Raw genomic sequence first — 230,686 nt, 5'->3', positions numbered from 1 at the left:
ACTATATGAATTCGCTGATGCTAGAAGTATTTTTCTAGCACGTCAATTACATGAAATACCAGCTATATAGGTGCCACACGAAATGATATACGGGTACCCCGTTATCGTTGACGTGAATCCAAAGATATCCAATCAGTACCAACTCCACCACGCAAAAAATCTGGCTACATCGTTAAACCAATGCATTGGCACGAGCATGATGTGCGGTATAAAGGTTTTAATCGGCATTGGCATCCGACAGGAACCGCGTTGGCAACGAGCCCAGCAACTACCACAGTAACGCAGACAGCACCCGCATCACTGGTGGTTGCAGTTAAGTGATTGCCGTTGTTAGCAATAGTGTTGCAGTAAGGTCGACCATCTTGCTCTAGGTCCGTGCGGGTAAGGTTGCCATGTTGATCGTATTGATAACCTTACGTATTCGAGTTTGTGGACGCCTCGGTAACGCTGAAGCAACAGAGGGGGCGATCCAGATTATCATCCCCAAAGCACTGTTTCAGGTCGGCGACCGTTTTACCGGTTTTTCCAATCAAGGCGCCGCTATGTTGCTATCGCAAAGTATTATTAACAACTCCCTACTCCTGAGGCACCACAGCCAACGCGCCACTCAAGTCGCCCATCGCCGCTCCGCCATTCGCCACTAACGCTGCGTCTCGCGCTTTCAAACCATCGAGTTCCACCAACCCGTAGCGACCCGTAATGAAGCGCAAGATGGATGCGGTGTCGTATTGCGTATGGTCGACAAAACCCTTCCTTACATACGGCGAAACCAAAATTGCAGGCAGACGCGTTCCGGGTCCCCAGCGGTCGCCCTTTGGTGGTGAAACATGATCCCAGAAACCACCGTTTTCATCATAGGTCACGACGATCAGCATATTCTTCCATTGCGGGCTGGCTTGTAATTTGGCGATCACATCGGCGATATGGGCATCGCCATCGGCGACATTGGCGTAGCCGGGATGTTGATTCAGGTTACCTTGCGGTTTATAAAAAGACACTGGCGGGAGTTTTCCCGCTGCGGCATCTTGTAAAAAAGAGGCGTCAAAATCCTTCAGATGACTTGCGCGTTCGGCAACGCCACTGGCGGTTGCCGGATTGAAACGGCGATAATAATTAAACGGTTGATGATGAGGCTGGAACTGAATTTTGCCTGCATAGATGACGTTGCGGCGCGCACTCGATGCGTCAGCTAACGCGGCATCCCATGCGCCAGAATACCAGGCCCAGTTGACACCTTTTGCAGATAGTTGATCACCAATGGTGCGCTGTGTTTGCGCAGGTAATGTCGTCGCTTTGCTGGCGTCAGCATAGCTTGACGCGGCATCAGCGACGGCGGCGTTACCGCTCGGCTGATACAACGGTTGCATCGTATTGACAGCATAAAACATTCCGGACGCATCCTTCGGCGTGAGCGTGCTGTCCTTTAGGTAGACCGGTGCACCGTTCAGTACAGAAGTAGGATTGCCAATGCCGGGAGTCAGTCGCACCATGTTGCCTTGGGCATCAACATCAACAGCCGAAATATTGTTTTTGGCTGGAGAAGCGGCGTTATCAGCATGCGGATAAGTCGGCGCGCAGGCACAAATCAGATATTGGTGATTGAGAAAGGAGCCGCCAAATGCGCCCATGAAAAAACGATCGGCGAGCGTATATTTTTTGGCGATATCCCACAGTTTCATTTTACTGCCATCGTAGTAACCCATGCTTAAACCGCCAGCATCCGAGTAGGCCGCAAACTGATCGTTCTTGCCGCCGTTGATTTGCATCTGATTGTTATAAAAACGATGCACCAGATCACGCGTGACCACTGACGAATCGGTAAATACGGGGCCGTTCACGTCGTCAATTTGAAACGGCTTGTTCGGTAAGTTGGCTGTCTGCGCTTGCGTAATCACTTTTGTCTGACCTGCCGCAGTCATCCCGCCCCAACTCGGCGGCAACGCAGGCAGCGTATTACCGTCGAAATCTTTCTGTGGGTAAGCAGCAGAACGCGAACTTGGATTAACGCCAGGAATACCATCGGCACCGGGGAATAAACCATAGAGATTATCGAAACCCCGATTCTCGGCATAGATCACGACGACAGTCTGTATATTGCGCATCGCCAGCGCTTTATTGAGTGTGTCCCCTATAGAGGCATTGACAGCGGTGGCCGTCGGAGTTGCGATCACGGATGCTATCACCGCCGTAACCGCAGTATTTTCAGCGTGAATTTTTGCTGCATTCTCACCAGAAAGCTGATTGAAGTCACCCGTCAAAGTGGCGGGATCTATAGTTAATTTTGCGGCTAATTTTGTGCTGGCGTCCACAAAATTACGACCATTGGTGTCCATCGCTGCGGCAAGTTCCGTTGATATCGCACTGATAAAGCGCGTGTGTCCTGATGCCGCACGAAAAATCAATGTGCGGCCTACTTCATTACCTAAATCACCAGGTACTTCATGTTCAATCGATTCATTATCGATCATGGCCACGACTGGAAGCACCGCAGAGCCGGGAAGCATGAACGATCCATCGCCGCCTGTTTTAACAATCGCGGACCGCGCATCACAGGTGGCTTTTTTTACCTTATCTTCAAAACAAACCCGTGCATTTTCATAGTAGCTGCCGATTACCTGCCCAGTGGTCATATCACCAGGATTGCCACCCAAGTTGCCCGCGAAATCAGTATTGCCAATGCCTGTGCAAGCGCTGAGCCCAAACGACAAAATCACTATCGATAGCGACAACTTGCGTGGATAAAATAATGGGTTCATTACATTCCTAAAGCGACAAAAAAAGCCATCGTAATCTTCTAATATGTCAACGTTATGAATTAGGTCGCATGAGAAATAATATAATATCAAAATTACAATTAAGTGCAACTAATTACAACTATCACTCTACGCACCGGAGATGATCAATAGTGTCATATTAGGATAGTAGGGTAGGCCGTCATATAACAGTCACAGGAAAATGATAATCTTGCACTCCATCAACATGGACCGAGAACCGAAAGATGTTTCAATCAGCACCAACTCCGCCATGCAAAAATATCTGATGACATCGTTAAAGCAATGCATTGGAACTAGCTGGTTGCGTGGCATCGCCGTTTTAATCGTCATTGGCATCGGACCAAGTGCCGCCTTGGCGACTAGCTTGGCATCCAACACCGTAAATCAGACAGCGCCCGCTTCGCTTGGAGCCGCCTATGCGCCAAACATTAAGAAGCAACCCAGCGTCGCAGCGATGACTGCGTTGGGCCGTGTGATGTTTTTTGATCGCACATTATCGGCCTCGGGCAAGCTATCTTGCGCCTCTTGCCATAGTCCCGATCACGCCTTTGGACCGCCGAATAATCTGGCGGTCCAGTTGGGCGGCAAGAAAATGGCAACGCTGGGAACCAGGGCGGTCCCCTCTCTGCGCTATCTGCAAAACGTCCCGGCTTTTACTGAACACTTTTATGACAATGACGGTGACGATAGTATCGATGCCGGTCCAACCGGTGGTCGCAACTGGGATGGTCGTGCCTCTTCAGCGCACGATCAGGCGGCGATTCCCTTGTTGTCAGCCCACGAAATGGGTAATCTCAATCCGGCCGCTGTTGTAGAGAAACTGAAAAAATCTTCCTACGCTGTATTGTTCCGACAAACGTTAGGTCAGGATATTTTTGATCATCCGCAGAGCGCGTTCACACAAGCAACAATGGCACTGGAAATCTTTCAGGAAAGCCCTGCAGATTTTTATCCCTACAACAGCAAATACGATGCCTTTCTACGCAATCAAACAGCGCTCAGCAAACAGGAATTGCGTGGCCTGGCCCTATTCAATGATCCCGCCAAAGGTAATTGCGCGTCTTGTCATATCAGCGCGATCAAACCGGATGGCGGATTTCCGCAATTTACTGACTATGGTTTGATTGCGATCGGCGTACCGCGCAATATGCACATCCCGGCAAATGCTGATCCGGCATTTTTTGATATGGGTTTATGCGGGCCTGATCGGACCGATTTGCGCGACAAAACAGAATATTGCGGACTATTCAGAACACCATCATTACGCAATGTCGCTACGCGCAAAGTTTTCTTCCATAATGGCTCTTTTAAGAGTCTGGAACAGGTGTTGAAATTTTACGTAGAACGCGATACCCAACCGCAGAAATGGTATCCACGGGGGAAGAATGGGCAGGTTATGAAATTCGATGATTTGCCGGTGCAGTATCACGCTAACGTCAACGTTGAGCCGCCATTCGATCGAAAGATCGGCGGAAGTCCAGCGTTAACTGATGCTGAAATCAAGGATGTCATTGTGTTTTTGAAGACACTGAATGATGGTTTTACACCCTTGGCTGTAAAGAAATAATTATGTGCATCAATTGATCACCAATTCATTACCTGGTCACCAATGTTCAAAATTTCCGTCCAAGGCAAAACAATTCAGCGCCTCTAACAATGCTGTCGCCATATCGGGATGGAACGGATTATGGCCAGCACCCACGACCATGCGCAAGCGGCTTCCTACTATTCGCACATGCAATCTAACCGCATTGTCGGGATCGCATATCCGATCATCCTGGCCTTGCAGGATAGCAACCGGAAAACTGCTTAAACTGGCCGCTGCGTCCAGCAAATCTGCCTCATTCAGGAAGCAATGATTGATCAGGTAATGTGCCTGAATTCGATAGCGTTGCGTCAGCTTCTCCACCTCAGCATAATCAAAATTGGCTTCAACGATCACCTCAGGCTGATCCTGGCTTGCCTCGTAGCGATGCCATGCTTGCGCCAGCATCGACACCTGTGAACCGTCGGTCGAAAACTGGTCCGCGATATAGGGTAACAACTGCGATCTTTCATGCGCCGGTACGTGCGCGGCAAAGGTCTCCCACGCTGTATCCGCGATATCAGGGCGGGGTTGAAAAAACCGATCAATATCACCATTTCCCGCTAGAAAAGGCGCACGTAACACCACACCAAGTAAGGTTAAAGGCCAACGCTGCGCGTAAGTCAGTGCCAGACAAGCGCCCCACGAGCCGCCGCCTAAAAGGATTTTTCCTAGGCCGCAACGGTGACGCAGTGCATCTATATCTTGTAGTAGTCGTTCGGTATTATTGTCATTTGTTGCGCCAGTTGGCGTGCTGCGACCACAGCCACGCTGATCGCACAGGATCAGCCGATAGACCGATGGATCGGCAAATAGTTGGTGGCGTGAACTGCTGGCGCTACCGGGTCCGCCGTGCAACCAAAGCAGCGGGATGCCGTCAGGATTGCCATATTGCGCAAACCAAAGGCGATGCCCTTGGCCCACGTCAAGATAGCCTTCATCAAAAGGGCTTTGTAACGGGAAGAAAGTGGAGGCGGTCATGCCGCTATTCTAACGGCGCGGCGTGACATTGCAATAGACACTTTTCCGGATGAACTGACGGCTCGGTTTCTTCACCGTGCGGTGATTAGCGGGATACCGCTTCTTCCACCAGCGTGGTAGCCAGTAATTTTTTAATCTCAGGAACACAAGATCCGCAGTTCCCGCCAGCTTTGAGACAACTCGTCACCTGCGTCACCGTCGTCAATCCTTGTTGACGAATCGCTCCGCAAATTGTATTGCGCCCAACCCCAAAACACGAGCAGACAGTCGGTCCGGCATCCGCCCCTTTTTCAATTGGTTGCCCAATCAAAAGGCCGACGCGGTCTGCGTCTTCAAGATGGTCTTTTGCGAACAAACTCGCCAGCCAGGCTCTTGATGGAAGATCTGGTCGCGGCGAAATAAATACGCAAATATCAATCCGATCATCCACCAGATGCGCTGCCCGATACACGCCTGCGGTGGTATCGGCGTATTCTAGCCAGTCAGCATCAGGATCGGCGATTTTTAATAATTCACGCGTCCACTGTCCATGGTCGTTGATAATATTTCGACCGGCGAATTCATACCGCGCAAATGTGCGTCCCTGAATCCGCGTCCAGTGTGTCACGCTATCCAAGTCCAGCTCCTTACGACTGAGAATAAAGCCGTGCCAGGCGACCGGAAAATCATCGACTCTGACGGGTGTATTTTTGAACTCTGGTTCGCCGGAAACCGGATCAACCACGGGATTGACCACGGCACCAATACGCGCATCGGATGCGGACTGATTACTCCAGTGAATGGGTACAAAAATGCTGCCACGGGCGATACCGCCGCCATGTTGCACCCGGGCTACCATCGCACCCCACTTTGATGAAACACGCGCCAGACTGCCTTCACGCACGCCGTATAACAATGCATCTTGCGGATGCATGTCGATAAAAGATTCCGGCACATGATCAGCCAGTTTTGCTGATTTCCCGGTTCGGGTCATTGTGTGCCACTGATCGCGCACACGACCGGTATTCAGGTTAAGCGGAAAGTCTTCATCCGTCGCATGCATCGGCGCGCGCGGTGGCGTGGCGATAAAGCGGGCCTTGCCATCCGGGTGGGAATAACGGTTATCTGCAAACAGTCGTTGAGTACTGATCAGCTCACCTGCCGCGTCACGCGTCACTGGCCATTGGATAGGCTGCAAAGCGTCAAATTGCGCTTTATCCATGCCGGTCAGGCCAGCGATATTAAACACCCGCGGCGTGACATCGCCTGCGGCCGGGCCATTGGAACAAGCGCTTAAGCGCGCATGCTCATCAAAAATTTCGTGCGGGCTGCTGAAATCAAATCCGCCAAACCCCATGCGCTGACCTACATCGCACAATACTTGCCAGTCGGCGCGGGCTTCTCCAGGTGCGGTCAAAAATGCACGCTGACGCGAGATGCAGCGCTCTGAATTGGTTACTGTCCCGTCTTTTTCACCCCAGCCCAAAGCGGGTAACAGCACGTCAGCAAACGCATTGGTGTCGGTTTTTTCAATGATATCGGAGCAGACCACGAGCTGGCATTTGGACAGGGCGCGTTGCACCTGATCGGCATCCGGCAAGCTGACCATCGGATTGGTGGCAATAATCCACACCGCTTTGACTTTACCTTGTTCGATTGCCTGGAACAGATCAACCGCTTTCAGTCCGACCTTATCGGCAATCTGGGGCGAATCCCAGAAGGTCTGAACCGTGCGGCGATGGGCCGGATTATCCAGATCCATGTGCGCAGCCAACATGTTCGCCAGCCCACCGACTTCACGACCACCCATTGCGTTGGGTTGGCCTGTAATCGAAAATGGTCCCATGCCGGGCTGACCGATACGTCCGCTGATCAGGTGACAATTGATAATGCTGTTGACTTTGTCGGTGCCGGACGACGATTGGTTAACACCTTGCGAAAAAGCAGTGATGACTTTTTTTGATCCGGCAAATAGCTGATAAAACGTTAGCAAATCTTGGGGGTCAAGTTTGCATATCTTAGCGACGGTGAGCAGATCAGGGCTGCTGGCTGCGGCGGCGGCAAGCGCCTCGCTGGAACCATTAGTGTACTCATCAACAAAGCCGCTATCGGTCATGCCGTTATTTGCCAGATAGTGCAGCAATCCATTGAACAACCAGACATCGGTTCCTGACTTGACCGGCAGATGCAAATCGGCAGACTCGCAGGTCGCGGTGCGGCGTGGATCAATCACGATCAGTTTCATATCTGGTCGAGATTCTTTGATTTTGGTAATGCGCTGAAACAGGATGGGATGACACCAGGCGGTGTTCGACCCAACCAATACCACCACGTCAGCCAGTTCCAGATCTTCGTAACACACCGGCACCAGATCTTCACCAAACGCACGCTTATGCCCCGCTACCGCTGATGACATGCACAGACGCGAATTGGTATCGATATTGGCGCTGCCGATATAACCCTTCATCAGCTTATTGGCGATGTAATAATCCTCGGTCAGTAGCTGACCGGATACGTAAAACGCCACCGCGTCCGGGCCGTGACGGGCGATGATGTCATTGAATCCCGACGCTACTTTATCCAGCGCCTGATCCCAGCTTGAACGCTGCATCAAATTGGTGACGGCGTCCCTAATCTGCGGATAGAGAAGGCGGCCCTGAAGATCAACCGTTTCATCCAATGCCGAACCTTTGACGCACAAACGCCCTTTATTCGCAGGATGCGCAGCGTCTCCTGTGACGCCGATTTTTCCATCAGCCAGCACTGTAGCGGCAACACCACAGCCGACACCGCAGTAAGGGCATGTCGTGAATACGCTTTTTGGTATCAGGTCGCCTTTGAATGCCTCAAGAGATGACAGCGCAGATGACAGCGGAGGCTGGGAGAGATTCACGGGAGATTCCTCATCAAGCGGCCTGGACGCATAGCGCCTGGCCGAATAGTAATTGATTGCGCAGCGAGGAGACATCGGTTTTGTTTTGAATCAAATCAAAATACCACGGACCATCTTTCACATCTCCGTATAGTACCGCTCCCACGATCTGATTGCCTTTCAATACCAATCGTTTATAGATACCGCGACGTGGGTCGCGCAGCACTAGATCTTCGCTACCATCACCACCAATAAAATCGCCAGCAGAATACAGATCAACGCCGGTTACTTTGAGCTTGGTCGCGGTCGCTTGCTGGATATAACGACGATGACCAGCACCGGCCAGATGCGCACCGCACACCCGCGCCTGATCCCAAATCGGCGCGACCAAACCAAACGTCGACAAGCGATGCTGGACGCATTCGCCAACTGCATAAATCCGTGGATCATAGGTTTGCAATGTATCGTCAACCACAATCGCGCGATCACAATGCAGAAGGGCTTTTTTCGCGAGGGCAATATTGGGTCGCACGCCTGCCGCCATGACGACCAGATCAGCCGGTATCTCACTACCATCTTTAAAACGCACGGCTGTCACCCGCTCGGACCCCAGGATTTCGCTGGTATGCGTATCGAGCATGATGCGCAAGCCCTTTAATTCCAACGCTTTTTTCAGGAGCGCAGATGCTGGCTTGTCCAACTGTTGATTCATCAAACTATCACACACGTGCACTACGGTAACGTCCATCCCCTGACGCAGCAATCCGTTGGCGGCTTCCAGACCCAGCAAGCCGCCGCCGATCACGACCGCATGGCGATGATCACGTGCGGCTGCCAGCATAGTTTCTACATCCTGAATATCTCGAAACGCAATCACGCCCGGCAATTGATGTCCCGGTACAGGAATAATAAAAGGGGTGGAACCGGTAGCCAGCAACAGTCGGTCATACGAGACCTCAAGACCTGCGCGCGAACGCACAAGGCGACGACGCCGATCAATCATCTCAACTGGATCACCGGCATGCAACGTAATATTATTTTCCTGATACCACTCGCGTGTATGCAACATAATGTCTTCCACACTTTTATCGCCAGCGAGCACGGGCGACAATAATATGCGGTTGTAATTGCCATACGGTTCGGCCCCGAACACGGTAATGTCGTACAAATCCGGTGCCAGCTTTTGTAACTCTTCAACCGTGCGCATACCAGCCATGCCGTTACCGATGACCACCAGCGATGGTTTTGTTCGATTAGCCTGCTTGCCTGGTGTTGTGGTCATACGCCGACCCACACCTTTCCGTCGACAACCCGCGTCGGATAGGCGCTGACCGAGTGTTCTGGAGATTCCAGGCATTCTCCGGTTTGCAAATCAAAGTGTTGCTTGTACATCGGCGATGCTACGACGATACGCTCACCAAGATTGCCGACCATGCCACGCGACAAAATCGATGCCTGAGAATGGGGATCAAAATTACTAATCGCGAATACACGGTCTTCACCGTCAATGACATGAAACAGCGCCACTTGCGCGCCGTTGATCAATGCACACACACCTGTGTTTGGTAAGATCTGGTCGAGTTCGCAGACAGAAATCCAGTTATCCAGCTGCCCCAATTGGGTATCGCTATGCATATTTATTCTCCTGATTTCAATGGTCGAGCAATCAGACCGTCTCTGCAAGCGCAGCCACTATCGGAATAATCGGAATCACACGGGCCGATCGCTCAACTAACGTTGCCGGACGAATCTGTCCGCGTTCCTCCATAAAGACGACGTTTTCATCAACTTGATCGGTGTTGACGAAATGGCGAAAACGCTTACGTGTTTCTGGATCGTTAACCGCTTTTTTCCATTCACATTCATACGTATCGACGACTGCCTGCATTTCTGCTTCCAGGTCGGCTGCAATGTCTAGCTTGTCTTGCAAGACCACTTCTTTCAGATAATCAAGACCGCCCTCAAGATTGTCGCGCCAGACACTGGTGCGTTGCAGACGGTCTGCGGTGCGAACATAGAACATCAGGAACCGATCAATAGTCTGAATCAGCGTCGCCTTATCCAGATCGGAGGCCAATAATTCAGCGTGCCGTGGCTTCATGCCGCCATTGCCGCAGACATACAGATTCCAGCCTTTTTCGGTGGCGATGATCCCGACATCCTTGCTTTGCGCTTCGGCGCATTCGCGCGTACAACCGGATACGCCAAATTTGATTTTGTGCGGTGAACGCAAACCTTTGTAGCGATTTTCCAGCGCAATTGCCAGACCCATACTGTCGTCCACACCATATCGACACCAGGTTGAACCGACACATGATTTAACGGTACGCAGCGACTTGCCGTACGCATGACCTGATTCAAAACCTGCTGCGATCAATTCTTCCCAGATCGGCGGCAATTGCTCAACCCGCGCGCCGAACAAGTCGATGCGCTGACCGCCAGTGACTTTGGTGTATAGGCCATATTTTTTTGCGACCTGACCGACTGCGATTAGACCATCGGGCGTGACCTCGCCACCAGCCATACGTGGCACGACAGAATAGGTACCATCCTTTTGAATATTACCGAGGAAATAATCGTTCGAATCCTGCAAGCCAGCGTGTTCTTTTTTGAGCACAAAATCGTTCCAGCAAGAAGCCAGAATACTGGCAGCTACCGGTTTGCACACATCGCAACCCAAGCCTTTTCCATGCTGACTGATCAATGCATTAAAAGTCTTGATGTTGCCGATTCTGACGAGGTGATAAAGCTCCTGACGGCTGTAGGGAAAATGTTCGCAAACATGGTTGTTAACCGCCAGACCTTGCTTCTTCATTTCTGACTTCATGATCTGCGTGACGAGTGCCACGCAACCGCCGCATGAAGTACCTGCCTTAGTACAACTTTTCAGGTCGCCGATATTCGTTGCGCCGCCACATACTGCTGCGCATAAATCACCTTTGGAGACGTTATTGCACGAGCAAATTTGTGCCGCATCCGGCAACGCATCGACACCCAAACCGGGCTTGGCGTTACCGTCGGCTTGCGGCAGAATCAGGAACTCAGGCGCTTCGGGTAGTTCTATGCGGTTCAGCATCATTTGCAACAGCGTGCCATATTCGCTGGCATCACCAACCATCACGCCGCCTAGCAAAAATTTACCGCAATCGGAGACGACGATCTTCTTGTAAATTTGCTTGCGTTCATCGGTGAAATGATACGAACGGCTACCGGGAACATTGCCGTGCGGATCGCCGATACTGGCAACGTCGACGCCCATTAATTTGAGTTTAGTGCTCATATCGGCACCGTTGAATTCGGCGTTTTCGCCCAGCAGATGTTTGGCTGCGATACGTGCCATGTCATAACCTGGCGCGACCAGACCAAAAGTCTTTCCGTTCCATAGCGCGCATTCGCCAATCGCGTAGATATCAGGATCACTGGTCAGGCAACTATTGTCGATCACGATGCCGCCGCGCTCGCCCACTGCCAGCGCACTGACACGCGCCAATTCATCACGTGGACGAATACCGGCAGAGAACACGATCATGTCGGTATCAAGATGGCTGCCGTCAGAAAAGTTCATGCGGTGTGTGCCGGTCTCGCCATCGACGATTTCGACTGTATTTTTTTGCGTATGCGCGGTGACGCCAAGGTCTTCTATCTTGGCGCGCAAAACACGTCCACCGCCCTCATCGACTTGGACTGCCATCAGACGTGGTGAAAATTCAACCACGTGCGTTTGCAGATTCATGTCGCGCAAGGCTTTGGCACATTCCAATCCAAGCAAACCGCCGCCGATAACGACGCCGGTTTTTGAGCGACGACCACATTCAAGCATCGCCTCTAAATCTTCGATAGTCCGATACACAAAGCAATCTTTACGATCCTTCCCCGGCACCGGTGGCACAAAAGGATAAGAACCGGTAGCGATGACCAGCTTGTCGTAAGGCAGCGTTTCACCGGTACTCACTGTCACCGTTTTGGCAACACGATCAATGACGCTGGCCTTGGCATTCAGTTTGAGCAAAATATTATCGCGCTCAAAAAAACCGTCAGGAACCAATGACAAATCCTCTGCTGATTTTCCAGAGAAAAATTCTGACAAGTGTACCCGGTCATATGCTGGGCGTGGCTCTTCGCACAAGACGGTTACTTCCAGATGTGGAGCGCCACTATCAGCCAGGCTTTCCAGAAATTTGTGGCCCACCATGCCATGACCAACGACGATAATTTTCATGATCTGCGGCTCCTTAAGCGGCCAGGGTGTTGCTGTCGAGGACTTGCTCGGTGGCATTGTGTGCCGCGCTAAAGCGAATCGCGATGGCGCACAGTGCGGAGACTGTGACCAAAATACCCAGCACACTCAAGGTGCTTTGAACGTCGCCCAAACCCTTCATCAAAAACCCCGCCAAAACCGCTCCGACGTTTCCACCAGCGCCGATGATGCCCGCTACGCCGCCCAATGCTTTACGGTCAATAAACGGCACTAATGCATACGTTGCGCCGCATGCCATGTGGGTGAACAGGCCGAAAGTCAACATCGCGCAGATCGCCAACGTCACACTATTTGCATGTGAAAACCAGAGCAGGCCCAAACCTTCGCCAACCATCATGACGAACAACAGTGTGGCGCGAGTATTCAAGTTGCCACCCAACGCCACTTTGTCGGATAACCAGCCACCCAAAGCACGGGCGAACAATGCGAGCAATCCGAAACTTGCTGCGGCCATACCAGCGCTTTTCAATGACAGACCAAAATGATCAACGTAGTAGATGGCGGCGATATTGTGAATAAAAATTTCTACACCGAAGCAAGCGCCGTAAGTGACAAACAGCAGCCATACACGATAGTTAAGACTAGCGGCGCGGAAACTGGCCCAGCCGCCTTTTTTGCCGCCTTCTACCGTAATGCCTTTAGCGCGCAACTCGGCATAATTACCTTCAGGACAATCTTGCGTATAGCGCCAGTACACGCCACCCATGATCACCATCAATACGCCCGGCACCAACAGCGCAAGGCGCCATCCCATGGTTTCGCTGACGCCGAGCATTAACACCGCGGCCAACAACAATGGCATCAATGCTTGCGCAGCACCACCGCCGACATTACCCCAACCGGCGGCAGCAGCATTGGCAGTCCCGACGACGTTCGACGCAAACATCACTGAGGTGTGATATTGCGTAATCACAAAGCTGGCACCCACCGCACCGATGCATAAACGGAAGAATAGAAAACTTTCATAACTTTGCGAGAACGCCACGCCGAATACCGGAATCGCTCCTAGCAGCAAAAGACCGGTATACGTTTTACGTGGGCCGTAGCGATCACACATTGGCCCGATAATTAAACGAACCAAAATCGTCACGGCGACTGCGGCAATATTAATGTTGGCGATTTGCCCGATAGTTAAACCGAATTGGCCCTTAATAACGGGCATCAAGGGTGCACAGGCAAACCATGCAAAGAAGCAAGCGAAGAAAGCCATCCAGGTCAGATGGAAGGCGCGCATTTGCGGCGTACTAAAACTAAAAAGTTTGATGCTGGTAGCTTTGCTGGTCATGATCTTTTTCCCATAAAAACAAAAAGGCGCCCACTTAGCTCGGTAAAAATACCTAGCTAGGTGGACGCCGTTGTCCTGGCAGATCCTTCTTTAGATCTGCGTAATAGTTGATAGTACGGAATCATCATTGACTCTGTTAATCACTACTAAGCAAATCTTATGCCAATATAAATTGGCCTTGACCGTAACGGTTTATCGAAGATTGATAAAGATTTGAAGACGGGAATGCGCTATTTTAATTTGATGCGCATCCAATTGGTGCGGCACCGCATTTTTTTGGGGAGGGAATAATCTTATCCAAATAATATCAATCATAGGAATAGCTTTATTCACCCGTCCTATCGAATAAGTTGCCCCTTCAAAAAAGGGGTAACCTATTAAGCTGCTCGCTGCCGACGAGGCTTTATGTCTAAAACCGTTGCTTTGTCTGAAAAAGCAGTGGCAACCGAATTACTGAAAAAATCAACTGCTTGCTGCAACGGGGTTGGCAAACGTGATTGAATCAGCCAGATATCGAGGACCGACTTAAAGTCGCTAATATTGATGATATCCAATTGATCGCGGTGCGCACTGCGCTCCAGTTGCGGGACTGGCATAAAACCCAAACCAAGTCCGGCGGCAACCAGACCAAGTTGAAGATCAGCGCCGAAAGATTCCAGGCCAACCTTGAACGATAATCCCTGACCGATCAGTGCCCGTTGTAACACCGCACGAAAACCGCAGCCATCCGGACTTAAGACCCAACCAATATCATGACAGTCTTTTAGTTTATAACTGCGTTTTGTCATCATTCCCTTCGCCGCAACCACCACCAATTCAACACGTCCTAATGTCTCACCAATAACATTATCAGGAAGCACCTTAGTGGAAGGAAACAGCGCTGCTGCGGCATCCATCTCGCCGTTGGCGACCTTGGCAACTAATTGCGTTCCCCATCCGGTCGATACCTGCGTGCTCAGTTCCGGATAAGTACCTTTGAGTTGCTTAAGTGCATCCAATAGAACAACGTCGCCGATGGCTTGTGTAATACCAAGGCGAAAAGTACCGACGGGGGCAACTTCAGTTCCCACCATATCGCGCAGCTCTTCAACTTCGCGCAGTACGACGCGGCACTGTTCATACACCACTTTTCCCATGGGATTGGGGCGCGGTGGTTTAGTGGTGCGATCAAGCAGTTCAACACCCAATTCTTCCTCGAAGTTTTGTACGCGGCGAGTGATCGCAGACTGCGTTAGTTGCAATGCTTCTGCAGCTAAGCTAATGGATTGACATCGCACGGTGGCGACAAAAGCGTCTATATCATCTATTTTCATAATAAATTGACTCGTACCTCTTCAGAATTTATTCCTAAGTTTAATAGAAAAGCGGGCATTTAGTTTGCACGATAACCTCTTTTCTCTTCAAAAAACGCACTTTAATATTGTCAAATTATCTAGTTTTTATTGAGTTTCCAAAATGACCACAACACTAATGGGTGATTAGATGCGTTATGGCACATTACGTTCCCGCGCAAAATTTTCTTTGGTGATCGGCCGCATATCGACATACGGAATTATTCGTTGGGATTACTAAGACGATCCTTTAGCCTGACTCTTTACACTTACGTCAGCTTTGTCAGGAGCCACTATGAGCATCGAATTCATCGGTATGATCGGTCCGAAAAAAGTATCTGAAATTCATCCGGCACAAGGACCGGCGCTGGATCCGGATTACATCGCACGCTTTGCACAAGCGCATGAACAATCAGGTTTTGATCGGATTTTGATCGCGCAGCACTCATCCGATGCCGATCCATTTTTGGTGACATCCCACGCTGCCGCTGCCACGAAAAAAATCGGTTTTATGCTTGCCCACCGTCCCGGCTTTATTGCACCTACAATGGCAGCGCGCAAGTTCGCGACGCTTGATCAACTCAGTGGTGGACGATTGGCGGTACATATTATTTCTGGCGGTGACGATGAAGAGCAGCAACGCGATGGCGATTTTTTATCCCACGATGAACGCTATGCGCGCACTGATGAATATCTCGGCATTTTGCGCAAAGTGTGGACCAATGATCAACCGTTCGACCATGCGGGAAAATATTACCGATTCAAAAATAGTTACTCTGAAGTCAGGACAGTACAAAAACCGCATATTCCCATTTATTTTGGCGGGGCTTCACCACCCGCCGTGCAGGTCGCGGGCAAACATGCCGACGTGTATGCGCTATGGGGAGAAACCCATGAACAAGTACGAGACATCATTCGCCAAGTCAGCGCGGAAGCGGAAAAACACGGTCGCAAACCACGCTTTTCTGTGTCATTCCGCCCCATCCTGGCAGATACGGAAGAGGCTGCATGGGCACGCGCTGAAAGTATCCTGGCGGAAACCAGGCGTATTCGTAAAGCCAGTGGTTTAAGCAGCGCATCGGGTGATTCAAAACAAAGCGAAGGTGCGCGGCGTCTGTTAGCGACAGCGGAACGCGGCGATCGTCACGATAGATGCCTATGGACCGCGATTGCCAAAGAAATTGGTGGGCGATCCAATTCAACAGCGTTGGTCGGGACGCCGGAACAGGTTGCCCATGCGCTGCTAGATTACGTTGATCTTGGTGTGTCGACATTTTTGATCCGCGGCTTTGATCCATTGGAGGATGCTATCGATTACGGCCGAAAATTGATACCGCTAACACGGCAACTAGTTGCTGCACGCAGCGCCGATCGTATCGCTCAACGAAAGCAGAAGTAAATGTCCAATCTATTCAGTGTTCGCTTGCAACGTTTCATCGGACTTAGCTTGATGACGCTTGGTCTTGCAGCCACTTCACTGGCATCAGCGGGCGATGTACCGGCCAGAATACTACTCAAGGTAGCGGATCAGAAAGGCGGCTTAAGATCGCAACTGGAAGCCGCCGGTGAACTTAAAAATCTGCCCTATGACATCAAGTGGTCGGAGTTTGTGGCCGCAGCGCCGTTACTGGAAGCTTTAAATGCTGGCGCAGTCGACGTCGGCTACGCAGGTGATGCACCACTGGTATTTGCCTTGGCGGCTGGCGCACCGCTCAAAGCGATAGGAGTGAACAAATCAGATCCCTTTGGTACAGCCATTATTGCCAATGCAAATTCTCCACTTTCCGGCCCGGCCAGTTTGAAGGGAAAACGCATCGCTACCGGAAAAGGCTCCATTGGTCACTATCTGACGCTGGCCGCGCTTCAATCTATTGGCCTCAAGGCCAGTGATGTTTCTTTTAGATTTTTGTCACCAGTTGACGCCAAGACGGCGTTAGCTGGCAATTCCGTTGATGCCTGGGCGACATGGGAGCCTTATACGGCAACGGCTGAACTGACTGACCACGCGAAAATTGTTGTGAATGGGCGCGGCTTGTCAGCCGGGCTTAGTTATCTGATCGTCCATGAGGACGCCATCAAACCCAAACACGCTGCACTACAGGATCTGCTGCAACGCCTGGTGCGATCTCAACGTTGGTCTAACGATCATATAGATGCCTATTCCGCGTCATTAGCCGAACTTATTGGTGTACCAAAAGAAGTAGCCAAACTATCCTGGGAGCGGCGACAGGGCAAATGGATACCGATTGATGATACTGTGATCAAAACCCAGCAACATACTGCCGACGTTTATGCGGAAGCGGGTATCATCCAGCATAAGATCAGTGTTTCCAATGGTTTCGATCGTAGTTTTCCGCTACAGAAATAAGGCGTGTCAGCATGTCTCCACTTTCAAACTCAATAAATATCGGAAAAAATAACGCGCCGAACGTAGCCCGTCTGCGGGGTTTTATCGGGGAACTGGCGGAATTGCTTGACCGCAGACCCTCGGAGGCCGAGATTTTGCGCGATGGCGGCGCGTTGTTGCGACAGCTTATCGCTGTCGACGACTGGCTACCGCCTGCATTCGCGCTTCCAAATCCAGAACGATATCAACAATTTTTGCTCCACGTAGATTCGCGTGAGCGCTTTTCGATTGTGAGCTTTGTCTGGGGTCCCGGACAAGCCACACCAATTCATGATCATACCGTATGGGGATTGATCGGCATGTTGCGGGGCGCTGAATATTCGCAAAGCTATCAGCCAGATAAAGATCGGGATGGTCGCTTCACCCCCGTTGGCGCGCCAACCCATCTATTGCCGGGAGATGTCGAGGCCGTCTCGCCCACGATCGGCGATATCCATAAAGTACAGAATGCGTTCATCGACCGGCCATCCATCAGCATCCATGTTTATGGTGCGAACATCGGCGCTGTGCAACGCTCGGTCTACACGGAAGATGGCGGCACCAAACAGTTTATTTCGGGCTATTCCAACACACTATTACCCAATATTTGGGATCGCTCTGCTGAATCCAACAAAATGCAACAAAACTCAATAACCATTTAAATAAATTCATCCCAACGATCCATGACCCGCCTGACGCCATCCCCTTCCACGAACACGCCAAACGTCCCACACTCTGTTGATGTCAGTTCTTCTCAACCAATTTTTGAGACGATCTCTTATCAACAATGCCGCACAGCATTATTGCAGCGCAAGGAAATCGCATTGCTGGATGTGCGGGAAGAGGCGCCGTTCGCAGAAGCTCATCCGCTATTTGCTGCCAATATGTCACTGTCTCGAATTGAGTTGGATAGTGCCGCACGCATACCGCGGCTTGATACGTTGATTGTCGTGTATGACGATGGCGAAGGCCTTGCGAGAAATGCTGCGCAGCGTTTACAGCAACTTGGCTATAGCAACATCAAGTTGCTGGATGGCGGTTTGGCTGGCTGGCGCAGCGCCGGTGGTGAAATCTTCCGCGATGTGAATGCGCCGAGCAAAGCCTTCGGCGAACTGGTTGACGTACAACGTCACACCCCTTCGCTGTCGGCGCCAGAAGTGCAGGCGCTATTGAATGCCAATGCGGATGTGGTGGTTCTGGATGCGCGTCGGTTTGATGAATACAACACGATGAGTATTCCCACTGGCATCAGCGTACCTGGCGCAGAATTAGTATTACGCGTGCAACAGCTTGCGCCGCGCCCCGAAACCCGCGTCATCGTTAATTGCGCTGGACGCACGCGCAGCATCATCGGCACACAATCTCTGGTCAATGCGGGTATTCCTAACCCGGTTTCTGCACTACGCAACGGCACGATAGGCTGGACGCTGGCCGGTCAAACGCTGGATACCCGCAAAACTCGCCAATTTGCCGACTTTGGTTCGCTATCGCCTGAGGATCACGCGCAGGCGCAACGTGCAGCGCGCAAAGTGGCTGATAAGGCGCGCGTATCAAGAGTATCGTTACAAGACGAGTCCCAAACATTAATAGAATGGAAAAAAGACAACACGCGGACGACTTATCGCTTCGACGTGCGCACGCCCGAGGAATACGCAGCCGGTCACCTTCCCGACTTTCGCTCTGCTCCGGGTGGGCAGCTCGTGCAAGAAACCGATCACGCTGCGCCGGTGCGCGGTGCGCGTATCGTCCTGTCCGATGATGACGGCGTGCGCGCCAATATGACCGCATCCTGGTTAGCGCAAATGGGATGGGAAGTGTTCGTCATTGATGGTGCTGGACCGCAAGACTTCACGCAACAGGGTACGAACGCCGATAACGATCAAGCCTTTCTGCCGCCTGTACCAACCGCAAACAGTGTGACAGCGCAAGGGCTTGCGGCTTGGTTGGAAAATGACCTGCCAAGCAACGCCGCCGAGGGCGAAACGGTCATCCTTGATTTCACCAGCAGCGCCAATTATGTCAAACACCACATTCCCGGGGCTTGGTTTGCACTCCGCTCGCAACTCGCCGCCGCGCTGGATAACGCTCCGCCAGCATGTCGCTATGTACTCACTTGCGGCACGAGTTTGCTGGCACGCTATATCCTCAAAGACCTGCAAGCGTTAACAACGACGCCGGTGTGGCTGCTAGAAGGTGGCACATCCGCGTGGATTGCAGCCGGGCTTCCCCAAGAATCTGGTGAATCAGCGCTGGCATCGCCGCGAATAGATCGCTACCGTCGTCCTTATGAAGGTACCGACAATCCAGCCGCTGCCATGCAAGCCTATCTCGATTGGGAGTATGGCTTAGTGGATCAATTAGCGCTTGATGGGACGCATGGTTTTTTTGTCATTTAAAATGACAGCATGAAGTCTCAGACTTCGCGCTGTATCTAGTCTTGGCATTCATCCTTACGTTATTCGTGCACTGATGTGGTTGTCGATTAAAATGTGTCTCCAATAGAAAACGTCGCTACACCCGAAAAGCCGGGCCGCGTGACGTTTTTACTATTTTTGATGCGATGAAATGACAATGACCTCCACTCCGAGCGCAACACTTTCCGAACCAGTCTGCGACCTTATTACCGAGACGGTTGTCGGTAAGGCAGCAAACCATCTCCGCGACGTATTATCGATAGCGATCGAACACAGTCCAGCGCAGGCTGCGTTAGTGGTGTTTGATACCCGCTCTACTCTCTCAGTAGCGTTGACGCAAGCGTATCGGCGATGCCTTCCAACTGCCACCTTTATCGACTTCGACGCAGTAACGCCCGAAGTAGTGCTTGCCTCTTTTACACCCCTTGCGCCGAACGATTTGGTGATATTGATTCAATCCACCAACTTTAGGCTTGAAGCGTTTCGACTGCGCGTTGAACTTTTTAAACGCGCATTAAAGGTGATAGAACATCCTCATCTTTCGCGCATGACCGGACCAGAAGCGCTGTATTACATCGACGCATTGGCCTATGACCCGACGTACTATCGCGACGTTGGGGTCGCACTGAAGGCGCGCATTGATAGCGCGAGCATCGGCGTCATCGATAGCGGCGGCGAAATCCTGGTTTTTGACTCGCCATTTGAATCTGCAAAACTCAACATTGGTGACTATAGCGGCATGAAAAATGTCGGCGGTCAGTTTCCTATTGGTGAGGTTTTTACCGAAGCGCAAGACCTGGAAGCAGTCAATGGCCGCGTACGTATTTTTGTTTTCGGCGACACGCAATTTCACGTCAACAAACCCGCTACGCCGATCACGCTGGTGATCGTCAAAGGCCGCGTGACGGAGGCCATTGATTCCACGCCTGAGTTTGATCAGGTGCTGGCAAACATCCGCGCGTCCGAAGGCGAAGTCTGGCTGCGTGAACTTGGTTTTGGTATGAATCGTGCATTTTCGCAAAACCGTATGGTGAGCGATATTGGCACTTATGAGAGGATGTGCGGCATACATTTATCGCTGGGCGCTAAGCATGGGGTCTACAATAAAGCGGCAATTAAGCGCGCCGATGCCAGATACCATATTGACGTCTTTGCGGTGACGAACACGGTCACCCTCGACGAGTGCGTTATTTACAGAGATGATGCCTGGCAAGTTTGATGGCTATGGCGTAGATTAAATACTTGCCCGCAAAAAACTGTCTCAAGCTGCCATAAAGTAGGTAATATTTGTGACAATTGCTCTCTTTTTCTGCTTCTCGCATTTAAAAGCGAGTTTTGATACACATTGGAAAGACATGAAAAACACCAGTCCAGTATCGGAAACAAGCACTGATCTCCCTCCTTCGCCAACATTGGCGGCATCACTCGCCGCATTGGACGATTTTCGGGTCATCCATCCGAAAGAAGTCGTGTACGTACTGCGCCAACTCGCGCACCAAAAAGACCCACTAAGTATTTCCTTCGGCAGATCAGGATCACGCATCATCACGCGTATTTTGGCAGTCGATGAAACGACAGGTTCTTTTTTCTACGATTACAGCGGCAGTGATGCTGAAAATCAACAGCATCAGGAGTCTGGAGAAAATCTGTTTTCGAGCTTGCAATCCGGTGCGCATATCCAGTTTGTTTGCGGCCATCCCGAACCCCAGCTTTATGACGGCCTGCCAGCATTTAAGTCGCAATTACCGGAAAGTCTGTATCGCATCCAACGACGCGAACACTTCCGCGTAGAGACACCGACGAATAATCCCTATATTTGTACCGCCACCTTGCCGGATCAACGCCGGATGTCGTTCTACATTATCGACTTGTCACCATCGGGGGTTCGACTTCGCTCGACCGATGCCAGTATCGGTGAGCTTGCTATTGCTATGAACCTAACAGACGCCACGTTCGACTTTCATGATTTGGGAAAAATGACTTTGGATATACAAATCACCTTTATTCATAATAGCCAAACGTTTAATGATCCGGTTTATCACTTCGGGTGCCGGTTTTTGACTGTTCCTAAAGACCAGGAAGCGAATTTGCAGCGCGTGATTACGCAATTAGAACTGCGCCTAAACCGCAGTTGACCTGCGTTCGATAAGTTCGTTAATCTACGCATAGACGCTATTCATAACAAAATCGCCATTGCTTGCCGCTTTCTATCAAAACAGGCAACGGCTACAAGAAATAAAAAGGCGTGAGCCATTGCCCCGTTAAATAGCCAACAAACGCTTCCTGTGTTGGCTATAAAACGGTCCTTATCTTTCATTTTCTTTCAATAACCGGGACATTATCTGAGGTTCGGCGCTTTTCTTCGATTTGTCGCGGGTTTACCACTTATGTGTCGCGAGGCAACCGCCGACGTAGCTTTTTTTTGCTATCGGGCGGAGATTTGGTAAGATCGTTCATTCCAAGTTTTTTTGGATACGTTATTTTTATGCATGCCAAACTGATTCCTAACCCTATTTGCGAGTCGTTAGCGGCCTCTGGTTGCACTGTGGTTCGCTTATTCAATCTGTTGCTTTATGCCCAAAAATAAGACACGCAAGCCAATTGAAATAAAGATAGCAACGGTGGTAGCAGTTTCAGTCATTCTTCATGACGTGGATCTTGCCGTTTTAGATGACGCATTAAAAGAGATGACCGGCGGCAATGCGGACTTTTTTGACAATGAATTTGCCGTAATCGACATCGCAGCTTTGGGCGAGTCAAATGACTACATTGAATGGAGCGCCCTCGTCAAACTGCTGAAAACGTATCAACTTAATGCAGTTGCAGTACGCAATGCGCCGGATACCATTCATCCTGCGATTATCGCGAATGGCCTCAGTATTGATACCGTCATCGCGCCCAGAGCAGAACCCAATGCCCCCGCTGTCCAACCGACTGAGGTGCTGACTATAAACGCCCCAGAGGTGGTGGTATCCCAGCCTCCGGCGACGCTAGCCACATCGGCGGCTACACCACTCCAGCAACCCATGATCGTCGACACGCCAGTGCGCGCCGGTCAACGCATTTATGCCCGTGGCTCCGACCTGATCATTACAGCGATGGTCAATAACGGTGCCGAAATCATTGCAGATGGCAGTATCCATGTTTATGCGCCCTTGCGCGGCCGGGCGCTAGCGGGTGCCAGCGGCGATACCAAAGCACGTATTTTCGCCACTGCGATGGAGCCTGAACTGGTATCGATAGCGGGTGTATATCGGACCTTTGAACATGGGTTTCCTGCAGAATTGAAGGGACAGGCGGCACAAATTCAGCTTAACGGCGACCGAATTGATGTGATATCACTTAATTCGCCTTCCAGATCATAGTTTTAATTCTTAAAAAAATAGGAGTTTTCGTGGCAAAAATCATCGTTGTAACATCTGGTAAAGGGGGCGTCGGCAAGACGACATCCAGCGCCAGCTTTGCCTCAGGCCTGGCCATGCGCGGTCATAAAACTGCTGTCCTGGATTTTGATGTTGGCCTACGCAATCTTGATCTGATCATGGGCTGCGAACGACGCGTAGTATATGACCTGATCAATGTAGTTAACAACGAAGCAACACTTAATCAGGCCTTAATTAAAGACAAACATTGCGATAACTTGTTTATTCTTCCAGCATCACAAACCAGAGACAAAGACGCGCTGACCGAAGAAGGCGTTGAACGTGTATTGAACGATCTGGCAAAAATGGATTTTGAATTTATTGTATGCGACTCGCCAGCGGGTATTGAACGCGGTGCGGTAATGGCGCTGACCTTCGCCGATGAAGCCGTCATCGTGACCAATCCCGAAGTATCGTCGGTGCGTGATTCAGACCGGATTTTGGGGATCATTCAGGCCAAGTCGCGCCGCGCTCAAAATGGCGGAGAACCAGTCAAGGAACATCTGCTCATTACCCGCTACTCACCTAAGCGCGTTGAAGCGGGTGAGATGTTATCTCATACCGATGTGCAGGATATTTTGCGCATTCCTTTGATCGGTATTATTCCTGAGTCAGAAGCGGTGCTACACGCATCAAATCAAGGCAACCCGGCCATCCACGTAAAAGGTAGCGATGTCGCTATGGCTTACGAGGATGTGGTCTCCCGCTTCCTTGGCGAAGACGTGCCGTTGCGCTTTGCCAACTATCAAAAACCGGGCTTGCTCTCGCGCCTCTTTGGAGGGAAGTAATATGGCTCTACTCTCGTTCTTGTTCACCAAGCAACCGAAAAGCGCATCTGCCGCTAAGGAGCGCCTGCAAATTATCATTGCACGTGAGCGTAGCGGTCGCCAAGGTCCTGATTTTTTACCGGCACTCCATAAAGAATTAATTGAAGTTATTTCCAAGTACACAAAAGTCAATGCCAGCGATATCAAAATTTCACTGGATCGCCAAGGTGACCTGGAAATATTAGATGTTAATGTTGTGCTGCCTGATATTTGAGTCCATCTACTTTTACAAGTAGCGCTCTGCCAAGTCTTTACCTGCGGACGCCTGTCGCGTCCGCTATTTCCTCACTATTGATCTCGTAAGTTGCCTGCTTTGCTCGATTAGCGCCCCAAAAATATCGCTTCAGGTCACCTCCCAGAATAATGTTGCGATAGAGTTAATATTGTAACGCGTTAATTTTCAGTATTTCACATTTCTACTATAATGGCGTTAGTGCAGCTGTGGAAAACGTACACAATGCCACACGTACACTACAAAAATGTTCATATAGAGCATCTATCAAAGAGTGATAAGTGTTAACATAAACTCATTACCGCCGACACCTCAACAACAGCGAAGCTTGAGACTAGGGAAAACGCAGGGACACTCGCTATTTCATCGGCAGTCAGGATACTGGCCAAGCTATCGGCTCTAACTGGCTTACAATAATTAACACTAAGCCAATAATAGAAAACTATGAGAATTGCTGTCCTTGACGATGATTTGAGCCAAACCGATCTGGTTTGCCAAGTCCTGACCGCTAGCGGCCATGTTTGCCATCCTTTTCAAAGCGGCAAAGAAATCTTGAGCCAGTTGCGACGAGAGAGCTACGACATGCTCATCCTCGATTGGCAAGTGCCCGATCTCAGTGGGTCCGAAGTCTTGCACTGGGTGCGAGAGAAATTGCCGCCCGAACTGCCGGTGTTGTTCATGACCAGTCGCTCTGGCGAGGATGACATTGTGGCCGGACTCGCGGCTGGTGCTGACGACTACATGATCAAACCTATCCGCCGTGGTGAACTGGTGGCGCGGGTACAAGCATTATTACGTCGCGCTTATCCCATTCAAAATGCGAGCGAGGAAATTACGTTCGGACACTACATATTCGAAACCCGCGCTGCACGCCTGACCGTCAGTAGCGTGCCAATTGAAATTACGCAAAAAGAATTCGATTTAGCGCTGCTTTTTTTCCGCAACATGGGTCGTCCGCTATCGCGTGCATACATTCTCGAAGCAGTGTGGTCGCGTGACATCGACATTCCCTCGCGCACGATGGATACGCACGTTTCACGGGTTCGCAGTAAGCTACAATTACGACCAGAAAACGGTTTTCGACTTGCACCTGTGTATAGCTACGGATATCGTTTGGAACAACTGTCGGAATAATGCGCGAATGCGCAAATCACGCGTAAAACGGTCGTCGGAGAAAAAATGCAGTATTACATCGAACACCCGACGTACAGCAGGAACCCCAAAAAAAAGACGGATCAAAAGACGAATTTTGAGCAATTATGGCGAGGCAGTTTATTGTTGTTATTAACGGCCCCCTATTTACCGGTTTTTGCTGCTCCATCGATAAAATTAGACGCTGACTCATTCAGTGTTGCGCCCTCCACCATCACGTATCGGGCACGCAAAGGCGATACGCTAAGTACGATTGCCGAGTACCTGACGACCACGAGTCGTAACTGGGTTGCGCTCCAAAAGATCAACAAAATTCCTAATGAACGCACCATTCCCATCGGCACGCCGATCCTTATTCCTGTGGCATTGCTGGAACAAATTCCCGCTAGCGCAAGAATAGTTGCTTTCTCGGGGGCTATTAGCGCAAATACCGCCGACGGAAAAGATATTCCCCTGGCAATTGACACAACGCTTCAGGAGGGTGCGCGCATTGAAACTGGCCCCAACAGTTTTATCACGCTGGCGCTTGCAGACAACTCACGAGTAGCTTTGCCCTCCAACAGTCAGATAAAACTCAGCCACTTAAGAAGCGCCCGGTTCACACAAAGCCCGGTTACGGAGATTACGCTTGTACGTGGACGCGTTGATTCTCAGGTATCCCCGCTGAAAGAAAATAAAGGACGCTTTGAGGTCCGCTCACCACTCGCCGTTGCTGGCGTTCGTGGCACCAATTTCAGGGTCAATGTCAGCGATAACAAGATGGCAACTGAGGTGTTGCATGGCGCCGTTGCCGTAGCCAAAAACAATCGCCCTGCGGGATTGCCCTTACAGGCTGGACAAGGATCAATAACCGATGCGCAAGCAGTAAGCAAGGCAGTGCCATTGCTTCCAGAGCCAACGCTTACGGGAAACTCTGCTTTACAGCAACGACCAACCGTGCGCCTTACCGTGGATCCATTGCAGGGTGCGCGGCGCTATCGGGCACAGATTGCGACCGATCAGGCGTTCCAGAATACGTTGTCCGAAATAGAGTCTGATACCGTTGAAATCAGACTTGATGGGCTGATCGACGGCAACTATTTTGCACGCGTGACCGCCATCGACAATCAGGGTCTCGAAGGTTATCCATCCATCACCGCATTCAAACTCAAAGCCCGCCCGGAACCTCCTTTTCCTATCGGTCCAAAAGGAAAGGCGCGAATTGCCAATCCATCCTTAAGCTGGTCCGAAGTCCCCGACGCCATTCATTATCATATCCAGATCGCCTCCGATGACCAGTTCACACAACTGGTCAGCGATGATGCGACCCTGACATCCGCGCAATTCAGTCCACCAAAATTGGCACTTGGTCCTTATTTCTGGCACGTCGCAACCGTGGTGACACGAGACGGCAAAGATGATCAGGGTCCTTTCGGCGATGCGCAGGCGGTTACCCTGATGGCGCCATTGGAACTACCAAAAATTGAACCAGCCGGCAGCACACTGGCTTTTAGGTGGCACGGGGAATCCGGTCAAACATTTGTGATTGAAATAGCCCGTGATGCTGCGTTTACGGCGCTTTTTTTGACGCAAGAATCAACAGCTCCGGAAATTTCGATCGCAAATCCGCCTAACGGGATTTACTTTGTGCGCGTCAAGGCGATTGATTCTGATGGCTACACTGGCGAGTTTTCTGAAGCCCAAAAAATCGTCATTGGCGGATTGTGGAGAACCAGTGACGGTGCACCGCTCATCAATACAGGTGGTATCACGCCAACTGGCTTTTAAAACGCCACCAACGGAAACCACCCATTTCGGAGCATAGAATGGTCGAACCGACCAGCAGTGCCTTCATTGGCAATGTTAAACGGGTAGCGTTACGTCAATGGCTGGCGCTCACCATCGCATTACTCTCGCTCACTGCGGCGCTCGGCTATCAAAACGGTTTGATGCAACTTGATCTTCCGCTTTATGACCAATTTATGCGCTTCAATTCGCGTCCCGCGCGCGATGACATTATTATTGTCGGAATTGACGATTACAGTATTTCCCAACTTGGACGTTGGCCATGGCAGCGCACTCTGCATGCGCAGGTTATCAACACGATCATGCAGGCCAGACCAAAAGCAATTGGTGTGGACGTGATCATGACGGAGCCTGAAGCGCTCACGACTGCCACCTCACCCAATAATGACGCAGCACTATCGCAGGCTTTACAGGCCAGCAATAAGGTCGTGTTGCCGATGGTCACGGCGATGATGGGAAGTGGCGTCACAAGCCTGTTGCCCATCCCGGAATTTCTGCACACTACACGCGCCATTGGTCATATTGATCTGGAGCTTGATAAAGATGGGGTGGCACGCAGCGTATTTCTAAAAGAGGGCCAAAATGGCATTTGGTGGTCACACTTTGCGCTGGCTTTAGCTGACATTGGCGGGCAAGCGGTGACCGATTCTCGCGGCGAATTGCCTGGTGCGCATCTAAGCGCAGGCCGGCATGACAATCATCCTCTTGATCCCCTTGGCAAGGACAGCAGCGTCGACAACAACTTAAAAGGATCGACGGATGCAAACGGCCCCACGGTGGCGGCGGGACAATGGCAACGCGACTATCAAATGCATATTCCTTACGCGGGCGGCTCTGGACTATTCCGCTCGGTTCCATATGTTTCGGTCCTCAAAGGCGAGGTGCCAAAAGATTTTTTTAAAGATAAATACGTCTTGATAGGCGCCACGGCGGTCGGCATGGCGGACGCTTTTCCCACACCTGTTTCGGGAACATCGGGGGTCATGCCGGGTATCGAGATCAACGCCAATATTTTAGCCAGTTTGCTGGACCACAGATCCATAAACATCGCGCCAACCCTCCAGACTACCTTATTGAGCATACTCCCGGTATTGCTCGCGTTATTCAGTTACTTGCTGCTCACCCCTCGCTTTTCCTTATTCCTGACCGCCGTACTGATGGCGACCACCGTCGCGGCCAGCTACTTCATGTTCACCCATGGATTGTGGGTCGCACCCAGTGCAGCCCTGATAGGTACGGGGCTAACCTATCCGCTGTGGAGTTGGTGTCGTTTGGAAGCAGCTATTTCCTACCTCGGACAAGAATTTATGCTGCTAGATCAGGAGCCGCATTTATTACCCGAAGCAATCCTTCCCGGCAACGTACTTTATCAAGGTGAAGACGTACTCGAACAGCGTATCAACGCGATGCGCACCGCGGCGCGCAGGGTGCGCGACTTACGCCAGTTCATTTCTGACAATCTCGATAGTTTGCCGGACGCAACATTGATCACCACTATTGATGGTCGCATCGTTGTCGTCAATCGGGTGGCCAATGATTACTTCGCAACATTGAACATCCATAACATTTACGGCGCAAACCTGCCGCCATTGTTTTCTTACATCGCATCACCACCGTCATTTGAAACCGCGCCGCATCATCCGTTCTCGTGGCCCGATTTGCTTGACATCCAGTATCAGCCCGCTCTCGCAAATGGCACTTCCGTTCAAGACCAAAAAGGACGCGATTTATTAATCAAGAGTGCGCCCTGCTATTCGGCCAGACAGATTCTTAGCGGCTGGATTGTCAGTATCGTGGACATCTCCAGTATTCGTGCCGCAGAGCGCAGCCGGGATGAAACGTTACGCTTTTTATCGCACGATATGCGTGCACCACAAGCATCAATTTTAGCGTTATTGGAACTACAAAGTGACCCGTCTTCAGCGTTACCTCAAGAGGAATTTTTCTCCAGAATCGAGCGCGCCTCCCGCAAAACCTTGGGACTGGCCGATAACTTTGTCCAACTGGCACGCGCTGAATCAGAGTCTTATCGGCTTGAAGAAGTCGACTTTCAAGACGTTGTTTTGGATGCTAGCGACGAAATGTGGACACTAGCCAATAACAAAAAAATCACCTTGATTACAAAGATCGCGGAGGGCGAATTTATTACTAAAATTGACCGCTCCTTGATGGCGCGCGCCTTGTGCAATCTGATTTCTAACGCGGTCAACTACAGTTCCGCAGGAACGACCATCACGTGTAGCCTGCTCTACAGTGTAGAAAAGGGATCCGACGGCACACCTTTGCACGTCATTTGCCAGGTGCAGGATCAAGGCTATGGCATTGCGGCCGCCGATCAGGCAAAATTATTTCAACGTTTTCAGCGCGTCAACATTCCTGACCAACCTAAAACAGACGGCGTAGGGCTTGGCCTTGTATTCGTCAAAACAGTGATCGAACGCCATTTCGGCACGTTATCTTTTTGCAGTGTTGTTGGCGAAGGCACCACATTTACCATTATCTTGCCCTTGTCGACAGTCTGACTAAAGGGATATTTTGTTGCGCCAAAAAACATTTCGGGGCTTAATTTGCCGGGAGCGTCCCATGTTCGTTGGCAATCAATTCTTGTATATTATTATCATTCCATCAAGAAATGCGCACTTAATCTCAACAGCCACGCTGCGGGGTATAATGTCGAGCTATAAAGAGTCCCCTTCTTTCCTCTTGAGTTGTTACCAAAATGCACTTGCTAGCCGTCGGACTTAACCACACCACCGCGCCCGTTTCATTGCGCGAACAGGTGGCTTTCCCTGCTGACCAGATTGGTCAGGCAGTTACGGCGGCGCGTGCATGGTTTAGTGACAACAGCGCGTCCGGTGTCACAGACGAAGCAGCGATTTTATCGACGTGCAATCGTACCGAGTTATATGCCGCAAGTGACCTGTCCGGCAGCGTAATCGGGACGAACGAAGCCCGCAACATTGACACGGCAATTGATTCCACCGCGCATTTTCTGGCGCATTATCACAAGCTTTCATACGCTGATCTGCGTCCGCATTTGTATACATTGCCGCATGACCACGCGGCACGTCACGCTTTTCGCGTCGCGTCCGGATTGGATTCAATGGTGCTGGGCGAACCGCAAATCCTCGGTCAGATGAAGGATGCTGTGCGCCATGCGGAAGCCGTCGGTGGCCTTGGGACTTATTTACATCAATTATTTCAACGCACTTTTGCTGTCGCAAAAGAGGTTCGCAGCACTACCCAAATAGGCGCGCACAGCGTCTCAATGGCTGCCGCTGCTGTACGCATGTCGGAACGGATTTTCGACGCCATTTCAGGTCAGAACGTGCTGTTTATCGGTGCGGGAGAAATGATTGAATTATGCGCCACGCATTTTGCCGCGCAGAATCCAAAAACTCTGACCGTGGCAAATCGTACGCTTGACCGTGCTGAAATATTGGCGCATCGCTTTAGCGGTCAAGCGCTACGCCTGGCCGACTTGCCAGATCAGTTAGGCAACTACGACATCATTATTTCATGTACTGCGTCGTCGCTGCCGATTATCGGTTTAGGCATGGTGGAACGCGCGGTCAAAGCGCGTCGCCACAAACCGATGTTTATGCTCGATCTGGCCGTACCGCGTGATATCGAAAGTGAAGTTGGTCGCCTTGACGACGTATTTTTATACACGGTGGATGATCTGGCCTCCGTCGTCCAGACCGGTATGGAAAGTCGTCTGGCCGCTGTATCGCAAGCCGAAGCCATTATCGAAACCCGCGTGCAATCCTTCATGCACTGGATCGACACGCGCGCTGTTGTCCCTGTGATTCAGGATCTGCATGAAAGCAGTGAGTTAATGCGAATGCTGGAGTTGGAACGGGCACGCAAGATGCTCGCCAAAGGTGAGGACATCGATACCGTTCTTGAGGCACTGTCTAAAGGTCTCGCTGCCAAATTTCTGCACGGACCACAACAAGCGCTGCACAATGCACAAGGCGACGAACGTGCTCGCCTCGCAGTCCTGCTGCCACAACTATTCCGCAGCAAGCGTTAGCGAAGCCATCCGCTATCGTCTGCCACTCAGCATATTGAGTCGGCACATCCTGTTTTTGCACAATATCTTTTTTGCTCACCATCCGCAGCGATTCCCTCGTTGCAAGCCACCAAAGTACGCTATGAAGCCATCAATGCTTGCCAAGCTTGACCAATTGTCGAATCGACTGGTCGAGGTTAACGATCTGTTAAATCAGGAAGAAGCGACTTCCAACATGGACAGCTATCGTAAGCTGTCGCGTGAACACGCGGAGTTGGGGCCGTTAGTTGCTCTGTATTTAAGCTATACGCAAGCCGATGCTGATGTCCAGACCGGCATGGGCATGCTATCGGACCCTGACATGCGCGAATTTGCGCAAGAAGAAATCAATAGCGCCAAATCTCGCATGGAGCAACTGGAAGCAGATTTACAAAAAATGTTGCTGCCAAAAGACCCTAACGACGAACGCAATATCTTTCTGGAAATTCGGGCAGGTACCGGCGGCGATGAGTCAGCTCTCTTTGCGGGAGATTTATTGCGCATGTACACGCGTTTTGCAGAACGCAATCGCTGGCAGATCGAAATGGTATCGGCATCGGATTCCGAAGTCGGCGGTTACAAAGAGGTAATCGTGCGCCTGGTTGGATTTGGCGCTTACTCCAAACTGAAATTTGAGTCAGGCGGGCATCGTGTGCAACGCGTACCAACCACGGAAACGCAGGGCCGAATTCACACCTCCGCTTGTACCGTAGCGATCATGCCGGAAGCAGATGAAGTTGCAGACATCGCGATCAATCCGGCAGATATCCGTATCGATACCTATCGCGCATCCGGTGCTGGTGGTCAGCATATTAACAAGACCGACTCGGCGGTCCGTATCACGCATCTCCCCACCGGAATCGTGGTCGAATGTCAGGATGATCGTAGCCAGCACAAAAATAAGGCGTCCGCGCTAAAAGTCCTGGCCGCTCGCATCAAAGATGGCCAGTTGCGCGAACAACAATCGAAAGAAGCCGCAACCCGCAAATCGCTGATCGGCTCCGGGGATCGTAGCGAGCGGATACGCACTTACAATTTTCCGCAAGGACGCATGACGGATCACCGTATCAACCTGACGTTATACAAACTCGACCACATCATGGATGGCGATCTTGAAGAATTAAGCAATGCGCTGGCAGCCGAACATCAGGCTGAATTGCTGGCCGCCCTGGCTGACGAACGATAAAACAAACACTCAAACCAAGCTGGCATGTCGGAGGCGCAGCCTGCGATCAGTCGAATTCACTTCTTCGCAGGACGCTGCAATCCGGCCTTGCCCGGCGGGGTGAAAAATCCGCTCGTTAAGGTTTTTAGAGTCACCTTTAAGGTAAGCTGATTTATACTGATGCATGACAAAATGCAACCAAATGCCGCTGTAGAGTTCCAAGTCTGAGTATGAATATTAAATTGGGTTGTATCACCGCTTCAAGGTTTCAAAGCAATACGCTACGAACACACCACGCCTGTAATGCGTTGATCGACATTAACCATCCTCAATAAAAAAATGAAATCATCTAAACACATTTTGCTAGCCGTCGCTTTTATCGCCCTTGCACTGATCGGCGCCGCCCTCTATTTGCAACATGTTAAAGACATGCAGCCGTGCCCTCTTTGTGTGATCCAGCGTTACGCCTTTGCGATCATCGCATTGATTTGTCTGGTTTCGGCCAGCATGCCCGACAGTATTCGTAAAGCCAGTGCGGCGATCGGCATGATCGCGGGTCTTGGTGGTGCTGCAACCGCGGGCTGGCATCTGTGGGTTATTGCGCACCCTGCAACGACTTGTGGTCGTGACGCGCTGGAAGCCCCGTTAAACGCATTGCCGACCGCCACCCTGTTGCCATCCGTCTTTAAAGTCGACGCCTGGGCCTTATGCTCGGCTTCTTACGATGCAATTCTCGGTTTATCCATTCCGCAATGGTCGTTGTTCTGGTTTGTCGTATTGACCGTTATATTGGGTAAAGTTTTGCTCAAACGCACTAACCACGGCGATTTTGAATGACTGATAAGCAACAAACGACGCCGTCCGCATCATCCCAAACGGCATTCGCTATCGAGCACGGTTTCAGCGTTGCGGGGATTCTTAAAACCGCGCCACTGGAACCGCTCGAGAATCGCCTGCTGATCATGCACGCGCTAGGTCTTACCCGCACACAACTGATCACACAAGATCAGCGTAGCGTCGACGCTCAGCAAGCGGCGCTTTTAACGCAGCTGTTCCGTCGCCGCATGGAGGGCGAGCCGATTGCTTACATTCTCGGTGAACGGGAATTTTTTGGACTCATGCTGGAAGTGACGCCAGACGTTTTGATTCCCCGCCCAGACACCGAATTGTTGGTAGAGCTGGCGTTAGAACGCCTGACCGATGCACAACCAAGTCAGAACATCACGCCTCAAACCGTCTTAGATCTCGGCACCGGTTCTGGCGCTATTGCTATCGCTATTGCGGCTACGCGCACGCATGTGCAGGTCACGGCAGTTGATGTCAGCATCGAAGCGTTAGCGGTCGCACGCCGCAATGCTGCGCGCCATTTGGCTTTACGTGCCGACAAATTCAATCTGGTACATAGCGACTGGTACGCGGCCCTAAATACATCAGATGCACTAGGCAAATCAACGCCTCAGCGTTTTGACATGATCGTCGCAAATCCGCCTTATATTGTTGAGGGCGACCGCCATCTCTCGCAAGGCGATCTGCGCTTTGAACCGCTTAACGCACTTACCGATCATGCAGATGGACTAAGCGCCTTGCGCATCATCGCTAACAATGCGTCGGACCATTTAAATCAAGGCGGATGGTTGCTCATGGAGCACGGCTATGATCAGGCCGAAGCCGTCATCGCGTTATTGCAGACGCTGCCGTTTGAAGCGATACAAAGTTGGCAGGATTTAGCCGGGATTGCACGTGTCAGCGGCGGGCGCTTAAAAAGCGCAGCCGAGATAAGACATGAACCAATCACGCCAAACCCCGATTGAAAAAAGCGCGAACATTACGTCCAAATGCTCGACCCGCATTTTATACAGGCAGATTAAATTTTATAAATATACTTGCCGTAAGAAAATAGCAAATGAACATCCCTTGTGGGGCGCTCACGGAGACTAAAGCACGTAACTACTCGTATTTCATTCCCAATTCTCATCATCTTTTTACAAAAACCATGTTTTTAAGCTTGTCAAGACTAGCGAATTTATCTGAATTGCGTATGATCGCTTTCTTGTCCAACGCCTGAATCTGATTCTCTAGACACCCATGCTGCCTTCGATCGAACAACGTCTTGCCCTAGAACTCGCTGCCAAACCAGCCCAAGTAGCCGCTGCTGTCACCCTGCTGGATGAAGGTGCGACGGTGCCATTTATTGCCCGTTACCGCAAAGAAGCCACTGGCGGCCTCGATGACATTCAGTTGCGCCTCCTGGAAGAGCGTCTGCGCTATCTGCGCGAGCTCGAGGCACGCCGTGCCGCTATCCTGAGTTCGATTGAGGAACAGGGAAAGATGACACCGGCATTGCTGAGCGCCATCTCGTTGGCGGAAGACAAAACCCGTCTCGAAGATCTGTACTTACCGTACAAATTAAAACGCCGCACCAAAGCTCAGATCGCGGCTGAAGCCGGTTTGACCGAATTGGCCGATGCGCTGTTATCCAATCCAGAATTGCTACCGGAAGAGGAGGCGATTAAATATTTCAAGCCCGCTTTCAGCACCGACAATGGCGACAATCCCGGCGTCGCCGATGCCAAGGTTGCGCTTGACGGCGCACGTCAAATTCTGATGGAGCGTTTTGCTGAAGATGCATCGCTGCTGCAAGCCTTGCGCGAATATCTGACAGAGCACGGCGTAGTCGAATCTAAAGTGATCGAAGGCAAACAAGACGCTGGCGAAAAATTCGCAGACTATTTTGACTACTCCGAAACCATCGGCACCATTCCATCACACCGCGCGCTGGCGTTGTTCCGTGGGCGGCGTGAAGAGATGCTGAACGTGGTCTTGCGACTCAATACCGAGGAAGAAAAGCCAAAGTGGGACGCACCACACAATCCCTGCGAAGGGCGTATTGCCGCGCGTTTCGGTATCAGTAACAAAAATCGTCCCGCCGATAAATGGTTATCCGACACCGTACGTTGGGCCTGGCGCGTCAAAGTCTTCATGCATCTGGAAACAGAGCTGATGACCAACCTGCGCGAAAAAGCCGAAGTCGAGGCCATCCACGTTTTCGCGCTCAATTTGAAGGCGCTTTTGTTGGCTGCACCAGCCGGACCACGCGCCACCATGGGCCTCGATCCAGGATTGCGTACCGGCGTAAAAGTCGCGATTGTCGATGCCACTGGCAAAGTAGTCGGCACCAGCACGATCTACCCCCATCAACCACGTAACGACTGGGAAGGTTCGCTGCACACCTTGTCGCAACTGGCGGAAAAACATAACGTTTCGCTGATTTCGATCGGAAACGGCACAGCCTCGCGTGAAACCGATAAGCTCGCGCAGGACTTGATCAAACTACGCCCTGAACTCAAGTTGACCAAAATCGTTGTTTCAGAAGCTGGCGCATCGGTCTACTCAGCATCCGAATTCGCTTCACGCGAACTACCAGACATGGATGTATCGATACGCGGTGCGGTGTCGATTGCCCGTCGCCTACAAGATCCGTTGGCCGAACTGGTCAAAATAGATCCAAAATCAATTGGCGTTGGGCAATATCAGCATGATGTAGGTCAAACCCAATTGGCGCGTTCGCTTGACGCTGTGGTCGAGGATTGCGTGAATGCGGTCGGGGTTGACGTAAATACGGCATCCGCACCATTGCTGGCCCGCGTATCTGGCCTCAATTCCAGCGTCGCGCAAAGTATTGTGACTTATCGCGACATGAAAGGGATGTTCACCTCACGCGCCGGTTTGCGCGAAGTGCCTCGTCTTGGCGATAAAACATTTGAGCAAGCCGCCGGATTCTTGCGCGTTATGAACGGCAATAACCCACTCGATGCGTCCGCAGTTCATCCTGAATCGTATCCGTTGGTCGAAAAAATTCTGGCCGACATCAAAAAGGATGTGAAAGGCGTCATTGGCGACGACAAACTATTGAAATCGCTCAATCCCGCCAAATACGCCGACGAGAAATTTGGCGTACCGACTATTACCGACATCCTCAAAGAGCTGGAAAAACCAGGTCGCGATCCCCGCCCTGAGTTCACCACCGCCACTTTCAAAGATGGCGTAGAAGAAATGCGCGATCTGCGCCCAGACATGATATTAGAGGGCGTTGTCACCAACGTTGCAGCGTTCGGCGCATTTGTAGACATCGGCGTGCATCAGGATGGATTAGTCCATATATCTGCATTATCCAACACCTTCGTCAAAGATCCGCACAGCGTGGTGAAAGCCGGACAAGTCGTGAAGGTGAAAGTACTGGAAATCGACGAAAAGCGTAAACGAATTGCGTTAACCATGCGATTGGATGATAGTGCGCCGGTGCCGGGTAGCAAACCGGAACAACGCGGGGACCGTAACGACGCCAAACGTCTTTCCCAGCATCAACGACAACAATCCGCACCAGTTGCCGCATCGGCAAATAGCGCGATGGCTGCGGCATTCGCCAAATTGAAGGGCTGAGTCCGGGTCTGGCGGATGGTAACGCCAGACTTTGGCTGATGAAAATGGACGCGGAGTGTGCAAATTGCTCTGCCCAACTTCATCGCGCACAACAAGTATTACACCTAAATAGTGCCAAAATAAGTCCATGATGCATAAACGAAGCAGCCTTCCAAGGCTGACGTCGTATAATGTTGGCATTTACGATTTTAACGATTACGAACAGGTCTTTATTTTGTCCGTCGCTCTCAATATTCCAACTCAGCAGTCCATCATGAACCCGATCCTGACCGATATGGAAGCGGTTAATGCGGTCATTCGTGAAAAATTGCATTCCGAAGTTCCTTTGGTCAACCAGATTGCTGAATACATCATCAGTGCTGGCGGCAAACGCCTGCGTCCCGTGCTGGTACTTCTGATGGCACAAGCGTTTGGTTATGAGGGGTGCAAGCACCATGAACTCGCCGCAGTCATCGAATTCATCCATACCGCGACCCTGCTACATGACGATGTAGTCGATGAATCATCGTTGCGCCGTGGTCGCAAAACTGCGAATGCGATGTTTGGTAATGCTGCGTCGGTCCTCGTGGGAGACTTTTTGTACTCTCGCGCTTTCCAGATGATGGTTGATGTCAGCAATCCACGCGTCATGCAAATCGTCGCTGATGCCACCAATGTCATCGCAGAAGGTGAAGTGCTGCAATTGTTAAACATGCACAATCCGGATGTCAGTGAAGAGCGCTATCTGCAAGTTATTCGCTCCAAAACTGCAAAGTTATTTGAAGCGGCAGCCCAAATAGGCGCGCTCATTGCGGGTGCAAATGATAGTGCAATTGACGCGGCGGGCGAATACGGCCGCTCACTGGGCACGGCTTTCCAACTCATTGACGACGTGCTTGATTATTCTGGCAATGCGGCAGATATCGGAAAAAATGTGGGAGACGATTTGCGCGAAGGCAAACCCACCCTTCCACTGATCTATTTAATGCAGCATGGCAACGGCGAGCAGCGCGCGCTGGTACGCAGTTGCATCGAAAATGGCGACGAGCAACATTTTGATGCTATTCTTTCAGCAATAACAAATTCTGGAGCGCTCGATTACACGCGAGCCGAAGCGAAAAAATCAGCACAGCTAGCCACCGCTGCGATTGCAAAGCTGCCAGAGAGCGAATATAAAACCTCGTTGCTAGAGTTAGCGTCGTTTGCAGTGGACCGCAATCATTGAGCTAATTAGCGCAGTTACATAACTGAGCTAAGTAACTGAGTTGATTAAGTAACTGAGTTGAAAACCAAGTAAAAACATTAAGTTTAACAATGCGTTGAAGCAACGAGTTCAGTCATTAAGTCAGACTCCGTAAGCGGTAAAGAAGCAACCAAGAAGTGCGCTCAAAGCGTCTCACCAGTGCTATCACAACAAGTAGTATCCATTCAGGAAAATAAGGAATACCGGAGTGAAGTTCTGGATCGCATAATGTGTTTGTATGTAATCCGACCTCAAGAAAAGAGTTGCTTTTTTAACTCAACATCTTTCACTCCATGTAAAAATGACCATCTCTACTTTCCCTTCCACATACCTTATACGGTGACCCTTTGGATGCCGTTCCCTTATGGGTGCAATTTCTTGCACTTGGTTTACTAATTTTATTGTCGGCTTTTTTCGCCATGTCGGAAACAGCGCTGATGGCGGCCAACAAACATCGTCTGCGGCACCTTTCCAAACGTGGAAGCAAAGCGGCGACTACCACAATGTGGTTGCTTGACCGCACCGACAAACTGTTATCCCTTATTCTCATCATCAATACGTTGGTGAACGCGCTTGCCACGGCGTTGGTGACTGCCATTGCCATCAATACATTTGGCAATCACCAAAAAGTCATCACCATCGCGACCGCTTGCGTTGCGTTCCTGTTAATTGTATTTGGTGAAATCACACCCAAAGTCATTGGCGCGACCTATCCCGAGCGTATCGCCCTTTTCACCAGCTTCATACTGAAACCCTTAATGACGTTGGTTAAACCCATTATCTGGTTCGTCAACTTATTTGTATCCGGCATATTAAAAGTATTGCGCATCAAGACCGGCAAGCACGCTCAGGATTTGCGTGTATCGCCGGAAGAGTTGCGTTCAATCGTTCTAGAGGGCGGCAATTTTATGCCGCAAAAACATAAAAGCATTCTATTAAATCTGTTCGATCTCGAAAAAATCTCGGTCGAAGATGTGATGACACCCCGAGCACAGGTCGAAGCATTGAATCTATCGGTTTCGGTAGAGGAAATTCAGCATCAATTAACAACCTGTTATCACAACAAATTGCCGGTATATGAAGGTGAAATCAACCAGATCGTTGGCATTTTGCACGTGCGCAAGGCAATGGCACTCCTCAACCAAGAGGACGAACTCACCGTTGACCATTTTCGCGCACTGCTAACACCGCCGTATTTCGTACCGGAAGGCACCGACGTCTTTACCCAATTGCAATACTTTCAAGAAAACCATGAGCGCCTCGGAATCGTCGTTGATGAATATGGTGAAGTGCATGGCCTGGTAACACTAGAAGATATTATCGAAGAAATGATCGGCGAGTTCACAACCTCCAAACCAGGTGCCGCGCGCGCTGATAGTTTTGGTTGGAATGATAAAGGTGAATGCCGTCTTGAGGGCGTCACATCGTTGCGTGATATCAACAAACGTCTGGGCTTAAACTTTCCGATCGACGGACCTAAAACACTCAATGGGTTGGTACTCGAATGGCTTCAGGATATTCCTGAAAATACCGTCAGCGTCAAAATTTCTGGTTGTGTGATCGAAATCACGCAAGTACAGAATCAGGCAATCAAGGTCGCCAAGCTCATTCGTCCTGCCAACCACTTACGCAGCAAATAGCCCATCCCGCGTTATAAAGCATGCAACTCTTCGCATGGCAATCTGGCTAGTGACTTGCGACAGGATTTAACTAGTCAGACTATTAAGTAAAGGATGTTATTTACTATAGACAACTTTATAACAACACGTTACTTAAGTAATCGCCTAAAACTACGACAGAATCGCGCACAAAGTCTTTACAGAACAGTTTCGCAAAGGCATGATCGTCGGTATGGCGGTTGCCCGAGTAGCTCTTTTTACGTAAATTTTCTATGGTTGCAGTTCTTCCTAATATTAATCTAAGCAGTCCAATGTCCGGATTGGCGCGTGCACTGGTGCAGGCCGGACGACTGACAGTCGATCAAGTTGACGGCTTACATAAAACCGCCAGCAATGAACAGATGCGCTTTATTGATGCATTGCTTGCAAGCGGGCAATTGGATGCCTCATGCCTTGCGCAATTTTGCGCAGAAACGTTTGGCTATCCACTTGTGGATCTCGCCGCCTTTAATATAAGTCTGTTACCTGCAAAAGCCATTGACACCAAGTTGATGGAAAGTCAGTCAGTTCTGGCCCTGGCAAAACGCGGCAACAAAATTTATGTCGCGATTTCAGATCCAACAAATACGCAGGCGCTCGATCAAATCAAGTTTCATACAGAGTTGATGGTCGAACCGATCATTGCCGAACATCCCGCCTTACTAAAACAGATTCAAAAGTACACGAAAAGCAACGAGCAAACCCTCAACGAAATGATCGGGGTTTCGGACGACATAAACTTCGTAGAGGAAGACGCTCCGCTTGCGATTGATGCACCCAATGAAATCGACGACGCGCCGGTAGTGCGTTTTTTGCAAAAAATATTAACCGATGCCATCAATCAAGGTGCGTCGGATCTTCATTTTGAACCGTTTGAAAAGTTTTATCGCATTCGCTTCCGTGTAGATGGGGTCTTACGCGATATGGCCCAACCACCGTTATCGATCAAAGAAAAACTCGCCTCTCGCATCAAGGTTTTGTCAAAACTGGATATCTCCGAAAAACGCGTGCCGCAGGATGGCCGCATGCGACTTGTTGTGTCCAAGACCCGTGCAATCGATTTTCGTGTAAGTACCTTACCAACCTTGTTCGGTGAAAAAATCGTCATGCGGATTCTGGATGCAAGTCAGGCCCAGATGGGGATCGATGCACTTGGTTATGATCCCGAGCAAAAAGAAATTTTGATGGAAGCCATCCAGCGGCCATATGGAATGGTGCTGGTCACAGGACCAACCGGTTCAGGTAAAACCGTCTCCCTCTATACCTGCCTGAACATTCTCAATCAGCCCAGCATCAACATATCGACGGCTGAAGATCCGGTCGAGATCAACTTGCCCGGCGTCAATCAGGTGAGCATCAATGATCGTACCGGACTGACATTTCCAGTGGCGCTTAAGGCTTTCCTGCGACAAGATCCCGACATCATCATGGTTGGTGAGATCCGCGATTTAGAGACGGCGGATATTTCGATCAAAGCCGCGCAAACCGGGCATATGGTTTTTTCTACGTTGCATACCAACGATGCGCCATCAACGCTGACACGACTGATGAACATGGGTGTAGCACCATTCAACATTGCGTCATCCGTGATCCTGATCACTGCACAACGTTTGGCGCGGCGACTATGTAGTTGTAAACAACCAGTCTCTATTCCGGATGAAGCACTGATCGAGGCAGGCCTCTCAGAGGATGATCTCGATGGTACCTGGACGCCGTATAAACCGCTTGGCTGCGAGCGCTGTAATGGCACGGGCTACAAGGGCCGCGTTGGTATCTATCAAATTATGCCGATTACCGAAGCGTTAGAACGTATCATTCTGACGCATGGTACCGCGCTGGAAATTGAGGCACAGGCAAAACTGGAGGGAGTCCGCACTTTACGTCAATCAGGTTTGATCAAGGTCAAACAAGGAATGACCAGCCTCGAAGAAGTGCTCGGCTGCACCAATAACTAGATGCATGAATAGGACTTACGCAATATCGTTCCAGTACGACATACCAATGAAAACATGGCAACTGTAAGGTTAGCAACTACCGCGAAACCAGAGCGATCTGAACAACTTGGATGATTTTGCGTAAACCCTGATAAAGAGGAAGAAAGTCATGGCAACTGCTACACCAAATGCGCGAAACACCACAAGTGCGCGCCAGGTCAAAGAATTTATCTACGCCTGGGAAGGTAAAGACAAAAAAGGACGATTGGTCCGCGGTGAGATGCGTGCCAGCGGTGAAACGCTGGTCAATGTTACGTTGCGCCGGCAAGGCATTTTGGTCGTCAAGCTAAAGAAAAAGACATTCCGCAGCGGCAAAAGAATTTCCGAAAAAGACGTCGCGTTATTCACTCGTCAATTGGCAACAATGATGAAGGCTGGCGTGCCGCTATTGCAATCATTTGACATCGTCGCCAAGGGACATGCCAATCCATCTGTGTCGAAGCTAATTAACGATATCCGGGCGGATGTGGAAACCGGCACAAGTCTGAATCAGGCCTTTCGAAAATTTCCGCTCTACTTTGATCCACTATTTTGCAATCTGGTCGGCGCGGGTGAACAGGCAGGTATTCTCGAAGATTTGTTGGCGCGTCTGGCCACGTACAAAGAAAAAACACTCGCCATCAAAAGTAAGATCAAATCGGCCATGTTTTATCCGGTATCAATCCTGGTCGTCGCCTTCGTCGTCACCGCAGTTATCATGATTTGGGTCGTTCCTGCGTTCAAGACCGTATTCGCGAGCTTTGGCGCTGACTTACCCGGCCCAACGTTGGTTGTGATGGCGATATCCGACTTCTTTGTTGCAAACTGGTACTTCATCTTTGGCGGTATTTTCGGCGGACTGTACCTGCTGTTCCAATCATGGAGACGCTCATTAAAAGTACAGCGCTTTATGGATGTTGCCCTATTAAAAGCGCCCATCTTCGGTGCCGTAATACGTAAAGCGACCATCGCACGCTGGACTCGCACACTTGCCACTATGTTTTCGGCGGGCGTTCCTTTAGTAGAGTCGCTGGACTCCGTCGGTGGTGCTTCCGGCAACGCAGTCTACCTGGACGCGACCAAAAAAATTCAAAGTGAAGTCAGTACAGGTACCAGTTTGACAGTCGCCATGCAAAACTCCGAAGTGTTCCCCAATATGGTGACGCAAATGGTCTCAATCGGTGAAGAGTCCGGTGCGCTCGACCAAATGCTCGGTAAAGTCGCTGACTTCTATGAGGCTGAAGTGGATGATGCAGTGGCATCCATGTCGAGTTTGATGGAACCTTTGATTATGGTCATCTTGGGCGTCCTGATTGGCGGACTTGTCATTGCGATGTACTTGCCGATCTTTAAACTCGGTGCGGTGGTGTGAATGTTTGCAGCTTTCAAGATGGAACTGCATAAACTGTCTGCACGACTTTCAGATGGTGACTGCAACAGGTATCGCTTTCATCAATTCATTTGGTCAACCAGGCAGCATCTTCAGTCCGTTTATGGTCGGAAAAGTGAAGGAAACCACTGGCAGTAAGACAATTGGATTATGTGTAATCGCTGGTGTGTTTGCTAACCACATTGCTGATGTTGTGCGGACGGCCGCAGCGCTTGCATTTCCGCGAGAGTTAATCCAACTCCGTTATGCCGTTGATGCGGTTAGCATAGGCCGCCTGGAAACCAGACCGAAGCCGCCAACGCTTCCAGAATGCACCAGATGCTCGAAATGCTCTGTTAGCGGAGTGGCGTTGACCGGAAACGTGGAAAAGGCGATCGCAGTTGCCAGCTTGATGCCTGAGAAGGTTGGCGCACCACCGCGCCAACGGCAATACGTGGTCAAAGTCATGCACGATATCGCCTCTCAACGCAAAGAACTGCGCCTTCAAAACGGCTCCTGCCGAATCGTGTTGTCGGATTTTATTCTTTAGTCTGCCCTGCCCCGGCTTTCTGCCGCCGCAGCGTCGGGAGGCCAACACCGGTGGCGTCAAAGCCTCCATCAACCGCCACGACCTGCCCGTTGACATAGCTGGCCTCGTCGCTGCATAGAAATCCGACGACGTTGGCCATCTCTTCGGTGGTGGCATACCGGCCTAGTGGAATGGCGTCGTAGTAGTCTGAACGGATCGCCGCACTGTGGACCAGCTTTGCCATTTCAGTTTCGACCGGACCGGGTGCGACGGCATTGACACGCACTCCGACACTGCCGAATTCGACCGCGTACTGCTTTGTCATGTGGATCAGCGCGGCCTTGCTGGTGCCGTAAGCCATGCGTAGCGTGCTGGCTCTCAAGCCCGAGATTGATGCGATGTTGACGATAGCACCGCCTCCGTTGTTCACCATCAGCGTGCCGAAGGCTTGCGAGCAAAGGAATACGCCATCGAGATTCGTTGCCATAATTGCGCGCCACTCATCAAAGGACATCTCTAGCGTCGGCTTGAAGATAGCCACGCCAGCGTTATTCACCAGCGCATCAACCTGGCCGAACCTTGCGATCACTTCTCCGGCGGCCCGGTCAACCTGCGCAGGATCAGACACATCACAGTAGACCGCTAACACATCATCGGGACGATCGATCTCCGCCACGGTTTGGTCCAGAATGGCGTTTTCCCGATCCAACAGGACGACCTTGTAGTCATGGCGAAGAAACCATTCGCCAATGGCGCGTCCAATCCCTCGGGCACCTCCTGTGACGACGGCAACACGAGATGGTGCGTGCGTATTCATATAGTCCCTTTTGTGAATATGATAATGGTCGATAAGCAGTGTGCGTAAGGACAGAAAATTGGTGATTATGATGCTGAAATGATTAATTATGAAGGAGATAAATACCATGCGCTGCAACCGCGTTGGTTGCAATAACCTTGCACGCAATCTCGTTTTCACAAAAACAATTTATCTTGAATTGAGAAGGCCAACCATCCTACTACCCAGACCGACTTAAAAGCAATTCTAGTTGCACAAAAATAGGCTGACGACGTAGCTTCCATAGCGTTGCCTATTAGATGGGTGATCAGTACCGAATAACAATTGGCGCTTCAAAAAGACGCGATGTTGCTCTATACTCATCGCGTCTCTGAGAAAAAGGGGACCGGGTTTAGTCGCCTGAATTACCTACAGCGCACATACGGCGTAATGCCGTTTCGTGCTTCTACCTTTGTTGCGCCGTCACTGGTCGGCAATGGTGGGGAACCTTCGGGTTGCCGGTCGCTGTGGGTATCGGTCTTTGTCCCTGCTATATACCTTCCGGAAGGGCGCGGTTAAACCGCCACTTACGGAAGTCACAAATGCAAAGAATCATCACGCACCGACAATCTGATTTACAAATCTTCGATAAATTACTTAACCAAGCCGACGCTGTCGCAAACTTGCTCACCAAGTGCGAGGTGCAATCATGACCGAGCCATCCAGGACTCCACCGTCAGCTTCCGCAACAGAGTCATTCCATACATCGTTTTCATGGCTTTTACCTCAGCTTAAAGGCGACGAGCATGCGCAATTTTATGCCCTGACAGTGGATATCTGCCAAGGTGTAAAAACATGCATTGATCTGGCGCATTTGAGTAATACGGATAGAGATGATGGAACGATGCCAACGCTCAACAATCTCGATACCGAGACCTTGCTGCGCCTCGCATTATCGTCATCCCAACTTCTCGCAGAAATGGCGGCACGTCGTATCGACAGAATGAATGACCGCATCAGCACTAACGCTGTATAACGCATTACTAATCGATAAGGTCATTTAACCGTGGTTGCGGTGCGTTTGCGCTGCAATGCAGCGTTAACCATGTTGCGCAACGGTCTGCACAACATGGTTAAATTTATTGCTTCAACACAAACTCGGCCAATGCGCGCAGCTCTTCCGGCTTTAGTTGTGCAAAGGCGGGCATCGGAATCGCGCCCCATTTACCAGCGCCGCCGTTGCGAATACTGGTTTCAAGTTTGCTTACCGCTTCAGGATCAGCGTGATACTTGAGTGCGACATCGTGATAGGACGGACCGACGATTTTTTGGTCGATGGCATGACAACTCAGGCAACTATTAGCCGCAAGGAGTGCTTTGGCATCGATACTTTTTCCGACCGGCAAAGCTGGCGTCGTAGCGCTGGGATTCAGCGCTGTTTCAGGCGCGTTAACCGCAGCAGTCTTCAGCTCTGCGGGTAAAGCGCTTTCTTTGGCGGTACCATAAGTCACAGCCAGATAGGCACCTATTTTTTTGACATCGTCATCGGTGACCGGTGCGCCATACAGATGCTGCATCTTACCGACCTCAGCGGTCCATTGCGTTAACGTCATCCCCGGCGGTTGATATTTGACATAATCGGCTGAATGGCAAATGGCACATTTTTGCATCGCGATCATATAACCGGGCAAAGCTGAGAAGGTTAATTTTGCTGTTTCGGGCGGTAGTGTATTGATGTTAGGTGCGGCCTGTGCCAGCAGCGCAACGCTGACTAATGAGAGGCCAGCACATGCAATTACAAGACGTTTCATGAGCATTCTCCTTAAGCGATGGTGACGTTGGTCGATTCGATGACATTGCGTCGATATCCGCCGGGATTCCAGCTGGCAATGGCTGGCTGTACCTCGCCCTGCTTGTTACTGGCTCGCACCTGCAACACGGCATTACCGCGTTGACTGAAACGTACCGGCAAACTCCACTCGCGGAAGGAATAGCGTCCCAGATCACGACCGAGTTTGGCGGGCTGCCAACTCTGTCCGCCATCGATAGAGACATCGACCGTTCTCAGGCCAGCACCGCTGTCGAAAGCAATGCCCTTAAGTTCCACCATGCGACCGGATGCCAATACACCGCCATTGGCGACGTTGGTGATAAAACTGCGTATTGGCAAGGTCGAGATTGGTCTGGTTTTATCAGGCGCTGTGCCTGGCGCCACGCACATGCAGTCGTTATCCGGCACACGATAAGCGGTAGTCATGAACAGGGCATCGTGACCGTCAAAAGTGTGATCAATGACTTCGATCTCGGACAGATGCTTGATCCAGTAAGTACCAAAATAACCGGGTACTATCAGTTTCAAAGGATAGCCGTTCAAATAGGGAAGATCTTCTCCGTTCATGCTCCAGGCAAGCAGCACGTCTGGACTTAACGCGTGCTCGACGTCCAGCGCTTTTCTGAAATCTGAGGTGCTGGGCAATACCGGCTGATCGAGGCCGTTAAAGGTGACTTGTTTGGCTCCCGCGCCAACACCGGCTTTTTCAAGTACAGTCTTGAGTGGCACGCCCACCCACCGCGCATTGCCCATGGCACCATTCGCCAACTGTGCGCCAAACACACGCGGCGATGAAAAGCCGCGACTGTTCCCTGAACACTGATTAACGGCCACTATTTCGACCGGTTCAGCCAATGATTTCAGCTCAGCCAGAGAGAGACTCAAGGGTTTGCTGACCAGTCCCGTCACCGTCAGTCGATAAGTTTTCAGATCAACCGAAATGGGAATATTTGCCAGATGATAGCGCACAAAAAACGCATCGTTAGGCGTAATAGGACCGTGATTAAATACCTCGAATGGCGTCTCTAAATGTGGTGGGCGGGTCGTAACCCGAATCAGCGGACGCTTTTGCGGATAGGCGATCAATTCCCGCGGACCATCAGCAAAGGTTACGCCGTCGTCTTTGGCCTGGATGGTTGCGGCGAGACTTGCGAGCGGGTTGGCCGCCAGACCTGCTGCGAGCAAACTCGCTCCGCGCATGAAGCGACGCCGCGAAGTTGGAGATAACGTGGATAGGTCAGGCAGCGGGGATATTTCGGGTTCGCCAGATAAGGCAAGGTTTTTCAGCTTGGCGTTCATGGATAAAATCTCCTTGATTTGGTGATGGTTATTTCGGTCTTACGCAATAGGGTTTTAGTCATGCAGACAGTACGTTAGAAGGTGTAATGCCGCTGGAACGATTTTGCGCGTGTAGTGATAGTTTTATGGCTCGCTAAAACATATAACCTGACTGAATCGCCTGCCTTCTGGTCTGGCACAAGCTGGCGACGGATTGACTCAACACACTCTGCAGAAGAACTCACTTAGGACAAACATTGCAGCAAAAATGCTGTCATTTTGATGCAGTATTATCGGGTCCATTCCTGACAAAATTTGTGAAAATGCAGCAACCGAGGCGATAGGATTTTATATCTACTACGTACTAGATAAAACTGTCTGTTCAGTTCTGGCAGCACTGTTTTGACCTCGACCAATCGTCCCATCTCAATAATATCTTTGACCACGCAACGTGACAGGCAAGCCAGCCCCAAGCCTTCCGCCGCAGCATATTTGATCGCTTCGGAATTACTGAACTCGCATACCGTTCGTACTGAATGCAGATGGGGTAGCAGCGCATATTCAACTGCTTCACGCGTGCCAGACCCTGCCTCACGCATCAACCAACCTGCGCCCCGCAGTGATTTTAACGATACTTTTCCGGCTGACTTACTCACGACAAGAGCATGCGTCGGTGCGGCGACGATAATTAACTCATCCCGTATCCACGGTTCTACTTCCAGATCTGAACGGTGGCTGGGACCTTCAATAAGTCCGATATCCACCTCAAAATTGCTGACCGCTGTTGTGATATCTGCCGTATTGGCAATCGTGATCCGTGGATAGCTGTCCGCATCGCGATGAATCGAACTAGCAAGCATGGTCGGCAATAAGTAGCTGCCAATCGTCGAACTTGCACCAATGCGCATGCCGCCACCGGTAGACGCCATAGAGGTCATAAATTGTTGTTCTATCGTCATAGCCGCATCCAGTATTTGTCGCGCCTGCGACAACATCAACCGTCCGTTATCATTGAGTAACAGACGTTTTCCAACCCGGTCAAATAATTGAATCCCTAACAGCATCTCCAGTTCATTTAAGGACGCGCTGGTCGCGGACTGCGACAAGGCAACCGCATTTGAGGCCGCTGTGGTACTTCCCTCTTGCGCCACGGCAAGAAATATTTGCAATTGTCTAAGGGTCAGTCGCATGGGCCTGATGCATTTCCTCAAAAATTTTTAATGAGCCAGAAAACCACTCTGATCCATTGCGATTATTTGCTGGATCGCTAGTTGTACTACTTTTGGCGCATGACACTTTTTGTAAAGCGTTGATCTTTAAGGTGATTGTCATTCTGATCGCTCAAAATTATAACGTCGAATGCAATACCTGTAAAACAATTATTATTTGTATTACCTACCTATTATTTAGGTATATTCTTTTAAAGCACATGCGCCTTATTTGATCTTTGGCCTCGATTAGAGGGGTTATTGCTTCGCTAAAGAGATGTATCCAACGATATTCCGAGCTCTTTATGGCATGGAGAAAATTAAGAAAACCCCATAACATTGCCGTTTAAAATCACCTTATCCCCCCTATCCGTGCTGTAATAAAACTACCATTGCATTTTGCTGCGTATCAATTTTTACGCTTTGCCCCTTTCTTATTATTGCGAGGCTAACGCAATGTTAAAATTCGAAAAAGCACAGAATGATAAAACCGATTGGTCCAGGCAATATCTGCCAAACGAATAAAGCCACACTAACCTCTCAAAGCGACCACACGGATGAATGAGTTTTTACAGAATAACGCGTTCGGTGGTGTCTTATTTGCACCCGCAGGAAGTCTGATTCCCGCCCTATTTGCCGCTATTTTTGGATTGCTGATTGGCAGTTTTTTAAACGTCGTCATACATCGCTTGCCCAAAATGATGCAACGCGAATCCGACAACTACGTTGCGCAGGAAAGTGGCAAGGAATTGCCGCACACTGATCGCTACAATCTGACCTTACCCCGCTCCGCTTGCCCCCAATGTCATCACCAACTCGGTGCCCTGGAGAACATTCCGGTAATAAGTTATCTCGTATTAGGCGGCAAATGCGCGTCCTGCAAGACACCTATTTCGAAACGCTATCCTATCGTCGAATTGGTGACCGGATTACTTTCAGGCTTCCTGATCTGGCGGTTTGGAAGTGGCTGGACGGGATTGGCAACGTTGCTGTTCGTCTATTTTTTGCTGGCCATGACATTCATCGATGCCGATACGCAATTGCTTCCAGACGATCTGACCTTGAGCTTATTATGGGGTGGTCTGCTCATTAATATTGGTGGAACGTTTGTACCGTTAATCGACGCGGTTATCGGCGCCGCGGCTGGTTATATTGCATTATGGTCAATATATTGGTTGTTCAAGCTGACAACCGGTAAAGAAGGCATGGGTTATGGCGACTTTAAGCTATTGGCCGCTTTAGGCGCATGGCTGGGTTGGAAGATGCTACCGGTTATTATTCTTTTTTCGTCGCTGGTGGGCGCATTTGTAGGAATTTTGCTGATCATTTTCAGCCGTCGGGGGCGCGACAAACCTATTCCGTTTGGACCTTATCTGGCGGGAGCAGGACTACTTGCATTGCTCTACGGCCACCCGATTTTAGAAGCCTATTTCGGTTTTGTCGTATAACCTCAACATGGCCCAACCCTTGATATCGGATTCAAATCCACTAGACGCCATATTACCTGTGCCGTTTTTAATCGGCTTAACGGGCGGTATCGGGAGCGGAAAAACCACCGTTGCTAATCTGTTTGCCGAGCGCGGCGTTGCAGTCATCGATACTGATATGATCGCCCATCAGCTGACTGCCGCCAATGGCGCTGGCATCGCAGCGATCCACGCCGCATTTGGTCGCGATTTCATTGCGCCGAACGGCGCCATGGATCGCAAAAAAATGCGCGAACTTGTATTTTCAGATGCCACTGCCAAACAGCGCCTCGAAGCAATCCTGCATCCTTTAATTCGTGCCGGAACTGCGCTGGAGATTCAGGCGGCGCGCGGGCTTTACGTGATGTTGGGAATTCCGTTATTAGTGGAGTCCGGTAGCTGGAAACAACGCGTAACGCGCGTATTAGTCGTTGATTGTGACGAGCAGACGCAAATCGAAAGAGTGATGCAACGCAATACGATGACCGCATCACAAGTGCAAGCGATCATGGCCGTACAAGCAACACGGACGCAGCGCTTGCAAGTGGCAAATGATGTTATTTTTAACAACTCTAATGTTGCGGCATTGGTGCCTCAAGTGGATAAATTGCATGCTTTCTACCTGTCTTTAGTACCGCCGGTCTAAAGAAAAATGGCGGAGAGTTTGTAATTTCGCTTCGCATCGGTCAGAATCACTACTTGTCGTGCCCACACATAAAGGGATGTCATTTTGATCGTTTACGAATATCCTTTCAACGAGCGCATACGTACGTTGTTGCGACTGGAAGACTTGCACGAAAAATTCGTTTTTTTTGTCAGTCAGGAAAGTCCCTTACAACATCACGTCGCGCTATCCACCATCTTCGAGATGCTGGAAGTTGCCGGGCGCGCCGATCTGAAAATGGACCTGCTGCAAGAACTTGAGCGCCAGCGACAAACATTATTAGGCTTCCGTTCAAATCCAAACGTACTCCCCGAAATGCTGGACGCGGTGCTGGACGAACTGGATCAAACCAGCGAGGCATTGAAGGGAATGCAGGGCAAAACTGGTCAGCATATCCGTGAAAACGAATGGTTAATGAGTATTCGCGGTCGCACCATTATTCCAGGTGGCGCATGTGAATTCGATTTGCCGTCATACTACGCATGGCAACAGCATTCCGCGGAAAAACGCTACGCAGACATCCTAAGTTGGTTTGCGCCGCTTGCCCCACTATTTGATGCAATTGGCATCGTTTTGCGCTTGCTTCGCGAGACCGGCCACCCAATCAAAATCAGCGCCGATAACGGTAGCTATCAGCAAATGCTGCAAGGCAAGTCTTATCAGATGTTGCGTATAACGCTCGATGAGGAACTCGGTGCAATCCCTGAAATATCTGCCAATAAATACATGCTTTGGATACGCTATACGTCTCAGGGCGGCGACCTCAAACCTAAAGCTTTCGAAGGTGAAGTCCCATTCGAACTGACTCTTTGCAATTTTTGATTTAAGATTTCTGAATATATGGCTATTGTCGATTGTCCTACCTGCGGCGCCAAAGTTGAATGGACCGAAGCCAACAAATTTCGCCCTTTTTGTTCTGAGCGATGCAAGCAAATTGATCTTGGCGCATGGGCCGAAGAGAAATACACAATTCCGGCGGTCAACCCGCCAGATGATATTGATGACGACAATAAGCTGGCGCAATAGCGTTCACCGCAAGGAGCAAACGCCAAAGCAGCTTCTCTAGCGCTAGTTTGTGCGTTGCTTATAAGCTATCATTGACCTCATGGGCGCTAGCTAATTGTCAATCTTTCATCCAAACCACTCGCTGTCGTCGTTGCTACTGTTCGTAGTTGATCCAACCATGCAATTAACGGAATGGTCGCCTCAAGCAACGGCTCTACCGCAACGCTGCCTTGCCAGGCAAACGCCTGATCTTCGAGACTTTGGGGTTCGCCACGCCAATCCCTGCTAACGTAAAAATGCAATCGCACGTTTGCATGGGGATATTGATGCTGCACGCCACACCATGGTTCGGCCGAGATGATCTCGACGCCTAATTCTTCCATGAACTCCCGTTGCAGCGCTGCAAAGATCGTTTCTCCGCTTTCAACTTTCCCGCCCGGAAACTCCCAATAGCCGGCGTAAGGTTTTCCCTCTGGCCGCTGGCCCAACAAAACATCTCCATTGGGCCGCATCAAAATACCCACTGCGACGTTAATGGGTGCACTGTTCGCTGTCATTATTTTGATACCATTGTTTGATGACCACCGTTAGTGTTTAGTAGTTAGTACTCAGTTATTAGCCAACATTCATGACGTCATCCGACCGGAATGATCCTTGGCAAATTGCCACGCTATCCGGCCCGAACGCGACCCACGCTGCAAGGCCCAGCGCAGCGCATCGCCTTGCGCATCTGCAATTTGCGCGGCGTTACAGCCGAAATGGCCAAGCCAGTGCGCCACAATATCCAGATAATCATCCTGCTTAAACGGATAAAACGTCACCCACAAACCAAACCGCTCAGAAAGTGAAATTTTTTCTTCAACGGTCTCACCTGGATGTAAATCGCCATCCTCGGTCGTTTTGTAAGAGGTGTTGTCTGACATTTTCTCAGGCAACAGATGACGACGATTGGACGTGGCGTAAATCAATACGTTGTCCGATTGCGTCGCAATGCTGCCATCGAGCGCGACCTTCAGCGCCTTATAGCCGCTCTCGCCTTCTTCAAACGATAAATCATCGCAAAAAATGATGAAGCGCTCGGCACGACCAGCAACCAAATCGACAATGTCCGGCAGATCCGAAAGATGATCCTTGTCGACTTCGATCAAACGTAAGCCCTGATCAGCGTAATGATTCAGACACGCCTTGATGAGCGACGATTTGCCGGTACCACGAGCACCGGTAAGCAGTACATTATTAGCCGGTTTGCCATCAACGAATTGACGGGTGTTCTGGTCAATCTGCGTCTTTTGCGGGGTGATATTGTGCAGGTCCGATAAGCCGATATTCGATATATGACGCACCGCCTGCAAATAGCCACCGCCTTGACTACCGTTGCGTTGACGCCAGCGAAAGGCGATTGCCGACTGCCAGTCAGGTTCGGCATTGGCGCTGGGTAAAATTGCCTCAAGACGTGCCAGCATAGATTCAGCACGGAGTAGGAATTGGTCTAATTGCGTCATATAAAGTCAATCCAGTTATTCAAACGGCGATGGAAATTGAGTCCGATGGATCGCCATCAGTCAATCAAGAGCGGTAATCGGCATTAATGGTGACATATTCGTGCGAAAGGTCGCAGGTCCAGATGGTCGCTGTGGCGTCACCGCGCCCAAGATTCACGCGCACAGTGATTTCGCTTTGCTTCATTACCCGTTGACCGTCTTCCTCCAGATAATCAGGATTGCGTCCACCATTTTGGGCGACCCAGACATCATCGAGATAAAGATTTATTTTTTCGACATTAAGGTCATCAACGCCAGCGTAGCCGATCGCTGCCAGAATCCGGCCGAGGTTAGGATCGGAAGCAAAAAAAGCAGTTTTAACCAGCGGTGAATGCCCTATTGAATAGGCAATCTTCCTGCATTCCTCAACATTCAAACCATCTTCTACCGTAACGGTAATGAATTTAGTCGCTCCTTCGCCATCGCGAATAATGGCTTGCGCCAAACGCTGCGACAACTCAGTCACGGCCGCTGCCAGCGCGCTATATTCAGGCGAATCAAAGCTGTTGACCTCCAACTCGCCCAAGCCCGTTGCAATCAGCATGAAGGAGTCGTTGGTCGACGTATCGCCATCAATGGTGATGCAATTAAAAGATTGGTCAGCCGCTTGCTTGACTAGGCGATCCAATACTGGTTGCGCGACTTTGGCATCCATTGCCAGAAAACCAAGCATGGTGGCCATGTTTGGCTTGATCATGCCAGCGCCCTTGCTAATACCAGTCATTGTGACCTTCTTTCCAGCGACGATCACAGTTTGCGATGCCGCTTTAGGCTGCGTATCGGTGGTCATGATGGTTTCTGCGGCATTGAACCAATTATCAGCGCACAGATTGTTAAGCGCGCCTGGCAACCCAGCTTCAATCCGATCCACCGGTAAAGGCTCCAAAATGACGCCAGTTGAAAATGGCAAAACTTGGGCTGGATTGCATCCAATCAGTTCCGCTAATGCGACACAGGTTCTATTGGCCGCTGCCAGACCCATTTCGCCAGTGCCAGCGTTCGCATTGCCTGTGTTAATGACTAACGCACAAATCGGCTCACCTGACACGCGTGCGGCCTCAAGATGGGCTTTACTGACCTGAACCGGCGCGGCACAAAATCGATTCAGCGTAAAAACACCAGCGACGGTCGCCGTTGGGGCCAGTTTCATGACCAGTAAATCCTTACGATTAGCTTTGCGCACACCGGCTTCTGTATAACCGAGTTCAATACCGGCTACGGGCTTCAGATCAGAAGCAACGGGAATGGGGGAATTGACGGCCATGAGAATCCTTTGCGGGGAAAATAAAAAGAAAAGTAGCTAAAATCTGTTCCGCATCTTGCGCCATAGCCATTAGCCTTCATGCCGCTGAAATAATGCCGCTAACTATGCATAACAGATAAAAAATGTGCGTACTGCGATCAATCAAGGCAGCTATTTTAAATCGGATAAGCAGGAATCGGTGCAATCGATGGCACTGGTAGGGCGGAAAAAAAGGCAGAGCTGGTTTCCCGGCTCTGCCTTCACTTTTTTTTACAGCTAGGAGCAGCTTAAAATCAACTTAAAAGCGACTTAAGGGTAGCATCTAAGCAACTTCGCAACGAGTTGGACACCACTTGCAGTTTGAAAGGTGGCGCATACGCTCTGCTTAAAGACAACGCAGGTGATAACGGCCTTTACCAATCAATTACGAAAATCACATTAAGCCAATTGACCGTGACATTGCTTGTATTTCTTGCCGCTTCCGCACGGACATGGATCATTACGTCCCACTTTTGGTACAGCGTCAACAAGGGCTTGTAATCTTGCCTCGTCCGGATGTGCAGTCGGGGCCAACAGCTCTTCGGCGCCTGCATTCGGATTAAATTCAGCATGCTGGAAATGGACGTTTTCCAAATGTGAGTGCGACAACTCCTCTTCCGCCGCATCAATTTCTGCGCGGTTTTCGATGCGCACCGTCATCACCACACGCACAACTTCATTTTTGATGAGATCAAGCATTTGGCCAAACAATTCAAATGCCTCGCGCTTGTATTCCTGTTTCGGATTTTTCTGCGCATAACCACGCAAATGAATACCTTGACGCAAATGATCCAGCGCGGCCAAATGTTCACGCCAATGACTGTCAACGCTTTGCAGCATGACACTACGTTCGAAACCAGCAAATGACTCTTTTCCAACGACTTCCGTTTTCGCCGCATATTCAGCATCTGCCGCATTTAACACGCGGTCCAACAACTCATCATCGGTCAGATTAGGCTCTAACTCCAACACCTTGGCGAGCGGAATTTCTAGATGCAACTCGTTGGTCAACGCCGCTTCGAGCGACGGGATGTCCCATTGCTCATCGAGCGATTCCGCTGGCACGTAGGTACGGAAAGTATCGTTTAGGACGCCGTGACGTAGCGAACCAACCATCTCCGACACGTCTCGGGATTCCAGCAACTCATTACGCTGCTGATAAATCACTTTGCGCTGATCGTTGGCAACGTCATCATACTCAAGCAATTGCTTACGAATATCGAAGTTACGCGCTTCTACCTTGCGCTGAGCGGACTCAATTGAACGCGAGACGATACCCGCTTCAATTGGTTCGCCTTCTGGCATCTTCAGGCGATCCATGATGGAGCGCACCCGATCACCAGCAAAAATCCGCAACAATGCGTCGTCCAATGATAAATAAAAGCGTGACGATCCAGGATCGCCCTGACGCGCTGCCCGACCACGTAACTGATTATCTACCCGGCGCGACTCATGACGCTCAGTACCAATGATATGCAAACCACCGGCGTTCGTCACATGATCATGCAGTGACTGCCATTCGTTCACCAGCTTGGCTGATTGCAATTGTTTTTCGGTGTCGCCGAGCTCAGTGTTTGCCTCAATAAACTGCACCTGTTTCTCTACATTGCCACCCAATACGATATCGGTACCACGACCCGCCATATTGGTGGCGATCGTAATTGCCTTCGGACTACCCGCTTGCGCAATAATTTCCGCCTCGCGTGCATGTTGCTTGGCATTCAAAACGTTATGCGGCAATTTGGCTTTATCCAGAATACCTGACAGCAACTCTGAATTTTCGATGGAAGTAGTACCCACCAGCACTGGTTGTCCGCGCTCATAGCAATCCTGAATATCGATCAGCATTGCGTTGTATTTTTCAGTTGAAGTCTTATAAACCTGATCCTGGCGATCTTTACGCTGATTCGGACGATTTTGTGGGATAACCACGGTTTCCAAACCGTAGATTTCCTGGAATTCGTAGGCTTCTGTATCGGCAGTACCGGTCATGCCAGCCAGTTTCCCGTACATACGGAAATAATTCTGGAACGTGATCGACGCTAAGGTCTGGTTCTCGTTCTGAATCTGAACGCCTTCTTTGGCCTCAACCGCCTGATGCAAACCATCTGACCAGCGACGTCCCTGCATCATGCGGCCGGTAAACTCGTCGACGATAACGACTTCGTTGTTTTGAATAACGTAATGCTGATCCTTGTGGTACAGGGAATGCGCGCGTAAAGCGGCATACAAATGATGTATCAGACTGATATTAGCCGCGTCATACAGCGACGCGCCTTCTGCCAACAGACCCATATTGGTCAAAATTTGCTCGGCTTTTTCATGCCCGGCTTCGGTCAGCAAGACCTGATGCGCTTTTTCATCCTTGGTATAGTCGCCCGGAATCTCAACTTTACCTTTGCCATCAGGCGTTTCTTCACCAACTTGTAGTGTCAGTAGCGGCGGCAAGGAGTTAATTTTTTGATACAAATCAGTGTGATTTTCAGCTTGACCCGAAATAATCAGTGGCGTCCGCGCTTCGTCGATCAAAATCGAGTCGACTTCATCAACAATCGCAAAATTCAGCACCCGCTGCACACGATCACCGGCTTCAAACACCATGTTATCGCGCAGATAATCGAAACCGAATTCGTTATTCGTTCCGTAAGTAATATCAGCTAAATAAGCAATTTGCTTGTCGTCATGCTCTACCGCGGACAAATTCACACCGGTAGTCAATCCAAGCCAACTATATAAGCGCCCCATCCACTCAGCGTCGCGCTGTGCGAGGTAATCATTCACTGTGACCACGTGAACGCCCTTGCCTGACAAGGCGTTCAGGTACGCTGGCAACGTTGCCATTAACGTTTTACCTTCGCCGGTGCCCATTTCGGCAATTTTGCCGTAATGCAGCACCATGCCACCAATTAGTTGGACATCGAAATGGCGCATTTTGAGAACCCGCTTGCCAGCCTCACGACACACTGCAAACGCTTCCGGCAACATATCATCCAGCTTTTCACCATCGGTGATGCGCTGTTTGAACTCGGCCGTTTTAGCTTTCAACTGCGCGTCCGACAATTTTTCCATTGTCGACTCGAGGCCATTAATTTGGCCTACAGTTTTTTGGTATTGCTTGAGCAGTCGCTGGTTGCGGCTACCGAAAATCTGGGTCAGTAATGACATGCTTGGATTCTAAAAAAAGTATCGGAGTTATTGCGCGTTTTCACACAAACTGCTCCGTTTATATCAGCCATTAACGTAAAGGCGAAGCGCGAGCCTTAAACAATTAAGGAAGGCGAAGCGAACAAAATACATAACAAGCCCAAAATCACTAAAACCAGGCCGTAAGACTATAACTTAGGATGTATGCAAAATGGCCTCAGCTAGCCCTAATAAAGACGGCATTACGGATGTAACGCTGGTAGGCATGACTCCGCTGAGGCGGTTTTGCTTAAGTCCTATAACCACATAAGTACAAGATTTTATCATGTGACCTCCGTCACGTTGGGGTTATGCGCGAGGAAACAATCCCCCCTTATCCAATTTGTATCAGACTTTTGTATATTGACATTTAATAAAGTGTCAAAAAATTAACTACCTCCCGATCAATACCGCCATTTTTGCCTGATCGGTACCAGCCGCAAGAAACTTGCGCGGATCTTGAGCGCCGCCTTTGATTCTGACTTCAAAATGGAGGTGCGGTCCAGTAGAACGTCCGGTACTGCCAATATCCGCAACATGTTGTCCGCGTTGCACGATATCACCCACTTTTACCAATAATTTGGAGGCATGTGCGTAACGAGTAACGATATCGTTGCCGTGATCAATCTCGAGCATATTGCCGTAGGCCGGATGATATTCTGCGGCAATAACTACTCCGGCTGCGGCTGCAACAATCGGCGTGCCGGTCATTGCCGGAAAATCCAACCCTTCATGGAACGCACTGCGGCCGGTAAAAGGATCCACTCGCCATCCAAAACTGGATGAGTTGTAATTTACTGCAACCGGTTGGTTGGTCGGCAACAGCTTTGCTTTGATTTTGTCACTCATTAATGTGGATTCAAGCACATCCATATAATCGGCCCGATGACCAATATCACGCGCCATCGAATCCAGCGCTAATTGGAACTCAGTAATGCCGAACGCCCGTGACTTCCGTTCATTCATGCTGGACGGCTCTGCGCCGCCAGTTCCCGGTGTCCCTTTGAAATTAAACTCTTCCGGCTTCACACCCGCCAAACCCTGAACGCGCTCGCCCAATGCATCAAGGCGGAGCAACTGCGCCTGCATCTGACCTAATTTAATGGCCATTGCGGCGAGATTTTCTTTCAAAAATTTATCATTGTCAGGAACACTCCCAGTGTTGCTGAAGGAGACTGGCGTCTTCATAAAAGGTATAGATACGCTACCAGCATAACGAAATGTCAGAAAATACAGCAACACCGTCGTCAATAATACCGCTATCAGAAATAACACGATCAACATTGCAATATGACGACCACCTAATGTGATCGATTTAGCACGAGAGAAACGGGGATGCAGAAGAATTACTTGCATCGCGGCCGCTCGCCAATAGCGGTTAGATCGCCCTTCGCGTAATAGGTGTGATATCGTTTCGTGATCATGCGCAAACTCTCATTTTCCTCTTCATTTATGCAAGCGGCCGGTTCGAAGTCGTCCAAATGGATCTCCCGAGAGGCCACTGACTTCCTGCGCGACAACGACAAAATGGCAGCGCTGCTGCCAACCCTTACTCGTATGGCGGCTTTACAAAAACAGTGTGCCGCTGGCTTACCAAGCATGTTTGAAGCGTGCGAGGTATTGCATTTTGAATCAGGCCAACTAGTTCTCTCGGCCCCAAACGCGGCATTAGCAACGAAGTTAAAACAACAACTACCAAAACTTCAGAATTATTTACTTGCGGAGAACTGGCAGGTTAATGGAATTCGGATCAAAGTACAAGTAAGCCAAAGCCTACAAAAATTAACGCCAATTAAACAATTTAGCCTCACGCCGACTGCAGTTTCCGCATTCGCGCATCTGGCTGGAGCATTAGAAGAGTCGCCGCGCAACGAAGCATTGAAAGCGGCTCTTGCCGCAATGGTCAAAAGATACACAGACGAACAGAGTAGATAAAGCGCGCAGACCGAATATATTCATGGTTACGCTGAATGACTGCGGCATGCCATTAGACACGATAAAAGAAATTGCCAATTAAACAATCTATCTCGTAGGAATTGGATGGTGGGATGGTGGGATGGTGGGAATTAATGATGCAGCAAAAAAAGTCCATCGTTAGCGCTCAAAGTGAAAATTTAATCACCTGATCCACGCTAACGAGACAATGCTGCTTAGTTCAACGCCCATTCCTGCTCAACCTGACGCTGATACGTATCAGGTGCAGATGCAAGGTTTTCAAAGCTGACAATTTCGTACGCATCGGGTTGTGCCAACAGTGCGCGCAATAATTGATTATTCATCGCATGACCGGACTTGTGAGCGGTGTAACTGGCAAGTAACGGATGGCCGATAAGATACAAATCACCAATAGCATCCAATATCTTGTGCCGCACAAATTCATTTTCGTAGCGCAGGCCGTCACTGTTCAAAATACGATACTCGTCCATCACGATCGCATTTTCTAATGAACCACCACGCGCCAAGCCCATTCCTCGGAGAGTTTCAACATCCTGCATGAACCCAAAAGTGCGCGCACGGGCAATTTCTTTCACATAGGACTCAAAACTGAAATCAACTTCGGCGGTTTGTCCTGTCCCATCGACAGCAGGATGATGAAATTCAATAAAGAATTTCAGCTTGAAACCGTCACAAGGTTCGAGCCGCGCCCATTTTTCCTTGTCGCCCTCGCCCTCCCTGACTTCCACCGTTTTTTTGACTCGAATAAACTTTTTCGCCGCGCCTTGTTCTTCCAAACCGGCCTGCTGCAGCAGAAACACAAAAGACGAGGCAGAACCATCCATGATGGGAATTTCTTCCGCGGTCAGATCCACGTATAAATTATCAACGCCGAGACCTGCGCATGCCGAAAGCAGATGCTCGACCGTCGATACGCGTTGACCATCTTTGGACAGCACTGACGCCATTCGCGTGTCGCCCACCGCAGTGGCGGTTGCAGGAAAGTCAATGACTGGATCGAGATCGATACGACGGAAAACAATACCGGTGTTTATCGCTGCCGGGCGCAAGGTCAACTCAACCTTGGTTCCGGAATGCAATCCGATACCGACGGTTTTGACAATTTTTTTGATGGTGCGTTGTTTCAACATGTCATCATTATAGATGTTGCCGCCAACAGCGACTGTAACGAAGTGTGGTCATTGTGGGATAAAAAACACGGATTAGGGCCATCTTCGACGCAAAATGCGCTAATTATAGGAGCCCCAATAAAAAACGGCGCAATCGCGCCGTTTAATTACCAATAACTCGTTCAGCAAATGGGTCGCAACCGACTCAATATTATATTTGCGACAACAGTACTTCCGCCGTCGATACTTCAAATGTCTTCGGCGCTTCAACGTTCAATTGTTTAACTACACCATCATCAATAAACGCAGAAAAACGCTGTGAGCGTATTCCCATGCCTGCTTTGCTAAAATCTGCGTCCAGACCCAACGCCTTTACGAAAGATGCATTTCCATCAGCTAGCAAACGCACGGCACCGGTCGCTTTTTGATCGCGGCCCCAAGCGCCCATAACAAACGCATCATTGACTGAAATGGCCCAAATTTCGTCTACGCCCTTCGCTTTGAATTCCGCGGCGTGTTTAACATAACCGGGCAGATGCTTTGCCGAACAGGTCGGCGTAAATGCACCGGGCACAGCAAACAAGGCAATTTTCTTGCCCTTTACTAAATCACTGACGTTAAAAGTATTTGGTCCTAACGAACAACCTTCCGTTTCTGTTTCAATGAATTCTGCTAATTGGCCTTCAGGCAAGGTATCGCCGATTTTGATTGTCATGATGATTGTCCTTATATCTGGGTGGTTTTATTGGTACTACAAAATGGATAAGAATTGCTCGCCACTTTATGGCGCAGCCAAATAATCTATTAACACTTTATCCGCTGAATTCTTACACTCAACGAACTACCGTCTGTTTTTTTATTCTTAAATTTTTAATCTTAATATTTAAATAAAAAGATTAAAAAAAACGCCGCGCCAAAAAGGTCGCGACGTTCTAAAGTATGCCTTGTTCCCCACATTTCTGCAGAGGTTGAAGCGATTTACAGTCAACGTTTCCTGGCGGACAAACCGCTACCAACCGTTGACTGGTCTTGCTTCAAATAACAATAGCCATTTTCGGTTAGTCCGCTTGCTTAGTCGGCTTGCTTAGTCCGCTTGTTTGCGCAAGAAAGCCGGAATGTCATATGTTTCCATGCCATTCTTTTCCAGAGCGCGTACTGTGTCCGACGCAGATTCACGACGCCATACTGCTGGCGCTTTCATCCCGTCAAACGACGAACTACCGTGGCCGACAGAATGTGAATTGGCGTGACCGTGTTGCATCATCGGCTCGTTGTGCGTTCCCGTGCGCAACATTTGTGGCTGCACCAGTTGAACCGATTTGCGCGCACGGCCAAGACCGGTTGCGACCACGGTAACGCGGATATCGTCGCCCATGGTTTCGTCGTAAGCGATCCCTTGTGCAATCGATGCGTCCGGTGCAGCAAACGCACGAACGGTAGCCATTACTTCTTTGATTTCTTTACCTTTGAGACTGCGGCTTGCGGTGACGTTGACCAGCACGCCACGTGCACCCGACAGATCGATACCGTCCAGCAATGGCGATGCAACTGCCTGCTCTGCCGCCAGACGTGCGCGGTCAACGCCGTGCGCAGTTGCCGTCCCCATCATCGCCTTGCCTTGTTCACCCATGATCGTCTTGACGTCATTGAAATCGACGTTGATATGACCCGGCACATTGATGATTTCTGCAATCCCGGCGACGGCATTGTTGAGTACGTCATCGGCGTGTTCCAGCCATTCGACCATGCTGTCGTCTTCGTAAATCTCTTCCAGTTTTTCATTGAGAATGATGATCAGCGAATCAACGTGTTGTGATAACGCTTCCAAGCCTTCGTCAGCGAGGTCCATGCATTTTTGACCTTCGTACGAAAATGGCTTGGACACCACCGCCACTGTCAGCGCGCCAAGTTCCTTGGCGATCTGTGCGACGACTGGCGCGGCACCGGTGCCAGTACCGCCGCCCATACCGGCCGCAATAAATACCATGTGCGCACCACGCAGCGCATCTTCAATCCGCGCGCGTGACTCTTCCGCTAATTGGCGGCCTACTTCAGGCTTCATCCCCGCACCCAAACCGGTCTCACCGATCTGGATAACGTTGTGCGCTTTGGAGTGCTTCAGCGCCTGGGCATCGGTGTTGGCAGCGATAAACTCGACTCCCGAGACACCTTTGTTGATCATGTGCTGAACCGCATTGCCACCAGCGCCACCGACGCCAACGACTTTAATCACGGTACCCAGCGTTGCATTGTCAAGTATATCGATTTCCATGATGTTTCCTTATAAAGTTGCAGCATCCAGTCAATAGGCATCACGCGGTGTGAGGCCTAGCAACTGACAACTGCGCGTTACACAAATAACATTAACCACGCCAATTTTAAATAATGTATTGCCACATCTGCTGCTTCTACTTTGCTTCTTTGTACTGCCTCGACCTTTTACTGCAACTTCAGAAGTTGTGTCTGACCCCATCTACACCACATTCCAACACTTAAAAATTCCCTAAAAACCATTCCTTCATACGTTGCCAGACTGCCTTCGCAGAGCCTTCCTGACGCGTCACAATATAGCCACGCAGATACTGCTTTTTCGCCTCCAACAGCAAACCCAGCACCGTCGCGTAACGCGGACTGCGCACCACGTCAGCCAATTGGCCGTTGTAGTGTGGCGTGCCTAAACGTGCTGGCTTCAAAAAGATATCTTCTGCCAGCTCGATCATGCCGGGCATCAGTGCCGATCCACCGGTCAACACAATGCCGCTAGAGAGCACCTCTTCATACCCCGACTCACGCACAACTTGATGCACTAGTGCGAATAATTCTTCGACGCGTGGTTCAATCACGGCAGCCAACGCCTGACGTGACAGCGTGCGCGAATTGCGATCACCCAGACCTGGTACTTCCAACGTTTCGCCCGGATCAGCCAGAATCTGTTTTGCGACGCCGTAACGCAACTTGATTTCTTCCGCTTCCGCAGTCGGCGTCCGTAACGCCATCGCGATATCGTTGGTGATCTGATCACCGGCAATCGGGATCACGGCCGTATGCCGAATCGCGCCTTCCGTGAATACCGCTACATCGGTTGTACCGCCACCAATATCAACCAGCACGACGCCAAGTTCTTTTTCATCAGTAGTGAGCACCGCATCGGCCGAAGCCATTGGCTGCAAAATCAGGTCCGATACTTCCAAACCACAGCGGCGAATACATTTGACAATGTTTTGTACCGCCGACACTGCGCCGGTAACGATATGCACCTTGACCTCAAGTCGGATACCGCTCATCCCGATTGGTTCACGCACATCGTCCTGGCTATCGACGATAAATTCTTGCGGCACCGTATGCAGCAATTGCTGATCGGTCGGAATGTTGACAGCCTTCGCTGTTTCGATCACACGCGAGACATCTGCTGCCGTTACTTCCTTGTCCTTGATCGCCACCATGCCACTGGAATTAAAGCTGCGTATATGGCTACCGGCAATACCGGTATACACATTGCGGATTTTGCAATCCGCCATCAATTCAGCCTCTTCCAGCGCACGCTGGATCGACTCTACTGTGGCCTCAATATTAACCACTACCCCTTTTTTCAAGCCTCTGGATTCATGCTGACCGAGCCCGATCACTTCGTGTCGTCCATCAGGCAGAACCTCAGCTACTACCGCCACCACTTTGGAAGTGCCGATATCAAGGCCAACGATCAAGTTTTTTGCGTCTTTAGTCATAATATTCCGCTTATTATTTTTTATTTCCCAATCCAGCACCAAGGCCACTCGCCTTTAACGCCAGACCATTCGGATAACGCATATCCACACTTTCAATCCGGTCCTGCAAACGCGACAACAACTGCGGATAAATCTCAACCAACCGGCCAACACGATCCTGCAAGGTTGCCTTGTTTTGTTCCCGCCCAAGCGCCACGGTCATACCGTTATCCAATTTAACGCTCCATGCATAACGCGGAGAAAGCTCCACATCTGTAGGTGTTAATTTGAGCGGCGCAAACCATTTCTTGAAATCCATGAATCGTGCAAGAACGTCTTTCTCACTACCGATTGGACCACCAAATTTCAACAGATCGCCGTCCTCTTCTGCCTCATCCAGATTGGCAATAAACAAATCACCTTTAACCGATAACAACCGTCCATCGTCGTCCCACGTGCCTAATGGCTGGTGTTCCTCAATCGTGACGACCAATTGGTTCGGCCATTCGCGTTGCACCGAGGCCTTGCGTACCCATGGAACCGACTCAAACGCTACGCGTACCGCATCCAGATTCGCTGTAAAAAAATTACCTTTAATTCGCGGCAAAGCACTGGCACGAATCGTCAATGGATTAACCCGACGTATCTCGCCTTGCCCCGCTCCCTCAACCCGGATAACCTTTAACGTAAACATAGGCCGTTGGGCCAGCCACCATACACCGGAGGCTAACAAGACGAGCAAAACCAGCCCAATCAGGGCATTGGAAGTTGCGTTCAATATTTTGATGTCTTGCCACATAATTGCTATCTTTATCGCTCGTATTTGCTACGTACTAAATTCGTTAAGATGTGTCCTGACCGAAATATCAACCTTTTCAGATTGTCGTCTCGTTGCTCTCATGCCGCAATTCCAGTGATGCTGACGCCAGTATTTCCACACATAATTCTTCGTAACTTGATCCATCCTGCTTGGCTGACATCGGCACCAGCGAGTGGCTTGTCATCCCCGGCGATGTATTGATTTCTAAAATGAACGGGGCGTTGTCGCTATCCCGTAACATAAAATCAACCCTTGCCCACCCCTTGCAACCAAGTGCATTGAAAGCCTGTACCGCTAATGACTGTATGCGCTGCGTCAATGCGTCGTCTAACGGCGCCGGACATAAATAGGTAGTGTCATTGGTAAAATATTTGTGCTGATAATCATAGTTACCATCCGGTGCACGGATTTCTACGATGGGTAACGCGCGCGCGGTCCGACCTGCGCCCAACACTGGCACAGTCAACTCGCGTCCGCTGATAAATTCTTCTGCGAGGACCACTTCATCGTATTTTGCACACAAGGCGAAACCAGCATCAATGTCTGCGTAACCGGTTACCTTGCTGATGCCAATTGTCGAACCTTCATGCGGGGCTTTGAGCATCAATGGCAAGCCAAGCGCATCCGGCAATTGACGCAGCTCGTCGCTCGATACACTCGCGGAATCCAGGACAAGAAAACGTGGTGTTGGCAAATCGAGACTCTGCCAGACGCGCTTGCTCATTACCTTATCCATCGCAATCGCAGATGCCATCACGCCCGGACCGGTGTAAGGAATACCGAGTTGTTCCAGCGCTCCTTGAAGCGTGCCGTCTTCGCCAAAGCGGCCGTGCAACGCAATGAAGACGCGATCAAATTTTTCAGCGGCCAATTCCGCCAGACTACGTTCAGCCGGATCGAACAGGTGCGCATCAACGCCCTGGTTTTTGAGTGCCAGCACAACGCCGTTGCCGGACATTTTAGATACTTCGCGCTCAGCCGATCGCCCGCCGAACAGGACGCCGACTTTTCCGAATTGCTTGGTCATAGATATTGTACTCATCACTTGCTCACTATCGCTGTATTACTCAGTATGTTTTTGACCGTATTGCTAATGTATCTCGCTTACTATGTTACGCATATCTTATTCATCCGAGCGATCCCAAAATACGCATCAAAACACAAAACAATTCTAAAAATCTTAGTCGGATGCAGTTTGATTGACCAGTTGCGCGGGTACGCTGCTGATAGAACCTGCACCCATTGTCATCACAACGTCGCCATCGCGTACTATGTTGACAATCGCCGCGTGCATATCCGCAATTTTCTCAACAAATACCAGTTCAGCCATTCCTGCCACGCGTAACGCATGGGCCAATGCACGTCCATCCGCCGCCACAAGAGGCGTTTCTCCGGCAGCATAAACTTCTGCCAGCACGAGTACATCGACGGTGGACAACACCTTGACGAAATCTTCGAACAAATCGCGGGTCCGGGTATAGCGATGCGGCTGAAATGCTAATACGAGTCTCCGGCCCGGATAAGCACCACGCGCCGCCGAAATAGTCGCCGTCGTTTCGACCGGATGATGACCATAATCGTCAACCAATGCATACGTGCCGGCAGGCTGCGTATCCGTGGCGGGAACCGAGATTTCACCATATCGGGTAAAGCGGCGACCAACGCCATGAAACTCCGTTAACGCTTTTTGGATCGCGCCATCGGCAACGCCGAGTTCACGCGCAATCGCCACTGCGGCACACGCATTTTGCACGTTATGCATGCCGGGCTGATTGAGACTGATCGGCATTGGTGCATAGCCATCCTGAATCACGGTAAATTCCATATGCCCGGCAACCGGCCTGGCATCAATCGCCCGCACTTGAGCTTCCTCATGGAAGCCATAGGTGGTGATTGGCTTGGAAATCTGCGGCATGATGTCGCGCACATTTGCATCATCTATGCATAGCACCGCAACACCATAAAATGGCAACCTCTGCGTGAACTCAACAAAGGCCTGCTTCAACTTGTTGAAATCGTGATCATAGGTTTCCATATGATCGGCATCGATGTTGGTAATGACTTCAATCACCGGGGACAAGTTCAAAAATGAAGCATCCGACTCGTCCGCCTCGGCCACGATGAAATCGCCTGAACCTAATTTGGCATTGGCTCCGGCGCTGGTAAGCCGACCGCCGATAACAAAAGTCGGGTCAAGACCGCCTTCAGCCAGCACACTGGCAACCAGACTTGTCGTGGTCGTTTTGCCGTGCGTACCGGCAATCGCGATGCCGCGCTTGAGGCGCATCAATTCTGCCAACATGACGGCACGTGGCACGATAGGAATATGCTTTTCGCGACCGGCAACAACCTCCGGATTGTCTTCTTTTACAGCCGTCGAGGTGACGATGGCGTTAGCGTTTTGAATATTTTCGGCGGCGTGGCCCAAGATGACCTTAGCGCCAAGTTTAGCCAGCCGACGCGTGGCGTCGTTGCTGCCGAGATCGGAGCCGGACACGGTGTAGCCAAGATTTAACAACACCTCAGCAATACCGCTCATTCCTGAGCCGCCGATACCGACAAAATGAATATTTTTTACTTTATGTTTCATGACTACTTTCCGTGCTTACATATTCTTCAAGGACCTGCGCGATGGTTTGATTTGCATCGCGGCGGCCGTTCTCGTAGGCTGCCTGCGCCATTGCCTGACAATCTTGACGCGTCATACGCATCAACAAACCAGACAAGCGCTCTTTACTTAAATCGTTTTGCGGCAGATGAATTGCCGCTTGTTTTGTCGCCATCCACTTGGCGTTGTCACGCTGATGCGAAGTGGTCGAAGCCACCAGCGGGATCAACACACTAGCAACGCCCGCCGCCGTCAATTCCGAAATCGTAATCGCACCAGCACGACAGACCACCAAATCGGCATCAGCATAGCGCCGTGGCATATCGTCAATAAAAGCCACCACTTCGGCTGCGACGCCGGCCGCTTTGTAGGCCGCTTGCAAGGTTGCAATATGCTGCTTGCCAGATTGATGCGTCACACTTGGTCGCGATTCCAGCGGGATCAGCGCCAATGCTGCCGGCAAACAATCATTGAGCGCCTTAGCGCCCAAGCTGCCGCCCACTACGAGTAACCGCAGCGGGCCGATACGACCGCTATAACGTTGCTCTGGCAAAGGCAATTGCATGATTTCCTGACGCACAGGATTGCCTGTGACCAGCGCCTTATTGGCTGCGGCACCAAATTCTGCCGGAAATCCAAACAAAACACGCTGCGCTAAAGGCGCCAATACTTTATTTGACAACAACAGCCCTGCATCCGCATTCACCAACACTAACGGCACCTTACGCAACCGTGCCATCACTCCTCCCGGCACGGTGACGTAACCGCCCATACCGAGAATAACGTCGGGCTTACGTCGGCCAATGAAGCTAAAACAGGCTGGAAAGCTGGCCAGTAACCGCCACACGCCACGCAATGAATGCGCAAGGCCTTTTCCGCGTAATCCAGAAAACGCAATACGATCCATCTCGATACCATGCTGCGGCACCAGATCGCCCTCCATGCCATGCGTCGTTCCGAGCCACGTTACATGCCAGCCACGTTGCCGCATCGTGTCGGCAATCGCTAAACCGGGGAAAATATGTCCGCCAGTACCAGCGGCCATGATGAGCAATTTTTTCATTGCCGCCCCCCGCGCATCATGACTCTATTCTCGTAATCAATTCTCAACAAAATCGCCAACCCAATACAATTAATCAAGACACCTGATCCGCCGTAACTCATCAGCGGCAACGTCAATCCTTTAGTCGGTAACAAACCCAGATTGACGCCCATGTTAATAAATGTCTGCACACCGATCCAGATACCGATACCTTTGGCAGTCAATCCGGCAAAAACCTGCTCCATGGCGATCGCCTGACGGCCGATTTCAAAGGCACGCTTGATGATCCAATAAAACATCATCACCACTACCAGCACACCAACAAAACCGAGTTCTTCACCAATCACTGCCAGCAAGAAGTCGGTGTGCGCTTCCGGCAAATAATGTAATTTTTCAACGCTGGCACCAAGCCCGACGCCGAATATTTCGCCACGCCCAAATGCAATCAAGGAATGCGACAGTTGGTATGCCTTGCCTAAAGCATTGTCTTGATCCCATGGATTCAAGTAAGCGAAAATCCGTTCTCGACGCCATGGTGACAACCAGATCACCATCGAAAACATCACGGCCAGCATCGCTGTAATACCGCCGAACCAAATCCCGTTAATGCCGCCTAAAAATAAAATCCCCATTGCAATGCAGACGATTACACCGAGTGCGCCAAGATCTGGCTCCAACATCAGCAATAGTCCCACCACGCCGACGGCTGCCGTCATCGGTAAGAAACCTTTAGTCAACTTATGCATCACCTCTTGTTTGCGCACGGTATAGTTGGCGGCATAGAGGACGATGAACAGCTTCATTAATTCCGACGGCTGCAAATTAAAGACGCGAAACGAGAGCCAGCGTTTGGCACCGTTGACGCCCTTACCTAACCCGGGCACCAATACCATCGCCAGCAATACCAACGTAATCACAAACAAATAGGGCGCCCAACGTTGCCACGTGGCGATACGAATACGAAACGTCACAAACCCTGCGACCATAGAAACGCAGATAAAAATTGCCTGACGGAGCAAGAAGTTATAACTTTTGTAGCTCGCATATTTAGGCGAATCCGGTAACGCGATAGAAGCCGAATACACCATCACCAGACCAAGCAGCATCAACAACACCACGACCCACACCAGCGGTTGGTCGTACTCCATCATTTTTGAACGCTGAATGCCCGGCTTCATGCCATCGACAGAACGTGCACGAGCAGGAATAGGTGAAACTGGTGCCCGCGGCTTTTCCGCAGACTTATCGCTACTCCCTAAAAAGAATGGGAATGCGAATTTCATAAGCTTACCTCGCCACGTGCCAATGCCAGTTCGCGCACTTCAGCCACGAACACCTCAGCACGGTGCGCATAATTGCGGAACATGTCGAGGCTGGCGCACGCCGGTGACAACAACACTGCATCACCAGCATGCGCAAGCTCAGCAGCACGTTGCACCGCTTGCTCCAACGTATCGCAATCGACGATATCGATTCCGGCGGCCAGCAGTTCGCTGTTGACCGCATGGCGAATCGCATCGGCATCGCGACCAATCAACACCAGCGCCCGTCCATAACGCGCTAATGGTTCTGCAATAGGGGTAAAGTCTTGTCCTTTGCCGTCACCGCCCGCGATCAAGACCAACCGGTTCGCGCTGGCACCGCCGTCGGGTCCGCGCCCTAAACCATTAAGGGCAGCAACAGTAGCGCCAACGTTAGTGCCTTTGCTGTCGTCGTAATACTCAACGCCGTCAATACTGGCGACCAACTCCACTCGATGTGGTTCGCCACGGTATTCACGCAAACCGTGCAACAGCGAGGCAAATGGCAAACCGATCGCTCGCCCTAAAGCCAGAGCCGCTAATGCATTGGCGGCATTATGCTGACCACGAATCCGCAAGGCATCGGCTGGCATCAAGCGCTTGATACTGATGGGCAATGCTTCGACCTGATGCTTCTTTCCACGTTTCTTTTCAGTTTCTTCTGCGACCTCGGAAGCCACCACTAACCATTGCATGCCGTTCTCATTGGTCAAGCCAAAACAATTCGCCTTGTCCGGCTCATCAACACCAAAGGTAATGCTGGTGGCGTCGGCCATTTTCATGACGATTGGATCGTCACGATTCAAAACACGAAGTGTGTTTTCGCCGAAAATGCGTGCCTTGTCTCCAACATAAGCCGCCATCTCGCCATGCCAGTCGAGATGATCCTGGGTCACGTTTAATACTGTTGCCACATCCGCTTGCAAACTATAAGTGGTGTGCAACTGAAAACTGGATAACTCCAATACCCATGCTTGCGGCAAAGTTTCCGTATCCAAAGCGGTGCGCAAAACATCCAATGCAGCAGGGCTGATATTACCTGCGACCTGTACAGTTAAACCTGATCGTTGACATAGCAAACCGGTCAGACTGGTCACCGTGGTTTTGCCGTTAGTGCCAGTGATGGCGATCACTTTCGGGTGATATTCCTGACTTTCACGCAAAGCTGCCAGCGCTTGGGCGAAGAGTTCAATTTCTCCCCACACAGGAATTTCGGCGAGCAAGGCCGCCGGAATGATGTCTTTCAACTCCGCGTCCGGTACCAGACCTGGACTTACTGCGGCAAAATCGATGCCGTCTAAAAGCAAAGGATTGAATCTGCCATCTTCGACGCCACCCACAAACTCAACATCAGGAACCGCCTGCAGCAATTGCTGTAAACGCTCAGGCGCATCGCGCGTATCAGCGATGCGCAGCGTGGCCCCGCAGCGCGCTAGCCACAATGCCATTGCCAGTCCCGACTCACCCAAGCCCAGCACCAGAACATGTTTGCCGATGTAATTCATTACCGCTCTTACCTTAACTTCAACGTGGATAAACCAAACAACACTAACATCATCGTGATGATCCAGAAGCGGACGACCACCTGTGTTTCTTTCCAGCCTTTTTGCTCATAATGGTGATGCAACGGCGCCATCAACAAGACGCGACGTCCAATACCAAAACGCTTCTTTGTGTATTTGAAATAAATCACTTGCAACATCACCGATAGCGTTTCTACGACGAAGATGCCACCCATGATGAATAGCAATATTTCTTGCCGCACAATGACGGCAACTGTGCCGAGTGCGCCACCCAAAGCAAGTGCGCCAACATCGCCCATGAAGACTTGGGCCGGGTAAGCGTTGTACCAAAGAAACGCAAGTCCTGCGCCAGCCATTGCACCGCAAAAAATCAGTAATTCACCAGCCCCAGGAATATGCGGAATTAGCAGATATCGTGCAAAAGTGTAATTACCGGTTAAATAAGCAAAGACACCCAGCGCCGCGCCGACGAGGACAGTCGGCATAATCGCCAGACCATCAAGACCGTCAGTCAGGTTGACTGCATTGCTGGTCCCGACGATGACAAAATACGTCAGTGCCATGAAGCCCCATACACCCAACGGATAACTGACGGTCTTAAAAAATGGCACAATCAAATCTGCTTTCGGCGGCAGATCCATACTCAATCCAGATTTAATCCAAGCCACAAACAAATCCCAGACTTGCATATTGGTTGCGCCGGAAACCGAAAATGCCAGGCAGATCGCTGCCACAATACCGATCAGCGATTGCCAGAAATATTTTTCACGCGAACGCATGCCATTTGGATCTTTATAGACGACCTTGCGATAGTCATCGACCCAACCTATTGCACCAAACCCGAACGTTACTAACAATACGATCCAGACAAAGCGATTACTCAAATCACTCCACAACAACGTCGAAATGCCAATCGCAATCAGAATGAGCACGCCACCCATCGTTGGTGTGCCGGATTTGATCAAATGTGTTTGCGGACCATCGGTGCGCACTGCCTGACCAACCTTCAGGCGCGCCAGCATACGAATCACGCCGGGTCCTGCAATCAAGCCGATCGCTAAAGCCGTCAGCGTCGCAAAGACCGCACGGAAAGTGAGAAAATTAAATACGCGCAGAAAACTATGATCCTGCTGAAAAATTTGCGCTAGCCAAAGCAGCATTAGTGCGTCTCCTGTGGTGATGACGATGATGACGGTGTTGATAAATCCCTGACGCCAGGTGCGCTGACCAGATGCGCGACGACACGCTCCATTTTCATGAAGCGAGAGCCTTTGACGAGTACCGTTGTGGTGGGCGTCATGAGTGAGTCGGCAGTGGCAATCAATGCCGCGATATCTTCGAAATGTTGCGCTGATACGCCGAAAGCTTTAGTGGCATCAATTGCTAGCGCACCCAGCGTCAGTAAATGGGTAATTCCGCGTTGCTGGGCATATTCTCCGATTTCCTGATGGAATGCAGGACCGTCGTTACCGACTTCACCCATATCACCCAGTATCAACAATCGCGGCGGGGCAGATTGCGCCAGTACGTCAATTGCAGCGCGTACCGAATCCGGATTGGCATTGTAAGTATCATCAATAACTAACGCCCCCGCATACCCGGCATGTTGTGCTTGTTTGCGCTGCAAGCGACCACTGACCGGGACAAACGATTCCAGTCCTTGCTGAATCGCCGATATTTCAATACCGATAGCCAATGTGCAAGCAATGGCGGCCAGTGCATTCCGCACATTGTGTTCACCAGCTGCATCGAGTCGTACCGCGAACGTTTGTTTAGGTGTAGTGACGTGTAAGATGCTGCCAAATGCCGTTGGTTGATAAGTACAGTGCACATCGGCATCAGCAGAAAAGCCAAAGGTCAGCGACCGCACGCCTCCACCTTTGTCAGCAGTAAGCCCGCGCCACAGTGGCGTAAAAGGATCATCGGCAGGGAAAACTGCAATCCCGCCATCTGATAAGGCACTCATTACCGCGCCATTTTCTAAAGCCACGGCTTCGACACTGGCCATGAACTCCTGGTGTTCGCGCTGCGCATTATTCACCAGTCCAACCGTTGGCGCGGCAATAGCAGCGAGTACCGCTATTTCGCCGGGGTGATTCATTCCCAATTCGATCACCGCCGCCCGGTGGCTGGCATCCAGCCGTTGCAGGGTGAGCGGCACACCTATTTCGTTATTGAAATTACCACGTGTGGACAGATAACCGTCAACACCGAACGCGGCAGCCAAAATCGCGGCGATCATCTCCTTGACCGTGGTTTTGCCATTGCTGCCGGTTACGGCGATCAGTGGCAAAGAGAATTGTCGACGCCACCCATTAGCAATCGCGCCAAGTGCATTGCGCGTATCTGCCACGATCAGCGCAGGTACGGATAAATTGGTCGGCGCACGCTCAACGATTAATGCTGCTGCACCTTGCGCTATAACCTGATCCAAAAAATCGTGCGCATCGAAGCGCTCTCCGCGTAAGGCGACAAACAGGTTTCCCGGCACGACAGCCCGGCTATCGGTTGTTAAGCCGGTGACGGCAATGTCGCCAGCGGCAACGCTGCCGCTGCCATTAATACTGGCAAGACTCACTGTCTGTTGCCAGGACTGCAGCCAGGATTGCAGATCATCGACTGATGCAGTAAACGGAATCTTGATCATATCGGGCCACCTTTCATCGTGGCACGTGACGCCAACGCCAGGGCCGTATGATCAGCATCCAAAAATGGTAATTTCTTTCCTTTTATTTCCTGATAGGTTTCATGGCCTTTGCCAGCCAACAACACTACATCCGCTTTACCCGCCTTGCGCACAGCGCGCAGAATCGCCGCCGCCCGATCTTCCTGCGTTTGAACGGTTGCCGCTGATTTCATCCCTGCAAGAATCTGTGCAATGATCTGGCCCGGATCTTCGCTGCGCGGATTGTCGCTGGTGACGATCACATGATCGGCAATCTCTGCAACGGCACCCATCTGCGGCCGCTTGCCCGGATCGCGATCTCCGCCACAACCGAATACGCACCACAACTCACCGCCACGTTGCTGTGCGACCTGACGCAATGTAAGTAATGTTTTTTCCAATGCATCTGGAGTATGCGCGTAATCAATCACAATCAATGGCGCATCCTGACCACCAAATTGCTCCATGCGTCCGGGAACAGCGGTTAACCGCTCAAGCGCTTGGACCGCGGTATCCCATACGACTCCTTTGGCAAGCAAAACGCCTAAAATACCTAGCACGTTACTGACGTTAAACTGGCCAACCAGATGCGTTTTAATCTGGCCTGAACCGAATGATGAGACGACGTGAAAAGCCGTACCGCTGGCGCTGGTGCGTACTGCCGTCGCGCGCAGTATCGGAAATTCACCTAAAACGGCAGCACTTTCCATCGCCGCATCCGTCAAGGCATAACCAATAACGGCTGCCGAACCGCCTTCTTGTAGCATTTGCCGCGCCAGACGCAAACCCATCTCATCGTCAAGGTTGATCACAGCGTGTTGCAAACCCGGCCATTCAAAAAGTGCGCGCTTAGCCGCCTCGTAAGTCGCCATATCACCGTGATAGTCAAGATGATCACGGGTGAAATTAGTGAACAAAGCAATATCGACATGCAGGCCATTGAGGCGACCTTGATCCAGCCCGATAGAGGAGGCTTCAATCGCCAGCGCCTGCACGCCCGCTTGTTGCAGCTTCAACAGTTCAGTCTGTAAAAGAATCGCATCAGGCGTGGTATAGCCGGTAACCGTAAATTCAGCACGTTGGCGCGGTACAAAAGTACCAATTCCGAGCGTGCCGATGACGCCAGTCGTTTGCCCGAGCTGTGCCAATGCGTGGCCCAGCCATTGACTGCACGAGGTCTTGCCATTGGTTCCGGTCACGGCAATAACGCTCATATCGCGGTCAGGCTGCTGATAAAAGGTATTCGCTATCGGGCCTGCGAGTTTTTTCAGGCCATCTACAGCCAGATGCGGAACGGTCCAATCCGGATTCCATTCGAATTGGTGTACTTCAAATACAACTGCAACAGCGCCCTTTTCCAAGGCTTGGGCAATGTATGTACGGCCGTCGGCGCCATCGCCGGGGTAGGCAAAAAACACATCTCCGGCACTTATTTTTCGTGAATCGGAGACTAGTCGGACTGTCGGAGATGCCGCCGTTACAAGTCCTTCCAACCATGTCTGGATTGACGCCAACTTGGTTAGTGTGTTTAACGCAGATGGCGGGGATCGTCTGATAGTCATCAGAAACTCTCCTTCGGACCATCAGTCGGAATGATGATGTCGGTAATATTAGAGTCAGGCGGCACATTTAAGGTACGCAATGCATTTCCCACCACACTGGCAAAAACTGGCGCAGCGGAATCACCACCATAACGGTAGGCGTTGCTAGGCTCATCAATCATTACAGCAACAATTAAGCGAGGATCCGACGCTGGAGCGAAACCGACGAAATCAGCAATATACTTTTTAACGTACTTACCACCTTCAATTTTGTAAGCCGTGCCCGTTTTTCCGCCTACACGATATCCGGGCACTTGTGCTTTCGGTGCCGTACCTCCGGGCGCAGTTACTCTTTCGAGCATTGCACGCATGGTTAACGCCGTTTTTTCAGAAATGACGCGTTGACCAATCGGATCGGTAGTGACTTTTTTGAATGACAACGGGATCAAGTCGCCGTTGCGCGCAAAAATGGTATAGGCATGTGCCATCTGGATCAGTGATACAGATATTCCATGGCCGTAACTCATGGTTGCCTGTTCAATCGGACGCCATGATTTGAACGGACGGACGCGACCGGCGACAGCACCGGGGAAGCCAAATTTTGGTTGCTGTCCAAGACCGACCGTGGTGAACATTTCCCACATTTCTTCGGCTGGCATCTGCAAGGCTATTTGTGCCGTCCCGAGGTTGGACGATTTTTGGATAATCTGAGCAACAGTCATACTAAGCAATCCATGCGGGTGTGAGTCACCGATAGTTGCCGTACCGATCGTCATTTTATCCGGCACCTGGAACGTGGTTCCAGGTTGAATACGATTGGTATCAAGCGCCAATGCCACCGTGAATGGTTTTAGCGTCGATCCCGGCTCAAAAGTATCGGTCATCACGCGATTGCGCAGTTGCGCGCCGGTGAGTATTGATCGATCGTTAGGATTATAACTAGGCAGATTGGCGAGTGCCAGCACTTCGCCGCTTTTGGCGTCGACCACTACAATGGCTCCGGCTTTGGCTTTGCTCTTCTCAACCATCTCTTTTAGTTGAGTAAAAGCAATGTACTGAATTTTGCTGTCTATTGACAAGACAAGATCGCGACCGTCATGCGGCTCTTTGACGGCTTCAATATCTTCGACAATCCGACCAAGACGATCCTTGATAACACGGCGGCTACCAGTAGCTCCTGCCAGCGTTTTTTGTTGTGACAGTTCCATCCCATCTTGTCCTGCATCTTCGATATTGGTAAAGCCGACCACGTGCGCCGCTACTTCACCCTCAGGATAGAAGCGTTTATATTCGGGACGCGTTTCGATCCCGGCAATACCAAGCTTGGCTATCTGATCCGTCGCCTCTTTCTCGACTTGCCTCTTGAGGTAGACAAAGCTTCGATCAGAATCGAGCTTTTTATTTAACTCGGCCTGCGTCATATCAAGTAATTTTGCCAGCGCTTGCAACTTTTCTTTGGGCGCTTGCTGTACATCATCAGGAATCGCCCAGATTGCTTTGACCGGCACCGATGAGGCCAATACCTGACCGTTGCGATCAGTAATCTTGCCACGCGTCGCTGGCAACTCTAGCGTGCGTGCATAACGAGAAGCGCCTTGCTTTTGCAAAAATTCGGTAGATACGCCTTGTAACCATAACGCTCTTGCCACCAAAGCAAAAAAAGCTGCAAATAACATAAACAGCACAACGCGTGAACGCCAAACCGGGAGTTTGACTTTCAATACAGGGCTTGCGGTAAATGGCATGCCTTTGGATGCGGCGGTACGCGGTGGGTTGCGAGTCATTTGGCCCCCATCGTTAAGTACTGGGTGCGCTGCGGCGTCAATGGCACCATATTCAGGTCACGCCGCGCACCGGCCTCGATCCTGGCATTTTTGCCGAGAGTAGATTGATCAAGCTGTAGTTGGGACCACTCTATATCCAGCTGCCGCGCCTGGCTTTGGGCGCGCCCCAGTTCGATGAATAACTGACGTTCCTGATATTGCGCATTGACCAATGCCAGCGCGCAGATAACGAGCATTACCGTCAACATCGCGTTGACACGCCCGATCATGACTGATCACCTGTCATGAGACCTGATTTTGCGCTGCTGGCGAGACGCTCACCGACCCGCATAATGGCTGAGCGTGAGCGCGGATTGGCAGTCACTTCGGCGTCCGATGGCTTAACACGCGAGACTAGTTTTAACTGAGGTTGCGGCAAATCGACAGCAAGAATCGGTAAGCGACGGTCTGGCTGCGGCAGCTTGGCTTTGGAAGCCATATACTGCTTGACGATGCGATCTTCCAGCGAGTGAAAACTGATCACAACCAATCTCCCTTGCAGAGACATCTGCTCGAACGCCTGATCCAACACTATTTTGAGTTCTTCAAGCTCTTTATTGATGTAAATCCGGATAGCTTGAAATGTGCGAGTGGCCGGGTCTTTGCCCTTCTCGCGGGTTTTGACAGCGTTTGCCACGATCGCGGCAAGCTGTCGTGTGGTTGAAATTGGCTGGACTGCCCTGCCAGCAACAATCGCCTTTGCAATCTGAACAGCAAACCGTTCTTCCCCATAATCACGCACTACCTTTCCAATTGTTTGTTCATCCGCTATCGCCAGCCACGCCGCTGCAGACATGCCTCGCGTGGTATCCATACGCATATCCAGCGGTCCATCGGCGCGAAAACTAAATCCCCGACTTGCATCATCAACTTGCGGCGAAGAAATACCGAGGTCTAGCAATACACCATCTACCTGCGCAATATGACGATCCCGCAACGCTTCAGCCATCGTCGCAAAACTGTCATGTACGATCTCAAATCGCGGGTCGGTGATGGTGTTCGCGGTCGCAATTGCTTGCGGATCCTTATCGAACGCAATCAGACGCCCCATCGGTCCAAGGCTTTCTAAAATTTTGCGGCTATGTCCACCACGGCCAAAGGTACCGTCGACATACACGCCATCGGCACGTGGTCCAACAATGTTTAATGCTTCTACAGCCTCATCCAGCAACACCGTGCGGTGCTGGAATTCGGGCACCGATTGTTCAGTCATCTTGGCGCCGTCAGAATGAAAAGTTACTTAAAACATCGGGCATGCCAGCCGCAACTGCTTGCGACTCGCTTTCAGCCAGTTTGGCTGCATCCCAAATCTCGAAATGGCTTCCCATACCTAACAACATTACTTCTCGCGATAGACCAACTGCGACGCGTAATTCCGGAGCGATCAAAATGCGCCCGGCAGAATCGAGTTCAACATCAGAAGCATTTCCAAGAAAAATACGTTGCCAGGCACGCGCCGACATTGGCCACGCCGCTATTTTCTCGCGGTGGGTCTCCCATGTCGGACGTGGAAATAGAAGCAGGCAGCCGTGCGGGTGTTTGGTGACGGTCAGGCGACCCTCGCATTGAACGGTCAGCGCGTCACGATGCTTTGACGGTACTGACATCCGTCCTTTCGCATCGAGATTTAATGCTGACGCACCCTGAAACACCGCAGACTCCTTGTTGAATACTGTGAACAGCGCAAAAAATGTTTTTATGAGCAACAAAAACGCCCCACAAAAACACACTTTTTCACACTGCCACCCACTTTAGAGTATGCCTTATAAGAGGTCAAGCCATTTAGTCCATGTAAATTGCAAATTTTTGTGTAAAGTCAATGACTTAGCGTAACTTTGCCGACAAAACCTCGAAACCACAAAAAACCAAATACCTCTATTAATGAAGGACTTACCGAATACTATAAAAGTTTCTTATGAGATAAACACATGTGTTTAGTGGCGTCTTATGCGCTCTTAAATTGTGCATTTTTTGACTAATGCAATTCGGATTTTGACCACAACTGGACACAAACTCGAAAAGAAGAGTTCATCGCAGGTGCACCGAGTCAATAAGCAATTCAAATTGGGAGGGTAAAAAGGACAGAGGAAGAAGTCAGATTTTGGGATAGCGAAAAAAATAGAAAAAGCATGAAGAAAAACACATTAAGGTAAACTGAAGCCAAGATTAAAACGATATTGCAAAAATAAGATTATCACCAATTCGGCAAAAAAATGACGGTCGTATCGCTTTCCAGTGCCCTGAGTACACCGAAGGTATTTACCCGATCAAACGACCACCCTTTACACGTAATCCTTTTTTCGCCAACGAGGGTGCAAGCGCCGCCAGTGCTGCAAGTGCGTCCCCCGAGTGCGCATGACAAATCGCTACGGCCAGGGCGTCGGCAGCATCAGTCCCCGGCAAACCCGGCAGAGACAGTAAACGTTGGACCATATCCTGGACTTGTTGCTTTTGTGCTTTACCGTGCCCCGCTACCGCTTGCTTGATTTGCAAAGCGGTATATTCGGCGACAGGTAAATCAGCACTAACCAGCGCGCAAATTGCAGCACCACGGGCCTGACCCAGTAGCAGCGTGGATTGTGGATTTACATTAACAAAAACGATCTCTATTGCCGAGCAGTCCGGCGAATAAGTCTTTACCACTTCGGAGACACTGGCCAAAATAACTTTCAGACGCTCCGGCAAACTGGCGTCCGGTGTCTTGATCGTGCCGGATGCCACGTAGGCAAGTTTGTGTCCTTGCTTGTCAATAACGCCAAAGCCAGTGGTACGCAAACCGGGATCAATACCGAGGATTCTCATAGTTAACGGACTACCTCAGCAAAGCTTCTATCTGTGTAAATCATACGGATCGATAAATCGTCGTGCGAAAACTCAAGCCAGGCCTTCGTGCCCGCTGAATACGCTCATTGATTACAGCCAACCAGACCGGATAAAACGACCGGTCAAGATGGCTGCGAAGTTTATAACAACTACCTTGTTGCTATCTCGGATTAACTTAGTCGATTAACTTAGTCGGTTACAGCAACTTGTTAGCGGCAACTTAATGACGGAAATGGCGAATGCCAGTCAATAGCATGACGACGCCATGTTCATCGGCAGCATCAATCACTTCCTGGTCGCGCATCGAACCACCTGGCTGAATCACACAGGTGGCGCCAGCGTTAACAACAACATCGAGGCCATCACGGAACGGGAAGAACGCGTCTGAAGCAACCGCCGAGCCGACCAGCGACAACCCGCCGTTTTGGGCTTTGATCGATGCGATGCGTGCAGAATCGACCCGACTCATTTGACCAGCGCCAACACCCAGCGTCATGCCATTTCCACAAAAAACAATGGCGTTCGATTTAACGAACTTGGCAACGCGCCAGGCAAACATCAGGTCTTGCAACTGTTGAGGAGTCGGTTGTTTTTTGCTGGCTACCTTGATTTCTGCCAAGGTAACATTTTTTGCATCTGGTGCTTGCACCAGCAAGCCGCCACCGACACGCTTAATGTCATGGATATTACGTGCGTTACCGAGTGGAATTTCCAAAACGCGAACATTTTGTTTGGCAGCGAAAATTTGCTTGGCTTGATCCGTAAACGATGGCGCAATGACGACTTCAACAAATTGTTTGGCGACTGCTTCAGCCGCATTACCGTCGACCTGTTGATTAAACGCAATAATGCCGCCGAAAGCCGAGGTCGGATCGGTTTGCAATGCTTTACTGTAAGCCTCTAACGTGGACGTGCCAACCGCCACACCGCATGGATTCGCATGTTTTACGATGACACAAGCCGTTTCGTCGAAACTCTTTACACATTCCCACGCAGCATCGGCATCGGCGATGTTGTTGAAGGATAGTTCTTTTCCCTGCAATTGACGATAATTCGCCAGCGCGCCTTCAATCGGTTGAATGTCGCGATAAAACGCCGCTGATTGGTGTGGATTTTCACCATAACGCATTTCTTGTACTTTTTCGAAATGCAAATTGAGCGTGGTTGGATATGCGCTACGCGTCACGTGCTGCTTATCTTCACCAAGAGAAGTGAAGTAGTTGGTGATTGCGCCATCGTATTGGGCAGTGTGTGCGAAAACCTTCTTCGCCAACGTAAATTTGGTCTCATAAGTCGCCTCGCCCTCATTCGCCTTCAACTCGGTCAAGACCCTGGCGTAGTCGGTTGGATCGCACAGCACGATCACATCTTTATGATTTTTAGCGGACGAACGCAACATGGCGGGGCCGCCGATGTCGATGTTCTCAATCGCATCTTCCAATGTGCATTGGTCTTTTGCAATAGTTTGCTGAAAAGGATAGAGATTGACCACCACCATATCGATGAGCGGTATCTGATGCTCAGCCAATGCGCTGACATGCGCCGGGAAATCACGCCGGGCTAAAATGCCACCATGCACCTTAGGATGCAAGGTCTTCACGCGTCCGTCCAGCATTTCTGGAAAGCCGGTGTGATCTGCCACTTCGGTCACCTTGATACCGTTTTCAGCCAAAAGCTTGGCAGTGCCGCCGGTCGACAGAATATTTACACCCAATGCAATCAGCTCGCGGGAAAATTCGATAATGCCAGTCTTGTCGGAGACAGATATGAGGGCTTGCTTAATCATGGTGGGAACTCGGGAAATAATACGTTGCTAACAATAATGAACAAACAAAGCAGCATGTGTCGGCGTGATACCAGTGCGGGGCGATTTGCTAGTCACCAGCCATGCAGGGATGGCTGCTTGTACGCGGATATAAACGTTCGCGGCCCTGCGGCATCTGCCACACCTTTTTGTTTTGCTCGTTTCGAGATGAAAAAATTACAATAAACCGTGCTGCTGTAGTTTCTTACGCAATGTATTGCGATTAATTCCCAGCATCTCAGCCGCGTGCGACTGGTTTCCCTCGGCGCGCGCAATGACGGCTTCCAGCACCGGTTTTTCGACGGTGGAAATCACCATGTCATATACATTGGTCGGCGGTTGCTCGCCCAAATCCTTAAAATACTTCTCAAGGCTTTTCTTGACAACGTCCTGAATACTTTCTTTGCTCATTCTTCGCTTTGCTGTTTTAATTCTTAGAGGTTATTAACTTGACTAAAACACATAGCCAGCACGATCCGATCTTGGCTTCAATCTCGGTTTCGGCTTGCTTTAATCGATATTTTTGTCGTATTTTTGTGGTGTTTTTATCTTATCCAGGCCGCATTTTTCACAATACTGACGATGTTCGCATAGTCTTTTACTCAATGGTCACGCTGATCCAAGCACTTTTTTTCAAGCAGCCATCTGCGCTACTACACCGTATTGTAACCGCTCGCCATGCGCAAACTGCATTTCAAAAAAGCTATTTACCGCAGCAAGCTGTTGCTCGCAATCTTCCAGCAAATTCATACGCTGACGAAACTCTTCGCCACCCGCCAGATCACGAACGTACCAACCGATGTGTTTGCGCGCAGTCCGGACACCTAAATACGGGCCATAAAAACTATAATGCGCCCGTAAATGTTCGGCCATTAACTGCTGGACCTCGCTAACCAACGGCGCTGGCAAATACGTTCCCGTCCGCAAATAATGGTCAATCTCCCGAAATATCCATGGTCGCCCTTGCGCGGCGCGACCAATCATAATGGCATCAGCCTTGGTCATTTCCAATACCTGACGTGCCTTCTCAGGGGTCGTAATGTCACCATTTGCGACCACTGGAATCGACACCGCAGCCTTCACAGCCGCGATAGTGACGTACTCGGCATCGCCGCGATACGCATCGGCCCGGGTTCTTCCATGCAACGTTAACATGGCGATTCCACTCTCTTCAGCCAGGCGCGCGATATTCAGGGCGTTCTTATTAAGACGATCCCAGCCGGTGCGAAACTTTAATGTCACGGGCACATCAACCGCTGCCACTACCGCCTCCAAAATACGCACCACCAATTTTTCATCTTGCAATAAAGCCGACCCACACCAGCTGTTGCACACTTTTTTGACCGGGCAGCCCATATTGATATCAATCACCTGAGCGCCGTGATCAACGTTGTATTTGGCGCACTCCGCCATCATGACCGGGTCAGCACCGGCAATCTGAACTGCCCGAGGTGCCATCTCACCATCGTGATTGATGCGGCGTGAGGTTTTTTCAGTCTTCCATAGGCGCGGATTAGATGCTGCCATCTCGGAAACTGCATAGCCCGCCCCTAACTCTTTGCAAAGTTGTCGAAAAGGGCGATCTGTAACACCCGCCATCGGTGCTACAAAGATATTATTACGGAGCAGGTACGGGCCAATATTCACGGCAATGTAGGTCGCGCAAGATGAGCGTTAAACGTAGAAAGACCATATTTTATCGCGAATGAGAATAATCGCGCTAAATTGTGATGGTCGTCCTCCCTGCAAACCTGATTATTTCAATTATTGTGGTAATTCATTCCATCAGGCATCATTCTGACGGACCAGACTCAGAAGACGTATTGAGTACAGACGCAGCAGTGCGCCATCGCACGACATCTTTATATGCTGGACTGTCATAAGCCACAGTTGGTGTCGCCGAATTGCGCATATTTTGGCTCGCATGCTGCAACAACTCATCTAATCCAGTACCGTCAATCCCGTAAGTCGCCGCGCCGACCGAAAACCCCATGCGAATCGACCAATTATCTGCGACGACTGGCGACTCCTTGAAATAGGTAATAAACGCCATCATCAAATCTTCCGCCAACGCAGCATCTGCGCCGGGCAATACGTACAAAAATTCGGTACTACCCCATCGGCCTCCCTGATCTTTCTCCCGCATCTGGGACAGCGTCGCCTTGGCAAAAGAAGCCAGCATATTGTCGGCGGCGACCCATCCGTACAAAGCACTAAGCTTGTTAAAATCATGTAAACAGCAGTATATGATTGATAAAGCTTGGGTCGAATTGACCTTGGCGCTGAGGGCGGCATTGCGCTCAAACGCACGCGCGATTCTTTGCCGGTTCAATAATCCGGTCAAGCGATCCAGACGCGCATGTTGAGTAAGCAGAAAGGTGAGATGAGATTGCTTCCAGATCACTTCACAAATATGTGCAAGGCCCTGAAATGAAGCCATTCCAATATCATTAAAATAGCAAGAATCATCGGCATAAAACACAATCATGCCACGCATTTTGGACTTTTCTGCGCGCAAAGGAATCGCTAAAGCATTAGTCACCGAACAGTACTGTTGATTGTGCTGCCAAGGCGAAAATAATGCGTGAAATTCAGACTCTTGCGCGGCGTGCCAATCAACAACCTGGGTGTAAGGGGCAATAAAATCGAAACTATCTTTGGGCAAAGCCCATGTAGAAGATTCGGCCATAGACGGCCCCGTGAACGCGACCGGCACAATCATCGCCGCGGCATCGTCGGGACAAAACCCAATCCACACCAGACGCAATTTTTTTGTTGCCGATAAAATCACTTCACAAACGCGCTGCAAACTTTTGCGATCCCCGCTTCCTTGAGCGGACTCGCGCAATAATTGATGCAGCACGCCATTTAATTTTTGACGCTCGGTATGGAGACGCTCTGTAGAGAGACGCTCTGCATTGCGGCGCTCTGTATCAAGTAAGGCAACATTTGACGGCTGCAACAGGCTGTCATCCGCCGCCACGAGCGGTGCGCCGGGCGGACTAAGTCCAGATGCGCGGAGCACAGCAGCTGCGCGTTGCGCACAGGAGGAAAACAAACTGAATTTCATGCTAGCCCCGAATGTTTTATGGTGATCCCACTCGAGAAGATTAGCACAAACAATTGGTCTAATTGGCGGATATTACCGTGCGTACTAACCAACTTACGCATTGAGATGCTTGTCAGGAACAACCGAAAGAACGTCACATTTACATTTCATCATGCGGAACAACGAACCGATTGTTTGGCGATCAATGACTTAACGATCTATCTCATCCAGAGCAATGTTATTCAAATACCTTAAATGGCTGACATCGCCCCAGTCGACCAGTTTTAGTTGCGCGCCGGTCCATACAAGGCGATTGATACTGGCATTCAAAATATCGAACTTTCGCATCTCTCTCGTCGTCCTATTCTCAATATGGCGATAAATACAATCGAGAAATCCTCCGTGGCTGACGATAGCAATCCTACGGTGGCTGGTGTTGCCAAGTATCCGTTGCATTGCACCCATTGCGCGCTCCGAAAACTCGTTTAGCGTCTCAGCCACATTGACACCGGGCGGATAACGCACATCCAATTCCCGTGTATTCAATGCATTAAAAGCCTCCGGGTAGCGCTCTGCAATTTCAGGACGTCGCAATCCCTCCATCACGCCATAACAACGTTCCCTTAGGTCAGCATGAACGTCCAGCGTCAATCCATGCTGTGCTGCCAACGGTTGAGCAGTGTCGCGAGCGCGCTGCAAGTCACTCGAAAAAACAGCATCCAACGTCAACTCAGCCAAACAAGCGCTAAGTGCTTGCGCTTGGCGCTGACCTTCCGCATTAAGCGCAATATCGAGGTGCCCTTGTAGCCGCTTGTCTTTATTCCAGTCTGTTTCGCCGTGGCGAATCAATAAAATTTCTGTGGTCTGCATGCGCGCCTGTTGGAATCCGTACTACGTGGAATAGTGCTTCTGAATATCATGCAAAAAAAACCTGAAACACGCTCTCCAATTTATTACCTTTTGCTCACAACACGTTCGATCAGTCGCAGAAAATCAAGCAACCGTCACCGTCGGCGGCTTAATTTGCAGCCAAAACGTCACAGGGCCATCATTCGTCAGCGTCACTTTCATATCGGCACCGAATAAACCTGTCGCAACGTCCGCATGCCTGGTCGCGGCTTGGGTCACGAAATAACTGAACAAGCGCCGACCGTCATCCGGCGTTGCGGCGGGTGTAAAGGATGGGCGCGTTCCCGAGTTAGTATCCGCAGCCAAGGTGAATTGCGGCACTAACAACAATCCACCGGCAACGTCAATGACGCTGCGATTCATCTTGCCAGCAGCATCGGAAAATACGCGATAACCGAGTATTTTTGTCAGTAACGCATCGGCCTGTTTTTCCGTATCGCCTCGCTCAGCGCACACCAGCACCATGAGTCCGACATCAATCCTTCCGATAGTCACTGAATCGACCACCACGCTGGCATCACTTACGCGCTGAATGAGTCCGATCAAATTAAGCCGCCTTGCATTAAAAATTAATCAGGTTGTAAAACGCTCGCTTTACAACGCTGTGTAAGGATCGGACTTAGCGCAAAGTGACACGTGCAAATTTACGCTTTCCCACCTGAACTACGAGTGTACCGGCATCAACTTTCAATGCTTTATCACTAATCACCACGCCATCAATCCGCACCCCGCCTTGCTCCACCATGCGTAAAGCTTCAGAACTGGATGGACACAAATTGGCTTGCTTGAGTAACTGGCCAATACCCATCGGTGCGCCACTAATGCTGACTTCCGGGATATCGTCTGGAATTCCCCCTTTGGCCCGATTGTTGAAATCGGCAAGCGCGTCTTCTGCCGCTTGCTGGTTGTGAAAACGGGCTACGATTTCCTGGGCCAGTGCGACCTTGATATCACGCGGATTCTGACCGCCAGCAACTTGCGCCTTATATCCCGCGATATCGGCCAGCGATTTAAACGACAGCAACTCATAATAACGCCACATCATGACATCCGAAATACTCATGATTTTTGCGAACATGGTGTTGCCGGGTTCTGTAATGCCGATGTAATTTCCCTTGGATTTCGACATTTTTTCGATGCCATCCAAGCCTTCCAACAGCGGCATGGTGAGAATACATTGCGGCTCTTGTCCATAATCTTTTTGCAGTTCGCGCCCGACCAGCAGATTGAATTTTTGGTCAGTGCCACCTAATTCGAGATCGGATTCCAACGCAACAGAGTCGTAACCTTGCATCAAAGGGTAAAGCAGCTCGTGCACAGAAATCGGCGTACCAGCCTTATAGCGTTTGGTAAAGTCTTCTCGCTCCAGAATCCGGGCGACTGTGTATTTGGCCGATAACTGAATCATGCCGCGCGCGCCCAACTTATCGGACCACTCCGAGTTGTAGCGAATTTCGGTGCGCTCTCCGTCCAGCACCAGGCTGGCCTGGGCAAAATAACTCTTGGCGTTTTCTTCGATCTGTTCACGTGTCAATGGCGGACGCGTGATGTTGCGCCCTGATGGGTCACCGATCATCGAGGTAAAATCACCAATCAGGAAGATGACCTGATGACCCAGATCCTGCAACTGACGCATCTTGTTGAGAACGACGGTGTGACCAAGATGTAAATCCGGCGCGGTGGGATCGAGTCCGAGTTTAATCCGAAGAGGCTTACCCGTTTGCTCCGAGCGCTGCAATTTGCGTGCAAAATCCGCTTCAATCAGCAGCTCCTCCGTACCGCGTTTGGCGATAGCCAATGCTTCCTGTACCTTATCGGAAAGGATCAGTGTTTTGTTTTCGGGTGCTGCGTTCGCAGACAACGCAGGCGTGGTATTTGGGGATAAAGACATAGTTTATTTCTTGTGTGTAGCCTAGTAAGTTCTAAAATTTAGTGCATTAAGCTGGACGGCAAAGTTCAGCGACGAAACTCAATTACAAAGCGTAATAACAAAGCTCAAACAAAGCGAATACGAAGTTGACGCTCACAACGGCGCTCACGTCGGATAAAAGGTCCATGTAATACCTGAAAGAACTCGAAAAGTTAATTATTTGACATTTTTATTACTGGCAAATTGTGATCTGATATAATCCTCGATTCCCTAAAACCCCTGCCATAGTGTCTGTCAACACAAGAACATTAACGAGAATCGGTACAAACGGCAAATTTTAACGTATAGCTCCATGTCCTTTAAAGATAAATTCATGAACATTCGTCCCAGCTTAAAGCTGTTGACTGGTTCATCACGTAAAACCCGCATTGTTTCGGCTTCCGCCTTGTTTCTCGTCGTCTGCGCCTTCGGCGCTGCTGGAGTATCACCGATCACGCCAGAGAGTTCTGATATTCACGTCAGAGCCATCGCAGAAGAACTCAAGCTGCCAAGTCTACAGCAGCAAGTCACTGCGCTAGAATCCCAGGATCACCTCTACGTCGCCGAAGATAAAATGCGTGCGGGCGATACATTAGCCGCTCTGATGACCCGACTTGGCATTAACGACGCCGCCGCTGCAAATTTTATTAAATCCGATGCTATCGCTCGCAACATGTTACGCCTCAAGCCGGGCAGCATGGTACAGGCTCAAACCGATACTGAAGGCGATTTACAGTGGATGCGCGCTACCCGTACAGACGGAGATGCGCCTAAAAATCTGATAGTAACGCGCAACGGTGACAAATTTAGTGCCACAGAAGAAACCTCCAACTTAGAAAAACGCATTGAAATGCATTCTGGCGTCATCCGCTCATCACTATTTGCAGCGACCGATGATGCAGAAATTCCCGATACGGTTTCGGCCCAGATCATCGATATGTTCGGCACCAACATTAATTTTTCGTCCGACCTGAAGCGTGGTGATCGGTTTAACGTTGCCTACGAGACTTTTTGGCAAAACGGCCAGTTTGTGCGTGCTGGCCGCATACTCGCAGGCGAATTCGTCAACGGCGGGAAAACTTTTCAGGCAGTCTGGTTTGACGATGCCAAGAGCACGCAAGGCGGTGGCTATTATGGCTTTGACGGCTCGTCACTGAAGCAAGCATTTTTAAAATCTCCATTGGCGTTCACTCGTATTTCTTCAGGATTTTCCATGCGTACGCACCCGATTTTGGGTGGCTGGAAAATGCATAGCGGCGTCGATTTTGCGGCCCCAACCGGAACGCCTATCCATGCAGCAAGTGATGGCGTAGTTGATTTCGTCGGTGTGCAAAATGGCTACGGTAATGTGGTAATCCTTAAACATGCTGGCAATGTTTCCACCGTTTATGCGCACATGAGCCGCTTCGCAACAGGTTTCCGCCGTGGCAGCAAAATCAGTCAAGGCGACGTCGTCGGCTATGTTGGTATGACTGGATGGGCTACCGGACCACATTTGCATTACGAATACCGTGTCGCCGATAAACCACTCGATCCGATGACCGTCGTTGCGCCAACGATGCAAGCGCTCGCTGGTCCGAAGCTTCAACGTTTTCGCGCTGTAGCAAACGATATGTCACATCGCTTCGACCTGCTACAGCCAGATACGAAGACCGCACTCAATAAAATTGCCCCAATAGCGGCTAAATCCTGACGGTTGCAATAGTTTATTAAGCCTTCCGGCAACTCAAAAAGCCCGTTGATGGATCAGTCCTTGTAAAATCAGGTGGTCCAACAACGGGGTTTTTATGACTACGCACAACGCGAATACCACTTTATTCATTGGTCTGATGTCGGGCACTAGCCTGGATGGCATCGACGGTGTCATGGCGTCATTCCCGAACGATGTCGTCAACCAACATCGGGCAACAACGCTGGCGTCAGCCTATGTGCCTTTTTCTGCAGCGTTACGCAGGGAGTTAATGACGTTGCAACAAGCTGGCGACAATGAAATTGAGCGTGAATCGCTGGTCGCCAATACGTTAGCAACACACTGCGCTGCCTGCGTGGAACGCCTATTGATCGATGCTGGTCTGCGCGCCGATCAAGTGCGTGCTATTGGTGTGCACGGTCAAACTATCCGCCATCGACCAGAGTTGGGCTTTACCCGCCAAACCAACAATCCCTCACTATTGGCCGAACTTACCGGAATCGACGTGATTGCTGATTTTCGTAGCCGCGATATTGCCGCTGGCGGTCAAGGCGCGCCTTTGGTGCCAGCCTTCCACCAAGCCGTGTTTGCCAATCCTGCGGAAACCCGCGTGGTTGTCAACATTGGTGGCGTGGCGAATATCAGCATCCTGCGCCAACAAACCAAGGAGGGAGGAAACGCTCTCGATATCGGCTTTGACACCGGCCCTGGCAACGTATTAATGGATCTATGGGTAAAGCTGAACCAAGGCAAGGATTACGATGAAAATGGCGCGTGGGCGGCTGGCGGCACTGTAATCCCGTTACTCTTAAAAGCCTGTCTTGACGAGCCTTACTTTGCTCTGCCGCCACCGAAAAGTACCGGCCGCGACCTGTTTCATGAAGCTTGGTTAGCAGCAAAACTATCGCTATTCCCACAGTTTTCACCTGCGGATGTACAGGCTACGCTGGCCGCTCTAACCGCCTCAACTATCGCCGACGCAATTGCATTACACGCCCCCGACGTCAAGTTGGTCGTCGTTTGCGGAGGCGGTGCCTATAACCCTTATCTCATGCAGATGTTAGGCCGCGCACTGGGAAAACGTGGTTTAGTGGTCCAGGTAGAATCGACGGAAGCGCTCGGTATTGCACCGAATCACGTGGAAGCGTTAGCGTTCGCTTGGTTAGCCCAACGTTTTGATCTGCGACTACCTGGAAATCTCCCCGCTGTGACTGGTGCGGTCGGACCACGTATTTTGGGAGCACTGTATCCAGCGGGATAACGTACTCCAAACACCAACTGTAGAGTGACTGGGGCACATACAAAAAGACACTTAAGTTAATAACTTAAGTGTCTTTTGATTTCTTGACGACCAAAATGATTGCAAATTGGGCGATCAATCAGCCAGACATTTTCATGTAGCCGTTTTCCACACAATTCAACACTAAAACTAAGCTGAAAAGGACGATCCGCAACCGCAAGTAGTGGTCGCATTTGGATTTTTGATGACGAATTGCGCGCCTTCAAGATCGTCTTTGTAGTCAATTTCAGCACCAACCAAATATTGATAACTCATGGAGTCAATCAATAACTGGACGCCGTTCTTGCTCATGGTAGTGTCATCTTCATTGACGATTTCATCAAATGTGAAACCATATTGGAAGCCGGAGCAACCACCACCTTGCACAAAAACGCGCAATTTTAAATCTGGATTGCCCTCTTCCTCGATTAGTTGCGCCACTTTCGAGGCCGCACTATCAGAAAAAAGAATCGGGGATACAACGTCTTGGATTTCAGCGACAGCATTCATTTCTAGCTCCTGCGGGAACATACAATACGTCATTATAGACTTTTAGCAGCAATCATGCAGATTGTCGCATCGCCACCACTAAAGCCCGTTATTTACACTACTCTTTACGCATACCCGAATCTACTTATACGCTAAGTCACATTTTTTATGCGGCCTCTGTGCCATTCGGTAACTCGGGTATCGATAACGTTTGCGCAATCTGAGGCACTACGCGCGTTTCCAGCAACTTTAACGCTGGTTCAGTCACTTGATCATGCGTCAACTTTCCACTCACCAGTGCGCCGCTGTGCATTTCAAGCACTTTGTAACTTACATCTCCAGTTATGCGGGCTTTTGGCTGTAATTCAAGCAGCTCAGAAGAGTAAACGTTTCCAACTATCTCACCGTTGACCACCAGATGCGCAACCCGTATCTCGCCTTCTACTTTAGCCTTCTCTGAAATCACCAGCATCGAGCTTAAACCCTCTTCGGCCAGAATATTTCCTTTAATGTGCCCATCAATGCGCAGACCACCCTTGAAGTGCACATCGCCATGAATACTTGTCATTGCACCAATCAAACTATCGATTGTGCTTTTTGCTTTACGGTTAAACATGTGATTCCTCTGATGCCAACGGGTAGTAGTATATTTCCCAGAGCTACTATACTGCGCCATATTAACGGAGCGAACAATAGAAACAAGACCACGCTAAATATCTGCGGTTTGCTGAGCAAGAACCCTACCTCTTTGGCGTACTTTTGCTTGCAACGTTTTAACCACCGCGCCATCCGGGAGCGTTAATACACCGTCAACACGCTGATAATATTTGAAGTCGAGCTGAAAGCCCGCTTTCTCCACTGTATTCGTATTTTGCTCCGGAAAGGACAACACGACGCTCTTGCCGCGCACTGTTAAAGTCACAATTATCTAAACGTCGCCAATAAAATCCCGCCCTACTTTGCCACCTTGCATAATCAAAGCGCGGTAACGCAACTGTGTCGGCGACATTAACTGAAGACTCAAGCGCTGGATCGCAATACCATCTCCGCCAGTGGCTGTGGGTAGCAAGCCCTCGAAAAATGCCAAATCCTCTTTCAGTTTGGCATTATTCGCTTCCAGCGTTGCGATCTGCTTACTTAGCTGGACTTGCGTTGCCTGCGCAATATTCGACTGGCTCTCCGATGCATTTACAACGCTGGAAAAACGATCTCGCTCTGCGCTCAGCTCGACAACCTGTGATTTTAGTTCGGACACGGTACGCGTACTCTCGGCAGCGCTCATATGAGCGCCAGCAGATTTTCGACCGGATTCATAGACCCAAAACGTTAGCGCGACCGCTACTCCAATCATCACCACTAAAGAAACAATTTTCAACGGCCATGGAAAATGACTTTTGACACTCATTTTGGGCGCTGAAATCGACATCCGTCGTCGCCATAACGTCTTCTTCATCGCACCAAGACGAAAGATTTCCCGCGCTGATAATCCCCCGCCGTCATGGCATGACAGGAACGTGCATCAAACCGGTCGTCTCTTCCAGACCGAACATCAAATTCATACATTGAACGGCCTGACCAGATGACCCCTTCACCAGATTATCCTGAACCACAAGCACCACGACGGTATCGCCATCATTCGGACGATGCAATGCAATACGCAACATATTCGATCCGCGTGTGGAGCGCGTCTCGGGATGCGCACCAAAAGGCATCACATCAACGAAAGGCTCATCTTTGTAAGTATCTTCAAACAGCGCTTGCAACGCAACGTTATCGATTTTTTGATTCAGACGTGTGTATATCGTGGAGTGCATGCCACGAATCATAGGCACCAGATGCGGTGTGAACAGCAAGCCAACTTTATCTTTCGTTAGCTTGGACAACTGTTCCAGCGTCTCGGGTAAATGTCGATGACCCGATACACCGTAAGCTTTGAAATTGTCACTCGCCTCGGAGAATAACATTGCCACCTCCGCTTTACGACCAGCTCCCGAAACGCCTGATTTACAATCGGCAATGAGATTTGAAGCATCAATTACTCCGGCTTTTAGCAGCGGCGCGAGTCCCAACTGCATAGTCGTTGGATAGCAACCGGGATTGCCGACAATACGCGCCTCTTTAATCGCTGCACGATTCAACTCCGGCAAGCCGTAAACTGCTTCTCTCAGCAAATCAGGGCAGTTGTGCGATAGTTTGTACCATTTTTCAAATACTGCCGTGTCCTGCAACCGGAAATCTGCAGCCAGATCGATGACTTTAACGCCTGCTGCCAGCAACGCCGGCGCTTGCGCCATCGCGACGCCGTGCGGGGTTGCAAAGAATACGACATCGCATGCTTCCAGGTGGGCATTTTCAGGGCTTGAAAAGGACAACGCAATGCGGCCGCGCAAAGACGGATACATGTCAGCAATCGGCGTTCCATCCTCTTTTCGTGAGGTGACCGCCATAAGTTGCACTTGAGGATGGGTTGCTAACAAACGCAGCAACTCGACACCGGTATATCCAGTGCCACCAACAATTCCAACCTTAATCATTTTTTTGTCCTTGCATGAAAACAATACGGCAACATGAGTGCCAACCCGTTATAACATTTGATTGCACATTAATTCCAAATTATCACCCTCTATCTACGCGAGTAGCGCCGAAAGATTGGAATAACGCTGCATTTTAGCAGCCTCGTAGAAACAACTTTCCATAGACCGACATTTACCCTGTGAAATTAGGCAAAATATTAAGCGACAACTTCAAATTGCGCCCGTCGGAGAATTATCTGGCAACTTAATTGGTATATTAACCAGTACTTAGTTGAGATACTAATACGGCCATACCAAGGCCTTTTTTTTGCACTGGATAACCATCTCACGCACACGTTTGCTGCTTTTTTCCGACTGCAAAATATTATGTTGCTTCTACAATCCGATCCACACAAGTAAAAAAAAACCGCCGGGCGTAAGCCAGGCGGTTTTTCTTGATTCCAGAAGCAAATATTAACGCTTCGAGAATTGTTTTGCCCGACGTGCTTTGCGCAGACCGACTTTTTTACGCTCAACTTCACGTGCATCACGTGTTACGAAGCCAGCTTTTGACAGTTCTGGTTTCAAAGTTGCGTCGTAGTCGATCAATGCACGAGTGATGCCGTGGCGCACCGCGCCAGCTTGACCAGACTCGCCGCCACCGCTGACATTGACTTTGATGTCGAAAGTTTCGACATTGTTAGTCAGGACCAATGGTTGACGAATAACCATCAAACCGGTTTCGCGCGAAAAATACTCATTCGCTGGCTTGCCGTTGACGATGATTTGACCTGAGCCGGACTTGATGAAGACGCGCGCAACTGCACTCTTGCGACGGCCGGTTCCGTAATTATAGTTACCGATCATGTCGATTCCTTAGAGTTCAAGTACTAGTGGTTGCTGCGCAGCGTGCGGATGGGAACCATCTGCGTACACTTTCAGCTTCTTGATCATGGCGTAGCCAAGCGGGCCTTTAGGCAACATGCCCTTGACCGCTTTTTCTAGCGCACGACCTGGAAAACGCTGTTGCATTTTCTGGAAATTGGTTTCGTAGATACCGCCTGGGTAACCGGAGTGACGGAAATACGTCTTGTCGGTTGCTTTTGCGCCAGTTACACGCAATTTGCCAGCGTTGATAACGACGATGAAATCGCCAGTGTCGACGTGCGGAGTAAATTCAGGTTTGTGTTTGCCGCGCAATCGGAGTGCCACTTCGCTGGCAACACGTCCGAGGACTTTGTCCGTCGCGTCAACCACGTACCAATTACGCTGGACTTCATGTCCTTTAGCGGAAAAAGTTTTCATGTTGACTTCCTAACTAGTTTAATTTGCTCAAATGGTGGTTCCGGCACTATCAACCGCACCGCAATATTGGTGCTGTTGTGTTGCTTTTAACGCCAGACTCTGCCTTGTAATCTTTTCCTGAGCAAACGGAAAAGTCGTAAATTATAACGTTTTCAAGGACTTGGCGTCAAATTCATTGATGTAACTACCGAGTTTTCCCAAGCAGCGCACGAAACTGTTGTAATTTTGGCCGCTGCAAGCGGCTTGTAGGGAGGCGAAGTACATTTATACAGCTAGCAAAAAAAAACCCGAAACAGCTTTTTCGGGTTTGAATCCACACTACGAGGAGAGTGGAGGAGACATTGTTGGTCGCCAGCTTCGAAAGCAACAACCAATCAATCCATACTAGCAGACGAAATTGTGCAGCGCAAGAACAAAACTACAAATTAAATTTGTACTCAAATTTGCAAGTTTTATCTATAGATAACCCATCCGCATAGTTCATATTGCTCATTTTTTTTCTAACCATATACGTTTCTCTAAAGATAAAATGATGCGACGCAACATTTTATCTTTTTTGCTTGTTTTATTACCGCGCAGGCCAGATCAATGCGCTCATCGTCAAACCACAAACAACAAGAGCAGTTAAACTAGCGCCATCTTTTACATATTCAGCGAGAACATATGGAATGCACAGTACGCTGGACAGGCTTGTCCGGCATGACGTTTTTGGCTGAGACAGGCTCAGGTCACGCAGTAACGATGGACGGCGCACCCGATGGCGGCGGTCGTAACCTGGCACCGCGCCCGATGGAACTAGTATTGGCCGGGACTGGCGGCTGCACCGCCTACGATGTCGTACTCATCCTGCGGAAAAGCGGGCAAGATATTCGCGGTTGCGAGGTCAAGATGACGTCCGAAAGGGCCGAAAAAGACCCTAAAGTATTTACCAAGATTAATTTCCATTTCACCGTACGTGGCCGTAACCTGAAACCAAACGTCGTGGAACGTGCTATTAAGTTGTCGCATGAAAAATATTGCTCAGCATCGATCATGCTGGAAAAGATGGCGGAAATGACACACTCTTATGAGATCGTCGACGATTTGGCAGAGCTTCCGCCAACCAGTTAAGCGAGAAATCGGGCGGGAAGACCAGCAAGGTTCAACTCAACTAATGAATGGCAAAGTAAGGCAAAAGGTGCGGCGTTCCGGTAAAAGTGTCGTCATACCTCACTCTCCCGCCGAACTGAACAAGTCCGTCTACCCACAACATTTGCGCTAAATATAATAAGCAATGCTCGTCATGACCTTCGACATGACCTGCATTGCCTTTTTCGCAGGCAACGGAAGATCCGTCCCTCCCAAGGCTTTAGCAGCGGCTCCATGCGACATTTCGTCCTCCCGCATTTTGATCACGATTGCACGCGATTTTGCATCTTGTTCTGGCAATTCAGTCAGATGACTGGTCAGATGTGCCTCAACCTGGCGCTCTGTTTCAGCAACAAACCCAAGACTGCGTGCATCTCCCAATCGCGCAGCGACGGTTCCCAGAGCGTATGCGCCGACATACCAGAGCGGGTTCAGCAAACTGATATGCGATCCTAGTTCACGCAAACGCTCTGCTGTCCAGGCCAAATGATCTTCTTCTTCGCGCCCAGCTTCTGCAAATTGTTGTTTGACGGTTTGCGCTTGTGCAAATCGACCTTGTGCGTCATACAGCGCTTGCGCGCAGACTTCACCGACATGATTAACGCGCATCAAACCGGCGCTGTGACGCTGCTGATCGGCGTCCAATACAACGTCAACTACTTGCGATGCGGGGTTAGGACGCGATGCTGATGCAATGCCACCCATCACCCGCAAGGCACGATCGAAATCAACAATCACTTTGTCTAAGAATTGCATAATTATTGCGCACTCATCGAATGTAATGACCTGATTTTATCAGGCGGCGCAGTGATTTCCTACAACACCTGCCTGCGTTTTGGTCGAAACACGGCGACATCATCATAAAACGCTTGATCCTGATTGGCGCACCAGTCCGGTACTCCAAGCACCGGCAATGGCGTGAGTTGGCCAATGGTCATCCCGTGCGCCACTAAATGTGCTGCGATACGTTGATCAATCCAGCTTCTTCTCGCGTTAATGTCTTGCGAAAAAAAACTATCGGGCGCGACCAATATGAACGTGTGCGCAGTAATGGCTTTATAGGGATTGACCAGTTTTTCCACTAACGCATGCCCGAACAGCCACACCTGCGCATCGGCGGCACTAAAGGTCGGGCGTTGTGAAACGAAAGCCTCGGACCAATGGTGCTCTCTCAGCGCCGCAACCAATATGCCACCGACGGGACCTTCGCGCACCACCAGAAAGGCAGCATTCTCATCAAAAATAGTCGCCGCGTCGCGCGCTACGCCACGTAGTTTACCGCTGCCCGATAACGTACCAGCCTTGGACAATTCAGTTGCTTGCAGCGCATTCAGACGCGCTTTGCTCAGCGGGAACGATAGCCATATCAATGCATTAAAAAAATCATGCAAATTTTCACGCGTCGGTACGCTGCCTGTCTCGCCAATGAAGGCTTCATAGGCAGTGGCAGAAGGTAAAGCCGCTTGCGGCACAAAAACAATCGGGAAGCCGCGATGATTGCGTACATCGCGCTCGCCCGCAATGGTGTTAATCGCCAAACGCCAGTCGTGGATGCCGATTAGCGCACCGCACGCACGCAGTGGTGCGAGCCAAGGCTGTCGCCAGTCGATGACATCAAGGAAGTGTTCTGCTGAGGATAAGGGCGTGGTGGGCATTTTGCCCACATTTTACAGGGCGCTGCGCCACGCATTCAACTGTTTACATATCAACCGTTTATGAATGGCGTCGCCGATCGCTGTTTTTGTCGTTGATCAGGCTGCCTGTTCCGTGGAGCGGACTTGCTTGCGATATAAGAACTCCAACACAGTGGTTCTGTATTCTGCATATAACGCATCCTGAGCGAGTATCACTCTGTCACGCGGGCGCGGCAAGCGTACATCGACAATTTCACCGATGGTTGCTGCAGGTCCATTGGTCATCATGACGATCCGATCAGAAAGCAATACAGCCTCATCAACGTCATGCGTCACCATCACCACCGTCGACTCAGTTTTCGCAACGATTTTCAGCAACTCATCTTGGAGGTGGGCGCGCGTCAATGCATCCAAGGCACCGAACGGCTCATCCATCAGCAACACTTTGGGTTCCATTGCCAAGGCCCGAGCGATGCCGACTCGCTGCTTCATACCACCCGAAATTTCATTCGGACGTTTTTGCGCCGACGTCGCCAAACCGACTAGCGCCAATGCTGCGTTAGTGCGATCTTTCAGTCTGGCCTTATTTTCAGTTGCAGAAAATACCCGCTCAACGCCGAGAAATACATTTTCGTAACAACTCAGCCATGGCAACAAAGAATGATTTTGAAACACGACAGCGCGCTCAGGCGATGGTCCGGCAATTTCACGATTTGCACATAACAAAACACCAGTGCTCGGCTGCAACAGGCCGGCAATGAGATTAAGCAAAGTTGACTTGCCACATCCTGAGTGGCCAATCAGTGTGACGAACTCACCTTTTTGCACTGTCAGATTAATTTCACGTAACGCGTGGAAGTCACCTTTGCGCGTGTGAAACACCATTTCGGCCTGATGAATATCAATAAATTTTTCGTCACGGAGTGCCATTTTTTTCCCCTTGTTTCGATGTTTTGTGTCGATGCTTTGCAGTTATCTATATGCAGTATTTAAACCACATAGTTATTACTGTCTATTGATAACCCGGAGCAGAACTCGAAGGATCGGCTACCGCTGCAATTCATCAGCCAATCCTTCGAGTCTATACATCCAATCAGGTACTGACTTCCTCGTAAGTAAACGCCTTCGCCAGCGCCACCAGAAGCTGTTCCAACAGGAGCCCAACCACGCCGATCGCGACAATCGCAATGATGATATGAGGAACGTTTAAATTATTCCATTCATCCCACACCCAGAACCCGATACCGACTCCACCAGTCAACATTTCGGCGGCGACAATCACTAACCACGCCGTCCCTATCGCTAGCCGCACACCCGTCAGCATGTACGGCAAAACCGAGGGGAAAAGTATCTTGGTGACGATCTTCCATTCGGATAAATTTAGTACGCGCGCGACGTTCATATAATCCTGCGGCACACGTTGAACGCCCACTGCGGTGTTGATCACCATCGGCCAGATTGAGCAAATGAAAATCGACCAGATGGCGGCCGGATTGGCTGACTTGAAAACCAGTAAACCAATCGGTAACCAGGCCAAAGGAGAAACCGGTTTCAGCAAGCTGATAATCGGTCCGAACATACTGGACATAAACTTAAAACGCCCAATGATGAAACCCAGTGGAATCCCGACCAAAGCGGCCAGACCGAATCCAATTCCCACGCGCTGTAAAGACGCCAGAATATTCCAGCCGATCCCCTGATCATTGGGACTCGTGCGATAAAACGGATCAGAAAATAATTTTATCGCCTCCTTCAACGTCACCATCGGCGTAGGAAACTGGCTATTATTGATCGCGATCAATTGCCATACCAGAATCATAAATGCCAGGCCAAATAACGGTGCAAGGACCGCCGTTAGACCCGGACTCATGGTAGAGCGGCGGCGCATCGTTCTGGCCGATAACTTCATGATCTCAGGTTCGGTTTCTGCCATCGTTGCTGCTGGATGCGCCGCATCCAGCATCGTAGAGTTGCCCACTTCCACTTTTTCAACTGCCGAGGCGTTGCCATTGACACACGTGGCGGAATTTGCGATTGTGTTCATTGTCACTCCTGAATTAATCGATGCTCTGGATCCGATGCATTCAGTCTCCAGTTCAGCCATGCATATGTGTATGAGGAAATGGGCCATTCACATAGCCCATGCCGCTTAGCGACGCTTCTGCTTAGGCTCTGATCTTGAACGAAGCCGCATAGGCTTTAGGATCTTTTCCATCCCATACAACGCCATCCATCAACTTTGAACTGCGCATGACATCCTTTGGCACACTCGTTTTTGTCATCGTTGCAGCCTCTTTGTAGAGGTCGATCTGGCTCACCGATTTAGCAACGGCCAAATAGTCGGGATCGCTCTTCAACAAACCCCAGCGGCGATGCTGCGTCATGAACCACATGCCATCCGACAGATACGGGAAATTAACCAAACCGCCGTTGTAGAATTTCATGTAATTAGGATCGTCCCAAGTCTTACCAAGGCCGTTCTGATAGCGCCCCATAATGCGCTGATCGATCACATCTTTGCTGGTATTAACATACGATTTATCGGCAATCGTTTCTGCCATTTTGTTCTTGTTTGCCAGCGATTCATCAATCCATTTGCTGGCATCTAATACGGCCGCAATCAGCGCGCGACAAGTGTTCGGATTTTTCGTCACGAATTCGGCGGTAGTACCTAATACTTTTTCCGGATGATCTTTCCAGATTTCCTGCGTAGTGATGGCGGTGATACCGACGCCATCAACAATCGCACGATGCCCCCAAGGCTCGCCAACGCAAAAGCCATCCATATTTCCCACCCGCATATTGGCCACCATTTGCGGCGGCGGGACCGTGATGACCTTTGCATCTTTCATCGGGTTGATCCCGTTCGCCGCCATCCAGAAATACAGCCACATGGCGTGCGTCCCGGTCGGAAATGTCTGAGCGAAGGTATATTCACGTTTGTCGGTAGCCATCAATTTTGCGAGCGATGGTCCATCTACAGCGCCTTTGTCGGCCAGCTTTTTAGACAAGGTAATGGCTTGACCATTGTTATTGAGGCCCATCAACACAGCCATATCCTTTTTCTGTCCGCCGATCCCCATTTGGACGCCGTAAATCAAACCTGAAAGCACGTGTGCGGCGTCCAGCTCTCCATTGGAGAGCTTGTCGCGCACTCCAGCCCATGAGGCTTCTTTACTCAGAACAATTTTGATACCGTATTTTTTATCGAAACCAAGCACCGATGCCATGACAACAGAGGCGCAATCCGTCAGTGGAATAAAGCCGATCTTGACCTCAGTTTTTTCCGGCTTATCTGAGCCGGCTGCCCAAACGCCGCTACTAGCTAATCCCAACATACTGGCTCCTGCGGCAATCGTCGCTGTTTGAATGAGTTGACGGCGCTTAACATTTTCTAACGTAGCTGGAGCGCTCTCAGGCACTGCGACTTTTGATTCCATTGCTGTAGCTCCACTTTGTTTTGGCAACAAAAAAGGCATCGTCCCACAATGAGCAAATCATTGCGGGAAGACACCTTTGTCTTAGTTGGACAGACCGCCGTTGGCCATATCCAGAAGCGCCAGCATTGGCGCGTAATCTACTATACGCAAACAACGTGCCAGCATTCCTTGCAGCAACTCATCGCATTTGGTCCGAAAATATGCACTGCGTGTGTGCGCCGCACCAAATGTGTTAGCTTTTATTGGTGCAGAACATAAGGGGAAATGTAAAGAGCTGAGTAAGAACTAGGGAGAAATTGGACGGATTAACAAGGAATCCAGGGATTCCGTTCGCGATGAACGTTACCCCAACAAATCATTGGCGTCGATAATCCGTTGCGCCACTTCAGACAACTTCAAATTTTTATCCATGGCCAGGCGCCGCAATTTTTTATAAGCATCCTGCTCACTGAGTTGTTGACGCTCCATCAACAAACCTTTGGCCCGATCAATTACCTTCCGATCAGCCAATTTTGTTTTAGTGTCCGATAGCTCAGTTAAAAGCTTCTGCTCTTGATTGAAGCGCAGCATCGCCACCTCCAGCACAGGCTTAATGCGAGCGGTCTGTAACCCTGCCACGATGTATGCAGAAACTCCAGCGGCCATAGCGGCCTCCATGCTGGATTTCTTTTCATCTTCGGTGAACAAAACAATCGCCCTACGTGCATCGCGGGTCGCAATGACGACATGTTCCAGGACATCTCGAGCGTCGGATTCAGCGTCTATGATGATCATGTCCGGTTGCATTTGCGCAATACGTTCCGGCAAGTAAAGGTCGGCTGGCAACGAGGCAATGATGTTGTAGCCAGCCTCCAGCAATCCAATACGCAGGGCGTGGCTACGTTCCGCCTGCGCGATGAACGCAGGATCGTTGTCGCCCTCTATGGCAACTGGATTGACAACCACGATACGAAGGTTATGCATGCTACAAAGCCCGTGAAACATCATTTATTCGAAGCTGCATCCTAACAGACGCATTAGTAGGTAGTATAACAACCCATCAAGACGCCATAGTCATGCGTTTACATGCAAAAATCGCACCAGCCAGTGCGATTTTCGGTAGACACATGTTGCCTCAAACGGTTTCCTCAGTTAACTAACTAACCTGTTGCCAGCTCATTAACTCCCCGCCATTCAACGGCACTACCGTCGCGCCTCCCATCGGCAGTTCGGCTGGAATGGTCCAGGACTGACGTTTTAGCGTCACAAACCCTTGGTTACGTGGCAGGTTATAGAACGCAGGCCCATTGAAACTGGCAAAAGCTTCTAATTTATCCAGCGCGCCGACCTGATCAAAAGCTTGTGCATAAAGCTCCAAAGCATGTAATGCAGTGTAGCAACCCGCGCAACCACACGCCTGCTCTTTAAGACCTTTTGCATGCGGCGCAGAATCAGTACCCAGGAAAAAACGATCGCTTCCGGACGTCACCGCTTGCATCAACGCCAAACGGTGCGTCTCCCGCTTCAAAATAGGCAGACAATAATAATGCGGACGAATCCCGCCTTTAAAAATCTCGTTACGGTTGTATAGCAAGTGATGCGCCGTCACTGTCGCCGCGATCGGCCCGTCGGCGCTAGCAACATATTCGGCTGCGTCTTTAGTAGTGATGTGCTCAAAAACCACCTTTAATTCCGGCATATCGCGACGCAATGGCTGCATTACACGATCAATGAAGGCAGCTTCACGGTCAAAAATATCGACGGTTGGATCAGTCACTTCGCCATGCACCAAAAACGGCATGCCAAGTTCTTGCATGACTTCCAGCGTCTTGTAACACTTAGCGAGATCCGACACACCGGCGTCGGAGTTGGTGGTGGCGCCAGCGGGATACAATTTCACGGCATGCACAAAGCCACTCTCTTTGGCGCGACGAATTTCATCCGGTGGCGTGTTGTTGGTCAGGTAAAGCGTCATCAGCGGCTCGAACGACACACCTTCCGGTACGACCGCCAAAATACGCTCCCGGTATGCCGCTGCTTGCGCGACAGAGGTGACGGGCGGCTTCAAATTTGGCATCACAATCGCACGGGCAAACTGGCGTGCCGTATCCGGCAATACGCTTGCCAACACAATACCATCGCGTAAATGCAAATGCCAGTCATCTGGTCGGGTGATGGTCAAGCTATCAGTCATCTTCATTCTCTTCTGCAAAAAGTTGCTCCAGCATGCCAGCCGGATTATTCAGGAAATGGCGGGTAGTCGTGTAATGCTCAGTATCTTCATAGCGCGTTTCTGTCAGACCGCTCTGATCCAGCAAATAAATTCTAGCGTTTGGATACGCTAGCAAAATAGGGGAATGCGTCGCGATAATGAACTGACAGTTAGCTTGCGCCAGCCGATGAATGATGGCCAGCGCTGCTAGCTGTCGATTAGGTGAAAGCGCCGACTCTGGCTCATCCAGCATATAAAAGCCATTGGGCCGAAATTTGTTTTGCAATAACGCTAAAAAAGCTTCACCGTGCGATTGTTTGTGCAACGATCTGACGCCGTAAGACGGACCAATTAATCCGCCAAGGCCGGGCTCTGCATCCAACTCTTCAATGTTAGAGGCGACGTTAAAGAAACTTTCGGCACGCAAAAAATAGCCCGTTTTCGGACGCTTGAAACTTTTAACTGTTCTTAAATAATTGTGTAAATCTGAATGCGCGTTAGCCGTCGAAAAGCCGGTATTTTGATTGCCGCCTTCAGCGTTAAATCCCCATGCCACCGCCATCGCTTCCAATAGCGTTGATTTTCCAGCGCCGTTTTCGCCGACCAAAAATGTCACATCCGCATGAAAGTCCAACTTTTCTAACTCTCGGACAGCGGGAATACAAAAAGGATAGGCATCAAAGTCGATTTCTTTGACCGGGTCGATTTTTAAAGCACGGAGATAGGGTTTAGCGGCAAGCATGGCATCGTCGTTAGGGGAATGTGAGTATTTTACAGCAGCGACACCGATGAGCGACTTATCCACCACCATTCCAAGCGAATCTAAGCCGCACTTCGTCGTCCCACTTAGGGAGAAAAGTCCCTTTTGATATAAAAGACGAATGATTCCAGTCTTCATACATTCACTATTCGCTATTCGCTTTTCATTGCTCCTTATTCTCAGGTCAACGTGATATTTCCATTGCCCGCATGAAAAAGCCGCTTCAGCTTTAACCTGACGCGGCTTTTATTAACGTTACCTTAGTGGCAATTACTATTTGTACAAATATCGCTGCATTGAGTAGTAAGCGCTCAACAACGTTGTGTGACTGCTTAACAAGCACTTCACAAACATCTGATGAGCGCTCGCTTTTTGCTTAATGGATAATTTTCGCCAAAAAGTCACGCGCACGATCAGAGCGAGGTGCACCAAAAAACTCTTCTTTTTTGCAGTCTTCCACAATCAGGCCCTGATCCATGAAAATGACGCGGTTCGCAACTTTCTTGGCGAAACCCATTTCATGCGTCACAACCATCATGGTCATGCCTTCTTGCGCCAGACCAACCATCACGTCGAGCACTTCGTTAATCATTTCAGGATCCAGTGCTGAAGTCGGCTCATCGAATAACATCGCAATCGGATCCATCGACAACGCGCGGGCGATGGCGACACGTTGCTGCTGACCACCTGACAACTGGCCCGGAAATTTATCTTTTTGCGCGCTCAAACCTACGCGGTCGAGATATTTCAAACCCTTTTCAGTCGCTTCACTAACGCTGCGACCCAACACCTTGATTTGACCGATTGTCAGATTTTCTCGAATCGACAGATGTGGAAAAAGTTCGAAGTTTTGAAACACCATGCCAATACGTGCGCGCAGTTTTGACAAATTTGTTTTTGGATTTCCCACCGAAATACCATCTACGGTGATGTCACCCTTTTGAAAAGGCTCAAGACCGTTAACAGTTTTGATGAGGGTCGACTTACCGGAACCGGAAGGACCGCAAACGACAACAACATCGCCCTTGGCAACGCTGGTGGTGCAATCGGTCAGTACTTGAAACTGACCGTACCATTTACTGACGTTATTAAGTTTAATCATGAAGTTTTCTCCAAATTGCTGAATACAGTTTTGCAAGTGTTCTCTATTGCCGCGCTACGAAGCAACGACAACGGATGCACGTTATCGAATAATCGCAACTTTTTCCTGCAGTTTCTTTACCAGCGTAGATAAGCCAAAACTCATCACGAAATAAACTACTGCCACGAACAGATACATTTCCACCAGACGGCCATCACGCTGGGCAATCTTTGACGCCACGGTGACAAACTCGGGCACTGATCCCAATACATACACCAATGAAACATCCTGGAATAATACGATCGTTTGCGTGAACAGGATCGGAATCATGTTGCGGAAAGCTTGGGGCAAAACAACGTTGCCCATCATCTGCCAATAGTTCATACCCAGTGCATAACCTGCTGACACCTGACCGCGTGGAATCGACTGTATACCGGATCGCATGATTTCGCAGTAATACGCCGCTTCGAATAAGATGAAGGTCACGAGTGCGGATGAAAATGCGTCGACTTGAATCGGTTGTGAAGCGCCGGTAATCCAGGCGCCAATGAACGGCATCAGGAAGTAGAACCAGAAAATCACCAGCACCAAAGGCACAGAACGAATCAGGTTAACGTAGCTGGTTGCAATGAACGAGATCGTTTTGCTGTGCGATAAACGCATCATCGCCAAAATAGTACCGAAGAAAATACCGCCAATCATCGCCGAAATGGTCAGCATCAACGTAAATTTCATACCAGTCGTAAAGAGATATACCCACGACCGTTCGATCACATTAAAGTCAAAATTCGCAAACATGATCAATGACCTCCCGTGCTAGCGCTGCCGGAGGTAATAAAACCCGGTACCGCTGTTTTTTTCTCCAAAAACCGCGCTAACAACAACGCTAAGCTAGAGATGATGATGTAGATGACCGTTGCACCAGTCAGCGATTCAAAAGTCTGAAAAGTGAATTCGCGCATCGAATAGGTGGCGGCAGTCAGCTCAACCAGACCAATAGTCAATGCCACCGAACTGTTCTTGATGATCGCGGCAAATTCATTGGTAAGCGCTGGTACGATAATTCGGAAAGCCATTGGCAACAGCACAAACCGATAAGTTTGTGGAAGTGTCAATCCAAGTGCTGTGCCAGCGAGCTTTTGGCCGCGTGGCAATGCATGAATCCCTGCAGAAACTTGTACGGCGACGCGGGACGAAGTAAAAAATCCCAGCGCGAGAAACGCGGTGATGAACGATGCATTCGGCAAACTTTTAAGCCAATTGCCGAGTCCGGCCGGAACCAGTTCGGGCATCACGTAATACCACAGGAACATTTGTACCAGCAATGGAATATTACGGAATAATTCAACATAACCATTGGCTATGCGCACGGCCCATTTATTCGGCATCGTGCGGATCGTACCGACGACAGTACCAATCACAAGCGCCATAATCCACGCCAAAGCGGACAGCGCTAGCGTCCATTTCAGCCCTGCCAGCAACGTTTCCATATAGGTGCTGACACCATCGGGAGACATTTGCCAGAAAATGTTCCAATTCCAGTTGTAATGCATATTGAGTCCCTCTATTACACTAGTAGTCAGTCCCGCCAAATTTGACGGTTATAAATGGCGTCTTTTTTCGGCCGCTTAGTTGTTCGTCATTGCATAGCTAGCTATGCCGCTACTCTCTTTCGCCTTATCAGACGAAAAAATCTATCCACTTCCATACCGTTAATTCAGCTCGACTGACTGCTAGTGATTATTACCAATGACAGTGCTGGGACTAAAAAAAAAATTTGTGCATCACAGCAACTTTTACATCGGAAATAAAACGGGAGGCTTTCGCCCCCCTTTTTGTTTAAGATGCCCGCATCTTATTTTTTCTTGGAAGATTCTTTTTGCGCTTCCGGTACTGCAGCATAAGTCGCTGGATCACCCGAATCTGTTGGTTTGGCAAACGCCGCCTTCAGCTCTGGGCTCATCGGGATATTTAGCGTGATTCCCTTTGGTGGAATCGCCGCCAAGAACCACTTCGCGTAGATCTTGTTGATTTCGCCTGATTTATACACGTTGGTCAACGCTGTATCGACTGCCTTTTTGAATGGCAAATCGCCTGAACGCTCAATGATGCCGTATGGCTCAACTGACAATGCTTCAGTCGTGATCGAATAGTCTTTTGGCGCCTTTGAACTAGCAGCTAACGATGACAACAAAATATCATCCATTGCGAAGGCAACCGCGCGACCTGTCTCGACCATCAGGAAAGCTTCGGCATGATCTTTAGCCGCCAAAATATTCATACCCAATTTGCGCTCACCATTCAATTCGGTGATTTGCTTCAGGTTAGAAGTTCCGGAAGTCGACACGATCGTCTTGCCCTTCAAATCATCAAGTTTAGTGATGTTAGAGGTTTTTTTAGCCAACAAACGATTTGCTGTGACAAACATTGTTGGCGCAAAGGATACAACCTTCTGACGTTCCAGATTGTTGGTAGCGGAGTCGCAGGACAAATCAATTGCGCCATTTGAGATCAACGGAATACGTGTCGCGGACGTGACGGGTACCATCTTGACATTTAGCGCAGTCATACCCAGTTGTTTTTGAATGGCAGTGGCTGCCTTCATACACAAATCGATTGAATAACCCTGATACGACTGCTTATCGTCAAGGTATGAAAATGGAATTGAGGAATCGCGAACACCCAGCGTAATGGTGCCAGTATCCTTGATTTTTTTAAGCGTACCGGTCAGTTCTTGAGCTTGGGCTGCGCCAGCAATCACACCAATACTGATTAACGCAACGATTAACTTTGATACCTTCATAACGACTCCCCGGAAAATAATTGTTTAGTTTAACAAAATCAACACCGCAGCAGAAAAACTTTATCTGCCCTGCTACCAACGCGATATAAAAAATAAGTCTTTTACTTATTTCGACTACTACGCTGTCCTGCTTTCGCACTATTGTTAACGGCAGTGAACTGACATTTTACAAAAAATATCATCGCTAATCGAGATTAATTGCCAACCTGATCCGATGGAAAACGTAGCGACTCTTTAAGCAAATAACCCATCGGCATATTCAGATTTATATTATTTTTTGCAGTTATCGGATTAAGAAACCATTTTTGATAGAGTTTATTTAAGTCGCCATCCTGAATCAACCGCGCCATTTCAAGATCAACTAATGCTTTAAAAGCAGGATCATCTTTGGGTAACATAATCGCGTAAGGCTCGGTACTCAGCGCATCGCCAACCACTTGGTAAGCAGCTGGATTTTTTGATGCCCCGCGCAAGCCATACAGCAGCACATCATCCATCACAAATGCATCAACCTTTTTGTCCTCAACCATACGAAATGAATCATCGTGCTCGCGCCCTTCCAATAAAACGATATTAAGTGACCGTACCTGACCGCGATCACTCAAGGTTTTCACACTCGTCGTTCCCTTAGTCGAGGCAACCTTCTTGTTGCGCAAATCCGGCCAGTTTTTTATACCTGAATCAGTATTCACAACCATTCGTACCCCAGCGATAAAATGCGCAATCGTGAATGCGACATGCTGACGTCTCTCTGGCGTATTCGTTGTTGACCCACACTCAAGGTCTGCTTTACCGGACTCGATTGTCGAGATACGTAACGCCGATGTCACCGGGACATAAGCGATTGTTAATTGTGATAATTTTAATTTTTGCTTAACCGCTTCCGCGATTTTCAAACATATATCGATGGAATAACCAATTGGCTTCTTATTCTGATCAAGAAAAGAAAATGGTAATGAGGCATCACGATAGGCGATCGTAATCGTTTTGGTGTCACGAATCTTGTCTAATATGTCAGCATGTGCGCTGATGGACGCCGTGCTGATGAGAAATCCGCTGAGCATCAATGCTAAATACTTTATAGGACCCGACCCGACAATGCGATCTTTTTGTATAACGCCAGTGTTGGCCTTGCCTTCCATCATAACTACACTTTCCCTTAAAAGATGCGCTAAAACCGCATTCTCGATTGTGACGCAAGATTCAAGCCAGCGGCAACATTCGTCGATGGCGGTGTCCGATTGGTTGTCTAAGTCGGCTAATGGCTTCATCCCAGCCCGATGTGAGTAGCAGACAGTGCCAAAATTCGGCACTATCCAAATTCCAAACCCTTCCGGCATCAATTGCCTGCCTGACAACGACCCAAAATGATGCACGCAAAAAATAGACGACTATAGCGTATCCTTAATCAAGGATACAAGCCACGCATTTCACGCGCTTGCAAAACACGGGTGCACGCCATAATAAATGCCGCTGTTCGTAACGATACTTTCTTCTCCTCTGCCAGTTGCCACACCGAGGTGAAGGCCTCTCGCATGATCCGGGTCAGGCGCAAGTTGATTTCATCTTCCGTCCAAAAGAAGCTGGAAAAATCCTGCACCCATTCAAAATAACTCACGGTCACACCGCCCGCATTGGCGATAACATCCGGTACGATCAATACACCCTTGTCGTGCAAAATATCGTCAGCCGCAGGTGTAGTAGGTCCATTTGCACCTTCCAAAATGATCTTGGCACGAATAGTGTGAGCAGTATCAACGTTGATTTGCTGTTCAAGCGCAGCAGGAATCAAAATATCACAATCGGTCGCCCAAAAGAGTGCACGGTCGGCAATCTCTTCACCGCCTTGAAATCCAGCAACGCTGCCGGTTTTAGTGACGTAATCTTGCAATGCCACGACATCCAGACCGCTATCACGCACGATGGTGCTCATATGATCCTGGACAGCGACGACCTTAGCGCCAGCCTCAGAAAACAGGCGTGCGGCGATGCCACCGACGTTACCGAATCCTTGCACCGCAACACGCGCGCCTTTGATATCCAGGCCGCGCTTAGAGGCGGCTTCGCAGCCGACCACGAATACTCCTCGGCCGGTGGCTTCACGCCGTCCCAGACTGCCGCCGAGGGAAATTGGTTTTCCAGTGACGACACCGGAGGCGGTGCTACCCTGATTCATCGAATAGGTGTCCATCATCCACGCCATGATCTGTTCGTTAGTGTTAACGTCCGGGGCGGGAATATCTTTATTGGGACCGATGATGATGTTTATTTCGCTAGTGTAACGGCGCGTCATGCGCTGTAACTCTTCTGGCGAAAGGGTCTTGGGATCGACGCGAATACCGCCTTTTGCGCCACCGTACGGAACGTTGACGGCGGCATTTTTAACAGTCATCCATGCGGATAATGCCATTACTTCCGACAAGGTTACGTCCTGATGAAAACGCACCCCGCCTTTTCCTGGGCCGCGTGAAGTATTGTGCTGTACGCGATAACCTTCGAAGTGGGCAATGGTGCCGTTGTCGCGTTCGATCGGTACATCAACGATCAGAATACGCTTTGGCCGCTTCATGGTTTCGACCCAACGCGCTAACGAGCCCAAATAAGGCGTTACACGATCGATTTGTTCAAGGTAATCGCCCCATGGACCAATGCCATGTGTCGACAAATAAGAAGGAACTTCATGCTGAATAGACATTTTAGAACGCGCTCCGTAGGTTGCAATGAGGTGCAAATAAGGTGAGGTAAGGCGCACAAAACAGCCCTATTAATCTCGCAGCGAATCGTAAAACATTGGGGTGCCTCAATTCCAATGCTTTGTATGCATGCCATTATGCATTTTTTGCATGGATACGATTAAATCGGCCTGATCGACTGTTTTCCGGACCACGCGCTCACTTAAAATGCATCTTACTACTTTACTTTTTTGGTTTGCTTTTTCTTCGTTTTTCTTGGTTTTTTACTTTGCTTTTTTCTTTGCTTTTACCGTATTGGTCAATTCACTCGTTTTGCGCGCTGGCATCTTCAACTCTTGCTTCTGTAATAAGTAAGACCAAAGCCGCGCCACCACAGGTTTGCCGGGGCGTTGCGCAGTTGGGCGTTCACGATATAAGCGAATTTCCATGGTTGCCTCCCACTCAGTTGCGCCATCGTCCACGCGCGCCAACTGCTTAAGTTTGACTTCCCGCGTCACAGCGGACTCTGGCAGAAAGGCGACCCCATGCCCTTCGAGCGCCATCATTTTTAAGCCTTCCGCCATATCCGTTTCATAGCGCTTATCCAGATGTAGTGGCTTCTTGGCGTCGGCCAAAATCAATTCCACCATTCGTCCGAGATAGGCGTTACTGGTATAGGACAAAAAAGGCAAAGGCGTGTCACTACTACCGGGGAATAAATAATCGGGTACTCCAGTTTTGTTGCATTGGGCATAAGCACGCAGCACTTCACTACCTAACGTGAGCATGTCATAACGACCGGAGTCGAGTTGCACCGGTTGACGCGGATGGTGATAACACAACAACAAATCGCAACCACCATCGACCATTGTCATGACCGCATCGTGGACATTGAGTGCAATTAAACGGGTAGTGAGCGCACCGAAATCCGTCTCAAGCAAGCGAATCCAGCGCGGCATATACGTTAATGACAACGTGTGCGGGACGGCAAAATCAACGGTATTTAATCCGGTCGGGCGCTTGCCGCGCATGAGCGCTCGCGCATTGTTAATCTGCCCGAGCATTTCCATCGCTTGCTCGTAAAAAACTTCGCCGGATGGCGTTAACCGCGTCGGGTACGACGTGCGATCAATCAAATCTGCGCCAAGCCAGGCCTCCAGCGATTGTATTCTGCGCGAAAACGCAGGCTGTGTGACATGACGCAGCTCTGCAGAACGACTGAAACTATGCGTTTCGGCCAACGAAATAAAGTCTTCTAACCATTTGCTTTCCATTCCCCTATCGTAACGCGAAGTCGGTCTTGGAAGGGTCCCTCACCGTGCAAAAAAATATCAAATGCGGGACAAAAATAGTTCAATGCTGACTTTAAGTGCACTAACCGTATCAGATCGGTTAATTTCAATGCTCAGCAAGCCAGTCGATTACGTCGACCAACCATCTTTGGTTAGCCCCTTTACGACTGAAAATCACACATTCAGCTGAACACAAACGCCATCAGACTTCTGCAAGCGGCATCTGGGGAACAGACGGTGACGATGCTGGCGAAGCCTCTTCAGGATTAGCTTGCTGGCGCGCCCACATTTGTGCGTAAGCGCCATCCGTCGCCAACAATTGACTATGCGTGCCGCGTTCGATGATGCGCCCGTGGTCCAGCACCAGAATTTGCTCGGCATCGGCGATCGTCGACAAACGATGCGCAATCACCAGCGTGGTTCGGTTTTTTGCAATTTCTTTTAATTGCGTCTGGATTGCCTGCTCGGATTTAGAGTCGAGGGCAGAAGTCGCCTCATCAAAAATTAATAGCGCCGGATCTTTTAGCAAGGTACGCGCGATCGCCACACGTTGCTTTTCTCCGCCCGATAATTTTAATCCCCGCTCGCCGACCATGGACGCATAGCCATCTGGAAGCGATTCAATAAAATCATGAATATGCGCCGCTTTCGCCACCGCTATTATTTGTGCTTTGCTGGCACTCGGCATACCGTAAGCAATGTTGTATTCGATAGTGTCATTAAATAACACGGTGTCTTGCGGCACAATGCCGATCGCCTGACGTAAAGACGTTTGCGTAATAGCGCGGATATCTTGCCCATCGATCGTAATTTTCCCCTCGTTGATATCGTAAAAACGAAACAGCAAACGCGATAGCGTCGACTTGCCTGAACCGCTATGCCCGACCACTGCAGTAGTCGTGCCGGCAAGGATCGTAAAGTCGACGTCAAACAGAATTTGGCGATTGCTTTCATAGCTAAAATCGACATGTGAAAAATGGACTTGCGCACCGGTGGTGAATAGCGGCATGGCATCCGGCGCATCGGCAATCTCGCGGTTCTCATCAAGTAGCGAAAACAAGCGCTCCATATCGGCCAGGCTTTGTTTGATTTCACGATAAATAACACCCAAAAAATTGAGCGGAATATATAACTGGATCATGAACGAATTGACCAATACCAAATCACCCAATGTCATCTTACCGTCGATGACCCCTTGGGTTGCGCGCCACAGAATCAACGTCACCGCGATGGCGATGATCAGAGACTGTCCCGTATTGAGCAGCGATAATGAGGTTTGCGATTTCACCGCAGCGGTTTCGTACTCACTCAAGCCATCATCGTAGCGCTTGGCTTCATAGGCCTCGTTGCCAAAATATTTGACGGTTTCATAATTGATTAAAGAGTCGATCGCTTTGGTATTGGCTTTCGAGTCGAGCGCATTCATGGTGCGCCGAAAGTGGGTACGCCATTCAGTCACCACAACGGTGAAAGTAATATAGATAACCAATGCGCCGCCGGTGATAACCGTGAACCAGATATCGTAATGAATAGCCAGATAACTCAGCACCAGCGTGATCTCAACCAGCGTCGGCAAAATACTAAATAAAGTGTACGAAACCAGAGACGATATACCGCGGGTACCACGTTCAATGTCGCGCGTCATACCGCCGGTTTGTCGATTCAAATGAAATCGCAGCGATAGCGCATGTAAATGCCTGAACACTTGCAGCGCAATGGTCCGCACTGCACGTTGCGTGACCCGCGCAAATACAAATTCGCGCAACTCGGTAAATAAGGTTGTGCTCAGTCGCAACGCGCCATATGCTGCCAATATACCCAGCGGCAAAACCAGCATGGCCTGCGGATGCAATGCCGTAATCGTCATGCTATCGACCAGTCGCTTAAGGACCAGTGGAACCCCAACGTTTGCCATTTTTGCACCGACCAAAAATAATAGCGCTAGCGAAACGCGCCATTTATAAGTCCACAAATAGGGTATCAACGTTTTTAACGTGGACCAGTCGCTCCGTTTAGAAGCGGGCGCAGACGCTGGATTGGAGGCATCTGGAGAGGGAGTAGAGTAACGACGCATGGATAGAATCTTGTGGAATAGTTTATGCTGAAGGCCAAGCTACTATTGTAGCCCTTAAGGATTAAAGGATTAAAGGATTAACAACATGACTGAACAAATTAACACGGCCAACGCGGATATATTGCCAGTTGGAAAAATGCCACAATTGCGCGTGATGCCTATGCCCAGTGACGCCAATGTCTACGGCGACGTCTTTGGCGGCTGGATTATGGCCCAAGTGGATGTCGCTGGCTCTTTACCAGCAACCCGTCGCGCCAACGGTCGCGTGGCAACCATTGCAGTGAATTCGTTTGTTTTTAAAAATCCGGTGTTCGTCGGCGACCTGTTGTCCTTTTACGCGGAAATTGTCAAAGTCGGCAATACTTCGATTACCGTCTATGTAGAAGTCTACGCCGAACGCAACCGTCTGCAAACAGAGATCGTTAAAGTGACCGAAGCTACGTTGACCTACGTTGCCACCGACCTAAATCGTAAACCCAGACAAATCCCACAATTGGATTAACTGCAAGATGTGCGGCTCAGGTTCGCCACGCGGATGTGCCGTTCAGTAAATGCGCCAGAGTAGTCAGCGTGCGGCAATTGTTGGGCGATAGGCATGCAAATGCCATGAAATCAATTCCTCTGACAATTGCCCAACTCACCCGAAATCGCCGCGGCAGCCTTTTTTACAATGGGGATCAGTGCCTGCATTCGCTTGTGCGGCATGTAAGGCAAGGTACTGGACACGCTGATAGCCGCAACGATCATGTGGCTAGCGTCACGAATGGGCGCTGCGACGCAGCGGATTGATGGTTCGTTGTCCTCCAGATCAAAGGAAAAATCTCCTTTTGCGTATTGCTGCATTTGCTCAAGAAAGTCGCCCCAGCTCCCTTTTTTTAATAACTTTAGGCTATCGACGGTATGCACAAAAGACCGTTTCTCGTACAAATCCTTCCATCCTTCCTCATTCAGGCCAAGCATCAAAGCTTTACCGACGCCGGTGGTGGCAATTGGCATGCGATGCCCCACGCGCGAGCGCATTTCCAGACCCTTTTTGCCTGAAATTTTGTCGAGATAAAGAACGTCATCCACATCCCGTACGGCGAGATGAATTGTGTCATTGGTTTGCTCTGCGAGCGATTCCAGATAGGGCCTTGCGACCACGGAAAGTGATACTTCTTCGCGCGCCTGAAACCCCAGCTCAATTAATTTAGGGCCAAGCGCGTAGCCGGTACTCGAGCTAAAGCGCAAATAACGTTCCTGCACCAGACAACTGGCGAGCCGATGCGTCGTGCTGCGGGTAGTGCCCACGGCAGAAGCGATGTCCATCAATTCACGCGCGCCAGCGGCGACTGCATGCACTACAGCCAAGCCGCGCGACAAAGTTTGTGTGCCGGTAGGGTTCAAGCCGTTTTGGGAAACCTCAACTGTCGCCGCTGGCTTAGTCATATTCAACACTTTCTTTTTATAAATCGATATCAAAACAGAATCACCCCACTATTTGGATGCATATTACAGGCAGGAATAATGAATGTCCCGTAGCGCATTTTACACAAAATAGTATTAAAATCCCACATATTGGGACGTAGTTTCATATATTGACAAAATAAATATGAAGGTCTAGAGTGCGATAACCGCTTCAAAGACGCTTTGCGCCACGGTCATCGGCGACGTTGACTTGGGACTTAAATGAAATGCGGGAATTGCCGCATCAAAGAAATGCAAAGGTCACGATTGGCCGACGATCAGACCAGTCAGGCCCCGCTTTAGTGGCTTAGTGGCATCAATAACAGACACCAAACGCCAGGACAATGATGAAGGTAACGTGGAAGATAAACTCATGAATCAAACCCAATTAATTGCCTTGGATTGGGGCACCTCGTCATTACGTGCGTACCGCATCGGTCATCAAGGTGTGGTGCTTGAGCAACGGGCGCTTTCTACGGGAATTATGCATTTGCCGACTGTTACTACCGAAAACCAACAAGCGCTGGGCGACAAAGCTGGCTTCGAACTCGCTTTTCGACAAGCCTGTGGCGATTGGTTAGCGGCAGCACCACCAACACCGATCATCGCTTGCGGCATGATTGGCAGTATGCAAGGCTGGTGTGAAGCGCCTTACTTGCCGATACCGATTGCCATTAATCAGATCGGAAAAACGTTAAAAACTGTACAAACCTCCGATGGATTAGTCGTCCATATTGTGCCGGGCCTGATACAACATTCCACCTTGCCCAACGTTATGCGCGGGGAAGAAACACAAGTCATCGGTGCATTAGCGATAGCAGCCGAACAGCGCGGAAAGCATCAGCATTCAGTAGATGATGTATTGATCGGTCTTCCGGGTACACACTCAAAATGGATACGCGTACATCAGCATAGTACCGAGCCGACTATCCAGCATTTCGACACCTTCATGACCGGCGAAGTTTACGCCGCGTTGTGTGCGCATACTATTTTGGGACGGACCATGCAAATGGATGCCGCCTTTGACTTCGGCGCTGATACTGAAAAAAATACGGCCAATCATTTGGCTTTTTCGCGTGGCCTTGAAGTGGCGCAGACCGTTGCAGGAAGGGCCGGCGTACTTTCTACGATTTTCAGTACCCGCACATTAGGTTTAACCGATGCGCTGGACGGCAGCGGACAACGCGAATATCTCTCAGGACTATTGATTGGCCATGAGATAGCGGTGTTGCGTGCATCGCTGGAGGAGTTGGTACATCAGCCGCAGCAAATCATCCTGATTGGCGACGCTACGTTGTGCGCGCGTTATAAAACGGCATTAGATATCTATGAAATAAAAGGCGCTACCGTGACAGCAAAAGCGACTGAGCGTGGCTTATGGATGCTGGCGAAACAGGCGGGACTGGTTTCCGCTCACGCAGTGCCAGTCTGATGTCGCCCGCCAGCATGGACACAATATTGCAACAGATATTTATTATATTAAGGACCACCAGATGTTAAAAAATGCGATGAAACAATGCGGCATGATCGCGATTTTACGCGGGGTTCATCCCGGCGAAGTCGCGGCTATTGGCATGGTGCTTTACACCGCAGGATTCCGCGTCATTGAAGTACCATTAAACTCACCCGAGCCGTTTGAAAGTATTCGTCTGTTACGGTCTGCATTGGCCAATGATTGCGTCGTCGGCGCAGGAACTGTTTTAACCCAGGCGCAAGTAATCGAGGTAAAAAATGCAGGCGGTGAAATCATTGTCATGCCGCACAGCGACGCCACCGTGATCGGGGCTGCAAAGCAGGCTGGGCTTGCCTGCGCTCCTGGCGTCGCCACTGTCACCGAAGCGTTTGCCGCATTGGCCGCTGGCGCGGATATTCTTAAAATGTTCCCTGCCGAGCAGCTCGGCCCCATCGTCGTAAAAGCGTGGCGGGCGGTGATTCCGGCGAGTGTTGCACTGGTTCCGGTCGGTGGTATTACACCGAAAAATATGGCGGCTTTTGTCGCCGCCGGGGCTTCTGGATTTGGTCTTGGTTCTGCCCTTTATAAACCCGGTATGCATGCTGAACAAGTGCGACTGAACGCAGAACAATTTATTGCTGCCTGGCGTGCCGTCGTCGCTTAGGCGACCGGTTTGATCGGCACTAGAAAGCCATAGAATAATAAGGAGATGACTGCATGAAAATCACAAAACTTACTACGTACATTGTGCCGCCGCGGTGGTGCTTTTTAAAGATCGAAACTGATGAAGGTGTCGTGGGATGGGGCGAGCCAGTCGTTGAAGGCCGTGCCCATAGCGTCGCGGCGGCCGTAGAAGAGTTATCCGACTATCTGATCGGCAAAGATCCGCGCAACATCGAAGATCACTGGACGGTGCTATATCGTGGCGGATTTTATCGCGGCGGCGCCATACACATGAGCGCACTAGCCGGTATCGATCAGGCGCTGTGGGATATTAAAGGTAAGGATCTCGGGGTCTCAGTCAGCCAGCTATTGGGCGGCCCGGTGCGCGATAGCATCAAGGTGTATTCATGGATCGGTGGCGACCGTCCTGCAGACACCGCAGCCGCGGCAAGAGATGCCGTCGCACGTGGTTTTAGTGCCGTCAAAATGAATGGCACGGAAGAGTTGCAATTCGTCGATTCTTATGAAAAAGTCGAAGCGATGCTGGCCAATGTTGCAGCAGTCCGCGATGCCGTGGGTCCGCATATCGGTATCGGCGTCGATTTCCATGGCCGCGTGCATAAACCAATGGCGAAGATTTTGATCAAGGAACTTGAACAATACAAACTGATGTTTATTGAAGAGCCGGTTCTGAGCGAAAACTATGAGGCACTAAAAGAAATAGCGCATCTGACCAGTACGCCAATCGCCCTCGGCGAACGGCTGTATTCGCGCTGGGATTACAAACGCATTCTCAGCGAAGGCTACGTGGATATTATTCAGCCCGACGTGTCGCATGCCGGTGGCATCACAGAAACGCGCAAGATTGCCACCATGGCCGAAGCCTACGATGTGGCCGTTGCCCTGCATTGCCCACTCGGCCCAATCGCGCTGGCAGCGTGCCTGCAAGTTGATGCGGTTTCATACAACGCATTCATTCAGGAGCAGAGCTTGGGTATTCATTACAACGAGAGCAACGATCTACTCGACTATGTGGTCGATCCTGGCGTATTCGCCTATAACGAAGGCTATGTCACCATCCCACAAGGGCCGGGTCTGGGGATTGAGATCAATGAGGAATATGTAAAAGAACGCGCTGCCCTTGGTCACCGCTGGCGTAATCCGATCTGGCGTCACAAGGATGGTAGTTTCGCAGAATGGTAAAACGGTTTTAGCATCACGCCAGCTCATCATCAAATAAATTAGACCGACAAAATCCCCGAGATGCGTTAAGCATTTCGGGATTTCTATATCGCACTATCGTATAAGCAAACGCCATATGAGCAAACTTATGCTGCTTCTTTTTGCGGCACCTTTTCGTCGCGCAACTCACGTCGCAAAATCTTACCGACGTTAGTCTTCGGTAATTCGGTGCGGAATTCAATATATTTCGGTCGTTTGTAACCGGTCAGTTGCTCTTTACAATAACCCATCAATTCCTCTACAGTTAGTGAAGGATCTTTACGCACAACAAATAGCTTGACGACTTCGCCAGCATGTTCATCCGGCACGCCGATACATGCGCACTCCAGCACACCTGGATGTTCAGCAACCACACCCTCAACTTCATTCGGATAGACATTGAAACCTGAGACCAAAATCATATCTTTTTTACGATCGACAATCTTGGTATAACCATGCTCGTCCATCACACCGATGTCACCAGACTTAAAGAATCCATCTCGCGTCATGACCAATGCGGTTTCGTCCGGACGATTCCAGTAACCGACCATGACTTGTGGTCCACGAATGGCGATTTCACCGGCTTCTCCCAACGCGACCGGATTTCCAGCATCATCGAGGATCACGATTTCAGTTGATGGCAATGGCAATCCGATGGTGCCATTGTAGGCTGTAATCGTCGGCGGGTTGGCACAGGCAATGGGCGATGTTTCCGATAGGCCGTAACCTTCGATAATAGGACAACCGGTCACTGCCATCCATTTATCAGCGACTACTTTTTGTACTGCCATACCGCCGCCGACACAGACTCTATAACTAGAAAAATCCAACTTCGCAAAATCGGGATGATTGACCAGTGCGTTATACAGTGTGTTCACCGCTGGAAACGTATTGATTTGATACTTGGATAATTCCTTGATCAGACCGGCGATGTCTCGAGGATTTGGAATCAATACATTTAGCGCGCCTTCGCGCATACCAAATATGCCGCATATGGTCAGGGCGAAGATATGGTAAAGCGGCAAGGCGCAGACGAACACGAGTTGCTCAATCTCGGGGCCTTTATCCAAGCCCGGTGAAAGCCACGCTTCCGCTTGCAACACGTTCGCAATTACATTGCGATGAGACAGCGTTGCACCCTTGGACACGCCGGTTGTGCCGCCGGTATATTGTAAAAATGCGACGTCCTCTTGTGTCGTCGCAATCGGCGTCAAGGTCATGGACCCAGCCTCCGACAGCAAACGCTTAAATGGGGTGGAACCGGGCAATAAAAATACCGGCACCATTTTTTTAACGTGCCGTACCACCAAATTGACGATCAATCCTTTAGCGCCCATCAAGTCGCCCATCGTGGCGACAACCACGTGTTTTATCTTGGTGCGAGTGAGTACCTGTTGCAACGTCGTAGCAAAGTTCTCCAAAACGAAAATCGCTTCCGCACCAGAGTCGTTCAACTGATGTTCCAGTTCCCGCGGCGTGTAGAGAGGATTAACGTTGACGACGGTATATCCGGCACGCAAAATGGCCGCGATCACCACGGGATATTGTAAAACGTTTGGCATCATAATCGCGACCCGCGCGCCTTTTTGCATGCCTTTGCTTTGTAGCCATGCGGCCACTTTTCTCGATAACTGATCAACCTCAGCGTAGGTCAGATACTTGCCCATGCAAACATAGGCATTACGCCCAGCATACGTTTGAAATGCCTCCTCCAGCAAATGCACTAAAGATCGATACGGGGTGTAATCAATTTCGGCAGGAACGCCTTCGGGATACGATTTAAGCCAAAATTTATCCATGGTCTGCCCTAGTCTCTCGTTGTTATTAATGCAATCTTATAAAAAGGATCATCAGCCATTTTGATAGCGTTAACTCCCAAAATCCGACTAAGCCGGGAAGAATTTATAAAATAGCGCATAGAAGAAGTGAATGGATTTTAAAAGAATCTGTTTTCACATAAAAAAGCACGATTGTTTTATTCTACCGCGATGCTATCGATCATGACGCGCACTTGCAAGTGTTTTGCACCATATTCGAGTAACTCCTCGGCAAAAGCAGGCATGCAATGTTGCCGCCTGATAGACGATTTATTCTAAAAATCAAGCGCTTTATGACTTCCTTCCAGTGCGCTCGTTTTTTGCTTTGCCGATGCAGATGCCAAATCGATTAACTGACGACGCCGTTCTTCTTTGGGCAGCGCCGCCAACTTGCCGACGGCAATATAAAATTGTGGAAAGGTTTTTTGCTGCGCCAGCAATCCACGAAATCCCGGTTCAAGCGCGTAATAAGTGTCGACCAATGCCAGATGTGCATTCGACAGCGGCTCAGCAAACCAGCGGTCGTAACCCACGTAACCACCCCAATGCGCTTTCAGTACCTGATACTCTGTCTGGAGTGCGGCAAAAATACGGATTTTATTCTGCCTCTTTGCGGCGTCGCTCAGATCGCCTGAATAAACATCCATCAATCGCTGACGGTACTTTAATAGCAGGGCTAAAAATTCGGTTTTGCGACCTTCAAATTCCGCGTATGTGCGCCGTCGTTTCTCATCTCCATTCACCGCCAGCCACTGCTCAGCGCCGGCCTCCTCTACCGTGGTGGCAAATGCTTCGTTAAAATCGGTATCGCCTTTGACGTACAACAATTGATGCGACAGCTCGTGAAAAATTAACCGCGCTAACTCTGCATCCGGATAGTTAATAAAAGTCGACATCACCGGATCATTAAACCAGCCCAATGTCGAATAGGCCGGCACGCCCAGCACTTGCACATCGTAACCTTCACTGCGAAGTTGCGCGCCGTATTGTTGGGCGCTTTGCTGGTTATAGTAACCACGATAGGAAACGCAGCCCGCAATGGGGAAACACCACTGTTTTGGTGTTAGCGATAACGCGGGCGCGGCGACCACGTTCCACAGTACAAACTTGCGCTGCAGTTGCACATAATTGCGATAACTTCCGTTGTCCGGTAGGCCCAATTCACTGACAGCAAACTGACGAATTTCTTTAACGGTTCGCAACTGCGACTTCAACTTATCACTGGCGGCTGGATCATCCAGCCACACAGAAATGGGGCGCGCATCGGCTAGCAGCGAAAGCTCTCCATTCGCTGCCTGGGCATAATAACCAAGCTGCGTACAGCCGGTCATTAACGCTGTCATTAAGACTGCCGACAACGCTGTCAACAACCTGAGTAACAGCGCCGTTAAACGCGCCATTAATAGGGTTTTCGGCAATGCGATCATATGAAGTTTTCCTCCTCCGTCTTCTCGACAACGAAGGTATCAGGAGTCAAAAAAACGCCGCCGACCACCGTCTTAAAAGTAACTCATCGCGAGCGCTTCAGATTACCTCGACTTCAACCAATACGTCGTAAAAAGTAGGCGCTCGTCCCATATCGGTTAAGCGCTGACTCGTCACTTCGTTGGCATTTTTTCCGTCGGGAGCAAATTTTTTCCACCAGATAGACAGGCCCACGACCAATCCCGTTCGCGCCTTATCAGTCACCCTGACTTTGGCGACGAAGGTGCCGCGATCGTTGTAAATACGAACCGTGTCGCCAGTCGCTATCCCGCGCTGGAGTGCGTCGGCCGGATGCATATCGAGATGCGGTTCACCCTCGGTATCACGCAAACTTTGTACATTTACAAAACTGGAGTTCAAAAAATTTCGTGCCGGTGGCGAAATCATGGCTAAAGGATATTTAGCCGCCAATGCAGGATTACTTGCGACTGATTCGTAAGGTGCAATATAAGTCGGCAATGGATCCAATCCATCCGCCAGCATACTGGCACTAAAGAACTCACACTTACCCGATGGTGTTTGGAACCCACCGTTAGCAAATGGCGCAGCCGGCGCATTCAGTTTTTGCCATCCCTTTTGCTTTAACGCGTCCCAGTCAAAATGAATCGCGCGTTCATTTCGACGATCAAAAGCTTGTGCAGCAATCGCATCATCTGACTCTTTAAAACAATCATCGTCAAATCCCATGCGTGCTGCCAGCAATCGAAATATTTCAGTATTCGGCTTTGCCTCGCCTAACGGCGCAATCGCAGGGTTATTCGCCAGCATGTACAAATGGCCGTAAGACGAGTGCACGTCAGCGTGCTCAAGTTGAGTTGTTGCGGGCAAGAGGATATCGGCGTAATCGGCGGTGTCGGTCTGAAAATGCTCCAACACTACCGTGAATAAATCCTCGCGCGCGAAGCCTTGGGCGACCGTTCCCGATTGTGGCGCGACCGCAACCGGATTCGCGTTGTAGACAATCAGCGCTTCAATTTTAGCGCCAAAATCGGCCGACGTTTCACGCAGCAAATCATCTCCGATGGTGCTCATGTTGATCGTCCGCAATCGCATCTTATGATGTTTCAAAAGGTCCGGACGTTGCAATGCTTGCAGGTTCTTCGGGAAACTATCGGATGTCGATAATTGCACTCCGCCAGCGGCGTGACGCCAGGCTCCTACCAGCGCTGGCAGACAAGCGATATTACGCACAGCCATCCCGCCACCGCGAACACGCTGCAAGCCATAATTGACACGGATGGCCACGCCATCGCCCGCGCGCGCAGCGCTTCCATAATCGCGCGCTAGCTGAATAACCTCTTGCGCAGTAATGCCGCACACCTCGGCAACCCTTTCTGGTGGCCATTCCAAAGCACGCTCTTGCAATTGATCGAAGCCCATCGTATGTTGCGCAATGTAATCATGATCCAGCAGATTCTCGCCAATCAAGACATGCATCATGCCCAGCGCCAGAGCCGCATCGGTTCCTGGCAGCAGAGCAATATGCTGGTGACATTTTTCCGCGGTCAGTGATCTATAGGGATCAATCGCTATGAGCTTCGCACCATGGCGTTTGGCTTCCTGCACGCGCATCCATAGATGCAGATTGGAGGCGATCGGATTCCCACCCCAAATTACAATAAATTTGGCATTTTGAAACTGCTCAAGATCTGTTCCTACGCGAGCGCCAATCGTATATTTATAACCGGCCCCACCAGCCGCCGCGCAGATAGTGCGGTCCAATAGCGAAGCCCCGATTCGGTTAAAAAATCGCATCGACATCGACTCACTCTGCACCAATCCCATGGTTCCGGCGTAACTATAGGGCAGTATCGCTTGCGGATCGCGTGCGGCAATTGCACCCAAGCGCGTTGCAATAGTATCCAGTGCCTCATCCCAACTAATGCGAACGAACTTGCCCTCACCTTTGACACCCACCCGCTTCATAGGGTGGAGTAATCGGTCCTTATGATAAGTCCGCTCGGTATAGCGTGAAACCTTGGTGCAAAGAACGCCTGCAGTACTCGGGTGATCAGGGTCACCGCGCACTTCAGTCGCAACACCGTCCTGGACGGTCACCAGCAACGCGCAGGTATCGGGGCAATCGTGCGGGCAAGCGGCACGGACAATAGTTGTGGTCATGATCGTTTGGGTGAAAATGGATTAATTCGGAGCAACGTATACCGTTGACTTAACAGTTAATTAGCATTTAATTATTAAGTGCATTTAACAATTATCGACAGATAACTTATCAGAATTAATCCATCGACATGAAAATTTCTACTATATCGAACTGCACGTACACACCTTGCTATAAACAAGGCCGCTTACCCATAATTGCCAATTGATTTATTTCAACGAAATTGAGGCATCGGGTCCAATAAACGCAGCATGAATGCTTCACATTGGGCGACCTGCTCCAACGCGACGAACTCGTTAGGTCGATGCGCTTGTTCTATGTTGCCCGGACCGCACACCACCGTTGGAATTCCTGCGCGCTGAAATAGTCCAGCCTCAGTCCCATAAGAGACCGCACCAGTAGTATGGTTACGCGACAATGAAGCCGCCAGTTGTACAATCGCGTCATGCTCTTTGGTATTCAAGCCTGGCGCGGAGGCCAGCCATTCGAAAGCAATCTTCGCATTCGGCTCAATCAGCTGCATTTCGGGCAGAAGCTTCGCGGCGAAATCTTGCACTTCCTGGTACAAACGCTCAGCATCAACGCCCGGCATGGTACGCGCTTCAAAATCGAAAGCACATTCCTTAGGAACAATATTCGATGCAAGTCCACCTCGAATTAAACCAGTTTGCATCGTTGTATAAGGAACCGTAAAACCATAATCACGGGTTTCAAGTTGTGCAAAGCGGTCGGCCATCTGTCGAATATAAACAATGATACGCGCGGCATATTCGATCGCGTTCACACCCATCGTTGTGTAACTTGAATGTGCTTCGCGCCCGGTAATGCAGCAGCGGAATCGATTCGTGCCTTTGTGGGCGATGATCGGCTGCATTGACGTCGGCTCACCAACGATACAACCGGCCGGTTTCAATCCTAGCTCTTGCAGATCCTTAATTAAGCCTTGCACGCCGATGCAACCAACTTCCTCATCGTACGATAAAGCAAAATGCAATGGCGCTTCCATATCGGCTGCCAAAAATTTCGGTGCGAGCGCGAGCGCGGTGGCGATGTAGCTCTTCATATCCGCTGAACCGCGACCATAAATCAACCCATCTTTGATCGTCGCCTTGAAAGGATCGGTGTCCCAAGCCTGGCCTTCGACCGGCACAACATCTGTGTGCCCCGATAGAATCAGCCCGGGCTTTTTACCCTGCCCTAACGTGGCAAACAAATTTGCTTTCTTACCTGTCGAGTCGTACGTCAACCTTGATGTAACGCCAAGCCCTGCCAAATAATCACGGGTCCACTCAATTAAACCTAAATTGGAATCTCGCGAAACTGTCGGAAAAGCAATCAGACGTTCGATCATCGTCATGACGTCTGGTGATGGCTGAAGCAATGCTGCTGAAATCGGGGCGGTGCTATTCATAGAGTTCCTTTGGTGATCGCCAATGTTCGATGGCATGTTTGATAACGTGTTCGATGACATTGGTCAGAGAAGACAGAAGACGACAAATTCGTATGCAAATTACATGCCTATATATACAAACTGGTTTACTATCTTTGACAATGCAGCTGCGTTGAACTATGAAGAATCTTACCTTTCTTTAGAAGATTTCGCCCGCAACATGCCGAACTGACCGGCTAACAATCACAAATCGCAAGCCATCCGATAGGAACCCCCGATGATCATTAAAGAAAGTAGCTCCGCATCCCTCATACCGGACCATCATCCGCAAACTTGGCGTGCCGTCATTTCCTCCTCAATTGGGAATGCATTGGAGTGGTTTGACGTGCTAATTTACAGTGCATTTGCGGTGACGATTGCGAAACTATTTTTCCCAACAGAGAACCAAACGGTATCGTTACTGATCACATTTGCAACCTTTGGTGTTTCTTTTTTTATGCGCCCTCTTGGTGCGGTGATACTTGGCGCGTACTCGGATCGCGTCGGACGCAAGGCTGCTTTGACGTTTTCCATCATGCTAATGATGATCGGCACATTGATGATCGCCGTCATGCCAACTTATGCCTCGATCGGTCTTTGGGCACCCGCCGGAATTGTATTGGCCCGACTCATTCAGGGATTCTCAGCAGGTGGAGAATTCGGAAGTTCCACCGCTTTTCTGGTTGAGCATGCGCCGCATCGACGCGGATTTTTTTCCAGTTGGCAAGTTGCCAGCCAGGGCCTGAGTATTTTATTGGCTGCGGGCTTCGGTGCTGTATTGTCCTCGCAATTATCGACTGAGCAATTAGAAGGATGGGGATGGCGTCTGCCGTTTCTGTTCGGTTTGCTCATCGGACCGGCTGGCTATTACATCCGTAAAAACCTGGAAGAGTCGCCTGAGTTCTCGGCCGCCAGCGCAACCAGTACGCCATTGCGCGACATTATGACATTTCAAAAAGAACGTCTGCTAATCGGTACGGGCAGCGTCATCATGGCAACCGTGTCGGTGTACCTGGTCATTTACATGCCTACGTATGCGGTAAAACAGCTTGGCATGACATCGACTGCATCATTTAGTGCAACGATCATGGCCGGGGTGATCATGATGCTTTTCTCACCGTTGGTTGGTCATCTATCCGATAAATACGGTAGAACACCTTTTATGCTGACAAGCAGCATTCTGTTTGTGGTCCTTACCTATCCTTTATTTTCTTATTTATCGACGCATCCAAGCTTTTTAAATTTGCTTCTAGTGCAAGGCATCATCGGCATTTTAATGACGATGTATTTTGCATCCATGCCTGCGCTGCTATCGGATATCTTTCCAGTTCAGACGCGGGGCACCGGTATGTCACTTTGCTATAACATCGCCGTGATGATTTTTGGCGGTTTTGCAGGCATGACAATCACCTGGTTAATTGCCGCGACTGAAAACAAGCTCGCCGTGACTTTCTATGTCATTGCTGGCGCCATACTCAGTGTGATCGCAACGCTTGCAGCACGTTACAAGTTGCGGTTACGTTAATTTCATACTATTGAAATTAATCTGTTGTCATAAAAGTTCTGTGACATTGGTAGGAATAGACCTGGCCGGCACTTGCTTTTGCAAGTACCGGCTTTTTTATATGTTCTAATCTAGGTTTAGGCATTGCCCGTCGTAGCGGCAATGCCATGTCCACAATGCGGAGAAACCTATGAAGTTGATCGAATCGATTATCCAGTTTCAGTCAGAAATTCAAGCTATCCGGCGCGACTTACACGCCCATCCCGAGCTCTGTTATAAAGAGCAACGCACAGCCGAAGTAGTCGCCGAAAAATTAACAGAATGGCACATACCAGTCATTCGTGGAATGGGTATTACTGGCGTAGTTGGTGTTCTAAAAAAGGGTAACGGTGAACGTGCGATCGGTCTGCGCGCCGATATGGATGCACTACCGGTACAAGAATTAAATACTTTCGCGCATGCCTCTCAACATGAGGGGAAAATGCACGCATGCGGTCATGATGGCCACACCGCCATGCTGCTAGGTGCCGCACGGCACTTATCTTTGCATGGTGATTTTGACGGCACTGTTTACTTAATTTTTCAGCCAGCGGAAGAAGGTGGTGCTGGCGCACAGCGCATGATTGACGATGGTCTTTTTGTGCAATGTCCTATGGAAGCGGTATTTGGCATGCATAACTGGCCCGGCATGCCCGCCGGTAAATTCGGTGTAACACCCGGCCCAATGATGGCATCAAGTAATGAGTTTGAAGTCATTATTAAAGGCAAAGGATCACACGCGGCGCAGCCGCACAAGAGCGTTGACCCGGTAATGATCGCCGTACAAATAGCTCAGAGCTGGCAAACTATCGTAGCCCGAAATGTGAATCCGAACGACTCCGCAGTCCTCTCAATCACGCAAATACACTCGGGCAGTGCCACGAATGTGATTCCAGATGAGGCTACATTGATCGGGACGGTTCGTACATTTTCGGTCGATGTGCTCGATTTAATTGAGGAGCGGATGCGTGATATTGCACATCACACAGGCGCAGCATTTGGCGCTGAAGTGGACTTTCGCTTCCACCGTAATTACCCACCGCTAGTCAATCATCCGACAGAAACGGCATTCGCCGTCTCTGTGATGCAGTCGATGTCTGGTGCCGATAACGTTAATGCAACGGTTGAGCCGACAATGGGAGCAGAAGACTTTGCTTTCATGTTGCAAAGTAAGCCTGGCTGCTATGTGTTTCTCGGCAATGGCTCCGGCGACCATCGCGACGGCGGTCATGGACTCGGCCCTTGCAACTTACACAATGCCAGCTATGACTTCAACGACGAATTGCTCCCTATTGGGGCAAGTTACTGGGTTAATCTAGCAGAAGCATATCTACAGGTGGTGAAGTGATCAACGCCCTCGCTGGTGGCTTAGCTGCGTTGAGATTAATTGATTGATGTAAATTAATTCGGGACGTACTTTACATATCAGGTCTTCAAATCCGGTATGACGATTTGTCCGCTTGATAGATAATTCTACACATTTAGATTTGTCGGCATACCGTATTTCAATAGCAAGATGCAACGCTATCCGTCGTTAAAATACGTTGGTGCAGGCTGCAATAAGCCACTTCAGGATCGCGCCATGACTTTAAATATTGACGTGTATTTTGAAGAGCCTACATAATCACTTATTCTGCAAAAATTTCGATTTTGAACTATTATTTAGCAGCGCATCCCGCCATTTAATTTTGCCTCATCCTAGTAGATCATTACCTGCCTCTTATATTTCTTTGTCGAAAGTCTTTATGCATAAAAAACGAATAGGTTTCAAAATCCTTACAATCGGATGCTTATTAGCTGGTGTACAGGCGGCCTATGCAATCAATTACACACCTGACTCTGCTTCGCTCGAGGTTGGTACTGGGAACAAAAGCCAATTTGTCCGTGCGGCAACTCAATGGGATTGGGGAACCAAGTGGTGGCAATCAAACGGCACGCATATCGGCGGTTACTGGGACTTGAGTTTGACTGAATTTCGGGAAAATCAGTATCAGAACGCACCTGGTCAGCAAAGAAAAATGACAGATATCGGGTTCACTCCAGTATTCCGTTTTCAGGCAGATGATAAAAAAGGTACTTATGCCGAAGCTGGCATTGGCGTGCATTTGATGTCGCATTTATACGATAACAATAGCCGTCGCTTTTCTACAGCATTTGAGTTCGGTGACCACATTGGCGTCGGCTATGTCTTTAGCAATGGTCTGGACCTTGGTCTGAAATTGCAGCATTTTTCTAATGGTGGAATTAAGGAGCCCAATAGCGGTGCAAATTTCGCTGTAATCCGGGCGGCTTATCACTTTTAAATGTTAGCGCTGGCGAATGTTTATTGTTGGCAGGGAAAGTTTAGTCTCTGACAAGGCTTAAATTTAATGTATTTATTAGCAAAAAGGCCGCGCCATTTTGGTTTGCGGCCTTTTTGCTGTGGAAGTGTATCTCTCTCAGGAGTGTTGTTCACCGAAGACTGGCACAGAATGTAAAGCCTTACAGGAAAGTGTTTATTTTGGTGTGGGGTATTTGACGTGACGGTTAATGGGTAAGCGATTGCCAATGGTGTACTGAAGAGCGGCGGGTAGGTAATGAAGATGGTAGCCAATGGCGACGGCAGGAGATCGCATAGCTAAGCATCTCAAGATTAGGCTGAGTGTCACGAAATGTGAAGATTACAGTAGATATTGCTCGTGAGCGCTGAGTGCGCTTGGCTTGCTGGCTCTTGTCCGGTCGCGGGGTAGCTGATGCGCGGTTAATGTTGTTGAGGGTTGGGTGTTGGGTGTTGGGTGTTGGGTGTTGGGTGTTGGGTGTTGGGTGTTGGGTGTTGGGTGTTGGGTGTTGGGTGTTGGGTGTTGGGTGTTGGGTGTTGGGTGTTGGGTGTTGGGTGTTGTCATTGCATAAATCGTTTCTGCAAAGCAAAAACCCTCCCCGATTACTCGGAGAGGGTTTTCTAATAAGAGCCTGACGATGACCTACTTTCACACTGGTTGCAGCACTATCATCGGCGCAAAGTCGTTTCACGGTCCTGTTCGGGATGGGAAGGGGTGGTACCAACTCGCTATGGTCATCAGGCATAAACTGTAGTGTCGTGTGTTCCCAATGGGGCAACAAACAACGCAATCTAGAAGAAGTAAAGTTTTGTATTACTGCAGTGCAGTGACAAGGGTGTGTCACCGCACTGCTGGGTATGATTGCACTTTTCAGGCAAACACATATCTCATTAGCTTAATCTATAACCTGCTAAGGTTATAGGGACAAGCCTCACGGGCAATTAGTACTGGTTAGCTTAACGTATTACTACGCTTCCACACCCAGCCTATCAACGTCCTGGTCTCGAACGACCCTTTAGGGGAATCTAGTTCCCGGGAAATATCATCTCAAGGCAAGTTTCCCGCTTAGATGCTTTCAGCGGTTATCTCTTCCGAACTTAGCTACCCGGCAATGCCACTGGCGTGACAACCGGTACACCAGAGGTTCGTCCACTCCGGTCCTCTCGTACTAGGAGCAGCCCCCTTCAAATTTCCAACGCCCACGGCAGATAGGGACCAAACTGTCTCACGACGTTTTAAACCCAGCTCACGTACCACTTTAAATGGCGAACAGCCATACCCTTGGGACCGGCTACAGCCCCAGGATGTGATGAGCCGACATCGAGGTGCCAAACTCCCCCGTCGATATGAACTCTTGGGAGGAATCAGCCTGTTATCCCCAGAGTACCTTTTATCCGTTGAGCGATGGCCCTTCCATACAGAACCACCGGATCACTATGTCCTACTTTCGTACCTGCTCGACTTGTCAGTCTCGCAGTTAAGCACGCTTATGCCATTGCACTAACAGCACGATGTCCGACCGTACCTAGCGTACCTTCGAACTCCTCCGTTACACTTTGGGAGGAGACCGCCCCAGTCAAACTGCCTACCATGCACTGTCCCCGATCCGGATAACGGACCAAGGTTAGAATCTCAAACAAACCAGGGTGGTATTTCAAGGTTGGCTCCACGCAAACTAGCGTTCACGCTTCAAAGCCTCCCACCTATCCTACACAGATTGGTTCAAAATTCAATGCAAAGCTACAGTAAAGGTTCATGGGGTCTTTCCGTCTAGCCGCGGGTAGATTGCATCATCACAAACATTTCAACTTCGCTGAGTCTCGGGAGGAGACAGTGTGGCCATCGTTACTCCATTCGTGCAGGTCGGAACTTACCCGACAAGGAATTTCGCTACCTTAGGACCGTTATAGTTACGGCCGCCGTTTACTGGGACTTCAATCAAGAGCTTGCACCCCATCATTTAATCTTCCAGCACCGGGCAGGAGTCACACCATATACGTCCACTTTCGTGTTTGCATAGTGCTGTGTTTTTATTAAACAGTCGCAGCCACCTTTTTATTGCAGCCCTTTCACCCTTCTGGCGCGAGCCAGTCAAGCTACCGGGGCGTACCTTATCCCGAAGTTACGGTACAAATTTGCCGAGTTCCTTCTCCCGAGTTCTCTCAAGCGCCTTAGAATACTCATCTCGCCCACCTGTGTCGGTTTGCGGTACGGTCTCGTGTGACTGAAGCTTAGAGGCTTTTCTTGGAACCACTTCCGATTGCTTCATGAATAAATTCACTCGTCTCAACCCCTTGAATTACGCTGCCGGATTTGCCTAACAGCCTTCTCTGAGCCAAAAACCGACTATTCCAACAGTCGGACAACCTTCCGCGATCCGTCCCCCCATCGCATCACACGACGGTGCAGGAATATTAACCTGCTTCCCATCAGCTACGCATCTCTGCCTCGCCTTAGGGGCCGACTCACCCTGCTCCGATGAACGTTGAACAGGAAACCTTGGGCTTACGGCGTGGAGGCTTTTCACCCCCATTATCGCTACTCATGTCAGCATTCGCACTTCTGATACCTCCAGCATCCTTTACAAGACACCTTCGCAGGCTTACAGAACGCTCTCCTACCATATGACCTATAAATAGGTACATATCCGCAGCTTCGGTGACTGGCTTAGCCCCGTTACATCTTCCGCGCAGGACGACTCGATCAGTGAGCTATTACGCTTTCTTTAAAGGATGGCTGCTTCTAAGCCAACCTCCTGACTGTTTTAGCCTTCCCACTTCGTTTGCCACTTAGCCAATCTTTGGGACCTTAGCTGGCGGTCTGGGTTGTTTCCCTCTTGACGTCGGACGTTAGCACCCGGCGTCTGTCTCCCAAGCTCGCACTCATCGGTATTCGGAGTTTGCAATGGGTTGGTAATTCGCAATGAACCCCTAGCCATAACAGTGCTCTACCCCCGATGGTGATACTTGAGGCACTACCTAAATAGTTTTCGGAGAGAACCAGCTATTTCCAAGTTTGTTTAGCCTTTCACCCCTACCCACAGCTCATCCCCTAATTTTTCAACATTAGTGGGTTCGGACCTCCAGTGCGTGTTACCGCACCTTCATCCTGGCCATGAGTAGATCACTTGGTTTCGGGTCTACACCCAGCGACTGAACGCCCTATTCGGACTCGATTTCTCTACGCCTTCCCTATACGGTTAAGCTTGCCACTGAATGTAAGTCGCTGACCCATTATACAAAAGGTACGCAGTCACGGAACAAGTCCGCTCCTACTGTTTGTATGCACACGGTTTCAGGATCTATTTCACTCCCCTTCCGGGGTTCTTTTCGCCTTTCCCTCACGGTACTGGTTCACTATCGGTCGATTACGAGTATTTAGCCTTGGAGGATGGTCCCCCCATGTTCAGACAGGATTACACGTGTCCCGCCCTACTTGTCGCACACTTAGTTCCACACCACCGATTTCATGTAAGGGGCTATCACCCTCTATGGCCACTATTTCCAGAGTGTTCCATTATCGCTGATGCTAAATCGTGCAGGCTGTTCCCATTTCGCTCGCCACTACTCTGGGAATCTCGGTTGATTTCTTTTCCTGTAGCTACTTAGATGTTTCAGTTCGCCACGTTCGCCTTGCATACCTATGTATTCAGTATGCAATACCCATAAAGGGTGGGTTTCCCCATTCGGAAATCTGCGGATCAAAGCCTGTTTGCTGGCTCCCCGCAGCTTATCGCAAGCTACTACGTCCTTCATCGCCTGTAATCGCCAAGGCATCCACCATGTGCACTTATTCACTTGTCCCTATAACGTTAGCCTCTGATCGCGTTCACGACCAAAAACCGGTTATAGGATATTACTTATGAGTATTACTTTAGCGTTTGCCGTATCCAAAGTGTTATCGCATTTGCATACTTACGTATGCTCTTTTGAGAACTCTTTAATACTTTTTGATTTGATACAATCATACCCATCCACACTACTGTCGTAGCGCAGACGAATCTTTACTTCTTCTAAATTGTTAAAGAACAAACAGCCAATGATCTTAAAAAGATCAAACCTAAATCGCTTTATTTCACGCTACTACCCCGCGCAAATACTGACTTAGGTTTGATTTTTTACGCTTACTTTATGCACCAGGCGGTGTGCCCAGCAAAGTAAATGGTGGAGGCTAACGGGATCGAACCGATGACCCCCTGCTTGCAAAGCAGGTGCTCTCCCAGCTGAGCTAAGCCCCCCTTAAATCGTACCTCTATAACTGGTGGGTCTGGTTGGGCTCGAACCAACGACCCCCGCGTTATCAACACGGTGCTCTAACCAACTGAGCTACAGACCCGTCCTGATTAGCACGTTCCTAATATGACTGTTCTTCTTCTAACTAACACACCGATAAGTGTGGACGCTTAATGTCCGGGCAAACTCTAGAAAGGAGGTGATCCAGCCGCACCTTCCGATACGGCTACCTTGTTACGACTTCACCCCAGTCACGAATCCCACCGTGGTAAGCGCCCTCCTTGCGGTTAGGCTACCTACTTCTGGTGAAACCCGCTCCCATGGTGTGACGGGCGGTGTGTACAAGACCCGGGAACGTATTCACCGCGACATGCTGATCCGCGATTACTAGCGATTCCAACTTCATGTAGTCGAGTTGCAGACTACAATCCGGACTACGATACACTTTCTGGGATTAGCTCCCCCTCGCGGGTTGGCGGCCCTCTGTATGTACCATTGTATGACGTGTGAAGCCCTACCCATAAGGGCCATGAGGACTTGACGTCATCCCCACCTTCCTCCGGTTTGTCACCGGCAGTCTCATTAGAGTGCCCTTTCGTAGCAACTAATGACAAGGGTTGCGCTCGTTGCGGGACTTAACCCAACATCTCACGACACGAGCTGACGACAGCCATGCAGCACCTGTGTACTGGTTCTCTTTCAAGCACTCCCTGATCTCTCAAGGATTCCAGCCATGTCAAGGGTAGGTAAGGTTTTTCGCGTTGCATCGAATTAATCCACATCATCCACCGCTTGTGCGGGTCCCCGTCAATTCCTTTGAGTTTTAATCTTGCGACCGTACTCCCCAGGCGGTCTACTTCACGCGTTAGCTGCGTTACCAAGTCAATTAAGACCCGACAACTAGTAGACATCGTTTAGGGCGTGGACTACCAGGGTATCTAATCCTGTTTGCTCCCCACGCTTTCGTGCATGAGCGTCAGTGTTATCCCAGGGGGCTGCCTTCGCCATCGGTATTCCTCCACATCTCTACGCATTTCACTGCTACACGTGGAATTCTACCCCCCTCTGACACACTCTAGCCTTCCAGTCACAAATGCCATTCCCAGGTTAAGCCCGGGGATTTCACACCTGTCTTAAAAAACCGCCTGCGCACGCTTTACGCCCAGTAATTCCGATTAACGCTTGCACCCTACGTATTACCGCGGCTGCTGGCACGTAGTTAGCCGGTGCTTATTCTTCAGGTACCGTCATTAGCCCCAGGTATTAACCAAGACCGTTTCTTCCCTGACAAAAGAGCTTTACAACCCGAAGGCCTTCTTCACTCACGCGGCATTGCTGGATCAGGCTTGCGCCCATTGTCCAAAATTCCCCACTGCTGCCTCCCGTAGGAGTCTGGGCCGTGTCTCAGTCCCAGTGTGGCTGGTCGTCCTCTCAGACCAGCTACTGATCGAAGCCTTGGTGAGCCTTTACCTCACCAACTAGCTAATCAGATATCGGCCGCTCTGATAACGAGAGGTTCTTGCGAAGCCCCCTCTTTCCCCCGTAGGGCGTATGCGGTATTAGCTAATCTTTCGACTAGTTGTCCCCCATTACCAGGCACGTTCCGATATATTACTCACCCGTTCGCCACTCGTCAGCGGAGCAAGCTCCCTGTTACCGTTCGACTTGCATGTGTAAGGCATGCCGCCAGCGTTCAATCTGAGCCAGGATCAAACTCTTCAGTTTAATCTCTGTTTTGTGGCATTGCTGCCTAGCATCGCTGCTATCGCTCACTCAAAATACTGACAGGCTATCTCCCCAATTTGACTCAGGCAAATATCCTATTTTCTTCTTTTGTGAACATTTAATGTTTTAAGTTATACGCAAACCACCGAAGTAGTTCACGCTGCACTTTCATTAAACGCCCACACTTATCGGCTGTTAATTGTTAAAGAACTGTCTCTGTTTGGCGTCACACCCAACCTTACGCTCGGTGTTCGCAGCGCTGACAAAGCGTTTTGTTTGTCAGCAGCAGAGAGATGAGATTATGTGGCACTTCGAACTTTTCGTCAACTTCTTTTTAAATCATTTTAGAAACAATTTAAAACCAAATCAACTCACAACTACCGCTCAAAACACCCCACTTTACAACCTCGTTTCCGCCTCCAATTTCGCCCTTCGCACCGCTTGCGCCGTACTCAGTATTTCGCGTCGTTTTCAACAGAGGCCGAACTATAGCAACACATCTCAACACTAGCAAGCAATTTTTAATATAAATTAAATTATCTTTTTTTATCCAAATCCCAGCGCACTACAGACTCTCCATTAGCCGTCTTTTTTGGTGCTGGTCGGAAGGCGTGGCCGTAAATAATTTCGAATGTCAGCGGCAGTTTGCCATCCGCTCTGCGCGTCGCTTCAATCGCATCCACTACGCGCTGCCATGCCGCACGACCAACCAAAGAACGACTACGTGTTACAAGAGGATTACCACCGAAGGACTTCACATCAGCCAGTAGCTTCTCTAACGTGTCATAAGTGACAGTGATTGTTTCCATATCCATTACCGGCGTCGAAAAACCAACGTTCACCAGCATGTCACCAAAATCATGCATATCCACAAACGGTAACAACGGCATATGCGACACAGGATTTGCCGCCGCAAACGCACCACGCAACTCCTTGAAAGTATCTGGACCAAAACAAGAAAACATTAGCAATCCATCAACTCGCAAGACTCTTCGCCACTCAGCAAATACACGATCTGGCTGCGGATGCCAATGTAATGCCAGATTGGACCACACCAAATCGACAACGTCACGCGCCAGCGGTAGCGCTGCGAAGTCACCGCAGAGCAGGTCCGATTCCAGGCTGCTACTCTTTATAGGCAGCCACTTCTTTAACAGGCGATTGACTGAAGACTGCGCTGCCTCTTGCTGATTTTGTGCTGCTGACAACATTCCGAACGATGCATCCAACCCTAATATGCGAGCTTGGGCGAAGCGCTGCTGCAATGTATATATATCCGGCCCATCGCCACATCCCGCGTCGAGGACACGTTTCGGCAAAATTTTAACCAGCGCTAGGCGCTCATGCATTCTTGTTGAAATCTCGCGGCGCAAAAATTCGGACTCCCGCACGCAGGATGGATCGGCAAATAATGTGCGTACCCGATGCAAATCTATTGGAGCGCTGGAGGCTGCGTCATTCAAAGCATAAGCCAAAGGCTTATTAGATGAGGGTGACGATGGTGAAGAGGATGAGATTGGCATTAAAATCTGTCGGTTAAATGAAGTGCGATAATTCCATTAGTTTACACCGTTGCACAATTACGCGACGTACGTCATAAAAGTCCCCACAAACATATATAGAGCAATTTCAACCAAATACGCTGATCCATTGATGCTTAAAGCCCTACTTCGCTGGTCGCAACAAATACCCGCTCTTCTGCGTGATGGGCTGCCGACATGCTGTGCGTTGTGCGGTCAAATCGGTCTAAACGTCATTTGTGCCGGCTGCGATCAAAGCTATTTTTCACATGAAACAGTACGTTGCCAGCAGTGCGCAAACCCTCTGCCCGTCATTAGCAGAAAAACGCCTGACTTATGCGGTTTGTGTGGTGACTGCCTGAAGCAAAAGCGTGCTTTTGATGCTTCGGTGGTAGCGATTGACTATGCTGCGCCCGGCGACCAACTCGTACTAACACTAAAGTTTGGTGGACAATTGGCGCTCGCGCCAGTATTTGCGAGAATGCTGCGCGATGCCGCACTACGCCGACCGGTTATAGCGAACAATTTACCTGATATATTAACTGCGGTCCCACTCAGCCCAAAGCGAATCGCTAAACGGGGCTTCAATCAGGCTTTAGAAATCGCTAAACCGCTATCGCGCTTGTTGAATATTTCTCTACAGCCCAATTTAATACAGCGCCCCCACGATACTCTGCCACAAGCGAAGCTGGCCTTGCATAAGCGCCGCCAAAACTTGCGCAATGCTTTTACCGTCCCGCCCCAAGCGGTCAAACTCATTTCCGGACGCCATATCGGCGTGATTGATGATGTAATGACGACCGGTGAAACACTAAACGAGCTCGCGCGTACATTAAAACGCTTCGGAGCCGTCCGTGTCACTAATATTGTCTTTGCACGAACATTACTTAAATAGAAGGAGAACACCGTTGTTTCATGTCGTACTGGTTGAGCCTGAAATTCCGCCGAACACCGGCAATATTATTCGACTATGTGCCAATACCGGCGCACAGTTGCATTTGATCGAACCGCTTGGATTCCCGCTAGACGACGCAAAAATGCGACGAGCGGGCTTGGATTACCACGACTATGCAACTATGAAAGTGCATCCCAATTGGTGCGCCTTTATCGATTTCATGAAACATGAACCTAACTACGATCCAAGCCGGATGTTTGCAATGACTACGCATGGCTCTACGCCCTTTGCCAACATTGCGTTTCAACCGGGCGATGTGTTCGTGTTCGGATCTGAAACGCGCGGACTGGATCCCGAACTACGCGAATCGTTTGCAGAGTCTCAGCGTATCCGTCTACCAATGCGCCCCGATAATCGGAGCTTAAACCTGTCCAATACGGTAGCTGTGGTCGTGTATGAGGCATGGCGTCAAAACGGTTTTGTAGGGGGTGCCTAATAATAACGATCCCGCTGTAGAAAGTGCTTAAAGCATCGGCTTTCGGTCGCCATCCTCTCGGCCTTAGAAATTTTGTATGGATATTCGAGTGTTTGGCTGCTTGACAGACATCGGTGGCTTATCTTTCGACGACCTTAGCGAAACGGTGTAATTGCTATAATCGGTGCTTCGATTTAGTGCGCGCTGCTATTTTTCTTGCACCGAGTTGTTAAGTCCAACGGTATTACTCAGTCGCATTACGCACTTAATAACGGCACATGACCAATCCAAATCATGGTCATTTGCTGTGTTGCTCCACTATTAGTTAAAGGAATATCATGTTTCCACGCCTTATCGTCTCGGTCTTTGCATGCATAATCAGTGCGTCTGTTTACGCGCATGACTACAAACTTGGCGCGTTAAAAATTGACCATCCGTACGCCCGTGCCACCGTACCGGGCCAACCCAGCGGCGGTGCCTATCTGAGTATAGAGAATACGGGACCCGGCACAGACAAGTTACTCAGCGCGACCTCGCCTGCTGCGAAATCAGTGGAGATTCACACGATGAGGATGGATGGCGATGTCATGAAAATGCGTGAAGTAGGAGAAGTTGAGCTACAGCCGACGAGCACGCTAAACATGGCGCCCGGCGGTGGTTTTCACATTATGTTAATGGGGCTGACGAAACCGCTTAAAGTAGGCGACAAGTTTCCAATGACATTAACGTTTCAGAAAGCGGGAAAAATTGACGTCTCCGTCAGCGTTGACGATATGAGCAGCAAGCCCGGTACGATGCACCAACATTGATGGAAACAGCATGGAGAGGCGGATAACTATTCGCCTTTACCTTTGTATCACTTCTGCGTTATCGATTGTCGCGGGCGAACAACTGGACGACAATAAAAACAAACGAATCAGGGGCGATAGCGAATGGCTAAGTGCCCTGACGGACTTTAGATAGCAACTTACTCGTCGAACGATCATGCTCAAAAGGTATGGCAACCACTTTGCCGCCATACGCGAGAACCGCTTGTCCCTCAGGAATCGCGTCCATCTGATAATCGCCGCCCTTAACGTAAATATTTGGTCGACCTTCCTGCACAACTTCAAGCGCCGTATCTTCATCAAACTCAACCACCAGACTTACCGCTTCTAAGGCTGCGAGTACCGCCATGCGATCGGCACACGTATTAATCGGCCGATCATCGCCTTTTCCAAGACGCTTAACCGACGCATCCGTGTTCACTGCGACCACGAGCGACGCGCCTTCCTGCCGCGCTTGTGCGAGATAGGTGACGTGACCGCGATGCAAAATATCAAAAACACCATTAGTTAACACTACAGGCTGCGGCAAAGCAGCGATGCGGGTACGTAATTCAGCTCTGGAAGCAATTTTTTGTTCGAATGTAATCATAGCGCTCATGTAACTTATTTGACTTATATATATCAGCAATAAAAAAAGCCGCAACATTGTGCGGCTTTAATGGAACCATCTTAAAATATGGCGTCAATATTTATCACAATATTAACCAGTTTAAGCGTTTGCAGCGAATAACTAAACGTTCACGACCGGCGCGACGGCCGATGTAGCTAAACGCGCAACAATCTCTTTACGGTAACGATTCAACTCCTGCACCGTTGAAAAGCTACGCTCAAATAGCAATGACATATTGTGCAATATGCGATCAACTACTTTCTTTTCCCACACGCCATCAAATTGAATCTGGTCATCAAGCCAGCGCTCGAGCCATTCTGGATCAGGCAACCGGCTTTGAACCGTATCATTCGGGAATAACGTCTTATTCACGTGCAGATTCGTCGGGTGCAAGGGCTTTTCAGTCCGGCGTGCAGATGCCATCAATACGCCAATCTTAGCGAACGCAGCAGACGCGGTATCGCCAACTTCCACCAGCGCCTTTTTCATGTATTTCAAATACGCACCACCATGACGCGCTTCATCCTGGCTAATAATTTTATAAATCTGCTTGATAACCGGTTCGGTGTGCCACTCAGATGCACAACGATACCAATGATTGAGACGAATTTCGCCACAAAAATGCATTGTCAACGTTTCAAGTGGCGGCGCAGGATCAAATTCGAAGCGCACTTTATCAAGTTCCGCTTCCGTCGGAACCAACTCGGGCCGAAAACGCCGCAGATACTCCATCAATACCAGCGAATGCTTTTGCTCTTCGAAGAACCACACTGACATGAATGCGCAAAAATCGCTATCACCATGGTTATCGCGCAAAAACATTTCTGTCGCAGGTAGCGCTGACCATTCTGTAATTGCATTCATGCGAATCGTCTGAGCCTGCTCATCGGAAAGTTGGGAAGCGTCGAATTTGTCCCACGGAATATCGGTCTCCATGTTCCAACGGACTTGTTCCAGCGATTTAAACAGTTCGGGATACAGCATACATACCTTACAAGATGGGTTAACGCCCTGATTTTACCAAGAATTACCTTAGCAACCTATTTATAAGCTGTGTAGTCGTCAGATTCAATCATCTGCATTGAAATAACTACTGAAAAAGCTTTCATCGTCACGATTCACTTTTCACAAGAAGTTTCACATTTTCCTTCCTGCAACGCTTTTATATACGCCAATTACGGCGCATTGGATTCATCTTCATATATTATCAAATGCACCATTAAACTAATTTGAATCCAAACGCGATGCAGCGCCGTATCAATAACAGGATGATTAAGTCCCGTATTTAAAAAGGGCATCTATATAAAAGATTAATGAAAATTAACGTGACCCCAGGAGAGGCAAGATGAAAATAGCGATTATTGGTTCTGGTATTTCAGGCCTCTCCTGTGCGTATCGCTTAACGCAAGCTGGTCATCATGTCTCGCTTTATGAGGCCAATGATTATTTTGGCGGTCATACCAACACAGTCGATGTGACCCTGGAAGGGCAGACTTATGGCGTCGACACCGGCTTTTTGGTATTCAATCACCGAACTTACCCCAACCTGGTCAATCTTTTCGACGAATTGCAAGTCGAAACGGTCGCTACCGATATGTCGTTTTCCGTCAAAATCCCCATCAATGGTTGCCTCGGAAAACGCACACTGGAATGGTCAGGTACGAATCTCAACAGCGTATTTACGCAGCGCCGTAATTTGCTTAATCCGCGCTATATAGGAATGATCCGCGACATTCTGCGCTTCAATAAGCAAGCGACCTTACTCGCCAACGACAAAAACTCACCCCTCGGGCGGATGTCGCTAGGAGAGTTCTTGTCGCACAATAACTATAGCCAAGCATTCAAAACCTGGTATTTGCTTCCAATGGCTGGATGTATCTGGTCCTGCCCAACCGCACAAATGCTCGCCTTTCCAGTGTCGAGTTTTATTCGCTTTTGTCATAATCACGGATTACTGCAAGTGAATGACCGACCTCAATGGCACACCGTTAAGGGTGGCGCCCGACAATATGTTGAAAAAATAATAGCAGCGATTCCTCATAAATATTTAAAGACTCCCGTAACCGGCGTGCGTCGGGCTTACATTAATGACGTTTGCCAGGTGGTGATTCAAACCCATCAAGGCAGTTGCACCTACGACCATGTCGTCATGGCCGGACATAGCGATCAAAGCTTGAAATTGTTGCAAGATATTTCCATGCAAGAAAAAAAACTCCTGTCAGCGGTCCAATATCAGCCCAATCACGCAGTACTGCATACCGATCACAGTTTGTTGCCAGGCAACCGCAAAGCCTGGGCGGCCTGGAACTATCAAAGCGAGAATGGTAACGATCCAAAGGTGTGCGTCCACTATTTGCTCAATCAATTGCAGCCGCTTCCTTTTAAAACACCTTTGATTGTTTCGCTCAACCCGATCGAACAACCGGCACCGCACAGCGTGATACGCCGATTCGACTATGCCCATCCTATATTCGATGCTACGGCGATTGCCGCGCAACCCAAATTCGAGAAGCTCCAAGGACAAAATAACACCTGGTTCGCGGGTGCATGGCTCGGTTACGGATTTCATGAGGACGGTCTCAAATCGGGACTAGCCGTCGCAAATGCCATTATTGGCCAACCAGAGATCACTCACAACATTAAACCGGCACTGTCTATGCCCATTGAGAGCATCGCGGCTTAGCACAGGAGAAAGAACATGCCCTCTCCCTCTAATCACGTACAACTGTGTTTCGGTAACGTCCGCCATACCCGGTTGCGTCCGGTACATCACGCATTCACGTATGGCGTGTATTACCTTCGCATACCTTTACGTGCACTGGGTGAGTCAAATTTTGATAGCCATTTTTTTTCACGTAACAAATTTAATTTTTTGTCGTTTCATGATCGTGATTATGGCGATGGACGACAAACTCCGTTGGCTTGGATAGATGCAACGCTGAAAACCGAAGGAATCGATGATGCCGACGGCGAAATTTGGCTTCAGACGTTTCCACGTGTACTTGGTTATGTGTTCAATCCGGTGTCGTTTTGGTTCTGTCATCGTCTGGATGGCAGCTTAAGGGCGGTGCTATGCGAAGTACGCAATACTTTTGGCGAGCAGCACAGCTATCTGCTCGACGGCAAAACCCAAGATGGCGGCAGCATTACATTCGGCACAGAATTGCGCGCCAACAAAATGTTTCATGTTTCACCATTCTGCGAAGTCGCTGGCGCTTATCGTTTTAGATTTATGCGCACGCAAAATCAACATGAAACCCTGCTGACCGAGCGCACGACAGCGCGCATCGAATATGACGATGCCAGTGGACCCTTAATTCTCACGAGTGTTTCAGGCACAGCGGAGCCACTTTTGCCGCTATCCGACCGGCTCGTCGCGCGTGCATTTTTCCGCTATCCAATCATGACTGTCGGCGTCATTCTTCGCATTCATTGGCAAGCGCTAAAGCTATGGCGCAAGCGCGTTCCCTTTTACAGCAAACCCGCTCCACCTTCTAACGAGGTATCCAGATGAACACCAACTCTACCCGTTCCAGCGCTTACGGTAACGCGCAAGATTACGATGGCATATCGACAAAACACTTCCCGGCTCGTGTGCAGTTTATTCTTCAGCTATTGCAAAAACTTGATCACGGCATTTTAATCATGGAGTTTCCCGATGGACAATCGGCGACTTATGGCAACGTTGCTGATGAGCGCGCTCGTCCCGTCACGATGATGCTAAAAAACTGGGACGTTTTCAACGCGGCTCTGAAGTCAGGCGACATCGGTTTTGCAGAAACGTTTATTGACGGCCATTGGAGTACAGACGATTTACCCGGACTGATCGAACTGTTCATCCGTAATCGGCAGGTGATTGAATCGGTGATCTACGGAACTTGGTGGGGGAATTTTCTGTATCGCGTAAAACATCTGTTTAATCGCAACAGCAAAACTGGCAGTCGCAAAAATATCCATGCACATTACGATATCGGCAATGACTTCTATCAATTATGGCTAGATCCTTCTATGACGTATTCGAGCGCATTATTTTCGGATGATCATGTTGAAAATCTACAGCAAGGTCAGGATGCCAAGTATCGCCGCATACTCAGCCAACTACGTCTTCCAGCCAACTCCCGTATTTTGGAGATCGGCTGCGGATGGGGCGCTTTTGCCGAAATTGCGGTTCGTGAAGCCAACGCTCACGTTACCGGTCTCACGCTGTCTACTGAACAGCTACACTTTGCCAATCAGCGGCTGCAAGACGCGGGTGTCGTCAATCGGGTTGAACTGCTATTACAAGATTATCGGGATGTAGAGGGAAAATTCGACGGAATCGCCTCGATCGAAATGTTTGAGGCAGTCGGCGAGAAATATTGGCCGAGTTATTTCTCCTGTATTGCGAGCAATCTAAAAACTGGTGGGCGCGCCTGTATCCAGACCATTGTGATTGACGATACACTATTCGAACGTTATCGCCGCGGTACCGACTTCATACAGCAATACATTTTCCCCGGCGGTATGCTGCCATCGCCATCGGCGTTCCGCGCGCAGGCTGAAAGCCATGGCTTAAAGGTAGTCGATACCCTTTCATTTGGACTGGACTATGCCCGCACGTTGGTCGAGTGGCGTCGCGCATTTAAAGAGCAGCTCCCAAAAGTACGCGCGCAAGGCTTTGATGATCGATTTTTACGAACCTGGGATTTTTATCTGGCGTATTGCGAAGCGGGATTTATTGCCGGCAGTATCAACGTAGCCCAATTCACCTTGCAAAAGAAATAAAAACTTCCTGCTGCAAAAAAGAAGGTTGACGGCAGTTCGGGATGACGGAAAGTCTGAGATTGTAAGGAGAAAAGATGTTGATGGTTCAGATGAGCCAATGGCGCCGGTATTTATTAACTTGTGCGTTTTCGCTAGCTTCCCTCGGCAACGTTATCGCGGCCGACGACGCTGGAAGAATGCATGACAATCCGATTGTCAACCCAGCCATCAGCGCGCCAGCCCATATAGGCAACGCGCTCCCTCATGCGCGACTAGCTGGCCAAGGAAAATTCCGCTGGTTTGGATTATCCATTTATGACGCGCAGCTTTGGGTCGGAGATAAAGGTTTTCAACCATCAGCGCCTGATGCTGCGAGCTTTGCACTTGATTTACGCTATAGCCGGTCATTCGACGGCAGTAAAATTGCTGAAAGCAGCATCGATCAAATGCGGAAAATTGGCAGCGGTAGCGACGCAGAATACGGACCATGGCTTAGTCAAATGAAATCCATTTTCCCTCACGTGATCGACGGATCGCATATTACCGGGATATTTCTTCCAAATGTCGGCACGCGTTTTTATATGGATGGAAAAATGATCGGAGAAATCAACGATCCACATTTCGCAACAGCATTTTTTGGCATTTGGCTTTCACCAAAAACGACAAGTCCCACGCTACGCAAAGCGCTTTTGATGAATGCGACTACTTCAACCAATTCAACACAGCACGAATGACACTATTAGGATTCCCTGCGCTTCTCAAATATGGCCTGTTTGGTTTACCACTGGCGCTGGTTGCATTACCGGTGTACGTCTATGTTCCACAATTTTATTCCGACAGATTTGGTATTTCACTGTCTCTCATCGGTCTGATTTTGCTGATAACCCGCTTGTTTGATGCATTTATCGATCCGGCAATTGGTCGCTGGCTTGACCACGCACACACCGAAGATCGATTCAGAAATGCGATCTGGCTGGGAGTGCCCTTATTGGCGATTGGTTTCAGTGCGCTATTTTTACCGCCTGCGTTTGCGGAGCGATTTCCACTGTCGTGGCTAGTACTGGCATTGCTCATCGTGTACGTTGGCTTTAGTATTGGTACGATAGCCCATCAAAGTTGGGGCGCAGCCCTCACGCAAGCTTTGGAACAACGCTCACGTCTTACTGCAACGCGCGAGGCTTGCGGTTTGATTGGCGTGGTGCTTGCAGCGGCGCTACCCAGCTTGCTGGGCATTCGCTGGTTACCACCAATATTCGTCATCCTGCTGGTTGCATCGGCATTCATACTTAAGCTCGCCCCAAAGCCTGGTCCTTCAAATGGAATTATCATGGAGACGACGGATCGTGGAGCATTTCTGTCAGGAGTTTTATTGCCATTTGGAAATTCTCGCTTTTGCTGGCTGTTCGGCATTTTTGTAGTGAATGGCATTGCGGCGGCGATACCGGCAACGTTATTCCTATTTTTTGTAGATGATCAATTGCAACTCGGAAAATATGGTGGTTTATTTCTGATGCTGTACTTTTTGGCTGGTGCGATATCAATGCCAGGCTGGTCTGCGCTAGCCCGACGCTTCGGTGAAGCCCGCGTCTGGTTCACCGCAATGCTGTTGGCGATCGCCGCTTTTGTATGGGCTTATGGATTAACGGCCGGTGATATGCTGCCCTTTTCGCTCATATGCATCATGTCCGGTTTTGCATTGGGAGCCGACCTGTTACTGCCGCCAGCTCTGCTCGCTGGCGTGATCGCGAATGGCGGTCATAGCTCTCAAAAAGAAGGCGCTTATTTCGGTATATGGAGCTGGGCGACCAAAATCAATCTGGCTTTCGCAGCTGGCATTTCATTGCCACTGCTGCAATACCTTGGCTACCAGCCACACCTTATCAATCACCAAGGCGCGCAAGCGCTGGCAATTGGTTATGCAGTACTCCCATGCGCGCTAAAGCTCATTGCCGCAATGATCCTATGGAGGGCTCCTTTGCGCCACGTTTAAGCAATCTCAAAGCGACCTATGAACAACCTTTAGCGCCCGTCTGTCACTTTCGGACATCATCCTTTTCGGAGAACAGTATGAAATCGTTTTTAAAAATATTGGTGGTGGGAATCATCGTCTTATTAAATGGATGCAGCACGACATCCGAGGGTAATATTTATGCAGACCAAAAACCAACGCTCAGCCTCCAGCAATACTTCAATGGCACGCTGGACGCCTGGGGTATGTTTCAAGATCGTTCCGGTAAAGTAGTCAAACGCTTTACCGTCGTCATTCAATGTAAATGGGAAGGTGACACCGGCACTCTGGATGAGGACTTCACTTATTCCGATGGCACGAAACAACGCCGCATCTGGACTTTGAAAAAAGTGGGGCCAAACAAGTTCATTGGTACCGCATCTGACATCGTAGGGGAAGCAATTGGTATTACCGATGGTAATACCTTACGTTGGAAATACGTTCTGGCATTGCCAGTGGATGGACGTATCATCAATGTCAGCCTCGATGATTTAATGGTCCAAATGGATCAACGCGTCATGCTCAATCATGCAGTAATGAGCAAATTTGGCTTTAAGGTCGGCGACATTAGTTTGTCGTTTAATAAGCGCCCTTAAACAGTGAAAAGCAGAGTTAGCCATCCAGCCTTTATTTCGAAGACACTATGAATCTCATGAATCCGATGAATGCGCCACTCCGCGACTGGCATAAGCAACGTGTCTGGGTGATCGGTGCCTCTAGCGGTATCGGTGCGGAAACTGCTCGCAAGCTTCTGGCAAAAGGCGCTCGCGTTGCTCTGTCGGCGCGTAACGCCACAGGACTGAACGAGATTGCCGCCGGTCAGCACAATGCCCTCACTGTTGTGCTCGACATTACTCAGCACGACACCGTGCTTGCTGCGCGGGACCAAATTCTCAATGCGTGGCACGGTATTGATCTGATATTGATCGTTGCGGGCGGCTATGGTGAAATGCGCGTCGATAGTTTTGATTTGACACTCGCCAACCGCCTGATTGATCTCAATTTACGCGGCGTCATGCACTGCCTTGATGCTACTTTGCCCGTTTTGTTGAAACAAGGTCAAGGTGCGATTGGCATTGTGGCATCGGTCGCAGGCTACAGCGGGCTACCAAGGGCGATGGCGTACGGCGCAACCAAAGCGGCGCTAATCAATTTATCGGAATGTCTCTATTTTGATCTGCACCCGCGGGGAATTGGGGTGTATCTGATCAATCCAGGTTTTGTGGACACGCCCCTGACTGCTGATAATGACTTTCCAATGCCTGCCATGATGTCGGCCTCAAGCGCCGCTGAAGCGCTGATTGAAGGCGTTGAACGTGGTCACTTTCACATTCATTTCCCCAAACGGTTTACCAACTGGCTGCGCTTTGCACGCCTGTTGCCTTATCGTGCTTACTTCGCGTTGATACACAAGGTGACTGGGCTATGAATACAACTCATCAACAACAATTGACCGAGCAACAGGATGATCAGCGGGGTGATCAACATAAGAATTTGTTGCGGATCGTGACGTTCTTTGAGACCTTATCTCTCGATAATTTGGCGTTGATCCCACTAATTTACGCCCGGGATGCATGGTTCAAAGATCCCTTCAATGAGATCACAGGACTGCCTGCCATTAAACATTTATTTACGCATATGTTTGTCCAGGTTGACGACCCGCGCTTCGTTATTACGCACCATATGCATCAGGGCGACACGGCCTTCATGACGTGGGAGTTTTACTTTCGGATGAAACGTTTTTCTAGCGCCGATCAATGCATACGCGGCGCTACGCATTTTCGCTTGGATAACGACGGCTATATTATCTACCATCGCGACTATTGGGATGCGGCAGAAGAACTATACGAAAAGCTACCCGTATTAGGTGCCCTCATGCGCTTATTGAAACGCGGGGCGAAAGCCAGTGACACACCAGACCGCGGCCATACAATCTTACAAAACTAGCCCGATACCTACCCAACGATTGCGCAGAGGGTCAACATCCAACCTGCTGCGCAACTGATCCAAAAACCTTATTTCAACTCTATTTTCTTACTGCGAGAGACTGGCGAAGCTTTAGCGGTACCAACCTTGAGCTTGGTTCTCGCTGTGGCAGTGGTTGATTTGGTCGCTCTCGAGGCTGCACCCGGCTTAACCTTCGGTTTCACTTTGGTTGGGTTACTCTTCGCAGTTTCCCCTGGTTTGGCTGCAGATTTTCGGGCCTTGGTTGACGCTTTCGGCTCTTTCGGCATCGCTGCCTCAGCCGCCATAACACCACTCACCACTTGCTTAAACTGGTTTTGTAGAACATCCCACCAAACGCCGGTATTAGCCGCCGGCGACGCATCTGACGCACTAGTAGAATGATTTTCCGTAGCGACGTCCTCCGGCTGGGCAGGAGCCGGTGGTTCAGCAATCGGCGCAGCAGCTTGCTGAGGTACTGTTTCGTTTGCCGCTTTCGCTTTTTCTGGCATAAACGAAAATGGAAATTGGGAAGCCATTGTTGCCCAGGCGGCCGCACCTTCGGTAACGCTCTCGGCTGCTGAGGTATCGGTAAACTGCGCAGTTGCCTTGCCATCGGCAGATGGCATCAGCGCACCGATTGACTTCAAGGCGGTCAATGTTGCACTTTGCACTTCCAGCGCTTGAATCGTTGTCCGCAACATATTTAGATTGAGGCTAAGCCAACCTTCGACAGCTTTCAGATCTGTGACCTTCTTATCTATTTCCTCAACCGAAATGATCGGCACTACCATGCCAGGCACGCCCATTCCGCCCCACATTTTCTTAATGAAATCAACACTGTTCGACATCGCGTCCGCTCCGAGAAAATTAGGATTGCTCATATGAATCTCCTTAAATTATTTTGTCCACATTTTATTTTTGCCACCATCGCATACTATACCGCCCACAAACGCTTTGTTGTGACCGATCAAGGAATCATTGGTTTATTTTTACCGTACTATCAATCATCCATTTTCTGCGACAAAAGAACTCCATAAAATATCACCATGACATTTCTCCGAAGAATCATGAATGACTTGAAGAGGTCATTATATTTACCGATCGGGACTTTCCAGTTGGTGTGCGATCTCATTATTAAACCAACGCGCTCCAAGCGGCATAAGGCACACCGGCAGCGTTCGGTTTACACTACGTAAATGACGAGGCCTTCCACAGACGCGACCAAAGACACGCGCAATATACAACCAAACAGAACGGCATCACGTGGCTGGCTGATTGTGCTCGCGGCTTCACTTCTATTGCATCTCTTTCTGATCAATTGGGGCAGCAACTTGCTCACAGTGCCTAAAATTGCGTCTGACAAGTCTCCAGTCATCATAGCGGAGCTAAAGCCATTGCCGCCGGTAGATAAGCCAATTTTGGCGCCAAAGCCGATTCCCCCCAAGCCTTCGCCCGTATTACGCAAAGTGCAGAGAAAAACAGCTGACCGACCACAATCAAAGCCTTCGGAACCTGAAGTTCCGGATATGCCGATCAAAGAAACCAGAACACCTATTCCGAATAGCGTGTCCGACAACATCACCAACAATACAGCGCCAGCCGCCATTAATGGCAATGGCCCAGAAACCGCATCAACCGGCGATGCATCCAGTGGCGCGCCCGTGCAACCCGTACCGAAAGTCGAGCCAGTTGCACCGCCACCGCCAACCGCTGTACATTACGACATCAAACCGCCGCCATCTGCCGAACTGAAATACGACGTTGAGGCTCTCAATAAAGGGCAAACTTATCATGGCGGCGGAAAAATTACGTGGCAAACCGATGGTACCAATTACACGATCAATGGCGAAGCGGGCGTATTGTTCATTAGCGCCCTGGACTTTAAGAGCGAGGGCGAGATCAACGCCTATGGCGTAGCGCCGGTGCTCTACACCGAGAAAAAATTCCGCAAACCAGCCACTAGCACGCACTTCTTACGCGAGCCTAACAATATTACTTTTTCTGCCTCAGCCAATAGCTATCCGCGCACCGGTGGTGAGCAAGACCGCGCCAGCATCGTCTGGCAATTGGCCAGTATAGGACGTGGCGATGCGGGAAAAATTGTTCCGGGCGGTGTCATCGATTTATTTGTCGCAGGAGACAAGGATGCCGAAACCTGGCGTTTTCAAATCCTGGGGCAGGAAGAAATCAAAGTAGGCACTGGAACCGTCATGACTTGGCATCTGGCGCGAAAGCCGCAAAAAGGTTCATACGAGAAAACTCTCGACATCTGGTTAGCCCCGCAACAGCAGTGGTATCCGGTTAAATTGCGCTTCACCGAAAATAATGGGGACTATTTGGATATGTCGCTGTCTAAACTTAAGCTGCTTAACTGAACAACTTAATACATCAACAATACCTAACTGACCATTCACCGTTTTTTGCTTGCGCGTGAAACGCTCTTTTGGTCGAATTTCCTGGCCATATTTTAAATGAAGACTATGAAAATTCTCTCGCATTCGTATGCACGTATTGCTATTGCCGCACTGCTTTGCAGCGCTAGCATTTACGCATTTTCTGCAAATACAGATCACACGGTCACGAAACGGCCAGTTAATTTGCCACCGTCTGCCCAACTAGACTATACGATCAGAGCGCGACAAAGTGGTCTTTCGATTAGCGGCGATGCTGTGGTCAAATGGCAAACGGATGGACGCGACTATAGCGTCGAAGCCATCACCCGAGCCATGATTTTAGGAAAAATCCTGGAAGCTAAAAGTGATGGAAAAATTGACGATTACGGCTTAGCACCAACCCAGTTCACCGATAAGCGCTTCCGTAAAAGCGTTACTACGACGACATTCAATCGCGATGCGACCGGCGGAACAATCACCTTTTCTCCCTCCGATGCATCGTATCCGATCAAAGGTGGCGAACAGGACCGAACTAGTATTGTGTGGCAGCTGGTCGCGGTCGCGCGTGCGGCCGCCAAACAATTCAAACCCGGTTCAGACTGGGTGTTTTTCGTCGCTGGTCAACGCGACGCCGAGCCGTGGACCTTCAAAGTCATTAATCAAGAAAAAATTACGACCGGGACGGGCGAGGTGGACGCCGTGCATATATTTAGAGAGCCGCCACCTGATGCAACTGAACAGCGTTTAGATATCTGGCTGGCACCATCACTTGAATGGTATCCGGTGCGCATCCGCTTTACCGATCCTAATAATGATTTTGTCGACCAGACACTGGCCAAAATCAGTAAATAACGACACCCATTTAGTGGGAACAGCCGATCAAGGCTGATTATTTTTGCGAGATGATATTTGGCGCTTATGAGAAAATGCGCCATCGCTTAACGTTTAAGTCCGTTCATCCGTGACGAATGGATAAACGAGTGGATGTCGTTGTCAAAGGTAACTTTGCCGATGTGACGACCGCCGAGCAGCGATCGCCATAATAATTTTTACTTAATAAAAAGATACATATATGACAGTCCCAAACGGTGCATTAGTTCTATTCAGCGGTGGTCAGGATTCAACTACATGCCTGGCGTGGGCATTGTCACGCTACGATCGAGTGGAAACCATCGGTTTTGATTACGGTCAGCGGCATGCTGTTGAGCTGACGCAACGTCCGATATTATTGCAAAAATTGCGCGCCCAATCGGCCGAATGGAATACGAAATTAGAAGAAGATCATGTCATCGATTTATCCCTGATTTCTAAAATTTCCTCCACCGCCATGACGGAGGATGTCGAGATCGTCATGCAAGAAAATGGCCTACCCAATACCTTTGTTCCAGGCCGCAATCTGTTATTTATGACCGTTGCCGCAACCGTCGCTTATCGCCGTGGTCTCAATGTTCTGGTTGGCGGCATGTGTGAAACCGACTTCTCCGGCTATCCGGACTGCCGGGACGACACCATGAAGGCATTACAAGTCGCTCTCAATCTCGGCATGGCAACACGCATCAAGCTGGAAACACCCTTAATGTGGATTGATAAGTCGCAAACATGGAAATTAGCGCAAGAACTTGGCGGCGATGCGCTGGTCGATCTGATTCGCGCCGATACGCACACTTGTTATTTAGGGGAGCGCGGGACGCTACACGATTGGGGATATGGCTGCGGAACGTGTCCAGCCTGCGCCCTACGCGCGCGGGGTTATCAAGAATTTGTGGCTGAATAGGCTTCCTTACAAATCTGAAATCAGTCTAAACATGATGCAATCGCATCAGCCATAAAAAATGACCAGAATTTCCGGTCATTTTTTTATTCAACTTATTCCTACACGCTTTGCTGCATGGAAAATCTACATATTAAGCAGCAATAGAACTTTTCGCCACACCGTGCGCTTCCGGCGAAGGGTGATCAAACTCCTTGATTAACTGCTGCTCTTTCACCTTTGCTGCGGCTAAATGCCGATCCTTAACATGCCCATAACCCCGAATTTCTTCAGGAATACTGGCAATCGCCACTGCGCTTGCCAGATTTTCCGATGTCAATCGGGGAAGCAACGCGTCGATCGTTTGACGATAATGCGTGATCAGATCGCGTTCTTCTTTACGTTCTGCTGTGTAGCCAAAAATATCCAGCTTGCTGCCACGCAGAAATTTACACTTTGCCAGTACGCCAAATGCACGCATCATCCAAGGGCCAAATTCCTGCTTGATCAAATGTCCGTTGGCATCATGCTTGGCAAATAGCGGAGGCGCGAGATGGAATTTAATCTTGTAATCGCCTTCAAACATCCCAGCAATTTTTTGACTAAAGGCACCATCGGTATACAACCGTGCGACCTCATACTCATCTTTATAGGCCATCAATTTAAACAGATAGTTAGCGACGGCCATGCTTAAGCGTGACGACTGTGATGATCCCCGACTTCCGCCATTTAGCTGCAATTGATGCTCAGCCTGCTGAACGCGTCCAACAAAGGTCCGATATTGCTCTGCGTAAGCAGCATCTTGATATGCAGTCAAAAATGCCACCCGGCGCGATATCACATCGTCCAACGTTGGGGCCCGCTTAAACGCGATCACTTGCGCCGGACTATCGTTGATACGCGTACGCTGATCAAGGCCAATCGGATCACACGCTGCCGTGCGGCCCCATAAGAACGCTTGTTTATTAAACGCAACTTGTAGCGCGTTCAATTCAATCGCCTGCAACAACGACGCCTCGGTCAGCGGCACCCAGCCTTTTTGCCATGCGTAACCCAACATAAACATGTTGGTCGCAATTCCATCACCCATCAACACCGTCGCGATGCGACCTGCATCGATAAACTCAACGCGATCATTACCGCAAGCTGCACGAATATCTTTCTCGGCGGCTGCATCCGGTGACTGCCAGTCCGGATTTTTTACAAATGCTGCCGTGGGCGTACGCGTGGCATTGATCGCTGCAAACGTGCGTCCTTCGCCCATCCGCGACAAAGCATCTCGGCTAGCGGTCACAATTGCATCGCACCCGATAACGAGATCAGCATCGCCGGTACCGACACGGGTCGAATGCAAATCGTCGGGATGATCGGCCAGCCGCACATGCGACATCACCGGTCCACCTTTTTGTGCCAGACCACTCATGTCCAGTACCGAGCAACCTTTACCTTCAACGTGGGCGGCCATCGCCAGAATCTGTCCGATAGTGACCACGCCGGTACCACCGATTCCTGTGACCAGAATGCCGTAGGGCTTTGTCGTTGTTGGCAATATTGGCGTCGGCAAACTCGCGACCGCTTCCACCGTTTGCTTTGCAGAATCGGTTGCTAAAGGTTTGGCGACAAGCTTGGCCGGTTTCTTCAAATTGCCGCCTTCAACAGTAACGAAGCTCGGACAAAAACCAGTGACACAAGAAAAATCCTTATTGCAGGATGATTGATTAATCTGACGCTTACGACCAAACTCGGTTTCGAGCGGTTCAACCGACAGACAATTGGACTGCACACTACAATCACCGCAACCTTCGCAGACTGCCTCATTGATCACTGCACGTTTGGCTGGATCTGGATACTCGTTGCGTTTCCGGCGGCGGCGCTTTTCTGACGCGCAGGTTTGATCGTAAATCATGGCAGACGCACCGACAATTTCCCGCAACTCACGTTGCACCGCATCCAATTCGCTGCGATGCCGGATAGTCACGCCAGGTGCCCAATTGGTTGATGACGGATATTTATCCGGTTCATCGGTCACAACAATGATCGGTGATACGCCTTCGGCGGCGATTTGGCGTGAAATCATCGCTGGGTCAAGCGGCCCGTCAAACGCCTGACCGCCCGTCATCGCGACCGCATCGTTATATAAAATTTTATAGGTGATATTTACTTTGGCCGCGACCGAGGCCCGGATCGCTAACAACCCTGAGTGGAAATACGTACCATCGCCGAGATTGGCGAAAACGTGTTTTTCGCTGGTGAACGGCGCTTGACCAATCCAGTTGACGCCTTCGCCGCCCATGTGCGTGAAGGTGGATGTTTCGCGATCCATCCACAACACCATGTAATGGCAACCGATACCGGCCAACCCACGACTACCTTCTGGTAATTTTGTCGAGGTATTGTGCGGACAGCCAGAACAAAAATGCGGCACGCGATCTTTGTTAGGGTCAGGCTTGCTGCTGATATTAAGCAGCGCTTCTTTCGCTTCCAGATAAGCCACCCGCTCCTTAACGCGCTGTTCAACTGGATGACCGGCAAAGTATTTTGAAATCCGCGTGGCTATCGCACGCGCAATTTGCGCCGGATTCAACTCATAGGTTGCAGGCAACAACCAATCACCGTGACCCGCGCCATGATTGCTCCATTCGCCGGTGTCATCAAATTTTCCGACCACGCGCGGACGCACATCATCGCGCCAGTTGTACAACTCTTCTTTCAATTGATACTCTAAAATTTGGCGCTTTTCTTCGACCACCAGAATCTCTTCAAGACCTTGCGCAAATTCGCGCACACCTTCGGCTTCCAGCGGCCAGGTCATACCGACCTTGAACAATCGAATGCCGATATCGCGTGCAATTCCCTCATCAATCCCCAGATCGGCGAGCGCCTGCCTCGTATCAAGATAGGATTTACCAGCGGTAATGATACCGATTCGGGCGCGCGGACTATCCCAGATAATTTTATTGAGCTTGTTGGCGCGTGCATACGCCAGCGCGGCGTACCATTTGAAATTGTTCATGCGGGCTTCCTGACCCAACACGGTATCCGGAAGGCGTATATTTAAGCCATCCGCAGGCATTTCAAAATCCGTTGGCAATACGATTTTCACGCGATCAGGATCAAGCTCAACCGAAGCACCCGACTCAACCACATCGGTCACGCATTTCATTGATACCCACAGCCCGGTATAACGGCTCATGGCCCAGCCATGCATACCGTAATCGAGATATTCTTGCACCGATGATGGGTATAAAACAGGAATCCCGCATGCCTTCAGAATATGTTCACTTTGATGGGCGGTCGTGGACGATTTTGCTGCATGATCATCGCCTGCCAGGACAAGTACGCCACCATATTTCGAGGTGCCCGCCATATTGGCGTGTTTGAAAACGTCGCCGCAGCGATCTACACCCGGACCTTTGCCGTACCACAACCCAAATACGCCATCATATTGCGCACCGGGAAACAAATTGACTTGCTGCGTGCCCCATATACTAGTGGCAGCAAGATCTTCGTTCATGCCAGGATGAAATTTAACGTTGTGTCCGTCGAGATATTTTTTTGCCTTGGCCGCCATCAAATCGACGGCGCCTAATGGCGACCCGCGATAACCGGTAATGTATCCGGCGGTATTTAGGCCAGCCAAAACGTCGCGCTGATGTTGCAACATCGGCAACCGCACGATCGCTTGCGTGCCGGTCATAAACGCCCGTCCGCGCTCAAGCGTGAATTTGTCGTCTAGCGATATGGGAACGGAATGGGAGATGGAAACATCGCCAGATTCAGGGGGAGTCGCTAAAGGCGAGTCAGTGGTCAGCAATTCTGCTGTTAGTGGTGCGTTCATTCAGTCTCCGTGCCAAAAATTATGTTTTTGATTGCACTACGCCTGTGTATGTATCTTTGTAAGGATCTGGATAAAGATCATGTACACGCACAAACATGATTAAAACGTCTTCGCCTTATGAGCGAATCATTCTTTATGTGCATTAATTTTGCTGCATTTCCATGATAAGCCAAGTTTCGTCCTGATGCACTATAGGGGCTACGAGATTGCGGAGTATTACGGCAAATAATACTGGTCCAAAGAAAACTTGGCATATCGTAACAACTGTAACAAGGCGTAAGTCCCGTGGAAAACATCAAGTGTTAAGGGTGTAATGATGTCTTGTTTGGAGCGGCTGATGACCTCCCCTGGACCGGTCGCTTCGGATAAACCTCCCTCTAGTGTTCCCTTATTCACTAGTTACGGATTCTGCCCACCGCGGCAGAATCCGTTTTTTTGTTCATGGTTTTGCAATCCGCGATGCCTTTTTAAGCGCTTTATAACGCCGTTAAGTTAGTTATGCGGCAGATTAGTTTCACCCATTTGTAACGCATTCGCTGGCAGCGGCTCCATAGAGGCTATCCCTTGATAAAGTGGCAAGAAATCTGGTGCCGTTTCATCAAATAACTGCTGAAAATCACGAATGACGAAATAGGTTTCCTGATACGAATCGATTTTGTATAAGGTGCGCATAATCCGTTCCAGGTCGAACGGAATCCGCCTTGCAGCAGGGTTGGTCAGGCTGTGTTCAATCTCTCCACCAGACGACAAAATACCCGCGCCATACACACGCAAACCTGACGGGCTCTCGATCAAACCAAATTCAATCGTGTACCAGTACAACCGTGCCAACATTGCCAGACCATCGACTTTTAAAGCTTTCAAACCGCCTTTGCCATACTCTTGCAAATGGTCGGCAAAAATAGGATTAAACAGCAACGGCACATGGCCAAAAAAATCATGAAAAACATCCGGCTCAACAATATAGTCAAACTCTTCTGGCTCGCGCAGCCACACGGTCACGGGAAAGCGGCGGTTTGCCAAGTGATCAAAAAAAGTGTGATCAGGGATCAGTCCCGGCACAGCTACCAAACACCAGCCGGTTGCCTTCAATAAAAGTGCTGACGTGTCCTCAAAACGCGGAATGCCATCGCCAATATTCAAACGTTCCAGACTCTCGATAAAGACGTCACACGCACGTCCCGGGATGAGCTTGGCCTGACGCTGGTACAGGCGTCGCCAGAGCGCATGTTGTTCCGGTGTATAGGCGTCCCAATCCTGCTGAACCACGTAGTTGGCATCGATTTTTCGGTAGTCGCCGCGAAGGCCCACTCCGTCTGACTTTTCAGCAACTGTTGCAAAAAAATCTGCTGTATTTACGCCATGATCTGGCTTCGCGTCTGCCGTCACGTTTGCTTTATTGCTGACCGCATTAATTAGTGCGTCATCATCCGCACTGGCCAAGCTCAGGACATCATTGTTTGCACGTGTGTTCATCATCAGTTCCTAAAAATCATTGGATATCGGTATCCATTATTAACTCAATGCGGCGGGGTTACAGTCACGTCCTTAAGCACGCCTCGCTTGATTTGATCCAGCTCAATGGACTCAAACAGCGCCCGGAAATTTCCCTCACCAAAACCTTGATCCCCCTTACGCTGAATAATCTCAAAAAAAATCGGCCCGATCACATTTTGCGTAAATATCTGCAACAGCAACTCTCGCTCAGTGGCATTACTGGTGCCATCAATCAGAATGCGCAAACGTTTCAAATCATCCAGTCGTTCACCGTGCGCAGGCAAGCGCCGGTCCACAATATCGTAATAGGTTTCTATCGTGTCCTGAAACGCGACATCGCGGACTTTCATGTCGGTAATACTGGTATAAATATCATCCGTTCCCAGCGCAATGTGTTGAATCCCTTCACCATGATACAGGTCAAGATATTCTGCTATTTGTGATTTATCGTCGGACGATTCGTTAATCGGAATGCGAATTTTTCCGCAAGGCGAGGTCATCGCTTTGGACTTCAATCCGGTTAACTTACCTTCAATATCGAAATATCGCACTTCGCGAAAGTTGAACAAATTCTCGTAAAAATCCGCCCATTCTTTCATACGACCGCGATGCACGTTATGCGTCAAATGATCGATGTATGTCAAACCACATCCGGTCTGCTTTGTTTCCGCGCCAGGGATGGCAATGAAATCGACGTCGTAAATACTGATATCGCCAATTCCGCCTGTGGTGTTCTTGCCGTGCCAACGGTCCACGAAATAAATCAAGGAATCGCCCACGCCTTTGATTGCAGGGATATTTAACTCCATCGGGCCGGTGCGATTGTCAAAACCCCATGCGCCCAGTTCCAGCGCGCGCTTATAAGCAAAGGCGGCATCCTTGACGCGTAACGCAATCGCGCAAACCGACGGTCCATGCTGACGTGCAAAACGCTGTGCGAAAGAATCCTGCTCGGCATTGATTATAAAATTAATGTCACCTTGACGATACAAGGTGACGGCTTTATGGCGGTGGCGGGCAATCGCTGTGAAGCCCATTTTTTCAAACAACGCCGCCATCGCTGCGGGATCTGGTGCTGCATATTCGATAAATTCAAAGCCATCGGTCCCCATAGGATTATCCCAAGGTTGAAATTCCATGCCTGCCTCCTCAATGCGTTATTGATCTGATAAGTGACGTGAACCTGACTTGAATGCCTCGGACAGCCCGCATAAACGGTATTTTGATTTTACAAACAAAAATGCTATCCACGTCGCGTCTATCGCTACTCCTACATCCAAGTATAAGTGGACGGGGCTAGCAGATAATTGCAAATAAGCTGTAAAATCTTTAATTACAGCACTAATATTGCTCAAATTATTCAATTCAAGGTATTTTATGGCTGCGATAAACTTTGATAAAACTGATCGTAAAATTCTGGCAATTTTGCAGGAGGATGGACGCCTCACCAATCAAGAGGTCGCTGAACGCGTAAACCTGTCGCCCTCCCCTTGCTTGAGACGTATCAAACGTCTGGAAGAGGCGGGCGTCATTCGCCAATATGTCGCATTACTCGCACCGGAAAAAATTGGATTAGGTTTACTAGCTTACGTTAATGTCCGACTGGAAAAACATGGCGCTTCGCAACCCAGCGGCAGTCGCCCCAATACGCCCATTACGCATTCCCCACGGGATGATTTTTCGGCGTCGGTAACGCATTGGCCAGAAGTCGTAGCCTGTTACGCGATGACTGGTGAAATGGATTATTTGTTGCGGGTGCACGTTGAAGACATGACGCATTTTTCGCGCTTCATGATGGAGACGCTGCTGCGCCATCCGGCGGTGTTAGATGTTAAATCGAGCTTCGCACTACAGCGATTAAAGGATACGACTGCATTACCACTGCTTTAATATTATTTTTCATTTACGACAATTGAACTCGGTCTTGCCAGGCTTACCGGGCTTACACTATTTACGCTTGAAACCCGGCAAATTGCCCAGCCACTTCAACGCAGCGCGCACGTTCGCTTTTAAGGTGTAATCAAGCGTCGCCACCTGCTCTTGCATGGCCTCTTGAATAACCGTCGCTGGACTGGCCGGTAATAACTTGAGATAAGCGTCAGCCTCGCCATAATCGCGATGAATCGTCATCCCGGCTTTTTTTGCAATATGCATCATGACCTTGTTGGACGACAGGCAATGCACATATAACGTATCGATATCGGCATTCCGGCAATGAATCGCAGCACGCTCAAACAAGCGCGTACCAACGCCCATGCCGCGTGCAATCGTCGATACCGAGACACCAAACTCGGCGACCCGCTCTTTGGTGGTGGCGGCGCGCATGGATGGCAACGCTTCTCGTGGAGCAAATGCCAGATGACCCGCGCCGAGCAATCGTAATTTGCGGTCGTACACGCCAAAAATAGTATCGCGATCAAAATCCAAACCCTCGACATAACGCGTCACCAATGTATCCGGCAATACTGAGCCAAACCGCAATAGCCGATCGCCGCTATCCAACGCTAAAAAGTGACGCAACAATCGCTTGCGCGCATGCCGCGACAACTCCTTCACATAGATGGTGGGTCTTGGCATTTTGACGATTACTGGATTATCCGCAGCACTCATGAGGTTTCTGGATCCGTGGTGTGTGGCGGTTTCGGCAAGGTTGGTCTCGCCAACAATATTGTCGCTTCTACCGCAGCAGTCCGCGCAGCGTGTAGCGCGTCCGGTATACGTTGCGGCGCATGCGCGAAGCCACCAGCAATTTCACCGGCATTCACCGATTGCGCCGCACGCAATACCGCTTGCAGGAACGGCTTTTGTGGAAATGGTAGGTCTCCATAACCGGTTCTGCCGCGATAGTCGCATTCTGTTGCATCGAGCATAGCAAGAAATCGCTGTGGCTTACGAAACGCATCACAACGCCCGAATAAAGTAACAATGGTCTTCGCCCGTAACGCGAAAGCACGGCCAATGTTGCCGTGTTCGCGCGTGGTCATAACTGCCAGATCGCGTACTTCGCTCTGCACCTTCAAGCGCTTACAAACCTGCTCAACCAACTTCACACCGAGACCTTCATGCCCATGATGGCTTGGCCATTCAGAGACTGGCGTCACACCCTTACCAAGATCATGCATCAAAGCCGCAAAGCGCACTGGCAATGGCATGTTTTCTTTGGCAGCCATATCAATCACCATCATGACGTGCTTGCCGGTATCAATTTCAGGATGATATTTTTCCGGCTGCGGAACACCCCAAAGAACATTGAGTTCAGGTAAGATTCTTGCCAATGCGCCGCACCCGCGCAACACCTCGAACATGCGTGACGGACACGCGTCCATCAACCCGCGTGATAACTCTTGCCACACCCGTTCCGGTACCAAAGCATCCACTTCCCCCGCGCCCACCATTTGCTGCATCAGCGCGTTAGTTTCGGGGGCGACTGAAAATTCGGTAAATCGTGCAGCAAATCTGGCGACGCGCAGGATGCGCACCGGATCTTCTGCAAATGCATCCGACACGTGGCGAAATATCCGCGCCTGCAAATCTGCTTGTCCACCAAAAGGATCAACTATCGCGCCATCGTCACCACGGGCGATCGCGTTGATCGTCAGATCGCGGCGGATTAAATCTTGCTCAAGCGTGACGTCAGGGTCGGCGTGAAATACAAACCCCTTATAACCGGGTGCAGTCTTACGCTCGGTCCGCGCCAGCGCATATTCTTCCTGCGTATCGGGATGCAAAAAGACCGGAAAATCTTTTCCTACCGGGCGAAAACGGCGCGCCAACATCTCTTCCGGCGTGGCACCAACCACTACGAAATCGCGGTCTTTAATCGCAAGACCAAGTAACTCATCGCGCACCGCGCCACCCACTACAAATATTTTCATCGTCGATATAGTGCAACTGCATAAACTGAATGCCGAACAAACTCAAAAAAAGCTTCAGATAACATGTACATCAAGGATGGAACCGCCATCATCAACCGTGGTCCGGCAAGACTTCCGGCTCTTCGATTGCTTCACGCACCCATTGAGCAACAGCAGGATGCGCTTGTACGCGCTCAACATAGGCTTGCAACGCTGGCGCCAACGAAACACCAAAGATGCGAAACCGCATTACCACTGGCGCGAAAAAAGCATCCGCAATTGAAAAATCGCCGAACAAGAAACGATGGTGACCGAACTCCGACAAACAGTCTTCCCATATCTCGCTAATCCGTCCAATGTCTCCTTGCGATTGCGGCGTGCGACCCTGACCCGGGTGACGGGCGCGAATATCCATCGACATCGCAGAACGAAGACCAGCAAAACCAGAATGCATCTCAGCACAAACCGACCTCGCAACTGCCCTTGCGGCGCTATCTTTTGGCCACATACCGGCTTCTGGAAACTGCTCCGCCAGATATTCGCAGATCGCCAGTGAATCCCAAATATGCAAATCGCCGACTATTAGCACGGGCACTTTCCCTGCCGCAGAATAGCGCGAAATATCGTTCGCCGTGGTCGGTTGATCCAATAAAATCCGGACTTCATTAAAGGGAACACCAAACGCCTTCAGAACGACCCAAGGACGCATCGACCAAGACGAATAATTTTTATTACCGATCACCAGCGTCATACCCGGCTTACCGGCATTTTTCAATACTTCAGACAAAGTAGCGTCGCGTTGTGTAGTTTGCATAGCTTATCTTTCAGCGTTGTTTACAAATAAAAATGTCCATATCGCCACCACCGTTCCTTAAGCTTATGGCAACGCCGATACTGTGATACCTTTCGGTGCCACACTTCCCAAACGCGCCTTCAGCGATTGCGGACGACCATCAAATAACGCCGCATAGTAAGTGGCATTGGAAAGCACATTTTTCACATAACCGCGCGTCTCATTAAATGGAATCGACTCAGCGAAGATAGCGCCTTCGACGCTACCGGGCAACGTTGCACGCCATGACCGCGGTCGTCCCGGACCGGCGTTATAGGCAGCGGTCGCCATGGGTAACGAGCCGTCCAGATCATTGAGGACCATGCTTAAATAATTGGTACCCAGCATGATGTTCGTATCGACATCGTTCACCTGATCCGCCGTAAAACCTGTCACGCCTACTTTTTTAGCCACATATCGTGCGGTTGCCGGCATCAACTGCATCAGACCCGATGCACCAACATGTGAACGCGCCGTTTTAACAAAACGCGACTCTTGGCGAATCACGCCATACACCCACGCCATATCCAATCCCAGCGCGCTTGTATTCGTGGTCATGATTTCGCGATGCGGCGAAGGAAAGCGTTGAGTGAAATCGACTTCGATTTTAGTCCGATCCGAGGTATTGACCATCCGATCCAGAACGTCACTCTGACGCGCAAACTCGGCCGCCGCCAATAACTGGCGATCAGTCATTTTTCGCAACTCCCAGTTCCATTCGCGCGTGCCTTCAAACCGCAGTCCCATATCGAAAAAGCGGAAGGCGCGCTGAAAACCAGCATTTTTTTGCATCGGTGCCAATTCGAGCGGTGTGATCACTGAAGGCGTTCCGATGACAACTATTTTTTGTCCCATCTCTTCCAGCGCCAATTGTCCGTAGAAATTGGTTTGATCTGCAATCGACTGAAATAGTTTTTGCGCTTGTTCGTTGCGTCCATCGGCCATCAACGAGCGGCCTAACCAATAAACCCAGGCCGGATCGTCGCGCAAGGGCAAAGGCATTGCTTCAATACTGCTTTTGACCAATTTCCAGTCACCCGCGCGCAGCGCCGAACGCACGCTCCATTGATACCCATCCTGAGAGAGCGGTGCGCCCTGTGCAGCCCGCCAATAATCCACGGCTCGCGGATCAAGCTTTAATGCCGCTGGCAACGCGATCTGCGACCAACCAAGTGAGCGTTCCGATGCCTTCAACTGATCGGCAGAAGCAGTCAATGCAGCAGCGGCTTGAGATGGATCATTTTTAGCTACGCGGCCTAACGCAATGATAAAAAGCTCATGCCCCACGCGGTCAGCACCCGGTCCGCGGGCGACAACAGACGCTGATCGATCAATCGCCTGCGCTATTTGCGCGTCAGTAGCGTCCATAAAGGGAGCCATCCGACGAGCCACGCCACCAAAACCGGACTCAACCGCCTGCCGCACCTGAAACCATAAATCGGTTTGCGTAAATTGACCATTTTGCGCCAGCGTGCCGATTAAATCAGTGCAACCTTGCCCGAAATCCTTCGGCGTAATCAACAACGCACGCGCCTCATCGGCAACATTCACGCCTTTTAACGCTTTAGATGTCAGCGCGTAGCATTTAAGCTGAGTATCGTCGTCCAGTGCAAACAACGGATATTGTTGATCAAACGTATTCCAGATACCGGCCTTGCCGAGTTCAAGAAGCCAATCATTACGTAAGCGATCCGCAATCGCCGTACCGTCATAACGCGCCAAATATTCACGTATCTCTGGTTCCGGCGCGACCAAATCCTTGATGCGCGGTTTCAGACGATAATAGTCAACATACGAAGGGATGTCATAATTGCTTAACACAGACGCCAATGCATCCACTTTATCAGTCTTGTTGGCGCGCGAAGCATCGCGGAGGGCGAGAAACGTTGCATCCTGATCGCCAACGTTACTGACATTGCCAAGAGTGGTTGTGGAGTTCGTTTGTGCCGTGGCCGCTGGCACTATCGCCACCGATGCCGCAGCCGAAAACATTACACTAACTACCCATTTTGTTGCGAATTTTGCTCTATACATACCTTAACAACCCTCAATCTGCGAGTACCAATGACCAACCCAAGCATAGCATGTGATGCGTCTGATTCGGGCCATGAAAACGTTGCCGAAAAGGGACTTTTACGCATCGCGCTGCTGGCTGCGCGTAAAGCCATTTCAGCAGATCAGCGCCTAACGTTCGATACTGCCATTGGCGAACGGGTTATCGACTGGGCAACGGCCTTATCAGACGGCAATTCTGAAGTCACATCGGGCAGATTTCCGGTATCGGGCGTACTAGGCGTCTATTGGCCGATACGCGACGAACCGGATTTGCGACCAGCCTATAAGACATTGATCGCACGCGGTGTGCAGTTGGCGTTGCCAGTCGTCGTTGGCAAAAATGCGCCGCTTCAGTTCATCCGATGGCAACCAGGTGAAGCCATGATCAAAGACAGCTTTGGTGTGGCAATCCCGGCGAACGGAGAAGTAGTCATTCCAAGGGCGCTATTGATACCGTGCGTCGGCTTTAACGCGCAACGGCTACGCCTCGGTTATGGCGGTGGATTTTATGATCGCACCCTCGCAATAGAACCACGACCAATCGCACTTGGCATTGGCTATTCAGCTGGATTGGTGGGCTTTGATGGCGCGCATCACGATATCGCTTTGGACCGGATTTTTACGGAGAGCGCTTGCTTTTAAGAATGATTAATGTGTCAGAGAATGCGTTAAATAATACGTCAAATAACGCATTAGACTTTTTTCGGAACCGTACCCTCAAGGTTCTACCAAGAAGCCCAATCGCACGCTGGTGCGGAGCACAGCAGGTTCCGAAAAATTTACTTCAAGCGCTGCCAGATTGCAGTCGTAGCCGCAGCATTGTTAAGTGTGTAAAAATGCAAACCCGGTGCACCGCCAGCAAGCAAGCGCTCACATAACTGCGTCACCACATCAAGACCAAATGCGCGTATCGACTCGGTATCATCACCGTAAGCGGCAAGCTTTAGGCGAATCCAACGCGGAATCTCGGTACCGCACATATCCGAAAAACGCATTAACTGCGAATAGTTAGTAATGGGCATGATTCCGGCAATAACGGGCACAGTCGCGCCTAATTTTTGCGCTTCCTCTACAAACCGAAAATAGGCATCAGAGTTGTAAAAGTACTGCGTAATGGCACCGTTCGCGCCAGCTTTTACCTTGGCGGCAAATCGTTGCACATCGTCTTGCGGCGATTTTGCCTGCGGATGCATTTCGGGGTAAGCCGCCACTTCGATATGAAACCAATCGCCTGTTTCGATACGAATAAACTCGACTAACTCATTCGCATAACGAAATTCGCTTGATGAAAAATCCACGCCGCCATAACCGCTCGGGGCATCTCCACGCAAGGCGACTAAGCGCTTAATACCGTTCTCTTTGTACTGCGTCAGGATGGCACGCAAGGATTCGCGAGAACTGCCCAGACAAGAAATATGCGGAGCGGCATCATGTCCCTCGCCACGAATCTCCAGTACGGTGTCAAGCGTTCCTTTTTGCGTTGAACCACCAGCGCCGAACGTGACCGAAAAATATTTCGGATGCAGTTCAGCCAGTTTTGCCCGCGTTACGCGTAGTTTCTCTGCGCCTTCTGGCGTCTTTGGTGGGAAAAATTCAATGCTGAAATTATGAGAAGACATTTAATTTTTTTTCAGTAACAAAGTAGACAAGGCCCACGAGACGATGCTGTACAAAATGGCGCCGCCAACTGCCGCCCAGAAACTGGCAACATGAAAGCCACCAACCAATTGCGCAACCACCCAAAACATCAAGCCGTTGATGATAAAAATGAACAAACCCAACGTCAATACCGTCGCTGGCAAAGTCAATACCAATAAAATTGGACGAATCAACGTGTTCACGAAACCCAGAATCAATGCAGCAACCAGCGCAGCACCAAAACTATCGACCGACACTGAATGCATCAAATATGGCACCGCCAGCAGCGCCAGCGCGTTAATTAACCACGTCACCAACAAACGCATTCATTTCTCCTATTTTGTAACTTGTATGATGCCTATATTCGCACAACCAATCAGGCCAATTACCCCGGCTGATTGCCAGTTCCACCCCCCAAAACGACACGATTTGAAGCCGTCTGGTGTGAAAATCGGAATAGCTTGAAGCATCTCTTCGCTATTCCTTATCTGATATCAAAGCCAGCTTTAAAAAGTCATTCGTCTCGAGTGTCACCACTTAAATAATCAGGACAAATAAGACAAATAGCGATTTAACGCGTAGCGCAGAATTGTTCACACAGGCCGCTGATTTGGCCCTGTTTCGTCAATATTAATAACGATATTGTTCCGGCTTATAAGGGCCGGTTTGTTTCACGCCGATGTAGGCCGCTTGCTCTTCCGTGAGCACACTAAGTTGTGCATTCAGTTTTTGCAATTGCAAGCGTGCGACCTTTTCATCCAAATGCTTCGGCAACGTATAAACACCGATTGGATAAGCCTTCGTATTGGCGAATAATTCGATTTGCGCGATGGTTTGATTCGCAAACGACGAGCTCATTACATACGATGGATGGCCAGTACCGCAACCCAAATTGACCAAACGACCTTCAGCCAGCAAGATGATGCGTTTGCCGTCGGGAAAAATAACGTGATCGACTTGTGGCTTGATGTTTTCCCAAGTATATTTCTTCAATGCAGCGACTTCGATTTCGTTATCGAAATGGCCAATATTGCAGACAATCGCCTGATCTTTCATCTTCGCCATATGGTCGTGGGTGATGACGTGATAATTGCCAGTACAGGTAACAAAAATATCACCGTGCTCCGCCGCATAATCCATGGTCACAACGCGATAACCTTCCATCGCTGCTTGCAGCGCGCAGATTGGATCGATTTCTGTCACCCACACTTGGGCCGATAGCGCCCGCATTGCTTGCGCAGAACCTTTACCCACATCGCCATAACCGGCGATGACGGCAACTTTACCGGCAATCATGACGTCTGTTGCACGCTTGATACCGTCAACCAATGACTCACGGCAGCCATACAAGTTATCAAACTTTGACTTGGTGACTGAATCGTTAACGTTGATTGCAGGGAAAGCTAATTTGCCTTCCTTGTGCATTTGATACAAACGATGCACACCGGTTGTGGTTTCTTCGGTGACACCTTTAATTTGTGCCAAACGGGTCGAATACCATTGCGGTGACGTTGCCAGCTTTTTCTTGATGGCGTTGTAAAGGCAAATTTCTTCTTCCGAAGTAGGATCGTTCAACACTGACGCGTCTTTTTCTGCACGCGTGCCGAGATGCAACAACAAAGTAGCGTCGCCACCATCGTCGAGAATCATGTTGGCTTGCTCTTCGCCCGGCCATTCAAAAATGCGATGCGTGAATTCCCAATACTCATCCAGCGATTCGCCTTTAAAAGCGAATACCGGCGTTCCAGCGGCAGCAATTGCCGCGGCCGCGTGATCTTGGGTTGAGTAGATATTGCATGATGCCCAACGCACTTTGGCGCCAAGCGCTTCCAGCGTTTGAATCAACACTGCGGTTTGAATCGTCATGTGAATCGAACCGGTGATGCGTGCGCCTTTCAGCGGTTGCGCCGCCGCAAATTCTTGACGAATGGCGATCAGACCTGGCATTTCGGTCTCGGCTATGCGGATTTCTTTATCGCCCCAACCAGCCAAGCTGATATCGGCAACCACATAATCGGAAGAAACAAGAGTAGTAGGGATGGATTTCATTACAACGGCGTTCATCACGCCCTCCTTTCGTTAGAAAAAAAGTAACGTGAGCGCGGTTGCTTGTAGAGACGATACCAAGCCTGGCAGACTGTGTCTGTCGCAACGCTCCTTGGCACGAAGTCAGTATTCTAAATCAAATTGCCATTGCTTTCATGGCTTTGCGATTGGATCATGCCAAATGCGCAAAAATAAAGTTTATTGACACTTTTTGGAAAGGTGTCTGTAACAATTTTCAGTGCTTATTCGATACTTATTCAGTTCTCGCTGACTGTTTATTCGATATTTATTCGGTACTTAAAAAGAAAACAATCATTGTCTAGCCACCCTCAAACCCAGCCCATTTCGTAAAGTTCGCTTTTAATATAAGCGTAATAAACCGGTGCTGCCACCAATCCGGGCAAGCCGAACGCTGCTTCAGCCAGAACCATCATTAGCAACAATTCCCAGCTACGTGCATTAATTTGCGAACCGACAATCCGGGCGTTTAAAAAATATTCCAGCTTATGAACCACAATCAGAAATACCAGTGCGGCCAATGCAACGTATAAAGAAACTGACAATGCCACAACAACGATCACGGAATTCGAAATTAAGTTGCCGATTACAGGAAGTAATCCAGCCAAAAAAGTGACTACAATCATTGTTTTGGTCAATGGCAAATGGACGCCCGCCAAGCGTAATATCACCAGCAAAAAAATTGCCGTCAGGGTGGTATTGAGCAACGAGATCTTAATCTGCGCAAATACGATGCGACGAAAAGCGTCGGCCAGCAATCTTGCGCGTTCTAACAACTCAGAAGCCAAGGGCTGTAGTACCGGCAATGGATGTTCTGCAGTCATTGCGACCATCGCTCCCAATACCATACCAACCAACACATGAATAAAGACTTGTACCGCTTCTTTTCCCGCCAGCTTAAGTTCGCCGCTATGGGATTCTATAAATTCGGTGACCATTTGCCGAGTACCAACGATATCATCCGGCAAAAATCGTTGCAGTACCGTCGGCATCTGCGTACGCGCCTGATCGATGACATCCATCAACTTGGATTGAATGACCAACATGCGATCAGGTCCACCGTGGAAGAACGCTACCAAACCCAGAATAATGCCGGTGAGAACGCCAATAATAACCGTAGAAAGCAACACAACTGCTATAAGATGTGAGCGCTCACTGGTGAGGCGTCGCTCGATCAGTGGCGTCAATGAACGCACCAATTGATACACCAGCAATCCTGCCAATAACGCGGTCAGCATATGCAGCGTCAAGACCAAAACCAAGACCACAATCGCGATCAGCCAAGCAGCAATGCGAAAAGAAGACACCCCGCTTGTCACTGGACGGCGTCTGGGCGGCTGCATTTGAACGGCAGTCGTCTGTTTGGCGGAAGATTTGATTGCGGCCATGATAGGTAAAACCCGATAAGCACAAACTACAAAATGAAATATGCACGGCAAAGCGACCGATGCTGCTGAATGAATCTTGCAGAAGAAACAACTCAGTGTATCAAGTAGTTAGGTATCCGCAAAGCATCAATTAATCAGTATTTTGCGCCTGTTCTGAGGCAATTGGATGGTATAAATCAAAAACAAGACAACGCGAAAGCAGGACATCCAGCCGAAACGTTTCCGTTTTAGCCGAAGCCTACTTCCCGTCGATTCCGCGCTAGCTAACGCGAGTGATTAGCATAGGCGGTAAATGATGGCGTTACAAAATCGTCACGCTGCTACTATCGAAACACAATCAAATTGCTGCTTTGAGCGCCGCTGCTTTGTCAGTGCGTTCCCAGGTAAATTCTGGCTCTTCACGACCAAAGTGTCCGTATGCAGCAGTTTTTTCATAGATTGGACGTAACAGATCAAGCATTTGCACGATACCTTTTGGACGCAGGTCAAAATGCTCCAATACCAGCTGGGCCAGTTTTTCATCGCTGATCTTGCCAGTTCCGAACGTCGTTACCATCACGGAGGTCGGTTTAGCAATACCAATCGCATATGACACCTGAATTTGGCAACGCGTCGCCAAACCGGCTGCAACGATATTTTTGGCGACATAACGGCCAGCGTAGGCGGCAGAACGATCGACCTTTGATGGATCCTTGCCCGAAAAAGCGCCGCCGCCGTGCGGTGCGGCACCACCGTAAGTATCCACAATAATTTTACGACCAGTCAATCCACAATCCCCTTGCGGTCCACCGATGACGAACCGCCCCGTAGGATTGATTAGATAACGCGTGTTTTGTAGCCATTCTTTCGGCACGACTGGCTTGATAATTTCTTCGATGGCGGCTTCTTCAATAGCCCTGTGTTGCATTTCAGGCGCATGCTGTGTTGACAACACAATCGTGTCAATCGCGACGGGTACACCGTCAACATACTTCAGCGTCACCTGTGATTTTGCGTCCGGACGCAGCCATGGCAAACGCCCGTCTCTGCGCAATTGCGACTGGCGCTCAACAATCCGATGTGCGTAATAAATAGCGGCTGGCATCAGTTCCGGGGTTTCGTCACAAGCGTAACCAAACATCAAACCCTGATCGCCCGCGCCCTGATCCAGATCCAGTCCCTTGCCTTCATCAACACCTTGAGCGATGTCCGGCGATTGCTTGTCGTACGCCACCAGCACCGCGCAGCTTTTGTAATCGATACCGAAGTCAGCATTATCGTAACCGATGCGCTTGATGGTCTCACGTGCCACGTTGATGTAATCGACGTTAGCAAACGTTGTGACTTCACCGGCCAGAACAACCAGACCGGTATTAACCAATGTTTCGGCAGCAACGCGTCCATTTGGATCTTGGGCCAAAATGGCGTCCAGAATAGCATCGGAAATTTGATCCGCGACTTTGTCGGGATGTCCCTCAGAAACGGATTCAGAGGTGAAGAGGTATTCATGTGTCATAACAGGCTCCTGCCAGAAAGAAATACAGTGGTGACCGTGCCGCAGTCCTACTGTAGAGCCTGCGACGCTTTAGCGAAATTTGTATACCGCTTCGCAAGTTGTCTATTAACTCGGCGGGTGAAATCCTGTAAATCCGGCGAAACTGGCATGATCCAAATTAATGACTGATTTGGCTGGTCCAATTTCTTGCAACTCTTGCTACACATTGAATGTAACGCTAATAGAATAAGCGATTTATCGATTTGCTGCTTAAGTTGCTGCTTAAGTTAATGCTTAAGTTAATGCTTTTTAAGTTAGCTAACAAGCCGACGAATAAGCTAGTTGCATTAGCTAATTATTAAACACTAATATAAGTACATCAATGTATTTGTTTATCCTACGTATGTTATTTTACGCCTTTTACAACTTTTCGGCAAAACGCCCCTTCCCACCGTCCAATGCTTGTCAAACTCTTTCAACTTTTATCTAAATTACCGCTATTTGCGTTGCACGCAATCGGTTCTGCTGTCGGTTGGCTGGTATATTTGTTATCGCCATCGTATCGACGCAAATTAAAAACTAACCTTGCCCGTGCCGGTTATAAACGCTATTTGTCTCAAGCGATTCGCGAGTCCGGCAAAAGCATGTTTGAGCTTCCTTTTGTCTGGTGCGCGCCGCCAGAGAAGGTATTACGTACGGCCAGCATCGAAAATTGGGAGTTGGCACAGGCCGCGCTTGACGCCAAAACTGGGGTCATTTTTTTGACGCCGCATTTGGGTTGTTTTGAAATCATCGCTCAAGCAATTGCCGCCAAAACATCGCTCACCGCGCTATACCGACCGCCACGCAAAGCCGCATTAAAACCCTTGATTGAAGGCGCGCGCGCGCGCCCTAACTTGCACCTCGCTCCAGCAAATCTAACGGGCGTGCGTGCCTTGCTAAAAGCCCTCAAAAAAGGTCAGGCCATCGGCTTGCTGCCCGATCAGGTGCCACAAAACGGTGAAGGCGTCTGGGCTAATTTTTTTGGCAAAGCAGCTTACACGATGACTTTATCGGCCAAATTGCATCAAATGAGTGGTGCGCCCATTATTCTTTCGTATGCCGAACGCCTACCTTGTGGCCGTGGTTTTGTCATTCGGTTTGTGCCGTTTGAAGAAGAGTTAGGTGATACCCCAAAACAGCAAGCCCAAGCGATTAACATCGCCATGGAAAAACTAATCGCCCGTTGCCCATCCCAGTATATCTGGAGCTACAACCGCTATAAAACGCCGCCCGGCGTCAGCGCGCCAACTGATATAACGTCCGATAATAAGGACCGTCCATGAGAGCGCTGATTTTCTTGTTATGGCTGACACATTGGCTGCCGCTCTGGATACTTGGCCCTCTTGGCGAAGCGTTAGGATCGTTGCTGTTCATCATCATGAAACCACGTCGCCACATTACGTTAATCAATCTGCGGTTGTGTTTTCCTGATATGCCAGAAGCAGACCGCGTCATATTGGCACGGCGCCATTTTCAAGCCTATTCACGCAGCGCTCTGGAACGCAGTGTGTTGTGGTGGGCTTCTGAAGCGCGCCTCAAACGACTGATAAAAATTGAATCTGACTTACCGCTCGACACACTCCGTGCAGGACCTACCATTTTGCTATGTCCGCACTTTGTCTGTCTAGAAATTCCAGGCATTGCGTTAGTACTCAACTCGTCGCTCTCGATTTGCACCATTTACTCTCGGCAACAAGATCCGTTGGTGGATGCTGCTTTGCTTAAAGGTCGGTCGCGTTTTCGCCCTGTCAAATTATTCACGCGCGAACAAGGTGTGAAACCAATCATCCGTGCGATGCGGGAGGGATTTCCCTTCATCATGTTGCCTGATATGGATTTTGGAACCAAAGATGCCGAATTTGTCCCATTCTTTGGCATTCCTGCAGCGACACTCACCGCACCCGCCAGAATTGCCGCCGCCACCAAAGCCAGCGTGGTTCCGATGATCGCGACGTACTTGCCGGGCTATAAAGGTTGGAAAGTTACCTTTTACCCGGCTTGGGAAAACTATCCAGGCAACGATGTCACGGAAGCGACCCGACGCATGAATGCATTTATTGAAGAGCGGATACTTGAAGCGCCAGCAGAGTACTTTTGGGCGCATAAGCGCTTTAAAACCAGACCGCAGGGCGAACCTGGGCCTTATTAATCAAATGAAGAAAACCAAGTTTGAACTTTTAACGCTAAATAACGTAACGAGACAAAAAAACTGGCAACTTTACAGAAGCGTCGTGTTGCGCACTTTCTCTCTTACCGCCCTATAATCACACCATGAAACTCACATTCACAAAAATGCACGGCGCGGGTAACGATTTCATTGTCATTGATGCGATTAATCAGCATATCGATTTCACACAAGTCCAATGGCAAGCACTAGCTGACCGTCGCTTTGGAGTCGGTGCCGATCAGATGTTGGTCGTTGAAAAACCCCAAGCGGCGGGCGTTGATTTCCGTTACCGCATTTACAATGCTGATGGCGGAGAAGTTGAGCAGTGCGGGAACGGTGCGCGCGCGTTCGTCAAATTTGTTACTGAAAAAGGTCTCACCCAAAAGCGCTCCATCAAAGTAGAAACCATGTGCGGCGTGATCGAGCCAATGCTGGAAGACGATGGCTCTATTACTGTTGACATGGGCTCTCCTGTTTTAGCGCCGTCCGACGTACCTTTTGACGCAAGCGCTCTACAAGGCGAACGCCAAGGTACGGACACGTTGTGGCCACTCGAAATCAACGGCAAGTTAATCCTGTTTTCAGTTGTATCGATGGGTAATCCACATGCGATTCAGGTCGTCAGCGATACTGAGGCCACGCCGGTTCTTGTGGATGGTCCTATCATTGAGCATCATCCGCGGTTTCCAAAACGCGTCAACGCTGGGTTCATGCAAATTGTTGATCGCCATCAGATCAAGTTGCGCGTGTATGAACGCGGTGCGGGCGAAACTTTAGCTTGTGGCACTGGCGCGTGCGCTGCGGTTGTCGCGGGTATTCAACGTGGGTTGCTGGATTCACCGGTAGCAGTCTGCACTCACGGCGGCGATCTATCTATCGCATGGAATGGCATTGGACAACCGGTCAGACTCACTGGTCCCGCCGTGACCGTGTTCGAAGGTGAAATAGATATCGATGCAGGCCGAACGTAAAAACGAACGTATCAACGAACGTAGCCAGGAAGGTGCGCGTTGTAAAAAATTAAACCCAATAACTTCCTAACTACTTATTGCTGATTACTCATTACTTTACAACGCAAATTTTCTCGTTAATTTTTAATTAAGCCAAAAACTAAGTACTTAAGCATAGCGTTTGGCCGCGGCGCGCTATTTGGGCGCCCGTATTTAAATACGCAATCTTAGTTGCTCAGTTGGTTAGACGTTTCAGCGAACTCTTCACCATCTTCGGTCGCTGTATCGGCATCCGTCATCTCCAAACCCGGCAGTGCTGTCTTAAAACGATACAAGCGTTGCCGATAATTTCCCTCTGGACCATGCGGGCCACAATCGACATCCTCGAACAATCGCGCCAGCCGATTCAATGCCTGACGCTCGTCGCCCGTCTCAATTAACACCAACCGCCGCTTACTGCGAGCGTAAGACGTACGGATATCCACCACCAGACAGTGACCGCAATCAGCTTGATTTAAATCCAGCAACAAAGCCTCTGGCCGACTTAATCCAAATAACAAGGCGAGTTCAATACGCGCCGCGAGAAAAGGATGACCAGCGACCAACTCACGCGTCAGTTGTTGTTTCGCGCTCACGGCCCACGCCATAGGACGCGCGCGGTCAGCAATCTTGGTCAGCAACGTTTGGGCCTCAATACTGCCTTGCGTCGCTGCTTTTTGCAGCCAATAAACCGCTTGAACATCGTTCGTTAACTTTTCACGACGATTGCGCCACGCACTGACGCCACATTCCAGCTGCGCTGCACGATGCCCCATTTCAGCCGCATGCTCCAGATGGCGTTGCATATCAACCAAATTACGTTGAGAAAATTCAGACTTCAAATATATTCGTGACAACGCATACCAAGCTTCGGATAATCCCCGCTCGCCCGCATGTGTCAGCCAACGTATCGCTTTTTTATAATTGGCCGACCCAGCACCAACAATGATGCGTCCGCCATCGCTATCCATCCGCGCATACCAAAGCCCCAAATCGAGCTGAGCAGATTTGTCGTCAGCCGAGGCCGCCAACTCTAAAAATTGCTGGACCTCGTTAGCATCAAATCCAGTAGTCATCATCAGTGCGCGGGCACAGCGCGTTAACAACAACAGATTTGCCTCACCCACACGCCTCGCCAAATATTCGGAAGGAGCATGCAATTGTGCCAATTCGCCACCATATTGCTGCGCGACGGCACGTGCCAACGGTAAGCCGCGTTCTAAAAACGCCGTCCAGTCGCGCTTTTCCCAGGCTATCTGCGCCAGCGAATGTTGTGCTTGCATGATTCCGGCGTCAGCTGCGCGGGCGGTCCAGGACAGCGTCGCACCGGTCGCTTCAGCGCCGGATACTGGCGCCCGATGGGCAACTTCACCGGTCAATTCATCAGCCCCGTTCATTTGGCTGGAACGCGAAGCATTACTTGAGCGACTCGGCAGACCAACATGTGCACCACCCGTCATTTTACCGGCGTTACTATCGGCTTCTGCAGCGTGCGAATTGACAAGCGCGGCGGCCGTTTGATCGATCCTCGCCGCGTGCTGCGCTAATAGCCATTGGGCCTCGGGAATATCGGCATGCGCCGCTGCCTCCAGTGCCTGTAAAGCTTTAGGCTTATAAGCCTCTAAAGCAGCCCGTTCATCGATTGGAATGTTGATGTCCAATACCAATTGCGCTAAAACCAATCCGGCCTGCATCACGCCTGCGTCAAACGCGCGCTCATACCAAGCGCATAAATCTAGCGGGTTGGTAGCACCACGGGCGACATCAAGCTGAATATACGTCCCGATTAAGATCCAAGCCTCTACCTCTTGCTGTTGCGCAGCACGATCCAACCAATGTAATGCAGTCGGAAAGCTCTGTGGCAAACCGTTCCCGCCAAAGAGGTAGCGTTGACCGAGCGCGAGCTGGGCCGCCGCCTGTCCAGCACGCGCAGCCCTAATAATTGCTAAGTCTTCCCGTTTAGCCATAAACACCCATCATGCAAAAGCGTAAATTATCCCCGATAAATGAAGAATCCTTTATTTGATAACAAAATAGAATAAAGTTCGCAGCTTTAATACAACAAAGTGATATTTCTTTAATTTTAACGATCCGGCAAAACGGCCCAGTCAACCAATATAGAAAACATTACACCAACTTAGCGCAATATCAGCGATTAGTGTTCTATTTATGATTAACGTCGGATAAGTTACAAAATATAGCAGCAGAATAAATTTTTGCAATTTATTGGCTAAAGAGCCTTCCTCAATTTATGGATAAGAAACATCGTGGCGAGGTTTTCCAGATGCGCTTAACAAGTCAGCCTTTGATATAAAGAAGTAACTAGACAACAAGTAGCAAGTCCTATGTCGTAATTCGTATCAATAGCGGCTTATTACTGGTAAAAAACGGTCACCCGACAAGGCTCTCGCCGTCCATCAATCCGAAAAGAAAATTATCATGTAATACAAGTACAAGAAATCGTAGTGTTTTGTCAGCACAATGCAATGTAATACATGCAAAATTACCAATGCATAGCAGAAGATTACCGATTTAGTACAACGATAGGTCGCCGCTTGTGTGTCACAAAAATACAACACAAACACCAACACCTGACAATTTCGACAAATTTATAGCACTACATAAGACCAAAGCGCCAGAGTAGACAGCCGGACCCATTAATGTTCACCCATCCGACAGATGTACGGATCCTTAAGCAGGCTTTTCCAAATAAAGGACGTCAAATGAAGAAATCACTAATCGCACTGGCCGTACTAGGCGCAATCGCAGGTGCAGCACAAGCTCAAAGCTCAGTAACAATCTACGGTATCGTTGATACTGGCGTCACTTACACAAACAAAGCACTGAACACTACTACTGGTAAAACTGGTAGCAAGTTTGCTGTCAACTCCGGCATCGTCCAAGGTTCACGTCTGGGTTTCAAAGGCGTTGAAGATCTGGGCGGCGGTTTGAAAGCAGTTTTCCAATTGGAAACTGGCTTCGCTAATGACACTGGTGCATTGCAAGGCGACAAAGGTTCGACAAATCTGTTCCGTCGTAAATCTGTTGTTGGTCTGAGCAGTGATGCATTCGGTACAGTTCTGTTGGGTCGTCAGACTGATATTCTGGATGACGTTAGCCAATGGACTTCGGTTCAAGATTTCGGTGGCGTAACTGGCGCGGTTGGCCACAATCTGGACCGTTTGGAAGGTGTACGTACCCAGAATTCGATCCGTTACAACACGACAAACCTGTCTGGTTTCACTGCTAGCGCGATCTACGGTTTCGGCGAAACTGCTGGTCAAACTACTGCTGGTCAATCTTTCGGTATCGGTGGTCAATACGCGAACGGCCCACTCGGCCTGTACGCTGCTTACTACCAGTCGAAAAAAGGCGCCACATCTAGCGATACTTCTTTGACTAACAGTGCTCCAGTATTTTCTGGCAATGCCGGCGATACAGCTCTGAAAGTGTTCAGCTTAGGTGCTAGTTACCAAGTTGGTCCTGCACGTTTGTACGGTAACTGGTCACGTGTTAAGCAGCCATTGGCTACTAGCTCAACAGCGGCTGTTCCTGTCGGTGGTTCGTTGGCTTCGGCGTTCGCTATCGGCGGCATCAACAACAGCAAAGCTGACATCTTTGAATTGGGTACTAACTATTCTTTGACAGCACCTTTGCATTTGTTGGCTAGCGTTCAATACAGCAACTTGACTTTCGTTGATGCTGGTTCGCCAAAAGGCAAACTGACACAAGTCAACTTGGGTACTGATTACTTCTTGTCGAAGCGTACTGACTTGTATGCATTTGCTTCATACCTGCGCGCTAAAAACGCTGTCAACCCAGGCGTTGAAGGCGACACAACTGGAAACACAGGTAACCAAACTGCTGTTACTGTTGGTATCCGTCACAAGTTCTAATGTAATTTAGTCATATCTGCGGTAACGCGGAAATGTCTGCTTAGTTAGAAATACAAAAGGCCCACATGAAAAATCATGTGGGCCTTTTGTTATTTTCGGGATCAAAAAAATTTTTGCTGAGGCATTAGTTATGGTTCATCGCCATAGTGATGATATTCTTGCTCACTCAACTCTCTACTCTCAATATTCAATCGCACACTATGAGCAGCCAACTGGATCCCGATACCGTCGCAGAATATCTTGCAGAAACGCCACATTTCTTTGTGGAGCATGCTGAGTTGCTCGGCAAAATCAAATTGACCAGCCCTTTGCTTGGTCGCGCCATCTCCCTGCAAGAGCGTCAGATGGAAATATTGCGGGAAAAAATAAAGGTGCAAGATCTTCGCCTCGCCGACATGGCAAGAAATGCGCAAGAAAATGACGGCATCGCGGACAAATTACAAGTATGGTCACGTAGCCTGCTTCTAGCCCGAAATGATGTCGATATGCCCCATACGCTTATCGCCGGGCTACAGACGATCTTCAACGTACCTCAAGCCACCATGCGGCTGTGGAACGTTGCTGATGAATTTTCGCATACGTGGTTTGCTGCGCCAGCATCTGCCGATTCAAAGCTTTTTGCAAATGGCTTGCGCGTCCCTTTTTGTGGGTCCAATAATGATTTTGAAGCGGCTTCCTGGCTTGATCATCCAACTGAAACACAATCAATCGCCATGCTGCCATTACGACGCGATCCTGCATCCGGCACTTTCGGATTATTAGTCTTAAGCTCGCCGGACCCGGAGCGTTTTAGTGCCGACATGGCAACCGACTTCCTGAGTAAGATAGGCGACACCGCCAGCGCAGCGCTGGCCTGTCTACTGCACTGATCGATCCAATACCATGTCGAGTGACGATAATGTGTCCTCTGAACTGTTAACGTCTTCATCGGACGTTAACAGGTATCTGGATAATCTGCGCTATGGTCGAAAATTGTCGCCGCATACAGTCAGTAGCTATGCGCGAGATCTTTCGGAGTTAATAGCGCTGAGTCGCGCACTCCATAACGCTTCTGAAGATGCCAATCCAGACCTTGCGACTCTCAGCCATGCACATATTCGAAAATTTGCCGCACAACTCCATTCTCGCGGCCTCAATGCGCGTTCAATCGCACGCAAACTTTCGGCCTGGCGCGGGTTTTATAGTTGGTTAAGTGAACATACTACGCTTTCCAGCAATCCCGTCGACGGCGTCAAAGCACCAAAGCGTGGAAAACCACTACCAAAAGCACTCAATGCCGATGACACCATACGGCTGGTGGCCAGCGCCAATCCTCTCAATTCGCACGGCCCGACCTTGTCGGCATGCAATCGCGCCATGTTCGAGTTGTTATATTCGAGTGGGCTGCGGGTCTCCGAGCTAGCTGGGCTCGACATTCGCTACACGAATGAAGCAGGACATGTTTCGTCCGGCTGGATCGATTGGGACGCGGCAGAAGTCAGGGTAACCGGCAAAGGCAATAAGCAGCGATCAGTCCCAGTGGGACAACCGGCATTGCAAGCTATCGCAGACTGGCTGCCTTTACGCATGACATTGGTAAAAGAGAATGCGGCAAAGCTGAACAACACCTTCGCACTTTTTTTAACTGAGCGCGGTAGCCGTGTATCACCGCGAGTGATTCAACTTCGCTTGAAAGCCCATGCGCGGACGCTCAACCTCCCGACTGACGTTCATCCACATGTATTACGCCATTCGTTTGCCTCCCACGTTTTACAAAGTTCCGGCGATTTACGCGCGGTACAAGAGATGCTAGGCCATGCATCAATCGCCTCGACCCAAGTCTATACGTCACTTGATTTTCAGCGCCTTGCGCAAGTCTATGACGCCGCCCATCCTCGCGCCAAAAAAGTCCCAAAAGAATAATTTGCGATCTAATCGATAGTTGATTTGATTTCGCCTGGCGAGAGAACTAATCTGCCCTCACTCAAAAAATCAACTCAATTGCAACTCAATTGCAATTTGGGGCATAATCGATCTTTACCAACGATTACTCCACCTGTTCTCGCATGACCGCTGACATCAAAGTTAAATCTGGGACGAAAAACTCTCCAGCCGCACACCACACCGCGCTGCCTTCACAAGCGGCTAAGCTAGCGGAGGGGCAGTTGCGACTATCGTCAGTGCGCATCACGACTGCGCGAGTAAAAGTGCTGACCGCCTTGCTGGAAGCGCGCTGCGCTGTGTCGCATCAAGATATGCAGGATTTATTTGCAGAGTTAGATCGGGTGACCTTATATCGCGCACTTGATTGTCTGACCGATGCGGGCCTGGCCCACAAAATTGCTGGCGATGACCGCGTTTTTCTCTATAGCGCTGGCGCTGAACATACCGAGTCCACCTCAGCCCATTCAGCGCTGCACGCGCAGCATCAACATGGGCATTTTAAATGCACCCGCTGTGCAAAAGTTTTTTGCCTGGATGGTAGCGGTGAGGCAGGATTTTTGGGCGACGTACTGGCGCCAGTCCTAACGGACGCAACAACAAAACCTAGAGAAACGGCAACTACCGCATCGCCTGCGTTGCTGCGTCAGCATTTGCAGCAAGCCCTGCAGGGGTCGCTCGGCAAAGGTTTTGAAGGGCATGACATTGAATTAACGATCAAAGGCTGGTGCGCCGATTGCGCCCACTAGACCGATCTGGTCCATGGGCCCGTTGCTCCCACCATGTAGAAAAACTTAGAACATTAAGCCTGCATCCAACAGGTGATCGACTCCATACGGCACCATCATTACGACACAACCAAGCCGCCCTTCCATTTCCACTTCAGCTCACTGACGCTTAAAAAACATCATGGCACTTATACCGACAACTATCCTTACCGGCTTTCTTGGCGCAGGTAAAACTACACTACTCAACCGTATTCTGCAGCAACCGCACGGTCACAAAATCGCCGTCATAGAGAACGAGTTCGGCCAGGAAAATATCGATAATGAGATTTTGGTGCAAGATAGCACCGAACAAATCATCGAGATGAACAACGGTTGTATTTGCTGCACCGTTCGCGGTGATCTGATCATCGCCTTAAGTTCACTAGCCCGTCGCCGTGACGCCGGAGAGTTACATTTCGATCATGTGATCATCGAAACCACCGGAATGGCTAACCCGGGGCCCGTTGCACAAACCTTCTTCGTTGACGAGGAAGTCGCGCTTCACTTTATGCTCGATGCAATCGTCACCGTCGTTGATGCAAAACACGCGATGCAGCAACTTGATCAGCAAGAAGAGGCCCAACGTCAGGTCGGCTTCGCTGACAAACTGCTATTATCAAAAACAGATTTGGTCAGCGAGGCTGAAGTGAACGCACTGACTGCGCGCTTGAAACGCATCAACCCGCGCGCCGCAATAGTCAAACTTGATCCGGCGCATACGCCAATTGCCGAAATCCTCGATATCCGCGGCTTCAATCTGAACGCAAAACTAGAAATCGATCCTGACTTTCTGGCAGCCGAAGAGGCCCCCGGTGATCACCATGATCACGACCATAGCGGCGATGAATGCGAACACCCTTCGCATCAAGAAGGCCATGCACATGATGCGAAAAATGAAAGTCACGCACACAATCATCATCACGCACATCATGACGATGATATTGCAGCCTTTGTTTTTAAAAGCGAGCGACCTTTTGAAGCGGCGCGACTCGAAGAATTCCTTGATGGGATGATTCAGGTATATGGACCGCGCATGCTGCGCTACAAAGGCATATTATTTATGGATGGCGCTGATAGGAAAGTTGTCTTTCAGGGCGTGCACCAGATTATGGGCAGTGATGTCGGTGGAAAATGGGATGAGGGCGAAATCCCTTCCAGTAAAATGGTCTTCATAGGTAAAAAGCTACCTAAAGACATCTTTATTCGCGGTTTGGAGCAATGTCTGGTATAAAGTATGGCAGTTTTGCACGCAAGAAATAGTGGTAATAGTGCAAACTGGCATTGATGATTGCAGCCAGATCATGCAATAAAATGAAAAGAATATTGAAGAACCTGCATAGCAATTACCACATTTGAAAGAACCTGAACGCTTTGAGGTCAAACCTGTTGTAGAATCCCTGATCAAGTAAGAAATAATGATCGTGATGACAACAAAAGCGATTCAATGTTGAAGTAAGCTTCCCAGCATTTGACCGCTAGTGATTGCCTCAAAGAAAAGAATTCCCCGCGGCCAGATTCAGTACGAGAAACATTGAGGGCATTACAAATATCTTACCCTCACGTACTGAGTTAACGGATAAAATTGACATATACGTCGTATCGAAAGTACCCGAAGTGGCTACCAAAATAACCAACCCCACCCCCGATGCCCCTTTATTAACCGAAGCGCAACTCGTTACGATGAGCGAAGCGGATTACATGAATGCGGCACAACTGGCTTTCTTCAGAGCGCGTCTAAAACAGCTGGAAGTTGATCTGCTGAAAAACGCCGGAGAAACTACTGAACACCTGCGCGAAACAGTGCTTGTACCCGACCCTGCTGATCGTGCCACGATAGAAGAAGAACACGCACTGGAACTGCGAACACGTGATCGTGAGCGCAAATTATTGAAGAAAGTGCAACAATCAATCGCCTCAATCGATGCCGGTGAGTATGGCTGGTGCGAAGAAACCGGCGAGCCCATTGGCATCCCCCGTTTGTTGGCAAGACCTACCGCGACTTTGTCTCTAGAAGCGCAGCAACGGCGTGAACTGAAACAAAAGCTATACGGGGATTAATTCTCTGGCCGACTCAATCGGCTTCGATCCCCTCGCCCCGCAATGCTGCATTGTCTATTCTAAAATAGGCACGCCATCCTTTATGCATTGCGGGGAATCCATTATCAGCGCATAGTGACTTCAACCACCAGACTTTCCCCGTTGCAATTTTAACGGTGGTTATGCGACGACTAACATTAGTTATCTTCCCACATAGGCCTTAAAAGCCTTTATGTTTGCTTAATAGCGGCCTTAACGCGCGCTAAACAGAGACGCTTGTGCATCATGGTTCTCATCCTATCTACAAAGTAATTGACCTTAAGTCGCTTTAGATAAGAATCTATTCCTTCGTATAGTTAAAAGTTATCACACCTTATCCTTAGCCAAAAAAATGTTGTTGCAAGAGCGCCATCCAATAAAAGATCACTCGCCCCGAGCACAACGGAAAAGCATTACGTTAAGTGATTTTATTTAAAATATTAATGCACCATTTTAAATATTTTTTGCCATCGCCCGGCATTTACAAATCAACCGAGCCGTGTCAAATATAAGCTTTTACCTAAAAATGGGGCAGCAAGCACTATTTCTACATACATATCCGACTACACTATAAAGATAGCCGCTCGATTTACCTCCTTATCAACGACCATCAATTCATGAGCTAGGATCAATGTGGGGATTTTCTCGATTTTTAGCAAACAAGCTCGTCAAAACGCCAAAGCCGCTGCAGATATAGCGGCTGCCCAGAGCACCGTTTCAATTCAGCCCGCCAGCAATAGGACGCCTGAACAAGGGATCGAGACGCCTAGACCAAACGCACCACCGCCCAATTCCACCGCAATGAAAATCGATGCAATCGAGTCGGAGATGTCCTCAGAATTCGTCTATCCCACGACGATTCTAAATACCATGCTGTCCGATACTGCCAAAAATAAAAAAATAGTGAGTGCCCAGAATGACCAAAACGCTCCCGGGACGACCCGAAAAAAAGATTCTTTAGCAGCGGACACTAAGGTTGGGACTATTCAGGTCGCGATTTCAGACACGCCAGCGGTGGTTGAAGAGGCAGCATTGCTATTCGCCAGCTCACAATCCGAAATCGCGGAGCAGCTACTTGAACAAGCAATAGAGGGAGACGATCTAGGGGGAGCTACTGCCAGTGTGTGGTGGATGTTACTGGATCTTTACCGGATCGATAATAAACAACAGCAATTCGATGACCTGTCAGTTAATTATGCGCATAAATTTGAGAGTTCTCCCCCCGCTTGGGACGAGCAACTCACACTTAACCCCCACACCGATTTACAAGTCCAAGATCTTGCTATCGCAGCAGTATCGTTCTCGGGCAAGCTTGACGCAAATGTCACCAAGTACCTGGAGCGGGCTCAGAAACTGGCGGTGAGTCATCCTGCTTTAAGACTGGAATTCACCCGTATAACCTCCGTCGACGCGATCGGCTGCGGGCTTTTGTTGCGGACATTAAGGAAACTTCAAAAATCCGGTATCGATCTCATTTTGGTCGCTCCCAACCAACTTACCGAAGCTATTCGATCTATTCTTTGCATTGGTCGCCGTGATGAAACTGCAGCTCCGTGGTTACTATTGCTGGAAATTTTGCATTTATTAAATAATGAGCAAGCTTTCGAAGACGTTAGCATCGATTACAGTATTACATTTGAAGTATCTCCTCCACCTTTCATCGCACCAAAATCTAAAGTCCTTGTTGCTCTAGACAAAAATACGCTAAACCAGCAATCGATAAAGAGTCGAGAACACTTTCTGATGCCGATTTTGATCGAAGGACGGGTTGATGAACTTTTGCTAAAGATTAAAACGTACGCGATTAACCACAATCCGACGCTTATAGACTGTTCCCGCCTGATACGCATAGATTTTAATGCCGCCGGGCAATTAATGAATGGGCTATTGCCTATCATTGAACAAGGCCGAAAAATCGAGCTTCACGAGGTAAACCATCTAGTGGCAGCGCTATTTAAGGTTATGGGACTTCAAGACGTCATCAGCATTTCTACGCGCAAGAATTAAAAGTAGGTCTGGTATCTGGCAATCGGTCCTGCTTATAGATAGTTCATGATACTTATAAAGAAGTACACACAGTACCGAAAGGTTTTCAAACGTGCAACGCTGTAGCAACACAGCAATCGTCTCGGATTACCGTTCCCTCAAGTATTGTTTTAAAGTTAGTAAGTTGATGCGTAACAACGCATGCGCTTTAAAATATGCAATAGCGACTACGTCACGCACATTTAATTACGTGAAGATAAATCATCCACAAAGTTAAGTGACTTTAATTTGCGCCAACCGGTGCTTGTAATCACGCACGCCGCCCCCATTTTTTTAAATACACGCGGGATTGTCTGAGTTGTATCCTACGGTAATGAATATATGCGAAGACGTCCGACATCCGGACGCCGCATAGTTGGTCCGATTCGTGCAGTTCGTCCAACTGCCACACGTGCGGTCCGCTTTTTTTAGGCAAGTAAAATGGAACAATTTCATGGCACCACCATCCTCTCCGTACGACGCGGAAATAGCGTTGCGCTTGGTGGAGATGGCCAGGTAACTCTCGGCAACGTCGTGATGAAAGGCACTGCACGCAAAGTGCGCACACTTTATCAAGGTAAAGTACTGGTCGGTTTTGCCGGTGGAACCGCAGATGCTTTTACGCTGTTGGATTTATTTGAGGCTAAACTGGAAAAGCATCAAGGCAATCTGATGCGCGCCTCGGTAGACTTAGCTAAAGAATGGCGCACTGATCGCATGCTGCGTCGCCTGGAAGCGATGCTGCTCACAGCGGATAGGGATACCACACTGGTTATTACCGGCAATGGCGATGTACTTGAACCCACAGATGGAATTGGGGCAATTGGCTCCGGAGGCGTGTTCGCACAGTCCGCAGCCAAAGCGCTGCAAGAGAACACAACACTATCACCTGCCGAAGTAGTCAAAAAATCCCTTGTGATTGCTGGCGATCTTTGTATTTATACCAATCAATCGCACATCATAGAAACCCTTAATTAATTGTACGAATTTAATCCTGCAAAAAATGCGCCCGACACCTGATGGTCGTCCATAAACTGACCTTAACCAGCGCGCATTTAGCAACGAACCGGACCACCTCGGAACCGAAAAAATATGAATATGAATATGACTCCGCAAGAGATCGTCTCTGAACTCGATAAACATGTCGTCGGGCAGGACAAAGCCAAGCGTGCAGTAGCGATTGCGCTGCGCAACCGCTGGCGTCGTCAGCAAGTCGCCGAGCCATTGCGCCACGAAATCACCCCAAAAAACATTTTGATGATTGGGCCCACCGGCGTTGGTAAAACAGAAATTGCCCGCCGCTTGGCCAAATTAGCAAATGCGCCCTTCATTAAGGTTGAAGCAACCAAATTCACCGAGGTCGGCTACGTTGGTCGCGACGTCGAGACAATCATTCGGGATCTGATTGATATCGGCATCAAACAAACCCGTGAATCTGAAATGCGTAAGCTTCGATCACGTGCAGAAGACGCAGCGGAAGACCGTATCATCGATATTTTGGTCCCACCGGCGCGTGATTTTGGATTTCATCCAGAGCAAGATGCACCACTAGAAATTGAGACAAAAGACAAGGGCAACAACACCCGCCAGACCTTTCGCAAACGTCTGCGAGAAGGCTCGCTTGATGATCGCGAGATTGAAATTGAATTGGCAGAAAGTGCGCCACAAATGGAAATCATGGCACCGCCAGGCATGGAAGAAATGACTGAACAGATCAAGTCGATGTTCTCCGGAATGGGTAACAACCGTAAAAAAAGTCGCAAGGTCAAAATCAAGGAAGCGCTGAAAATTCTAGTCGAAGAAGAAGCCGCAAAACTGCTTAACGAAGATGAACTAAAGCAAAAAGCTATCTTTAACGTTGAGCAAAACGGTATTGTATTTTTGGACGAGATTGATAAGATCGCGACCCGCTCTCAAAATGGCGGTGCAGACGTGTCGCGTGCCGGTGTGCAGCGCGATTTGTTACCGTTAGTCGAGGGAACAACTGTCAATACCAAGTACGGAATGATCAAAACCGATCATATATTGTTCATCGCGTCGGGGGCTTTCCATCTGGCAAAGCCATCGGATTTGATCCCCGAATTGCAAGGACGTTTCCCGATTCGGGTCGAACTCGACTCACTATCAATTGCCGATTTTGAGCGCATTCTGACCGGCACCGATGCTTGCCTGACTGCGCAATATGAAGCATTGCTGGCGACCGAAGGCGTCACGTTGGAGTTTGTAGCAGAAGGTATTAAGCGTATGGCTGAAATAGCGTTTTCGGTCAACGAGAAAACGGAAAATATCGGCGCTCGTCGATTGCATACAGTCATGGAAAAAATGCTGGAAGAAATTTCTTACGCGGCGACCAATACCAGTGAAAAAACGCTAACGATTGATGCAGCTTATGTTGATTTACGTCTTGGTGCACTGGCTGTGAACGAAGATTTATCAAGGTATGTGCTGTAAGCAAACGTAGATGTGCAACGATGCAGACAGGTTTATCGCATGCAGCACGCACGCAATGCGTCTTCACACTAACGTCATCGTCAATAGAAACCGGAGTCAGTGGAGTGAATTGCGGATAAACCGTCTTTCACTCCGTTTTTTTGATTTAAGCCGATTCTTCGCGAGGTGTGCGTGCCAACATCAACTCCACCATCGCACCCGGTTCATCGCCGTCAAACAACACGCCGGCAACGGCATTTGTAATCGGCATGTCCACTCCTAGTTCCTGCGCTAAGGCCCGCACCGCTGACGCGCAACGGACTCCCTCCGCAACGTGGCCTAACTCTGCCACGACAGTCTCCAGGCTTTTACCGGAGGCTAATCCGAGGCCGACTTTACGGTTGCGCGAAAGATCGCCGGTGCAAGTAAGGATCAAATCACCGAGGCCAGACAAACCCATAAAGGTTTCGCTGCGGCCACCCAAGGCGATGCCAAGTCGCGTAATTTCTGCCAGTCCACGGGTGATTAATGCTGCCCGCGCATTCAGACCAAGCTGAAGACCGTCGGCTACACCTGTGGCAATTGCCATAATATTTTTAACCGCACCACCGACTTCGACGCCGACCATGTCATCAGTCGAATACACGCGGATATTGCAACCATGCACCGCCGCAACTACGCGCTCTGAAAGACCAGCATCGTCAGTTGCTATCGCCAGCGCACAAGGAAGACCGCGTGCCACTTCCTGGGCAAACGAAGGTCCTGAGAGCGCTCCCGCTGGAATCGCATCCCCCAACACCTGGCGCACAATTTGATGCGGCAGCAATCGCGTTTTCTCTTCAAAACCTTTACATAGCCAGACAATATTTGGTAACGGTAGGCCGCGTAATTGCTCCGCCAGAGAACGTAATCCGGCCACAGAAGAAGCGACGATCAATAAACTGTCGTTCACGTCCGTATTCGTCCACACATGCGTGATCGCCTCCGCAAAATCAGCTGTGACGATTACATTAGATGGCAATGAAAAACCAGGTAGATAAGTCACATTCTCGCGCTGCATTGCGGCGGCGGCAATCACTGCCTCATTCCGCCCCCATAACAAAACGTTGTGACGTTGCGCTAATGCGATAGCCAATGCGGTACCCCATGCACCAGCGCCGAGGATCGTGATATTCATTGGATTGGATTCAGCGGACACAAAAGGCCGATCATAGAGTAAAAAATGCGGAAAGAATAACCATGCTGTTGATTGGTGCGGCAGCCGATGCTGCGGCAGCCGATGCTGCGGCGCCGTTGCTGTGGTGTTACCACCGCTACGACGACCGCCGTGACTACGATTACCGCGGTATCGGATGCCGTAGCATTAACCCATCTGTCGGCGACTGCGCAACTAATCAACTAAGAAAGAAGATCGACCAGCCCTACCAAACAGGCAAGCCCACAAAAATAACAAGTGTTAGATAGTCAACTCAACTACCCCAAACATCGGTCGCTTTTATGTATCCGCTCTGACCATCGCGATGCCGCACTTTCACCCAACCGGATGCAACGGGCTCGACCAATTCGAGCAACACGCCTTTATCGGCGCTGAATACCTGGGCGGCGGTATCACTTGGATTCGCCCTGATCTTGGCGTTAGCGACCTTGATTTGTAAATTACGCTTGCCGATTAGTCCAGCCGACTGCACCCATGACAAATCGCCACTGGCGTCACGCACCTTGGTCCAATCGCCATAAGTCAATACGACTTCGACTGGCATGCCACGTGGTGCGATAGCTACGCGCCGACCTTTTTCAGAGGGAGCATCGTACAGAATGACAGGAACCGCACCAACCGCCTTGAAGTCGAGCGCTTGCGCTACGTTGACTGCGCCAAACGCTAATACCGACGCCACTAATGACGTCATTACCATACCGGTCGCGCGTACAAGTTTCATTCCATCGTCTCCACTTACTACCTTACTACTAACGCGCGAGGAAACCTTCAACATGGAAGCGTCCTGGCGCAATTGGTAAATCATCAGTGCTCGCCGCCTGGAATAATTGATCGGCGGCGAAATCGGCATTAGACGACTATTAATTAATCGCGTTGCTACCATCTACAGTAATGCTGTCTTTGCTTCCCTGTTGCTCAGCAAGTGCTTGTGTACGCTGTTGATAAAACACTTCGAAGTTGATTTCAGCCAGATGGATCGGCGGGAAACCAGCACGGGTAATGGCGTCAGCGATATTTGCACGCAGGTACGGATAAACGATATTTGGGCAACCGATGCCCAATAATGGATCCAATTGTTCTGCTGGAATATTACGCACTTCAAAAATACCGGCTTGCTTGCCTTCAACCAGAAAAGCAACTTTATCCTTGATCTTGGCGGTAACGGTAATCGTCACAGTCGATTCAAAAATTCCCTCAGCCAATGCTTCTGCACCGACATCAACAGCAACTTCTATCTGTGGCGCGTCTTGCTCCAGAAAAATAGCTGGCGAGTTCGGTTGCTCAAGCGACAAATCTTTCAGATATACACGTTGAATCTGAAAAACTGGCTGATCATTGGACTCGGTAATTTCAGTTTGTTTAATTTCGTCGGCCATAAAACTCTTTCAGTAAATTTAAAAAGGGACAGAATTTCCATCCATAGACTGGGTTAGGACTCACGCAGAATTGTCCCAGCAAAGCAGACCGACGAGAAAACGACGGTAGCAATGCTCAGATAGCTAACGGCATAACAACGCTAACACTGCTGAGACGATTTTACGTAAGTCCTGTGGGTATAACAAAAATTAAAAACCGTCTAACATTTACAGTATCGCCCAATCAAACATGTTCGATGAGAACATGCTTCAGTGTGCGTAGAGCCTGATGCATATTGCTCATAGCTCCAATGCCGGACAAGTTGTCTGACATTGGCAATGATCACATCAGGCAATAAAATATTAAATAGGTTCCGAAGTACCCTGTAGCAAAGTTTGCAACTTGCCCGCTTGATCCAGTGCGTTCAAATCGTCAAAGCCACCGACGTGCGTATCGCCGATATAAATTTGAGGAACGGTACGACGTCCGGTTTTTTTCATCATTTCATCGCGTTGCTGCGGATCGAGGTCAATACGAATCTTCTCGATATTCGTAACACCGCGCGCGTTCAACAATTGTTCGGCACGCATACAATACGGACAAACAGCAGTGCTATACATTAAGACGTGAGCAGTCATTGGGTTCTCTTTTTTACGTTATTTGATGGTCGGCAGACCTTGGGTATGCCAGGTTGCAATACCACCGTCGAGACTGTAGACCTGCTGAAAACCTGCTTTGGCCAATTGCGCAGTCGCTTTTGATGATTGCGTTCCGCTCTGACAGACTACAATTACGTTCTTAGCCTTGAATTTTTCTATTTCCACCAAGCGGGTGGTGAGATCTTTCAGCGGAATATTTTTAGAGTCGATAAGATGACCAGCAGAATAGCCTTCAGCGTCACGTACGTCCAACACCAAAGTCTTGCCTTGGTTGATGAGTTGCGTTGCTTGTAATGTTGTTACTTTGTTGCCGCGTCGTTGTAGCAAGGGCAAAATCAGTGCTCCGCCTGACAAAATGACCAATCCAAGCACAAAAATATTATCAATCAAGAATTTCACAGTGATCCAATGGTATTAGTTAATCCCGACATTATAAAATAGAAGCGGAAGCACCATCCAGTTCGTATTGGTTTGCATGCATTGATTTTCTTGAATTTCCCTTTTTTCACTACTTTTTACCTTACTATGTATAAAATTGTACTAATGCGCCACGGCGAATCTACCTGGAACCTGGCTAACCGCTTCACCGGCTGGGTTGACGTTGACCTGACCGAAAAAGGCGTGACCGAAGCCAGGCAAGCAGGAAAACTACTCAAAGAAGCTGGATTAAGCTTCGATCTGGCATATACCTCGGTACTCAAGCGCGCCATCCGCACTTTATGGGGCACACTCGACGAAATGGATTTGATGTGGCTTCCGGTGAAACACGACTGGCGTTTAAATGAACGTCACTACGGCGCACTACAAGGGCTAAATAAAGCTGAAACGGCTGCTAAATATGGCGACGAACAGGTAATGGTATGGCGCCGCAGCTATGACACACCACCGCTCAAACTGGATGAAAACGATCCGCGCGCATCGTTCGACGATCCACGCTACGCTGGTCTGAAGCGTGAAGAAATCCCGCTCACAGAATGCCTCAAGGATACGGTTGCACGCGTTTTGCCAGCGTGGAATGACAGCATCGCACCCGCCATTCTAAGCGGCAAGCGCATCATCATCTCGGCGCACGGCAATAGTCTGCGCGCGCTGATTAAAATGCTGGACGGTATCAGCGACGACGATATCGTCGGCCTGAATGTGCCAAATGGTCAGCCACTAGTCTATGAACTTGATGCTGATTTGAAACCGATCAAGAGCTACTATCTGGGCGACCAGGACGCCATCGCTGCAGCGATGCACGCAGTTGCCAATCAGGGGAAAGCGAAATAAATATCGCCCTGATGAGATGGACCCATGCGCCCCGGGCAACCGGGTGCGGCATGCGCGAACGTGCACATGCATGTGCACGGCAAGTAACAACGCCAAAGCTGTCGCTCGCTATGGCGTTTTTTGCCGCACTGACTATTGGCATGACGGCGATACCCGTCGTCGATGCCGCGGCCGCACCAACACCAAAGATCACCGAACGCAGCAAACAAAAAGAGGTCGCCGAAACTGAGCGCGACGAACTACAGCAAAAATTGACTGCGTTAAAAAGCGATATCGACAAGACCGAGACGGCAAAAGGCGATGCCGCCGACGCATTGGCCGATTCTGAAGCCGCTATTTCGAAAGCAAACCGCGCCCTGTTCGACCTCTCTGGCGAACAATCGCAGACGCAGTCGACGCTCAATGACTTATCTAAAAAACACCAAGAATTAAGTAAAACAGTCGCTGCCCAACAAAACCAGATGGCCATTCTGTTACGCCGACAATACATAGCCGGGAATGAAGATCGTATCAAATTACTACTTTCGGGCGACAATCCGAACAAAATCAACCGCGAATTGCAATACATGGGCTACGTGTCAAAAGCCCAGGCTAAGTTGATTGAGGCGCTCCGCATTAACTTGCAGGCCATCGAGGCAAATCAGGCGGCTACGCAAAACGCCAAAAATGAACTCGACGAAATCGCTCTTGAGCAAAAGAATCAAAAAATCGTCCTCGAAAAAGAAAAAAACACCCGAGCAATGCTGTTGACGCAACTTTCCAGCAAACTGATCGCCCAACGCCAGGAGGTCGGCAAGACCGCCCGTGACGAACAGCGTCTGGCAGGGCTAGTCGACAAGTTGGCAGTGTTAATCGAGGCACAAAAGAAAGCCGAGGCCGCCCTTCGTGAAAAGCGCCGTCAAGAGCAACTAGCCAGAGCGCAAGCCGCCGCCCAGGCTGCTGCATTAGCAAAAGCCCAGGCACTGGCACTGAAGCAAGCACAAGCCGCACGCGCGCAAGAGCTGAAACAACAACGGCAACGTGCTGCTTTGACCCAAAAGCAAAACGCCGCGCAAACGAGCCAGCAAGCACGAGTTGGGGAGCAACATACGCCACTAGTAAAAACTCCTGCCTTTACCCCCGATCCGATTGATGACGATCAACCGCCTGCACAAGTGGCGCTAGCAGCAATACCAGCGAATGCTGCACCAATAGCACCGATAGCACCGATAGCGCCAATAGTGCACAATGATGAAACTCCTGAAGCCAGTTCGCCGGACCCGTCCTATGGCAGACCGTTTGCGTCCTTACGTGGACTGTTGCGCCAACCCGTACATGGTGAGCTGGCCAATCGTTTTGGTAGTAAGCGCGGCGATGGCCCTCCCTCCCGAGGCATATTTATACGCGCACCGGAAGGAACGCAAGTCAAGGCCGTGGCTGCGGGCCGGGTCGTATTTGCGGACTGGTTACGCGGCTTTGGCAACTTGATCATTCTTGATCATGGCAACGAATACATGACCATTTATGGCAACAATCAGGCACTATTAAAGCGGCCTGGGGATATTATTAAAGCCGGAGATGTCATTGCTAATGCAGGTAACAGCGGCGGCAACGAACAATCAGGTTTATACTTTGAAATTCGGCATCAGGGCCGTGCGTTTGACCCCAGCAGTTGGGTAACTATTAGGTGAAACATGGGAAGTAAGCTAAAGAATATCAGCCTAATCGGTTTAGGCGTAGTTGCTGGCATAGCCGCTTCGATCCAATTCGATGCCATTGCGCAGAAAAGTGCGACAGCGCCGCTGCCACTTGAAGAGGTACGGCAACTGGCCGACGTTTTCGGACTCATCAAGTCTGACTATGTAGAGCCGGTGGACGACAAAAAACTGCTGACCGAAGCCATTTCCGGCATGGTCGCGTCGCTGGATCCGCATTCCTCGTATCTGGACAAAAAAGGTTACAGAGAACTGCGTGAGATGACGCAGGGGAAATTTGTTGGTATCGGCATTGAAGTCGGGATGGAAGAAGGTTACGTCAAAGTAATTTCACCGATCGAAGATTCTCCAGCCTACCGCGCTGGCATCAAGGCCGGTGATCTAATCACACGTCTCGATGCGACCCCAGTCAAGGGAATGACGCTGGATCAGGCAGTCAAGCGCATGCGCGGCGAGCCAAATACCAAAATCAAGCTGACAATCGCCCGTAAAGATGAAGACAAGCCGATTGTCATCACCATCACGCGCCAGGAAATCCGCGTACAAAGCGTCAAGGCTAAAGTAGTTGAGCCGGGTTATGGCTGGGTGCGTATTACACAATTCCAGGAACCGACCGTCAACGACATGGCCAAGAAAATCGAAGCCATGTACGCCGAGGATCCAAAAATGAAAGGGTTGGTGCTGGACTTACGCAACGATCCGGGTGGTGTTTTGCCGGGTGCGATCGGCGTTTCTGCCGCTTTCTTGCCGAAAGATGTGGTCGTCGTCACCACCAATGGCCAGTTACCAAGTTCGAAAGCAACCTTTTACGCAAAGCCAGAGTTTTACGCCTCCGGCCCTGGCCTGGACGGATTAGCAAAGTTGCCCGATGCGGTTAAAAAGATTCCGTTGGTGGTTCTCGTCAATACGGGTTCTGCTTCAGCATCTGAAATCGTGGCCGGCGCATTGCAAGATTACAAACGCGCTACCATCATGGGGTCGCAAACCTTTGGCAAAGGCTCAGTGCAATCCATCGTCGCCTTGCCGCCGGATCGCCTCACTGCTGTCAAGTTGACGACTGCACGTTATTACACGCCGAATGGCCGCTCGATTCAAGCCAAAGGTATCGTGCCAGACATGATGGTTGATGAATATGCTGACGGTGATCTGCTCAAAGGTTTGCGCGTGCGTGAGGCAGACTTGACCAAGCATTTGACTAACGACAAAGACAAAGAAGCTGAGGCTGCTGCCGCACCAAAAGCCGATGAACTGGAAGAAGATCAGCGCCTGATTGCCCTTTCCAAAAAACGTAAGCCCTTAGAATTTGGCTCAAAAGATGACTTCCAACTAGCACAGGCATTGAATTTCTTAAAGGGCTTACCGGTACAATTAGCAAAAGTGCAACCGACTCCTGACCTGGAAAAAGATGCTACTTCGGGCAAAGTCGACAAGAAAGATGTAAAAAAAGACGGCGTCAAAAAAGACGATAAAAAATAATCGTCCGAAAAGCTAGCTCTATCGCTCACTAATCAACGAAACAACTAAAGCCGCATCGAGATTGATGCGGCTTTTTTCCTTTTCTGCTTAGTGAGATTAGCAACACCTGGCGCCTTATTCCCATCACAAAACGATAGCTCATACCATGAACGATCAACAACTGCTGCGTTACTCCCGTCATATCTTGCTTGACGACATCGATATTGAGGGTCAGGAAAAATTGTTGGCAGCGCATGCAGTCATCATTGGTACAGGCGGTTTAGGCTCGCCTGCGGCGCTTTATCTTGCCTCCGCCGGCGTCGGGACCATTACGTTGGTGGATAATGACACCGTCGATTTGACTAACTTGCAACGACAAATCCTGCATACAACTGATCGTATTGGTCAGCCCAAAGTAGCATCAGGGAAAACTGCACTCACGCAAATAAATCCCGATATCAATGTCATTTGCGTAGCTGAACGTGCGGATCAAACATACTTGGGCGAGCTGATCAGAAATGCCGATGTCGTTCTTGATTGTAGCGATAATTTTGTGACCCGCCAGGCGATCAACCGTGTCTGTGTTTTGCATAACGTGCCGCTAGTTTCCGGCGCGGCAATTCAGTTTGATGGCCAGATAAGTGTGTTTGATCCACGCTCGGCAAGTTCGCCCTGTTATGCATGTTTATTCCCACCAGATAGTGAGTTTGAAGAGGTTCAGTGCTCTACGATGGGGGTATTTGCGCCATTGGTTGGCATTATTGGGAGTATGCAAGCAGCTGAGGCGTTGAAGTTGATCGTTGGGATTGGCAGTTCGTTGGCCGGGCAACTATTGATGCTGGATGCCCGGACGATGGAGTGGCATCGTATTGGTGTGGGACGGAATGCGCACTGTCCGGTGTGCGCCGGACTTTAAATTCCTGTGTACGAAATCTGATATGAATGATTCGCTCAACTAACTCACGCAACATCAGATGCTGTTCTGCCAATGCACTAAACGGTATAACCGTGGACAGATCAGGTTGTCGTTATTCAAAACGGTTGGCGCTTATCAGTTAGCGATCGATAAGCGGTTCGGCGTCAGGCTAGCAAGCGCCTGACGCCGACCATTCTTCAGGCGGTCTGCAGTGTCCTTGGCGTATTTACTGCTGATTCAGCCGCACTCAACCCGCGCAAAGCCCGAAGCCCGCTTATCGTCGATGCGCACGCTCTTGCGACTTCTGCGCCTTTGACCAGGAAATGGTCAAAGAAGAATTTTTGATGCTCTTCGCCTGAATGGAAATGATGCGGGGTCAGGACAGCAGAAAGAACCGGTACGCCCGTTTCCAATTGCACTTGCATCAGCCCTGAAATCACCGCTTCGGCGACAAACTCATGACGATAAATACCGCCATCGACCACCAAACCAGCGGCGACTACAGCGGCATAATTCCCACTATTGGCCAGCACCTTGGCGTGTAATGGAATTTCAAAAGCACCGGCGACTTCGAAAAAATCGAGACTCGACTCTTCGTAGCCCTGATTAATCATTTCAGAAATAAAGGACAGACGACATTGGTCGACGATGTCACGATGCCAACCGGCCTGAATGAAAGCGACGCGCTGAACCGTTTGTGCTTTTGATGTTGAAAAGGCGAATTGCTGCAGCATTTGAATACTCCTGTTTTTAGATGATGCATAAAAAAACAGGGCGTTTTGGATTGATAGGGATTAACAAGGTATGCAAAAGCACCACCCAAAACCAGTTCGCCACCGATTACGGAGCCGTCATCAACATCTATATTGCATGTCAATGTCAGCAACGACCACCTATTTTGAACAAGCTCTACACTGCATCCCGCTCTCTCTTTATCCGGACTATAACCGTCGGCCCCGGAATCAAACCGGGTCTGCTGACCTTCTCAAAGGGGCGAATTATCGGCCTCTTTAACAAGCGCTCGCGGGCTAAACACATTGTGTGCCATTACCGCCGGAGGGGAATTTCACCCCGCCCTGAGAACGTATACGATTATCCGTGTTTTTACACCCAGAACAACCGAAACAAGAATTTATCATATTTGTGAAATTAATGCATTGCAGGTTGATTTTTCGGTACGTTTAGTTGTCAGAGTGAGCAATTTCTGCACTCCATAAGTCATGGAGCCATTCTAAACCGGCTTTTTTGCCAGTCCCAAATAAGCCGCGATGACCTTTGAATCGCTCGCCAACTGAGCCGCTGGCCCCTCCATAACCATATCCCCGGTTTCCAAAACGTAGCCATAGTCGGCTACTTGCAACGCCGCACGCGCGTTTTGCTCGACCAGCAAGATTGCCACCCCGGTTTGCTTCAACCGCACGATGATGTGAAAAATTTCCTTCACGATCAGCGGCGCCAGACCTAAACTCGGTTCGTCCAGCATCAACAGTTGCGGTTTAGCCATCAATGCGCGCCCTACCGCCAGCATCTGACGCTCGCCGCCAGACAACGTGCCAGCCTGTTGCTTGCGTCGTTCCTGCAGGCGCGGAAACAGATCATAGACTACCGATAGTTGATCCGCGTATCCTTTTTCTCGTGCTTTATAACGCCGATAACTCCCGAGCAACAAATTGTCTTCTACACTCATGCTGGCAAATAACTCGCGCTTCTCCGGCACCAGACTCATACCGCTGGCCACTCGCTCTTCAATCGAAACGCCCTGCATGTCATGCCCTAAAAAACGCACTTTGCCACGTGCGCTGCCGTTATTCGGCATGGCACCGGCAAGGGCATTGAGCATGGTTGATTTACCCGCACCATTAGGGCCAATGACGGTAACGATCTGACCAGCCCCGACTCGCAAAGTAGCGCCATGTAACGCCTCAACTTTGCCATAGGCAACGTGCAAATCGCTGACTTCCAAAACCGGTGCGGAAATAGGATTACTTGCTGGATTAGTCATCGATCCCTCCCAGATAGGCTTCCAGCACCGCAGGGTGTTGTTGGACTTCTGCGGGAAGGCCTTCGGCAATCTTGGTACCAAACTCCATCACTACCAGACGATCCGTCAGTGTCATCACAAAATCCATATCATGCTCGACCAACAAAATACTCATACCTTCCGCTTTCAGTTTGCGCAACAATGCGGCCAGTGCCTGTTTTTCCTGATAGCGCAAACCCGCAGCCGGTTCATCCAGCAGCAACAACGTCGGATCGCAGCACAGCGCGCGGGCAATCTCCAGGATACGTTGCTGTCCCAGCGCCAGACCGCCGGCTTCTTCGTACAGTAAATCACCTAAACCCACCCGTTCAAGTTGCCGTTTAGCCTCGAATAGCAAGCCGCTTTCTTCCGCTTTATTAAGCCGCAACATGCCGGTTAGCACACCCACGACATCACCGGTTTCACCGCGTAAATGTGCACCTATCGCAGCGTTTTCCAGAACTGTCATCGTCGGCAACAAACGCACATGCTGGAACGTACGAGCAATACCTCGCCGCACGATTTGGCGCGATGGTAAACCGGTGATTTGACGCAACTCACCAAATGACCGGAATTTAATCGCGCCACTAGTCAATGGCAAAACGCCGGTGACGAGATTAAACATCGTTGATTTACCTGCGCCATTGGGACCGATCAGCCCGACGATTTCTCCCGCTGCGACGTTAAAGCACATGTCATTCACCGCCACCAAACCTCCGAACTCCTTGCGCGCACCATCAACCTCCAGCAAGATTTCACCGTGCGGTGGCTTGAGGCGCATAGTCAATGCCGTAGCAGCATCAGGCGCAATAACGGTTTGTTTTTGCGGCAATAATTTACGTAAATAAGGCCACAATCCATCGCGTGCACGCTGCAATAACAACACCATCAAAAGGCCAAAAACGATGGTCTCAAAATTACCGTTTGATCCCAATAACTTGGGCAGCCACGATTGCAACTGGTCCTTCAATAGCGTCAACAACGTCGAACCAAGAATGGCGCCCCATACGTAACCGGCCCCACCAACGACAGCCATAAACAAATATTCGATACCGGCATTCAGACCAAATGGCGTCGGATTAACTGCGCGTTGCAGATGCGCGTACAACCAGCCAGAGACACTTGCCAGCAATGCCGCCAACACAAAAATAACGATCTTGATCCACGCTGTATTGACGCCCATCGCCTCCGCCATTACTCCGCCGCCATTGAGTGCCCGGATCGCGCGTCCCAAGCGCGAATGCAACAAGTTTTGCATCCCCAATAAGGCCAGCAGAAGCATCGCCCAAATCAGGTAATACATCTTGCGCCCGGTATCAAGCGTCATGCCGAACAGGTCGATTGAGGGTATGCCATTCAAACCGTCATACTTTCCGAGAAAATCCAGATTCCCAAATAGATAGAATAACGATAGCGCCCAGGCGATGGTTCCGAGTGGTAGATAATGGCCAGACAAACGCATCGTGATAGCGCCAATACTGAAGGCAGCGATCATCGTTACGATCAGCCCAACCAACAAACCGATCCAGGGCGACACACCAAACCGTGTACTCAGATAAGCGGTGGTATAAGCACCCAGACCGACAAAAGCCGCCTGACCAAAAGACGTCAAACCACCCACGCCAGTCAACAGAACCAGACCCAACGCGACGATAGAATACAAGCCGATATAGTTGGCTAGCGTGATCCAATATTCCGGTGTCAGCAAAACCGGCAACAGCGCAACCAGAAGGACGAAGATCGACACCAGGATCAAAGACCATTGAAAGGGTCGCAAAGTTGGCTCAATGCGCATTATTGATCTCCCTCATCAACGTGCTTGCTCGTCAGCGAACGCCACAACAAGACCGGAATAATCAATGTAAATACGATGACTTCTTTGAACGCGCTGGCCCAGAATGACGAATAAGACTCAAGCAAACCAACCAACAAAGCACCGGCGGCGGCAATCGGATAACTTCCCAGACCGCCAATAATCGCGCCGACAAATCCTTTCAGCCCGATCAGGAAACCGCTGTCGTAATAAATTGTCGTCAGTGGCGCAATTAAAATGCCACACAATGCGCCCAATCCCGCCGCCAGCGTAAAGGCCAACCGTCCCGCTTGCGTCGTCCCGATACCAACCAGCCGCGCACCAAGACGATTCACCGCTGTCGCCCGCAGCGCTTTGCCCGACAAGGTGCGCTCAAAATACACATAGAGCGCCAGAATCAGCACAACAGATACACCAATGATGACTGTACTCTGGCCGGTGATCGCCAGACCGCCTATTTCAAAGCGCGCATCCGAAAATGGCAACGTGCGCGAACCTTCAGCGCCAAACATTAACAAGCCGATCCCCATCAACGCATAATGGACAGCGACCGAAACGATCAGCAAAACCAACGTACTGGCCTCGGCTAAAGGCTGGAACGCCAGTCGATAAATCATCGGGCCCATCGGAACTACGATCAATAGCGTCAACAAAACCTGACACACCATCGGCAAACTGGCATGCCCGTAGTAGCGCGTCAGCGCGTAGATCGCGACGGGAAGAAAAACAAATTTAAGAGCGGCAACCGGGATACTTCGTTTTGCCTTCCGACGCGACTCAGCCGTGCTGACAATGGCCCAGACTTCTTGCACAAAACTAAGGCAGCCTAATGCCACCAGCAAGGTTGCCGATAGCGGAAATTTATCCGCCTGCAACGCCGCCATCGTCAAGGCACCAAAGGCAACGAACTCACCCTGCGGGATAAAAATCACCCTTGTCACCGAAAAGACCAACACTAACGCAAGCGCCAGCAACGCATAAATAGCGCCGCTAGTAATGCCGTCCTGCGCCAGGATCACGGCAATTGAACCGTCCATAGTTTTACCTAAATACGTACTAAAAAGAGTACTGCAAAGGAAGCCTGAATACGTACTCAACGACGTACTCAGCGATGTACAACATGCGTGCTTAAAATGAGATTGCCGCTGGCGGAGGAGCTTGTGGAGCTTCTGGCAGCGGCAACAATAACGAGTAAAAAGCAGAAGCTATTTCAACTACTTCGCCGCGCCGAGCAGTTTCCATTTGCCGCCAACGACTTCCACCATCACCCGCGAACGCTGGTCGTAGCCGACGTGATCGGTTGGACTCATATTCACGATGCCGTGAGAAACCGCCAGATTTTTGATGGCTTCGATACCATCCCGTAAACCAGCGCGAAATTCTTTGGTGCCCGGTTTGCCTTTGGTCAGTGCAAAAGGCGTTGCTGCCGCCAAAAGCTGGCCCGAGTCCCATGCATGTCCACCAAAAGTTGAGACACTGCCGACGCCATACGCTTTTTCATAAGCGGCGCGATAGGCCATTGACGATTTTTTAACCGGATTACTATCTGGTAATTGCTCCGCCACCAGCAGCGGTCCGGCTGGCAAGAAGGTGCCCTCGCAATCCTTGCCGCAAACGCGCAGGAAATCGTTATTCGCAACGCCATGCGTTTGATAGATTTTGCCCTTGTATCCGCGCTCTTTTAATGTTTTTTGTGGCAATGCGGCTGGCGTGCCAGCGCCCGCGATCAATACTGCATCCGGGTTGGCGCTAAGAATTTTCAGCACTTGTCCGGTCACCGAAGTATCTGGGCGAGAAAAACGCTCACTGGCGACGATCTTGATCTTGCGCATTTCGGCGAATTTTGAAAATTCGCGATACCAGCCTTCGCCGTAGGCGTCCGAAAATCCAATGAAAGCGACGGTTTTAACGCCTGCGTCAACCATGTGAGCGACGATCGCGGTCGCCATATGTGAGTCATTTTGCGGTGATTTAAATATCCAGCGACGCTTAGCATCAACCGGCTCAACTAACGAAGCCGAAGCTGCCATCGAAATCATCGGTGTACCGGACTCGGCAGCAACATCACTCATCGCCAGCGAATTAGGAGTTGTAGTGGAACCGACCAGCAAATCGACCTTATCTTCAGTCACCAGTTTGCGTGCGTTTTTCACAGCAGTTGTGGTATCGGTAGCATCGTCCAATACGATGTATTCTACTTTTTGCCCTGCGATTTCCTTCGGCAACAAAGCAAAGGTATTTTTTTCCGGTATACCTAGCGAAGCAGCAGGTCCGGTCGCAGAAACACTGACACCGACCTTAATTTGTGCGAAAGCACCCGTAACGTTAGCGCTTAGTGTCAGCGCAACCGCTGATGAAAGGGCGATTCTTAGCCATACTTTTTTCATTCAAAGACTCCTTTTATGATGATCGGCTTTTTTACGAGCCGGTTGTCGCGTTATAGTCGCGCTGTTTTTTTGAGACTTACCCGTTGTGTCCCCAACCATACTTCGACGCTTCTGGCTCGTTCGCACCCGATACCAGCATTAACGTCGCGCTATTACACCAAAATTAAGGCGATTTGCTGCGCTGCGTCCTCGCACGGCTTTTGCTTAAAGCGAGTCTTGGCAAAACGTTGCCAGCGTCCCAGCACAAAACTGGTCAATATATTGGCACGGATAGTCGCTTCCTGCTCGTTAGCCTCACCTTGACTGGCAGCGATCCTCAATGCTTGCTTCAACGACATTTCAATGCGATCCACAAACTGATTCATTCGCAGCTGCAATCGCTCATCTTCATTAATAAGGGCGTCGCCGATAATGACACGTGTCATGCCAGGATTAGTTTCGGCAAAATTGAGCAACATTAAAGCCACCGCTTGGGCTTGCAACAAACCCTTCTCCTGCTGTTCGGTAATTTGATTGATCAGGCCAAAAACACTAGTCTCAATGAACTCAATCAAACCCTCAAACATTTGTGCCTTGCTGGCGAAATGGCGATACAACGCCGCTTCCGACACCGCCAGTTTTGCGGCCAAAGCAGCAGTGGTGATCTTCTCACCCTTGGGTTGTTCGAGCATCGTTGCCAACGTTTGAAGAATCTGTAGCTTACGTTCGCCAGGTTTATTTGTTGCCATATCTTATTTTCGTATCAGTCTGATCTGTTAATCATTAAGTCCAACCAAAAAACCGCTTAGATGTTGTATCTCATTGTCGTACCGTCGCACTACCTGCGTCGGTACGACCAATCTGAACGGGGTTTTATTCGCACTTAGCGCAGCCGATGAAGGTTATTTGCCAGTCGCCGCACGGATTTTACTTTGACATCGACGTAACGGGTGCGCTTTGTCAGATTTGGGTGCATCAACTGCCCGCTCTGGGTCGAAATTTTGGCCGTTTTGGACAAATACCCTGTCACCCACACCGTCCGCATGCCGATCCGCTTGGCCGTTCTCAAATTAGCCAACGTATCTTCCACCAAAATACAACGATGTGCGGCGATTCCTTCCCGTGCGATCAACTTACGCAATAAATGTGGTGACGGCTTTGGCCGGAGTTGCCGATGCACGTGCATGGACTCAATTGAGATGTGTTTGCCAAATTGACGGTGCAGCCCCAAATGACGCATAACATCATGGGAATAACGTTGTGGTGCATTGGTTAATAATATTTTTCGACCGGGCAAACGTTTCAGCAGACTAATCAGACCACGTTCAGCACGGATCATGCCGTAAAGATCGTCAAAACGATGTGCTTCGCGCAAAAAGTCCTCAGCGCGCACCCCGTGATGCTTGACCATTCCCAGCAACGTGGCACCATAACGTATCCAATAGTCAGTCCGCACCGCATTGACGGTCGCCGCATCCGCATCGACCCCGTCCGTCCCCAGTGCACGCGCAATGAAGCGATTCATATTGTCATTGATCGCCGGAAAAAAGGCGTGCGAAGCGTTATGTAGCGTGTTGTCCAGGTCGAACAGCCAGACCGGTGTAGTATTTGCCAACATCATTTGTCACCAGGTTTTGTTAACGTTATGGCTGCATGCGTAAAATGTTGCCTCTTAAACAAATAAAGAGACTCTGACACTACGCTCGTAAAGGTCAGTCTAGCCACCAACAAAGTCATGCCGGCAGTAACGATACAATATGTCGAAAACCTTCAAACGCCGTTAAATAAAACGCATCAGGGAGAACGTGTGCTGCGCCAGATTATAGTCAGTTTGAGTGATCGGTTTAAAAAGGTTTGCGGCTTTGCTGGGCCGTGTATCGGCCGAACGCGTGCGTGGTATCGCCGCCCGCATTACTTGGTTCCTTTTTTCCTCGCTGGATTTTATGTAGCATCCACCTTCGCCAGGGACATCGACACCAAAGCGGCCACCCCGCCAACCAAGGCTGTTCGTCAAGGCGGCGCATTATTTAAGATTCAACGCGACGGCCATACCGCCTATTTATTTGGCACCATCCACGTCGGCAGCGCGGATTTTTTCCCGCTCGCACCACAAGTCATGAGGGCTTTAGATCAATCGTCACGCGTGGCCATTGAAATCGACACCAGCGACACGGCGACGCTCAACCGACTCATTCAACACTATGCGTTATATCCCAATGACAGCTCATCCACGCAAGATATACCGGCCGCTTTGACGCAACAAGTGCACGCATTGCTAGAAAAGTACCATATGGCGCCAACCGACGTCCTTCGGATGAAGCCTTGGCTATTGGCGACCATGCTGACGACAGAAGAATACGCCAGAAATGGCTTCCCGAAGGAACAAGGCGTCGACAACTATCTTTCCAATTATGCGCAGACGCACAACAAACCGTTGATAGGCCTGGAAAGTGTCGAATATCAGTTGTCTTTACTAGGTAACTTGTCCGTCGCAGATCAAAACCGTTTTTTACAAGATACCGTCGACGATCTAGATGATCCGATCCGCGCAAGAAAAGCGCTTGATCTGGTGGCATTGTGGCGTAGCGGCGATTTGGTCGGATTAGAAAAACTGCTAAAAGAAATGACTAGTGACGATACCTTCACCGGTCAATTTATACAACGCGCGCTATTGGACGGACGCAATCCTGCATTAGCCGATGCCTTCGAGAAGCTGCTCAAGTCAAACAAAACCGCATTCGCCGGTATTGGCATGTTGCATCTAGTCGGCCAGACGAGCGTGCAAGCGCTGCTGCGTGAACGCGGGTATAGCGTGCAGCGAACTTACTAATTGCTATATTCACTGCTATTGGTATTGGTAGCGCTAAAGTAAGCCAGTTTGCGTAGAAGTTGACGCGCTATCAACAAGATCGCAACGTTCAACCATCTGCGAGAACTGATACTAAACATCACCACAGCCAGACAAGATCAACCTTGTGTGGTGATGAGGCTCGTCTCAGACTTTGAGATACCAGGTCACAGCATTACCCGCGGCGTTAATTTTTGATCCGGCCATGATATTCCCTGCCTCCAATCGCACCGTTTTGCCTTGCATATGCGGTGCATGCCAGTTGCCGGTTATTGGACACACATCGCCCGGATAAGCTTTTTGATCTGTAAATATCTGCGGCGCGACCGGCGGTCTGGTTTTCAGATAGTCCGCTTCCTCAGCGGGAATCGTGCCATCCAGATAGCGCTTGTCTTCCCACAGCAAACGCCACCAGACTTCTTCCCACGTGTCCGTGCCTTCCAATTGATATTCGGTGGCAACCGCACCTGATAAAAAATAATTAGGGCAACCGACTTTTGCAGCCATTTTCGCCGGATCGGTATTTTTGAAGATCTGCATGATAAACCATGGCTCCCAGATACCGTCAGTGGGAATGGTCCCGCCGGTGAAGATTTGATCCTGATGGTTATGGTTATACGGCGGGCATGATGGAAGATATTCCGGGAAGATACGAGGGATCGGCCATTCGGGTTCGAAGAAGAGGGTTTCATAGGTCCATTTCTGGGACTGACGTAGGCTATTCATGTCAACTAAATGGAAAGGCACGTAGTTTTTACACTCAAATACCGTGATGCCCTGAGTAAAGTTGATAACTGAAGCGTTCATGACGTCCTTTACAAAGGCGGTGTGGTTGCTCGGATGAATGCTGTTTCCGGGATATTCATTGGTCATCCCTAAAGCAATATAAAAAGGATCGTAATACACACCTTTTTCATCTGCATATCGACCAAATAATTGGCCTATAAAACTTGGAAGCGAAAGCGTTTCATATGCTTCGGTCTTATGAGGCGTGGACCGAAGTAGCGCCAGCCCTTGCTCCATAGGTATCATCTGGCGCAGGAATTCTTTGTATTCGTATTCGTGCCGAGTCTGATAAAAGTCAGCGTCCGGATCGTTTTGTAAGGCAGGCGAAAGGTTCTTGAGTTGCTTCAAAAACGCATCCAAAAAACCTTGATACCGCAATCGAGCCTGATCGATAAAAGTAAAACTGGTATATTTTTTGAGTAAGTAAAACGCTTGATCCCGTACCAGTGGTTCCTGCTCCGGGGTCATGGTTAATCGGTTTTGCATATTATTTCCCTATCTCTTAGTTATTTGTTTGCTTACCCGCCGTAGCCGCACCGCGTAATAGATAGCCTTCCTGGACGATCTTGGCAGAGCGATAATTTTGACAAAAAGGACAACTCAGGACGACGATTTATGTGGATTCAGGCCTGTCATCGTCGGGATTATGGTAACTTTCATCGATGTGATATTTACCCTCGGCGCGAATTTTCTGTTCGGCGATGGGGCGCATGGTTTTCAGCTGTTGGCGGGTTGGCGGGTAGAGTTCTCTCCAGCGCCGTCTTCTTTCTTCGCCCTGAAAATGCGCTCGCTCCCACGCATTTCTGGTTTCAAATTCCAGTGAAATTAAGTAAGCGCCTAGCTTGTTAGGATCGACTTCCATACCTCTCTGAAAAGACACGTCCAGGTAAACGCCATTGGCATAAAAATTCCAGTGAGCATAATTCCTGATCCACATCCATTCCTGAAAGGTCGGCATATAGTCTGGATCAATCGGATAAAGGCTCTCGACCATCTGGGAATACACCAATGCGTCACGCCCACTGATACGGGGATAATGAGCAGGAATATGGCGCTTCCAGCCTGAATTTTGTATGGTCTTGAGTAGCGCGTAAAACTGTCTTTGGGCTTCGGGATGAAGCACCGTTGCTTCTGACATGCCAACACCCAGTGAAAAATTTTCAATTCCCTCCTCTGGCGTATCGCCCGGCACTGCTACCCCGGTGAGGCCAAGCACAAAGGGAACAGTGAAGCTATAAGCACCATTATCAATATGCACGTTACCTAGTGATTGTTGATAAGGGATTCGCGTCCAGTCAATGTTGTAAAACACCACCTCGCCATTCACATTCTTATCATTAACCTCTAATTTTCTTGGATACATTTTTGCCAAGTCCTGCCCTTGTTGACCTAAGCGTATCGTGATATCTGTTTGTGTCATGTCGACCTTTTGGGGGAATAATTCACGCGTTATAGACTTGATAAGAGATAGATTAATCCACTGTGGGTTTGGACCGCCCAACCACACCATGCATACGACGAATGGGAGAAGCACGGTGAATATTAAAATCGATTTCTGTATTAACTTTGTCCAGATTGGCGGCCATTGGCGACGGTCGTTATCGCGCATGCTGCGTGATACGATCATCAGGGATCATTGAATTCATTGCGCTGCTATCGATTCCAAAAAAGAACATTTTAGGTGGGTAATTTATGTGGATTCAGGCCTGTCATCGTCGGGATTACGGTAACTTTCATCGATATGATATTTACCCTCGGCGCGAATTTTCTGTTCGGCGATGGGGCGCATGGTTTTCAGCTGTTGGCGTGTCGGCGGGTAGAGTTCTCTCCAGCGTGATCGCTCTTTTCCCTGAAAATGCGCTCGCTCCCACGCATTTCTGGTTTCAAATTCCAGTGAAATTAAGTAAGCGCCTAGCTTGTTAGGATCGACCTCCATACCTCTCTGAAAAGATACGTCCAGGTACACACCGTTGGCATAAAAATTCCAGTGAGCATAATTCCTGATCCACATCCATTCCTGAAAGGTGGGCATATAGTCGGGATCGATGGGGTAACTACTTTCGACCATCTGGGAATACGCCAATGCGTCTCGCCCGCTAATACGTGGGAAAGCAACCCGAATCTGCCGCTTCCAACCTGCTTTTTGTATAGTCTTGAGTAGCGCGTAAAACTGTCTTTGGGCTTCGGGATGAAGTACCGTTGCTTCTGACATGCCAACTCCCAGTGAAAAATTTTCAATTCCCTCCTCTGGCGTATCGCCCGGCACTGCTACCCCGGTGAGGCCAAGCACAAAGGGAACAGTGAAGCTATATGCACCATTATCAATATGCACATTACCCAGCGATTGCTGATAAGCAACACGGGTCCAGTCAATGTTGTAAAACACCATCGCACCATTCGCATTCTTATTGTTAACTTTTATTGCCCTTGGATACATTGTTGCCAAGTCCTGCCCTTGTTGACCTAAGCGTATCGTGATATCTGTTTGTGCCATGTCGACCTTTTGGGGGAATAATTCACGCGTTATAGACTTGATAAGAGATAGATTTATCCACACTGGGTTTGGACCGCCCAACCACACCATGCATACGACGAATGGGAGAAGCACGGTGAATATTAAAATCGATTTCTGTATTAACTTTGTCCAAATTGGCGGCCATTGGCGACGGTCGTTATCGCGCATGCTGCGTGATACGATCATCAGGGATCATTGAATTCATTGCGCTGCTATCGATTCCAAAAAAGAACATTTTAGGTGGGTAATTTATGTGGATTCAGGCCTGTCATCGTCGGGATTACGGTAACTTTCATCGATATGATATTTACCCTCGGCGCGAATTTTCTGCTCGGCGATGGGGCGCATGGTTTTCAGCTGTTGGCGGGTTGGCGGGTAGAGTTCTCTCCAGCGCAATCGTTCGTTTCCTTGAAAATGACTCCGCTCCCACGCATTTCTGGTTTCAAATTCCAGGGAAATTAAGTAAGCGCCTGGCTTATCGGGATCGACCTCCATACCTCTCTGAAAAGATACGTCCAGGTACACACCGTTGGCATAAAAATTCCAGTGAGCATAATTTCTAATCCACATCCATTCCTGAAAGGTGGGCATATAGTCGGGATCGATGGGGTAACTACTTTCGACCATCTGGGAATACGCCAATGCGTCTCGCCCGCTAATACGTGGGAAAGCAACCCGAATCTGCCGCTTCCAACCTGCTTTTTGTATAGTCTTGAGTAGCGCGTAAAACTGTCTTTGGGCTTCGGGATGAAGTACCGTTGCTTCTGACATGCCAACTCCCAGTGAAAAATTTTCAATTCCCTCCTCTGGCGTATCGCCCGGCACTGCCACCCCCATGACGCTCAGAACAAAGGGAGTAGTAAAGCTATAGGTACCATTATCAATATGCACGTTACCAAGGGATTGCTGATAAGGAATACGCGTCCAATGGATTTCATAAAACACCATTTCGCCATTGGCATTCTTATCGTTAACTTTTAATTGCCTCGGGTACATTTTTGCCCAATCCTGACCTTGCTGACCTAAGCGTATCGTGATCTCTGTTTGTGCCATGTCGACCTTTTCGTTGAATAAATGATTTTGTAGAGAGTTGATGAGGGGATGATCAAGCCACGGCACATACGCACAGCGCCACCACGTCATGCACACAACGCAGGCGAACAACAGGCTGCACACTACAATCGATCTGCGCCCTGCTTTGCTCACGATGGTGGCATTTCATTTAAATGAATAATCGTATCCGGCAAGCTGACCCACCCTGCCATGATGCAGAGCTCTTTTTCCATAAAAGGCGCACGCTTTTGCATCAAACCGTGAAATTTCTGGACCGCCAACTTAATCCAATCCATGCGACTGTCTTCGTTCTCCAATACCGTATTTTTTGGTGCGGTCGATTTCAAGGTAGGATCATCGGTGCTGCACGCACGGGTGAATACCAGTTCCAATTTCGGCGTTGCCCACTGCACGTATGGCTGTCGCTGGAACTCAAGCCAGCAGGAAAAATAGGGATCGTCATAAATGAGCGGTTGCAGGATCTTGCGTTGTTCGTGGTTGGCAACCAGCATCAGATGCTCAAGTTGCTTAATAGGTTTCATGTCTTGGTCCGCCGACTGATATTCCATCATTTTGTCAAACGCCTGATCGATCTCTGGCGTGATGGGCAAATTCCGCAATGTCGCCATCGCCTCATCATGCCAGGGCAATTTCTTCATTTGCGCTGTCACCGTTGGGACCAATTCATCGACTTTGGCTCGGGCGGAGGCGCATTGTTTAAAACTCGGCGATTCCATTGCCCAGTAAGCATGGGTAGCGGCGATATCCATAAATAACCAGAAATTGCCTTTAGCCAGCCCTTGATGGATTACGGGGATCATTTTCACGCGTGATAATTCGAGCGAACAGGCAACGGTTTTGCTGGCAAAAGCTGCCAGCGCGGCCCAGTAGAAGCGGCCTTTTTTTTCTGGCTGGCTAAATTTTTCTTGCTCAAGATAAAGCCGCGCATAGGTCGCTGAAATGCGTCGTGCGCGCACAACATAGCTGTCAATCAGATGATATTCCTGCGTTTTTGGTTTGTGATTACACATCCGCAGATAGGCAAATTGTGTCGCTCGCGACCACATGACTGGGCATGTGCAGATTAAGTCGACACAACTATTCGGTATCTTGTTGGTAGTGCCGATGACGAAGGTATCTGCCATGTTATTTATTCCTTGTTGTCATTGCTGGTGTCGATGGTGGGAAAATGAAGGTCGAATTTGAGCGATTGTGTTTGCTTGGTATGGACTGATGGCGTGGTACCTTTTTCTGCGGTTTCAGAGAAATGTCCGTCTTCTTCCTGCAGTCGATAGTCCGCGCCGGGCTGCGGTAAGCCAGTCATGCCGAGCACCCGAAAAGTTTCGTCGTAGACGTCGACTGCGGGAAGGCCGGTGACGTTGACGCCAAAACTTTTGGGACCGATCACTTCTTTGCTTGCCGCGCGTATCAGATACGCGCCACTGGTTCCGCTCTCAATGCCATTGGCGTTGTATTTGGTATAGCTGCCGCCGCCATTGATCATGACTTCGTCGGTGGCATTGATGACGATACGGTTGGCGGTGTGGGTAATATTGAGTTTGGCTAAAATGTTGAGGCTGCTCTTTAATGCCTTCACATCAATGTCGGCGCTGCTGGCGACCATTTTCATACCGGCGTTGTAGGCAAACAGGCGGATGCCGTTTTTGACACTGGCGATGAGCCGTTGTCCTACCGACAAACTCATATCCTGTCCGCTGGTGAGCGCTACATGCTCCCCGCTGGCAATGTGGGTCGATTGCGGCGTCGTGGTAGCGATCCCCGCTGGACTGGCGAGTATCAGATGCGGTGCGGTTAATTCGGGAAAGCTGCCTTCTTTGACGTTGCCGTTGTTTCCGTTGTTGCCGCCGGTCCCTTGAATCGCGTCGTTCTGATCGGTGAGTGAAGTGGTGACCGCTTTGTGCTCGCCAACTTCAAGCGCACCATGTTGCTGCGCCAGTTCACCGAGGCTTTTCTGTTGGCCGTGCGCATCGATCAGGCGCTGTGCCGTCTCGCCCAGATCGGTGATGTGACGACTGGCATTGGGGCGACTTTCGGTGCTGATCAGCAGACCGTTTTTAGCGCGGATTGCGCCATGTCCGTCGGTGCGCAGTTCAAATCCTTGACCGCGGGATTCCTTGCGACCGGCGTGGTCTTCGATGCGTGTAATGTGGCCCAAACTCAATTGGCTGTGCTGATGATCGCTTTTAAGCTGGCTCTGGATTTTGCCTGCCGTGTCATCCATGACCAGATGGTTGCTGCGTCCGCTGGCCGCATTGCCACCGTCGGGCGTCAGTTCGCGTGAGCGAAAGCCCGATAACGCGCTTTGACTCGGCAATGCCCACGGTGGCGTATTGAGTTGGTTGTACACCCGTCCGGTACATAGCGGCAAGTCGGGATCGCCACTCAGAAAGTCGACGATGACTTCTTGCCCGATGCGGGGAATATGCATGCCGCCGAGTTGATTGCCAGCCCACGGTGCGGCCACGCGGACCCAGCAACTGCTCTGATGATTGTGTTGGCCGAGGCGGTCCCATGGAAACTGGATCTTGATGCGCCCGAGGGTATCGGTCCAGATGTTTTGTCCCTGCGGACCGACCACTGTGGCGGTGGCGGGACCGTGGGTGAACGGTTTGGGTGTAGACCGTTCCGGTCGCACGTTCTCGCTGGCCGGTTGCACCGTAAAGTCGACGTGGACGCGATAACGTTGCCGGTGTGCATTGTCGGATGCCTGGGTTTCTTGTGCGGCTTCGTCGATTATCAGCGTGGTCGAGACAATCACATACGCGCGATTGGCGGCGGTCTGCGGATGGCGCTCTAATGTAAAGATGCAACCGGGCACCATGCCGCGTAGATGGCCTTGGCCTTGCGCTCGTTGGCCGACGCTGTGTAAGGCTTGCATGCGCAAACGGGCGATGAAATCGCCTTCGGCAAACGGATCATTCTGGCTTTCCGGGTTGGTGCTTGCTGAACCGGAACCCGCCTTCGGCTGGCTATAATGCGCGTCGGCATGCCATTGATAGACGGCTTGCTCACTGTGCGCAGTGGGGCGGGGATCGTAGCGGTTGGCGGTGAGATTGGCCTTGGGCCTTGTGTAGTCATAATCCCGCGTCGTGTACTGGCCGGAGGTAAGTTGATGTACGGGTGAAAAGGCATGAATACACTCTTCATCGATATGTTTGCCTTCCGTATGAAACTGCACCACGTGATAAGCGCTGCTGGGCGAATTCTTATGCGCACCGATGCTGTCGATTAAGACCAGTCGATGGACGCCATTATCATGCTCGAAGAAATAGTTGATTCCCCATTCTTCGCACAATCGACTAAAGAACGTAAAGTCGCTTTCGTTGTATTGGGTCTGATAGTCGCGTTTGGGATAAGTCTCAATGAGACGCTTGTCGACTGGACAGGCGTAGTCGGCAAACAGCAGATCGATGATCTCGATCACGCTTTGATCCTGAAATATCTTGCAGTCGGTGGTCAGTGTCGCCAGATGCAACCACGGGCGCAATGTCACTTCGTACAGCGCGTGGCGGCCCTCTTGCCGCAGCATGCTGGCGGCGGTGATAAGGCCGGAGATTTCACGCGTCCCAGCACCGATGTTGCCAAGCAGATTGTCAGCAAACGCACTGTCGATAAATCCACCGCTGCCATCCAATGCAATCATGATGGTTAACTCGCGACCAATGAAATCATCGAGATTGACATTGCCGATATCTTCACTCAGATGGATCAAGGATTCGGGCGTCATCAGCACGACGGTGTAATCGAATAATGCGTTCATGCCTTCCGTGCCAGAGAGACTAATCGGCACCAGCGCAGGTTGATTCAGGCGTGTTGGAATAGCGCTGCTAGATGCGCTGAGAGTGCGACTGCTGGACATTGGGGGAAGACCTTCCGCTACGAACGTGAGGACGATTTAATGCAATCTTTATCGCATCTTGCAATCGTGGAGGTGAAAAACTCTGTGGCAATATTAAGCGGTAATGATCATCAATAGTGCTAAGAACTTTCTGAAAATGTATGCCATTTTCAAAATTAAGAATAATCCGCGATTATTTATGTAGTTAGCTATTGTAGGGAGAATCTGGTCACTTATAGGTCGATGATCATCACGCTATCGGACCTGCCTGATATGGTGTTATTTACCGAAATACTATGTCCTACAACTTTCCCCTCTCCGCATTCAAAGACTAAAAATGCATGTCAACAAGCGCTCTATCAATGACGTGCATTAAGGTGGGTTAACACCAGTTCTAAAGTCTTATGGCGCTATCGTGGTATAGGCCACCACGACAGCCTGTCATTATTGAAATCTGAAAGTTACCTAACCCATCTCAATCAGTCGCCACTTCACCGCATAGTTCGCTACATCCACCAGCCAATCCTGCTGCGGATCGGGAAAAGGTTGTCCCTTGACGGCCCAGGTTTGGCGCCAGCGCCAGTTAACCAGTGCTTTGAGGGGATGTTCGTCCGGCAAGAGCGGTTGCCAGATGCCGGTGTGGGGACAGGTTTCTGCCCCGTCACACTCAGTGCGGACCGGATTGGCCCGCGCTTCGCGCCATTCACCGCTGCTGAGTTGTCCGATACGGGCGGGGACCGGCAACTGCTCGGGATCGCCTCTAAAATGCCACATGATACGGCCGGATTTTGGCGCTAGAAAATGGCGCAGATTGTCGAACCCTTCGTTATCGGTATAGCGTTGCGGGGCCTGCTGGCGATCAAAAAGCAGATCCTCATAGCTGGTCCGCGCCAGTAACTGAGGCAGCCAATAGCCGCTAAAAGGCACTCTGACGCCCTCGTATTCCGATGACACATGATTATGCCCCTCTCTCAACAAAGCATAGGGCACCTTGGGATATTCTGGCAATACCCACCCTTGCGGGATATGTGCACGGCCGGTTAAGTCCGCTCCAGGCGTGGGTGCCGGAGGGGGCGGGATTGGCACGACCTGTTTGGCGGCGTTGATCAGGTCTTCTTTGTTACCGTTCCATTGCGGCAGGTCGGCGGGTGGTAAAGGTAACACTTTGTCCAGGTTGGGGAAGCGGAGATCGCGATTACGTTCGATGGCATCATTAAATATGTCATAGCGCTCAGCGCGTGAATTATCGATACCATAAGGAGAGAGGCCGCCGACTGATTGAAATTCGCTGCGCAAATAATTTGCGGCCCCCCAACTCCCGAATTTGACGCCTTCGTGCAGGTAATGGAGTGCGCGCGGTTTGTCTTTTATGAAAAGGTTATATTCAATTCCTAGTTCCTCCGCGGCATCTCCATTGCCCTGTGAAAACGCACATTCGAGCATCTTGAGGGCGATCGGCACATTGGCCCACCGACCACGTTCGGGCGCGTCGCTACCAGAATTCAAACTGCGCCCTATCGTGAACTGGGCATAACTGCTTCCCATCTCCGCGGCTTGCTGCCAGAAAGCCCACGCGTTGGTTGGGTCGGGCTTGACGATAAAGCCATCGGCGTAATAATTGCCCATCACCGCGTACGCCAGCGGTACGCCCATCTGCATCGCCTGTTCTGTCAGTGCCATCGCCACCTGCGGTTGTCGTGCCACCAAGAGTTTATCCGAATCGATCAACCCCCACACCCCGGTCTGATACAACGTTGCCAGATTGTTCATCGCCCTCCAGTGCTTGCGCTCCGCTGCTTTGGTGTACAGCGCCAGAATTTGCGGCCAGTCACGGTCCTCCTTCCAGAGCGTGGGCGTGTCCAGCGCCACCGCCTGTTGATACCAGATTTCTGCCTGCGCATCCACTGGCGGCGTTACCGTCAATTCATGCTTGCAGAGGAACTCTGTACGGTGTGGAAAAAAAAGCGGGGGAATCTGGTGACGGGGAAGTGTGTTATCCATGGAGCATGCTGTCAGTGTAAGTGAAATAAAAAGAACAACTGCTGATAACCAGCGGCCTAATCCGCATCGGGTCCGGTTGTACCGGGGTGAAATAACGTTGAGCAACTTAGACATCCCATTTTTACAAACCGGTTGCCCACTGCATTGGACGGTCATGCCAATGCCTCGTTATAGGTAGCGGCAGCAGGGGCTTGCGCCACGCGGACGCCAGTAACGCCCGTTCCCCCTCGCTGGTCGGAGTAGGTGACGATGAAATTTTGAATCCGCCCGTTTTGTTTCTCAACAATTTCGGAGTTGTCTTGCATTTTTTTCACCCAACCTTCGTGAGTTTTTTGAATACTCAATGGGTTTCCATCACCACCATCCCACTCCTCTCCCGCCAAATTTCCCCATACCCTTTCCCGCGCACCCCGTGCAAATTCCGCATTCACGCAACTGATGTTAATTTCGCTATCCACCACCATGCTGCGCACATTCATGTTGGCGCTGCCGAGCGTTAAAAACACGTCATCGATAATCATCAGTTTGCTGTGGATGTAAATTTCACGACATCGGTTCGAATGCGAATCCTGTGTATACAGCTTGGCGATCAGGATTTTGATGCCCATCCCCTCCAACTCGGCCTCGGTTACCGGGATGCGCGCAGCCGAGTCGACAATATCCCCCTTGGTGATCTCGTCAATTGACGGTATCAGCCTCCCAAGCGACATAAGCTTCTTGAAAGGAGTCGCAATCCATTGATTGAAAAAGCCCAAACTCCATTCACGTTGCTGCCTGACTGCCTCATCGTAGTTCTTCATGGTCTGGGCTTGGCCCAGTTCGGCCACGGTATCGTAGGTGCGCGGGACCATCCCGTGGCGCTCGGCTTCGGGAATGACGATAAAAACATATAAATCGGGAACATTGGCTCCCCATCCACATTCCCGCATACGCTTAACATAACGCTTACGCATGGCTTTCAGATGTTCTGCCCATGGTGTGTACTGAAAGTATTGATTTTCGATATAGAGATAATTGCGCGCCTGACTGGTGGCCAGCCAGTAGGCTTCCTGAATAGTTTTGTCCGACTCTTCCGGTTGGGTACGCACGATCTGCGCCATCTGCCGCGTTGTGCCGGAAGGAAGAAGCCTAAAAGCATCCGGCGTGATCGCCTCCCGCGCGGACTGCAACCAGCCCGGTTGACTGTCGCCTCCGCCCAGTTTGACAATCGGGCCCTTGAAGGTCTCGTCCAACATGTCTTTAACAAGTTTGGCACGGCTAGTATTGGAATTTTTCTTGCCCGTCTCTCCCTGTATGGCAGACACTTTAGAGGATTCAGGCACAGGGTCCCAGTTCCGTTTGGCCTTATCCCATGCGGTCACAAAATTCCGGTTCAGGCAATGCAGCGCTTTACCCTTCACCCGAATCGCGTAGTCACGGAATGGTTTAAGTCCGAGCCCAGGATTGCGCTTATCCGCTCCGCCTTCGCGTTGATGCCCGCGTCGCTCATCGTTATAAAGGTGCGCAGGCGTATCCCAATAGTCGGTGGTGGAATTGAGTCCCATCACGTAGCCGACCGCTTCCTCTCGCAGTTCGACATCAATCAGAATCGGCTTTTGGTGATGCGTTGCTACGCGGATCAGGCCTAACACTTCAATATCCGTAAACCCTGGCGTTTCTCCTTTCAGACTCGCCGTTATCGCTCCAGCATCAGCTGAGCGATAACGCACATGCAGATTGGGAATACGCCCCGCCATCGCATCATCCCACCAGTCTTCACAAAATTTGGCACGCGCATAGTTGGGATCTTTCTTGTCGGCCCGCCCCCATTTAGGATGACCGTAAAGATTGCTTGCCACACGACCAATAGGGCCAAACCATCCATCAGCGAACCACACCAGCAAACGCACCGTCACGCCGCTACTAGCTCTCTCACGCAATAAATCGCCGTAAGTGGTACTACGCGGCCAATCCTTTGCGTTGCGATCTGTCACTTCCATACCGGGATCAAAACCCCAGCAGATCAGGTCAATGCTTTTTATAGCCGCCTTGATATCTTTAACAATGTGGGGAAATGCTTCTGATGCGCAGATATAAAAATCGAGGTGATTGTCGACCGAAATCGGATGCCGACCAACACCATTACGATTCTCCAATAACCATTGCCGACTCATGGTAGCCCGACAGTTGACTTCATCAACATGGGTCGTTTCAGTAAAAAATAGGTCTTTGATATTCGGTGGCATGGAACTCCTGTCTTTTGGCTTTCAGGTAAATCGAAAAAATAGGCAGGGCTTAGATAGTGCTGTTGTCCGGTTTCTTTGTTACCAACCGCGCTGCAGACAAATCCACCGTTGCCGTACAGTACGATCATCAACTCAAGGCTTCGGGCTTTATCAGCACGCCGGTTTAGTGAAACAACGCGTTCATTCCCTCTGTTCCGCAGAGACTGAGTGGACCAGCGCAGGTTGATTCAAGCGTGTTGGAATAGCGCTGCCAGATGCGCTGAAAGTGCGACTGCTGGACATGATGGAAGACCTTCCGCTACGAACGTGAGGACGATTGAATGCAATCTTTATCTTTATTACAATCTTGCAATCGTGGAGGTGAAAAACTCTGCGGCAATAATAAACGGGAATGGTCGTGAATAGTTCTAAGAAGATTCTGGTTCTTGTAGGGAATGGCAAATCAAAAATGAGGCGAGATAAGAAGCGAGTGTCGGAATTAACTATTCTTTACTGAGTCTTATGTAAACAATGCCAACCACAAACTTACCAATCCATCTAACGAAGAATTCGCCTTGCAGTCATAATTACATCTATTGAAAGGAAATGTCGTTACACTCTCCGCATGCACAAATCTGTCCCACCTTTTCTGCCTGGCGCGCCTCCTCCTGACAAATCCGATCCAGCTTCGGCGGAAGGAATAGCGCGTGACGAATCGATTAATACCATCATTGATACCGTCGTCGAAAAATCGGTAAATACTTCAGCCAATACATCAATGAATAACTTGCTCGGCATTGCATCGCCTATCGATCAATGGCAGCAACAGGATTGCTTCACAATTCTCGATACAGCGTTCGATGCAGGTGGTCATTTTCTCGCTACATGGCAGAGTTGGTGCGAACATCCCGAGCGCCCACAACAGTTACATTATTTGGCGTTGATGCCAACCTCATTTTCCATCGCGGAACTGACCGAAGCGCACGCAACATGGCCGGAATGGGCGATGCACGCGCAGGAATTACGTGCGGTCTGGCCAACCTTGATGGCGGGCTTTCATCGTCTTTATCTGGCGCACAACAAGATCGTATTGACGTTGATGATTGGCGACAGCGGTAAATGCTTACAACAGATTGAAGCCCGTATAAATACATTTTATGTCCATGGTCCAGCGCAACAACTATGGCCACTACCTTTGCTGGGAAGACTCAATCGACTAGCGATTCCCAACGCAAGATTAACTATTGTTGATCTGAGCGATAGACAACAAAAAAGTTTGGAGCAAGCCGGATTTGTTTTTGAGAATCCTGCCATCGTCGACAATACAAAAAATTCTGCCGGCTTTGCAAACACTGCAATCGCGTATTTTTTGCCACGCTGGCAGCCAACTTTGCCAACTAGCAATCCCTCTCAGAATCAGCGTCACGCGATTATTATCGGCGCAGGATTAGCGGGCGCTGCCGCTTGCCAACGGCTGACATTGCGCGGCTGGAAAGTCAGCCTGATCGAGCGTCATGCCGATATAGCGCAAGAAGCATCCGGCAACGCCGTCGGCATTTTCATGCCGGTTTTATCAAGAGATGATAATCCGACTTCGCGCTTGAGTCGTGCCGCGTATCTTTTCGCACGCCATGTATGGGAAAGTCTCGGCGGTATAGGCAATGCCTTCTCGGGTGCAAGTTGCGGTGTACTTCAGATTGCGCGCGACGCCGATCAGGCCGATGCGCAACGGCGTTGGGCGGCGCAAGCCAAGCATCCAAACGACTATGCGCAATGGCTCACGCAGTCGGCCGCCAGCGCGCTACTCGGAACCGAAGTGAACCATGGCGGTTGGCGGTTTCCCGGCGGCGGATGGGTGCATCCGCGTAGCTTATGTCAGACAATGCTGGAGGCTTGCGGTGAACGATTGGAAATGCATTTTAATAGGTCGGTCAGCTCGCTCATAAAAACGGTCGATGGTTGGCAAGTATGCGACGACAAAGGAAAAGGGATTGCCAGTGCGCCGGTGGTGATTATGGCAAATGGAATGGGTGCGCTAACGTTTCCACAAACCCGCGATCTGCCACTAACAGCCATTCGTGGTCAGGTTACCTACCTCCATGAGGACAGCGCCCCAAACATCACACAAGTGCTGTGTGGAGATGGCTATTTAACGCCGGCCGCTGACGGTTGGCACAGCTTGGGTGCGACGTATGACGAAGACCACGAGGAGATATTGCGGCAAAAAAGTCAGAATGAAAATATTGTCCGTCTTCAGAAAATTTTACCCGATTGGAAAGTCGATACGGCGCAACTGCCACTCGCTGGAAGGGTGGGTTTCCGCTGTGTCTCCACCGACCGTTTACCGTTAATCGGTGCCCTTCCAGATCCGATAACAAACTCTGCACTGCGTGAACCGCAACTGAAAGATCTGCCGCGATTTCCTGGCCTGTATGGATTGCTGGGATTTGCTTCGCGTGGGTTGATCTGGGCACCGCTCGCAGCCGAACTGCTGGCGGCAGAATTGAACGGTGAGCCGTTACCGATCGAAGCGGAGCTGGCGGCGGCCGTCGATCCTGCACGTTTTCTTTTGCGGACGCAGCGTCGGAAAAAATCCAATTAATGTAAACATGTAGCTGGCGATGAATTAAAAACCGTTCGCGACACCAATCCTGCAAAAATCTTCAATCACGAATCGATATTTCTAGAAGACTTCAAATAGACAAAAAAGATGCATAAAGGCGTGCGGCTACTTGGAGTGCACTTCGCCAATAAATATCGAAAAAGCAATAAAACGTACGAATACGTAAGAAAAACAATGATGACCCAAACGCATCAGGGCCATCATCACCAAAAAGTTATCTTTCCCAACCGCGCTCACGGAACCGCCAGTCACCGCGGGGACCGTGCTCCCAACCCGGTGCATGGTAACGATAGCCGGGACGCGCCCGCATATAATGTCCGCCGACCCAGACATGCCGACGACCATTCCAGCGCCAATAGCCCGGTGCCCAGATAAAGCCGCCACGCGGTGGCGGTACAACCTCATAGCGTGGAGGCGGCGGAGCAACCCCGATACCGACGACCACCTGTGCGTGTGCCTGCGTTATCGGCGCTATGAATCCAGCGCTCACTGCGAGCAAGCTGACGCAAAGAATCGATTTGAACTTCATGAAAATTCTCCTTTAATGTGAGCAAGTCCTGATAAGTAATATAGGCCAGCACTTTCACATTAACTGTAATTTTTTGTTTCCAATTTGACCAAACAACCGGTTTTTCAGCGTTTTTGACACAGTTTGAAACACCTCTCACGCTGCTTATCCTGCTCAGGCTAAATTCGACGGGAATCGACTGTGGTAAAAGCCGGAATGGGCGAGCGCTAAGGTAAAATGCATCCATTCAGCCGTGACCCGCAGGTCCGACAGGCCCCTAAGATCCGTCCGATGCATTCGACCCATGAATCAGTCCAATGATATCGGCACTTACTATTTACCAAAAATACCGGAACACCCATGTTGCGATTGAACGAAATACAGCTACCGCTCGACCACCCGGAAGACGCGCTCCGCAGCGCGATTCTGGACCGGTTAGCAATTAAACCGGCCGCGCTGCTTGGCTTTACGATTTTTCGTCGAAGTTATGACGCCCGCAAAAAGAATGCAGTGTTGCTGACCTATACGGTCGATGTCGAATTGGAAGATGAGGCGGCGGTGCAACAACGTCTCAAGGCGCTTAAAAATGTGACGCCAACCCCAGACATGGAGTACAAATTTGTAGCGCATGCAAACGGTACAGAAAAGTCGCGACCAGTTGTGATCGGCACCGGGCCTTGTGGACTGTTTGCTGCCTTGATTTTGGCGCAGATGGGTTTTAAACCAATTGTCCTGGACCGTGGCAAAGCGGTGCGCGAACGGACCAAAGATACGTGGGGCCTCTGGCGCAAGCGCGAGCTGCAACCCGAATCGAATGTACAGTTTGGCGAAGGTGGCGCAGGAACCTTCTCCGATGGAAAATTATGGACGCAGATTAAAGATCCAAAGCACTACGGTCGCAAAGTGCTGACCGAATTTGTCACGGCAGACGCCCCGGAAGAAATCATGTACGTCAGCAAACCGCATATCGGCACCTTCCGTTTGGTGAAGATGGTCGAGAAAATGCGTGCATCGATTGAAGCGCTGGGCGGAGAGTTTCGTTTTGAGCAAAAAGTCCAGGATCTGGATATCGATAAGGGGCAAATCCGTGCCGTGATCCTCGCCAGCGGCGAGACCATTGTCACCGACCATGTAGTGCTGGCAATCGGTCATAGCGCCCGTGATACCTTTCGAATGCTTTTCGAGCGCGGTGTTTACGTCGAGGCGAAGGCATTTTCGGTCGGTTTTCGCATTGAACACCCGCAATCACTGATCGATAAATGTCGATTTGGCCCAAGCGCCGGTCACCCTATCCTTGGCGCTGCCGATTACAAATTGGTGCATCACTGCGCTAATGGCCGCGCGGTATACAGCTTTTGCATGTGTCCTGGCGGCACGGTCGTGGCGGCAACCTCCGAACCGGGACGCGTTGTCACCAACGGCATGAGCCAGTATTCGCGCAATGAACGCAACGCTAACAGCGGCATCGTGGTCGGTATTACGCCGGCTGATTACCCCGATCATCCGCTGGCCGGAATTGCCTTGCAGGAACATTGGGAGTCGCGTGCCTATGAACTGGGCGGCGGCAATTACAACGCACCAGGACAACTGGTGGGCGACTTTTTGGCGGGTCGCGCCTCAACTGAATTCGGCACGGTATTGCCATCCTACAAACCTGGCGTGCAGCTTGGCGACCTCAGTTTGGCACTGCCGGAGTATGCCATCACCGCCATGCGCGAGGCGTTACCCGCGTTCGATAAACAAATCCGTGGCTTTGCTATGGCGGATGCGGTACTGACGGGCGTGGAAACCCGCACCTCTTCGCCGGTGCGGATCAAGCGCCACGACGACAGCCTGCAAAGTTTGAACACTGTCGGTTTATTCCCTGCTGGCGAAGGTGCGGGCTATGCGGGTGGCATTATGTCCGCGGCAATTGATGGCATTCGTGTTGCAGAAGCGGTGGCGCTGAGCATGACCAGTAGCACCGGCAACTAGCCTGATCAGGAGATCATGTGACGCAAAAATAGCGCAGAGCGATAGCCGTTGAACACATGCCGGCGTCGCTCTACCGCTTCAATCCCCTAGCGCGCCAACGACCACCGACATCATACTGATCGCGCTCATTTCAATGCCGTCTACCGGGATTGAAATCGATTCGTCATCCTGCTGCGTACCGATCACATATAGCAATGGCAAAAAATGTTCGGCGGTCGGAACTGACAATTGTCCATCTTCGCCAAGTGCAGCGTAATCCGTCACTTTTTGCACATCGCCAGCCAATAAGCTTTCTCGGATAGTGGTGTTGAAACGCATCGCCCAATCCCGAGCCGGTGCGTGTGGGTCCCAATTTGCCAGCCGCAAATTGTGCACCACATCCCCACTCCCGATAATCAACACGCCTTGCTCGCGCAAAACGGCTAATTTCCGTCCAAGTTCAAGATGAAATTGCGGTGGCTGCGTTGCATCGATGCTCAACTGGATAACCGGCACGTCGGCTTTTGGAAAAGCCTTCACCAGAACCGACCAGGTACCGTGATCCAACCCCCAGGAATCATCCATCTCAACCGTCATCGGTGCCAGCAAGTCACGCACTTGGGCCGCTAACGCAGGATCGCCCTGGGCTGGATACTGAATATCAAACAAGGCCTGCGGAAACCCTCCAAAATCATGAATAGTTTTCGGCATTGGCATCGCCGTAACATTGGTTCCACGCGTGTACCAATGCGCTGAAATAGATAAAATTGCCCTTGGCTTCAAGGCGGTTACGCGCGCGCCCAACTGTTCCCAAGCGGCGGTGTAGCGATTATCCTGCAAGGCGTTCATAGGACTGCCATGACCAAAAAATATCGCTGGCATGCGATGGGTGACAACATGGCTCATAAAATCTCTCCGCTAATAATGTAAAAAATTGAAAAGGCTGGGAATCACGCTACGCCAGCCGCTCAAATGGCCTTGAAACGAGCTGTGATATAAGCCGTTAATTCCAGCCGTTGATGCCAGCCGTTGAAACAAGCCCTCAAACTGCGAATATTCACTATATATTTTTTCACTTGAAAGAAAAATAGGCTTCGTAGAAAATGATCATTCCGAATTCCAAAATAATAGTGCGTCGTTATGAATTTATTTGAATCGATGAAAGTGTTTGTCAAAGTCGCCGATTGCGGCAGTTTATCGGCCGCGGCGCGGGCATTGGATATCTCAAATCCATCGGTGACCCGCCACATTGCTGACCTTGAAGCCTATTTGCACGCGCGCCTTCTTAATCGCACGACCCGCCGGATTAGCCTCACCGATACCGGAACCGCGTATCTTGAGCGCAGTCGCCAGCTCTTATTTGATCTCGATGAAGCGGAAACGGAAGCCAGCAATAGCGCGGCGAACCCAAGCGGGATATTGCGTATTAACGTTCCGGTATCTTTTTCAGTGAATCATCTTGGCCGCGTATTACCGCTTTACGCTGAGCGATATCCTAATGTCGTACTTGATGTCTCCTTATCGGACCGCATCGTTGATCAGGTCGACGAAGGTTACGACCTCGCGATCCGAATCGGCAAACTACAAGGACAAAGTTTAGTTGTGCGGAAAATCGCACCGGCGCGGGTTTTGTTGTGCGCTGGGCCCGGCTATCTTGCAAAAAATGGTACCCCCCAACATCCGATAGACTTGGAAAACCATGTCTGTTTGAATTATGCCTACTCGACACCGCGTGATGAATGGCGTTTTTTACGCGATGGCAAAACGATTGCTGTGCATGTCAAAGGCGGACTTAACACGAACAACGGCGATCTGTTGCGTGAAGCTGCGATAGCGGGGATGGGAATTATTCGGCAACCTTCGTTCATTGTCGGTGATGATGTTCGCGCGGGGCGACTTGTCATGTTGCTACCCGAATATCACAGCGAGACACTTTCTATCTACGCGGCATATCCCAGCCGTCGGCATTTGTCTGCCAAAGTTCGCACCTTTGTGGATTTTTTGGGAGAGCAATTTGGTGACACGCCCTATTGGGATCTGGGATTGCCACACGAGTGAACCCGTCATACGGTTGATGTGCAACCAATCAATCCCTTGGCGCCCCACAAAACCGCAATGCAAGCGGCACACAATAGTCCTTTCACCGCATATAACAAAAAGGGCCACTTAGCAAACTAAGTGGCCCTCTTGATGCAGCCGAACCAATGTTCGACTGACCATATTAATGCGAATATTATTTCTTAGGCGTTGCGGCGCGCGCAGCTTTTTCAGCTGTTTGTGCAAACTGAGTTGTTGCGTTATTTACATTAGCTTCCAATGTTTCAACGGCTTGCTTAGCTGACTTAGTCAATTGCTCGTAACCAGCGTTAGCGTTGCCAATGACAGACTTCAGAATCGCGATTGCATTTTCCGAACCTGCTGGAGCGTTCTTGCTAACTTCATCAATCAACGCGTTAATACGGCGGCTGGTTTCTGCAATTTGTACTTCTGCTGCTTTAGTCAATTCATTTTGTGTACCAGTAGCGATACCTTGCAAATGACGACCGTAAGCGGCTGCTTTTTCTGCGCTTGGCTTAGCTTGTGATGCCGATATCGACATAAATTCTTGCGCATCTTTCGCGCCCAACAATTGCTTGGCCGAAACGCTCGACTCTTCCATCGACGCTTTAGTTGCATTCATGTTCAATTCGATAACTTTTTCAACGCCTTCGAATGCTTTAGTAGTCAGCGTGTTCAATAGTGCGAGTTGCGCTTCGAAATGGGCTTTAGTGGCTGCGGAAAACTGCTCTTGAAATGAAAACATGTTCTTCTCCTAAATTATAAGTAGTATTGCTAAAGATCAGCCACCAAAATGGTGCGCTGCAACAAAACGTATTTTACATATAGAAAATATGACGTCAAGAACTATTGTGCGACGCAACAAATATAAACGAATGATTTAACATTTGTCCCTCGACACTTGTATTTATCCCACAACAGCACCTATTCTGCAAGGGTACAAAATCTTTTAGATTCGGACATTTTCCGGTTTCGCACTAAGCAGCTTTGATAGGCCTGGATGCTATTTTCAAAATACGTGCGTCCTTCTTTGAGTCCCAATTTGGCCAGGTGTTCCGCTGTCTTTCTGCTCACTTGAAAATGCTGATAATCAATCGGTTTACGCCAATCGCCGCCCCAAATCGGGAATCCATGCGCGGCAAAAATCTGGACTACCTGATCGTCGACCATTCCAGGTCTTAATGGTAAACGCGCTACATACGCCTTCCCGGCCGCTGGACTAACATCCACCCTTCCATTGCCAGAGCGGAGCAAATAGGGATTTTGTAGAGGATTAATATCAATCGCCAAACCGTATGCGTGTAACGACGGTGCACCACCGCCGGTTATCGGCCGATAGTTGAAAGCGGAGGTATTATTATCGGCCATCGACGCATCGTCATCCCCAAGATAACTATTCATCAAATGCGCACCGGCCAAAGGAAAGCGGCGTGCCAGCAATAGCGAGAAAATAGTGCGCACCTCCGGCGCAACCGCCGCCATCACCATGACTTCTCCGTCATTGTGAAAGCGATCATCGAAGCCGATATAAGAGAAACGCACTATTTGCAATTGGGAGCAATTCACAGGCGCACCCGGTCGCATGACGCGTGTACTTTTAAGACGCGCGCAGTTGACATCGTCAGGCGCCACCATTGCCGGACGATCTGTCGACACTTCAGCGCCAGCCGCAACCACGCAACTCAGGGTAAGAAAAAGGTGGGGAAGCAGCCTTAGCGATGGCAACAATCGCAATGTCAACGTTGTTGTTAATCGGTTCACAGCTGCCGACCTGTCAAGCGGGGACCTCAATCAGATCATGGATCACCAGCCCTGCATCGGTTCTGCCAAACATGCCGACTGTTGCACTTTGTATCGCCTTCAATGCATCTTGATAGCCTTGCTCCCAACGCCATTGCACCGAACCACGCGAAAAATTAACGTCCTTCGAGGCCATATTCCAATCATGACCGGAATAGCGTAGCCGCACCAAATGGATGGTGCTGGTGTCGGCGAGGCCAGCAAATTGTTTGAGATCGGCTTTGCTCCGCTCTTCTGCTGGTAATTTTTCATATAACGCCCGCGCTGTGCGGCGTAACTGATGATTGAGTAAATAGTTTTCAATGTGGCGCTGTGATCGAGATGCAAATGTCACATCCTTCTGGCGCGTTTCAACCTCATCGAGGGTGCGCGGCTCTTCACCTTCTGCACTCCAGAGATCCACCATCAGGCAGATCGTATCAACCCGCGGTTTATCGGGCCGATCATCCTGATCATCGAGCACGATTTCCAAAGGTGTATTCGAGTACAAACCGCCATCCCAATACAAGTCGCCATCCACGCGCACCGGGGCGAAACCGGGTGGCAACGCGCCACTAGCCATTACGTGTTCGATACCGATTTTGCGCTGATCGGAGTCAAAACAGACCAATTCGCCAGTCGTCACCTTCATGGCACTGACCGTTAGCCGAATACTGTCGGGACAGTTCAGAAAATCCAGATCAACCAATCGCGCCAGAGTCTCGCCTAACGGCGCTGTGTCATAGAAACTTGCTTGTTCCGGCTCTACCGGTAAACCCAGCGCGAATGGGTTAATGTGGCGCGGCTTAAAAAAACCCGGCACGCCGCGTAACACCGTATCTAACGTTGTCCACCAGGTACTGGACTTGCGCGCAGCATCCGGCACTTGCGCCATGTCCACCAGATCTTTATGCGAGACCGAATCCCAGAATTCTTTTAAGCGTGCGAGTCTTAACTCCCGCGAGTTACCGGCAATAATAGCGGCATTGATTGCGCCAATGGAAGTACCCACCACCCAATCCGGCGTCATGTTGTGTTCGTGCATGGCTTGATAGACGCCAGCCTGATATGCACCTAATGCGCCACCGCCCTGCAAAACCAATACAATGCGGGGACTCGCGGCTGGTTTAGTTGTCGGCCTCGTGACTGGCTTACTACCTGACTCATTACTCGGCTTGGTCGTCGATTCAACTCCTGCTTTGCTGCCGTCCTTGATGCTTCGTTTAATGCTGGCCTTGGAGCTTGGTGCGGTATCGGCCTTGATAACTGCCTTTGCGATAGCCGGTTTATCGACTTTTTTCATACCCTTAGCAGGAATGACCTTGGTTGCGCCAGAGGTTGTCGCTTTAAGGGGAGATGCCACGCTAGCAGCACGTTTACTCGTAACTTTACTGGTCATGTGACGCCATCCTTTGCGGTAATAGAAACCTAATCTTACCCGACCTTACTAATGTGGTGCCGATAAGCAACTACTTATGCATTAAGCCAATGACGTTATCTTGCTTTGGCGCATCCATTAATCAGCGACACGGCCAACCGCAACTTCACTTTGCTAAGAGTCTCATGCCGAGAACTGACTCTACAGTCTCAATGCCAGCACATTATTGTAAACCTCCTTGATGAAGCAAGTCATCCGACGACGAATCGATTTCTTGTCGATACTTCATTTTTTTCTAATTAAATAGATTGCCAAACCGATCATCACCACCACACTCAGTTCCAATCCGACTACTACATAGTTCGCTAACATTTACTCCACCATTCCTTGTTATCACTCAGTTGTCGCTTAGCCATTGAAAATCAACCATGCAAAAAAGGAAAATTATCGCCTGATCAACTTACATGCGCTGTTTTTTTACCAACTGTGAGCATAGCATTAACCCAGCAATGCACCTTACCAATTGAAGCCGCCACATGATCGATTTACGCTTGCAGTCTACATTTTGAGTCCCTGCGCAGGCACATCCTACACGGCAATTATAGAACGTCCATCCGTAAGCGTGCCAGGCTGGCTGCCAATCTGAGGCGCGCAGTTTGTCCTCGCGTTAGCGCAATAATACGCTGCTGCCCAGCAGCGGCCAGTTCGCTCTGCGCCTTTAATAGTTCCAACATGGTACCGACGCCCGCCTTGTATCTGCCTTGCGCCACGACCATCGACTGCTGCGCACTCTGAATCAATATCAATGTTGCTTTTGCGCTCTCTGTTTCAGTGTGCAAACTCTTGGCGCTGTTCCAGACTTCTAGCGCCACCACTCGCTGCGTCTCTGCCAACTCCGCAGCAGCGCTTTCAACGCCCGCTTGCGCGCCGCGTGCCTGATAGTTGCGACTGATACCATCAAGCAATGGAATATTGATCTGCAAGCCGATACTGCGACTATTATTGATCTGCCGAGACGCCACTTGGTTGATAGGCGTATCGCTTCGATCACCCGTCATATACAGCGACAGCGTCGGTTTTCCTTGCGCCTGCGCTGCTTCCTCCTGCGCTTGCGCCGATTGCAACCGCGCTCGCGCCGCAATAATTTTTGGATGCACGCTCAACGCCGCCTCGATCAACTCTCCAACAGCTTTCTCAAAAACCGGCGCTGGCCCAACATCTTCCGCCTCCATGCCGATGTCCGCCAACTGCAACGGCGTATCGGGGCGCAGGCCCATAACACTCGCCAAACCACCTAATGCAGTCTGCCAGTCGCCGTCAGCGCGAACGCGTTGCACCACCGCCGACGCAGAAGCGGTTTGCGCCAGCAACTTATCGGCAAGAGAGCCGGCTCCTGCCACGTATTTAGCTTGGGCCGCGCGATAGCTCTGTGCCGCTGCCTGCTCCGCATCCTGAGCTGCCAATAACCCGGCTTGCGCTGCTTGTGCTGCGTTGAAACTGGTCGCCGTGCTTAAAAACACAGTTTGCAACACATCATCTTGCGCTGCCACCGCAGCATTTAGCAACTGGCGCGCACTCTCCAGATTAGCAGCGCGCAGTCCGAAGTCATATAACACCCAGTTCAAGCTTAAGTTCACGTCACTACTGCGCGCACTCAGCGCACTAGAAGCTGCAGGATAGTCGGGAATCGTAATCCGGTTAGCCACTTTCGCTACATTCGCACTGGCATTCAGGTGTGGCAGATACGCCGCTTGAGCGCTGCCGACAGATGCAGCCTGCGCTTTCACACCGGCCCAACTCTGAGCGGTTTGCGGGTTATTACACAGGCTGCGACTGACCGCTTCGGCCATCGTTAATACCGTCGGCAAAGTCAGCCCGCCACATACACCAGCTAAAGCCATGTTCTTGTCAATGGTTGGT

General features: G+C 50.0%; 191 protein-coding genes, 2 tRNA genes, 3 rRNA genes and 2 riboswitches (1 of these 198 cut by a window edge). Of the genes, 77 read left to right on the top strand and 119 right to left on the bottom strand.

Features of this window, described 5'->3' with window-relative positions; all coding sequences use genetic code 11:
- Positions 1–575: 575 nt before the first annotated feature.
- The gene (gene acpA / locus ACXX82_RS13250) at positions 576–2,756 is read right to left on the bottom strand and encodes an acid phosphatase (protein ID WP_458563068.1); all 2,181 of its coding nucleotides are present in this window, start codon (positions 2,754–2,756) and stop codon (positions 576–578) included.
- Between the two features lie 268 nt (positions 2,757–3,024).
- Here acpA and ACXX82_RS13245 point away from each other — a divergent pair, with 268 nt between their 5' ends.
- The gene (locus ACXX82_RS13245; protein WP_458563995.1) at positions 3,025–4,341 is read left to right on the top strand and encodes a cytochrome-c peroxidase; all 1,317 of its coding nucleotides are present in this window, start codon (positions 3,025–3,027) and stop codon (positions 4,339–4,341) included.
- A gap of 36 nt (positions 4,342–4,377) precedes the next feature.
- Here the strand turns inward: ACXX82_RS13245 and ACXX82_RS13240 are convergent, their stop codons facing one another.
- From ACXX82_RS13240 to ACXX82_RS13210, 7 genes are all read right to left on the bottom strand, one after another.
- On the bottom strand, positions 4,378–5,340 hold the full coding sequence (locus ACXX82_RS13240; protein WP_458563067.1) for an alpha/beta fold hydrolase: 963 nt from the start codon (positions 5,338–5,340) through the stop codon (positions 4,378–4,380).
- A gap of 85 nt (positions 5,341–5,425) precedes the next feature.
- Positions 5,426–8,212, bottom strand: a complete 2,787-nt coding sequence (locus ACXX82_RS13235) for a nitrate reductase (protein WP_458563066.1) — start codon at positions 8,210–8,212, stop codon at positions 5,426–5,428.
- A gap of 13 nt (positions 8,213–8,225) precedes the next feature.
- Entirely contained in the window at positions 8,226–9,473 is a 1,248-nt protein-coding gene (locus ACXX82_RS13230; RefSeq protein WP_322235447.1) for an NAD(P)/FAD-dependent oxidoreductase, read from the bottom strand.
- A complete protein-coding gene (gene nirD, locus ACXX82_RS13225) occupies positions 9,470–9,826 on the bottom strand; it encodes a nitrite reductase small subunit NirD (RefSeq protein ID WP_322235444.1) in 357 nt (118 codons plus the stop codon). Before nirD ends, ACXX82_RS13230 begins: the two co-directional genes overlap by 4 nt.
- Positions 9,827–9,857: 31 nt before the next feature.
- The gene (gene nirB, locus ACXX82_RS13220; protein WP_458563065.1) at positions 9,858–12,410 is read right to left on the bottom strand and encodes a nitrite reductase large subunit NirB; all 2,553 of its coding nucleotides are present in this window, start codon (positions 12,408–12,410) and stop codon (positions 9,858–9,860) included.
- Positions 12,411–12,423: 13 nt separating this feature from the next.
- A complete protein-coding gene (locus ACXX82_RS13215) occupies positions 12,424–13,734 on the bottom strand; it encodes an MFS transporter (protein WP_323505847.1) in 1,311 nt (436 codons plus the stop codon).
- 377 nt (positions 13,735–14,111) lie between these two features.
- Positions 14,112–15,047: a LysR family transcriptional regulator gene (locus tag ACXX82_RS13210; protein ID WP_323505848.1), complete on the bottom strand. Its 936-nt coding sequence runs from the start codon at positions 15,045–15,047 to the stop codon at positions 14,112–14,114.
- Between the two features lie 313 nt (positions 15,048–15,360).
- Between ACXX82_RS13210 and ACXX82_RS13205 the strand changes: the two genes are divergently transcribed.
- From ACXX82_RS13205 to ACXX82_RS13100, 22 genes are all read left to right on the top strand, one after another.
- The gene (locus ACXX82_RS13205) at positions 15,361–16,464 is read left to right on the top strand and encodes an LLM class flavin-dependent oxidoreductase (protein WP_322235436.1); all 1,104 of its coding nucleotides are present in this window, start codon (positions 15,361–15,363) and stop codon (positions 16,462–16,464) included.
- The gene (locus tag ACXX82_RS13200; RefSeq protein ID WP_322235434.1) at positions 16,465–17,433 is read left to right on the top strand and encodes an ABC transporter substrate-binding protein; all 969 of its coding nucleotides are present in this window, start codon (positions 16,465–16,467) and stop codon (positions 17,431–17,433) included.
- Positions 17,434–17,444: 11 nt separating this feature from the next.
- A complete protein-coding gene (locus ACXX82_RS13195; RefSeq protein WP_322235431.1) occupies positions 17,445–18,113 on the top strand; it encodes a cysteine dioxygenase family protein in 669 nt (222 codons plus the stop codon).
- Positions 18,114–18,134: 21 nt separating this feature from the next.
- Entirely contained in the window at positions 18,135–19,847 is a 1,713-nt protein-coding gene (locus ACXX82_RS13190) for a rhodanese homology domain-containing protein (protein ID WP_458563064.1), read from the top strand.
- Positions 19,848–20,016: 169 nt separating this feature from the next.
- The gene (locus ACXX82_RS13185; protein WP_322235426.1) at positions 20,017–21,084 is read left to right on the top strand and encodes a M29 family metallopeptidase; all 1,068 of its coding nucleotides are present in this window, start codon (positions 20,017–20,019) and stop codon (positions 21,082–21,084) included.
- A 136-nt stretch (positions 21,085–21,220) separates the two neighbouring features.
- Positions 21,221–22,000, top strand: coding sequence for a flagellar brake protein (locus tag ACXX82_RS13180; protein WP_458563063.1), 780 nt, complete (start codon positions 21,221–21,223; stop codon positions 21,998–22,000).
- Between the two features lie 438 nt (positions 22,001–22,438).
- Positions 22,439–23,230, top strand: a complete 792-nt coding sequence (gene minC, locus ACXX82_RS13175) for a septum site-determining protein MinC (protein ID WP_322235421.1) — start codon at positions 22,439–22,441, stop codon at positions 23,228–23,230.
- A gap of 29 nt (positions 23,231–23,259) precedes the next feature.
- On the top strand, positions 23,260–24,075 hold the full coding sequence (minD, locus tag ACXX82_RS13170) for a septum site-determining protein MinD (RefSeq protein ID WP_205322277.1): 816 nt from the start codon (positions 23,260–23,262) through the stop codon (positions 24,073–24,075).
- A gap of 1 nt (position 24,076) precedes the next feature.
- Positions 24,077–24,328 carry a cell division topological specificity factor MinE gene (gene minE / locus ACXX82_RS13165; RefSeq protein WP_322235418.1) on the top strand — a complete coding sequence of 84 codons (252 nt, stop codon included), beginning with the start codon at positions 24,077–24,079 and terminating at the stop codon, positions 24,326–24,328.
- Between the two features lie 462 nt (positions 24,329–24,790).
- Positions 24,791–25,480 carry a response regulator transcription factor gene (locus ACXX82_RS13160; RefSeq protein ID WP_322235416.1) on the top strand — a complete coding sequence of 230 codons (690 nt, stop codon included), beginning with the start codon at positions 24,791–24,793 and terminating at the stop codon, positions 25,478–25,480.
- Positions 25,481–25,525: 45 nt separating this feature from the next.
- A complete protein-coding gene (locus ACXX82_RS13155) occupies positions 25,526–27,265 on the top strand; it encodes a FecR domain-containing protein (protein WP_458563062.1) in 1,740 nt (579 codons plus the stop codon).
- A gap of 38 nt (positions 27,266–27,303) precedes the next feature.
- On the top strand, positions 27,304–29,805 hold the full coding sequence (locus ACXX82_RS13150) for a CHASE2 domain-containing protein (protein ID WP_458563061.1): 2,502 nt from the start codon (positions 27,304–27,306) through the stop codon (positions 29,803–29,805).
- A 197-nt stretch (positions 29,806–30,002) separates the two neighbouring features.
- Entirely contained in the window at positions 30,003–31,319 is a 1,317-nt protein-coding gene (gene hemA / locus ACXX82_RS13145; RefSeq protein ID WP_322235408.1) for a glutamyl-tRNA reductase, read from the top strand.
- Between the two features lie 121 nt (positions 31,320–31,440).
- Positions 31,441–32,523 carry a peptide chain release factor 1 gene (gene prfA / locus ACXX82_RS13140; RefSeq protein ID WP_322235405.1) on the top strand — a complete coding sequence of 361 codons (1,083 nt, stop codon included), beginning with the start codon at positions 31,441–31,443 and terminating at the stop codon, positions 32,521–32,523.
- Between the two features lie 318 nt (positions 32,524–32,841).
- Positions 32,842–33,339 (top strand): disulfide bond formation protein B, encoded by a 498-nt coding sequence (locus tag ACXX82_RS13135; RefSeq protein ID WP_322235403.1) that lies wholly within the window; start codon positions 32,842–32,844, stop codon positions 33,337–33,339.
- Positions 33,336–34,313: a peptide chain release factor N(5)-glutamine methyltransferase gene (prmC, locus tag ACXX82_RS13130; protein ID WP_322235402.1), complete on the top strand. Its 978-nt coding sequence runs from the start codon at positions 33,336–33,338 to the stop codon at positions 34,311–34,313. The genes ACXX82_RS13135 and prmC overlap by 4 nt, the downstream gene beginning before the upstream one ends.
- A 274-nt stretch (positions 34,314–34,587) precedes the next feature.
- Positions 34,588–36,942 (top strand): Tex family protein, encoded by a 2,355-nt coding sequence (locus ACXX82_RS13125; RefSeq protein ID WP_322235400.1) that lies wholly within the window; start codon positions 34,588–34,590, stop codon positions 36,940–36,942.
- Positions 36,943–37,195: 253 nt separating this feature from the next.
- Positions 37,196–38,146, top strand: coding sequence for an octaprenyl diphosphate synthase (ispB, locus tag ACXX82_RS13120; protein ID WP_322240401.1), 951 nt, complete (start codon positions 37,196–37,198; stop codon positions 38,144–38,146).
- 365 nt (positions 38,147–38,511) lie between these two features.
- Positions 38,512–39,804, top strand: a complete 1,293-nt coding sequence (locus ACXX82_RS13115) for an HlyC/CorC family transporter (protein WP_322235397.1) — start codon at positions 38,512–38,514, stop codon at positions 39,802–39,804.
- A gap of 251 nt (positions 39,805–40,055) precedes the next feature.
- Positions 40,056–41,777: a type IV-A pilus assembly ATPase PilB gene (gene pilB / locus ACXX82_RS13110; RefSeq protein WP_458563060.1), complete on the top strand. Its 1,722-nt coding sequence runs from the start codon at positions 40,056–40,058 to the stop codon at positions 41,775–41,777.
- Between the two features lie 148 nt (positions 41,778–41,925).
- Positions 41,926–43,167, top strand: coding sequence for a type II secretion system F family protein (locus ACXX82_RS13105; RefSeq protein WP_322235392.1), 1,242 nt, complete (start codon positions 41,926–41,928; stop codon positions 43,165–43,167).
- 52 nt (positions 43,168–43,219) lie between these two features.
- A complete protein-coding gene (locus ACXX82_RS13100; protein ID WP_458563059.1) occupies positions 43,220–43,714 on the top strand; it encodes a hypothetical protein in 495 nt (164 codons plus the stop codon).
- Here the strand turns inward: ACXX82_RS13100 and ACXX82_RS13095 are convergent.
- Entirely contained in the window at positions 43,704–44,510 is an 807-nt protein-coding gene (locus ACXX82_RS13095; protein WP_458563994.1) for an SDR family NAD(P)-dependent oxidoreductase, read from the bottom strand. The two genes, ACXX82_RS13100 and ACXX82_RS13095, sit on opposite strands and share 11 nt — an antisense overlap.
- A gap of 324 nt (positions 44,511–44,834) precedes the next feature.
- Between ACXX82_RS13095 and ACXX82_RS13090 the strand changes: the two genes are divergently transcribed.
- Together ACXX82_RS13090 and ACXX82_RS13085 are read left to right on the top strand one after the other, a co-directional pair.
- A complete protein-coding gene (locus ACXX82_RS13090) occupies positions 44,835–45,047 on the top strand; it encodes a hypothetical protein (RefSeq protein ID WP_322235386.1) in 213 nt (70 codons plus the stop codon).
- Between the two features lie 130 nt (positions 45,048–45,177).
- Positions 45,178–45,504, top strand: a complete 327-nt coding sequence (locus ACXX82_RS13085) for a hypothetical protein (protein WP_322235384.1) — start codon at positions 45,178–45,180, stop codon at positions 45,502–45,504.
- Positions 45,505–45,607: 103 nt separating this feature from the next.
- On the opposite strand, the gene sorB is transcribed toward ACXX82_RS13085, so the two are convergent.
- The 3 genes from sorB to ACXX82_RS13070 all read right to left on the bottom strand — a co-directional run bounded on the left by sorB (position 45,608) and on the right by ACXX82_RS13070 (position 48,767).
- A complete protein-coding gene (gene sorB / locus ACXX82_RS13080; protein WP_322235381.1) occupies positions 45,608–46,279 on the bottom strand; it encodes a SorB family sulfite dehydrogenase c-type cytochrome subunit in 672 nt (223 codons plus the stop codon).
- Between the two features lie 11 nt (positions 46,280–46,290).
- The gene (gene sorA / locus ACXX82_RS13075; RefSeq protein WP_458563993.1) at positions 46,291–47,499 is read right to left on the bottom strand and encodes a SorA family sulfite dehydrogenase catalytic subunit; all 1,209 of its coding nucleotides are present in this window, start codon (positions 47,497–47,499) and stop codon (positions 46,291–46,293) included.
- A 368-nt stretch (positions 47,500–47,867) separates the two neighbouring features.
- Positions 47,868–48,767: a LysR family transcriptional regulator gene (locus ACXX82_RS13070; RefSeq protein ID WP_322235379.1), complete on the bottom strand. Its 900-nt coding sequence runs from the start codon at positions 48,765–48,767 to the stop codon at positions 47,868–47,870.
- 575 nt (positions 48,768–49,342) lie between these two features.
- On the opposite strand from ACXX82_RS13070, the gene ACXX82_RS13065 reads away from it, so the two are divergent.
- The 4 genes from ACXX82_RS13065 (at position 49,343) to yacG (ending at position 51,941) form a co-directional block, all read left to right on the top strand.
- On the top strand, positions 49,343–50,233 hold the full coding sequence (locus tag ACXX82_RS13065; RefSeq protein WP_322235376.1) for a prepilin peptidase: 891 nt from the start codon (positions 49,343–49,345) through the stop codon (positions 50,231–50,233).
- 7 nt (positions 50,234–50,240) lie between these two features.
- Positions 50,241–50,897 carry a dephospho-CoA kinase gene (gene coaE, locus ACXX82_RS13060; protein ID WP_322235375.1) on the top strand — a complete coding sequence of 219 codons (657 nt, stop codon included), beginning with the start codon at positions 50,241–50,243 and terminating at the stop codon, positions 50,895–50,897.
- Between the two features lie 84 nt (positions 50,898–50,981).
- Positions 50,982–51,737 (top strand): cell division protein ZapD, encoded by a 756-nt coding sequence (gene zapD / locus ACXX82_RS13055; RefSeq protein ID WP_322235373.1) that lies wholly within the window; start codon positions 50,982–50,984, stop codon positions 51,735–51,737.
- 18 nt (positions 51,738–51,755) lie between these two features.
- Positions 51,756–51,941 carry a DNA gyrase inhibitor YacG gene (gene yacG / locus ACXX82_RS13050; protein WP_322235371.1) on the top strand — a complete coding sequence of 62 codons (186 nt, stop codon included), beginning with the start codon at positions 51,756–51,758 and terminating at the stop codon, positions 51,939–51,941.
- Between the two features lie 86 nt (positions 51,942–52,027).
- Here the strand turns inward: yacG and ACXX82_RS13045 are convergent, their stop codons facing one another.
- The 5 genes from ACXX82_RS13045 to ACXX82_RS13025 form a co-directional block, all read right to left on the bottom strand.
- Positions 52,028–52,477 (bottom strand): NUDIX domain-containing protein, encoded by a 450-nt coding sequence (locus ACXX82_RS13045; protein WP_458563058.1) that lies wholly within the window; start codon positions 52,475–52,477, stop codon positions 52,028–52,030.
- Between the two features lie 69 nt (positions 52,478–52,546).
- A complete protein-coding gene (locus tag ACXX82_RS13040; RefSeq protein ID WP_322235366.1) occupies positions 52,547–53,422 on the bottom strand; it encodes an ATP-binding protein in 876 nt (291 codons plus the stop codon).
- Between the two features lie 64 nt (positions 53,423–53,486).
- On the bottom strand, positions 53,487–54,725 hold the full coding sequence (gene argJ / locus ACXX82_RS13035) for a bifunctional glutamate N-acetyltransferase/amino-acid acetyltransferase ArgJ (protein WP_322235364.1): 1,239 nt from the start codon (positions 54,723–54,725) through the stop codon (positions 53,487–53,489).
- A gap of 417 nt (positions 54,726–55,142) precedes the next feature.
- Complete coding sequence (gene secA / locus ACXX82_RS13030; RefSeq protein WP_322235362.1) at positions 55,143–57,908, bottom strand: preprotein translocase subunit SecA; 2,766 nt, start codon at positions 57,906–57,908, stop codon at positions 55,143–55,145.
- Between the two features lie 411 nt (positions 57,909–58,319).
- Positions 58,320–59,282: a M23 family metallopeptidase gene (locus tag ACXX82_RS13025; RefSeq protein WP_322235359.1), complete on the bottom strand. Its 963-nt coding sequence runs from the start codon at positions 59,280–59,282 to the stop codon at positions 58,320–58,322.
- A 66-nt stretch (positions 59,283–59,348) separates the two neighbouring features.
- On the opposite strand from ACXX82_RS13025, the gene ACXX82_RS13020 reads away from it, so the two are divergent.
- Positions 59,349–59,861 (top strand): hypothetical protein, encoded by a 513-nt coding sequence (locus ACXX82_RS13020; protein ID WP_322240393.1) that lies wholly within the window; start codon positions 59,349–59,351, stop codon positions 59,859–59,861.
- 215 nt (positions 59,862–60,076) lie between these two features.
- On the opposite strand, the gene lpxC is transcribed toward ACXX82_RS13020, so the two are convergent.
- The 25 genes from lpxC to tyrS all read right to left on the bottom strand — a co-directional run bounded on the left by lpxC (position 60,077) and on the right by tyrS (position 88,494).
- On the bottom strand, positions 60,077–61,012 hold the full coding sequence (gene lpxC / locus ACXX82_RS13015) for a UDP-3-O-acyl-N-acetylglucosamine deacetylase (protein WP_322235357.1): 936 nt from the start codon (positions 61,010–61,012) through the stop codon (positions 60,077–60,079).
- Between the two features lie 190 nt (positions 61,013–61,202).
- On the bottom strand, positions 61,203–61,706 hold the full coding sequence (locus ACXX82_RS13010) for a peroxiredoxin (protein ID WP_322235353.1): 504 nt from the start codon (positions 61,704–61,706) through the stop codon (positions 61,203–61,205).
- Positions 61,707–62,075: 369 nt separating this feature from the next.
- A complete protein-coding gene (gene ftsZ, locus ACXX82_RS13005; RefSeq protein ID WP_322235350.1) occupies positions 62,076–63,263 on the bottom strand; it encodes a cell division protein FtsZ in 1,188 nt (395 codons plus the stop codon).
- A 220-nt stretch (positions 63,264–63,483) separates the two neighbouring features.
- The gene (gene ftsA / locus ACXX82_RS13000) at positions 63,484–64,716 is read right to left on the bottom strand and encodes a cell division protein FtsA (protein WP_322235348.1); all 1,233 of its coding nucleotides are present in this window, start codon (positions 64,714–64,716) and stop codon (positions 63,484–63,486) included.
- A gap of 13 nt (positions 64,717–64,729) precedes the next feature.
- Positions 64,730–65,494 (bottom strand): cell division protein FtsQ/DivIB, encoded by a 765-nt coding sequence (locus ACXX82_RS12995; protein WP_323505858.1) that lies wholly within the window; start codon positions 65,492–65,494, stop codon positions 64,730–64,732.
- 76 nt (positions 65,495–65,570) lie between these two features.
- Complete coding sequence (locus tag ACXX82_RS12990) at positions 65,571–66,557, bottom strand: D-alanine--D-alanine ligase (protein ID WP_458563057.1); 987 nt, start codon at positions 66,555–66,557, stop codon at positions 65,571–65,573.
- A gap of 138 nt (positions 66,558–66,695) precedes the next feature.
- A complete protein-coding gene (gene murC, locus ACXX82_RS12985) occupies positions 66,696–68,105 on the bottom strand; it encodes a UDP-N-acetylmuramate--L-alanine ligase (protein WP_322235343.1) in 1,410 nt (469 codons plus the stop codon).
- Positions 68,095–69,186: an undecaprenyldiphospho-muramoylpentapeptide beta-N-acetylglucosaminyltransferase gene (gene murG, locus ACXX82_RS12980; protein ID WP_458563056.1), complete on the bottom strand. Its 1,092-nt coding sequence runs from the start codon at positions 69,184–69,186 to the stop codon at positions 68,095–68,097. The genes murC and murG overlap by 11 nt, the downstream gene beginning before the upstream one ends.
- Positions 69,183–70,448 carry a putative lipid II flippase FtsW gene (ftsW, locus tag ACXX82_RS12975; protein WP_416186802.1) on the bottom strand — a complete coding sequence of 422 codons (1,266 nt, stop codon included), beginning with the start codon at positions 70,446–70,448 and terminating at the stop codon, positions 69,183–69,185. The genes murG and ftsW overlap by 4 nt, the downstream gene beginning before the upstream one ends.
- Positions 70,445–71,971 carry a UDP-N-acetylmuramoyl-L-alanine--D-glutamate ligase gene (gene murD / locus ACXX82_RS12970; RefSeq protein WP_322235338.1) on the bottom strand — a complete coding sequence of 509 codons (1,527 nt, stop codon included), beginning with the start codon at positions 71,969–71,971 and terminating at the stop codon, positions 70,445–70,447. The genes ftsW and murD overlap by 4 nt, the downstream gene beginning before the upstream one ends.
- Before the next feature lie 8 nt (positions 71,972–71,979).
- Positions 71,980–73,149: a phospho-N-acetylmuramoyl-pentapeptide-transferase gene (gene mraY, locus ACXX82_RS12965; RefSeq protein ID WP_322235335.1), complete on the bottom strand. Its 1,170-nt coding sequence runs from the start codon at positions 73,147–73,149 to the stop codon at positions 71,980–71,982.
- A complete protein-coding gene (locus ACXX82_RS12960; RefSeq protein WP_458563055.1) occupies positions 73,149–74,636 on the bottom strand; it encodes a UDP-N-acetylmuramoyl-tripeptide--D-alanyl-D-alanine ligase in 1,488 nt (495 codons plus the stop codon). The genes mraY and ACXX82_RS12960 overlap by 1 nt, the downstream gene beginning before the upstream one ends.
- A complete protein-coding gene (locus tag ACXX82_RS12955) occupies positions 74,633–76,216 on the bottom strand; it encodes a UDP-N-acetylmuramoyl-L-alanyl-D-glutamate--2,6-diaminopimelate ligase (RefSeq protein ID WP_458563054.1) in 1,584 nt (527 codons plus the stop codon). Before ACXX82_RS12955 ends, ACXX82_RS12960 begins: the two co-directional genes overlap by 4 nt.
- Positions 76,216–77,979 (bottom strand): peptidoglycan D,D-transpeptidase FtsI family protein, encoded by a 1,764-nt coding sequence (locus tag ACXX82_RS12950; protein ID WP_322235328.1) that lies wholly within the window; start codon positions 77,977–77,979, stop codon positions 76,216–76,218. The genes ACXX82_RS12955 and ACXX82_RS12950 overlap by 1 nt, the downstream gene beginning before the upstream one ends.
- Complete coding sequence (gene ftsL / locus ACXX82_RS12945; protein WP_322235325.1) at positions 77,976–78,248, bottom strand: cell division protein FtsL; 273 nt, start codon at positions 78,246–78,248, stop codon at positions 77,976–77,978. Before ftsL ends, ACXX82_RS12950 begins: the two co-directional genes overlap by 4 nt.
- Positions 78,245–79,231, bottom strand: coding sequence for a 16S rRNA (cytosine(1402)-N(4))-methyltransferase RsmH (gene rsmH / locus ACXX82_RS12940; protein WP_322235323.1), 987 nt, complete (start codon positions 79,229–79,231; stop codon positions 78,245–78,247). The genes ftsL and rsmH overlap by 4 nt, the downstream gene beginning before the upstream one ends.
- Positions 79,232–79,241: 10 nt before the next feature.
- Positions 79,242–79,670 (bottom strand): division/cell wall cluster transcriptional repressor MraZ, encoded by a 429-nt coding sequence (mraZ, locus tag ACXX82_RS12935; protein ID WP_322240388.1) that lies wholly within the window; start codon positions 79,668–79,670, stop codon positions 79,242–79,244.
- A gap of 607 nt (positions 79,671–80,277) precedes the next feature.
- On the bottom strand, positions 80,278–80,820 hold the full coding sequence (gene ruvC, locus ACXX82_RS12930; RefSeq protein WP_322235320.1) for a crossover junction endodeoxyribonuclease RuvC: 543 nt from the start codon (positions 80,818–80,820) through the stop codon (positions 80,278–80,280).
- A 241-nt stretch (positions 80,821–81,061) separates the two neighbouring features.
- Complete coding sequence (purH, locus tag ACXX82_RS12925) at positions 81,062–82,627, bottom strand: bifunctional phosphoribosylaminoimidazolecarboxamide formyltransferase/IMP cyclohydrolase (RefSeq protein WP_322235317.1); 1,566 nt, start codon at positions 82,625–82,627, stop codon at positions 81,062–81,064.
- Positions 82,628–82,822: 195 nt separating this feature from the next.
- Complete coding sequence (locus ACXX82_RS12920) at positions 82,823–83,056, bottom strand: Fis family transcriptional regulator (RefSeq protein ID WP_205322319.1); 234 nt, start codon at positions 83,054–83,056, stop codon at positions 82,823–82,825.
- Positions 83,057–83,278: 222 nt separating this feature from the next.
- A complete protein-coding gene (gene dusB, locus ACXX82_RS12915) occupies positions 83,279–84,292 on the bottom strand; it encodes a tRNA dihydrouridine synthase DusB (RefSeq protein ID WP_458563053.1) in 1,014 nt (337 codons plus the stop codon).
- A 145-nt stretch (positions 84,293–84,437) separates the two neighbouring features.
- On the bottom strand, positions 84,438–85,715 hold the full coding sequence (locus ACXX82_RS12910) for a GGDEF domain-containing protein (protein ID WP_458563052.1): 1,278 nt from the start codon (positions 85,713–85,715) through the stop codon (positions 84,438–84,440).
- 189 nt (positions 85,716–85,904) lie between these two features.
- Positions 85,905–86,564, bottom strand: coding sequence for a histidine phosphatase family protein (locus ACXX82_RS12905; RefSeq protein WP_458563051.1), 660 nt, complete (start codon positions 86,562–86,564; stop codon positions 85,905–85,907).
- A gap of 123 nt (positions 86,565–86,687) precedes the next feature.
- Positions 86,688–87,149 carry a D-aminoacyl-tRNA deacylase gene (gene dtd, locus ACXX82_RS12900; protein ID WP_322235306.1) on the bottom strand — a complete coding sequence of 154 codons (462 nt, stop codon included), beginning with the start codon at positions 87,147–87,149 and terminating at the stop codon, positions 86,688–86,690.
- Positions 87,150–87,222: 73 nt separating this feature from the next.
- Positions 87,223–88,494: a tyrosine--tRNA ligase gene (tyrS, locus tag ACXX82_RS12895; RefSeq protein WP_458563050.1), complete on the bottom strand. Its 1,272-nt coding sequence runs from the start codon at positions 88,492–88,494 to the stop codon at positions 87,223–87,225.
- A gap of 352 nt (positions 88,495–88,846) precedes the next feature.
- On the opposite strand from tyrS, the gene ACXX82_RS12890 reads away from it, so the two are divergent.
- Together ACXX82_RS12890 and ACXX82_RS12885 are read left to right on the top strand one after the other, a co-directional pair.
- The gene (locus tag ACXX82_RS12890) at positions 88,847–90,205 is read left to right on the top strand and encodes a M23 family metallopeptidase (protein ID WP_458563049.1); all 1,359 of its coding nucleotides are present in this window, start codon (positions 88,847–88,849) and stop codon (positions 90,203–90,205) included.
- Between the two features lie 94 nt (positions 90,206–90,299).
- Positions 90,300–91,463: an anhydro-N-acetylmuramic acid kinase gene (locus ACXX82_RS12885; RefSeq protein ID WP_458563048.1), complete on the top strand. Its 1,164-nt coding sequence runs from the start codon at positions 90,300–90,302 to the stop codon at positions 91,461–91,463.
- Between the two features lie 168 nt (positions 91,464–91,631).
- On the opposite strand, the gene erpA is transcribed toward ACXX82_RS12885, so the two are convergent.
- From erpA to rplM, 7 genes are all read right to left on the bottom strand, one after another.
- The gene (erpA, locus tag ACXX82_RS12880) at positions 91,632–91,991 is read right to left on the bottom strand and encodes an iron-sulfur cluster insertion protein ErpA (RefSeq protein WP_322235297.1); all 360 of its coding nucleotides are present in this window, start codon (positions 91,989–91,991) and stop codon (positions 91,632–91,634) included.
- A 145-nt stretch (positions 91,992–92,136) separates the two neighbouring features.
- On the bottom strand, positions 92,137–92,586 hold the full coding sequence (locus ACXX82_RS12875; RefSeq protein ID WP_323505865.1) for a bactofilin family protein: 450 nt from the start codon (positions 92,584–92,586) through the stop codon (positions 92,137–92,139).
- A 93-nt stretch (positions 92,587–92,679) separates the two neighbouring features.
- Positions 92,680–92,892, bottom strand: coding sequence for a hypothetical protein (locus ACXX82_RS12870; protein ID WP_458563047.1), 213 nt, complete (start codon positions 92,890–92,892; stop codon positions 92,680–92,682).
- A 6-nt stretch (positions 92,893–92,898) separates the two neighbouring features.
- Complete coding sequence (locus tag ACXX82_RS12865) at positions 92,899–93,375, bottom strand: DUF6776 family protein (RefSeq protein ID WP_458563046.1); 477 nt, start codon at positions 93,373–93,375, stop codon at positions 92,899–92,901.
- A 91-nt stretch (positions 93,376–93,466) separates the two neighbouring features.
- Positions 93,467–94,504: an N-acetyl-gamma-glutamyl-phosphate reductase gene (gene argC, locus ACXX82_RS12860; protein WP_322235288.1), complete on the bottom strand. Its 1,038-nt coding sequence runs from the start codon at positions 94,502–94,504 to the stop codon at positions 93,467–93,469.
- 453 nt (positions 94,505–94,957) lie between these two features.
- On the bottom strand, positions 94,958–95,350 hold the full coding sequence (gene rpsI / locus ACXX82_RS12855; protein WP_108442889.1) for a 30S ribosomal protein S9: 393 nt from the start codon (positions 95,348–95,350) through the stop codon (positions 94,958–94,960).
- Positions 95,351–95,359: 9 nt separating this feature from the next.
- Entirely contained in the window at positions 95,360–95,788 is a 429-nt protein-coding gene (gene rplM / locus ACXX82_RS12850) for a 50S ribosomal protein L13 (RefSeq protein WP_108442890.1), read from the bottom strand.
- A 663-nt stretch (positions 95,789–96,451) separates the two neighbouring features.
- On the opposite strand from rplM, the gene ACXX82_RS12845 reads away from it, so the two are divergent.
- Complete coding sequence (locus ACXX82_RS12845; RefSeq protein WP_323505868.1) at positions 96,452–96,898, top strand: OsmC family protein; 447 nt, start codon at positions 96,452–96,454, stop codon at positions 96,896–96,898.
- A gap of 147 nt (positions 96,899–97,045) precedes the next feature.
- On the opposite strand, the gene coq7 is transcribed toward ACXX82_RS12845, so the two are convergent.
- From coq7 to ACXX82_RS12765, 16 genes are all read right to left on the bottom strand, one after another.
- The gene (gene coq7 / locus ACXX82_RS12840; protein WP_322235282.1) at positions 97,046–97,672 is read right to left on the bottom strand and encodes a 2-polyprenyl-3-methyl-6-methoxy-1,4-benzoquinone monooxygenase; all 627 of its coding nucleotides are present in this window, start codon (positions 97,670–97,672) and stop codon (positions 97,046–97,048) included.
- A gap of 59 nt (positions 97,673–97,731) precedes the next feature.
- Positions 97,732–98,571 carry a DUF3025 domain-containing protein gene (locus ACXX82_RS12835; RefSeq protein WP_458563045.1) on the bottom strand — a complete coding sequence of 280 codons (840 nt, stop codon included), beginning with the start codon at positions 98,569–98,571 and terminating at the stop codon, positions 97,732–97,734.
- Between the two features lie 96 nt (positions 98,572–98,667).
- Positions 98,668–99,480 (bottom strand): ABC transporter ATP-binding protein, encoded by an 813-nt coding sequence (locus ACXX82_RS12830; RefSeq protein ID WP_458563044.1) that lies wholly within the window; start codon positions 99,478–99,480, stop codon positions 98,668–98,670.
- 163 nt (positions 99,481–99,643) lie between these two features.
- The gene (ntrB, locus tag ACXX82_RS12825; RefSeq protein ID WP_458563992.1) at positions 99,644–100,438 is read right to left on the bottom strand and encodes a nitrate ABC transporter permease; all 795 of its coding nucleotides are present in this window, start codon (positions 100,436–100,438) and stop codon (positions 99,644–99,646) included.
- A 277-nt stretch (positions 100,439–100,715) separates the two neighbouring features.
- Positions 100,716–101,990 carry a CmpA/NrtA family ABC transporter substrate-binding protein gene (locus ACXX82_RS12820; protein WP_458563043.1) on the bottom strand — a complete coding sequence of 425 codons (1,275 nt, stop codon included), beginning with the start codon at positions 101,988–101,990 and terminating at the stop codon, positions 100,716–100,718.
- 342 nt (positions 101,991–102,332) lie between these two features.
- Positions 102,333–102,953: an ANTAR domain-containing response regulator gene (locus tag ACXX82_RS12815; RefSeq protein ID WP_322235274.1), complete on the bottom strand. Its 621-nt coding sequence runs from the start codon at positions 102,951–102,953 to the stop codon at positions 102,333–102,335.
- Between the two features lie 172 nt (positions 102,954–103,125).
- Entirely contained in the window at positions 103,126–104,163 is a 1,038-nt protein-coding gene (gene pyrC / locus ACXX82_RS12810; RefSeq protein ID WP_458563042.1) for a dihydroorotase, read from the bottom strand.
- On the bottom strand, positions 104,156–104,923 hold the full coding sequence (locus tag ACXX82_RS12805; RefSeq protein WP_322240380.1) for an AAA family ATPase: 768 nt from the start codon (positions 104,921–104,923) through the stop codon (positions 104,156–104,158). The genes pyrC and ACXX82_RS12805 overlap by 8 nt, the downstream gene beginning before the upstream one ends.
- A gap of 394 nt (positions 104,924–105,317) precedes the next feature.
- Entirely contained in the window at positions 105,318–106,043 is a 726-nt protein-coding gene (locus tag ACXX82_RS12800) for an amino acid ABC transporter ATP-binding protein (protein ID WP_322235268.1), read from the bottom strand.
- Between the two features lie 81 nt (positions 106,044–106,124).
- Entirely contained in the window at positions 106,125–106,820 is a 696-nt protein-coding gene (locus ACXX82_RS12795) for an amino acid ABC transporter permease (RefSeq protein WP_322235264.1), read from the bottom strand.
- A 2-nt stretch (positions 106,821–106,822) separates the two neighbouring features.
- On the bottom strand, positions 106,823–107,575 hold the full coding sequence (locus tag ACXX82_RS12790; protein ID WP_322235262.1) for an amino acid ABC transporter permease: 753 nt from the start codon (positions 107,573–107,575) through the stop codon (positions 106,823–106,825).
- A 302-nt stretch (positions 107,576–107,877) separates the two neighbouring features.
- The gene (locus ACXX82_RS12785) at positions 107,878–108,825 is read right to left on the bottom strand and encodes an amino acid ABC transporter substrate-binding protein (RefSeq protein WP_322235259.1); all 948 of its coding nucleotides are present in this window, start codon (positions 108,823–108,825) and stop codon (positions 107,878–107,880) included.
- 194 nt (positions 108,826–109,019) lie between these two features.
- Positions 109,020–110,165 carry an amino acid ABC transporter substrate-binding protein gene (locus tag ACXX82_RS12780; RefSeq protein WP_458563041.1) on the bottom strand — a complete coding sequence of 382 codons (1,146 nt, stop codon included), beginning with the start codon at positions 110,163–110,165 and terminating at the stop codon, positions 109,020–109,022.
- Between the two features lie 68 nt (positions 110,166–110,233).
- The gene (locus ACXX82_RS12775; RefSeq protein WP_458563040.1) at positions 110,234–111,520 is read right to left on the bottom strand and encodes a Glu/Leu/Phe/Val family dehydrogenase; all 1,287 of its coding nucleotides are present in this window, start codon (positions 111,518–111,520) and stop codon (positions 110,234–110,236) included.
- Positions 111,521–111,781: 261 nt separating this feature from the next.
- On the bottom strand, positions 111,782–112,771 hold the full coding sequence (locus ACXX82_RS12770; RefSeq protein ID WP_323505871.1) for a LysR family transcriptional regulator: 990 nt from the start codon (positions 112,769–112,771) through the stop codon (positions 111,782–111,784).
- Positions 112,772–112,991: 220 nt separating this feature from the next.
- The gene (locus ACXX82_RS12765) at positions 112,992–114,863 is read right to left on the bottom strand and encodes an ABCB family ABC transporter ATP-binding protein/permease (protein WP_323505873.1); all 1,872 of its coding nucleotides are present in this window, start codon (positions 114,861–114,863) and stop codon (positions 112,992–112,994) included.
- A gap of 85 nt (positions 114,864–114,948) precedes the next feature.
- Between ACXX82_RS12765 and ACXX82_RS12760 the strand changes: the two genes are divergently transcribed.
- The gene (locus ACXX82_RS12760) at positions 114,949–115,365 is read left to right on the top strand and encodes an acyl-CoA thioesterase (protein ID WP_322235245.1); all 417 of its coding nucleotides are present in this window, start codon (positions 114,949–114,951) and stop codon (positions 115,363–115,365) included.
- 110 nt (positions 115,366–115,475) lie between these two features.
- Here ACXX82_RS12760 and ACXX82_RS12755 read toward each other — a convergent pair whose 3' ends face one another.
- On the bottom strand, positions 115,476–116,291 hold the full coding sequence (locus ACXX82_RS12755) for an IclR family transcriptional regulator (protein WP_322235243.1): 816 nt from the start codon (positions 116,289–116,291) through the stop codon (positions 115,476–115,478).
- Positions 116,292–116,682: 391 nt separating this feature from the next.
- On the opposite strand from ACXX82_RS12755, the gene ACXX82_RS12750 reads away from it, so the two are divergent.
- The 3 genes from ACXX82_RS12750 (at position 116,683) to dgoD (ending at position 119,628) form a co-directional block, all read left to right on the top strand.
- The gene (locus ACXX82_RS12750; protein ID WP_458563039.1) at positions 116,683–117,741 is read left to right on the top strand and encodes a 2-dehydro-3-deoxygalactonokinase; all 1,059 of its coding nucleotides are present in this window, start codon (positions 116,683–116,685) and stop codon (positions 117,739–117,741) included.
- A 61-nt stretch (positions 117,742–117,802) separates the two neighbouring features.
- On the top strand, positions 117,803–118,426 hold the full coding sequence (locus ACXX82_RS12745; RefSeq protein ID WP_323505875.1) for a 2-dehydro-3-deoxy-6-phosphogalactonate aldolase: 624 nt from the start codon (positions 117,803–117,805) through the stop codon (positions 118,424–118,426).
- Positions 118,427–118,479: 53 nt separating this feature from the next.
- Positions 118,480–119,628: a galactonate dehydratase gene (gene dgoD / locus ACXX82_RS12740; protein WP_323505876.1), complete on the top strand. Its 1,149-nt coding sequence runs from the start codon at positions 118,480–118,482 to the stop codon at positions 119,626–119,628.
- A gap of 125 nt (positions 119,629–119,753) precedes the next feature.
- Here the strand turns inward: dgoD and ACXX82_RS12735 are convergent, their stop codons facing one another.
- From ACXX82_RS12735 to argE, 4 genes are all read right to left on the bottom strand, one after another.
- The gene (locus ACXX82_RS12735; RefSeq protein ID WP_322235234.1) at positions 119,754–121,445 is read right to left on the bottom strand and encodes a long-chain fatty acid--CoA ligase; all 1,692 of its coding nucleotides are present in this window, start codon (positions 121,443–121,445) and stop codon (positions 119,754–119,756) included.
- 293 nt (positions 121,446–121,738) lie between these two features.
- The gene (locus ACXX82_RS12730; protein ID WP_416186800.1) at positions 121,739–122,890 is read right to left on the bottom strand and encodes an aminopeptidase; all 1,152 of its coding nucleotides are present in this window, start codon (positions 122,888–122,890) and stop codon (positions 121,739–121,741) included.
- Positions 122,891–122,987: 97 nt separating this feature from the next.
- The gene (locus tag ACXX82_RS12725) at positions 122,988–125,069 is read right to left on the bottom strand and encodes a molybdopterin-containing oxidoreductase family protein (RefSeq protein WP_458563038.1); all 2,082 of its coding nucleotides are present in this window, start codon (positions 125,067–125,069) and stop codon (positions 122,988–122,990) included.
- Between the two features lie 212 nt (positions 125,070–125,281).
- Entirely contained in the window at positions 125,282–126,478 is a 1,197-nt protein-coding gene (gene argE / locus ACXX82_RS12720) for an acetylornithine deacetylase (protein WP_323505879.1), read from the bottom strand.
- Between the two features lie 256 nt (positions 126,479–126,734).
- Between argE and ACXX82_RS12715 the strand changes: the two genes are divergently transcribed.
- The 3 genes from ACXX82_RS12715 to ACXX82_RS12705 all read left to right on the top strand — a co-directional run bounded on the left by ACXX82_RS12715 (position 126,735) and on the right by ACXX82_RS12705 (position 130,342).
- Positions 126,735–128,021: an MFS transporter gene (locus ACXX82_RS12715; protein WP_322235226.1), complete on the top strand. Its 1,287-nt coding sequence runs from the start codon at positions 126,735–126,737 to the stop codon at positions 128,019–128,021.
- A 169-nt stretch (positions 128,022–128,190) separates the two neighbouring features.
- The gene (locus ACXX82_RS12710) at positions 128,191–129,387 is read left to right on the top strand and encodes a M20 aminoacylase family protein (RefSeq protein ID WP_458563037.1); all 1,197 of its coding nucleotides are present in this window, start codon (positions 128,191–128,193) and stop codon (positions 129,385–129,387) included.
- Positions 129,388–129,784: 397 nt separating this feature from the next.
- Complete coding sequence (locus ACXX82_RS12705) at positions 129,785–130,342, top strand: acyloxyacyl hydrolase (protein ID WP_322240375.1); 558 nt, start codon at positions 129,785–129,787, stop codon at positions 130,340–130,342.
- Between the two features lie 357 nt (positions 130,343–130,699).
- Here ACXX82_RS12705 and ACXX82_RS12700 read toward each other — a convergent pair whose 3' ends face one another.
- From ACXX82_RS12700 to ACXX82_RS12670, 7 genes are all read right to left on the bottom strand, one after another.
- Positions 130,700–130,921, bottom strand: coding sequence for a hypothetical protein (locus ACXX82_RS12700; RefSeq protein WP_458563036.1), 222 nt, complete (start codon positions 130,919–130,921; stop codon positions 130,700–130,702).
- Positions 130,922–130,986: 65 nt separating this feature from the next.
- Positions 130,987–131,099 (bottom strand): 5S ribosomal RNA (rrf, locus tag ACXX82_RS12695).
- 178 nt (positions 131,100–131,277) lie between these two features.
- Positions 131,278–134,160 (bottom strand): 23S ribosomal RNA (locus ACXX82_RS12690).
- Positions 134,161–134,518: 358 nt separating this feature from the next.
- Positions 134,519–134,594: transfer RNA gene (locus tag ACXX82_RS12685), tRNA-Ala, on the bottom strand.
- A gap of 21 nt (positions 134,595–134,615) precedes the next feature.
- Positions 134,616–134,692: transfer RNA gene (locus tag ACXX82_RS12680), tRNA-Ile, on the bottom strand.
- Between the two features lie 89 nt (positions 134,693–134,781).
- Positions 134,782–136,314 (bottom strand): 16S ribosomal RNA (locus ACXX82_RS12675).
- The 16S, 23S and 5S rRNA genes sit together here with 2 tRNA genes alongside, the layout of an rRNA operon.
- Positions 136,315–136,850: 536 nt before the next feature.
- Positions 136,851–137,837 carry a methyltransferase domain-containing protein gene (locus tag ACXX82_RS12670; RefSeq protein WP_323507027.1) on the bottom strand — a complete coding sequence of 329 codons (987 nt, stop codon included), beginning with the start codon at positions 137,835–137,837 and terminating at the stop codon, positions 136,851–136,853.
- Between the two features lie 130 nt (positions 137,838–137,967).
- Between ACXX82_RS12670 and ACXX82_RS12665 the strand changes: the two genes are divergently transcribed.
- The 3 genes from ACXX82_RS12665 (at position 137,968) to ACXX82_RS12655 (ending at position 140,013) form a co-directional block, all read left to right on the top strand.
- On the top strand, positions 137,968–138,729 hold the full coding sequence (locus ACXX82_RS12665) for a ComF family protein (protein ID WP_458563035.1): 762 nt from the start codon (positions 137,968–137,970) through the stop codon (positions 138,727–138,729).
- A 13-nt stretch (positions 138,730–138,742) separates the two neighbouring features.
- Positions 138,743–139,225 carry a tRNA (uridine(34)/cytosine(34)/5-carboxymethylaminomethyluridine(34)-2'-O)-methyltransferase TrmL gene (gene trmL / locus ACXX82_RS12660; protein ID WP_458563034.1) on the top strand — a complete coding sequence of 161 codons (483 nt, stop codon included), beginning with the start codon at positions 138,743–138,745 and terminating at the stop codon, positions 139,223–139,225.
- 317 nt (positions 139,226–139,542) lie between these two features.
- On the top strand, positions 139,543–140,013 hold the full coding sequence (locus ACXX82_RS12655) for a copper chaperone PCu(A)C (protein WP_458563033.1): 471 nt from the start codon (positions 139,543–139,545) through the stop codon (positions 140,011–140,013).
- A 127-nt stretch (positions 140,014–140,140) separates the two neighbouring features.
- On the opposite strand, the gene rfaE2 is transcribed toward ACXX82_RS12655, so the two are convergent.
- Entirely contained in the window at positions 140,141–140,620 is a 480-nt protein-coding gene (gene rfaE2, locus ACXX82_RS12650) for a D-glycero-beta-D-manno-heptose 1-phosphate adenylyltransferase (RefSeq protein ID WP_322235212.1), read from the bottom strand.
- A gap of 141 nt (positions 140,621–140,761) precedes the next feature.
- The gene (locus ACXX82_RS12645; RefSeq protein WP_322235210.1) at positions 140,762–141,625 is read right to left on the bottom strand and encodes a ferritin family protein; all 864 of its coding nucleotides are present in this window, start codon (positions 141,623–141,625) and stop codon (positions 140,762–140,764) included.
- 361 nt (positions 141,626–141,986) lie between these two features.
- On the opposite strand from ACXX82_RS12645, the gene ACXX82_RS12640 reads away from it, so the two are divergent.
- From ACXX82_RS12640 to ACXX82_RS12605, 8 genes are all read left to right on the top strand, one after another.
- Positions 141,987–143,324: an NAD(P)/FAD-dependent oxidoreductase gene (locus ACXX82_RS12640; RefSeq protein WP_458563032.1), complete on the top strand. Its 1,338-nt coding sequence runs from the start codon at positions 141,987–141,989 to the stop codon at positions 143,322–143,324.
- Positions 143,325–143,339: 15 nt separating this feature from the next.
- The gene (locus tag ACXX82_RS12635; protein WP_322235206.1) at positions 143,340–144,155 is read left to right on the top strand and encodes a DUF1365 domain-containing protein; all 816 of its coding nucleotides are present in this window, start codon (positions 143,340–143,342) and stop codon (positions 144,153–144,155) included.
- Positions 144,152–145,405 (top strand): class I SAM-dependent methyltransferase, encoded by a 1,254-nt coding sequence (locus ACXX82_RS12630; protein ID WP_322235203.1) that lies wholly within the window; start codon positions 144,152–144,154, stop codon positions 145,403–145,405. Before ACXX82_RS12635 ends, ACXX82_RS12630 begins: the two co-directional genes overlap by 4 nt.
- Before the next feature lie 74 nt (positions 145,406–145,479).
- Positions 145,480–146,118 (top strand): chalcone isomerase family protein, encoded by a 639-nt coding sequence (locus ACXX82_RS12625; protein ID WP_322235202.1) that lies wholly within the window; start codon positions 145,480–145,482, stop codon positions 146,116–146,118.
- A complete protein-coding gene (locus tag ACXX82_RS12620) occupies positions 146,115–147,374 on the top strand; it encodes an MFS transporter (RefSeq protein ID WP_458563031.1) in 1,260 nt (419 codons plus the stop codon). The genes ACXX82_RS12625 and ACXX82_RS12620 overlap by 4 nt, the downstream gene beginning before the upstream one ends.
- A 77-nt stretch (positions 147,375–147,451) precedes the next feature.
- A complete protein-coding gene (locus tag ACXX82_RS12615; RefSeq protein ID WP_322235199.1) occupies positions 147,452–147,988 on the top strand; it encodes a DUF3833 domain-containing protein in 537 nt (178 codons plus the stop codon).
- A gap of 47 nt (positions 147,989–148,035) precedes the next feature.
- Positions 148,036–148,821 (top strand): SDR family NAD(P)-dependent oxidoreductase, encoded by a 786-nt coding sequence (locus tag ACXX82_RS12610; protein WP_322235197.1) that lies wholly within the window; start codon positions 148,036–148,038, stop codon positions 148,819–148,821.
- A complete protein-coding gene (locus ACXX82_RS12605) occupies positions 148,818–149,339 on the top strand; it encodes a nuclear transport factor 2 family protein (RefSeq protein ID WP_322235195.1) in 522 nt (173 codons plus the stop codon). Before ACXX82_RS12610 ends, ACXX82_RS12605 begins: the two co-directional genes overlap by 4 nt.
- A gap of 68 nt (positions 149,340–149,407) precedes the next feature.
- Here ACXX82_RS12605 and ACXX82_RS12600 read toward each other — a convergent pair whose 3' ends face one another.
- Entirely contained in the window at positions 149,408–150,220 is an 813-nt protein-coding gene (locus ACXX82_RS12600) for a PhaM family polyhydroxyalkanoate granule multifunctional regulatory protein (RefSeq protein ID WP_322235194.1), read from the bottom strand.
- A 315-nt stretch (positions 150,221–150,535) separates the two neighbouring features.
- On the opposite strand from ACXX82_RS12600, the gene ACXX82_RS12595 reads away from it, so the two are divergent.
- The 3 genes from ACXX82_RS12595 (at position 150,536) to queC (ending at position 153,506) form a co-directional block, all read left to right on the top strand.
- Positions 150,536–151,714, top strand: coding sequence for a DUF3108 domain-containing protein (locus ACXX82_RS12595; protein ID WP_323507021.1), 1,179 nt, complete (start codon positions 150,536–150,538; stop codon positions 151,712–151,714).
- Positions 151,715–151,819: 105 nt separating this feature from the next.
- Entirely contained in the window at positions 151,820–152,584 is a 765-nt protein-coding gene (locus tag ACXX82_RS12590; RefSeq protein ID WP_322235190.1) for a DUF3108 domain-containing protein, read from the top strand.
- Positions 152,585–152,804: 220 nt separating this feature from the next.
- Positions 152,805–153,506: a 7-cyano-7-deazaguanine synthase QueC gene (queC, locus tag ACXX82_RS12585; protein ID WP_322235188.1), complete on the top strand. Its 702-nt coding sequence runs from the start codon at positions 152,805–152,807 to the stop codon at positions 153,504–153,506.
- A gap of 130 nt (positions 153,507–153,636) precedes the next feature.
- Here queC and ACXX82_RS12580 read toward each other — a convergent pair whose 3' ends face one another.
- The 3 genes from ACXX82_RS12580 to hppD all read right to left on the bottom strand — a co-directional run bounded on the left by ACXX82_RS12580 (position 153,637) and on the right by hppD (position 159,956).
- The gene (locus ACXX82_RS12580; RefSeq protein ID WP_458563030.1) at positions 153,637–157,320 is read right to left on the bottom strand and encodes an indolepyruvate ferredoxin oxidoreductase family protein; all 3,684 of its coding nucleotides are present in this window, start codon (positions 157,318–157,320) and stop codon (positions 153,637–153,639) included.
- Between the two features lie 492 nt (positions 157,321–157,812).
- Complete coding sequence (phhA, locus tag ACXX82_RS12575) at positions 157,813–158,799, bottom strand: phenylalanine 4-monooxygenase (RefSeq protein ID WP_458563029.1); 987 nt, start codon at positions 158,797–158,799, stop codon at positions 157,813–157,815.
- A 41-nt stretch (positions 158,800–158,840) separates the two neighbouring features.
- Positions 158,841–159,956 (bottom strand): 4-hydroxyphenylpyruvate dioxygenase, encoded by a 1,116-nt coding sequence (gene hppD, locus ACXX82_RS12570; protein WP_322235181.1) that lies wholly within the window; start codon positions 159,954–159,956, stop codon positions 158,841–158,843.
- A gap of 238 nt (positions 159,957–160,194) precedes the next feature.
- On the opposite strand from hppD, the gene ACXX82_RS12565 reads away from it, so the two are divergent.
- A complete protein-coding gene (locus tag ACXX82_RS12565) occupies positions 160,195–160,707 on the top strand; it encodes an Lrp/AsnC family transcriptional regulator (protein WP_323507018.1) in 513 nt (170 codons plus the stop codon).
- A 57-nt stretch (positions 160,708–160,764) separates the two neighbouring features.
- On the opposite strand, the gene ACXX82_RS12560 is transcribed toward ACXX82_RS12565, so the two are convergent.
- The 4 genes from ACXX82_RS12560 to ACXX82_RS12545 form a co-directional block, all read right to left on the bottom strand.
- On the bottom strand, positions 160,765–161,427 hold the full coding sequence (locus tag ACXX82_RS12560; RefSeq protein WP_323507017.1) for a GNAT family N-acetyltransferase: 663 nt from the start codon (positions 161,425–161,427) through the stop codon (positions 160,765–160,767).
- On the bottom strand, positions 161,424–162,692 hold the full coding sequence (locus ACXX82_RS12555; RefSeq protein WP_322235172.1) for a multifunctional CCA addition/repair protein: 1,269 nt from the start codon (positions 162,690–162,692) through the stop codon (positions 161,424–161,426). Before ACXX82_RS12555 ends, ACXX82_RS12560 begins: the two co-directional genes overlap by 4 nt.
- A 91-nt stretch (positions 162,693–162,783) precedes the next feature.
- Positions 162,784–163,485, bottom strand: a complete 702-nt coding sequence (locus ACXX82_RS12550) for a glutathione S-transferase family protein (RefSeq protein ID WP_323507016.1) — start codon at positions 163,483–163,485, stop codon at positions 162,784–162,786.
- Positions 163,486–163,548: 63 nt separating this feature from the next.
- Positions 163,549–165,495, bottom strand: coding sequence for a lytic transglycosylase domain-containing protein (locus tag ACXX82_RS12545; protein ID WP_322235165.1), 1,947 nt, complete (start codon positions 165,493–165,495; stop codon positions 163,549–163,551).
- Between the two features lie 72 nt (positions 165,496–165,567).
- On the opposite strand from ACXX82_RS12545, the gene ACXX82_RS12540 reads away from it, so the two are divergent.
- Positions 165,568–166,200, top strand: a complete 633-nt coding sequence (locus ACXX82_RS12540; RefSeq protein WP_322235163.1) for a 5-formyltetrahydrofolate cyclo-ligase — start codon at positions 165,568–165,570, stop codon at positions 166,198–166,200.
- Positions 166,201–166,337: 137 nt separating this feature from the next.
- Here the strand turns inward: ACXX82_RS12540 and metF are convergent, their stop codons facing one another.
- The 5 genes from metF to metK form a co-directional block, all read right to left on the bottom strand.
- Positions 166,338–167,177 (bottom strand): methylenetetrahydrofolate reductase [NAD(P)H], encoded by an 840-nt coding sequence (gene metF / locus ACXX82_RS12535; protein ID WP_322235160.1) that lies wholly within the window; start codon positions 167,175–167,177, stop codon positions 166,338–166,340.
- Positions 167,178–167,522: a phage holin family protein gene (locus ACXX82_RS12530; protein WP_322235158.1), complete on the bottom strand. Its 345-nt coding sequence runs from the start codon at positions 167,520–167,522 to the stop codon at positions 167,178–167,180. It lies immediately after the preceding gene.
- A 304-nt stretch (positions 167,523–167,826) separates the two neighbouring features.
- Positions 167,827–169,260, bottom strand: a complete 1,434-nt coding sequence (gene ahcY / locus ACXX82_RS12525) for an adenosylhomocysteinase (protein WP_458563028.1) — start codon at positions 169,258–169,260, stop codon at positions 167,827–167,829.
- A gap of 26 nt (positions 169,261–169,286) precedes the next feature.
- Positions 169,287–169,362: riboswitch (S-adenosyl-L-homocysteine riboswitch) on the bottom strand.
- A 209-nt stretch (positions 169,363–169,571) separates the two neighbouring features.
- A complete protein-coding gene (locus ACXX82_RS12520) occupies positions 169,572–170,648 on the bottom strand; it encodes an AI-2E family transporter (RefSeq protein ID WP_322235155.1) in 1,077 nt (358 codons plus the stop codon).
- A 337-nt stretch (positions 170,649–170,985) separates the two neighbouring features.
- Positions 170,986–172,143 carry a methionine adenosyltransferase gene (gene metK / locus ACXX82_RS12515; protein ID WP_322235153.1) on the bottom strand — a complete coding sequence of 386 codons (1,158 nt, stop codon included), beginning with the start codon at positions 172,141–172,143 and terminating at the stop codon, positions 170,986–170,988.
- Between the two features lie 437 nt (positions 172,144–172,580).
- Between metK and ACXX82_RS12510 the strand changes: the two genes are divergently transcribed.
- From ACXX82_RS12510 to dapF, 3 genes are all read left to right on the top strand, one after another.
- The gene (locus tag ACXX82_RS12510) at positions 172,581–173,447 is read left to right on the top strand and encodes a lysophospholipid acyltransferase family protein (RefSeq protein WP_458563027.1); all 867 of its coding nucleotides are present in this window, start codon (positions 172,581–172,583) and stop codon (positions 173,445–173,447) included.
- A complete protein-coding gene (locus tag ACXX82_RS12505; protein WP_323507013.1) occupies positions 173,444–174,313 on the top strand; it encodes an LpxL/LpxP family acyltransferase in 870 nt (289 codons plus the stop codon). Before ACXX82_RS12510 ends, ACXX82_RS12505 begins: the two co-directional genes overlap by 4 nt.
- Positions 174,314–174,435: 122 nt before the next feature.
- Positions 174,436–175,302, top strand: a complete 867-nt coding sequence (gene dapF / locus ACXX82_RS12500) for a diaminopimelate epimerase (RefSeq protein WP_458563026.1) — start codon at positions 174,436–174,438, stop codon at positions 175,300–175,302.
- Between the two features lie 206 nt (positions 175,303–175,508).
- Here dapF and ACXX82_RS12495 read toward each other — a convergent pair whose 3' ends face one another.
- On the bottom strand, positions 175,509–177,287 hold the full coding sequence (locus tag ACXX82_RS12495) for a tetratricopeptide repeat protein (protein ID WP_458563025.1): 1,779 nt from the start codon (positions 177,285–177,287) through the stop codon (positions 175,509–175,511).
- 756 nt (positions 177,288–178,043) lie between these two features.
- Here ACXX82_RS12495 and ACXX82_RS12490 point away from each other — a divergent pair.
- The 9 genes from ACXX82_RS12490 to hslU all read left to right on the top strand — a co-directional run bounded on the left by ACXX82_RS12490 (position 178,044) and on the right by hslU (position 188,455).
- Complete coding sequence (locus ACXX82_RS12490; RefSeq protein WP_322235141.1) at positions 178,044–179,216, top strand: porin; 1,173 nt, start codon at positions 178,044–178,046, stop codon at positions 179,214–179,216.
- 200 nt (positions 179,217–179,416) lie between these two features.
- Positions 179,417–180,085: a DUF484 family protein gene (locus tag ACXX82_RS12485; protein WP_322235139.1), complete on the top strand. Its 669-nt coding sequence runs from the start codon at positions 179,417–179,419 to the stop codon at positions 180,083–180,085.
- Between the two features lie 13 nt (positions 180,086–180,098).
- Complete coding sequence (gene xerC / locus ACXX82_RS12480) at positions 180,099–181,118, top strand: tyrosine recombinase XerC (protein WP_322235137.1); 1,020 nt, start codon at positions 180,099–180,101, stop codon at positions 181,116–181,118.
- A 143-nt stretch (positions 181,119–181,261) separates the two neighbouring features.
- Positions 181,262–181,885 (top strand): Fur family transcriptional regulator, encoded by a 624-nt coding sequence (locus tag ACXX82_RS12475; RefSeq protein WP_322235134.1) that lies wholly within the window; start codon positions 181,262–181,264, stop codon positions 181,883–181,885.
- Positions 181,886–182,045: 160 nt separating this feature from the next.
- Positions 182,046–183,134 (top strand): CobW family GTP-binding protein, encoded by a 1,089-nt coding sequence (locus ACXX82_RS12470; protein WP_322235132.1) that lies wholly within the window; start codon positions 182,046–182,048, stop codon positions 183,132–183,134.
- Between the two features lie 449 nt (positions 183,135–183,583).
- Positions 183,584–183,961, top strand: a complete 378-nt coding sequence (gene dksA, locus ACXX82_RS12465; RefSeq protein WP_322240372.1) for an RNA polymerase-binding protein DksA — start codon at positions 183,584–183,586, stop codon at positions 183,959–183,961.
- A 651-nt stretch (positions 183,962–184,612) separates the two neighbouring features.
- On the top strand, positions 184,613–185,986 hold the full coding sequence (locus ACXX82_RS12460) for an STAS domain-containing protein (RefSeq protein ID WP_322235129.1): 1,374 nt from the start codon (positions 184,613–184,615) through the stop codon (positions 185,984–185,986).
- Between the two features lie 459 nt (positions 185,987–186,445).
- Positions 186,446–186,982: an ATP-dependent protease subunit HslV gene (hslV, locus tag ACXX82_RS12455; protein WP_322235127.1), complete on the top strand. Its 537-nt coding sequence runs from the start codon at positions 186,446–186,448 to the stop codon at positions 186,980–186,982.
- Positions 186,983–187,102: 120 nt separating this feature from the next.
- Positions 187,103–188,455 carry an ATP-dependent protease ATPase subunit HslU gene (gene hslU, locus ACXX82_RS12450; protein WP_458563991.1) on the top strand — a complete coding sequence of 451 codons (1,353 nt, stop codon included), beginning with the start codon at positions 187,103–187,105 and terminating at the stop codon, positions 188,453–188,455.
- Between the two features lie 145 nt (positions 188,456–188,600).
- Here the strand turns inward: hslU and ACXX82_RS12445 are convergent, their stop codons facing one another.
- Positions 188,601–189,611, bottom strand: coding sequence for an NAD(P)H-dependent glycerol-3-phosphate dehydrogenase (locus ACXX82_RS12445; protein ID WP_458563024.1), 1,011 nt, complete (start codon positions 189,609–189,611; stop codon positions 188,601–188,603).
- Here ACXX82_RS12445 and ACXX82_RS12440 point away from each other — a divergent pair.
- Entirely contained in the window at positions 189,611–189,898 is a 288-nt protein-coding gene (locus tag ACXX82_RS12440) for a hypothetical protein (RefSeq protein WP_458563023.1), read from the top strand. The genes ACXX82_RS12445 and ACXX82_RS12440 overlap by 1 nt on opposite strands.
- 5 nt (positions 189,899–189,903) lie before the next feature.
- On the opposite strand, the gene ACXX82_RS12435 is transcribed toward ACXX82_RS12440, so the two are convergent.
- From ACXX82_RS12435 to ACXX82_RS12420, 4 genes are all read right to left on the bottom strand, one after another.
- Complete coding sequence (locus tag ACXX82_RS12435) at positions 189,904–190,371, bottom strand: SH3 domain-containing protein (RefSeq protein WP_416186798.1); 468 nt, start codon at positions 190,369–190,371, stop codon at positions 189,904–189,906.
- 139 nt (positions 190,372–190,510) lie between these two features.
- A complete protein-coding gene (gene secB, locus ACXX82_RS12430; RefSeq protein WP_322235118.1) occupies positions 190,511–191,026 on the bottom strand; it encodes a protein-export chaperone SecB in 516 nt (171 codons plus the stop codon).
- A 342-nt stretch (positions 191,027–191,368) separates the two neighbouring features.
- Complete coding sequence (gene grxC, locus ACXX82_RS12425; protein WP_458563022.1) at positions 191,369–191,644, bottom strand: glutaredoxin 3; 276 nt, start codon at positions 191,642–191,644, stop codon at positions 191,369–191,371.
- A gap of 18 nt (positions 191,645–191,662) precedes the next feature.
- Positions 191,663–192,064, bottom strand: coding sequence for a rhodanese-like domain-containing protein (locus tag ACXX82_RS12420; protein WP_322235112.1), 402 nt, complete (start codon positions 192,062–192,064; stop codon positions 191,663–191,665).
- A gap of 126 nt (positions 192,065–192,190) precedes the next feature.
- Here ACXX82_RS12420 and gpmA point away from each other — a divergent pair, with 126 nt between their 5' ends.
- The 4 genes from gpmA (at position 192,191) to ACXX82_RS12400 (ending at position 197,002) form a co-directional block, all read left to right on the top strand.
- Positions 192,191–192,937 (top strand): 2,3-diphosphoglycerate-dependent phosphoglycerate mutase, encoded by a 747-nt coding sequence (gene gpmA / locus ACXX82_RS12415; RefSeq protein ID WP_322235109.1) that lies wholly within the window; start codon positions 192,191–192,193, stop codon positions 192,935–192,937.
- Between the two features lie 140 nt (positions 192,938–193,077).
- Entirely contained in the window at positions 193,078–194,607 is a 1,530-nt protein-coding gene (locus ACXX82_RS12410) for a murein hydrolase activator EnvC family protein (RefSeq protein WP_458563990.1), read from the top strand.
- Positions 194,608–194,610: 3 nt separating this feature from the next.
- Complete coding sequence (locus ACXX82_RS12405) at positions 194,611–196,107, top strand: S41 family peptidase (protein WP_322235106.1); 1,497 nt, start codon at positions 194,611–194,613, stop codon at positions 196,105–196,107.
- A gap of 145 nt (positions 196,108–196,252) precedes the next feature.
- Positions 196,253–197,002: a HesA/MoeB/ThiF family protein gene (locus tag ACXX82_RS12400; protein WP_323507008.1), complete on the top strand. Its 750-nt coding sequence runs from the start codon at positions 196,253–196,255 to the stop codon at positions 197,000–197,002.
- Between the two features lie 197 nt (positions 197,003–197,199).
- Here the strand turns inward: ACXX82_RS12400 and ACXX82_RS12395 are convergent, their stop codons facing one another.
- The 7 genes from ACXX82_RS12395 to ACXX82_RS12365 form a co-directional block, all read right to left on the bottom strand.
- Positions 197,200–197,736, bottom strand: coding sequence for a 6,7-dimethyl-8-ribityllumazine synthase (locus ACXX82_RS12395; RefSeq protein ID WP_322235101.1), 537 nt, complete (start codon positions 197,734–197,736; stop codon positions 197,200–197,202).
- 185 nt (positions 197,737–197,921) lie between these two features.
- Positions 197,922–198,090: riboswitch (FMN riboswitch) on the bottom strand.
- A gap of 143 nt (positions 198,091–198,233) precedes the next feature.
- On the bottom strand, positions 198,234–199,004 hold the full coding sequence (locus tag ACXX82_RS12390) for an ABC transporter ATP-binding protein (protein ID WP_322235099.1): 771 nt from the start codon (positions 199,002–199,004) through the stop codon (positions 198,234–198,236).
- Positions 198,997–200,817: a branched-chain amino acid ABC transporter ATP-binding protein/permease gene (locus tag ACXX82_RS12385; RefSeq protein ID WP_458563021.1), complete on the bottom strand. Its 1,821-nt coding sequence runs from the start codon at positions 200,815–200,817 to the stop codon at positions 198,997–198,999. Before ACXX82_RS12385 ends, ACXX82_RS12390 begins: the two co-directional genes overlap by 8 nt.
- Complete coding sequence (locus ACXX82_RS12380; protein WP_458563020.1) at positions 200,817–201,872, bottom strand: branched-chain amino acid ABC transporter permease; 1,056 nt, start codon at positions 201,870–201,872, stop codon at positions 200,817–200,819. Before ACXX82_RS12380 ends, ACXX82_RS12385 begins: the two co-directional genes overlap by 1 nt.
- Before the next feature lie 177 nt (positions 201,873–202,049).
- A complete protein-coding gene (locus tag ACXX82_RS12375) occupies positions 202,050–203,222 on the bottom strand; it encodes an ABC transporter substrate-binding protein (RefSeq protein ID WP_458563019.1) in 1,173 nt (390 codons plus the stop codon).
- 152 nt (positions 203,223–203,374) lie between these two features.
- Positions 203,375–203,950, bottom strand: a complete 576-nt coding sequence (gene slmA / locus ACXX82_RS12370; protein ID WP_322235087.1) for a nucleoid occlusion factor SlmA — start codon at positions 203,948–203,950, stop codon at positions 203,375–203,377.
- A 134-nt stretch (positions 203,951–204,084) separates the two neighbouring features.
- Entirely contained in the window at positions 204,085–204,819 is a 735-nt protein-coding gene (locus ACXX82_RS12365; RefSeq protein WP_322240363.1) for a pyrimidine 5'-nucleotidase, read from the bottom strand.
- A 189-nt stretch (positions 204,820–205,008) separates the two neighbouring features.
- Here ACXX82_RS12365 and ACXX82_RS12360 point away from each other — a divergent pair, with 189 nt between their 5' ends.
- A complete protein-coding gene (locus tag ACXX82_RS12360; RefSeq protein WP_323507005.1) occupies positions 205,009–206,031 on the top strand; it encodes a TraB/GumN family protein in 1,023 nt (340 codons plus the stop codon).
- Between the two features lie 165 nt (positions 206,032–206,196).
- Here ACXX82_RS12360 and ACXX82_RS12355 read toward each other — a convergent pair whose 3' ends face one another.
- From ACXX82_RS12355 to ACXX82_RS12320, 8 genes are all read right to left on the bottom strand, one after another.
- Positions 206,197–207,321 (bottom strand): Imm72 family immunity protein, encoded by a 1,125-nt coding sequence (locus ACXX82_RS12355; RefSeq protein ID WP_458563018.1) that lies wholly within the window; start codon positions 207,319–207,321, stop codon positions 206,197–206,199.
- A gap of 127 nt (positions 207,322–207,448) precedes the next feature.
- A complete protein-coding gene (locus ACXX82_RS12350; RefSeq protein ID WP_458563017.1) occupies positions 207,449–208,255 on the bottom strand; it encodes a hypothetical protein in 807 nt (268 codons plus the stop codon).
- A 270-nt stretch (positions 208,256–208,525) separates the two neighbouring features.
- Entirely contained in the window at positions 208,526–209,329 is an 804-nt protein-coding gene (locus ACXX82_RS12345; protein ID WP_458563016.1) for a hypothetical protein, read from the bottom strand.
- A 270-nt stretch (positions 209,330–209,599) separates the two neighbouring features.
- Entirely contained in the window at positions 209,600–210,403 is an 804-nt protein-coding gene (locus tag ACXX82_RS12340; protein ID WP_458563015.1) for a hypothetical protein, read from the bottom strand.
- A 149-nt stretch (positions 210,404–210,552) separates the two neighbouring features.
- Positions 210,553–211,548, bottom strand: coding sequence for a DUF2515 family protein (locus ACXX82_RS12335; protein ID WP_458563014.1), 996 nt, complete (start codon positions 211,546–211,548; stop codon positions 210,553–210,555).
- A 5-nt stretch (positions 211,549–211,553) separates the two neighbouring features.
- Positions 211,554–214,283 carry a type VI secretion system Vgr family protein gene (locus ACXX82_RS12330; protein ID WP_458563013.1) on the bottom strand — a complete coding sequence of 910 codons (2,730 nt, stop codon included), beginning with the start codon at positions 214,281–214,283 and terminating at the stop codon, positions 211,554–211,556.
- A gap of 444 nt (positions 214,284–214,727) precedes the next feature.
- Positions 214,728–216,263 carry an SEL1-like repeat protein gene (locus ACXX82_RS12325; protein WP_458563012.1) on the bottom strand — a complete coding sequence of 512 codons (1,536 nt, stop codon included), beginning with the start codon at positions 216,261–216,263 and terminating at the stop codon, positions 214,728–214,730.
- Between the two features lie 152 nt (positions 216,264–216,415).
- The gene (locus ACXX82_RS12320; RefSeq protein ID WP_458563011.1) at positions 216,416–218,488 is read right to left on the bottom strand and encodes a phospholipase D-like domain-containing protein; all 2,073 of its coding nucleotides are present in this window, start codon (positions 218,486–218,488) and stop codon (positions 216,416–216,418) included.
- Between the two features lie 604 nt (positions 218,489–219,092).
- Between ACXX82_RS12320 and mnmC the strand changes: the two genes are divergently transcribed.
- Entirely contained in the window at positions 219,093–221,069 is a 1,977-nt protein-coding gene (mnmC, locus tag ACXX82_RS12315; protein WP_458563010.1) for a bifunctional tRNA (5-methylaminomethyl-2-thiouridine)(34)-methyltransferase MnmC2/FAD-dependent 5-carboxymethylaminomethyl-2-thiouridine(34) oxidoreductase MnmC1, read from the top strand.
- A gap of 235 nt (positions 221,070–221,304) precedes the next feature.
- Here the strand turns inward: mnmC and ACXX82_RS12310 are convergent, their stop codons facing one another.
- Positions 221,305–221,619: a YXWGXW repeat-containing protein gene (locus ACXX82_RS12310; RefSeq protein ID WP_322235066.1), complete on the bottom strand. Its 315-nt coding sequence runs from the start codon at positions 221,617–221,619 to the stop codon at positions 221,305–221,307.
- 339 nt (positions 221,620–221,958) lie between these two features.
- Here ACXX82_RS12310 and ACXX82_RS12305 point away from each other — a divergent pair, with 339 nt between their 5' ends.
- Positions 221,959–223,572, top strand: a complete 1,614-nt coding sequence (locus tag ACXX82_RS12305) for an NAD(P)/FAD-dependent oxidoreductase (RefSeq protein WP_458563009.1) — start codon at positions 221,959–221,961, stop codon at positions 223,570–223,572.
- Between the two features lie 78 nt (positions 223,573–223,650).
- Here ACXX82_RS12305 and ygiD read toward each other — a convergent pair whose 3' ends face one another.
- Positions 223,651–224,457 (bottom strand): 4,5-DOPA-extradiol-dioxygenase, encoded by an 807-nt coding sequence (gene ygiD, locus ACXX82_RS12300; RefSeq protein WP_458563008.1) that lies wholly within the window; start codon positions 224,455–224,457, stop codon positions 223,651–223,653.
- Between the two features lie 234 nt (positions 224,458–224,691).
- On the opposite strand from ygiD, the gene ACXX82_RS12295 reads away from it, so the two are divergent.
- Positions 224,692–225,609 carry a LysR family transcriptional regulator gene (locus ACXX82_RS12295; RefSeq protein WP_458563007.1) on the top strand — a complete coding sequence of 306 codons (918 nt, stop codon included), beginning with the start codon at positions 224,692–224,694 and terminating at the stop codon, positions 225,607–225,609.
- Positions 225,610–225,784: 175 nt separating this feature from the next.
- Here the strand turns inward: ACXX82_RS12295 and phaP are convergent, their stop codons facing one another.
- From phaP to ACXX82_RS12275, 4 genes are all read right to left on the bottom strand, one after another.
- Entirely contained in the window at positions 225,785–226,354 is a 570-nt protein-coding gene (gene phaP, locus ACXX82_RS12290) for a TIGR01841 family phasin (RefSeq protein WP_322235054.1), read from the bottom strand.
- A gap of 179 nt (positions 226,355–226,533) precedes the next feature.
- Positions 226,534–227,370, bottom strand: coding sequence for a M15 family metallopeptidase (locus ACXX82_RS12285; RefSeq protein WP_458563006.1), 837 nt, complete (start codon positions 227,368–227,370; stop codon positions 226,534–226,536).
- A gap of 13 nt (positions 227,371–227,383) precedes the next feature.
- On the bottom strand, positions 227,384–228,787 hold the full coding sequence (locus tag ACXX82_RS12280; protein ID WP_322235050.1) for a patatin-like phospholipase family protein: 1,404 nt from the start codon (positions 228,785–228,787) through the stop codon (positions 227,384–227,386).
- A gap of 578 nt (positions 228,788–229,365) precedes the next feature.
- On the bottom strand, positions 229,366–230,686 hold the 3' portion of the coding sequence (locus tag ACXX82_RS12275; RefSeq protein ID WP_458563005.1) for a TolC family protein. It continues 140 nt past the right edge of the window; 1,321 of the gene's 1,461 nt are visible here — the last part of the coding sequence; its start codon lies off the right edge, out of view; the stop codon is at positions 229,366–229,368.

This window comes from Glaciimonas sp. GNP009 (genome assembly GCF_054343755.1).
The sequence above is the reverse complement of the archived record's forward strand: the minus strand, read 5'-3'. Positions and strand labels throughout refer to the sequence as shown.

Bases quoted from the DNA above. Each gene is read 5' to 3' on its own strand.
- ACXX82_RS12750 (WP_458563039.1), top strand. From the start codon at position 116,683: ATGAATCAAACCCAATTAATTGCCTTGGATTGGGGCACCTCGTCATTA.
- ACXX82_RS12510 (WP_458563027.1), top strand. From the start codon at position 172,581: ATGCTTGTCAAACTCTTTCAACTTTTATCTAAATTACCGCTATTTGCG.
- ACXX82_RS13065 (WP_322235376.1), top strand. From the start codon at position 49,343: ATGAATGAGTTTTTACAGAATAACGCGTTCGGTGGTGTCTTATTTGCA.
- nirB (WP_458563065.1), bottom strand. From the start codon at position 12,410: ATGAAAATTATCGTCGTTGGTCATGGCATGGTGGGCCACAAATTTCTG.
- ACXX82_RS12545 (WP_322235165.1), bottom strand. From the start codon at position 165,495: ATGTTTTCGGCTGCGGCATCGGTGGCGATAGTGCCAGCGGCCACGGCA.
- ACXX82_RS12390 (WP_322235099.1), bottom strand. From the start codon at position 199,004: ATGACTAATCCAGCAAGTAATCCTATTTCCGCACCGGTTTTGGAAGTC.
- acpA (WP_458563068.1), bottom strand. From the start codon at position 2,756: ATGAACCCATTATTTTATCCACGCAAGTTGTCGCTATCGATAGTGATT.
- ACXX82_RS12820 (WP_458563043.1), bottom strand. From the start codon at position 101,990: ATGGAATCAAAAGTCGCAGTGCCTGAGAGCGCTCCAGCTACGTTAGAA.
- ACXX82_RS12635 (WP_322235206.1), top strand. From the start codon at position 143,340: ATGCCCTCTCCCTCTAATCACGTACAACTGTGTTTCGGTAACGTCCGC.
- ACXX82_RS13010 (WP_322235353.1), bottom strand. From the start codon at position 61,706: ATGACAATCAAAATCGGCGATACCTTGCCTGAAGGCCAATTAGCAGAA.
- ACXX82_RS12410 (WP_458563990.1), top strand. From the start codon at position 193,078: ATGACGGCGATACCCGTCGTCGATGCCGCGGCCGCACCAACACCAAAG.
- ACXX82_RS12780 (WP_458563041.1), bottom strand. From the start codon at position 110,165: ATGCCGGAAGGGTTTGGAATTTGGATAGTGCCGAATTTTGGCACTGTC.
- dksA (WP_322240372.1), top strand. From the start codon at position 183,584: ATGAGCGAAGCGGATTACATGAATGCGGCACAACTGGCTTTCTTCAGA.
- ACXX82_RS12330 (WP_458563013.1), bottom strand. From the start codon at position 214,283: ATGTCCAGCAGTCGCACTCTCAGCGCATCTAGCAGCGCTATTCCAACA.
- erpA (WP_322235297.1), bottom strand. From the start codon at position 91,991: ATGAATGCTGTCGCTGAAATCCAAGACGTTGTATCCCCGATTCTTTTT.
- ACXX82_RS12560 (WP_323507017.1), bottom strand. From the start codon at position 161,427: ATGAGTGCTGCGGATAATCCAGTAATCGTCAAAATGCCAAGACCCACC.
- ACXX82_RS12310 (WP_322235066.1), bottom strand. From the start codon at position 221,619: ATGAAGTTCAAATCGATTCTTTGCGTCAGCTTGCTCGCAGTGAGCGCT.
- ACXX82_RS13210 (WP_323505848.1), bottom strand. From the start codon at position 15,047: ATGAAAATAGATGATATAGACGCTTTTGTCGCCACCGTGCGATGTCAA.
- ACXX82_RS13240 (WP_458563067.1), bottom strand. From the start codon at position 5,340: ATGACCGCCTCCACTTTCTTCCCGTTACAAAGCCCTTTTGATGAAGGC.
- ACXX82_RS12905 (WP_458563051.1), bottom strand. From the start codon at position 86,564: ATGCAGACCACAGAAATTTTATTGATTCGCCACGGCGAAACAGACTGG.
- ACXX82_RS12295 (WP_458563007.1), top strand. From the start codon at position 224,692: ATGAATTTATTTGAATCGATGAAAGTGTTTGTCAAAGTCGCCGATTGC.
- ACXX82_RS12495 (WP_458563025.1), bottom strand. From the start codon at position 177,287: ATGGCTAAACGGGAAGACTTAGCAATTATTAGGGCTGCGCGTGCTGGA.
- ACXX82_RS12470 (WP_322235132.1), top strand. From the start codon at position 182,046: ATGGCACTTATACCGACAACTATCCTTACCGGCTTTCTTGGCGCAGGT.
- ACXX82_RS12380 (WP_458563020.1), bottom strand. From the start codon at position 201,872: ATGGACGGTTCAATTGCCGTGATCCTGGCGCAGGACGGCATTACTAGC.
- ACXX82_RS13245 (WP_458563995.1), top strand. From the start codon at position 3,025: ATGCAAAAATATCTGATGACATCGTTAAAGCAATGCATTGGAACTAGC.
- ftsZ (WP_322235350.1), bottom strand. From the start codon at position 63,263: ATGGAAATCGATATACTTGACAATGCAACGCTGGGTACCGTGATTAAA.
- ACXX82_RS12530 (WP_322235158.1), bottom strand. From the start codon at position 167,522: ATGCGTTTGTTGGTGACGTGGTTAATTAACGCGCTGGCGCTGCTGGCG.
- tyrS (WP_458563050.1), bottom strand. From the start codon at position 88,494: ATGTCTTTATCCCCAAATACCACGCCTGCGTTGTCTGCGAACGCAGCA.
- ACXX82_RS13020 (WP_322240393.1), top strand. From the start codon at position 59,349: ATGCGCAAACTCTCATTTTCCTCTTCATTTATGCAAGCGGCCGGTTCG.
- ACXX82_RS12280 (WP_322235050.1), bottom strand. From the start codon at position 228,787: ATGACCAGTAAAGTTACGAGTAAACGTGCTGCTAGCGTGGCATCTCCC.
- ACXX82_RS12735 (WP_322235234.1), bottom strand. From the start codon at position 121,445: ATGGATAAATTTTGGCTTAAATCGTATCCCGAAGGCGTTCCTGCCGAA.
- ACXX82_RS12365 (WP_322240363.1), bottom strand. From the start codon at position 204,819: ATGTTGGCAAATACTACACCGGTCTGGCTGTTCGACCTGGACAACACG.
- ACXX82_RS12350 (WP_458563017.1), bottom strand. From the start codon at position 208,255: ATGACACAAACAGATATCACGATACGCTTAGGTCAACAAGGGCAGGAC.
- ACXX82_RS12610 (WP_322235197.1), top strand. From the start codon at position 148,036: ATGAATCTCATGAATCCGATGAATGCGCCACTCCGCGACTGGCATAAG.
- murD (WP_322235338.1), bottom strand. From the start codon at position 71,971: ATGAATTACATCGGCAAACATGTTCTGGTGCTGGGCTTGGGTGAGTCG.
- ACXX82_RS12550 (WP_323507016.1), bottom strand. From the start codon at position 163,485: ATGCAAACTACACAACGCGACGCTACTTTGTCTGAAGTATTGAAAAAT.
- ACXX82_RS12345 (WP_458563016.1), bottom strand. From the start codon at position 209,329: ATGGCACAAACAGATATCACGATACGCTTAGGTCAACAAGGGCAGGAC.
- minE (WP_322235418.1), top strand. From the start codon at position 24,077: ATGGCTCTACTCTCGTTCTTGTTCACCAAGCAACCGAAAAGCGCATCT.
- ACXX82_RS12785 (WP_322235259.1), bottom strand. From the start codon at position 108,825: ATGAAGGTATCAAAGTTAATCGTTGCGTTAATCAGTATTGGTGTGATT.
- ACXX82_RS12615 (WP_322235199.1), top strand. From the start codon at position 147,452: ATGAAATCGTTTTTAAAAATATTGGTGGTGGGAATCATCGTCTTATTA.
- ACXX82_RS12405 (WP_322235106.1), top strand. From the start codon at position 194,611: ATGGGAAGTAAGCTAAAGAATATCAGCCTAATCGGTTTAGGCGTAGTT.
- dgoD (WP_323505876.1), top strand. From the start codon at position 118,480: ATGAAAATCACAAAACTTACTACGTACATTGTGCCGCCGCGGTGGTGC.
- ACXX82_RS12795 (WP_322235264.1), bottom strand. From the start codon at position 106,820: ATGTTTGCGAATTTTGACTTTAATGTGATCGAACGGTCGTGGGTATAT.
- ACXX82_RS12625 (WP_322235202.1), top strand. From the start codon at position 145,480: ATGTTGATGGTTCAGATGAGCCAATGGCGCCGGTATTTATTAACTTGT.
- ispB (WP_322240401.1), top strand. From the start codon at position 37,196: ATGAACCCGATCCTGACCGATATGGAAGCGGTTAATGCGGTCATTCGT.
- ACXX82_RS12770 (WP_323505871.1), bottom strand. From the start codon at position 112,771: ATGGAAAGCAAATGGTTAGAAGACTTTATTTCGTTGGCCGAAACGCAT.
- ACXX82_RS12340 (WP_458563015.1), bottom strand. From the start codon at position 210,403: ATGGCACAAACAGAGATCACGATACGCTTAGGTCAGCAAGGTCAGGAT.
- ruvC (WP_322235320.1), bottom strand. From the start codon at position 80,820: ATGAGAATCCTCGGTATTGATCCCGGTTTGCGTACCACTGGCTTTGGC.
- ACXX82_RS12835 (WP_458563045.1), bottom strand. From the start codon at position 98,571: ATGCCCACCACGCCCTTATCCTCAGCAGAACACTTCCTTGATGTCATC.
- ACXX82_RS13045 (WP_458563058.1), bottom strand. From the start codon at position 52,477: ATGACAGCGAACAGTGCACCCATTAACGTCGCAGTGGGTATTTTGATG.
- ACXX82_RS12565 (WP_323507018.1), top strand. From the start codon at position 160,195: ATGGCTGCGATAAACTTTGATAAAACTGATCGTAAAATTCTGGCAATT.
- ACXX82_RS12475 (WP_322235134.1), top strand. From the start codon at position 181,262: ATGACCGCTGACATCAAAGTTAAATCTGGGACGAAAAACTCTCCAGCC.
- ACXX82_RS12875 (WP_323505865.1), bottom strand. From the start codon at position 92,586: ATGTTTAACCGTAAAGCAAAAAGCACAATCGATAGTTTGATTGGTGCA.
- phaP (WP_322235054.1), bottom strand. From the start codon at position 226,354: ATGTTTTCATTTCAAGAGCAGTTTTCCGCAGCCACTAAAGCCCATTTC.
- ACXX82_RS12845 (WP_323505868.1), top strand. From the start codon at position 96,452: ATGGAATGCACAGTACGCTGGACAGGCTTGTCCGGCATGACGTTTTTG.
- coq7 (WP_322235282.1), bottom strand. From the start codon at position 97,672: ATGCAATTCTTAGACAAAGTGATTGTTGATTTCGATCGTGCCTTGCGG.
- ACXX82_RS12395 (WP_322235101.1), bottom strand. From the start codon at position 197,736: ATGCTGCAGCAATTCGCCTTTTCAACATCAAAAGCACAAACGGTTCAG.
- ACXX82_RS13095 (WP_458563994.1), bottom strand. From the start codon at position 44,510: ATGAATACGCACGCACCATCTCGTGTTGCCGTCGTCACAGGAGGTGCC.
- ACXX82_RS13195 (WP_322235431.1), top strand. From the start codon at position 17,445: ATGTCTCCACTTTCAAACTCAATAAATATCGGAAAAAATAACGCGCCG.
- ACXX82_RS12490 (WP_322235141.1), top strand. From the start codon at position 178,044: ATGAAGAAATCACTAATCGCACTGGCCGTACTAGGCGCAATCGCAGGT.
- ACXX82_RS13215 (WP_323505847.1), bottom strand. From the start codon at position 13,734: ATGACCAGCAAAGCTACCAGCATCAAACTTTTTAGTTTTAGTACGCCG.
- ACXX82_RS12325 (WP_458563012.1), bottom strand. From the start codon at position 216,263: ATGGATAACACACTTCCCCGTCACCAGATTCCCCCGCTTTTTTTTCCA.
- ACXX82_RS12375 (WP_458563019.1), bottom strand. From the start codon at position 203,222: ATGAAAAAAGTATGGCTAAGAATCGCCCTTTCATCAGCGGTTGCGCTG.
- dapF (WP_458563026.1), top strand. From the start codon at position 174,436: ATGAAACTCACATTCACAAAAATGCACGGCGCGGGTAACGATTTCATT.
- ACXX82_RS13230 (WP_322235447.1), bottom strand. From the start codon at position 9,473: ATGACCACAACACCAGGCAAGCAGGCTAATCGAACAAAACCATCGCTG.
- ACXX82_RS12505 (WP_323507013.1), top strand. From the start codon at position 173,444: ATGAGAGCGCTGATTTTCTTGTTATGGCTGACACATTGGCTGCCGCTC.
- ACXX82_RS12890 (WP_458563049.1), top strand. From the start codon at position 88,847: ATGAACATTCGTCCCAGCTTAAAGCTGTTGACTGGTTCATCACGTAAA.
- ACXX82_RS12590 (WP_322235190.1), top strand. From the start codon at position 151,820: ATGAAAATTCTCTCGCATTCGTATGCACGTATTGCTATTGCCGCACTG.
- ACXX82_RS12760 (WP_322235245.1), top strand. From the start codon at position 114,949: ATGACTGAACAAATTAACACGGCCAACGCGGATATATTGCCAGTTGGA.
- phhA (WP_458563029.1), bottom strand. From the start codon at position 158,799: ATGATGAACACACGTGCAAACAATGATGTCCTGAGCTTGGCCAGTGCG.
- rfaE2 (WP_322235212.1), bottom strand. From the start codon at position 140,620: ATGATTACATTCGAACAAAAAATTGCTTCCAGAGCTGAATTACGTACC.
- ACXX82_RS13190 (WP_458563064.1), top strand. From the start codon at position 18,135: ATGACCCGCCTGACGCCATCCCCTTCCACGAACACGCCAAACGTCCCA.
- ACXX82_RS12645 (WP_322235210.1), bottom strand. From the start codon at position 141,625: ATGCTGTATCCCGAACTGTTTAAATCGCTGGAACAAGTCCGTTGGAAC.
- ACXX82_RS12990 (WP_458563057.1), bottom strand. From the start codon at position 66,557: ATGAGTACAATATCTATGACCAAGCAATTCGGAAAAGTCGGCGTCCTG.
- ACXX82_RS12950 (WP_322235328.1), bottom strand. From the start codon at position 77,979: ATGACTCGCAACCCACCGCGTACCGCCGCATCCAAAGGCATGCCATTT.
- ACXX82_RS13070 (WP_322235379.1), bottom strand. From the start codon at position 48,767: ATGCGACTGACCCTTAGACAATTGCAAATATTTCTTGCCGTGGCGCAA.
- ACXX82_RS12670 (WP_323507027.1), bottom strand. From the start codon at position 137,837: ATGCCAATCTCATCCTCTTCACCATCGTCACCCTCATCTAATAAGCCT.
- murG (WP_458563056.1), bottom strand. From the start codon at position 69,186: ATGAAAAAATTGCTCATCATGGCCGCTGGTACTGGCGGACATATTTTC.
- ACXX82_RS12605 (WP_322235195.1), top strand. From the start codon at position 148,818: ATGAATACAACTCATCAACAACAATTGACCGAGCAACAGGATGATCAG.
- ACXX82_RS12555 (WP_322235172.1), bottom strand. From the start codon at position 162,692: ATGAAAATATTTGTAGTGGGTGGCGCGGTGCGCGATGAGTTACTTGGT.
- ACXX82_RS13125 (WP_322235400.1), top strand. From the start codon at position 34,588: ATGCTGCCTTCGATCGAACAACGTCTTGCCCTAGAACTCGCTGCCAAA.
- sorB (WP_322235381.1), bottom strand. From the start codon at position 46,279: ATGAAACGTCTTGTAATTGCATGTGCTGGCCTCTCATTAGTCAGCGTT.
- purH (WP_322235317.1), bottom strand. From the start codon at position 82,627: ATGATTAAGCAAGCCCTCATATCTGTCTCCGACAAGACTGGCATTATC.
- ACXX82_RS12775 (WP_458563040.1), bottom strand. From the start codon at position 111,520: ATGTCTATTCAGCATGAAGTTCCTTCTTATTTGTCGACACATGGCATT.
- queC (WP_322235188.1), top strand. From the start codon at position 152,805: ATGACAGTCCCAAACGGTGCATTAGTTCTATTCAGCGGTGGTCAGGAT.
- minC (WP_322235421.1), top strand. From the start codon at position 22,439: ATGCCCAAAAATAAGACACGCAAGCCAATTGAAATAAAGATAGCAACG.
- ACXX82_RS12655 (WP_458563033.1), top strand. From the start codon at position 139,543: ATGTTTCCACGCCTTATCGTCTCGGTCTTTGCATGCATAATCAGTGCG.
- ACXX82_RS12715 (WP_322235226.1), top strand. From the start codon at position 126,735: ATGATCATTAAAGAAAGTAGCTCCGCATCCCTCATACCGGACCATCAT.
- hslU (WP_458563991.1), top strand. From the start codon at position 187,103: ATGAATATGACTCCGCAAGAGATCGTCTCTGAACTCGATAAACATGTC.
- ACXX82_RS13100 (WP_458563059.1), top strand. From the start codon at position 43,220: ATGGTGACTGCAACAGGTATCGCTTTCATCAATTCATTTGGTCAACCA.
- rplM (WP_108442890.1), bottom strand. From the start codon at position 95,788: ATGAAAACTTTTTCCGCTAAAGGACATGAAGTCCAGCGTAATTGGTAC.
- yacG (WP_322235371.1), top strand. From the start codon at position 51,756: ATGGCTATTGTCGATTGTCCTACCTGCGGCGCCAAAGTTGAATGGACC.
- ACXX82_RS12400 (WP_323507008.1), top strand. From the start codon at position 196,253: ATGAACGATCAACAACTGCTGCGTTACTCCCGTCATATCTTGCTTGAC.
- slmA (WP_322235087.1), bottom strand. From the start codon at position 203,950: ATGGCAACAAATAAACCTGGCGAACGTAAGCTACAGATTCTTCAAACG.
- pilB (WP_458563060.1), top strand. From the start codon at position 40,056: ATGGTTGCAGTTCTTCCTAATATTAATCTAAGCAGTCCAATGTCCGGA.
- ACXX82_RS12435 (WP_416186798.1), bottom strand. From the start codon at position 190,371: ATGAAACTTGTACGCGCGACCGGTATGGTAATGACGTCATTAGTGGCG.
- ACXX82_RS13160 (WP_322235416.1), top strand. From the start codon at position 24,791: ATGAGAATTGCTGTCCTTGACGATGATTTGAGCCAAACCGATCTGGTT.
- lpxC (WP_322235357.1), bottom strand. From the start codon at position 61,012: ATGTTGAAACAACGCACCATCAAAAAAATTGTCAAAACCGTCGGTATC.
- ACXX82_RS12305 (WP_458563009.1), top strand. From the start codon at position 221,959: ATGTTGCGATTGAACGAAATACAGCTACCGCTCGACCACCCGGAAGAC.
- ACXX82_RS12955 (WP_458563054.1), bottom strand. From the start codon at position 76,216: ATGACTATCAGACGATCCCCGCCATCTGCGTTAAACACACTAACCAAG.
- ACXX82_RS12790 (WP_322235262.1), bottom strand. From the start codon at position 107,575: ATGCATTACAACTGGAATTGGAACATTTTCTGGCAAATGTCTCCCGAT.
- grxC (WP_458563022.1), bottom strand. From the start codon at position 191,644: ATGACTGCTCACGTCTTAATGTATAGCACTGCTGTTTGTCCGTATTGT.
- ACXX82_RS13200 (WP_322235434.1), top strand. From the start codon at position 16,465: ATGTCCAATCTATTCAGTGTTCGCTTGCAACGTTTCATCGGACTTAGC.
- ACXX82_RS12485 (WP_322235139.1), top strand. From the start codon at position 179,417: ATGAGCAGCCAACTGGATCCCGATACCGTCGCAGAATATCTTGCAGAA.
- ygiD (WP_458563008.1), bottom strand. From the start codon at position 224,457: ATGAGCCATGTTGTCACCCATCGCATGCCAGCGATATTTTTTGGTCAT.
- ACXX82_RS12595 (WP_323507021.1), top strand. From the start codon at position 150,536: ATGACGAGGCCTTCCACAGACGCGACCAAAGACACGCGCAATATACAA.
- pyrC (WP_458563042.1), bottom strand. From the start codon at position 104,163: ATGACTGATAGCTTGACCATCACCCGACCAGATGACTGGCATTTGCAT.
- ACXX82_RS12540 (WP_322235163.1), top strand. From the start codon at position 165,568: ATGACCAACCCAAGCATAGCATGTGATGCGTCTGATTCGGGCCATGAA.
- ACXX82_RS12725 (WP_458563038.1), bottom strand. From the start codon at position 125,069: ATGACCACAACTATTGTCCGTGCCGCTTGCCCGCACGATTGCCCCGAT.
- ACXX82_RS13105 (WP_322235392.1), top strand. From the start codon at position 41,926: ATGGCAACTGCTACACCAAATGCGCGAAACACCACAAGTGCGCGCCAG.
- metK (WP_322235153.1), bottom strand. From the start codon at position 172,143: ATGACACATGAATACCTCTTCACCTCTGAATCCGTTTCTGAGGGACAT.
- murC (WP_322235343.1), bottom strand. From the start codon at position 68,105: ATGAAACATAAAGTAAAAAATATTCATTTTGTCGGTATCGGCGGCTCA.
- mnmC (WP_458563010.1), top strand. From the start codon at position 219,093: ATGCACAAATCTGTCCCACCTTTTCTGCCTGGCGCGCCTCCTCCTGAC.
- ACXX82_RS13025 (WP_322235359.1), bottom strand. From the start codon at position 59,282: ATGCAAGTAATTCTTCTGCATCCCCGTTTCTCTCGTGCTAAATCGATC.
- ACXX82_RS12630 (WP_322235203.1), top strand. From the start codon at position 144,152: ATGAACACCAACTCTACCCGTTCCAGCGCTTACGGTAACGCGCAAGAT.
- ACXX82_RS12620 (WP_458563031.1), top strand. From the start codon at position 146,115: ATGACACTATTAGGATTCCCTGCGCTTCTCAAATATGGCCTGTTTGGT.
- hppD (WP_322235181.1), bottom strand. From the start codon at position 159,956: ATGGAATTTCAACCTTGGGATAATCCTATGGGGACCGATGGCTTTGAA.
- ACXX82_RS13180 (WP_458563063.1), top strand. From the start codon at position 21,221: ATGAAAAACACCAGTCCAGTATCGGAAACAAGCACTGATCTCCCTCCT.
- hemA (WP_322235408.1), top strand. From the start codon at position 30,003: ATGCACTTGCTAGCCGTCGGACTTAACCACACCACCGCGCCCGTTTCA.
- coaE (WP_322235375.1), top strand. From the start codon at position 50,241: ATGGCCCAACCCTTGATATCGGATTCAAATCCACTAGACGCCATATTA.
- ACXX82_RS13205 (WP_322235436.1), top strand. From the start codon at position 15,361: ATGAGCATCGAATTCATCGGTATGATCGGTCCGAAAAAAGTATCTGAA.
- argC (WP_322235288.1), bottom strand. From the start codon at position 94,504: ATGATTAAGGTTGGAATTGTTGGTGGCACTGGATATACCGGTGTCGAG.
- ACXX82_RS12910 (WP_458563052.1), bottom strand. From the start codon at position 85,715: ATGAAATTCAGTTTGTTTTCCTCCTGTGCGCAACGCGCAGCTGCTGTG.
- ACXX82_RS13155 (WP_458563062.1), top strand. From the start codon at position 25,526: ATGCAGTATTACATCGAACACCCGACGTACAGCAGGAACCCCAAAAAA.
- ACXX82_RS12920 (WP_205322319.1), bottom strand. From the start codon at position 83,056: ATGAGCAAAGAAAGTATTCAGGACGTTGTCAAGAAAAGCCTTGAGAAG.
- ftsA (WP_322235348.1), bottom strand. From the start codon at position 64,716: ATGACTAAAGACGCAAAAAACTTGATCGTTGGCCTTGATATCGGCACT.
- ACXX82_RS12580 (WP_458563030.1), bottom strand. From the start codon at position 157,320: ATGAACGCACCACTAACAGCAGAATTGCTGACCACTGACTCGCCTTTA.
- ACXX82_RS12665 (WP_458563035.1), top strand. From the start codon at position 137,968: ATGCTTAAAGCCCTACTTCGCTGGTCGCAACAAATACCCGCTCTTCTG.
- mraY (WP_322235335.1), bottom strand. From the start codon at position 73,149: ATGCTGCTTTGGCTAGCGCAAATTTTTCAGCAGGATCATAGTTTTCTG.
- ACXX82_RS12640 (WP_458563032.1), top strand. From the start codon at position 141,987: ATGAAAATAGCGATTATTGGTTCTGGTATTTCAGGCCTCTCCTGTGCG.
- ACXX82_RS13040 (WP_322235366.1), bottom strand. From the start codon at position 53,422: ATGACGCAATTAGACCAATTCCTACTCCGTGCTGAATCTATGCTGGCA.
- xerC (WP_322235137.1), top strand. From the start codon at position 180,099: ATGTCGAGTGACGATAATGTGTCCTCTGAACTGTTAACGTCTTCATCG.
- secA (WP_322235362.1), bottom strand. From the start codon at position 57,908: ATGTCATTACTGACCCAGATTTTCGGTAGCCGCAACCAGCGACTGCTC.
- ACXX82_RS12865 (WP_458563046.1), bottom strand. From the start codon at position 93,375: ATGAGTGTCAAAAGTCATTTTCCATGGCCGTTGAAAATTGTTTCTTTA.
- metF (WP_322235160.1), bottom strand. From the start codon at position 167,177: ATGTCTTCTCATAATTTCAGCATTGAATTTTTCCCACCAAAGACGCCA.
- rpsI (WP_108442889.1), bottom strand. From the start codon at position 95,350: ATGATCGGTAACTATAATTACGGAACCGGCCGTCGCAAGAGTGCAGTT.
- ACXX82_RS12960 (WP_458563055.1), bottom strand. From the start codon at position 74,636: ATGATCAAGATTCCGTTTACTGCATCAGTCGATGATCTGCAATCCTGG.
- ACXX82_RS12995 (WP_323505858.1), bottom strand. From the start codon at position 65,494: ATGTGGCAAGACATCAAAATATTGAACGCAACTTCCAATGCCCTGATT.
- ACXX82_RS13135 (WP_322235403.1), top strand. From the start codon at position 32,842: ATGAAATCATCTAAACACATTTTGCTAGCCGTCGCTTTTATCGCCCTT.
- prmC (WP_322235402.1), top strand. From the start codon at position 33,336: ATGACTGATAAGCAACAAACGACGCCGTCCGCATCATCCCAAACGGCA.
- ntrB (WP_458563992.1), bottom strand. From the start codon at position 100,438: ATGCGCCGCCGCTCTACCATGAGTCCGGGTCTAACGGCGGTCCTTGCA.
- ACXX82_RS12355 (WP_458563018.1), bottom strand. From the start codon at position 207,321: ATGCAAAACCGATTAACCATGACCCCGGAGCAGGAACCACTGGTACGG.
- ahcY (WP_458563028.1), bottom strand. From the start codon at position 169,260: ATGAACGCCGTTGTAATGAAATCCATCCCTACTACTCTTGTTTCTTCC.
- ACXX82_RS12765 (WP_323505873.1), bottom strand. From the start codon at position 114,863: ATGCGTCGTTACTCTACTCCCTCTCCAGATGCCTCCAATCCAGCGTCT.
- ACXX82_RS12335 (WP_458563014.1), bottom strand. From the start codon at position 211,548: ATGGCAGATACCTTCGTCATCGGCACTACCAACAAGATACCGAATAGT.
- hslV (WP_322235127.1), top strand. From the start codon at position 186,446: ATGGAACAATTTCATGGCACCACCATCCTCTCCGTACGACGCGGAAAT.
- ACXX82_RS12885 (WP_458563048.1), top strand. From the start codon at position 90,300: ATGACTACGCACAACGCGAATACCACTTTATTCATTGGTCTGATGTCG.
- ACXX82_RS12755 (WP_322235243.1), bottom strand. From the start codon at position 116,291: ATGACTAAGCCAGCGGCGACAGTTGAGGTTTCCCAAAACGGCTTGAAC.
- argJ (WP_322235364.1), bottom strand. From the start codon at position 54,725: ATGGCCGTCAATTCCCCCATTCCCGTTGCTTCTGATCTGAAGCCCGTA.
- ACXX82_RS12445 (WP_458563024.1), bottom strand. From the start codon at position 189,611: ATGAATATCACGATCCTCGGCGCTGGTGCATGGGGTACCGCATTGGCT.
- ftsW (WP_416186802.1), bottom strand. From the start codon at position 70,448: ATGAAATTCGCATTCCCATTCTTTTTAGGGAGTAGCGATAAGTCTGCG.
- secB (WP_322235118.1), bottom strand. From the start codon at position 191,026: ATGGCCGACGAAATTAAACAAACTGAAATTACCGAGTCCAATGATCAG.
- ACXX82_RS12705 (WP_322240375.1), top strand. From the start codon at position 129,785: ATGCATAAAAAACGAATAGGTTTCAAAATCCTTACAATCGGATGCTTA.
- rsmH (WP_322235323.1), bottom strand. From the start codon at position 79,231: ATGACTGAACAATCGGTGCCCGAATTCCAGCACCGCACGGTGTTGCTG.
- ACXX82_RS13150 (WP_458563061.1), top strand. From the start codon at position 27,304: ATGGTCGAACCGACCAGCAGTGCCTTCATTGGCAATGTTAAACGGGTA.
- ACXX82_RS12700 (WP_458563036.1), bottom strand. From the start codon at position 130,921: ATGACAACACCCAACACCCAACACCCAACACCCAACACCCAACACCCA.
- gpmA (WP_322235109.1), top strand. From the start codon at position 192,191: ATGTATAAAATTGTACTAATGCGCCACGGCGAATCTACCTGGAACCTG.
- ftsL (WP_322235325.1), bottom strand. From the start codon at position 78,248: ATGATCGGGCGTGTCAACGCGATGTTGACGGTAATGCTCGTTATCTGC.
- prfA (WP_322235405.1), top strand. From the start codon at position 31,441: ATGAAGCCATCAATGCTTGCCAAGCTTGACCAATTGTCGAATCGACTG.
- argE (WP_323505879.1), bottom strand. From the start codon at position 126,478: ATGAATAGCACCGCCCCGATTTCAGCAGCATTGCTTCAGCCATCACCA.
- ACXX82_RS12805 (WP_322240380.1), bottom strand. From the start codon at position 104,923: ATGCTTGCCGCTAAACCCTATCTCCGTGCTTTAAAAATCGACCCGGTC.
- ACXX82_RS12710 (WP_458563037.1), top strand. From the start codon at position 128,191: ATGAAGTTGATCGAATCGATTATCCAGTTTCAGTCAGAAATTCAAGCT.
- ACXX82_RS12520 (WP_322235155.1), bottom strand. From the start codon at position 170,648: ATGGCCGCAATCAAATCTTCCGCCAAACAGACGACTGCCGTTCAAATG.
- ACXX82_RS13090 (WP_322235386.1), top strand. From the start codon at position 44,835: ATGTTGCTCTATACTCATCGCGTCTCTGAGAAAAAGGGGACCGGGTTT.
- ACXX82_RS12320 (WP_458563011.1), bottom strand. From the start codon at position 218,488: ATGCCACCGAATATCAAAGACCTATTTTTTACTGAAACGACCCATGTT.
- ACXX82_RS12385 (WP_458563021.1), bottom strand. From the start codon at position 200,817: ATGCGCATTGAGCCAACTTTGCGACCCTTTCAATGGTCTTTGATCCTG.
- ACXX82_RS12730 (WP_416186800.1), bottom strand. From the start codon at position 122,890: ATGATCGCATTGCCGAAAACCCTATTAATGGCGCGTTTAACGGCGCTG.
- ACXX82_RS12815 (WP_322235274.1), bottom strand. From the start codon at position 102,953: ATGCATAACCTTCGTATCGTGGTTGTCAATCCAGTTGCCATAGAGGGC.
- ACXX82_RS13085 (WP_322235384.1), top strand. From the start codon at position 45,178: ATGACCGAGCCATCCAGGACTCCACCGTCAGCTTCCGCAACAGAGTCA.
- ACXX82_RS12745 (WP_323505875.1), top strand. From the start codon at position 117,803: ATGTTAAAAAATGCGATGAAACAATGCGGCATGATCGCGATTTTACGC.
- ACXX82_RS12800 (WP_322235268.1), bottom strand. From the start codon at position 106,043: ATGATTAAACTTAATAACGTCAGTAAATGGTACGGTCAGTTTCAAGTA.
- nirD (WP_322235444.1), bottom strand. From the start codon at position 9,826: ATGCATAGCGATACCCAATTGGGGCAGCTGGATAACTGGATTTCTGTC.
- ACXX82_RS12830 (WP_458563044.1), bottom strand. From the start codon at position 99,480: ATGGCACTCCGTGACGAAAAATTTATTGATATTCATCAGGCCGAAATG.
- sorA (WP_458563993.1), bottom strand. From the start codon at position 47,499: ATGCGCGGAGCGAGTTTGCTCGCAGCAGGTCTGGCGGCCAACCCGCTC.
- ACXX82_RS12600 (WP_322235194.1), bottom strand. From the start codon at position 150,220: ATGAGCAATCCTAATTTTCTCGGAGCGGACGCGATGTCGAACAGTGTT.
- ACXX82_RS13185 (WP_322235426.1), top strand. From the start codon at position 20,017: ATGACAATGACCTCCACTCCGAGCGCAACACTTTCCGAACCAGTCTGC.